The sequence below is a fragment of the Deinococcus sonorensis KR-87 genome (assembly GCF_040256395.1).
Taxonomy (GTDB): Bacteria; Deinococcota; Deinococci; order Deinococcales; family Deinococcaceae; genus Deinococcus; species Deinococcus sonorensis.
In genome coordinates this window covers 897501-1118429 of sequence record NZ_CP158299.1, presented here as the reverse complement: position 1 = coordinate 1118429, position 220929 = coordinate 897501, and the positions used below count along the sequence as shown (strand labels likewise).

At 69.9% G+C, this 220929-nt stretch carries 217 protein-coding genes, 4 tRNA genes and 3 pseudogenes (2 of these 224 running past the window's edge); 118 read left to right on the top strand and 106 right to left on the bottom strand.

What is annotated here, in order from left to right; genetic code table 11:
* The 5 genes in view from ABOD76_RS10795 to ABOD76_RS10775 are tightly spaced (each overlapping or abutting the next) and all read left to right on the top strand, a layout consistent with a single transcriptional unit that may run on beyond the window.
* On the top strand, nucleotides 1-345 hold the 3' portion of the coding sequence (locus tag ABOD76_RS10795; RefSeq protein ID WP_350244840.1) for an SIS domain-containing protein. Its footprint begins 678 nt before the window's first position; only the last 345 of its 1023 coding nucleotides appear in the window; the start codon falls outside the window, past its left edge; its stop codon occupies nucleotides 343-345.
* Entirely contained in the window at nucleotides 342-944 is a 603-nt protein-coding gene (locus ABOD76_RS10790) for a GNAT family N-acetyltransferase (protein WP_350244839.1), read from the top strand. Before ABOD76_RS10795 ends, ABOD76_RS10790 begins: the two co-directional genes overlap by 4 nt.
* Entirely contained in the window at nucleotides 944-2416 is a 1473-nt protein-coding gene (gene nagZ / locus ABOD76_RS10785; RefSeq protein ID WP_350244838.1) for a beta-N-acetylhexosaminidase, read from the top strand. The genes ABOD76_RS10790 and nagZ overlap by 1 nt, the downstream gene beginning before the upstream one ends.
* The gene (locus ABOD76_RS10780; RefSeq protein WP_350244837.1) at nucleotides 2413-3261 is read left to right on the top strand and encodes an ROK family protein; all 849 of its coding nucleotides are present in this window, start codon (nucleotides 2413-2415) and stop codon (nucleotides 3259-3261) included. Before nagZ ends, ABOD76_RS10780 begins: the two co-directional genes overlap by 4 nt.
* Nucleotides 3258-4376: an N-acetylglucosamine-6-phosphate deacetylase gene (locus ABOD76_RS10775; protein WP_350244836.1), complete on the top strand. Its 1119-nt coding sequence runs from the start codon at nucleotides 3258-3260 to the stop codon at nucleotides 4374-4376. The genes ABOD76_RS10780 and ABOD76_RS10775 overlap by 4 nt, the downstream gene beginning before the upstream one ends.
* 4 nt (nucleotides 4377-4380) lie before the next feature.
* On the opposite strand, the gene ABOD76_RS10770 is transcribed toward ABOD76_RS10775, so the two are convergent.
* Together ABOD76_RS10770 and ABOD76_RS10765 are read right to left on the bottom strand one after the other, a co-directional pair.
* Nucleotides 4381-4563, bottom strand: a complete 183-nt coding sequence (locus ABOD76_RS10770) for a hypothetical protein (RefSeq protein WP_350244835.1) — start codon at nucleotides 4561-4563, stop codon at nucleotides 4381-4383.
* A 113-nt stretch (nucleotides 4564-4676) separates the two neighbouring features.
* Nucleotides 4677-7025 carry a penicillin acylase family protein gene (locus tag ABOD76_RS10765; protein WP_350244834.1) on the bottom strand — a complete coding sequence of 783 codons (2349 nt, stop codon included), beginning with the start codon at nucleotides 7023-7025 and terminating at the stop codon, nucleotides 4677-4679.
* 180 nt (nucleotides 7026-7205) lie between these two features.
* Between ABOD76_RS10765 and priA the strand changes: the two genes are divergently transcribed.
* On the top strand, nucleotides 7206-9707 hold the full coding sequence (priA, locus tag ABOD76_RS10760; protein ID WP_350244833.1) for a replication restart helicase PriA: 2502 nt from the start codon (nucleotides 7206-7208) through the stop codon (nucleotides 9705-9707).
* A gap of 10 nt (nucleotides 9708-9717) precedes the next feature.
* On the opposite strand, the gene ABOD76_RS10755 is transcribed toward priA, so the two are convergent.
* Nucleotides 9718-10047, bottom strand: a complete 330-nt coding sequence (locus tag ABOD76_RS10755) for a hypothetical protein (protein WP_350244832.1) — start codon at nucleotides 10045-10047, stop codon at nucleotides 9718-9720.
* A gap of 159 nt (nucleotides 10048-10206) precedes the next feature.
* Nucleotides 10207-10416 (bottom strand): hypothetical protein, encoded by a 210-nt coding sequence (locus ABOD76_RS10750; protein WP_350244831.1) that lies wholly within the window; start codon nucleotides 10414-10416, stop codon nucleotides 10207-10209.
* A gap of 126 nt (nucleotides 10417-10542) precedes the next feature.
* Here ABOD76_RS10750 and ABOD76_RS10745 point away from each other — a divergent pair, with 126 nt between their 5' ends.
* Nucleotides 10543-12282, top strand: coding sequence for an ABC transporter ATP-binding protein (locus tag ABOD76_RS10745; protein WP_350244830.1), 1740 nt, complete (start codon nucleotides 10543-10545; stop codon nucleotides 12280-12282).
* A gap of 15 nt (nucleotides 12283-12297) precedes the next feature.
* Here ABOD76_RS10745 and ABOD76_RS10740 read toward each other — a convergent pair whose 3' ends face one another.
* Both ABOD76_RS10740 and ABOD76_RS10735 read right to left on the bottom strand, forming a co-directional pair.
* On the bottom strand, nucleotides 12298-12681 hold the full coding sequence (locus ABOD76_RS10740) for a septum formation initiator family protein (RefSeq protein WP_350244829.1): 384 nt from the start codon (nucleotides 12679-12681) through the stop codon (nucleotides 12298-12300).
* 113 nt (nucleotides 12682-12794) lie between these two features.
* Entirely contained in the window at nucleotides 12795-14252 is a 1458-nt protein-coding gene (locus tag ABOD76_RS10735; RefSeq protein ID WP_350244828.1) for a sigma 54-interacting transcriptional regulator, read from the bottom strand.
* 84 nt (nucleotides 14253-14336) lie between these two features.
* Here ABOD76_RS10735 and ABOD76_RS10730 point away from each other — a divergent pair, with 84 nt between their 5' ends.
* Nucleotides 14337-15206, top strand: a complete 870-nt coding sequence (locus ABOD76_RS10730) for an AAA family ATPase (protein WP_350244827.1) — start codon at nucleotides 14337-14339, stop codon at nucleotides 15204-15206.
* On the opposite strand, the gene surE is transcribed toward ABOD76_RS10730, so the two are convergent.
* Nucleotides 15193-16014 carry a 5'/3'-nucleotidase SurE gene (gene surE / locus ABOD76_RS10725; protein ID WP_350244826.1) on the bottom strand — a complete coding sequence of 274 codons (822 nt, stop codon included), beginning with the start codon at nucleotides 16012-16014 and terminating at the stop codon, nucleotides 15193-15195. The genes ABOD76_RS10730 and surE overlap by 14 nt on opposite strands.
* On the opposite strand from surE, the pseudogene ABOD76_RS10720 reads away from it, so the two are divergent.
* Nucleotides 15923-16426: pseudogene (locus tag ABOD76_RS10720) on the top strand (NTP transferase domain-containing protein); the annotation flags it as partial. The gene surE and the pseudogene ABOD76_RS10720 overlap by 92 nt on opposite strands.
* A 423-nt stretch (nucleotides 16427-16849) precedes the next feature.
* Here ABOD76_RS10720 and ABOD76_RS10715 read toward each other — a convergent pair.
* From ABOD76_RS10715 to ABOD76_RS10695, 5 genes are read right to left on the bottom strand one after another with little or no spacing between them, the layout of a single operon-like run.
* Complete coding sequence (locus ABOD76_RS10715; protein ID WP_350244825.1) at nucleotides 16850-19177, bottom strand: helicase-associated domain-containing protein; 2328 nt, start codon at nucleotides 19175-19177, stop codon at nucleotides 16850-16852.
* Nucleotides 19174-19443, bottom strand: coding sequence for a hypothetical protein (locus ABOD76_RS10710; protein WP_350244824.1), 270 nt, complete (start codon nucleotides 19441-19443; stop codon nucleotides 19174-19176). Before ABOD76_RS10710 ends, ABOD76_RS10715 begins: the two co-directional genes overlap by 4 nt.
* Complete coding sequence (locus ABOD76_RS10705) at nucleotides 19440-21137, bottom strand: DNA repair helicase XPB (protein ID WP_350244823.1); 1698 nt, start codon at nucleotides 21135-21137, stop codon at nucleotides 19440-19442. Before ABOD76_RS10705 ends, ABOD76_RS10710 begins: the two co-directional genes overlap by 4 nt.
* A gap of 60 nt (nucleotides 21138-21197) precedes the next feature.
* On the bottom strand, nucleotides 21198-22499 hold the full coding sequence (locus tag ABOD76_RS10700; protein ID WP_350244822.1) for an ATP-binding protein: 1302 nt from the start codon (nucleotides 22497-22499) through the stop codon (nucleotides 21198-21200).
* Between the two features lie 6 nt (nucleotides 22500-22505).
* Nucleotides 22506-23183 carry a response regulator transcription factor gene (locus ABOD76_RS10695; RefSeq protein WP_350244821.1) on the bottom strand — a complete coding sequence of 226 codons (678 nt, stop codon included), beginning with the start codon at nucleotides 23181-23183 and terminating at the stop codon, nucleotides 22506-22508.
* A 210-nt stretch (nucleotides 23184-23393) separates the two neighbouring features.
* Here ABOD76_RS10695 and ABOD76_RS10690 point away from each other — a divergent pair, with 210 nt between their 5' ends.
* From ABOD76_RS10690 to ABOD76_RS10665, 6 genes are all read left to right on the top strand, one after another.
* Nucleotides 23394-24812: a TolC family protein gene (locus tag ABOD76_RS10690; RefSeq protein ID WP_350244820.1), complete on the top strand. Its 1419-nt coding sequence runs from the start codon at nucleotides 23394-23396 to the stop codon at nucleotides 24810-24812.
* Between the two features lie 50 nt (nucleotides 24813-24862).
* Entirely contained in the window at nucleotides 24863-25906 is a 1044-nt protein-coding gene (locus ABOD76_RS10685) for a TolC family protein (RefSeq protein WP_350244819.1), read from the top strand.
* Nucleotides 25903-27399 carry an efflux RND transporter periplasmic adaptor subunit gene (locus ABOD76_RS10680; protein ID WP_350244818.1) on the top strand — a complete coding sequence of 499 codons (1497 nt, stop codon included), beginning with the start codon at nucleotides 25903-25905 and terminating at the stop codon, nucleotides 27397-27399. Before ABOD76_RS10685 ends, ABOD76_RS10680 begins: the two co-directional genes overlap by 4 nt.
* Complete coding sequence (locus ABOD76_RS10675) at nucleotides 27399-28124, top strand: ABC transporter ATP-binding protein (RefSeq protein ID WP_350244817.1); 726 nt, start codon at nucleotides 27399-27401, stop codon at nucleotides 28122-28124. The genes ABOD76_RS10680 and ABOD76_RS10675 overlap by 1 nt, the downstream gene beginning before the upstream one ends.
* On the top strand, nucleotides 28109-29365 hold the full coding sequence (locus ABOD76_RS10670; RefSeq protein ID WP_350244816.1) for an ABC transporter permease: 1257 nt from the start codon (nucleotides 28109-28111) through the stop codon (nucleotides 29363-29365). Before ABOD76_RS10675 ends, ABOD76_RS10670 begins: the two co-directional genes overlap by 16 nt.
* Before the next feature lie 174 nt (nucleotides 29366-29539).
* Complete coding sequence (locus ABOD76_RS10665) at nucleotides 29540-30154, top strand: hypothetical protein (RefSeq protein WP_350244815.1); 615 nt, start codon at nucleotides 29540-29542, stop codon at nucleotides 30152-30154.
* Nucleotides 30155-30245: 91 nt separating this feature from the next.
* Here the strand turns inward: ABOD76_RS10665 and ABOD76_RS10660 are convergent, their stop codons facing one another.
* The gene (locus tag ABOD76_RS10660; protein WP_350244814.1) at nucleotides 30246-30644 is read right to left on the bottom strand and encodes a hypothetical protein; all 399 of its coding nucleotides are present in this window, start codon (nucleotides 30642-30644) and stop codon (nucleotides 30246-30248) included.
* A gap of 289 nt (nucleotides 30645-30933) precedes the next feature.
* Here ABOD76_RS10660 and accD point away from each other — a divergent pair, with 289 nt between their 5' ends.
* The 3 genes from accD to ABOD76_RS10645 all read left to right on the top strand — a co-directional run bounded on the left by accD (nucleotide 30934) and on the right by ABOD76_RS10645 (nucleotide 32880).
* Nucleotides 30934-31821, top strand: coding sequence for an acetyl-CoA carboxylase, carboxyltransferase subunit beta (gene accD / locus ABOD76_RS10655; RefSeq protein ID WP_350244813.1), 888 nt, complete (start codon nucleotides 30934-30936; stop codon nucleotides 31819-31821).
* Complete coding sequence (locus ABOD76_RS10650) at nucleotides 31818-32762, top strand: acetyl-CoA carboxylase carboxyltransferase subunit alpha (protein WP_350244812.1); 945 nt, start codon at nucleotides 31818-31820, stop codon at nucleotides 32760-32762. Before accD ends, ABOD76_RS10650 begins: the two co-directional genes overlap by 4 nt.
* 41 nt (nucleotides 32763-32803) lie before the next feature.
* A tRNA-Pro gene (locus ABOD76_RS10645) sits at nucleotides 32804-32880 on the top strand.
* Between the two features lie 229 nt (nucleotides 32881-33109).
* Here the strand turns inward: ABOD76_RS10645 and ABOD76_RS10640 are convergent.
* The 7 genes from ABOD76_RS10640 to ABOD76_RS10610 all read right to left on the bottom strand — a co-directional run bounded on the left by ABOD76_RS10640 (nucleotide 33110) and on the right by ABOD76_RS10610 (nucleotide 37070).
* A complete protein-coding gene (locus ABOD76_RS10640; protein ID WP_350244811.1) occupies nucleotides 33110-33814 on the bottom strand; it encodes a hypothetical protein in 705 nt (234 codons plus the stop codon).
* Nucleotides 33811-34056 carry a hypothetical protein gene (locus ABOD76_RS10635; protein ID WP_350244809.1) on the bottom strand — a complete coding sequence of 82 codons (246 nt, stop codon included), beginning with the start codon at nucleotides 34054-34056 and terminating at the stop codon, nucleotides 33811-33813. The genes ABOD76_RS10640 and ABOD76_RS10635 overlap by 4 nt, the downstream gene beginning before the upstream one ends.
* A gap of 28 nt (nucleotides 34057-34084) precedes the next feature.
* Nucleotides 34085-34807 (bottom strand): hypothetical protein, encoded by a 723-nt coding sequence (locus ABOD76_RS10630; protein ID WP_350244808.1) that lies wholly within the window; start codon nucleotides 34805-34807, stop codon nucleotides 34085-34087.
* 15 nt (nucleotides 34808-34822) lie between these two features.
* A complete protein-coding gene (locus tag ABOD76_RS10625; RefSeq protein ID WP_350244807.1) occupies nucleotides 34823-35275 on the bottom strand; it encodes a PQQ-binding-like beta-propeller repeat protein in 453 nt (150 codons plus the stop codon).
* Between the two features lie 133 nt (nucleotides 35276-35408).
* Nucleotides 35409-35786 carry a c-type cytochrome gene (locus tag ABOD76_RS10620; RefSeq protein ID WP_350244806.1) on the bottom strand — a complete coding sequence of 126 codons (378 nt, stop codon included), beginning with the start codon at nucleotides 35784-35786 and terminating at the stop codon, nucleotides 35409-35411.
* Nucleotides 35787-35824: 38 nt separating this feature from the next.
* Complete coding sequence (locus tag ABOD76_RS10615) at nucleotides 35825-36286, bottom strand: hypothetical protein (RefSeq protein WP_350244805.1); 462 nt, start codon at nucleotides 36284-36286, stop codon at nucleotides 35825-35827.
* A 277-nt stretch (nucleotides 36287-36563) separates the two neighbouring features.
* The gene (locus ABOD76_RS10610; RefSeq protein ID WP_350244804.1) at nucleotides 36564-37070 is read right to left on the bottom strand and encodes a hypothetical protein; all 507 of its coding nucleotides are present in this window, start codon (nucleotides 37068-37070) and stop codon (nucleotides 36564-36566) included.
* A gap of 333 nt (nucleotides 37071-37403) precedes the next feature.
* On the opposite strand from ABOD76_RS10610, the gene cphA reads away from it, so the two are divergent.
* Genes cphA through treZ form a run of 4 tightly spaced genes read left to right on the top strand, consistent with a single transcriptional unit; the run spans nucleotide 37404 to nucleotide 43726 of the window.
* Entirely contained in the window at nucleotides 37404-40181 is a 2778-nt protein-coding gene (gene cphA / locus ABOD76_RS10605) for a cyanophycin synthetase (protein WP_350244803.1), read from the top strand.
* Nucleotides 40178-41059 carry an isoaspartyl peptidase/L-asparaginase family protein gene (locus ABOD76_RS10600; RefSeq protein ID WP_350244802.1) on the top strand — a complete coding sequence of 294 codons (882 nt, stop codon included), beginning with the start codon at nucleotides 40178-40180 and terminating at the stop codon, nucleotides 41057-41059. The genes cphA and ABOD76_RS10600 overlap by 4 nt, the downstream gene beginning before the upstream one ends.
* Complete coding sequence (locus ABOD76_RS10595; RefSeq protein WP_350244801.1) at nucleotides 41049-41861, top strand: cyanophycinase; 813 nt, start codon at nucleotides 41049-41051, stop codon at nucleotides 41859-41861. Before ABOD76_RS10600 ends, ABOD76_RS10595 begins: the two co-directional genes overlap by 11 nt.
* Complete coding sequence (gene treZ, locus ABOD76_RS10590; protein WP_350244800.1) at nucleotides 41858-43726, top strand: malto-oligosyltrehalose trehalohydrolase; 1869 nt, start codon at nucleotides 41858-41860, stop codon at nucleotides 43724-43726. Before ABOD76_RS10595 ends, treZ begins: the two co-directional genes overlap by 4 nt.
* Before the next feature lie 51 nt (nucleotides 43727-43777).
* Here the strand turns inward: treZ and ABOD76_RS10585 are convergent, their stop codons facing one another.
* A complete protein-coding gene (locus tag ABOD76_RS10585; protein ID WP_350244799.1) occupies nucleotides 43778-46768 on the bottom strand; it encodes a chemotaxis protein CheB in 2991 nt (996 codons plus the stop codon).
* 265 nt (nucleotides 46769-47033) lie between these two features.
* Here ABOD76_RS10585 and ABOD76_RS10580 point away from each other — a divergent pair, with 265 nt between their 5' ends.
* Complete coding sequence (locus ABOD76_RS10580) at nucleotides 47034-48326, top strand: sensor histidine kinase (protein ID WP_350244798.1); 1293 nt, start codon at nucleotides 47034-47036, stop codon at nucleotides 48324-48326.
* Between the two features lie 21 nt (nucleotides 48327-48347).
* Here the strand turns inward: ABOD76_RS10580 and ABOD76_RS10575 are convergent, their stop codons facing one another.
* Nucleotides 48348-49319, bottom strand: coding sequence for a chemotaxis protein CheB (locus ABOD76_RS10575; protein WP_350244797.1), 972 nt, complete (start codon nucleotides 49317-49319; stop codon nucleotides 48348-48350).
* A 497-nt stretch (nucleotides 49320-49816) separates the two neighbouring features.
* Between ABOD76_RS10575 and ABOD76_RS10570 the strand changes: the two genes are divergently transcribed.
* Together ABOD76_RS10570 and ABOD76_RS10565 are read left to right on the top strand one after the other, a co-directional pair.
* Nucleotides 49817-50083 (top strand): cold-shock protein, encoded by a 267-nt coding sequence (locus ABOD76_RS10570; protein ID WP_350244796.1) that lies wholly within the window; start codon nucleotides 49817-49819, stop codon nucleotides 50081-50083.
* Between the two features lie 149 nt (nucleotides 50084-50232).
* Entirely contained in the window at nucleotides 50233-51537 is a 1305-nt protein-coding gene (locus ABOD76_RS10565) for a D-alanyl-D-alanine carboxypeptidase/D-alanyl-D-alanine-endopeptidase (protein ID WP_350244795.1), read from the top strand.
* Here the strand turns inward: ABOD76_RS10565 and ABOD76_RS10560 are convergent.
* The 3 genes from ABOD76_RS10560 to ABOD76_RS10550 are packed head-to-tail and all read right to left on the bottom strand — an operon-like array spanning nucleotide 51522 to nucleotide 54664.
* Nucleotides 51522-52712: an MFS transporter gene (locus ABOD76_RS10560; protein WP_350244794.1), complete on the bottom strand. Its 1191-nt coding sequence runs from the start codon at nucleotides 52710-52712 to the stop codon at nucleotides 51522-51524. The two genes, ABOD76_RS10565 and ABOD76_RS10560, sit on opposite strands and share 16 nt — an antisense overlap.
* On the bottom strand, nucleotides 52713-53390 hold the full coding sequence (locus tag ABOD76_RS10555; protein WP_350244793.1) for an SDR family oxidoreductase: 678 nt from the start codon (nucleotides 53388-53390) through the stop codon (nucleotides 52713-52715).
* Nucleotides 53391-53443: 53 nt separating this feature from the next.
* Complete coding sequence (locus ABOD76_RS10550) at nucleotides 53444-54664, bottom strand: M24 family metallopeptidase (RefSeq protein WP_350244792.1); 1221 nt, start codon at nucleotides 54662-54664, stop codon at nucleotides 53444-53446.
* 173 nt (nucleotides 54665-54837) lie between these two features.
* Between ABOD76_RS10550 and ABOD76_RS10545 the strand changes: the two genes are divergently transcribed.
* The 3 genes from ABOD76_RS10545 to ABOD76_RS10535 all read left to right on the top strand — a co-directional run bounded on the left by ABOD76_RS10545 (nucleotide 54838) and on the right by ABOD76_RS10535 (nucleotide 56500).
* Nucleotides 54838-55263 carry a HesB/IscA family protein gene (locus ABOD76_RS10545; protein ID WP_350244791.1) on the top strand — a complete coding sequence of 142 codons (426 nt, stop codon included), beginning with the start codon at nucleotides 54838-54840 and terminating at the stop codon, nucleotides 55261-55263.
* Nucleotides 55264-55338: 75 nt separating this feature from the next.
* Nucleotides 55339-55839, top strand: coding sequence for a crossover junction endodeoxyribonuclease RuvC (gene ruvC / locus ABOD76_RS10540; RefSeq protein WP_350244790.1), 501 nt, complete (start codon nucleotides 55339-55341; stop codon nucleotides 55837-55839).
* A gap of 10 nt (nucleotides 55840-55849) precedes the next feature.
* The gene (locus tag ABOD76_RS10535) at nucleotides 55850-56500 is read left to right on the top strand and encodes a PrsW family intramembrane metalloprotease (RefSeq protein ID WP_350244789.1); all 651 of its coding nucleotides are present in this window, start codon (nucleotides 55850-55852) and stop codon (nucleotides 56498-56500) included.
* Between the two features lie 6 nt (nucleotides 56501-56506).
* Here ABOD76_RS10535 and moaD read toward each other — a convergent pair whose 3' ends face one another.
* Complete coding sequence (gene moaD / locus ABOD76_RS10530; protein ID WP_350244788.1) at nucleotides 56507-57181, bottom strand: molybdopterin converting factor subunit 1; 675 nt, start codon at nucleotides 57179-57181, stop codon at nucleotides 56507-56509.
* Between the two features lie 561 nt (nucleotides 57182-57742).
* On the opposite strand from moaD, the gene ABOD76_RS10525 reads away from it, so the two are divergent.
* The 13 genes from ABOD76_RS10525 to ABOD76_RS10465 all read left to right on the top strand — a co-directional run bounded on the left by ABOD76_RS10525 (nucleotide 57743) and on the right by ABOD76_RS10465 (nucleotide 72314).
* Nucleotides 57743-59077, top strand: coding sequence for an NAD(P)-dependent oxidoreductase (locus ABOD76_RS10525; protein ID WP_350244787.1), 1335 nt, complete (start codon nucleotides 57743-57745; stop codon nucleotides 59075-59077).
* A 39-nt stretch (nucleotides 59078-59116) separates the two neighbouring features.
* A complete protein-coding gene (gene preA, locus ABOD76_RS10520; RefSeq protein ID WP_350244786.1) occupies nucleotides 59117-60496 on the top strand; it encodes an NAD-dependent dihydropyrimidine dehydrogenase subunit PreA in 1380 nt (459 codons plus the stop codon).
* A gap of 54 nt (nucleotides 60497-60550) precedes the next feature.
* Nucleotides 60551-61915 carry a dihydropyrimidinase gene (hydA, locus tag ABOD76_RS10515; RefSeq protein ID WP_350244785.1) on the top strand — a complete coding sequence of 455 codons (1365 nt, stop codon included), beginning with the start codon at nucleotides 60551-60553 and terminating at the stop codon, nucleotides 61913-61915.
* Between the two features lie 40 nt (nucleotides 61916-61955).
* Complete coding sequence (locus ABOD76_RS10510) at nucleotides 61956-62741, top strand: ABC transporter ATP-binding protein (protein WP_350244784.1); 786 nt, start codon at nucleotides 61956-61958, stop codon at nucleotides 62739-62741.
* Nucleotides 62738-63601, top strand: a complete 864-nt coding sequence (locus ABOD76_RS10505; RefSeq protein ID WP_350244783.1) for an ABC transporter permease — start codon at nucleotides 62738-62740, stop codon at nucleotides 63599-63601. Before ABOD76_RS10510 ends, ABOD76_RS10505 begins: the two co-directional genes overlap by 4 nt.
* Nucleotides 63583-64542, top strand: a complete 960-nt coding sequence (locus ABOD76_RS10500; protein WP_350244782.1) for an ABC transporter permease — start codon at nucleotides 63583-63585, stop codon at nucleotides 64540-64542. The genes ABOD76_RS10505 and ABOD76_RS10500 overlap by 19 nt, the downstream gene beginning before the upstream one ends.
* 74 nt (nucleotides 64543-64616) lie before the next feature.
* Nucleotides 64617-65687: an ABC transporter substrate-binding protein gene (locus ABOD76_RS10495; RefSeq protein ID WP_350244781.1), complete on the top strand. Its 1071-nt coding sequence runs from the start codon at nucleotides 64617-64619 to the stop codon at nucleotides 65685-65687.
* 152 nt (nucleotides 65688-65839) lie between these two features.
* The gene (locus ABOD76_RS10490) at nucleotides 65840-67078 is read left to right on the top strand and encodes a hydantoinase/carbamoylase family amidase (RefSeq protein WP_350244780.1); all 1239 of its coding nucleotides are present in this window, start codon (nucleotides 65840-65842) and stop codon (nucleotides 67076-67078) included.
* A 284-nt stretch (nucleotides 67079-67362) separates the two neighbouring features.
* Complete coding sequence (locus ABOD76_RS10485) at nucleotides 67363-67968, top strand: hypothetical protein (protein WP_350244779.1); 606 nt, start codon at nucleotides 67363-67365, stop codon at nucleotides 67966-67968.
* A gap of 25 nt (nucleotides 67969-67993) precedes the next feature.
* The gene (locus ABOD76_RS10480) at nucleotides 67994-68746 is read left to right on the top strand and encodes a PucR family transcriptional regulator (RefSeq protein WP_350244778.1); all 753 of its coding nucleotides are present in this window, start codon (nucleotides 67994-67996) and stop codon (nucleotides 68744-68746) included.
* 358 nt (nucleotides 68747-69104) lie between these two features.
* The gene (locus tag ABOD76_RS10475; protein WP_350244777.1) at nucleotides 69105-69290 is read left to right on the top strand and encodes a hypothetical protein; all 186 of its coding nucleotides are present in this window, start codon (nucleotides 69105-69107) and stop codon (nucleotides 69288-69290) included.
* Between the two features lie 93 nt (nucleotides 69291-69383).
* On the top strand, nucleotides 69384-70730 hold the full coding sequence (locus ABOD76_RS10470; RefSeq protein ID WP_350244776.1) for an aminotransferase class III-fold pyridoxal phosphate-dependent enzyme: 1347 nt from the start codon (nucleotides 69384-69386) through the stop codon (nucleotides 70728-70730).
* Nucleotides 70731-70805: 75 nt separating this feature from the next.
* Nucleotides 70806-72314, top strand: coding sequence for a CoA-acylating methylmalonate-semialdehyde dehydrogenase (locus ABOD76_RS10465; RefSeq protein WP_350244775.1), 1509 nt, complete (start codon nucleotides 70806-70808; stop codon nucleotides 72312-72314).
* 291 nt (nucleotides 72315-72605) lie between these two features.
* Here the strand turns inward: ABOD76_RS10465 and rraA are convergent, their stop codons facing one another.
* Nucleotides 72606-73091: a ribonuclease E activity regulator RraA gene (gene rraA, locus ABOD76_RS10460; RefSeq protein ID WP_350244774.1), complete on the bottom strand. Its 486-nt coding sequence runs from the start codon at nucleotides 73089-73091 to the stop codon at nucleotides 72606-72608.
* 43 nt (nucleotides 73092-73134) lie between these two features.
* Here rraA and ABOD76_RS10455 point away from each other — a divergent pair, with 43 nt between their 5' ends.
* Nucleotides 73135-74016: a class I SAM-dependent methyltransferase gene (locus tag ABOD76_RS10455; protein ID WP_350244773.1), complete on the top strand. Its 882-nt coding sequence runs from the start codon at nucleotides 73135-73137 to the stop codon at nucleotides 74014-74016.
* A 6-nt stretch (nucleotides 74017-74022) separates the two neighbouring features.
* On the opposite strand, the gene ABOD76_RS10450 is transcribed toward ABOD76_RS10455, so the two are convergent.
* The 3 genes from ABOD76_RS10450 to ABOD76_RS10440 form a co-directional block, all read right to left on the bottom strand.
* Nucleotides 74023-75357, bottom strand: a complete 1335-nt coding sequence (locus ABOD76_RS10450) for an erythromycin esterase family protein (RefSeq protein ID WP_350244772.1) — start codon at nucleotides 75355-75357, stop codon at nucleotides 74023-74025.
* A 333-nt stretch (nucleotides 75358-75690) separates the two neighbouring features.
* Nucleotides 75691-75766, bottom strand: a tRNA-Lys gene (locus ABOD76_RS10445).
* 17 nt (nucleotides 75767-75783) lie between these two features.
* A complete protein-coding gene (locus ABOD76_RS10440) occupies nucleotides 75784-76896 on the bottom strand; it encodes a glutamate ligase domain-containing protein (RefSeq protein ID WP_433961776.1) in 1113 nt (370 codons plus the stop codon).
* A 291-nt stretch (nucleotides 76897-77187) separates the two neighbouring features.
* Here ABOD76_RS10440 and ABOD76_RS10435 point away from each other — a divergent pair, with 291 nt between their 5' ends.
* The 5 genes from ABOD76_RS10435 (at nucleotide 77188) to ABOD76_RS10415 (ending at nucleotide 83108) form a co-directional block, all read left to right on the top strand.
* Complete coding sequence (locus tag ABOD76_RS10435) at nucleotides 77188-78357, top strand: glycosyltransferase family 1 protein (protein WP_350244770.1); 1170 nt, start codon at nucleotides 77188-77190, stop codon at nucleotides 78355-78357.
* Nucleotides 78350-79498, top strand: a complete 1149-nt coding sequence (glf, locus tag ABOD76_RS10430) for a UDP-galactopyranose mutase (RefSeq protein WP_350244769.1) — start codon at nucleotides 78350-78352, stop codon at nucleotides 79496-79498. Before ABOD76_RS10435 ends, glf begins: the two co-directional genes overlap by 8 nt.
* On the top strand, nucleotides 79495-81174 hold the full coding sequence (locus tag ABOD76_RS10425) for a family 1 glycosylhydrolase (RefSeq protein WP_350244768.1): 1680 nt from the start codon (nucleotides 79495-79497) through the stop codon (nucleotides 81172-81174). The genes glf and ABOD76_RS10425 overlap by 4 nt, the downstream gene beginning before the upstream one ends.
* Nucleotides 81175-81270: 96 nt before the next feature.
* Nucleotides 81271-82377 carry a Gfo/Idh/MocA family oxidoreductase gene (locus ABOD76_RS10420; RefSeq protein WP_350244767.1) on the top strand — a complete coding sequence of 369 codons (1107 nt, stop codon included), beginning with the start codon at nucleotides 81271-81273 and terminating at the stop codon, nucleotides 82375-82377.
* Nucleotides 82377-83108 (top strand): alpha/beta fold hydrolase, encoded by a 732-nt coding sequence (locus ABOD76_RS10415; protein ID WP_350244766.1) that lies wholly within the window; start codon nucleotides 82377-82379, stop codon nucleotides 83106-83108. The genes ABOD76_RS10420 and ABOD76_RS10415 overlap by 1 nt, the downstream gene beginning before the upstream one ends.
* Before the next feature lie 45 nt (nucleotides 83109-83153).
* Here ABOD76_RS10415 and lipA read toward each other — a convergent pair whose 3' ends face one another.
* The 14 genes from lipA to ABOD76_RS10345 form a co-directional block, all read right to left on the bottom strand.
* Entirely contained in the window at nucleotides 83154-84134 is a 981-nt protein-coding gene (gene lipA, locus ABOD76_RS10410; RefSeq protein WP_350244765.1) for a lipoyl synthase, read from the bottom strand.
* Entirely contained in the window at nucleotides 84131-84844 is a 714-nt protein-coding gene (lipB, locus tag ABOD76_RS10405) for a lipoyl(octanoyl) transferase LipB (RefSeq protein ID WP_350244764.1), read from the bottom strand. Before lipB ends, lipA begins: the two co-directional genes overlap by 4 nt.
* A 96-nt stretch (nucleotides 84845-84940) precedes the next feature.
* Nucleotides 84941-85765 carry a hypothetical protein gene (locus ABOD76_RS10400; RefSeq protein WP_350244763.1) on the bottom strand — a complete coding sequence of 275 codons (825 nt, stop codon included), beginning with the start codon at nucleotides 85763-85765 and terminating at the stop codon, nucleotides 84941-84943.
* 66 nt (nucleotides 85766-85831) lie between these two features.
* Nucleotides 85832-86071, bottom strand: coding sequence for a hypothetical protein (locus tag ABOD76_RS10395; RefSeq protein WP_350244762.1), 240 nt, complete (start codon nucleotides 86069-86071; stop codon nucleotides 85832-85834).
* Between the two features lie 4 nt (nucleotides 86072-86075).
* Nucleotides 86076-87428, bottom strand: coding sequence for an allantoinase AllB (gene allB / locus ABOD76_RS10390; RefSeq protein ID WP_350244761.1), 1353 nt, complete (start codon nucleotides 87426-87428; stop codon nucleotides 86076-86078).
* The gene (guaD, locus tag ABOD76_RS10385; protein WP_350244760.1) at nucleotides 87421-88740 is read right to left on the bottom strand and encodes a guanine deaminase; all 1320 of its coding nucleotides are present in this window, start codon (nucleotides 88738-88740) and stop codon (nucleotides 87421-87423) included. The genes allB and guaD overlap by 8 nt, the downstream gene beginning before the upstream one ends.
* Complete coding sequence (gene xdhC, locus ABOD76_RS10380; RefSeq protein WP_350244759.1) at nucleotides 88733-89563, bottom strand: xanthine dehydrogenase accessory protein XdhC; 831 nt, start codon at nucleotides 89561-89563, stop codon at nucleotides 88733-88735. The genes guaD and xdhC overlap by 8 nt, the downstream gene beginning before the upstream one ends.
* Before the next feature lie 17 nt (nucleotides 89564-89580).
* Nucleotides 89581-91893, bottom strand: a complete 2313-nt coding sequence (xdhB, locus tag ABOD76_RS10375) for a xanthine dehydrogenase molybdopterin binding subunit (protein WP_350244758.1) — start codon at nucleotides 91891-91893, stop codon at nucleotides 89581-89583.
* Nucleotides 91890-93290 carry a xanthine dehydrogenase small subunit gene (locus ABOD76_RS10370; RefSeq protein WP_350244757.1) on the bottom strand — a complete coding sequence of 467 codons (1401 nt, stop codon included), beginning with the start codon at nucleotides 93288-93290 and terminating at the stop codon, nucleotides 91890-91892. The genes xdhB and ABOD76_RS10370 overlap by 4 nt, the downstream gene beginning before the upstream one ends.
* A 45-nt stretch (nucleotides 93291-93335) precedes the next feature.
* Nucleotides 93336-93686, bottom strand: coding sequence for a hydroxyisourate hydrolase (gene uraH / locus ABOD76_RS10365; protein ID WP_350244756.1), 351 nt, complete (start codon nucleotides 93684-93686; stop codon nucleotides 93336-93338).
* Nucleotides 93683-94594, bottom strand: coding sequence for a factor-independent urate hydroxylase (gene pucL, locus ABOD76_RS10360; protein ID WP_350244755.1), 912 nt, complete (start codon nucleotides 94592-94594; stop codon nucleotides 93683-93685). Before pucL ends, uraH begins: the two co-directional genes overlap by 4 nt.
* On the bottom strand, nucleotides 94591-95121 hold the full coding sequence (gene uraD, locus ABOD76_RS10355; protein ID WP_350244754.1) for a 2-oxo-4-hydroxy-4-carboxy-5-ureidoimidazoline decarboxylase: 531 nt from the start codon (nucleotides 95119-95121) through the stop codon (nucleotides 94591-94593). Before uraD ends, pucL begins: the two co-directional genes overlap by 4 nt.
* Nucleotides 95122-95284: 163 nt before the next feature.
* A complete protein-coding gene (locus ABOD76_RS10350) occupies nucleotides 95285-95809 on the bottom strand; it encodes a MarR family winged helix-turn-helix transcriptional regulator (protein ID WP_350244753.1) in 525 nt (174 codons plus the stop codon).
* Entirely contained in the window at nucleotides 95806-96618 is an 813-nt protein-coding gene (locus ABOD76_RS10345; RefSeq protein WP_350244752.1) for an IclR family transcriptional regulator, read from the bottom strand. The genes ABOD76_RS10350 and ABOD76_RS10345 overlap by 4 nt, the downstream gene beginning before the upstream one ends.
* A gap of 96 nt (nucleotides 96619-96714) precedes the next feature.
* Between ABOD76_RS10345 and ABOD76_RS10340 the strand changes: the two genes are divergently transcribed.
* Together ABOD76_RS10340 and ABOD76_RS10335 are read left to right on the top strand one after the other, a co-directional pair.
* The gene (locus tag ABOD76_RS10340) at nucleotides 96715-97617 is read left to right on the top strand and encodes a biotin--[acetyl-CoA-carboxylase] ligase (RefSeq protein ID WP_350244751.1); all 903 of its coding nucleotides are present in this window, start codon (nucleotides 96715-96717) and stop codon (nucleotides 97615-97617) included.
* Nucleotides 97614-98201, top strand: a complete 588-nt coding sequence (locus ABOD76_RS10335) for a biotin transporter BioY (protein ID WP_350244750.1) — start codon at nucleotides 97614-97616, stop codon at nucleotides 98199-98201. The genes ABOD76_RS10340 and ABOD76_RS10335 overlap by 4 nt, the downstream gene beginning before the upstream one ends.
* 235 nt (nucleotides 98202-98436) lie before the next feature.
* On the opposite strand, the gene ABOD76_RS10330 is transcribed toward ABOD76_RS10335, so the two are convergent.
* Genes ABOD76_RS10330 through ABOD76_RS10320 form a run of 3 tightly spaced genes read right to left on the bottom strand, consistent with a single transcriptional unit; the run spans nucleotide 98437 to nucleotide 100768 of the window.
* Nucleotides 98437-99066 carry a phosphoribosylanthranilate isomerase gene (locus tag ABOD76_RS10330; protein ID WP_350244749.1) on the bottom strand — a complete coding sequence of 210 codons (630 nt, stop codon included), beginning with the start codon at nucleotides 99064-99066 and terminating at the stop codon, nucleotides 98437-98439.
* Nucleotides 99063-100010 (bottom strand): DNA polymerase III, encoded by a 948-nt coding sequence (locus ABOD76_RS10325; protein ID WP_350244748.1) that lies wholly within the window; start codon nucleotides 100008-100010, stop codon nucleotides 99063-99065. The genes ABOD76_RS10330 and ABOD76_RS10325 overlap by 4 nt, the downstream gene beginning before the upstream one ends.
* Nucleotides 100007-100768, bottom strand: a complete 762-nt coding sequence (locus tag ABOD76_RS10320) for a metallophosphoesterase family protein (RefSeq protein WP_350244747.1) — start codon at nucleotides 100766-100768, stop codon at nucleotides 100007-100009. The genes ABOD76_RS10325 and ABOD76_RS10320 overlap by 4 nt, the downstream gene beginning before the upstream one ends.
* 58 nt (nucleotides 100769-100826) lie before the next feature.
* On the opposite strand from ABOD76_RS10320, the gene ABOD76_RS10315 reads away from it, so the two are divergent.
* Both ABOD76_RS10315 and hemW read left to right on the top strand, forming a co-directional pair.
* Complete coding sequence (locus tag ABOD76_RS10315) at nucleotides 100827-101381, top strand: hypothetical protein (protein ID WP_350244746.1); 555 nt, start codon at nucleotides 100827-100829, stop codon at nucleotides 101379-101381.
* 10 nt (nucleotides 101382-101391) lie between these two features.
* Nucleotides 101392-102498 (top strand): radical SAM family heme chaperone HemW, encoded by a 1107-nt coding sequence (hemW, locus tag ABOD76_RS10310; RefSeq protein WP_350244744.1) that lies wholly within the window; start codon nucleotides 101392-101394, stop codon nucleotides 102496-102498.
* Here the strand turns inward: hemW and ABOD76_RS10305 are convergent, their stop codons facing one another.
* The 4 genes from ABOD76_RS10305 to ABOD76_RS10290 form a co-directional block, all read right to left on the bottom strand.
* Nucleotides 102499-103215 (bottom strand): endonuclease III domain-containing protein, encoded by a 717-nt coding sequence (locus tag ABOD76_RS10305; protein ID WP_380129786.1) that lies wholly within the window; start codon nucleotides 103213-103215, stop codon nucleotides 102499-102501.
* A 55-nt stretch (nucleotides 103216-103270) separates the two neighbouring features.
* Complete coding sequence (locus tag ABOD76_RS10300; protein WP_350244741.1) at nucleotides 103271-103441, bottom strand: hypothetical protein; 171 nt, start codon at nucleotides 103439-103441, stop codon at nucleotides 103271-103273.
* A gap of 62 nt (nucleotides 103442-103503) precedes the next feature.
* Nucleotides 103504-104016 carry a macro domain-containing protein gene (locus ABOD76_RS10295; RefSeq protein WP_350244739.1) on the bottom strand — a complete coding sequence of 171 codons (513 nt, stop codon included), beginning with the start codon at nucleotides 104014-104016 and terminating at the stop codon, nucleotides 103504-103506.
* On the bottom strand, nucleotides 104016-104405 hold the full coding sequence (locus tag ABOD76_RS10290) for a hypothetical protein (protein ID WP_350244738.1): 390 nt from the start codon (nucleotides 104403-104405) through the stop codon (nucleotides 104016-104018). Before ABOD76_RS10290 ends, ABOD76_RS10295 begins: the two co-directional genes overlap by 1 nt.
* Nucleotides 104406-104464: 59 nt before the next feature.
* Here ABOD76_RS10290 and ABOD76_RS10285 point away from each other — a divergent pair, with 59 nt between their 5' ends.
* The 3 genes from ABOD76_RS10285 (at nucleotide 104465) to ABOD76_RS10275 (ending at nucleotide 106734) form a co-directional block, all read left to right on the top strand.
* Complete coding sequence (locus ABOD76_RS10285; RefSeq protein ID WP_350244737.1) at nucleotides 104465-105169, top strand: carbonic anhydrase; 705 nt, start codon at nucleotides 104465-104467, stop codon at nucleotides 105167-105169.
* Nucleotides 105170-105277: 108 nt separating this feature from the next.
* Nucleotides 105278-106042 (top strand): transporter substrate-binding domain-containing protein, encoded by a 765-nt coding sequence (locus tag ABOD76_RS10280; RefSeq protein WP_350244736.1) that lies wholly within the window; start codon nucleotides 105278-105280, stop codon nucleotides 106040-106042.
* A 5-nt stretch (nucleotides 106043-106047) separates the two neighbouring features.
* Complete coding sequence (locus tag ABOD76_RS10275) at nucleotides 106048-106734, top strand: amino acid ABC transporter permease (RefSeq protein WP_350244735.1); 687 nt, start codon at nucleotides 106048-106050, stop codon at nucleotides 106732-106734.
* Nucleotides 106735-106798: 64 nt separating this feature from the next.
* On the opposite strand, the gene ABOD76_RS10270 is transcribed toward ABOD76_RS10275, so the two are convergent.
* Nucleotides 106799-108013: an MFS transporter gene (locus ABOD76_RS10270; protein WP_350244734.1), complete on the bottom strand. Its 1215-nt coding sequence runs from the start codon at nucleotides 108011-108013 to the stop codon at nucleotides 106799-106801.
* Between the two features lie 61 nt (nucleotides 108014-108074).
* Between ABOD76_RS10270 and ABOD76_RS10265 the strand changes: the two genes are divergently transcribed.
* The 3 genes from ABOD76_RS10265 to ABOD76_RS10255 all read left to right on the top strand — a co-directional run bounded on the left by ABOD76_RS10265 (nucleotide 108075) and on the right by ABOD76_RS10255 (nucleotide 110828).
* A complete protein-coding gene (locus tag ABOD76_RS10265) occupies nucleotides 108075-108758 on the top strand; it encodes a hypothetical protein (protein ID WP_350244733.1) in 684 nt (227 codons plus the stop codon).
* Between the two features lie 166 nt (nucleotides 108759-108924).
* The gene (locus ABOD76_RS10260) at nucleotides 108925-110379 is read left to right on the top strand and encodes a potassium/proton antiporter (RefSeq protein WP_350245245.1); all 1455 of its coding nucleotides are present in this window, start codon (nucleotides 108925-108927) and stop codon (nucleotides 110377-110379) included.
* A gap of 53 nt (nucleotides 110380-110432) precedes the next feature.
* Nucleotides 110433-110828 (top strand): Fur family transcriptional regulator, encoded by a 396-nt coding sequence (locus tag ABOD76_RS10255; protein ID WP_350244732.1) that lies wholly within the window; start codon nucleotides 110433-110435, stop codon nucleotides 110826-110828.
* A gap of 69 nt (nucleotides 110829-110897) precedes the next feature.
* Here ABOD76_RS10255 and ABOD76_RS10250 read toward each other — a convergent pair whose 3' ends face one another.
* Together ABOD76_RS10250 and ABOD76_RS10245 are read right to left on the bottom strand one after the other, a co-directional pair.
* Nucleotides 110898-111566 carry a response regulator transcription factor gene (locus tag ABOD76_RS10250; protein ID WP_350244731.1) on the bottom strand — a complete coding sequence of 223 codons (669 nt, stop codon included), beginning with the start codon at nucleotides 111564-111566 and terminating at the stop codon, nucleotides 110898-110900.
* A gap of 155 nt (nucleotides 111567-111721) precedes the next feature.
* A complete protein-coding gene (locus ABOD76_RS10245; protein ID WP_350244730.1) occupies nucleotides 111722-112756 on the bottom strand; it encodes a response regulator in 1035 nt (344 codons plus the stop codon).
* Between the two features lie 207 nt (nucleotides 112757-112963).
* Here ABOD76_RS10245 and rpsF point away from each other — a divergent pair, with 207 nt between their 5' ends.
* From rpsF to rplI, 4 genes are all read left to right on the top strand, one after another.
* Nucleotides 112964-113272 carry a 30S ribosomal protein S6 gene (rpsF, locus tag ABOD76_RS10240; RefSeq protein WP_350244729.1) on the top strand — a complete coding sequence of 103 codons (309 nt, stop codon included), beginning with the start codon at nucleotides 112964-112966 and terminating at the stop codon, nucleotides 113270-113272.
* Nucleotides 113273-113406: 134 nt separating this feature from the next.
* Nucleotides 113407-114300 (top strand): single-stranded DNA-binding protein, encoded by an 894-nt coding sequence (ssb, locus tag ABOD76_RS10235; RefSeq protein WP_350244728.1) that lies wholly within the window; start codon nucleotides 113407-113409, stop codon nucleotides 114298-114300.
* A 41-nt stretch (nucleotides 114301-114341) separates the two neighbouring features.
* On the top strand, nucleotides 114342-114608 hold the full coding sequence (gene rpsR / locus ABOD76_RS10230; protein WP_350244727.1) for a 30S ribosomal protein S18: 267 nt from the start codon (nucleotides 114342-114344) through the stop codon (nucleotides 114606-114608).
* Nucleotides 114605-115045 carry a 50S ribosomal protein L9 gene (rplI, locus tag ABOD76_RS10225; RefSeq protein ID WP_350244726.1) on the top strand — a complete coding sequence of 147 codons (441 nt, stop codon included), beginning with the start codon at nucleotides 114605-114607 and terminating at the stop codon, nucleotides 115043-115045. Before rpsR ends, rplI begins: the two co-directional genes overlap by 4 nt.
* A gap of 63 nt (nucleotides 115046-115108) precedes the next feature.
* Here rplI and ABOD76_RS10220 read toward each other — a convergent pair whose 3' ends face one another.
* Both ABOD76_RS10220 and ABOD76_RS10215 read right to left on the bottom strand, forming a co-directional pair.
* The gene (locus ABOD76_RS10220) at nucleotides 115109-116134 is read right to left on the bottom strand and encodes a hypothetical protein (RefSeq protein WP_350244725.1); all 1026 of its coding nucleotides are present in this window, start codon (nucleotides 116132-116134) and stop codon (nucleotides 115109-115111) included.
* Between the two features lie 28 nt (nucleotides 116135-116162).
* Nucleotides 116163-117401 carry an aminopeptidase gene (locus tag ABOD76_RS10215; RefSeq protein WP_380129780.1) on the bottom strand — a complete coding sequence of 413 codons (1239 nt, stop codon included), beginning with the start codon at nucleotides 117399-117401 and terminating at the stop codon, nucleotides 116163-116165.
* A 95-nt stretch (nucleotides 117402-117496) separates the two neighbouring features.
* Here ABOD76_RS10215 and ABOD76_RS10210 point away from each other — a divergent pair.
* From ABOD76_RS10210 to ABOD76_RS10170, 9 genes and pseudogenes are all read left to right on the top strand, one after another.
* A tRNA-Asn gene (locus tag ABOD76_RS10210) sits at nucleotides 117497-117571 on the top strand.
* Between the two features lie 323 nt (nucleotides 117572-117894).
* Nucleotides 117895-118080 (top strand): annotated as a pseudogene (locus ABOD76_RS10205) (SWIM zinc finger family protein); the annotation flags it as partial.
* 119 nt (nucleotides 118081-118199) lie between these two features.
* Nucleotides 118200-119204 (top strand): SWIM zinc finger family protein, encoded by a 1005-nt coding sequence (locus ABOD76_RS10200; protein ID WP_350245326.1) that lies wholly within the window; start codon nucleotides 118200-118202, stop codon nucleotides 119202-119204.
* Nucleotides 119201-120658: a DUF5691 domain-containing protein gene (locus tag ABOD76_RS10195; RefSeq protein WP_350244723.1), complete on the top strand. Its 1458-nt coding sequence runs from the start codon at nucleotides 119201-119203 to the stop codon at nucleotides 120656-120658. The genes ABOD76_RS10200 and ABOD76_RS10195 overlap by 4 nt, the downstream gene beginning before the upstream one ends.
* Before the next feature lie 33 nt (nucleotides 120659-120691).
* Complete coding sequence (locus ABOD76_RS10190; protein ID WP_350245244.1) at nucleotides 120692-121777, top strand: ATP-binding protein; 1086 nt, start codon at nucleotides 120692-120694, stop codon at nucleotides 121775-121777.
* A 3-nt stretch (nucleotides 121778-121780) separates the two neighbouring features.
* Nucleotides 121781-124018: a DUF5682 family protein gene (locus ABOD76_RS10185; RefSeq protein WP_350244722.1), complete on the top strand. Its 2238-nt coding sequence runs from the start codon at nucleotides 121781-121783 to the stop codon at nucleotides 124016-124018.
* The gene (locus tag ABOD76_RS10180) at nucleotides 124018-125274 is read left to right on the top strand and encodes a VWA domain-containing protein (protein WP_350244721.1); all 1257 of its coding nucleotides are present in this window, start codon (nucleotides 124018-124020) and stop codon (nucleotides 125272-125274) included. Before ABOD76_RS10185 ends, ABOD76_RS10180 begins: the two co-directional genes overlap by 1 nt.
* A gap of 280 nt (nucleotides 125275-125554) precedes the next feature.
* The gene (locus tag ABOD76_RS10175; protein WP_350244720.1) at nucleotides 125555-125896 is read left to right on the top strand and encodes a WGxxGxxG family protein; all 342 of its coding nucleotides are present in this window, start codon (nucleotides 125555-125557) and stop codon (nucleotides 125894-125896) included.
* 305 nt (nucleotides 125897-126201) lie between these two features.
* On the top strand, nucleotides 126202-127137 hold the full coding sequence (locus ABOD76_RS10170; protein ID WP_350244719.1) for a hypothetical protein: 936 nt from the start codon (nucleotides 126202-126204) through the stop codon (nucleotides 127135-127137).
* A 126-nt stretch (nucleotides 127138-127263) separates the two neighbouring features.
* On the opposite strand, the gene ABOD76_RS10165 is transcribed toward ABOD76_RS10170, so the two are convergent.
* From ABOD76_RS10165 to ypfJ, 8 genes and pseudogenes are all read right to left on the bottom strand, one after another.
* Nucleotides 127264-127758 carry a DUF427 domain-containing protein gene (locus ABOD76_RS10165; protein ID WP_350244718.1) on the bottom strand — a complete coding sequence of 165 codons (495 nt, stop codon included), beginning with the start codon at nucleotides 127756-127758 and terminating at the stop codon, nucleotides 127264-127266.
* Nucleotides 127759-127841: 83 nt separating this feature from the next.
* Nucleotides 127842-128098 (bottom strand): annotated as a pseudogene (locus tag ABOD76_RS10160) (ArsR/SmtB family transcription factor); the annotation flags it as partial.
* The gene (locus ABOD76_RS10155) at nucleotides 128099-128278 is read right to left on the bottom strand and encodes a hypothetical protein (RefSeq protein WP_350244717.1); all 180 of its coding nucleotides are present in this window, start codon (nucleotides 128276-128278) and stop codon (nucleotides 128099-128101) included.
* Between the two features lie 39 nt (nucleotides 128279-128317).
* Nucleotides 128318-128959 (bottom strand): hypothetical protein, encoded by a 642-nt coding sequence (locus ABOD76_RS10150; protein WP_350244716.1) that lies wholly within the window; start codon nucleotides 128957-128959, stop codon nucleotides 128318-128320.
* An 18-nt stretch (nucleotides 128960-128977) separates the two neighbouring features.
* Nucleotides 128978-130165: an aminotransferase class I/II-fold pyridoxal phosphate-dependent enzyme gene (locus ABOD76_RS10145; protein ID WP_350244715.1), complete on the bottom strand. Its 1188-nt coding sequence runs from the start codon at nucleotides 130163-130165 to the stop codon at nucleotides 128978-128980.
* Nucleotides 130166-130222: 57 nt separating this feature from the next.
* Nucleotides 130223-130762, bottom strand: a complete 540-nt coding sequence (locus tag ABOD76_RS10140) for a GNAT family N-acetyltransferase (RefSeq protein WP_350244714.1) — start codon at nucleotides 130760-130762, stop codon at nucleotides 130223-130225.
* Nucleotides 130759-131403: a flavin reductase family protein gene (locus ABOD76_RS10135; RefSeq protein WP_350244713.1), complete on the bottom strand. Its 645-nt coding sequence runs from the start codon at nucleotides 131401-131403 to the stop codon at nucleotides 130759-130761. Before ABOD76_RS10135 ends, ABOD76_RS10140 begins: the two co-directional genes overlap by 4 nt.
* The gene (ypfJ, locus tag ABOD76_RS10130) at nucleotides 131390-132274 is read right to left on the bottom strand and encodes a KPN_02809 family neutral zinc metallopeptidase (RefSeq protein WP_350244712.1); all 885 of its coding nucleotides are present in this window, start codon (nucleotides 132272-132274) and stop codon (nucleotides 131390-131392) included. Before ypfJ ends, ABOD76_RS10135 begins: the two co-directional genes overlap by 14 nt.
* Nucleotides 132275-132358: 84 nt before the next feature.
* On the opposite strand from ypfJ, the gene ABOD76_RS10125 reads away from it, so the two are divergent.
* The gene (locus tag ABOD76_RS10125) at nucleotides 132359-133045 is read left to right on the top strand and encodes a M48 family metallopeptidase (protein WP_350244711.1); all 687 of its coding nucleotides are present in this window, start codon (nucleotides 132359-132361) and stop codon (nucleotides 133043-133045) included.
* Here ABOD76_RS10125 and ABOD76_RS10120 read toward each other — a convergent pair.
* Nucleotides 133018-133737 (bottom strand): phosphatase PAP2 family protein, encoded by a 720-nt coding sequence (locus ABOD76_RS10120; protein WP_350244710.1) that lies wholly within the window; start codon nucleotides 133735-133737, stop codon nucleotides 133018-133020. The two genes, ABOD76_RS10125 and ABOD76_RS10120, sit on opposite strands and share 28 nt — an antisense overlap.
* A gap of 107 nt (nucleotides 133738-133844) precedes the next feature.
* Between ABOD76_RS10120 and ABOD76_RS10115 the strand changes: the two genes are divergently transcribed.
* The 5 genes from ABOD76_RS10115 to pyk all read left to right on the top strand — a co-directional run bounded on the left by ABOD76_RS10115 (nucleotide 133845) and on the right by pyk (nucleotide 139957).
* A complete protein-coding gene (locus tag ABOD76_RS10115; RefSeq protein ID WP_350244709.1) occupies nucleotides 133845-134069 on the top strand; it encodes a hypothetical protein in 225 nt (74 codons plus the stop codon).
* A 173-nt stretch (nucleotides 134070-134242) separates the two neighbouring features.
* Nucleotides 134243-135622, top strand: a complete 1380-nt coding sequence (dnaA, locus tag ABOD76_RS10110) for a chromosomal replication initiator protein DnaA (RefSeq protein WP_350244708.1) — start codon at nucleotides 134243-134245, stop codon at nucleotides 135620-135622.
* Between the two features lie 287 nt (nucleotides 135623-135909).
* The gene (dnaN, locus tag ABOD76_RS10105; RefSeq protein WP_350244707.1) at nucleotides 135910-136992 is read left to right on the top strand and encodes a DNA polymerase III subunit beta; all 1083 of its coding nucleotides are present in this window, start codon (nucleotides 135910-135912) and stop codon (nucleotides 136990-136992) included.
* Between the two features lie 181 nt (nucleotides 136993-137173).
* Complete coding sequence (gene eno / locus ABOD76_RS10100; RefSeq protein ID WP_350244706.1) at nucleotides 137174-138445, top strand: phosphopyruvate hydratase; 1272 nt, start codon at nucleotides 137174-137176, stop codon at nucleotides 138443-138445.
* Between the two features lie 81 nt (nucleotides 138446-138526).
* Nucleotides 138527-139957 (top strand): pyruvate kinase, encoded by a 1431-nt coding sequence (pyk, locus tag ABOD76_RS10095; RefSeq protein ID WP_350244705.1) that lies wholly within the window; start codon nucleotides 138527-138529, stop codon nucleotides 139955-139957.
* Nucleotides 139958-140124: 167 nt separating this feature from the next.
* Here the strand turns inward: pyk and ABOD76_RS10090 are convergent, their stop codons facing one another.
* The 4 genes from ABOD76_RS10090 to ABOD76_RS10075 form a co-directional block, all read right to left on the bottom strand.
* A complete protein-coding gene (locus ABOD76_RS10090) occupies nucleotides 140125-140598 on the bottom strand; it encodes a LapA family protein (protein WP_350244704.1) in 474 nt (157 codons plus the stop codon).
* A 73-nt stretch (nucleotides 140599-140671) separates the two neighbouring features.
* The gene (locus ABOD76_RS10085) at nucleotides 140672-141976 is read right to left on the bottom strand and encodes a thymidine phosphorylase (protein WP_350244703.1); all 1305 of its coding nucleotides are present in this window, start codon (nucleotides 141974-141976) and stop codon (nucleotides 140672-140674) included.
* A 28-nt stretch (nucleotides 141977-142004) separates the two neighbouring features.
* On the bottom strand, nucleotides 142005-142454 hold the full coding sequence (locus ABOD76_RS10080; RefSeq protein ID WP_350244702.1) for a (4Fe-4S)-binding protein: 450 nt from the start codon (nucleotides 142452-142454) through the stop codon (nucleotides 142005-142007).
* A gap of 14 nt (nucleotides 142455-142468) precedes the next feature.
* Entirely contained in the window at nucleotides 142469-143500 is a 1032-nt protein-coding gene (locus tag ABOD76_RS10075; RefSeq protein ID WP_350244701.1) for a LacI family DNA-binding transcriptional regulator, read from the bottom strand.
* Between the two features lie 168 nt (nucleotides 143501-143668).
* On the opposite strand from ABOD76_RS10075, the gene ABOD76_RS10070 reads away from it, so the two are divergent.
* The 7 genes from ABOD76_RS10070 to ABOD76_RS10040 all read left to right on the top strand — a co-directional run bounded on the left by ABOD76_RS10070 (nucleotide 143669) and on the right by ABOD76_RS10040 (nucleotide 150863).
* The gene (locus tag ABOD76_RS10070) at nucleotides 143669-145009 is read left to right on the top strand and encodes an ABC transporter substrate-binding protein (protein ID WP_350244700.1); all 1341 of its coding nucleotides are present in this window, start codon (nucleotides 143669-143671) and stop codon (nucleotides 145007-145009) included.
* Nucleotides 145010-145127: 118 nt separating this feature from the next.
* On the top strand, nucleotides 145128-146051 hold the full coding sequence (locus ABOD76_RS10065; RefSeq protein ID WP_350244699.1) for a carbohydrate ABC transporter permease: 924 nt from the start codon (nucleotides 145128-145130) through the stop codon (nucleotides 146049-146051).
* Nucleotides 146048-146914, top strand: coding sequence for a carbohydrate ABC transporter permease (locus ABOD76_RS10060; RefSeq protein WP_350244698.1), 867 nt, complete (start codon nucleotides 146048-146050; stop codon nucleotides 146912-146914). Before ABOD76_RS10065 ends, ABOD76_RS10060 begins: the two co-directional genes overlap by 4 nt.
* Nucleotides 146915-146966: 52 nt before the next feature.
* A complete protein-coding gene (locus ABOD76_RS10055; RefSeq protein WP_350244697.1) occupies nucleotides 146967-148463 on the top strand; it encodes a mannitol dehydrogenase family protein in 1497 nt (498 codons plus the stop codon).
* A gap of 38 nt (nucleotides 148464-148501) precedes the next feature.
* Entirely contained in the window at nucleotides 148502-149248 is a 747-nt protein-coding gene (locus ABOD76_RS10050) for an SDR family NAD(P)-dependent oxidoreductase (RefSeq protein WP_350244696.1), read from the top strand.
* A gap of 19 nt (nucleotides 149249-149267) precedes the next feature.
* The gene (locus tag ABOD76_RS10045) at nucleotides 149268-150347 is read left to right on the top strand and encodes an NAD(P)-dependent alcohol dehydrogenase (protein ID WP_350244695.1); all 1080 of its coding nucleotides are present in this window, start codon (nucleotides 149268-149270) and stop codon (nucleotides 150345-150347) included.
* On the top strand, nucleotides 150348-150863 hold the full coding sequence (locus tag ABOD76_RS10040) for a hypothetical protein (RefSeq protein ID WP_350244694.1): 516 nt from the start codon (nucleotides 150348-150350) through the stop codon (nucleotides 150861-150863).
* A 16-nt stretch (nucleotides 150864-150879) separates the two neighbouring features.
* Here ABOD76_RS10040 and ABOD76_RS10035 read toward each other — a convergent pair whose 3' ends face one another.
* Nucleotides 150880-151953 (bottom strand): SGNH/GDSL hydrolase family protein, encoded by a 1074-nt coding sequence (locus ABOD76_RS10035; RefSeq protein ID WP_350244693.1) that lies wholly within the window; start codon nucleotides 151951-151953, stop codon nucleotides 150880-150882.
* 79 nt (nucleotides 151954-152032) lie between these two features.
* Here ABOD76_RS10035 and ABOD76_RS10030 point away from each other — a divergent pair, with 79 nt between their 5' ends.
* From ABOD76_RS10030 to ABOD76_RS10020, 3 genes are read left to right on the top strand one after another with little or no spacing between them, the layout of a single operon-like run.
* On the top strand, nucleotides 152033-152707 hold the full coding sequence (locus ABOD76_RS10030; protein WP_350244692.1) for a cytochrome c biogenesis CcdA family protein: 675 nt from the start codon (nucleotides 152033-152035) through the stop codon (nucleotides 152705-152707).
* Nucleotides 152692-153348: a heme ABC exporter ATP-binding protein CcmA gene (gene ccmA / locus ABOD76_RS10025; protein ID WP_350244691.1), complete on the top strand. Its 657-nt coding sequence runs from the start codon at nucleotides 152692-152694 to the stop codon at nucleotides 153346-153348. The genes ABOD76_RS10030 and ccmA overlap by 16 nt, the downstream gene beginning before the upstream one ends.
* Nucleotides 153345-154022, top strand: coding sequence for a heme exporter protein CcmB (locus ABOD76_RS10020; protein WP_350244690.1), 678 nt, complete (start codon nucleotides 153345-153347; stop codon nucleotides 154020-154022). Before ccmA ends, ABOD76_RS10020 begins: the two co-directional genes overlap by 4 nt.
* A gap of 9 nt (nucleotides 154023-154031) precedes the next feature.
* Here the strand turns inward: ABOD76_RS10020 and ABOD76_RS10015 are convergent, their stop codons facing one another.
* On the bottom strand, nucleotides 154032-155381 hold the full coding sequence (locus tag ABOD76_RS10015; RefSeq protein WP_350244689.1) for an O-antigen ligase family protein: 1350 nt from the start codon (nucleotides 155379-155381) through the stop codon (nucleotides 154032-154034).
* 28 nt (nucleotides 155382-155409) lie between these two features.
* Nucleotides 155410-156633: a tyrosine--tRNA ligase gene (gene tyrS / locus ABOD76_RS10010; protein ID WP_350244688.1), complete on the bottom strand. Its 1224-nt coding sequence runs from the start codon at nucleotides 156631-156633 to the stop codon at nucleotides 155410-155412.
* Nucleotides 156634-156839: 206 nt separating this feature from the next.
* Here tyrS and ABOD76_RS10005 point away from each other — a divergent pair, with 206 nt between their 5' ends.
* The 3 genes from ABOD76_RS10005 to ABOD76_RS09995 are packed head-to-tail and all read left to right on the top strand — an operon-like array spanning nucleotide 156840 to nucleotide 158644.
* Nucleotides 156840-157397 carry an MOSC domain-containing protein gene (locus ABOD76_RS10005; protein WP_350244687.1) on the top strand — a complete coding sequence of 186 codons (558 nt, stop codon included), beginning with the start codon at nucleotides 156840-156842 and terminating at the stop codon, nucleotides 157395-157397.
* A 21-nt stretch (nucleotides 157398-157418) separates the two neighbouring features.
* Nucleotides 157419-157973 carry a YqhA family protein gene (locus tag ABOD76_RS10000; RefSeq protein ID WP_350244686.1) on the top strand — a complete coding sequence of 185 codons (555 nt, stop codon included), beginning with the start codon at nucleotides 157419-157421 and terminating at the stop codon, nucleotides 157971-157973.
* Entirely contained in the window at nucleotides 157970-158644 is a 675-nt protein-coding gene (locus ABOD76_RS09995; RefSeq protein WP_350244685.1) for a tRNA (adenine(22)-N(1))-methyltransferase TrmK, read from the top strand. The genes ABOD76_RS10000 and ABOD76_RS09995 overlap by 4 nt, the downstream gene beginning before the upstream one ends.
* Nucleotides 158645-158729: 85 nt before the next feature.
* Here ABOD76_RS09995 and ABOD76_RS09990 read toward each other — a convergent pair whose 3' ends face one another.
* From ABOD76_RS09990 to ABOD76_RS09965, 6 genes are all read right to left on the bottom strand, one after another.
* The gene (locus ABOD76_RS09990; RefSeq protein WP_350244684.1) at nucleotides 158730-159464 is read right to left on the bottom strand and encodes a metallophosphoesterase family protein; all 735 of its coding nucleotides are present in this window, start codon (nucleotides 159462-159464) and stop codon (nucleotides 158730-158732) included.
* A 131-nt stretch (nucleotides 159465-159595) separates the two neighbouring features.
* Nucleotides 159596-160987 carry a dihydrolipoyl dehydrogenase gene (lpdA, locus tag ABOD76_RS09985; protein ID WP_350244683.1) on the bottom strand — a complete coding sequence of 464 codons (1392 nt, stop codon included), beginning with the start codon at nucleotides 160985-160987 and terminating at the stop codon, nucleotides 159596-159598.
* A 93-nt stretch (nucleotides 160988-161080) separates the two neighbouring features.
* Nucleotides 161081-162514 (bottom strand): dihydrolipoamide acetyltransferase family protein, encoded by a 1434-nt coding sequence (locus ABOD76_RS09980; protein ID WP_350244682.1) that lies wholly within the window; start codon nucleotides 162512-162514, stop codon nucleotides 161081-161083.
* A gap of 43 nt (nucleotides 162515-162557) precedes the next feature.
* Complete coding sequence (locus ABOD76_RS09975) at nucleotides 162558-162815, bottom strand: hypothetical protein (protein ID WP_350244681.1); 258 nt, start codon at nucleotides 162813-162815, stop codon at nucleotides 162558-162560.
* Entirely contained in the window at nucleotides 162808-163833 is a 1026-nt protein-coding gene (locus tag ABOD76_RS09970) for an alpha-ketoacid dehydrogenase subunit beta (RefSeq protein ID WP_350244680.1), read from the bottom strand. The genes ABOD76_RS09975 and ABOD76_RS09970 overlap by 8 nt, the downstream gene beginning before the upstream one ends.
* Entirely contained in the window at nucleotides 163830-164936 is a 1107-nt protein-coding gene (locus ABOD76_RS09965) for a thiamine pyrophosphate-dependent dehydrogenase E1 component subunit alpha (RefSeq protein ID WP_350244679.1), read from the bottom strand. The genes ABOD76_RS09970 and ABOD76_RS09965 overlap by 4 nt, the downstream gene beginning before the upstream one ends.
* Before the next feature lie 111 nt (nucleotides 164937-165047).
* On the opposite strand from ABOD76_RS09965, the gene mnmG reads away from it, so the two are divergent.
* The 5 genes from mnmG to ABOD76_RS09940 all read left to right on the top strand — a co-directional run bounded on the left by mnmG (nucleotide 165048) and on the right by ABOD76_RS09940 (nucleotide 169569).
* Nucleotides 165048-166868, top strand: coding sequence for a tRNA uridine-5-carboxymethylaminomethyl(34) synthesis enzyme MnmG (gene mnmG / locus ABOD76_RS09960; RefSeq protein ID WP_350244678.1), 1821 nt, complete (start codon nucleotides 165048-165050; stop codon nucleotides 166866-166868).
* A 65-nt stretch (nucleotides 166869-166933) separates the two neighbouring features.
* Nucleotides 166934-167254: a hypothetical protein gene (locus ABOD76_RS09955; protein ID WP_350244677.1), complete on the top strand. Its 321-nt coding sequence runs from the start codon at nucleotides 166934-166936 to the stop codon at nucleotides 167252-167254.
* Nucleotides 167251-167973 (top strand): 16S rRNA (guanine(527)-N(7))-methyltransferase RsmG, encoded by a 723-nt coding sequence (rsmG, locus tag ABOD76_RS09950; protein ID WP_350244676.1) that lies wholly within the window; start codon nucleotides 167251-167253, stop codon nucleotides 167971-167973. Before ABOD76_RS09955 ends, rsmG begins: the two co-directional genes overlap by 4 nt.
* Before the next feature lie 8 nt (nucleotides 167974-167981).
* Nucleotides 167982-168731, top strand: coding sequence for a ParA family protein (locus tag ABOD76_RS09945; protein WP_350244675.1), 750 nt, complete (start codon nucleotides 167982-167984; stop codon nucleotides 168729-168731).
* Entirely contained in the window at nucleotides 168715-169569 is an 855-nt protein-coding gene (locus ABOD76_RS09940) for a ParB/RepB/Spo0J family partition protein (protein ID WP_350244673.1), read from the top strand. Before ABOD76_RS09945 ends, ABOD76_RS09940 begins: the two co-directional genes overlap by 17 nt.
* 63 nt (nucleotides 169570-169632) lie before the next feature.
* Here the strand turns inward: ABOD76_RS09940 and ABOD76_RS09935 are convergent, their stop codons facing one another.
* Both ABOD76_RS09935 and ABOD76_RS09930 read right to left on the bottom strand, forming a co-directional pair.
* Nucleotides 169633-171009, bottom strand: coding sequence for a VanW family protein (locus ABOD76_RS09935; protein ID WP_350244672.1), 1377 nt, complete (start codon nucleotides 171007-171009; stop codon nucleotides 169633-169635).
* 111 nt (nucleotides 171010-171120) lie between these two features.
* The gene (locus tag ABOD76_RS09930) at nucleotides 171121-172788 is read right to left on the bottom strand and encodes a ribonuclease J (RefSeq protein ID WP_350244671.1); all 1668 of its coding nucleotides are present in this window, start codon (nucleotides 172786-172788) and stop codon (nucleotides 171121-171123) included.
* A gap of 188 nt (nucleotides 172789-172976) precedes the next feature.
* Between ABOD76_RS09930 and ABOD76_RS09925 the strand changes: the two genes are divergently transcribed.
* From ABOD76_RS09925 to tkt, 5 genes are all read left to right on the top strand, one after another.
* On the top strand, nucleotides 172977-173642 hold the full coding sequence (locus tag ABOD76_RS09925) for a response regulator transcription factor (protein ID WP_350244670.1): 666 nt from the start codon (nucleotides 172977-172979) through the stop codon (nucleotides 173640-173642).
* 11 nt (nucleotides 173643-173653) lie between these two features.
* The gene (locus tag ABOD76_RS09920; RefSeq protein WP_350244669.1) at nucleotides 173654-175657 is read left to right on the top strand and encodes a PAS domain S-box protein; all 2004 of its coding nucleotides are present in this window, start codon (nucleotides 173654-173656) and stop codon (nucleotides 175655-175657) included.
* A 14-nt stretch (nucleotides 175658-175671) separates the two neighbouring features.
* On the top strand, nucleotides 175672-176103 hold the full coding sequence (locus ABOD76_RS09915; RefSeq protein ID WP_350244668.1) for a response regulator: 432 nt from the start codon (nucleotides 175672-175674) through the stop codon (nucleotides 176101-176103).
* Nucleotides 176104-176175: 72 nt separating this feature from the next.
* Entirely contained in the window at nucleotides 176176-176514 is a 339-nt protein-coding gene (locus ABOD76_RS09910) for a four-helix bundle copper-binding protein (protein WP_350244667.1), read from the top strand.
* A gap of 65 nt (nucleotides 176515-176579) precedes the next feature.
* A complete protein-coding gene (gene tkt, locus ABOD76_RS09905) occupies nucleotides 176580-178556 on the top strand; it encodes a transketolase (RefSeq protein ID WP_350244666.1) in 1977 nt (658 codons plus the stop codon).
* Between the two features lie 69 nt (nucleotides 178557-178625).
* Here tkt and ABOD76_RS09900 read toward each other — a convergent pair whose 3' ends face one another.
* Entirely contained in the window at nucleotides 178626-179528 is a 903-nt protein-coding gene (locus ABOD76_RS09900) for a glycoside hydrolase family 43 protein (RefSeq protein WP_350244665.1), read from the bottom strand.
* A gap of 144 nt (nucleotides 179529-179672) precedes the next feature.
* Here ABOD76_RS09900 and ABOD76_RS09895 point away from each other — a divergent pair, with 144 nt between their 5' ends.
* Together ABOD76_RS09895 and pxpB are read left to right on the top strand one after the other, a co-directional pair.
* The gene (locus ABOD76_RS09895) at nucleotides 179673-180428 is read left to right on the top strand and encodes a 5-oxoprolinase subunit PxpA (RefSeq protein ID WP_350244664.1); all 756 of its coding nucleotides are present in this window, start codon (nucleotides 179673-179675) and stop codon (nucleotides 180426-180428) included.
* On the top strand, nucleotides 180428-181909 hold the full coding sequence (gene pxpB, locus ABOD76_RS09890) for a 5-oxoprolinase subunit PxpB (protein ID WP_350244662.1): 1482 nt from the start codon (nucleotides 180428-180430) through the stop codon (nucleotides 181907-181909). Before ABOD76_RS09895 ends, pxpB begins: the two co-directional genes overlap by 1 nt.
* A 1-nt stretch (nucleotide 181910) precedes the next feature.
* On the opposite strand, the gene ABOD76_RS09885 is transcribed toward pxpB, so the two are convergent.
* On the bottom strand, nucleotides 181911-183326 hold the full coding sequence (locus ABOD76_RS09885; RefSeq protein WP_350244661.1) for an NAD-dependent succinate-semialdehyde dehydrogenase: 1416 nt from the start codon (nucleotides 183324-183326) through the stop codon (nucleotides 181911-181913).
* Nucleotides 183327-183516: 190 nt separating this feature from the next.
* Here ABOD76_RS09885 and dnaE point away from each other — a divergent pair, with 190 nt between their 5' ends.
* From dnaE to ABOD76_RS09865, 4 genes are all read left to right on the top strand, one after another.
* Nucleotides 183517-187542 carry a DNA polymerase III subunit alpha gene (dnaE, locus tag ABOD76_RS09880; RefSeq protein ID WP_350244660.1) on the top strand — a complete coding sequence of 1342 codons (4026 nt, stop codon included), beginning with the start codon at nucleotides 183517-183519 and terminating at the stop codon, nucleotides 187540-187542.
* Complete coding sequence (locus ABOD76_RS09875) at nucleotides 187539-188330, top strand: SMI1/KNR4 family protein (RefSeq protein ID WP_350244659.1); 792 nt, start codon at nucleotides 187539-187541, stop codon at nucleotides 188328-188330. The genes dnaE and ABOD76_RS09875 overlap by 4 nt, the downstream gene beginning before the upstream one ends.
* 135 nt (nucleotides 188331-188465) lie before the next feature.
* The gene (locus ABOD76_RS09870) at nucleotides 188466-189122 is read left to right on the top strand and encodes a nucleoside/nucleotide kinase family protein (protein WP_350244658.1); all 657 of its coding nucleotides are present in this window, start codon (nucleotides 188466-188468) and stop codon (nucleotides 189120-189122) included.
* A gap of 27 nt (nucleotides 189123-189149) precedes the next feature.
* Nucleotides 189150-189725: a hypothetical protein gene (locus ABOD76_RS09865; RefSeq protein ID WP_350244656.1), complete on the top strand. Its 576-nt coding sequence runs from the start codon at nucleotides 189150-189152 to the stop codon at nucleotides 189723-189725.
* A 116-nt stretch (nucleotides 189726-189841) separates the two neighbouring features.
* On the opposite strand, the gene ABOD76_RS09860 is transcribed toward ABOD76_RS09865, so the two are convergent.
* The 7 genes from ABOD76_RS09860 to ABOD76_RS09830 form a co-directional block, all read right to left on the bottom strand.
* The gene (locus ABOD76_RS09860) at nucleotides 189842-190228 is read right to left on the bottom strand and encodes a hypothetical protein (RefSeq protein WP_350244655.1); all 387 of its coding nucleotides are present in this window, start codon (nucleotides 190226-190228) and stop codon (nucleotides 189842-189844) included.
* A gap of 85 nt (nucleotides 190229-190313) precedes the next feature.
* Nucleotides 190314-191066 carry a PIG-L deacetylase family protein gene (locus ABOD76_RS09855; RefSeq protein ID WP_350244654.1) on the bottom strand — a complete coding sequence of 251 codons (753 nt, stop codon included), beginning with the start codon at nucleotides 191064-191066 and terminating at the stop codon, nucleotides 190314-190316.
* A gap of 29 nt (nucleotides 191067-191095) precedes the next feature.
* Nucleotides 191096-191980 carry an SDR family oxidoreductase gene (locus ABOD76_RS09850; RefSeq protein ID WP_350244653.1) on the bottom strand — a complete coding sequence of 295 codons (885 nt, stop codon included), beginning with the start codon at nucleotides 191978-191980 and terminating at the stop codon, nucleotides 191096-191098.
* A 25-nt stretch (nucleotides 191981-192005) separates the two neighbouring features.
* The gene (locus ABOD76_RS09845) at nucleotides 192006-193043 is read right to left on the bottom strand and encodes an SDR family oxidoreductase (RefSeq protein WP_350244652.1); all 1038 of its coding nucleotides are present in this window, start codon (nucleotides 193041-193043) and stop codon (nucleotides 192006-192008) included.
* Between the two features lie 229 nt (nucleotides 193044-193272).
* Nucleotides 193273-193719, bottom strand: coding sequence for a DUF488 domain-containing protein (locus ABOD76_RS09840; protein ID WP_350244651.1), 447 nt, complete (start codon nucleotides 193717-193719; stop codon nucleotides 193273-193275).
* Nucleotides 193720-193767: 48 nt separating this feature from the next.
* Nucleotides 193768-194211 (bottom strand): hypothetical protein, encoded by a 444-nt coding sequence (locus ABOD76_RS09835; protein WP_350244650.1) that lies wholly within the window; start codon nucleotides 194209-194211, stop codon nucleotides 193768-193770.
* Nucleotides 194192-195052 carry a YgfZ/GcvT domain-containing protein gene (locus tag ABOD76_RS09830; protein WP_350244649.1) on the bottom strand — a complete coding sequence of 287 codons (861 nt, stop codon included), beginning with the start codon at nucleotides 195050-195052 and terminating at the stop codon, nucleotides 194192-194194. The genes ABOD76_RS09835 and ABOD76_RS09830 overlap by 20 nt, the downstream gene beginning before the upstream one ends.
* Before the next feature lie 54 nt (nucleotides 195053-195106).
* Here ABOD76_RS09830 and ABOD76_RS09825 point away from each other — a divergent pair, with 54 nt between their 5' ends.
* Nucleotides 195107-195463, top strand: coding sequence for a hypothetical protein (locus ABOD76_RS09825; protein WP_350244648.1), 357 nt, complete (start codon nucleotides 195107-195109; stop codon nucleotides 195461-195463).
* Here the strand turns inward: ABOD76_RS09825 and ABOD76_RS09820 are convergent.
* The gene (locus ABOD76_RS09820) at nucleotides 195450-195905 is read right to left on the bottom strand and encodes a peroxiredoxin (protein ID WP_350244647.1); all 456 of its coding nucleotides are present in this window, start codon (nucleotides 195903-195905) and stop codon (nucleotides 195450-195452) included. The genes ABOD76_RS09825 and ABOD76_RS09820 overlap by 14 nt on opposite strands.
* A 163-nt stretch (nucleotides 195906-196068) precedes the next feature.
* Between ABOD76_RS09820 and ABOD76_RS09815 the strand changes: the two genes are divergently transcribed.
* On the top strand, nucleotides 196069-197175 hold the full coding sequence (locus ABOD76_RS09815; RefSeq protein ID WP_350244646.1) for an acyl-ACP desaturase: 1107 nt from the start codon (nucleotides 196069-196071) through the stop codon (nucleotides 197173-197175).
* 51 nt (nucleotides 197176-197226) lie between these two features.
* Here the strand turns inward: ABOD76_RS09815 and ABOD76_RS09810 are convergent, their stop codons facing one another.
* Both ABOD76_RS09810 and ABOD76_RS09805 read right to left on the bottom strand, forming a co-directional pair.
* Nucleotides 197227-197883: a trimeric intracellular cation channel family protein gene (locus ABOD76_RS09810; RefSeq protein ID WP_350244645.1), complete on the bottom strand. Its 657-nt coding sequence runs from the start codon at nucleotides 197881-197883 to the stop codon at nucleotides 197227-197229.
* Nucleotides 197884-197917: 34 nt separating this feature from the next.
* Nucleotides 197918-198511, bottom strand: coding sequence for a metallophosphoesterase family protein (locus tag ABOD76_RS09805; protein ID WP_380129787.1), 594 nt, complete (start codon nucleotides 198509-198511; stop codon nucleotides 197918-197920).
* 234 nt (nucleotides 198512-198745) lie between these two features.
* Between ABOD76_RS09805 and ABOD76_RS09800 the strand changes: the two genes are divergently transcribed.
* The 4 genes from ABOD76_RS09800 to ABOD76_RS09785 all read left to right on the top strand — a co-directional run bounded on the left by ABOD76_RS09800 (nucleotide 198746) and on the right by ABOD76_RS09785 (nucleotide 202600).
* A complete protein-coding gene (locus tag ABOD76_RS09800) occupies nucleotides 198746-199288 on the top strand; it encodes a GNAT family N-acetyltransferase (protein WP_350244644.1) in 543 nt (180 codons plus the stop codon).
* Nucleotides 199289-199394: 106 nt separating this feature from the next.
* Nucleotides 199395-200456: a BON domain-containing protein gene (locus ABOD76_RS09795; RefSeq protein WP_350244643.1), complete on the top strand. Its 1062-nt coding sequence runs from the start codon at nucleotides 199395-199397 to the stop codon at nucleotides 200454-200456.
* Between the two features lie 147 nt (nucleotides 200457-200603).
* Nucleotides 200604-201296, top strand: a complete 693-nt coding sequence (locus tag ABOD76_RS09790) for a response regulator transcription factor (protein WP_350244642.1) — start codon at nucleotides 200604-200606, stop codon at nucleotides 201294-201296.
* The gene (locus ABOD76_RS09785) at nucleotides 201293-202600 is read left to right on the top strand and encodes a sensor histidine kinase (protein ID WP_350244641.1); all 1308 of its coding nucleotides are present in this window, start codon (nucleotides 201293-201295) and stop codon (nucleotides 202598-202600) included. Before ABOD76_RS09790 ends, ABOD76_RS09785 begins: the two co-directional genes overlap by 4 nt.
* A 3-nt stretch (nucleotides 202601-202603) precedes the next feature.
* Here the strand turns inward: ABOD76_RS09785 and ABOD76_RS09780 are convergent, their stop codons facing one another.
* A complete protein-coding gene (locus ABOD76_RS09780) occupies nucleotides 202604-204004 on the bottom strand; it encodes an RNB domain-containing ribonuclease (RefSeq protein WP_350244640.1) in 1401 nt (466 codons plus the stop codon).
* A 95-nt stretch (nucleotides 204005-204099) separates the two neighbouring features.
* On the opposite strand from ABOD76_RS09780, the gene ABOD76_RS09775 reads away from it, so the two are divergent.
* From ABOD76_RS09775 to ABOD76_RS09755, 5 genes are all read left to right on the top strand, one after another.
* A complete protein-coding gene (locus tag ABOD76_RS09775) occupies nucleotides 204100-204978 on the top strand; it encodes a hypothetical protein (RefSeq protein WP_350244639.1) in 879 nt (292 codons plus the stop codon).
* Nucleotides 204975-205550: a hypothetical protein gene (locus tag ABOD76_RS09770; RefSeq protein WP_350244638.1), complete on the top strand. Its 576-nt coding sequence runs from the start codon at nucleotides 204975-204977 to the stop codon at nucleotides 205548-205550. The genes ABOD76_RS09775 and ABOD76_RS09770 overlap by 4 nt, the downstream gene beginning before the upstream one ends.
* Before the next feature lie 11 nt (nucleotides 205551-205561).
* Nucleotides 205562-205759: a hypothetical protein gene (locus ABOD76_RS09765; protein ID WP_350244637.1), complete on the top strand. Its 198-nt coding sequence runs from the start codon at nucleotides 205562-205564 to the stop codon at nucleotides 205757-205759.
* A gap of 96 nt (nucleotides 205760-205855) precedes the next feature.
* Nucleotides 205856-205930, top strand: a tRNA-Glu gene (locus ABOD76_RS09760).
* A 54-nt stretch (nucleotides 205931-205984) separates the two neighbouring features.
* Nucleotides 205985-206998, top strand: a complete 1014-nt coding sequence (locus ABOD76_RS09755) for a nucleotidyltransferase domain-containing protein (protein ID WP_350244636.1) — start codon at nucleotides 205985-205987, stop codon at nucleotides 206996-206998.
* Here ABOD76_RS09755 and ABOD76_RS09750 read toward each other — a convergent pair.
* From ABOD76_RS09750 to prfA, 3 genes are read right to left on the bottom strand one after another with little or no spacing between them, the layout of a single operon-like run.
* Entirely contained in the window at nucleotides 206958-207980 is a 1023-nt protein-coding gene (locus ABOD76_RS09750; protein ID WP_350244635.1) for a serine hydrolase domain-containing protein, read from the bottom strand. The genes ABOD76_RS09755 and ABOD76_RS09750 overlap by 41 nt on opposite strands.
* Nucleotides 207981-207983: 3 nt before the next feature.
* Nucleotides 207984-208475: an NUDIX hydrolase gene (locus ABOD76_RS09745; protein WP_350244634.1), complete on the bottom strand. Its 492-nt coding sequence runs from the start codon at nucleotides 208473-208475 to the stop codon at nucleotides 207984-207986.
* A complete protein-coding gene (prfA, locus tag ABOD76_RS09740) occupies nucleotides 208462-209553 on the bottom strand; it encodes a peptide chain release factor 1 (protein ID WP_350244633.1) in 1092 nt (363 codons plus the stop codon). Before prfA ends, ABOD76_RS09745 begins: the two co-directional genes overlap by 14 nt.
* Nucleotides 209554-209833: 280 nt before the next feature.
* Between prfA and ABOD76_RS09735 the strand changes: the two genes are divergently transcribed.
* Nucleotides 209834-211015, top strand: coding sequence for an erythromycin esterase family protein (locus ABOD76_RS09735; protein WP_350244632.1), 1182 nt, complete (start codon nucleotides 209834-209836; stop codon nucleotides 211013-211015).
* A 24-nt stretch (nucleotides 211016-211039) separates the two neighbouring features.
* On the opposite strand, the gene ABOD76_RS09730 is transcribed toward ABOD76_RS09735, so the two are convergent.
* From ABOD76_RS09730 to ABOD76_RS09715, 4 genes are all read right to left on the bottom strand, one after another.
* Entirely contained in the window at nucleotides 211040-211876 is an 837-nt protein-coding gene (locus ABOD76_RS09730; RefSeq protein WP_380129782.1) for an ATP-binding cassette domain-containing protein, read from the bottom strand.
* 2 nt (nucleotides 211877-211878) lie between these two features.
* The gene (locus tag ABOD76_RS09725) at nucleotides 211879-212859 is read right to left on the bottom strand and encodes an ABC transporter permease (protein ID WP_350244631.1); all 981 of its coding nucleotides are present in this window, start codon (nucleotides 212857-212859) and stop codon (nucleotides 211879-211881) included.
* A 99-nt stretch (nucleotides 212860-212958) separates the two neighbouring features.
* Nucleotides 212959-213975 carry a sugar ABC transporter substrate-binding protein gene (locus ABOD76_RS09720; protein ID WP_350244630.1) on the bottom strand — a complete coding sequence of 339 codons (1017 nt, stop codon included), beginning with the start codon at nucleotides 213973-213975 and terminating at the stop codon, nucleotides 212959-212961.
* A 42-nt stretch (nucleotides 213976-214017) separates the two neighbouring features.
* Nucleotides 214018-215025, bottom strand: coding sequence for a LacI family DNA-binding transcriptional regulator (locus tag ABOD76_RS09715; RefSeq protein WP_350244629.1), 1008 nt, complete (start codon nucleotides 215023-215025; stop codon nucleotides 214018-214020).
* Between the two features lie 165 nt (nucleotides 215026-215190).
* On the opposite strand from ABOD76_RS09715, the gene ABOD76_RS09710 reads away from it, so the two are divergent.
* Entirely contained in the window at nucleotides 215191-215805 is a 615-nt protein-coding gene (locus ABOD76_RS09710) for a 1-acyl-sn-glycerol-3-phosphate acyltransferase (protein WP_350244628.1), read from the top strand.
* Here the strand turns inward: ABOD76_RS09710 and nrdR are convergent.
* The 6 genes from nrdR to ABOD76_RS09680 all read right to left on the bottom strand — a co-directional run.
* On the bottom strand, nucleotides 215768-216214 hold the full coding sequence (gene nrdR, locus ABOD76_RS09705) for a transcriptional regulator NrdR (RefSeq protein ID WP_350244627.1): 447 nt from the start codon (nucleotides 216212-216214) through the stop codon (nucleotides 215768-215770). The genes ABOD76_RS09710 and nrdR overlap by 38 nt on opposite strands.
* Nucleotides 216211-216933 (bottom strand): SDR family NAD(P)-dependent oxidoreductase, encoded by a 723-nt coding sequence (locus ABOD76_RS09700; protein WP_350244626.1) that lies wholly within the window; start codon nucleotides 216931-216933, stop codon nucleotides 216211-216213. Before ABOD76_RS09700 ends, nrdR begins: the two co-directional genes overlap by 4 nt.
* Nucleotides 216934-216953: 20 nt before the next feature.
* Nucleotides 216954-217151: a hypothetical protein gene (locus tag ABOD76_RS09695; protein WP_350244625.1), complete on the bottom strand. Its 198-nt coding sequence runs from the start codon at nucleotides 217149-217151 to the stop codon at nucleotides 216954-216956.
* A gap of 50 nt (nucleotides 217152-217201) precedes the next feature.
* Nucleotides 217202-217861, bottom strand: a complete 660-nt coding sequence (locus ABOD76_RS09690) for an NUDIX hydrolase (RefSeq protein ID WP_350244624.1) — start codon at nucleotides 217859-217861, stop codon at nucleotides 217202-217204.
* 3 nt (nucleotides 217862-217864) lie between these two features.
* A complete protein-coding gene (dnaB, locus tag ABOD76_RS09685) occupies nucleotides 217865-219211 on the bottom strand; it encodes a replicative DNA helicase (RefSeq protein ID WP_350244623.1) in 1347 nt (448 codons plus the stop codon).
* 215 nt (nucleotides 219212-219426) lie between these two features.
* Nucleotides 219427-220929, bottom strand: the 3' portion of a protein-coding gene (locus ABOD76_RS09680; RefSeq protein WP_350244622.1) for a DEAD/DEAH box helicase. 1089 nt of this gene lie beyond the right edge of the window; 1503 of the gene's 2592 nt are visible here — the last part of the coding sequence; the start codon falls outside the window, past its right edge — the gene reads right to left on this strand; it ends in the stop codon at nucleotides 219427-219429.

Genomic DNA, 220929 nt, shown 5'->3' with positions numbered 1-220929 from the left:
GCGGGGCTGGCGGCGCTGGCCTTCTCCACCGCCGAGTTTGCCCACGGCCCGGCCCGCCTGGCCGAGCCGGGCGTGCAGATCCTGGCGCTGCAGGCGCGCGACGCCACCGCCCACCTGACCCGCGACACCTACCGCACCCTGCGCGGCTACGGGGCGCAGCTGACGGTGGTGGGCGACGACGCGGACAGTCCGGCCCAGCTGCCCACCCCGGCCAGCGGCCACGCCCTGACTGACCCGGCCCTGAGCGCCCTGGCCATCCAGCTCTTGATTGGGCATCTGGCGGTGCTGCGCGGCGAGAACCCCGACGCTCCCCCCCGGCTCAGCAAGGTCACGCGCACCGTATGAATGCGGCCCTGCGCCCCGCCCGCCCCGACGACGAAGCGGACCTGTACACCATCTGCGCCGCCACCGGGGAGGCCGGTCAGGACGCCCGGCCGCTGCTGCAGCACCCGGAGCTGCTGGGCCACCTGTATGCCGCGGCGTACCTGCACCTGGAACCGGCTGGAGCCTGGGTCGTGGAGGACGGGCAGGGCGTGTGCGGCTATGTGGTCACCGCCCACGACACGGCCCGCTTCGAACAGCTGCTGGAAGAAGAGTGGTGGCCGGCCCTGCGGCGGCAGTACCCTCCCGACCGTACCTATGCGCCCGCCGACGCCGCCCTGGTCCAGCGGCTGCACGTCCGCCCGCCCCCCGACCCCGAGCTGAGCCGCGACTTCCCCGGCCATCTGCACCTGAATCTGCTGCCCCGCGCCCAGGGCCTGGGCCTGGGGCGCCGCCTGATGGAGCAGGCGCTGCGCACGTTGCACGCCAGCGGCGCGGACGCGCTGCACCTGGGTGTGGATGCCCGCAACACCCGCGCCCTGGGCTTCTACCGGCGGATGGGGTTCGTGCCGTGGAGCCGCCAGCCCGCCGGCACCCTGCTGACCCGGAGGACCACCGCCTGATGTCACCCGAACGCACCCTGATCATCGACCTGCCCGGCCCGGACCTCACGCCCGAGCAGGGCCAGCTGCTGCGCACGCACCGCTTCGGCGGGGTGTGCCTGTTCGCCCGCAACTTCAGCACACCCGAGCGCACCGCCCGCCTGATCCGCGACATCCGCGACGCGCTGGAACACGACGCCCTGATCGCCACCGACCAGGAGGGTGGCGCGGTGCTGCGGCGGCTGGACATCCCGATGCCGCCCTCGCTGCAGGCGCTGGGGCAACTCAACGACGAGGCGGCGGCCCGCGAGGCCGGGCGCATCGCGGCGCGCGGCCTGATCGAACTGGGGCTCAACTGGAACTACGCGCCCAGCCTGGACGTGAACGTGAACCCGCTCAACCCGGTGATCGGCGACCGGGCCTTCGGGGCCGATGCGCAGACGGTCGCGCGCCTGGGCGTGGCCTGGGCGCTGGGGAGCGAGGAGGCCGGGGTGCTGAGCTCGGTCAAGCACTTCCCGGGCCACGGCGACACCAGCCAGGACAGCCACCTGACGCTGCCGGTGGTGGACAAGCCGCTGGAACAGCTGGAGCAAGTGGAGTTCGCCCCCTTCAGGGCCGCGGTGCAGGCGGAGGTGGGCAGCATCATGACCGCCCACATCGTGTATCCGGCGCTGGACAAGGAGCGCCCGGCCACCCTCTCCCCCGCCGTGCTGGACGGCCTGCTGCGCCGGCAGTGGGGCTACGACGGCGTGGTGGTCACCGACGCCACCGACATGCACGCCATCGCGGACCGTTATCCGGGCGGTGAGGCGGCCCCGTTGGCCCTGCTGGCCGGCGCGGATGCGGTGCTGAGCTGCGGCCACGGGGACCTGCAGACGCATGTGGACCACGCCCGCGCGCTGCAGCGCGCGCTACGCGACGGCCGCCTGAGCGAGGCGAGGGTGCAGCAGGCCCGCGCCCGGCTGGACCGCGCCGCCGCCCGCTTTCCCGGCACGCCCCGCCCCTACCCTCCCGAGCAGCGGCAAGCCGACGACGCCGAGGTGGACCGGGCGGCCCTCCGGTCGCTGACCCGCAGCGGCCAGACGCCCACGCTGGACCCGGGCGCCCCGGTGCTGCTGATCGCGCCGGCCAGCGCCGCGGTGGGCGGCCCCTACGGCGACAGCCTGAGCGGAGAAACGCTGGCGGACGTGCTGCGGTCCCACTTCCCTCAGCTGCAGGTGGCGCTGCACGACGGCCACGACACGGCCGGTGCCATGGCGCTGCTGGACCACTTTCCGCAGGCGCCGGCCCTGCTGGCCACCACCGGACGCTGGGCACTCAGCCGGGCCGAGCAGGAGCTGGCCGGGGTGCTGGCCCAGCAGGACCGGCCCGCCCTGCATCTGGCGCTCTGGAACGCCGATGCCGCGGCCCAGCTGCCGCTGCCGGCGCTCGTCACCCACGGTTTCCGGCCCGCCAACCTGAGGGCGCTGGGCGCCGCGCTGGTGGCCCGGTGAAGGTCGGCGTGGACCTGGGCGGCACCAAGCTGGCCGTGGGCACCCTGGACGGCCCGCTGTCGCTGCGGCCCACGCCGGACACCGCGGAAGGCATCGTGGCGGAGGTGCGGGCGCTGGCGGGAGAGGCCAGCGGCATCGGGGTGTGCGTGGCCGGGCGGGTGGACGTCTCGACCGGTCAGACCGCCGCCGCCAACCTGCCGCAACTGGACGGCTTTCCGCTGGCGGGGGCACTGGAGCAGGGCGGGGTGCAGGTGGCGCTGCTCAACGACGCCGACGCCGCCGCGCTGGCCGAACACCATCTGGGAGCGGCCAGCGGCGCCCACACCAGCCTGTACGTCACGGTCAGCACCGGCATCGGGGCCGGGCTGGTGGCGGCCGGGCGGCTGCATACCGGCGCCCACGGGCAGGCGCTGGAACTGGGGCACGTGAGCGGCGGCCCGGCCGGACAGCCGTGCCCCTGCGGCCGCACCGGCTGTCTGGAACTGGTCGCCTCCGGCACCGCCCTGACCCGCCAGGCCCGCACCAACCTGAATGACCCGGCCGCCTCCCCCGAGGCACTGGCGGCGCTGGCGGCCGAGGGCGACCGGCGGGTACTGGACCCGCTGGAAGCGGCGGCCCAGGCGCTGGGCGAGCGGCTGGCCGACGCCTGCATCCTGCTGGACCCGGACGTGGTGGTGCTGGGGGGCGGCGTGGTGGGCGGTTACGGCGAGCGCTACCTGACGCCGCTGCGCGCCGCCCTGACCCGCGCGCTGGGCCCGTGGCACGTGCCGGACCTGCGGGTGGCCCGGCTGGGCTCGCGGGCCGGCGTGCTGGGCGCGATCCTGGCGCTGGAGCAGCAGGCATGACCGAGCTGTCCGGTCAATTGCCCACCCCGGATGGCTTGCAGGGGGTACGGCTGCGCTTCGGCGCCCGGCTGGAGGCCGTGGAACCGGACCCCGGCGCGCCCACCGACCGGCTGCTGCTGCCCGGCTTCATCGACACGCACGTGCACGGCGGAGGCGGCGGCGACACCATGGACGGCCCGGAGGGGGTGCGGACGCTGGCACGCCTGCACGCCCGGCACGGCACCACCACCCTGCTGCCCACCACCATGACCGCGCCGTGGCCGGAGGTTCTGGCGGCCCTGCGCGGCGTGGAGCAGGTGATGCAGGCGGGCGGGGTGCCGGGCGGAGCGGACGTTCCGGGCGCCCACCTGGAGGGCCCGTTCATCAGCCCGCAGCGGCTGGGGGCGCAGCCGCCCCATACCCTGGACCCCACCCCGGAGCGGCTGGCCGAAGTGCTGGCGCTGGACGTGGTGCGGGCCGTGACGCTGGCTCCGGAGCTGCCCAGCGCGCTGGAGGCGGCCCGCGCCTTTGTGGAGGCGGGCGTGCGGGTGGGCCTGGGCCATACCGCCGGGCGCTACGAGGACGCGTGGGAGGTGCTGGACGCGGTGCAGCAGTGGGACGGGCGCTCCTCGGCCACCCACACCTACAACGCGATGGGCGGCCTGCAGGGCCGAGAGCCGGGGCCGCTCGGTGCCGTGCTGAGCCACCCGGCCCCCTTCCTGGAACTGATTCTGGACACCTTCCACCTGCACCCCGGCGCGGTGCGGCTGGCGCTGCAGGCCGCCCCGGAGCGCGTCATCCTGATCAGCGACGCGATGCGAGCCGCCGGGCTGGGCGACGGCGACAGCGAACTGGGTGGCCAGCCGGTGACGGTGAGGGACCAGCGCGCCACGCTGCCGAACGGCACGCTGGCCGGCAGTGTGCTGACGCTGGACTTGGCCCTGCGCCACGCCGCCTCCATGGGCCTGCCGCTGCATCAGGTGTCGCGGCTGCTCTCCGCGCAGCCGGCCCGCTCGCTGGGCCTGACCGACCGGGGCCGGCTGGAACCGGGGCTGCGGGCCGACGTGGTGGTGCTGAACAGCGCGCTGGAGGTCCAGCAGGTCTACGTGGGCGGACAGCTGGTACCGCCCGCCTGAACCGTCAGGACAGCGACGCCGACTGGCCGTGCGACCGGGCGCTCAGCGGCAGGTACCGTTCGGGAATCTCCACCGGGATGGCGCGCTGAACAAGGCGGGTCCGGCGGGCACCGATCACCATCTGGCGGTGCAGCGTCAGTTGGTACAGGACGGTGACGGCGAGCAACATCAGCAGCAGCGTGGTCATGCCTTCACGCTACCGGGCGTCCCCCCTGCCTCAGACCAGCCGCATTTCAAGACGCGCTGCGGAAACCTGAAGCAGACCTCCAGAGATCAAGACGGCTTGAGCGTTCGGGGGAGTCAGGGGGTGGGACGCAGCCGCAACAGCTCCTGGCGTCCCCAGTCGCGGGGATCGGTGCTCATCGGGAGGTAGTCGCCGTCGCGCCAGGGACGCTGCATGTCGCTGTAGTGGCTGCCGATCGGGTTGCCGCCCTGTCCCAGGGTGCCGATGTAGCGGCTCCGGTTGAGGTTCGAGAGGTCAATCAGCTGGCGGTAGCTGGGCGCGTGCGTCTGGCGGTAGGTGTCCGGCTCCGGGCGGCCCACGTTGACAGTGTTGGTGCCGCCGGGGGTGGAGATGCCCCGGTTCCAGATCCAGCCGATGGCTTTCACGCCGCCCAGCGCGCTGTGCTTGCTGTAACTGGTGTGCAGCCGGCCCCAGGTCCAGCGCTCCGGATTGCTGCCCAGCCGCGCCGACAGGTCGGTGGTGGCGGCCTGAAGGGTGCGCCTCAGCAGCGCCGCGCAGTCGGTCACACCCGGCGCCCGGCACAGCGCGCCGTTGCTGCCGAGCTGGTTGCGGACCGCCAGGGCCGTGAGCGTCACGTCGCCGGCCTCCATCTCGTCCTGGGCCATGCGTTCCAGCTGCATCAGCCACGCCTCGAAGATGCTGGCCTGCACGCTGCCGGTGGTCTCGTTGCCGTCCCAGCCGCGCAGCCGGGCCAGCGCCTGGGTGCTCAGCGCGTCGGCCGGCTGCGTGCGGAGCAGCGGGGCCTTCAGGTCCGCCCACACCAGCGACACCGTGTCGTGCTGGGTGCGGGCCAGGGCGTCCAGGGTGAGCGGCGCGCCCGCCTGCAGCAGCTGCAGGATGCGCTCGGCGCGGTACGGCTCGGCCCAGTTGTGGTCGTTGCCCAGGAAGTGCGGGTAGCCGGGCGGCACCACCCGGTTGTTGGCCGTCACCACCAGCCCGGAGGCGGGGTTGTAGGTGTGCGGCAGCTCCGCAAAGGGGATGTAGCCGGTCCACTCGCCCTGGCCGCCGCTGGCGGGCCGGCTGCCGTCACCGCTGCTGCGCACCGGGACCCGGCCCGGCGCGTAGTAGCCGATGTTGCCGTCCACGTCGGCGTACACGAAGTTCTGGGCCGGCGCGACGTAGTGCGACAGCGCCGATGTGAACTCGGACCAGTTGCGGGCGTAGTTGATGCCCAGGAAGGCGTCGAAGGTGGTGTCGCCCGGCTGCAGCGCGGTCCAGCGCAGCGTCACGTCGCGGGCCTGCCGGTCGCCCCAGTCGCTGCTGCTGGCCACCACCGGGCCGTGGCCGCTCTCGCGCACCGTCAGGCGCACGTCCGGCTTGCCCTTGACCCGGATCACCTCGGTGCGGCTTGTCAGCGGCGCCCCGGGGGGTTCCACGTACAGGTCCTGCACGTCGGGGTTGGTGTTGGTGACGCCCCAGGCCAGCCGGTCGTTGCGCCCGATCACGATGCCCGGCAGCCCCGGAATGGTGGCCCCGATGGCGTGCAGCGTCGGGCCCTGCAGGTCGGCGAGGTACCACAGCATCGGGGCGGAGAGGCCCAGGTGGGGGTCGTCGGCCAGCATCGGGCGACCGGTGGCGGTGCGGCTGCCGGCCACCACCCAGTCGTTGCTGCCCTTACCCGGCACGCTCACGAAGCCCAGCGAACGGGCGGCCCTCAGCTGTGCGCGCAGCTGCTGCTGGGCGTCCTGGGGCAGCACGGCCGTGCCGGTCCGGGGCGCCGGCCCACTGCCCGCCGGCAGGTTCAGCTCCTGGGTGCTGAGGATGGTGGGCGCGCCCGCCGGGTAGTCCGGCTGCACCGCCTTCACGCCCGCGCTGCCCAGCCGCAGGGCCACCCGCTGGGTCAGCAGCTCATCCTCCCAGTTGCCGCCCAGGTCGTAGGCCATCAGCTTGGACCACGCGATGCTGTCCACATCGGTCCAGCGCTCCGGAGTGTAGCCGAGCAGCCGGAATTCCAGCGGCAGCCGGCCCTGGGCGATGCCGGCATTCACGCCTGCCGTGTAGGCGGAAATCAGGCGGCGGGAGCGGGCGCTCAGCGCCGGCAAGGCGGCCTGCGCCGCCCGGTAGAAGCCCCAGGTCCGCAGAAATTTGTCCTGCGGCACCGCGGCCTCGCCCAGCACCTCCGACAGCCGGCCCTGCGCCACCCGGCGCTGGAAGTCCATCTGCCACAGCCGGTCCTGGGCATGCACGAAGCCCAGCGCGTACAGGGCGTCCTGATCGCTGGCCGTGGCGCGGATGTGCGGCACCCCCCAGCGGTCGCGCGTCACGCTGACCGGCCCCTGCAGGCCCGGCAGCGTCAGGGTCCCGCTGGTCAACGGGTTGCTGACCTTTCTCAGCACCACCACTGCCGCCAGCATCGCCAGCAGCACCACGAACAGCACCCAGCCCACTCCCCGCCATAGTCGCATGTGCCTGTCAGCATAGCGGCCCGGGCGTGGCGCGCAGGCCACGCCCCGGCTCAGACGCGGCCCAGCAGGGCAGCGACCCCTCCGGCCGCCCGGGTCCAGCCCAGGTTCCCCTTCTGTCCCCTCTTGTCCAGGCTCCGGCTCACAGCACCCAGACCTCCCGGCTTGCCATACTGGCCTGTTGTGCCGACCCGCCCGTCTTCCCCCTCCGCTGTCCGGCCCTGGCTGGTGGCGCTGCCGCTCCCGATCGGTCCCTGCGACTTTGCCGCGCCCCACGGCACCGCCGGAGGGCCGCCGCTCGGCTGCCGGGTGCTGGTGCCGTGGCGCGGCGAGCTGACGGTGGGGCTGGTGGTGGGCGAGGGGGAGGGCAAGGGTCAGCCGCGGCTGCGCGAGGTGGTGCAGGTGCTGGACCCGTCCGCCACACCCCATGTGGGGCCCGGGTTCCTGGCGGCCATCCGGGAACTGGCCGCTGCCGCGCGGCTGCCGCTGGGTCTGCTCTGCTCGGACCTGATCGGGGTGGGCTGGACCGCCCGGGTGGAGCACCGGGTCCGGGCGGTGGCTGGCGCGGACCTGAGTGCCTTCGGTGTGAACGTGCCGGGGCCGGACTTCCAGGACGCCGAGCACTTCGACCCGCTGCGACTGGACAGCATCCGCGAGCAGGGCCTGCTGGACGAACACTTCGGACCGCTCGCGCGCACCGTGAGCGGCTATCAGGCGGTGCCGTGGGAGCACCTGCAGGCTCAGGAGCGGGTGGTGGTGCGCTGGGAGGCGCGCGAGGGCCAAATCACCCTGACCGGCCGCCAGCAGGACGCGTGGCGCTGGCTGAGCGAGCACGGACCGCAGCCCAGCCCGGCCGCCTGGGCGCGCGGGGCCGGCGTGAGCGGCAGCGTGGTGTCGGGTGTGATCGAGCGCGGCTGGGCGGCCCAGGTGGGGCAGCCGGCCACCGCCCCCGCCGCCTGGACTGTGCTGCGCGACCGGGGGCCCTTCCCGAGTCAGGCCGCCTGGGCCGAGGCCGCCGGGGTGCCGATCAGCACGGTGGCGCGGCTGCTGGCGCGCGGCTGGGCCACCCAGGTGCAGCTGCCGGCGCCAGCACCGGCCCTGCCGGACGCGGCCCCGCGCGGCGTGCGCCCGGCGCCCGATACCCTGCCGGAAGCGCCACTGTGGCGACTGCACGGCGGGCGAGCCAGCGAGCGCCACGCCCGGCTGGCGGCCCGGATCCGCCGGCTGCTGGACGTGGGCCGCGGCGTGCTGGTGCTGGCCCCGGACGCCGCCACGCTGCGGCAGGCCTGGCAGGATCTCTCCGGGCTGGCGCAGGGGTGCGGCACAGCGGCGGTGTGCTACAACGGCACGCTCTCGGAGCCGCAGCGCGAACACGCCTGGACCCTGATCCAGTCGGAGCGGGCCCGGCTGGTAATCGGTTCAGCGCTGGCGCTGGCGGCCCCACTGCCGGACCTGGGGCTGATCGTGGTGCTGGAGGAGGCCAGCGACGCGCACAAGCTGCTGAGCGGCTCGCGAGTGTTCCTGCCGGACCTGGCACTGCGGGCCGCCCGGTACCTGGAGACGCCGCTCGCCTACGTGGGCTGCGTGCCGGCGGCCGAGACGCTGCACCACCCGGGCGAGGTGCTGCCGCCCCCACGCGTGCGGCTGCACATCGTGGACTATGGCAACCCGCAGCAGCAGGCTGAACTGGGCCCGCTGAGCAGCCCACACCTCCGGCCGGGCGACCTGGGCTACCCGCTGTCTCACGATCTGGCCCGGGTGCTGCGTCAGGTGCAGGAGCGCGGGCGGCAGGCGGCCCTGCTGGCACCCCGGCGCGGGTACTCCGCGCTGCTGCGCTGCCCTGGCTGCCAGCACACACCCGGCTGCCCGCACTGCGACGTGCCGCTGCGCTTCCACCAGGAACAGCGGGCGCTGCACTGCCACCAGTGCGGTTTTCATACCGCCATTCCGGACCGCTGCGACGAATGCGGCGAGCCGATGTGGCAGGCGCGCGGCCCCGGCACCGAGTGGATCGCGCAGGAGGTGCGGCGGTTGCTGCCGGGCTTCCCGGTCTACCGCTACGACCGCGACCAGCAGGACGACCTTGCTCTGCTGCAGCAGGGCGAGCCGGGCGTGGTGGTGGGCACCCAGGCGCTGCTGTCGCTGGACGCACCGCCCAATCTGGCGCTGCTGGGCATCACGCTGGCCGACACGTGGCTGGCCGCCTCGGACTTCCGGGCCGGCGAGCGCTACCACCGGCTGCTGCGTCAGCTGAGCGAATGGCACCCCTCGCGCGCGCCGCTGCTGGTGGTCCAGACCTTCCAGGCGCAGCACCCGGCCCTGCAGGCGCTGCGCAGCGGCCACAACGCCGAACTCTACGTGCAGGCCGAACGGCGCGCCCGCAAGGCGCTCGGGTACCCGCCGTACCGGCTGCTGGCCCACGTGGAGGTGGCCGCCCGAGACCGGGACCGCGCCCGGGTGGCCGCGCAGGAGGTGGCGGATGCGCTGTACGGGGCCGGAGCCGACGCCCAGGAGCTGCTGGGGCCGGCGCCCAGCCCGCTGAGCCGGGTCAAGGGGGTGTATCCGTACCAGCTGCTGCTGCGCCCGCGGGACGAGGCGCGGCTGGGCGTGCTGCTCGGTGCTCTGGACCGGCGGTTTGCCGCGCGCGTGCGGGTGGACGTCAGCCCGCGCGGCATGATGCTCTAAGGTTCAGTCCTCAGCGCTTCTCTTCGCTGCGGCCGGCAGAGGGCCGCAGCGGCTGCAGCACGTCCTCTCCAGCCACCCGGTACTGATCCGAAAGCGGCTGGCCGACGCTGTGCGCAAACCAGATCCGCATGGCCGCCTTGGCATCGGCCGCGTCGCGCTCTCCACGCTCCACCTCTTCCAGCAGCGGCATCAGCGGGGCCACGGTCTGCATGAACCGCGCCAGCTGAATCTCCACGAAGGCGCTCATGTTCATGTCCATGGCTGTGAAGACGCGCCGGGCCTCGCGGTAGATGTCCGGGTCAATGGTCAGGTTGAGTCTGGCCTTGGTGGTTTTTCCCATACATACAGCATACAGATGCTTGGGCGGCGAAACGGGAGTCCCCTTTCTATTGGGCGAGGTTTCCCCATCAGAAGCCACCCGGCTCAGCCGGTCGTCAGAAGGCCAGCACTGCGTAGTTTCCCAATTGACGCTGGGGACGGGGCCACAGGCGCCGTTCCGTTACCCGATGATCCCCAGCCGCTTCTCCTCCTCGTACAGTCGCTCGGCCACGAACTGCTTGAGCAGCGTCTGGTACGGCACCTGCTTCCGCTGGGCCACCTGCCGCAGCCGGGTTTCCACGTCGGCGTCCAGCCGGATGCTGGTGCTCTTGGACGCCCCGGCGGGGCGGGGAATGCGGCGGGCGGAACGGGGCTGGGGATCGTCGGACATGGCGAACCTCCCACGTGCCCGGGACGAAGGAACTTCAGGCACGGCTGCCCGCAGCGTACACCGCCGGAACAGATTGCGGCCAGGACGCTACTTATACAGGTCTGCAGGCGCTAGCCTCCACCCAGCATGCCTGCACCCGCTGGTCCGTCCGTCACCCGCCGCCTGTACGGCCTGCTGACGCCCTACCGCCGCACCGTCGCGCTGGGCCTGCTGTTCCTGATCGGTAGCGTGGCCGCCGAGCTCTACCCGCCGCTGGTGTGGGGCCGGGTGGTGGACGTGGGCCTGATGCACCGCGACTGGACCTACATCGGCTGGCAGCTGGCGCTGCTGGTGCTGGTGTTCGCGGTGCAGCAGCTGCTCTCGGCGTGGCGCGGGGTGCTGCTGGAGCGGGCCGGGCAGCAGCTCACCCTGGACCTGCGGCTGCGGCTCTACGACACGCTGTCCGGGCAGTCGGCGGCGTACTTCGAGGCGCAGCGCACCGGCGACCTGCTCTCGCGCGTGACGGCCGACGTGGACGGCATTCAGGACGTGCTGCTGCGCGGCACCGACGCGGTGCTGGGCAACCTGCTGCGGGTGGTGGGCGTGATTGCCATCTTCATTGCGCTGCAACCGCTGCTGGGCGTGGTGGTCACGATCCCGATGCTGATCGTGGCCCTGATGCTCCGCCGCTACAACCGCACGGTGCGCCCGGCCTACCGCGCGGCCCGCAACCGGCTGGGCGACCTGTCGGCCCTGATCACCGACCGGCTGGCCGGCATCCGGGTGGTGCAGGGCTTCGCGCGGGAAAACGCAGAGGCCGCCCGGGTGGCCGACATTGGGCAGCAGCTGTACCAGGAGGGCGTGCGGGCCGTGATGATCCGCAACCGCGCCTTTCCGGTGGTGCGCTTCGTCTCGAACTTCGGCAACATCCTGATGCTGGGCGGCGGGGTGCTGCTGATCGCGCGCGGGCAGTTCACGCTGGGGGGCCTGCTGGCCTACCGCGGCTACGGGCGCTACTTCTACGGTCCCATTGACGATCTGGTGAACATCAATGACCTGCTGCAGCGGGCCGAGGCGAGTGGCCGGCGCATCTTCGAGGTGCTGGACGCGCCCCGGCAGATTCAGCAGCGCCCCGACGCCCACGCGCTGGCGCAGCCGGCCCGGGGCGAGGTGCAGTTCGAACACGTCACGTTCGGCTACGACCCCTCACAGCCGGTGCTGCGCGACCTGAACCTGCACGTGCGGCCCGGCGAGCGGGTGGCGCTGCTGGGCCGCTCCGGGGCAGGCAAGAGCACCCTGATCTCGCTGCTGACCCGCACCCATGACCCGCAGCAGGGCCGGGTGCTGCTGGACGGGCAGGACGTGGGGGCGCTGACGCTCGCCTCGCTGCGGCGCAGCGCCGCCCTGATGCAGCAGGACACCTTCCTGTTTCACGACACGGTGCTGGAGAACGTGCGCTACGCCCGCCCGGACGCCACCCCCCAGGAGGTGGAGGACGCGCTGCGGATCGCCAGCGCCTGGGACTTTGTGCAGGCGCTGCCGCAGGGTCTGCAGACGATGGTGGGCGAGCGCGGCGTGCGGCTGTCGGGCGGACAGCGTCAGCGCCTCGCCATCGCGCGGGTGCTGCTGGCCCGCCCGGCCGTGCTGCTGCTGGACGAGCCGACCAGCGCCGTGGACGCCGAGTCGGAGGCGAGCATCGTGGAGGCGCTGGAACGCCTGATGCGCGGCCGCACTGCCCTGATCGTGACGCACCGGCTGTCGCTGGCCCGCACCGCCGACCGGGTGGTGGTGCTGGAGGATGGCCACGTGGTGGAGGAAGGCGCGCCGAACCTGCTGCGCGACCGGGGCGGCCGGTACGCCGAGCTGGAAGCGGCCGCCCAGCTGTAGCTCAGCGCGGGGCGCTCACGGCAGCCGCACCGGGTCGCAGTTGCCGCCGGGGCCGTCGGTGGCGCCCTGGGCCACCACCACCGTCTCGCCGGTGCCCACGAAGCCCAGGCAGCGGGCCATCGCGGACAGGTAGTCCGGGTCGCTGCCGTGGGCGCGGGTGTCCTGCAGCACCCGCAGGTCCTGCCGCAGCTGCGCCACCTCGCGCTGCACCGTGCGCGTCTCGGCCTGCCAGGCGTAGTGGCGGTACAGACTGTTGCCGATCAGGAAGGTCATCTGGACGCTGCCGAGCGCGGCCAGGGCGCTGGCGAGCATCAGGGTCAGCGGCAGCTGCTGCCAGGGCAGGCCGCGCAGGTTCGGCACCTTCCAGGGCAGCTTCCAGGTGGGCGGGCGCAGACGCATCAGCGCCAGTGTAGGGGAAGCGGCCCGGAGCATGGTAAGGAGCGCGTGGGGCGACAACAGGAGCGCGGACCCGGAGAACATCCCCAGGTCCGCGCTCCTGTGCTGCCTTCAGCTCAGTTCCAGCGGCCACCACGGCGGGCGCCGGCCGTCTCCTGCTCGGGGGCGGCGTAGGTCTCCTCGGCGCGGCTGAGCTTCTTGCGGCCGTACAGGCCCTCCAGGATGAACTCGGCGGCACTCACCCGCACGGCGTCGTCGCTGCTGGCCGCCACCTCACCGGCCAGTTCGAACAGGCCCGGCACCTCGCGGGTGCTCTGCAGCGCCGCCTTGGCCGCGCCCACCTGCGGCAGCCGGAACACGTGGCCTTCCTCGAACCACTTCTCCAGGTTGCGGGTGTCCAGGCTGCCGTAGCGTCGGGCGTACACCTGTCCGGCGGCCTTGCGGATCACCTCACGGGCCACCGTGTCGGCGCCCTTCAGCTCGCCCTCGTACTCCAGCTCCAGCTTGCCGGTGATGGCCGGCAGGCCCGCGTACACGTCGCTGACGCGCACCACCGCCGTGTCCTGGCCCTCGCGCAGGGCGCGGGCCTCGGCGTTGGCGCCGCTCACCTCCATGAGTGAGATCGGGAGGCGCTGCGACACCCCGCTGAGCTTGTCCACCCGGCCGTCCTCGCGCGCCTGGAAGGCGATCTCCTCGATCAGCTCGGCGATGAAGGGCGGCACCGTGACGTTCTCGGTCTGGTACGCCTCCTGGCGGGTGATGTCCATGCCCAGCTCCACGCTGGTGGGGTAGTGGGTGCGGATCTCCGAGCCGATGCGGTCCTTGAGCGGCGTCACGATCTTGCCGCGCGCGGTGTAGTCCTCGGGGTTGGCGCTGAACACCAGCATCACGTCCAGCTCCAGCCGGATCGGGTAGCCCTTGATCTGCACGTCGCCTTCCTGAAGGATGTTGAACAGCGCCACCTGCACCTTGGGGCTCAAATCGGCCAGCTCGTTCACGGCGAACACGCCGCGGTTGGCGCGCGGCAGCAGCCCGAAGTGCATGCTGCGCACGTCACCCAGCGCGGTGCCGAGGCGGGCGGCCTTGATCGGGTCCACGTCGCCGATCAGGTCGGCCACCGTCACGTCGGGGGTGGCCAGCTTCTCCACGTAGCGCTCGCTGCGCGGAATCCAGCGGATCGGGAGCTCCAGGCCGTGCGTCTCCAGCATGGCCCGGCCCTCCGCCCCGATCGGGTTGAGCGGGTCGTCGTTGATCTCGCTGCCCTCGATGGCCGGGACGTGCTCGTCGAGCAGGTCGGTGATGGCGCGCAGGATGCGGCTCTTGGCCTGACCGCGCAGGCCCAGCAGGATGAAGTTCTGGCGGGCCAGCAGCGCGTTGATCAGCTGCGGCACCACCGTGTCGTCGTAGCCGACCACGCCGGGGAACAGCGGTTCCCCGCTGCGCAGCTTGCGGGTCAGGTTGGCGCGGACCTCGTCCTGCACCCGGCGGCTTTTGCCGTCGAAGGGGGCGCGGCCCACGTAGTCGGGAAGGGCGAGGAGCTCTGCGAGCGTACGGGCCTGGGTATGGTCTGCCATGTTGCCCGGACGGTATCACGCACAGGTTTGAGGAAATGTCGCGCACACCGCTCACCACATGAGAAACGCTATGCTGCCGCCATCATGACGCTCCCCGAACTGCACGGGGCACTGCGCGAGCACGGCTATGTCGCGTCTGCCCCCCTGGCCACGGCCCTGACGCTGGTGACCCGGCTAGGCCGTCCGCTGCTGCTGGAAGGCCCGGCCGGGGTCGGCAAGACCGAGGCGGCCAAGACGCTGGCCCGCTCGCTGGACACCCGGCTGATCCGGCTGCAGTGCTACGAGGGCCTGGACGCCAGCACCGCGCTCTACGAGTGGAACTATCCGCGTCAGCTGCTGCGGCTGCGGCTGTGGGAACAGCAGGGCACGGCGCCCAGCGAGCAGGACCTGTACGGCCCGGACTTTCTGCTGCGCCGCCCGCTGCTGGAGGCCATCTCGCAGCCGGTGGCCCCGGTGCTGCTGATTGACGAGGTGGACCGTGCCGACGAGGCCTTCGAGGCCTTTCTGCTGGAGCTGCTCTCCGAGTGGCAGATCAGCATTCCGGAACTCGGCACCTTCAGCGCCGTGACGCGCCCGCACGTGATCCTGACCAGCAACCGCGCCCGCGAACTGAGCGACGCGCTGCGCCGCCGCTGCCTGTACCTGTGGGTGGACTACCCCTCCCCCGAACAGGAGCTGGAGATCGTGCGCGCCCGGCTGCCGGACCTGGACGCCCGGCTGGCCCGGCAGCTGACCGGGGCGGTGGCGTACCTGCGCGGCCTGCCGCTCAGCAAGCCGCCGGGCGTGGCCGAGACGCTCGACTGGGCCGAGGCGCTCGTCACGCTGCACCGGGGCGAGCTGGACGCCGCCACGGTGCAGGACACGCTCGGCTGCATCCTGAAGCTGCGCGAGGACCAGCAGCTGGTGGGCCGCGACCTGAGGAAGGTGCTGGACGCCGCCCTCAGGGGCGCGTAACGGCCGCCTCCACCTGTGGCAGCTGGCCGCCCAGCGTCTCCAGCAGGTCGCGGGCGGTCAGGTCCAGCCGGATCGGGGTGACGCTGGCGTAGCCGTTCATCACGGCGCCGTAGTCGGTGTCGTCGCCCACCTCGTCGGCGCGGATGGTGCCGGCCACCCAGTAGTAGTCGCGGCCTTCCGGGTCCTGGCGCTCTACCAGGCTGTCCTCGTAGCGGTGGTCCGAGAGGCGCGTGGCCCGCGCGCCCTTCAGGTCGCCGGCCGGGAAGTTGACGTTCAGCAGCGTGCGCGGCGGCAGGCCCGTTTCCAGCACCTGCCGCACCAGGTCGGCCGCGTAGCGCGCGCCGGCGTCAAAGCTGTACTCGCCCGACGCGCTGCTCACCTGACTGAAGGCGATGCTCGGCAGCCCGAAGGCCAGCCCCTCGATGGCCGCCGCCACCGTGCCGGAGTGCGTCAGGTCGTGACCCATGTTGGGGCCCAGGTTGATGCCGCTGATCACCAGGTCCGGCTGGCCCAGCAGGTGCACGCCCAGCACCACGCAGTCGGCGGGGGTGCCGTCCACCCGGTAGGCGGGCACCTCACCGAAGCCCGCCGAGGCGGTGTGGCGGAAGCGCAGCGGCCGGCGGATGGTGATGCCGTGGCCCACCGCCGACTGTTCCACGTCCGGGGCCACCACCCGCACGTCGGCGAAGGCCGAGACGGCCAGCGCCAGCGCCTTGATGCCGGGAGAGAAGATGCCGTCGTCGTTGGCGACCAGCACGCGGGGCCGCCCGGAGGCGCCGAAGGGAAGCACAGAGGTCACGGAAGTCATGCTGGTCACTATAGGGTGCGGCCCGGCCGGGCCCCGGTGCTACGCTGGGCGGCGTATGGCTCCTGCTGAAACGTGGAATGCACTGGTGCTGGGCGGTGGTGACCCGGGCGATCCCTTCGCGGCGGCGCACGGGGTCAAGGTCAAGCCGCAGATTCAGCTGGAGGGCCGCCCGATGGCCGGCTACGTGCTGCAGGCGCTGCGTGACAGCGGCCGGGTGGCGCAGGTGGCCTACGTCGGGCCGGTGCCGGACGGCCAGGACGCAGGGGTGGACCTGCGGCTCACCGACCACGGCTCGCTGCTGGCCAACCTGGAGGGCGGCGCCCGCGCATTGGCCGAGCACAGCGGCACCCCGCACATGCTGGTGGTGACGGCCGACATTCCGCTCATCACCGCGCAGATGGTGCAGGACGTGCTGGACAGCGCCCCCGACGCGGGACTGGTGTACCCGATCGTGCGGCGCGAGGTGTGCGAGGCGGCGTATCCGGGCGTGAAGCGCACCTACGCCCGGCTGCAGGACGGCACCTTCACCGGCGGCAACCTGTTCCTGCTGGACGCCCGGCTGATCTCACGCGTGCTGCCGCGCCTGCGCGAGGTGCTAGCGACCCGCAAGCAGCCGCTGAAGCTGGCCTCGCTGATCGGCTACGGGGTGCTGCTGCGGCTGCTGCTGGGCCAGCTGAGCATCCAGCAGCTGGAAACGCGCGTGAGCGCCCTGCTGGAGGTGCCGGCCCGCGCCCTGATCACCGAGCATGCGGCCATCGGCACCGATGTGGACAAGGACGGCGATCTGGAGCTGGTGACGTCGGGTATTGAGCGCCCGGGGCGGCCCGGCCAGCCGCTAGCGCAGCGCGAGCCCCAGCACGTACCCGATGCGGATGCGCTCGTCCTCGCCGTCCGGCAGCCGGCGGGCCAGCAGGTAGGGCGTGCTCCCCTCGCGCACCACCTGCAGCGGACGCACCAGCTCCTGCCGGGTACGCCCGGGGCGGCTCTCGCCGTACCAGCCGTGGTAGGTCTCGGTCTGGTACATCAGCTGCAGGTTGCTGCCCAGCTCAATGGCCCGCTCGATCAGGGCGCGCTTCTGGCGGGTGTCGTCCGGGAACTCGTAGTCGGCGGCGCCTCCGCTGGCCGCCGGGGTGGCGCTCAGGGTGGCGGCCGGACCCAGGCCCAGCTGCGCGAGCGCCGCCCGCAGCGCCTCCTCCTGCCCCGCCTGCACCAGCAGCAGCCCCGGCCCCAGCGGCCCCACCAGATGGTCGGCCAGCTGCGGATACTGCGCCAGCTCGGCCGCTTGCGGGTGCTGCAGCAGCGTGGCGCTGGCCAGCACCGGAGGCGGCTGCACCCCGGACCACACTCCCAGCTGCAGCCGCAGCACCGCCGGCAGTTCCCCCTCCACCCTCGCCTCCAGCTCGCGCACCACCGCGCCGGGCAGCTGTCCCGGCGCGGCGGGCCGCAGGGTGTAGGTGTCGCCGTCGCGCTCGGCCAGCGCGGCGAGCCAGCGGCGGGCCAGAAAGTCCAGCTCGCCGCGCCGCTGCAGGCGACCGTCCGGCAGCACCTGCAGGCTGCGGGCCGGCGGCCGGTCATAGCGCACCACGGCCGCGCCGGCGGGTGTGACCGGGCTGGGCGGTAGCAGCAGCGCCGCTCCGATGGCCGTGCCCCCGCGCCGCTCCCGGTACGCGTCGCGCTCGGCCGTGTCGGGGAACTCCAGCAGCGTGACGCCGGTGTGCAGCACCATCCGCTCCCGGCGGGCCGCCCAGCCTTCCAGCGTGCTGCGGACCCCGGCCGGCAGCGCGGTGGCTGAGGCGCGGCTCAGGCCCTCCAGCAGTGTTTCCAGCGTCAGGCCCGCCTCCAGCGCGGCGTATACGCTCTCGCGGGTGAGCCGGTAGCTGGCCGAGTGCCGGTCGAAGCGCAACGCCTGCGCCGCCGAGAGCAGCCGCAGCCGTTCTCCGTTCAGCTGGGCCGGATACACCAGCAGCTCGAAGTTCGGCTGCACGATCCAGGCGGGGCCCGGCAGGACCGCCGCGTCTGCCCCGCTCAGCGCGGGTGCAGCCGCCACCACCAGATCGGTGGCCTCGCCGCTCCCCAGCGCCACCAGCCCCAGCGTGTGCAGCGGGCCGCTCAGGGCGTGGCGCAGCCAGCCGTGCCAGGCGTCGGCCTTGCCCTTCCACGACGGCGCGCGCAGCACCGGCGGCGTCACCGTTTCGAGCGCCATCGCCAGCGCGCTCAGGGTGGTGGGGCCCGGCAGTGCGGTCAGCACGGCCATCAGCGCCGAGCGCAGCCCCGACAGGTGGGCCAGCGCGTACCCGGCCTCGTCCAGCGGGGCGGTCAGCGCCGGATACAGCCGGGCCAGCTTGCGCAGCAGCGCCGCCGCGTCCTGGCGGAACACCCGGCCGGACAGGGCGTCCGGGGCCGGCTGCACCCCGCTCTCGCTCGCCACCAGCACGCCGCAGCGCACCGCCACCTCCAGCCACAGCTCCAGCTCCGGCACCGCCGGCACCGTGCGGGCCAGCCGCTTCAGCGCGCTGCGGTTGTACTCGCCCTGGCGGGTGTACGGCAGCCCCCCGGCCGCCTGCACCCCGCGCAGCACCTCCAGCAGGTGCAGCTGCGCCAGCTGCGGGTCGCTGCCGGGCGGGGCGGCGGCCGGCGGGAACCCCAGCCGCACCGGCAGCGGCGGCGTCTCGGGCAGGGCGGCCAGCAGGCGGTCGTCGGCGCTCAGGTCCGGGCTGCCCACGTCCAGGCCGGCGCCGTAACTCTCCATGAACGGATTGGGCAGGCTGGTGGGCAGCAGCAGCCCGTCGGCCAGCAGCGTCCAGATCACTTCCGCGCCGTCGAAGCGGGCCGGGGGGTAATGGCGGTACAGTTCCACCCGTACCGGCCGGCTGACACTCAGGCCACGTGCCCGGGCGCCGGCCAGCAGCTGCCAGCCGTTGATCCGGCCCCCGCCACGCCGCACCTCCCCCAACGCGTAGCGTTCCAGCGGGGTCAGGTCGTCCACCAGCGCCCGCAGCGCCTGCGGGTCGTCGAGCGCCTCGCTGATGACCGTGCGCGCCCGCTGCATGGCCCGCGCCTCGCGCCCCGGCGCGTACCGTCCGGCAATGCGGATCAGCTGCGGCGCGGCCATGCGTTCCAGCAGGTCGTCGAGCCGCAGGCCGGGCCCGGCCGGCTGGCTCACGTGCCCTCCGACACGCGTGGGGTATGGCCGGCCTTGCGCAGCGCCGTGAGCAGCCGCTCCTGCGCGTCCGGCTGCACCAGCGCGAAGTGGTCGTCCAGCCGCGCCAGGATGTGCACCGACAGCTTCGGGCTGGCCATCAGGGCGTCCAGGTCGCTCTTCTCCTGCACCTCCAGCAGCGTCAGCGGACGGTGGGCCGTTAGCTGCGCCACCCCGTCCGCGCCCGCCGGCTCCACTTTCGGCCCCCTTCCGCGCCGCTTCTGGGTCACGCCTGCACCCGGCCCGGCTGCAGCTCTGCCGCGTCCAGGATGCGGTAGGCGTAGCCCTGCTCGGCCAGGAACAGCTGGCGGTGGTGGGCGTGGTCCTCCTCGCTGGTCTCGCGGCTCACCACCGTGTAGAAGGTGGCACCCCGGCCGTCCTGCTTGGGCCGCAGCAGCCGCCCCAGCCGCTGCGCCTCCTCCTGCCGCGACCCGAAGGCGCCCGACACCTGAATCAGCAGCTCGGCGTCCGGCAGGTCCAGGGCAAAGTTGCCCACCTTGCTAATCACGATGGTGGACAGCCGCCCCTCTCGGAACGCCTGGAACAGCCGCTCCCGCTCGGCCTGGGGCGTCTTGCCGGTGATGAGCGGCGCCTCCAGATCGGCAGCGATGAGTTCCAGCTGGTCCAGATACTGCCCGATCACCAGGGCCGGCGCCCCGGGATGCTGCTCCAGCAGCCGGCGCACCAGCGGGCGCTTGGCCGGGTTCTCGGCGGCGATGCGGTGTTTCTCGCGGTCCGGGGCGGCGGCGTAGCTGACCCGCTCGTCGGCGGGCAGCGGCAGGCGCACCTCCACGCACTCGGCCGGGGCGATGTAGCCGTCCTGCTCCAGCGTCTTCCAGGGCCGGTCGTAGCGCTTCGGCCCGATCAGCGCGAACACGTCACCCTCGCGGCCGTCCTCGCGCACCAGGGTGGCGGTGAGGCCCAGGCGGCGGCGGGCCTGCACCTCGGCGGTCAGCCGGAACACCGGGGCCGGCAGCAGGTGCACCTCGTCGTAGATGATCAGCCCCCACTCGGCCGCCCCGATCAGGTCCATGTGCGGGTAGGCGTCGGGGCTGTCCGGGTCGCTGCCCCGGCGGCGGTGCGTCAGCATCTGGTAGGTGCACAGCGTGACCGGGGTGAACGGGCGGCCCTTCTGGTACTCCGACACCTCGTCCGGCGTGAGGGAGGTGCGGGCCAGCAGTTCCCGGTGCCACTGCGCCACGCTGGTGCGGTTGGTGGTGAGCACCAGCGTGCGCTGGCCCACCAGCGTCATCGCCACCATGCCCACCACCGTCTTGCCGCTGCCGGGCGCCAGCACCACCACGCCGCTGCCGCCCTCCACGCTGCCGCCCCGGTAGAAGGCCTCGGCGGCCTGCTGCTGGTAGTCGCGCACCTGCAGGTCCGGGGCCAGCGTGAAGGGATAGTCCAGCCCGTCGGCGTAGCCGGCCCGGTCGTCCAGCGGCCAGCCGGCGTCCAGCAGCGCCGTCTTGATGACGCCCCGGTGCGCCAGCGGCACCGCCCAGACCGCCTCACCCATCCGGTCACCCAGCAGCGGGCCCACCGCCCGGTTGCGGCCCAGTTCGGTGAGCAGCGCGGCGTCCTCCGGCCCGGCCACCAGCAACAGCCCGCCATCCACCGGTTCCAGCCGCAGCCGGCCCCAGCGCCCCACCAGCTCGCGGATGTCGGTCTCGACGTTCTGGGGCACCGGGAACTTGGCGTGCCGCGAGAGCGCGTCCACCATCTGCCCGGCGCTCATGCCGGCCGACGCCGCATTCCACAGCGACAGCGGCGTGATGCGGTAGGTGTGCAGGTGCTCCGGGCTGCTGACCAGTTCCGCGAAAGGCGCCAGATCGGCGCGGGCGGCCTCGGCGCGCGGGCTGTACGCTTCCAGGAACACCGAGCGGTCCGCCTGCACGATCAGCGGGTTGGCCGGATCAAACGTCACCACCCCACTATACGGGCGCGGTCCGGAGCCGAAGCAGGCCAGGGCACAGGTTCAGCAGCGTCACGCGGGGACCAGCGGCAGCGTCACGGTGGCGCGGGTGCCGCCCAGTGGCGAACCGGACAGCTGCACCGTGCCGCCGTGCGCCTGCGTCAGCGCCCGCACCACCGAGAGGCCCAGGCCGGTGCCGCCGGTGTCACGGGAGCGCGAGGTCTCCAGCCGGGTGAAGGTGCCGAACACGTTCTCGCGCTCGTCCTCGGGGATGCCGGGGCCATCGTCGTCCACATGCACCAGCAGCGCCCGGGGCCCCGCCTGCACGCTCAGCGACACCTGCTGGCGGGCGTGCTTCAGGGCATTCTCGGTCAGGTTGACCAGCACCTGCCGGATGCGGTCCGGGTCGGCCAGCAGCCGGGCCGGCTCGCCGCTCACCTGCACGTCCAGGCCGCGCAGGCTGGCGGCCTTCAGGTCGCGCGCCACCGACTCGGCCAGCGACAGCAGCTCCAGTTCGCGCTTGTGCAGCGCCAGCTGCCGCACCTCGGCCAGTGAGACGGTCCGCAGGTCCGCCACCAGCCGGGTCAGCAGCTGCGTCTGGGCGGACAGCTGGCTCACCTCCTCCAGCGTCAGCGGGAAGATACCGTCCTCGATGGCGTCCAGCCGCGCCTGCATCACGGTCAGCGGGGTGCGCAGCTCGTGGGCGATGCTCGCCACCGAGTTGCGCCGCTCCTGCTCCAGCACCTCCAGGCTGCGGGCCATGGCGTTGAAGTTCTGGGCCAGTTCGGTCACCTCGCGGTCGCCGGGATAGACCTGGGCGCGGGTGCTCAGGTCGCCGGCCGCCACCTTGACGGCCGCCTCCGACACCGCGCTGATCGGGCGGGCGATGCGCCGGGCCAGGAACAGCGCCAGCACCAGCCCGGCCGCCACCGACACCAGGGTCGCGCCCTGCAGGCTCTGGCCCACGTCGTGCAGGAAGTTGCGGGCGCGGTCAAAGTAGCGGCGCGGCACGAAGCGCCGCACCGGGGCCGGCGGGCCGATGGGCCGCAGGTCCGGCTGCGCGCTGGCCACCAGCCGGCCGGTCAGCGTGCCGGGGCCGGTCAGGTTTCCGGTCAGCACGCCGTCCTGGGACGTGAAGGCCGGGTTGATGCCGCTGCTGTCCACGTCCGGCGGCCGGAACTGCACCCGGATTTCCGGTGGGAGCTGGTTCACCTGCCGCTGCACCACCTGGTTGGCGAAAAACAGCAGGCTGCCGGCGGTGACGGCCACCACCAGCAGCATCACCGCCAGCAGGCTGCCGGCCAGACTCGGCGAGCGCATCCGCCGCCGCAGCGCCTGCCAGCCCCCCCGCACCGTGTCCGTCACCGCCGCCATCCGCGTTCAGTCCTCACTGAGCCGGTAGCCGACACCCCGGACCGTCTGCAGCAGCCCGGCCCCCCCGGCCGCCTCCAGCTTGCGCCGGGCGCTCGCCAGGTGCGCGTCCACCACCCGTTCCAGCGCGTCGCTGTCCGGCAGGGCTGCCGAGAGCAACTCGGCGCGGGTGAACGCCCGGCCCGGCGTGCTGGCCATGTGCGCCAGCAGCCGGAACTCGGCCGGGGTCAGGGCGAGCGCCGCGCCATGCAGCCGGGCCAGCACCGCGCCGGTGTCGATTTCCAGCGGCCCGATGCGGTACACCTGCGGCGTCTCGCTGCCCGCCTGACTGCGGCGCAGTACCGCCTTGACCCGCGCCATCACCTCGCGCGGGCGGAACGGCTTGACCACGTAGTCGTCGGCCCCGAACTCCAGGCCCAGCACCTGATCGGTCTCCTCGGCGCGGGCCGTCACCAGGATCACCGGCGTCTGGCCGTCGGCCCGCACCGCCCGCAGCACGTCCATGCCGCTCAGCCCGGGCAGCATCAGGTCCAGCAACAGCAGGTCCGGACGGGCCGCCCGGTACAGCGCCAGCGCCGACTTGCCGTCGGCCGCCTTCTCCACACGGTGGCCCTCCTGCTTCAGGTAGGCCTCCAGCACACCCGCAATCTGCGGCTCATCTTCCACGACCAGGACCAGGGCACTCATGGGGCCATGCTAGGCCCTCCCCTCGAAGGTTTGAAGCAGATGAACGCTGCGGCCAGGGCAGCATTAGAGGCGCGTTCATGCCCCTCAGGGCAACCGGCTTGGCGGCCTGCACCGCGTCTCACACGGCATCGGCCTCCCTTCGCAACCATCTTCGATAAATCTTCACACAGCATGCGAAGTCGCTTCGCCAAGGCCCCGCAGCATGCAGCTATGCAGCCACCTCCACCGCGTTCCTTCCACCGTTCTGCCCGGCGGGTTCTGCTGACCCTGCTGCTGGCACCGGCCACCGCGCTGGCCCAGTCAGCTGAGCCGGCGCCGGCCGCGCCGCCGGCGGCCCAGGCGCCCACGGCGCCGGTCAGCGGCGCGGCCATCACCCTGGATCAGGCGCTGGCGGCGCTGCCCGGCTCGGTGGCGTACCAGCGGGTGCAGCTGGCGCTGGCCAGCGCCCAGGCGCAGTACGACGCGGCCCGCGCCGCCGGGGGCCTGACCGCCGGGGTGTCGGGCAACGGCAGCTACAGCTCGGCCGGCACCACCGCCCAGGACGGCAGCGCCTCCTCCGCCACCACCCTGAGCGCCACCGCCACCCTGAGCGCGCCGCTGCTGCCCTGGAGCAACGCGGCGCTGGGGCTGCAGCAGGCCACCCGTAGCCTCGCCACCGCCCGCGCCAATTTCGCGCAGGGGGTGGCGGGGCTGCGGGTCAGCGTGTATCAGGCCTACGCCAAAGGGGTGGCCGCGCAGCAGAACCTGGAGATCGCCACCCGCAGCCTGCAGCTGGCCGAGCGCACCCTGGCCCAGCAGCAGGCCGCGCAGGCGCTCAACAACGCCACCGCTGCCACGGTGCAGGGCGCCCAGGCCAGCGTGCTGAGCGCCCAGACCACCCAGCGGCAGGCGCAGGCGGACCTGGACTCGGCCCGGCGCGCCCTGGGCAACCTGACCGCCCGCGACCTGAGCGGGGCCACCTTCGAGGCGACCGGCAGCGACGTCCCGGCCCTGCCAACGCTGGAACAGGCACTGGCCGCCGCTCGGACATTCAGCCCGGACCTGCAGGCGGCCCAGGCGGCCTTGCAGGCGGCCCAGAGCACCCTGGCCCAGGCGCAGCGCGACCGGGCCATTCCCGCCGCCACCCTCACCGCCGGGTACGGCGCGGCCAGCAAACTCACGGCCAGCCTGAACGTGCAGAGCGGGGTCGGCAGCCTGAGTTACAGCCAGCCGCTGCTGGGCGGCGCGTCCGGCTCGGGCAGCAGCGCGGCGTCGTTCACGCTGGGCCTGAACGCCAGCTTCAACGTGCTGGACCCGGGCGCCGACGCCCAGATCCGCAGCGATCAGGTGGCAGTGCAGTCCGCCCAGGCGGCCGTGCTGGCGCAGCAGCAGACGGTCGAGCAGACGCTGCGCGACACCTACAGCAGCGCCCAGATCGCCCAGCAGGCCATCCGCGACCGTGAGGCCGCGCTGACCCAGACCACCACCGCGCTGAACACCGCCCAGGCGCGGCTGCAGGCCGGCACCGGCACCGAGACCGAGCTGCAGCAGGCGCAGCTGGCCCAGCTGCAGGCGCAGCGTGACCTGATCGCGGCCCGCTTCACGGCGCTGGCCGCCGCCGCCCAGCTCTCGGCGCTGACCGGCCCGTGACGCGCCCGCACCCGGCCCTCCCCCTTTCCCGACCCGCCACGGAGACCCCCATGAAACGACTTGTCCTGCTCGCCCCGCTGCTGCTGGGTGCCGCCCTGGCCCAGACCACCACCCCGCCGAACCTGACCCTCCAGAGCGCCGTGCAGTCGGCGCTGACGGTCGGGTCCACCGTGCGCGACGCCCAGGCGGGCGTCACCAGCGCCGCCGCCACCCTCAAGGCTGTGCAGGCGGACCCGTCCAGCCTGGCCGGCGACCTGCTCTCGGCCCAGCAGGCCGACGCGCTGGCCCGCGCCCAGCTGGCCCAGGCGCGCCTGGTCGCGGTGCAGAGCGCCATCAACGCCTACACCACCGTGTACCAGAACCAGGAGCAGCTGAAGGTGGACGCGCTGCAGGTGCAGGTGAACCAGAAGGCGCTGCAGGTGGCGCAGGTGAAGCTCAGCACCAGAGCCGGCACCGCCCTGGACGTCAAGACCGCCCAGAACACCCTGGCCAGCAGCCAGCAGACGCTCAGCGACGACCGCAAGGCGCTGGGCGTGAACACCACCAAGCTGGCCAATGCCATCGGCAGGACCGGCAGCTTCGTGGTGGCCGTGCCGCCCACCCCGCCCGCCGTGAAGAGCGGCGCGGCGCTCGCCAGCGGCTACCCCACCCTGCTCAGCGCGCAGCAGGCGGTGGAGACGGCCGCCCTGAACGTCAAGCTGGCCGACAACGAGTTCACCGCGCGCGTGACGCTCAACGACGCCCGCACCCGGCTCTCCAACGCCCAGTCGCAGCTGTCCAGCACCCAGAAGGACATCCAGACCACCCTGGCCACCGCCCTGCGCAGCGCCCAGAATGCCCAGGCGGGGCTGCAGACCGCCATCCAGGCCGAGGCCAATGCCCAGGCCAGCACCAGCCAGGACGCGGTGCGGCTGAAGAGCGGCACCATCAGCGCGGTGCAGTACCAGCAGAGTCAGCTGGCGCTGCAGAAGGCCCACTTCGCCCGCGCCCAGGCGCTGGTGAGCCTGTGGCAGGCGCTGGCGACCCTCAGCGTGAACAGCGGTGAGGACAACACCGGCTTCGTGGCCAGCACGGCCCCGGCGGCCAGCAGATGACCGCCGCCCCCCCTGCCCCACCACAGGCACCGGGGGCCGCCAGGGCCCGGCCCCGCCGCAGGCGGCGCTGGCCCTGGCTGCTGTTGGTGCTGGCCCTGCTGATCGGCGGGGCGGTGTGGTTTGTGCTGGCCCGCCGGACCGGCAGCACCACCGCCGCCACCGTGCAGACGGCGGTGGCCCAGCCGGGCACCGTGACCGTCTCGGTGACCGGCCCCGGCACCCTGACCGCCAGCAGCAGCACCGTCGTGACCGCCGTGAACAGCGGCACCATCTCCGGGCTGCCGGAGGTGGGCGACACGGTGAAGCAGGGCCAGCTGCTCGGTACCATCCGCAACACCGACTACGGCAACGCGGTGAACGACGCGCAGCTGAACCTGGAACGCGCCCAGGCGCAGCTGGCGGTGCAGCGCAGCTCGCAGGCCACCAGTCAGGCCAGCCGCAGCAGCAGCGTGACCAGCGCCCGGCTCGCGGTCCAGGACGCCCAGACCAGCCTGGACAGCGCCCGCACCACCCTGCAGGGCCAGCAGCAGCTGTACGCGGTGGGCGCGGTCAGCCAGACCGATCTGGCGGCGGCGCAGCAGGCCGTGACGGCGGCGCAGAACAAACTCACCAGCGCCCGGGCCAGCCTGACGGCGGCGCAGCAGCAGGCGCAGGCCGGCACCCAGTCGGACGCCGACAATCTGAAAAATCAGCAGCTGGCGGTGCAGCAGGCCCAGGAGACGCTGCGGCAGGCGCGTGAGACCGCCGGGCGCCAGCGTGTGACCTCGCCGCTCAGCGGGGTGGTGACGGCCGTGAACGTGGTGAACGGCGCCAACGTCAGCGAGAATGCCGAGCTGATGACGGTGCAGGGCACCCGCACAATGCTGCTGCCGGTGCAGGTGGACGAGACCGAGATCTCGCAGGTGCAGGTGGGACAGCTGGCGCGCGCCACGCTGGACGCGCTGGGTGGGCAGACGGTGGAGGGGCGCGTCACCAAGATCTCCCCCACCGCCACGGTCAGCAACAACATCAGCATCTTCACGGTCACGGTGCAGCTGCCGAACCCGGACGGCCGGCTGAAGGTGGGCATGACCGCCGAGGCCGAGATCGTGATCGGGGAGCAGAGCGGCATGGTGGTGCCGGCCAAGGCCATCGAGGCGGTGCGGACCCGCAACTACGTGCAGGTGGTGAAGGTGGCGCCGGACCCGCAGGCCAGCGATGACGCGGGCAGCGGGGTGCAGAGCAGCAGCGCCACCAGCACGGTGGCCGCCAGCCGGCTTCAGGGCGACCCGGAGCGCCGCCGGGTGCAGGTGGGCCTGACGGACGGGAACAGCACGGTGGTGACCGGCGGCCTGCAGCCGGGCGAGACGGTGCTGCTTCCGCAGAGCACCCGCAGCACCTCCGGCAGCAGCACCTCCAGCAGCGGCACCACTGGCAGGGGCAGCACGCGCGGCGGCTTCCAGCGCTCGCCGGGCGGGTTCGGGGCGCCGGGCGGCTTCCCCGGAGGCTTCTGATGACCGGGGAACCGCAGGCGGTGGTGGAACTGCACGACATCTGGCGCACCTACAGCATGGGCGAGACCGAGTTCCAGGCGCTGCAGGGCGTCAGCCTGAGCATCCGGCAGGGCGAATTTGTGGCGCTGATGGGCCCCTCAGGCAGCGGCAAGACCACCCTGATGCAGATCATCGGGCTGCTGGACCGGCCCACCGCCGGGCGCTACCTGCTGGGGGGCCGCGACGTGACGCTGCTCAACGAGAACGAACGCGCCGAGGCCCGCAACGCCGACATCGGCTTCGTGTTCCAGGCGTTTCATCTGCTGCCGCGTCTGAGCCTGCTGGAGAACGTGGAGGTGCCGCTCACCTACGCCGGCATGCCGGCCCGCGAGCGGCGCGAACGCGCCCTGCATCTGCTGTCGCGGGTGGGCATCGAGAGCAAGGCGCACAGCCTGCCCAGCCAGATCAGCGGCGGGCAGAAGCAGCGGGTGGCCGTGGCGCGGGCGCTGGCGGCCGAGCCGAAGCTGCTGCTGGCCGACGAGCCGACCGGCAACCTCGACAGCCGCACCAGCGAGGAGGTGATGGCCCTCTTCCATGAGCTGCACGACGAGGGCCGCAGCATCGTGATCGTGACGCACGAGCCGGACATCGGGCAGCACGCCCAGCGGATCGTGCGGGTGCGCGACGGCCTGATCGAGGGCCAGGACGTGCGAAGGGCGGGGAGCGGCACGTGGGCGGCGGTCTAGGCTTCGGCGGCATCCTGCAGATCGCGTGGCGGGCCATTCTGGGGAACCCGCTGCGCAGCGCCCTGACGGCGCTGGGCGTGATCATCGGGGTGGCGGCCGTGATCGCCCTGACGGCGCTGGGCACCGGCAGCACCAAGGGCGTCACCGACAACCTGGAGAACCTCGGCACCAACCTGCTGACGGTCAGCAGCCAGCGCGCGCGGTTCGGCGGTGCCGGCGGCGGGCTGGTGCGCGGCGCGCCCAGCAGCAGCGTCACGCTGGCCGACGCCCAGGCGATCCAGACGCAGCTGGGCAGCGAGATTGCCGGGCTGGCCCCCACCGACGGGAGAGGCGTGCAGGCCAAGGCCGGCAGCACCAACACCCAGGCGCAGGTGCAGGGCACCTGGCCCAGCTACGAGACGGTCCGCAACGCTACGCCCGAACTGGGCGAGTTCTTCACCCAGGCGGACGTGGACGGACGCAAGCGGGTGGCGGTGATCGGGTATCAGGTGGCGCAGGACCTGTACGGCGACTCGCAGAGCGCGCTGGGCCAGCCGATCCGGCTCGACACCACCACCTTCACCGTGGTGGGCGTGATGCCGGACAAGGGGGCCACCGGGTTCCAGAGCCCCAACGCGCAGGTGTACGTGCCGCTCAGCACCTACCAGCAGCGGCTGGGGCGCGGCACGGCGGTGCGCGGCAGCCGCACGGTGGGCAACATCTACATCCAGGGGGCCAGCCAGCAGGGCCTGACCCAGCTGCAGCAGGACGTGACCGACCTGCTGGCCCGCCTGCACGACACCCCCGACCCCAGCAGCTACGACTTCACGATCCAGAACCAGGCGGACGCGCTGGCCAGCCTGAACGCCACCACCACCACGCTCACGCTGCTGGTGGGCGCGATCGCCGGCATCAGCCTGCTGGTGGGCGGCATCGGCATCATGAACATCATGTTGGTTAGCGTGACCGAGCGCACCCGCGAGATCGGTGTCCGCAAGGCGCTGGGCGCGCGGCCCGGTGACATCCTGACGCAGTTTCTGGTGGAGGCCTTCGTGCTGTCGGTGGGCGGCGGGGTGCTGGGCATTCTGCTGGGCTTCGGGCTGGCCTTCCTGGGCCGCCTCGCCAACATCACGCCGGTGTTCACCGTGACCCCGGTGCTGGCCGCCTTCGTCTTCAGCGCGCTGGTGGGCATCTTCTTCGGGTATTACCCGGCGGCCCGCGCCGCCCGGCTCGATCCGGTGGAAAGCCTGCGTTATGAGTAATTTGATGCCATTCCATGAGAATATGCGCGCGCTCCTATCTGCCTCAGGCTGATTGATATCTGACGGGCATGCTTCTTTCTTTCTCGGCGTCTTGTCAGCTTCTTCGACGCTTCTTCATCTGATTCCAGCAGCATTCAGGAGAGCATCGTTGCTCACCCCACAAGGAGATCTCCCATGAACAATCGCAATCTCGTCCTGACCGCCAGCGCCGTGTTTGCCCTGCTGCCGATGGCCGGCGCACAGACCCGCACCACGCCCACCGCACCGGGGCAGCCCGGCCAGCCGCCCCGCAACGCAGCGATGGCCTCCACCTTCGACCTGGTCCGCACGGTCAGCAGCCTGAGCGAGCTGAACAAGAACGCCAAGACCGCCATCACCAAGACCCAGGCGGCCCAGCTGCTGCCGATCCTCAAGGCGCTCCAGACGGCCAAGACCCTGCCGGCCAACACCGCCCAGGGCTACCTGACCCGGATTGAGGACAAGATCCTGAGCGACGCCCAGCTCACCGCGCTCGATGACCTGGAACTGAAGCGGCAGCAGGACCGGCAAGCGGGCCGGGGGGGCTTTCAGGGTCGGGGCTTCCAGGGCCGGCCGGGCCAGGTAGGTCAGGCGCCGCAGGGCCAGACGGGGCGCCTGCAACTGCCGCAGAGTGGCGCAGCCGGTGGCCAGGGCCAGCAGCGCCCCCGCGGCGGCTTCGGCGGGTTCCAGCAGGGCGGCAATCCCTTCCTGCAGGGCCGCCTCGCCGACTCGCTCAAGGCCCTGATCACCAGCCTGTCGCGCCTGTCCTGAGTCGCCTAGCCGGTCCACCCCATCTGAATCCATCGCACAGCAGTGAAGCGGCCTCCGGGAATTCCCGGAGGCCGCTTCACTGCTGTGCGGCTTACTGGTTGTAGGCCACGCCCACCACCGGCACCTGGAAGTCGGTCAGGGCAGTGCCGCCGGACATCAGGCTCACGTTGGCCAGGGCATTCACGGCGGTGCTGGTGTCGCTGCGCTCGGTGTCCACGTACAGCACCAGCGAGTTGCCCACCACTTCCGAGCCGGTCAGGGTCAGCGTCACGCCTTCCGGCAGGTTGGTGGCCGCGATGCTCAGGTCGCTCGGCTGAACGCCGCCCACGTCGGTCAGCGGGATCGAGATCGCCTGCCAGCCGGCCTCGGTGAACAGGGCGTCATAGCCGGACTGCAGGTCGCTGCCGTTGGTGATGGTCGCCACCGAGGCGGCGGAGGCGGTCGCGGTCAGGGTCAGGGCGGTCAGGGCAGTCAGTACGAGCTTCTTCATGGTGGTTCCTCCTGTGGGGCGCCGGTTCCGGGCGTCCTCTCTTCCTGAGCACAGGTTGATCCCGGTCGGCCAAGAAGCGTTGCAGGCTTTGTGCGGATTCTGCGAAGATCGTCCCAGCGCTCTTTAGTCCGCCTGAAGCTGCGCTGAGCTGGGTGTGCGGGCTTACCAAAACAGGGGGTGATCCCGCACAGTCGGGATGCGCCGCCGCACTCCCGGGCTTACCCTTGAACCGGGTCAAGCCATCTCACCGGCACACGCCCTACAATGCCTGCAGAAAAGGAGAAGTCTCTTGGCGCTCGACAAGTTCTTCCGCAGACGCCGCGCCCAGTCCGGCGAGACCAACGACATCCCGGACCTGTGGACCAAGTGCCCGGCCTGCAAGGAAAATACCTACAACAAAGACCTGGAGGCCGAGCGGTACGTCTGCCCGCGCTGCGGGCACCACCACCGCCTGAACGCCAGCCGCCGGCTGGAAGTGCTGCTGGATCCCGGCACCTTCGTGCAGCTCTCGGGGCGGGTGCATCCGGTGGACCGGCTGTCGTTCGTGGACACCGAGACGTACCCGCAGCGGCTGGAACGTGCCCAGCGCAAGACCGGACGCCCCGACGCCATCCTGACCGGACGCGGCCAGATCATGGGCCTGGACGTGATGGTGGCGATCATGGACTTCGAGTTCTCCGGGGGCAGCATGGGCAGCGTGGTGGGCGAGGAGATCGCGCGCGCTGCGGAGGCCGCCGCCGAGCAGGGACTGCCGTTCGTGCTGGCGGCGGCCTCGGGTGGCGCCCGCATGCAGGAGAGCGCGCTGTCGCTGATGCAGATGGCCAAGACCACCGTGGCCCTGGAGCAGCTGAGCCGGCGCGGCCTGCCGTACCTGAGCGTGCTGACCGACCCCACCACCGGCGGCGTCACGGCCAGCTTCGCGACCATCGCCGACGTGATCATTGCGGAACCGGGCGCACTGATCGGCTTTGCCGGACCGCGCGTGATTCAGCAGACCATCCGCCAGAGTCTGCCGGAGGGGTTCCAGCGCGCCGAATTCCTGCTGGAACACGGCATGGTGGACCTGGTGACGGACCGGCGGGCCCAGCGGGAGACGATCCGTCAGCTGCTGTCGGTGCTGACCCACCAGCCGCTGACGCTGCCTGAGCCGGCCGCGAGCCTGACGGTGAGCCCATGAGTGCCGACGCCTCGGTGTTGAGCGAGCTGGAGACGCGGCTGCACGAGCTGGAGGCCACCGCTCAGCGCACCGGCCAGGACCTGAGCGCGGCCACCGCGCCGCTGCGTCAGCAGGTGGAGACGCTGCGCCGCCAGCAGGCCGGACCGAGCCGCTGGGAGCGGGTGGGGCTGGCCCGGCTGCAGGGCCGCCCCACCGCGCTGGACTACGTGGAGCGGCTGTGCAGCGAGTTCACTGAGCTGCACGGCGACCGGGCCTACGGCGACGACGCGGCGCTGATCGGCGGTCCGGCACGCTGGCAGGGCCGTCCGGTGATGCTGCTGCTCCAGCAGAAGGGCCGCGACACCAAGGACAAGATCCGGCGGCGCTTCGGGAGCAGCAATCCGGAAGGCTACCGCAAGGCGGTGCGCCTGATGGACCTGGCCGACAAGTGCGGCCTGCCGGTGGTGGCCCTGATTGACACCCAGGGCGCCTACCCCGGCATCTCCGCCGAGGAGCGCGGTCAGGGCTGGGCCATCGCGGAGAGCATTCAGCGAATGGTGCGGCTGTCGGTGCCGGCCGTCTGCGCGGTGATCGGGGAGGGCGGCAGCGGCGGGGCGCTGGCCATCGGAGTGGGCAACCGGGTGCTGATCCAGGAGAACGCGTGGTACAGCGTGATCTCGCCGGAAGGTGCGGCCAGCATCATCTGGAAGGACGCCGGGAAGGCGCCGGAAGCGGCCGAGGCGCTGCGTCTGACCGGCGAGGACCTGCGAGGGCTCGGGATTGTGGAGGAAGTGGTGCCGGAACCCCCGGGCGGCGCTCACCTGGACCCGGAGGCGGCAGCGGCGGCCCTGGGCGAGGCAGTGTCGCGGCACCTGGACAGCCTCAGCCACCTCTCGGCCGAGGAACTGCAGCGCCAGCGTGCTGAGCGCTTCCGCACGCTGGGTGCGTACGCTGAAACTTGACCCGACGCGCTGTGTCGTCTATATTCCCCTTTGCTGGTTGACGAGGCGTAGCGCAGCCTGGTAGCGCACTACCTTGGGGTGGTAGGGGTCGCAAGTTCAAATCTTGTCGCCTCGACCAGCAAGAAAGCTCCGTGAAAACGGAGCTTTTTCGTTGCCTGACCAGGGCACCCCGTCTGACATACTTTCTATCGTTCAAGACGCTCCCCTTTTGGCCCCGAGCGACTGGGTGCCCTCCATCCGGGCTCCAAGTTCCTCACTGTGCTCTGAACTCCTCCGAAATGGCTAGCGCCTGATAGACAGCGGGAGGTGAGGAGCAAACTGCTCCTCACCTCCCACCCGGCCCCTGTTTATTTCAGCTGATCCAGCCGGGCCGTCTGGCTGAAGCGGTTGCCTTCACTGTCGGAGAAGCGCAGGGTCGCGGTGCCCTTTGCCGGAAGGCCGGTCAGGTCGAAGGTGTACTGCACCACGCCCAGGAACCGGAAATCGGCGCCCCCGGTCGGCAGCGTGAACTGGTCCCGGTAGGGGCCGTCAATCTGCGGCTGGGCCTGCAGGGTCCGGCCACCCACCGTCAGTGTGGCCGCCTTATAGGCGTCCAGGTAGCTGTGCTCCCGGTTGGCGGAGGGCTTGACGTCGCCGCTGTGGTAGGCCTGCTGCCACTGCTCCTCCTCCTCCCCCACGCCTCTGGGGCTATGGGTGTACACCAGGAAGGTCAGCTTGTTCTTCAGCGTCCCCGCCAGCTGGACCGACTGTGCCGGGGTCAGGGCCATGTCCTGAAAGCTCGCCAGAAACGAGGCGTAGCGCAGCCGCTCGTAGGGCGTGCCCAACGCAATACCGTCCACCTCGGGCGAATCTACCCGCAGGCGGATGTCCTCGGTGTAGGTCTTGAGCAGGTAGGACCCCCACACGTAGGCGCCGTTCTTGTGGAACATCGCGTCGCCTTCCTGCGCCGCCTGGGCCACCTGCTGGACCGTCAGGGACGGGGTGAGGGCCAGCGCCGACCCGGCGCACAGCGCGCTCAGCAGCGCCGTTCTGAACAGACGGAGGGTGCTCATGGGAGCGTATAGATGGCGACGCGGCTCGTCACGTTCTTGGCTCCGTTCAGCCCCTTGGAGGTGTTGCCGGCCGCCACCGCGATGTACTGCTTGTTGCCCACCGTGTAGGTGGCCACCCCACCACCGATCGGGGCCTTGTCAATGTTGGACTTGAACAGCACCTTGCCGGTGGTCGCGTCCAGCGCATAGAAGGTGCCGTTGGCCGCGCTGGAGAGCACCAGATTGCCGTCGGTGGTGGTCACGCCGCTCACGATGCGGATGCCCGGGGTGCTAGCGCCACATCTCCTTGCCGGTCGCGGCGTCGAAGGCGATGGTGTTGCCGACGGCCTTGGAGGCCGGGTCCAGAGACATGGCCCCGCCGAAGAACAGCTGCCCCCTGATCAGCCGGACCTCGCCCAGTTTGACGGTGCCGCACCAGTCCACCGCGTTCACGACCAACATCTTGCCGCCGGGCATGTACGACGGCTCGGACCACTGCGACCCGGCCGAGTAGTTCGGGCAGATCGGCAGGCCAGCGGCGGTGGGGTTCTTCTCGTGGTTCTTGACGGTGATCATGGCCTGCTTGAACACCTGGCTCTTGCTGGTCTCGTCGTAGGAGAACAGGTGGCCGGCCTTGGTGGCCACGGCCACGCGCGGCTTCCCGTCCAGGTCATACAGCACCGGCGCGGCGGCGGTGTCGTAGTCCTTGTTGTCGTTCGGGATCTGCTGGTAGTAGTGGTCCAGCGCGCCGGTCTCGGCGTTCAGCGCCACCACCGAGTTGGTGTAGAGGTTGGCGCCGGGGCGGTACTGGCTGGCAAAGTCCGGGGCCGGGTTGCCCACCGACATGTACAGCTGCCCGGTGGTGGGGTTGAGCGAGAAGCTGCTCCACACGCTGCCGCCGCCGGTGGCGGTGGAGTCGGCCTTGCGCCAGGAGTCGGCGCCCGGCTGATCGCCGGTGGGAATCAGGTCGAAGGTCCAGACCTTGTTGCCGGTCTTGGTGTCGAAGGCGTACATCTTGGCCTTGACGCCTCAGTCGGCCCCGGCGTCCCCGATGTAGACCTTGTTGTTCCAGACGATCGGGGCGGCACTCAGGAAGTAGCCCACCGACGAGTCGTCCACCTTCTTGTCCCACAGCGTCTTGCCGGTGCCGGCGTCAATGGCGATCAGGTGCGCGTCGCCGGTGCCGCGGTACAGCACGCCGTCCGCGATGGCAAAGCCGCGGTTGACCGGGTTGACTTCCGCGCTGGTGGGTTTGTAGACGTTCACCCACAGCGTCTTGCAGGTCACGGCGTCCACCGCGTAGCTGCGGCGGGCGGTGGCGATGAAGGCCACGCCCTTGTAGATCTGCGGGGTGATCTGGAACGAGCCGTCGTCCCCGGTGTCGAAGGTGCAGACGCGCTTGAGGTTGGCGACGTTGCTGGAGTTGATCTGGTCCAGGGGGAGTGCCGCTGGCCGCTGTAGCCCTTGTTGTACATCAGCCACGAATCGGTGGCGGCGTCGGCGTTGTTGAGCTCCTCCTGGGTCGGCCCTTGAACGGCCCCGGCCATGCCGACCAGCAGCGCGGTGAAGGTGGCGAGTCCAGCGGCAGTGGTCGCAAAGTTCTTCATGGGGCGCCTCACTTCCTGAAGGTGTATTGCTTCAGGTTGGCGGCCTTGAGGGCCGTGGTTCCGGGCTTGAAGCCGTTCTGCTGCAGCACGTAGGCCACCAGATTGATGTACTGCTCTGGCTTGAGCGCGCCCGGATGGGTCTGGGGCATGGTGGTGGACATGATGGAGTGGAAGTCGTCGAGGCTGTTGCTGCCCCACTTCAGCAGGAAGGCCGAGCCGGCCAGCTTGGGCGCGCCGCCGTTCTGAAGAGTGCTGCCGTGGCACAGGGCGCACTGCGCCTTGTCGACGGCCGCGCCCTGGGTGGCCTGGGCTTTGGTGTAGGCAGGGGTCGCCGCCTGGGCCGACACGGTGGTCAGGCCCAGCAGCACGAGCAGTATTCGGTTCATGGCATGCTCCCGAGAGCAGGCCGGCCCACCTGCTGACGTCAGCTCAAGCCGTCCTCGGCGAGCAGCAGCGGCAGCAGCACGGACATCAGTTCATGGGCGGCCTGTTGGGAAGTGGCGTCGCCGGTCAGGAGGCGCGCATAGAGGAAACGTTCCGTCAGGGCGGTATAGACCTGGGCCAGCAGTTCGGGCGCGTGGTGCAGGCCGATGACACGCGACGCCTGCAGCTCCCGGAAGCGCTGAGTGTAGATCGGCACGTACAGGCTGTGCTGATCGGTCTGGCTGTTGTGCCGCAGCACCAGCCGGGTCAGGTCCATATCGGTGGTCAGGACGTCGAACAGGTGACCCACGCCGCGTTCCAGGGCCGTGACGAGCGGGAGGTCCGTGCTGAGCTTCAGCGAGGTGTCGGCCGCCGCCTGCCAGAGCGCGTTGGTGCTGTCAATGATTGAACTGTATGCCGCCTCCTTGCTGGGCCAGGCGCGGTAAAAGGAAGGTTGAGACAACTCCGCCGCCGCCACGATGGTGCTGACCTTGGCTCCCTGTAATCCGTGGTGTGCGAACTCCCGGATCGCCGCCTGCCTGAGCCGCTGCTCGTTGCGCAGATGACGGCGGGTCTGGGGATGGAGTAACGCCTCAATCTCATTCAGAACAAAGCCTCTCTACCTGCTCCTCATTTTTCCTACACCGCAAATCTAGGTCACAGTAGAAGTACTCTCAAGATACAATCGAGTACGTCTACGGCCCGGCGTCGGTTACGCGATGTGGACGGCTCTTGCGGGCCTAGCGCTCGGCAAAACGCTCGGCGTACCGGCCCAACAGATAGATGCTCTGGTAGGTCCCGTTAAGCGTGTCGAGCACCTGTCCGCTGTACTCGAAGTCCCACTCGCCCGCCCGGTCCTGCCACCACACGCCCAGCAGCGCCGCGTGGTCGGCCAGCGTCAGGGGCCGCACGGCTGCGGCCACTCCCGGCCTCCGAATCTCCAGGGTCATGTTCTTGAAGACCAGCGGCCGTGGCTGGCTGTGGACGATGATGCCGTAGAGGTGCCCGGCCTGATCACCGAACCGCTGCCGCAGCACCGTGAGGTCAATGCTGACGCGGCGGGAGGTCGACAGCACATCGGTCGAGCCGGGCAGGTGCGTGACCTCGAACTCGCTGCGGTTCGGGAAGCTGATGATGCCGGACGGCGGCACATGCACCATCTGCAGTTCGGCATACGTGGTGCTCAGGTCATCGGCGCGGAGCGTCAGGTCCAGCGTTTCCGCGGAGGGCTTGGAAGAACGGACCATAGCACCGGAATAGCGCGGCTTCATCTGATCCCACATGAGGGGGGCTTGCTGCTCCCTTATGGTCCGGGCGGCTCCGCAGGACAGCGCTGACAGGAGATCCAAAAGAGCAGGCCGTCACCGTTCATGATCGGCCTCGTCCAGGACGCCATTTTCGCCTGCTGTACCGCTGGCCCCTCCTGCCCTGGCCGTCCGGCGTCTTCATTTTCTGAAGGAGGCTCCTATCTGTCGCCATATCTGAGTAAATCGAGCCTCATTCAGGACAGCAGGAGCGCCGCGCGATACGGTTTACCCTCCAGTTCAGCCGCTGTATCGCTGCATGTGAAGGAGCAGACCATGACCGCTGAGCATCCGAACACCCACAGAGCGTTACCCAGCAACGCAGCACCCCTCCAGGTGCTGGAAAAACAGATCTACCGGGGTCCGAACCTGTATGGCTACCGGCCGATGATCCGCATCCAGCTGCAGCTCGGCGCGCTGGAAGAGTACCCGTCCAACCGGCTGCCCGGCTTCACCGAGGGGCTGCTGGAGCAGCTGCCCACGCTGAGTCAGCACGGCTGCTCGTACGGCGAGCCGGGCGGCTTCGTGCGGCGCCTGCAGGACGGCACCTGGCTGGGGCACATCACCGAGCACGTGGCGCTGGAGCTCCAGGCGCTGGCGGGGCTGCCGGTCACCTATGGCAAGACCCGCTCGGTCCGGGGCAGCCCCGGCAGCTACAACGTGGTCTACGAGCAGCGCGAGGAACGCGTCGGGCTGCTGGCCGGCATGCTGGCGCTGCGGCTGGTGAACAGCCTGCTGCCGGCAGAGCTGCAGGGCCTGGAAGGGCTGGACCTGCTGATGCCGGTCGGCATGAACACCACCCTGGAAACCGACAGCCCCTTCGATCTGCAGCGCGACATGGCGGAACTGCGCCTGCTGGTCCGGCGCCACGCCCTGGGGCCCACCACCGCCTCGCTGGTGGATGAAGCGCGGCGCCGGGGGATTCCGCACCTGCGGTTGGACGACAACAGTCTGGTGCAGCTGGGCTACGGCCGCTCCCAGCAGCGCATCCGCGCCAGCATCACCCAGCAGACCGCCCACATCGCCACCGAGACGGCTGGCGACAAGTCGCTCACCAAGCTGCTGCTGGACCGGGCTGGGCTGCCGGTGCCGGCCGGCGCGGTGGTCCTGACGGCCGAGCAGGCGGTGCGCGAGGCCCGGCGGATCGGCTACCCGGTGGTCACCAAACCGCTGAACGGCAACCACGGGCGCGGCGTCTCGATTGACCTGACCACGCCGGAGCGGGTGGCCTGGGGCTTCGAGCAGGCGGCGCGGCACAGCCGCCACGTGGTGGTGGAGCAGCAGTTTCCCGGCAACGACCACCGCATTCTGGTGGTGAACGGTGAAGTGGTGGCGGTGGCCGAGCGGGTGCCGGCCCATGTGATCGGGGACGGCCGGCGGAGCATCCGGCAGCTGGTCGAGGAGACCAACCTCGATCCGCGCCGCGGCGACGGCCACGAGCAGGTGATGACCAAGATCGTGATTGACGATCACGTGCTGGCCCTGCTGGCGCGCCAGGGGCTGACCCCGGACAGCGTGCCGCAGCAGGACGAGGTGATGGTGCTGCGCGACACCGCCAACCTCTCAACCGGCGGCACCGCCATTGACCGCACCGACGTGATCCACCCGGACAACGTCACGGTGGCGCGGCGCGCGGCGCTGATGATCGGGCTGGACGTGGCCGGCATTGACTTCATCACCCCCGACATCACCCAGTCGGTGCACCGGACCGGCGGCGGCATCGTGGAGGTCAACGCGGCCCCCGGCTTCCGCATGCACCTGCAGCCCTCGGTGGGCACGCCGCGCAACGTGGCGGCTCCGGTGCTGGACATGCTGTTTCCGCCCGGCACGCCCTGCCGCATTCCGGTGGTGGCGATCACCGGCACCAACGGCAAAACCACCACCTCCCGGATGGTGGCGCACATCCTGCAGCACGCCGGAAAGCAGGTGGGCCTGACCACCTCGAACGGCATCTACCTGCAGGGCGAACGCATCATGAGCGGCGACACCACCGGTCCCAAGAGCGCCCAGGTGATCCTGAGCGACCCGACCGTGGAGGTGGCGGTGCTGGAAACCGCGCGCGGCGGCATCCTGCGCGAGGGCCTGGGCTTTGACCAGTGCCAGGTGGGCGCGGTGCTGAACATTCGCCCGGACCATCTGGGCCTGAAGGGCATCGAGACGGTCGAGGACCTCGCCTTCGTGAAGGGCCTGGTGGTGGAGGTGGTGTCGCCCAGCGGCGTGAGCGTCCTGAACGCCGACGACCCGCTGACCGCCCGGATGGTGAAGAAAGCGGGCGGGCAGATTGCCTTCTTCTCGATGGAGGGCGCCGTCACGCACCCGGAGCATCTGGCGCAGCACATCGCGGCCGGCGGCATCGCGCTGGTGCGCGAACCGACCCTGGTGGGCGACGAGGTGGTGCTGTACCGGGGCGGCCAGCGGTACCCGATCATGCTCGCCAACGACATCCCGGCCACCCTGTCCGGCGCGGCGCGGATGAACGTGGAGAACGCCCTGGCCGCCTGCGCCATTGCGGTGGGGCTGGACGTGCCGGTCAGCGTGATCGGCGAGGCGCTGCGCACCTTCACCACTTCCTTTGAGCAGAGTCCGGGGCGGCTCAACGTCTATGAGGGCCACCCCTTCCGGGTGCTGCTGGACTACGCCCACAACCCGGACGGCCTGATGCAGCTCTCGGGGCTGGTGCGGGCCATGCGGCCACAGGCGGGCCGGGTGATCGGGGTGTTCGGCGTGGCGGGCGACCGCCGCGATCAGGACATCCATGAGATGGGCACGCTGCTGGCCGGCATGTTCGATCTGCTGATCCTGCGCGAGGACGACGAGCGGCGCGGGCGACCGGCCGGCGAGGGGGCCTCCCTGACGCGCGACGGCGCGCTCGCGGCGGGGCTGCCGGATGAACAGATCCAGATCATCCTGGACGAGACCGAGGCGATTGACGCCGCGCTGAGCAGCGCCCAGCCGGGCGACCTGGTGGTGATTCTGCCGAACCGGGTGGAGGAAGCGTGGCAGCAGATCCAGGCGTTCCAGAGCCCCTCACTGCAGGTGGAGCGGCCCGCATGAGCGGCGCTCGCTGGGCCCTGATGGTGCACGGAGGCGCGAAGACCATCTCGGACGACGAACGTGAGGCGCACCGGCAGGGCTGCCTGAACGCGCTGCAGGCCGGCCGTGAGGTGCTGGTCCAGGGCGGAACGGCGGTGGACGCGGTGGTGGCCGCCATCCGCGTGCTGGAGGAGGACCCGACCTTCAATGCCGGGCACGGCGCGGTGAAACGCACCGACGGCAGCGTACAGCTGGACGCCGCCGTGATGGACGGTTCGACCCTGGACATCGGGGCGGTGGCGGCCGTGCAGGGCGTGCCGCATCCGGTGGAGGTGGCGCGCCGCGTCCTGGACGAGCGGCAGGTGCTGCTGGTGGGCGAGGATGCCAGCCGCTTTGCCGCCGAGCAGGGGCTGGACACGCCGGGCGGCCCGGCTGAGCAGGTGGCGCACAGCCCGGCCGAGGACACGGTGGGCTGCGTGGCGCTGGACCTGCACGGCCACGTGGCGGCCGGCACCTCCACCGGCGGCACCGAGGGGCAGCCGCCCGGCCGGGTGGGCGACTCACCGGCAGCCGGCTCCGGCTTCTATGCTGACGACCTGCTGGGCGCGGTGGCGGCCTCGGGGGACGGCGAGAAGATCGTGCGGGTGGGGCTGGCGCGTCAGGCCCTGGAGCTGCTGGGCAAACAGACCGCCGATCAGGCGGTGGGTGAGGTGCTGGCCACCATGAGCCGGCGCGTGGGCGGCGAGGCGGGGCTGATCCTGCTGACGCCGGCCGGAGAGATCGGCTGGGACCACAGCAGCCAGAACTTTGCGGTGGCGTGGCAGGCCTCCGGGCAGGACCCTCAGGCGGCCCTGGAGCGGAACCCGGCCCCACACACAGGAGACAACAGTGACGCATAACAACCAGAACGGCTCGCTGATCGTGATCGGCGGGCATGAGGAAAAAGAGGGCAAGCGCGAGATTCTCAAGGAGGTGGCCCGCCGCACCGGTTCCGGCCGGCTGGTGGTGATGACGGTCGCCTCGCACGAGCCGGAAGGCTACTACGACACCTATGCCCCGGTCTTCGCTGAGCTGGGCGTCCGGGAAACCCGCGAGGTGTACGTCAACGAGCGCAGCGAGACGGCCAGCGAGGAGCTGCTCAGCTGCTTTGACGGCGCGACCGGGGTGTTCTTCACCGGCGGCGACCAGCTGCGCATCACCAGCCAGATCGGGGACAGCCCGGTGGAACAGCGCATCAACGAGATCTATGCCAGCGGCGGAGTGATCGCCGGCACCTCGGCCGGCGCGTCGGCGATGTGCGAGACGATGCTGGTCACCGGCAGCGGCCGGGAATCCAGCCGCATCGGAGACCTGCGGATGGCTCCGGGCCTGGGGCTGATCCGGGGCGTGATCATCGACCAGCATTTTGCCGAGCGTGGCCGGATGGGCCGCCTGCTGGGAGCCGTGGCCCAGAACCCGCGCGTGCTGGGCATCGGCATTGACGAGGACACCGCCATCGTGGTGGAGGGTGAACAGTTCTCGGTGCTGGGCAGCGGCGCCGTGACGGTGCTGGACGGCAGCACCGTGAGCAGCTCGAACGTCGCGGACGGCGGGCGCGACACGGTGCTCTCGCTGTTCGACGCGCGGCTGCATGTGCTGGCCGCCGGCAACACCTTCGACCTGGCCCAGCGGCGGCCCTCCGTGCCTGGAGCGCGGGAATGACCGGCCCGGCCGGCACGCCCTCCACCTGGCCGCTGGGGGCGTTCCCCACCGAGACCGGCACCATGTTCCGGCTGTGGACCACCCAGGCCAGCCGGGCCGCCGTGGTGCTGAGCGGTGACGGCCCGGACCAGACCGTGCCGCTGGAGCCGGTGGGCGACGGCGTGTTCGAGCGGCTCATTGAGGGCGTGGGGGCGGGCCGCCGCTACACCTTCGAGCTGGACGGCCAGCCGGTGCCGGACCCCTACGCCCGCTGCCTGCCGGACGGCGTGCACGCGCCGGCGGAGGTGTGGGCGCCCGCCGGCGGCGAGCGGCCGGTGGCCCCGGACCTGAAGCGCTCCGACCTGGTGATCTACGAGCTGCACGTGGGCACCTTCACGCCGGAAGGCACCTTCCGGGCTGCGCAGGAGCGGCTGCCGTACCTCCGTGAGCTGGGCGTGACGGCGGTGGAACTGATGCCGCTGGCCAGCTTTCCCGGGCAGCACGGCTGGGGCTACGACGGGGTGGCGCTGTACGCGCCGTTCGCCGCCTACGGCCGCCCGGACGACCTGATGCGCTTCATTGACGAGGCGCACCGGCAGGGGCTGGTGGTGCTGCTGGACCTGGTGCTCAACCACTTCGGGCCGGACGGCAACTACCTGAGCGCCTACAGCCCCGAGTACTTCACCGACCGGCACAAGACCCCCTGGGGCGACGCGCTGAACTACAGCAACCCCTGGATGCGCCGGCTGGCGCTGGACGCGGCGCGGCACTGGCTGGAAACCTACCGCTTCGACGGCCTGCGGCTGGACGCCACCCACGAGATCTTCGACGACAGCGAGCTGCATGTGCTGCACGAGCTGGCCCAGCAGGTCCACCAGCTGCGCGCGGAGCTGGGCACCCGCCACTTCCTGTTCTGCGAGGACGACCGCAACCGCCCGGAACTGGTCACCGAGACCGGCATGGACGGCATGTGGGCCGACGACTTCCACCATCAGCTGCGGGTGCTGCTGACCGGGGAGCGCGACGGCTACTACCGCGCCTACGTGCCGAAGGTGACCGAGCTGGCCCGCTGCATCAACCGGGGCTGGCTGTACGAGGGTCAGGACTGGCCGCTGGGCACGCCGCATCCCCGCGGCTCCGCCGCCGACCGGCTGGACGCCTCCAGCTTCGTGTACTGCATCCAGAACCACGACCAGATCGGCAACCGGGCGCTGGGTGACCGCCTGCAGCAGGTGGCCGGCACCGAGGCCTTCCTGGCGGCCAGCACCCTGCTGCTGTTCCTGCCGATGACGCCGCTGCTGTTTCAGGGTCAGGAGTGGATGACCGACAGCCGCTTCCAATACTTCTCCGACCACAATGCCGAGCTGGGGGCGCTGATCACCGAGGGGCGGCTGCGCGAGTTCCAGCATTTCGAGACCTTCAGCGCCGCGCTGCAGGGCGAGGCGGTGCCGGACCCGCAGGATCCGGCCACCTTCCAGCACAGCCACCTGGACTGGCCACAGCAGCAGGAGGGCGAGCACGCCCGGGCGCTGGAGCTGTACCGCCGCCTGCTGGCGCTGCGCCGTCAGGACCCGGTGCTGCGGCATTCCGGCCGCCCGGAGCTGCAGGCCGGCGCACAGGGACCGCTGCTGTGGGTCACGCGCCGGCTGGGCGATCAGGTGCGGGCGCTGGTGCTGAACTTCTCGTCGGGGCCGGTGGCGCTGCCGGACCTGCAGGGCAGCGGCGCGCGGCTGCTGCTCGCCAGCAGCCCGGACGCCGACCTGGGCCACCTGCCCGGGCAGACGGCCGCCGTGCTGGCCCTGAGTTCGCTCCCGGACGCCTGGACCGGCGCGCCGGGGCCGGACGAGGCCAGCCGGCCACGGGCACAGGTGCAGCAGACCCGGTAAAACGCCACGAAACGCGCAGCGGGCACCCCGGCAATTGCCGGGGTGCCCGCTTCAGCTGTCCGGGTCCAGGTCGGTGGCCGGCCCGGTAAAGGCCTCGCCCTCCTGGCTCACGGCGTGCACGATGGCCGTCACGTTCTCCAGCGTCATCAGGTGTTCGGCCGCCGAGCCGTCCGGGCTCAACACCGGCCAGGCCTCCACCTTCATCTTCTGCACGCCGTGGCCCGGCACGTCCAGATCCAGGACGTACTGGGTCAGCGGCACGTCGGTCACGATCATGTCCTGCAGCCGCTCGCGCAGCTCCCACAGGTCAAACTGCCGGCTGCCCAGGTCGAACAGCCGCTGACCGCGCGCCTGCTCCGGCGACACCCGCAGCAGCTCGTACAGCGCCCGGTTGGCGGTGATGAGCTTCAGGTCGTCGTCGAGCACCAGCATCGGCAGCCGGATGGCGTTCAGCAGCGCCTCAGAGTTCAACGACGAGCGGTCCAGCTGCGACTCCAGCGTCTTGAGCGTGTCGATGTTGGTGCACACCACCACCACGCCGTCAATGAAGTTATCGGAGGTGCGGTACGGGTTGATCCGCACCAGATACCAGCGCCCGTCGGCGGCCTGGGCCTCCACCTCCAGCGGCATCAGGGTGGACAGCACCCGCTTCACCTCGTCCTCGAAGGTGATGCCTTCCAGCTTCACGCGGATGTCGCCGATGTGCCGCCCCACGTCCGAGGGAATCAGGCTGATGACGCGGGTGATCTGCGAGGTGTAGCGCTTGATCCGCAGGTCGTTGCCCAGGAAGAGCGTGGCGATGCCGGCGCTCTCCAGCAGGTTCTTCATGTCGTCGTTGGCCTGGGTCAGCTCATGAATCACGCTCTGGTGCTCGACGTTGGTGGTGATCAGTTCCTCGTTGACCGACTGCAGCTCCTCCTTGGAGGTCATCAGCTCCTCGTTGGTGCTTTTCAGCTCCTCGATGGTAGTCTGGTGCTCCTCGTTGGTGCTCTTCAGTTCCTCGATGCTGGTCTGGTACTCCTCAATGGTCGCCTGCAGCGTCTCGCGCAGGTGGTGCAGCTCACGGCCCAGTGCCTGCACCTGATCCAGCTGCTCCGGCGGCGGCGCCTCCACGAAGTCGTGGGCCGAGCGCTCCTGAAACACGATCATCAGCACGTCCTGCGCGTCCGGGTGGCTGATGGGCCGCACCGTCACGTCCAGGGTAACCAGGTCGTCGCCCACCGGGTAGCGCATCTCGCGCAGCACCACGGCCCGCTGCTCGTGGGCGGCCCGGCGCAGCGCCGACGACAGCTCGAAGCGCAGGCCGTCGCGGGTCATGTCGATGACGTTGTTGGTGGCGCTGCTGCCGCTCGGCAGCTCCAGGTAGCGCCCGGTGCGGCCGTTCACGTACAGCATGTCGCCGTGCTCGTTCACCACCACCGCGGGCGCCGTGTAGTTGGCGAGCAGCAGGCTGTGGATGTGCTGCACCAGGGTGATGGAGCGCACCGGCCGGCGCTCCCGGTCGGTGGTGCCCTGATTCAGCACGCGGCTGCCGTAGTTATGGCCCACCGGCAGGGAGCCGGGCGCGCCGGGGCCGCGCCGGTAGATCTTCCAGCGCGGGTCCACCGGCAGAAAGTTCTCGTCGCGCAGGCCGGTGGACTCGCTGGCGCCCAGAAACAGCAGGCCGTCCGGCCGCAGCGCGTACTGGAACACCGCCAGCACCTGCTGCTGCAGGTCCGGGTTCAGGTAGATCAGCATGTTGCGGCAGCACAGCAGGTCCAGCCGGGTGAACGGCGGGTCGTTGAAGGTGTTGTGCAGCGCGAACACCACCGTTTCCCGGATCAGGCTGCTGACCTGATAGCCGTCCGGGTTGCGGGTGAAGTAGCGCTGCAGCCGCGCGGGCGACACGCTCTGCTCGATGGCGTGCGAGTACTGCCCCAGGCGGGCCACGTTGATGGAGCGCTGGTCGATGTCGGTGGCGAACACCTGCAGCGTGAGGGGCCCCTGGAACTGCGGTTCCTGCACCAGTTCATGCAGCAGGATCGCCACGCTGTAGGCCTCCTCTCCGCTGGCGCAGCCCACCACCCAGACCCGGAACACGTCGCCGTTGTGCGGCCGGCCCATCATCTGGGTGCGCAGCAGCTCCTTGAGCCGCTCGAACGCTTCCGGGTCGCGGAAGAAGCTGGTCACGTTGATGGTCAGGTCCTCGAACAGCGCCTCGATCTCGGCCGGGTGCTGCTGCAGGTACCCCATGTACTCGGCCAGCGCGCCGATGCCGCAGGTCTTCATGCGCCGGTCAATGCGCCGCAGCAGGGTGGTGGACTTGTAGCGGGTGAAGTCCTGCCCGGTGTGCGAACGCACCAGCAGCAGCACCCGCTGCAGGTCGGGGTTGATCTCGCCCGACGCCACTCCGTCGCTCAGCGGGCGCTCGTTGGTCATCAGCTGGTACAGGCGGGCGGCCAGTTCGTCCGGCGGCAGCACCGCGTCGGCCAGCCCGGTGGCCACCGCGCTGGCGGGCATGGACGGATAGTCGGCCGAGGCCGGGTCCTGGGTCAGCAGCAGGCCGCCGCGCTCCTTGACCCTGCGCGCGCCGTCGGTGCCGTCCTTGCCCATGCCGGAGAGGATCACCGCCACGGCCCGCTCCTGCTGGTCGTCGGCCAGGCTGCTCAGGAAGGCGTCGATGGTGTGGCCGCGCGCCAGCCCCAGGTCCTGCAGGATCAGCGTGCCGTTCACGATCGCCAGGCTGGTTGCGCCGTGCGCCACGTACACGTGGTCCGGCTCCAGCACCATCCCGTCCTCAATGACCCGCACCGGCAGGGAGGTGCAGCGGGTCAGCAGTTCCGGCATGAAGCTCTCGCCGGTGGGGCTGAGGTGCGACACCACCACGAAGGCCATGCCGCTGCCGGGCGGCAGCCCCAGGAAGAAGCGTTCGAAGCCGTCCAGGGCGCCGGCCGACCCGCCGATCCCCACCACGGCAGCGGGCCGCGCCGCCTTCGGCGGGCTCCCTTCCAGCGCCTCCGCCGGGGCCGGCAGGCTGGGTGTGGAACCTTGATTGTCAGACATCTGGCTCCTTTGAGGGCGGGGCCTGACCGGAGTCGGGGGCCGCTCCGCGCAACCATGCGCGCTCCTGTACTGTAGCGCTGCCGGGTGAGCAGCGCCCGGCTCCAGGCAGCGCACCCAGGGAACAGTGTTCAGACAACCGCCCCGGGCCGGCATGTCTAAGCAAAGGAACGGCATTTTCCTTTCCTGTGATCTGGTACACTCCGGCCACTTGCCAGCAAGCTCACGCTGAACCGCCAGCCCAGCCCCAAGTGTGCCGAGGGAACTTATGAGTGATCAGGACAATCAGCAGCACCTGAACAACCTGCGCGACGCCGCCGAACGGACGTTGCAGCAGGGCGGAGAAGGCACGCTGCCCGACACTCCGGAGGTCCTGCGGCACGAACTTTCCGTGCACCAGATCGAGCTGCAGCTGCAGAACGACACGTTGCGCGAGACGGTGCTGGAACTGGAGCAGGCGCGCGACCGCGCCATGATGCTCTACGAATTCGCCCCGGTCGGGTACATCAGCCTGGACGTGCAGAGCAACGTGACGCAGGCGAACGCCCGGGCCATCAATCTGCTGGGCGTGCGCCGCACCCAGCTGGTGGGCCGGCGCCTCACGCAGTTCACCGCGCCCGAGTCGCGCACGCATCTGGCGCTGGTGCTGCCGCGCCTGCTGACCAGCGAGGATGGCGTGGTGGCCGAGCTGAGCATGCAGCGCCAGGACGGCAGCGTGTTTCCGGTGCGCCTGGAAGGCCGGCTGCACCCGGGCGGCGGCTCGCTGCTGTCCATCACCGACATCAGCCAGCAGAAGGCCGCCCAGGACGAACTGCTGCGCCTGAACGAGACGCTGGAGAACCGCATCGAGGAGCGCACCGCCAAGATCCGCGAACTCGGCGACGAACTGCGGACCGTGGCGCTGGCGGTGGCCGAGAACCTGGTGTGGCCGCTGCGCCGGGTCGCCACCTTCGCCCAGATGCTGCGGCAGGACACCACGACCGTCTCGGGCCTGGAACGCGAACACTTCGACCATGTGGTGCAGTCGGTGGACCGCATGGAGGCGCTCACCGCCGCCCTGCTGGAGTACATCCAGTCCAGCCAGGGCCGCGCCCGGGTCGCGCCGCTGGACCTGAACCGGGTGTTCGGCGAGGTGCGCCGTGAGCTGGAACCGCGCATGGCCGGGCGCACGGTGCAGCTCACCAGCGGACAGCTGCCCACCATTTCCGGCGACCTCAGCGCGCTGCGGCTGGTGTTCCTGAAGGTGCTGGAGAACGCACTCAAGTTCACGACGCCGCGCGAGCGGGCCCAGATTCATGTCAGCGCGGAGGAAACCGCCTCCGAGTGGATCCTGCGCTTCGAGGACAACGGGGTGGGCTTCAACAACCGCCACAAGGACAAGCTGTTTCAGGTGTTCAAGCGCCTGCACCCCGAGTCGGAATTCCCCGGCACCGGCATGGGCCTGGCCATCGTCCGCCGGGTCAGCCTGCGTTTCGGGGCGCGGGTGTGGGGCGAGGGCAAGGCCGGCAGCGGCGCCACCGTGTACGTGGCGTGGCCCAAGGAACCGTCGGTGCTGGACTGACCTGAGGCCCGCCGCACCCGCTCAGGGACCCGGCGGTGTCTCCACCGGCAGCGCCTTGTCCTCCCCGGCCTGCAGCGCCTCCTGGCGCATGCGCCGTCCACGCGCCCGGGCCACCTGCGCCTCCTGGCGGTAGGCGGCGGCCAGTTCCGTCTGATCGGCCTCATCGGCGTGCTTGCTCAGGTGCTCCAGCAGCATCACGTCCTCGTCCAGCGTCCGGGCCGCCTGCCACAGGTACCCCTCCACCGAGCCGCGCAGTTCGCTCAGCAGCGTATCGGCGGTGTAGGCATGTCCGGTGTGGCAGCGGAAGCGCATGATCCGGCCCTCCCGGATCTGCACCAGTACCCCGTGACACTCGGGGCAGGTGAAGGTGGACAGCGAACCGTGGTTCAGCATGCCCGAATTGAAGGCGTTGTCCTCGCTGGCAATCCCGACTTCCACTTCCAGCCGCCGCCATTCCTCGTCACTCATGTTCGGCTCCTCCGCCACGGGCCCGAGTTCGTCCAGCAGGCGCGTCAGCGCCGGCGCGATGGCGTGCGCCGGCAGAATCTGGTCCACCGCCACGTGCTGCACAGCGCTGAGCGGCATGCTGCCGTACAGCGCGTCCTCCGGGTTCTGCACCACGGTGCGCCCCCCCAGCTGCCGGATGGTCCACATGCCGGAGGTGCCGTCGTCCATCATGCCGCTCAGCAGCACGCCGATGGTACCGGCCCCGTGCGTGTAGGCGGCCGAACGGAACAGCACGTCGATGCTGGGCCGCGAGCGGTTTTCCTTCGGGCCGCGCGACAGGTGCAGGCGGTCGTGGGCCACCAGCACGTGATGGTCCGGCGGCGCCACATAGATGTGCCCGGGGCTCAGCAGCGCCTGATGCTGGGCGTGCTGCACCGGCAGCGAACCGCTGCGGCTGAGGATGGCCGGCAGCTGGCTCGGATAGTCCGGAGAAAGGTGGATGACCACCAGAACGGCCGCCGGCAGATCACCCGGAAGCTGGGACACGATTTGGCGCAGTGGATCAAGGGCGCCGGCGGACCCGCCGATCACGATGACTGGGACAGATGGCATGCCCCATTGTCCGTGTGCGGCGGATGAACACAGTGAATCCCGGCCCGACGGTGTTCAGAATGCAGCCCGGCTTTGGGAAGAAGCCGAACGGCCCGGTTTCGGCCCGGCGGCAGGGTGAACTGACTCCTGAACCCGGCCTGAAAACCGGACTCCGCACCCCCAGATCTGCCGCTCTGCCACCCCAATGGCCAAGGTCCGGCGCGTGCGAGGCCGCTGGTCCTGCCGGGCGTCCTGGGCGGCCTGAACCGCTTGCAGTGCGGTGTGGCCGAACGGAACCGTCGTCACCCCCATCACACGCTGCTCTAATGTTCCCACATCACAATTCGCGCGTGAGGTTCCCGCCAAACTGAGCTTCGGTTCCAAGTCAGCAAGAGGGTCGCATTCCTGGTCAATACAGGTGCGAAACAAGGGTTGGGACAGAGGAGTAAAGTATGCCAGCAGGACGAGTAAAGTGGTTCAACGCGGAAAAGGGCTTCGGGTTCATCGAGTGCGAGGGTCAGCCTGACGTCTTCGCCCACTACAGCGCCATCAAGGCGACGGGCTTCCGTAAGCTGAACGAGGGTGACGAGGTCGAGTTCGACATGGAACCCGGCAAGAATGGCCGTGGCCCCCAGGCCGCGAACATCGTGGTGACCAAGGCTGCTCCGGAAGGCGACCGCTTCCAGCGGAGCGGCGGCGGCAGCAACAGCCGCTGGTAATCGGCCCAACACATTCCAGGAGGCTTCGGCCTCCTTTTTTTTGTGGCGTGATCCCGCAGCCGGCTGCATAGCTTGACAGCCGCTGCATACCCCGCTAGACTGTTTTTATCACCGTCCGAAGAGGACGGGTTTTTTGTTTCCCCTTCCCTATGCCGCGCGCCCCCCTGCTGAGTCTGTTGTTGCTGGCCGCGTTCACCGTCCCGGTGGCGCAGACCGCCCCGCCTGCTGCCCCGGCCCGGCCCACCGCCCTGCAGGCCCAGTTGGATCAGCTGCTGGCAGCGGGCGCCCCGGGCCCGTCCGGGCGCGCCCTGCCAGTCCACAGCGGGATGGTGGTGCTGGACGCCGCCAGCGGCGCGGCGCTGTACCGCCGACAGGCCGAAACGCCCATCACCCCCGCCTCCAACATGAAGCTGCTGAGCATGACCGCTGCGCTGTACCGCCTGGGCCCGGACTACTGGTTCAGCACCGGCGTCACGCGCAGCAACCCGGGCGCGGCCGTGAACCACCTGACGCTCAGCGGCATCGGGGACCCCTCGCTGCGCGTCTCGGACGGGGAACACTCGCTGGCCGGGCTGGCGCGGCAGGTGCGGGCACGCGGCATCCTGCAGGTGGGCAACGTGCAGGTGGACGGCCACATGATCGCGCCGGACGGCTGGCCGCTGCCGGACGCCGAAACGGCGGTCAGCGCCCTGCCGCTGGACGAGGGCGAGGACGCCCGCCCGGACCCCACCCCCACGGCGGCGCTGCTGCGGGCCGGGGCTTTGTTCCGGCGCGAACTGCAGCGGGCCGGCGTGCAGGTGACGGGCGGGGTGCGGCTAGGGCGGGCCGGGGCCGAGCAGGGGGTGGCCACCACCCGCTCGCTGCCGCTGACCGCGCTGGTGCGCCTGACCCTCAAGCGCAGCGACAACCGCTGGGCCGAGCAGCTGTACGCCCGCAGCGGCGTGGACGAACACACGCCCAGCTGGCGGCCCTCCACCCTGGCGCAGGCCCGGACGCTGCAGGCCGCCATCCTGGCGCGGCTGGGCGTCAACACCGCCGCCCTACAGATTCACGACGCTTCCGGGCTGTCGGAGCAGGACCGCCTGACCGCCGCCGCGGTCTCACAGCTGCTGCTGGGCATCTACCGCCATCCGCTCGGCACCGAGCTGGCGCCGGAAGCGGCATTCCGGCAGCGCGCCAACCTGCTGATCGAGAGCCTGCCGCAGGCCGGCACCGGCACCGCCACCGAGCAGGCCACCCTGGAGGGCGGCACACTGGCCGCCCGGCTGCCGGGGCTGGACGTGCGGGCCAAGACCGGCACGCTGGTGGGGGCCTCCAGCCTGTCGGGGTACGTCACCACCCGCAGCGGCCGGGTGCTGATCTTCAGCATCCTGATGGACCAGTACGCCGGGTATGGCCAGAGCCTGCGCCAGCTGCAGGACCGCATCGTGACGCTGCTCTACACCCGCGGCTGAGCGCGCCTTTCCAGCAGCCACACCAGCACGATCAGGCCGCCCAGCGTCATCCCCGCCCGCATCACAGCCGTCCAGCCGCCGGCCGTGTACAGCACGGCCGCCAGCCCGGAACCCACCACGCCGCCCAGGAAGTAGCTGGTGAGGTACACGGTGGTGATGCGGCTGCGCGCCTCGCCCGGCAGCCGGTAGACCTCGCTCTGGTTGGTGACGTGCAGCCCCTGCACCCCGAAATCCAGCGCCAGGATGCCCAGCACCAGCAGCGGCAGGCTGGTGCCGCGCAGCATCAGCCCGAAGGCCAGCAGGATCAGCAGCCCGAAGGCCAGCGTGCTGCGCCGCGCGCCCCCCCGGTCCGCCATCCGGCCTGCCAGGCTGGCGGCCAGTGCCCCGGCAGCCCCCAGCAGCCCGAACAGCCCGATGGTGCCCTCGCTGTAGTGGTAGGGCGCGCCGGCCAGCAAGAACGCCAGGCTGGCCCAGAACACGCTGAAGGCCGCGAACACCAGCGCCCCGTACAGCGAGCGCCACCTCAGCAGCGGCTCGCGGGTCATCTGCAGCACCGAGGCCATCAGCTGCGGGTAGCGGGGGCCGCGGGGCCGGCGGTCCGGCGGCAGGGCGCGGGCCAGCACCAGCCCCAGCGCCGCCACCGCCAGCGCGGCCAGCAGGTACACGCTGCGCCAGCCGGCCACCTCGGCAATCAGGCCCGAGGCGGTGCGGGCCAGCAGGATGCCCAGCAGCAGGCCGCTCATCACCGTGCCCACCACCCGGCCCCGGCGCTCCGGGGTGGCCAGCGTGGCCGCGAACGGCACCAGCACCTGCGCTGACACTGCGCTCAGGCCCACCAGCACGCTCAACAGCATGAACACGCCCAAGCTGCGGGCCAGCGCCACCCCCAGCAGTGCCAGCACCGAGGCGGCCAGCAGCCCCAGCACCAGCCGCCGCCGGTCCAGCACGTCGCCCAGCGGCACAATCAGCAGCAGCCCCAGCGCGTAGCCCAGCTGCGTCAGTGTCACCACCAGCCCCAGCTGACGCCCGCTGGCATGAAAGGCCGGAGCCAGCACCGCCAGCAGCGGCTGGGCGTAGTACAGGCTCGCCACGATCACGCCCACGGCGGTGGCCATCACGCCCACCAGCCGGGGCGTCAGCGTGGGCGCAGCCGCCCCGGACGCTTCAGCCGTCACTCAATGGTCCGGATAGACCTTGAGCTCGGTGATGTGGGCGCGGGCCGGGCGGGTCAGGGCGTGGGCGATGGTCTGGGCCAGCCCGCGCGGGTCGATGGTGTCGTCCCAGTCCATGCCCGCCTCGCGGTTGGCCGGCGTGTCAATGGCGCCCATCGGGTACACCACGCAGGCACGCACGCCTTTGCCCTTCAGCTCGTCGTGGACGCTCAGCAGGTAGGCCGCCACCGCCGCCTTGCTGGCGGTGTACAGCGCCGCGCCCTTGCCGCTCATGCGCGCTGCCTGCCCGGCGCTGATGCCCACGATCAGCCCCTCCTTCTGCCGGATCATGTGCGGCAGCACCCCCTGCACCGCGTGGAACAGGGTGGTCAGGTTGGCCCCGATCATCTGCTGCAGGTCCTGCTCGGTGGCCTTGTGCGCGTCCTGCATGCTGAAGGCCCCGGCCGTGTGCACCAGCGCGTCCACCTTGTGGCGGCGCAGCTGCTCGGCGCTGGCCGGGTCCGTGAGGTCCAGGTCCAGCACCTCGGTGGCGGGGAAACGGTCCTCGGCCCGCTTGAGGGCCTCGCCGCGCCCCACCAGAATCAGTTCTGCGCCCGCGTCCACGAGCTCCTGCGCCACGGCTGTGGCCAGCGCCCCGCCGGCCCCGGTCAGCATGATGGTGGTTCCGCTCAAGTTCGCCATGGCCTCAGCCTACCCGCAAGCCGGCCTGCCCAGGCTATGAGAGCCTTGAGACCTCAGGGTGCCTCGCCCAGTCCGGCGGCCCGCACCGCCGTCCACTCGCCCTCGCCCAGCACGAACGGCGCGGCCTGCACCGGGGTGGTCAGCAGCGGTCCCTGCGGAGTCATCAGCACATTGATCTCGCTGCGGATGCCGTACCCGCGCTCCATCGGATACACGCCCGGCTCGATGGTGACGGCCTGCCCCGGCAGCACCGTGCGGGTGTCGTGCGTCTCCAGGTCGTCGAGGTTGGCCCCGCTGCCGTGAATCTGCACGCCCAGGTTGTGGCCCAGCCGGTGGGTGAAATGCTCGCCCAGCCCGGCCGCATCAATCACGGCCCGCGCCGCCCGGTCCACCTCCCAGCCCTGCAGGCCCTCCGGGCGCTCCCGGAGCAGCGCCAGTCCCACGTCACGGGCGCCGGCCACGGCGGTCCAGGCGGTCCGGTATTCCTCGCCCGGTGCGCCCGCGTGGCCCACCCAGGTCACGTCGGCGTAGGGGCGGCCCGGCTCCTGGCACCACAGGTCGATCAGCACGCACTGGCCCAGCTCCAGCACCGCGTTCTTGCCCTCGCCCGGCTCGTAGTGCGGGTCGGCGGCGTTGCGCCCGAAGCTCACGTTGGCCGGGTGGCCACTCTGCATGCCCGCCGCCTCGATCTGCCGCTCGATCAGTGTCTGCACCTCCAGCTCGCTCACCGGCGCGCCGGCCCGCAGCCGCTCGTGCATCAGCTGAAAGGCGTCGTCCTTGGCCTGCATCAGCACCGCCACGGCCCGGCGGTGTGCCTCCAGATCCGCGTCGTCCCACACCTGGAAGCCCTGCAGCAGGTCGGCGCTGGATTCGGGCGTCAGGCCCGCCGCCCGCAGCCGCTCCAGGGTGCCGGCGTCCACCCGGCTGACATACGGCACCGCCCCGCCGGGGCTGTACTCCAGCGCGGCCCGCCGGCCGTCCAGCAGGGCCTTCAGGTGCGCGTCCAGCTCGGTGTGGGCGCTGTACGGCAGGAAGGTCAGCTCCGCCCCGGCCGCCAGCGTGCGCCAGGTGCCGCCCTCAATGCGGTGGTGAATCAGGCTGGGCGTGCCCTCGCGCGGCACCCACACAAAGAAACGCCGGGTCAGGTGCACGCCCGCCGGCAGGCCCAGCAGGGTGCGGGCGTGCGGATTGAGGCCCTGAAAGTCGTAGATCAACCAGCCGTCCAGATCAGTGGCGGCCAGCGCCGCCCGGATGCGCTCAAGGTGCGTCTGCATACCGCAGAGCATAGCCCCGGCCAGCCCCCAGCAGGCGAGTCCATCGGGCACCGGGCGTCCTCCTGTTCCGGGTCAGGAGAGCCCGGCCACCCAAAGAGCACACCCCCTTCACCCTGGCCGCTTTAGGGTCAGCTGCACCTTTTAAACTCCGGTACTTTGCTAGGGTAGACAGCATGACGCAGGTGAGTGCAGACCAGACCAGCAGCCCGGCGGGCACCGCCGCGCCCATCTCGATCAGTGAAAACGGAGCCAAACACGCCCTGAACGCCATCGCGGGCAGTGGCAAGGAAAATGCCGGCGTGCGCCTGTTCGTCAAGAGCGGCGGCTGCAGCGGCTACCAGTACGGCATGGCCATCGACGACCGCGAGCTGGACGGCGACACCATCCTGATGGACCGCGGCGTGAAGCTGGTGGTGGACCAGATGAGCCTGCCGCTGGTGATGGGCGCCGAGATCGACTTCGTGGAAACCATGATGGGCGGCGGCTTCACCGTCAACAACCCGAACGCCACCAGCGCCTGCGGCTGCGGCCATAGCTTCCGCACCGACAGCAGCCAGGCCCCCGACGGTGAGGGCTCCGGCGGCTGCGCCAGCCACTGAGCGGCGCCGCGCCTCCAGGCCCCCTTCCGGGGGCCTTTTTTTGTGGTGGCCCGTCCCACACGCTATGCTGCCCGTATGATCGTGCTCGGTATTGACCCAGGGCTGGCCAACCTGGGCCTCGGCATCGTGGAGGGAGACGCCCGCAAGGCGCGTCACCTGCATCACGTCTGCCTGATCACCGAGGCCGCCTGGATCATGCCCCGGCGGCTGGCGTACCTGCACCACGAGGTGTCGCGGCTGATTGAGGAGTTCCAGCCGGAGGCGGTGGCCATCGAGGACCAGATTCTGCGGCGGCAGGCCGATGTGGCCTTCAAGATCGGGCAGGCCTTCGGGGTGGTGCAGCTGGCGTGCGCCCAGGCGCAGCTGCCGGTGCACACCTACGGCCCGATGCAGGTGAAGCAGGCACTGGTGGGCACCGGCCGCGCCGACAAGCAGCAGGTGGAGTACATGGTCAAGGCCTCGCTGGGCATCCGCGAGGTGTTCAACAACCACGCCGCCGACGCGCTGGCGCTGGCGCTGACCCACCTGGCCCACAGCGCCATGCAGGCGCGCACCGCCGCTGCCGCCGCCCGCTGAGGCTCCCGGCATGAACCTGCTGCTCTCGCTGCTCAGCTCGCTGCTGCCCACCGGGGTGTGGCTGTGGGTGTTCCTGCGCCGCGACCACGAGCCGGAGCCGGCCTGGCTGCTGCTGAGGACCTTCGCCTGGGGCATGTTCGCGTGGCTGGTGTCGGCTACCTTCGGGGTCAGCCTGGGCGCGCTGGGACCGGTGCTGGTGCTGCTGCTGGGCGCCCTGACCGAGGAGGGCAGCAAACTGCTGGCCGCCGCCACCACCCTGCACGAGCCGGACTTCGACGAGCCGATGGACGGCCTGATCTACGCGGTGACGGCGGCGCTGGGCTTCGCCCTGCCCGAGAACGTCAGTTATGGCCTGGGCTACGGAGCGTCGGCGGCGCTGTGGCACGGCCTGATCACCACCCTGGCGCACGCGCTGTTCAGCGCCCCGATTGGGTACGCGCTGACCCAGGCCCGCCTGCGCCCGGCCCAGGCCCGCCACTGGCTGCTGCGCGGGCTGGGCATCAGCGTGGCGCTGCACCTGAGTTTCAACAGCCTGCTGAGCAGCGGAGTTCAGAGCGGCGTGCAGCTGCTGGGGCTGGGGGCAGTACTGGTACTGATGTGGCTGCTGGCCGGGCGCTATTACGGCCAGTTCGACAACCGCCACAAACGCCAGCCGCGCTGAGGCCGCCTACAGCGTGCCGGAGCTGGTCTGGCCCTTGACCCAGTGCTCGCCCTCCTCATCGCCCTCCAGCTTCCACACCGGCAGCACCGCCTTGAGGTGCTCGATCAGGAAGTCGCAGGCTTCCAGCGCCGGGCGGCGGTGCGGGCTGGCCACCCCGATCAGGATGCTGGCCTGCCCGGGTGTCAGGCGGCCGGTGCGGTGCTCGATCCAGACGCGCAGCTCTCCGTAGCGCTCGCGGGCCTGGACCGCGGCCTCATGCATCACCCGCTCGGCCATCGGCGCGTAGCCCTCGTACTCGATGAACTCCACCGCCTTGCCCTGATTGGGGGAACGCACCGTGCCCACGAAATAGGCCTGCGCGCCGTGCTCAGGCCGCACCAGGAAGCGGTCGGCGTCGGCCAGCGTCAACTCGTCCTGTGTGACCCGGCAGTGATCTAGCGGGTCTGTCACGCCGCCCGCCACCGGCGGCAGGAACGCCACCTCGTCGCCATCCCGGACCGGCTCGTCCGGCTCGGCATACCGCTCGTTGACCGCCGCCATGCAGCCGCGCAAGGACAGCGGCACCTGCCGCTCCACCGCGTCGGCCACCCCGCGCACCGTGGCGGGCTCCGGCACCGCCAGCTGCAGCGTGTCCAGCCCTGCCTCCCGCCTCAGCCGCGCGAACAGCACCACCGTGATCATGAGGGTGACGGTATCACGCGGCCCCTGGGAAGCGCTGCTCCGCCGCAGTAGAGTAAGGCACAACACTTCATGACTCTGCCGGGCACGCGACCTCGTCCGTGGCCTGAATTTGTGCTGTCTGTATGGATTTTAGAGAACAGAATGCACATTTCTGGCTGAGCCAGGCCCATAGACGGTGGAAAGTATGCATCGTGTTCGCATAATGCTGATGCTCTGTTCCTCGGCGACCCTTGAGAAAATGGCGGTGAGGGCGTCCTACGGCGATGCCGAACGAATTTTCTGAGAATCATAGTTCAGTGTTTTATGCATATTTATGCAGACGTAATCCGTATGCCTCAACCGTTCGCTCTGAATGTTGACTGACTGCTGTGTCAAAAGTGTCGGCTTCTGCGCCATTCGCTTATCATGGGTGCTGAAAACCCACGCGGCCTCTGCAGCATAAACATCCAGCCTTTTCTTGACTGTATGCAGGTTGCCGCCTAGAATCGTGGAGATTCGGTTAAATCGGCTCCGGCGAGGGCACGAACCGACCCCGTAGTGCTCAGGACAGCGAGGTCAGTCATGGAACCAGCCAGCCCCCCCTCCTTCGCCTTTCAGGAACTGCTGCCCCCCTTCACCGCACACGAGGCGGCGGTGGAAGCCAACCGGTGTCTGTACTGCTACGACGCCCCGTGCCTTCAGGCCTGCCCCACCCACATCGACATCCCCACCTTCATCCGCAAGATCAGCACCGGGAACCTTCGCGGGTCGGCCCGCACCATCCTGGAAAGCAACTTCCTGGGCGGCACCTGCGCCCGGGTCTGTCCGGTGCAGGAACTGTGCGAGGGGGCCTGCGTGCTGGGCAAGGACCACACCCCCATCGCCATCGGGCGGCTGCAGCGCTACGCCGTGGACCACGTGCAGGAGCGTGGCGTCCAGCTGTTCCAGCCGGGCACCCCGACAGGCCTGCGGGTGGCGGTGGTGGGCAGCGGCCCGGCCGGCATCAGCGCCAGCGCGGAGCTGGCCAAGCTGGGCCACTCGGTCACGCTGTTCGAGCGCCGTGAGCTGGCCGGCGGCCTGAGCACCTACGGCATCATCGTGCTGCGCGAGCCGGTGGAGGTGGCGCAGCGTGAGGTGGAGGCGCTCAAAGCGCTGGGCGTGACCGTCACCACCCAGACCGAGCTGACCGACCGGGCCGGTCTGGACCTGCTGCTCAGCGAGTACGACGCGGTGTTCCTGGGCCTGGGGCTGGGCGCGGTGCCGGCCATGGGCATTCCCGGTGAGGCGCACATTCTGGACGGCCTGGGGGTCATTGAAGCGAGCAAGGTCGCGCCGGAGACGCTGCGGCTGGGCGAGCGGGTGGTGGTGATCGGGGCTGGGAACACCGCCATCGACGCGGCCACCGTGGCGCGGCGCGCCGGCGCCGACACCCTCATGGTCTACCGCCGCACCGAACACGAGATGACCGCCTACCGCCACGAGTACGAGTTCGCGCTGCACGAGGGCATCCGCTTCACCTTCCTGACCCAGCCGATCGAGGTGGTTGCCGAGGGCGGGCAGGTCACGGGGCTGAAGTGCGTGCAGATGCGGCTGGGCGCGCCGGACAGCAGCGGCCGGCCCCGGCCCGAGGCGGTGCCGGGCAGCGAGTTCGTCATTCCCTGCGACACGGTCATCAAGGCCATCGGGCAGGAGAAGCCCGCGCTGGCCGTGGCGCTGGGTCTGGAGCTGGAGGGCGGCTACATCCGGGTGGACGACACGCTCGCCACCAGCCTGCCGCGCGTGTATGCGGGCGGCGACTGCGTGCGCGTGCGTGGCAGCGCCAGCACCGTGATGGCCGTGCAGGACGGCAAGATCGCGGCGGCCGCCATCCACGCGGCCCTGAGCATGGCCGTGCCGGAACACGGAGCGGCCGACTGATGGCCCTCCGCTCCTCTCCCCTGACTCTGGAGGCCCGTCATGGCTGACCTGTCCATCAACTTCGCCGGCATCCGCGCCCCCAATCCCTTCTGGCTGGCATCTGCGCCGCCCACCAACAGCGGCCCGCAGATTCACCGCGCCTTCGAGCACGGCTGGGGCGGGGCCGTCTGGAAGACGATCGGGGCGCCGGTGCTGAACATCAGCAACCGCTACGGCGGGCTCAGCCTGGGCGGGCAGCGGCTGCTGGCCATCAACAACGTGGAACTCATCTCGGACCGACCGCTGGACGTCAACCTGCGCGAGATCGCGGAGGTGAAGCGGATGTGGCCGGACCGGGCCGTCATCGTGAGCGCGATGGTGGACGCCGACCCCAAGGCGTGGCGCGACATCGTGATGATGATCGAGGACACCGGCGCCGACGGCATCGAGCTGAACTACGGCTGCCCGCAGGGCATGAGCGAGCGCGGCATGGGCGCGGCGGTGGGGCAGGTGCCAGAGATGTGCCAGCTGAACACCCACTGGGTGACCAGCGTCACGAAACTCCCGGTGATCGTGAAGCTGACGCCCAACGTGACGCACATCACCGACCCCGCGCACGCGGCGCTGGCCGGCGGCGCGAACGCCCTGAGCCTGATCAACACCATCAACAGCATCATGCGGGTGGACCTGGATACCCTGCAGATCACGCCGAACATCGGGGGGCGCGGCACCCACGGCGGGTACGCGGGGCCGGCCGTGAAGCCGATCGCGCTGAACATGCTGACCGAACTGATGACTGACGCCGAGGTGCTGCGCAGCGGCGTGCCGATCTGCGGCATGGGCGGCATCCAGACGTGGCGCGACGCGGCCGAGTTCCTGCTGCTAGGCGCCACGTCGCTGCAGGTGTGCACGGCGGCCATGCACTACGGCTACCGCATCGTGGAGGACATGATCGACGGCCTGTCGAACTGGATGGACGACAAGGGCTTCGCCACCATCTACGACGTGGCGGGCCGCAGCCTGCCGCAGGTCAGCACCTTCGGGCAGCTGGACCTCTCGTATCAGGCGGTGGCGCGCATCAACCCGGACAAGTGCATTCAGTGCAACCTGTGTTACGTGGCGTGCAACGACACCGCGCACCAGTGCATCGACCTGTATGCCGAGGGCGGCATCCGGGTGGACCCCGGCTTCGACCCGCGCATGAACGGCAAAGGGGTCGCGGACACCCGCCCCACCCCGGTGGTGCGCGAGCCCGACTGTGTGGGCTGCGCCCTGTGCGTCAACGTCTGCCCGGTGGACGGCTGCATCGAGATGGTGAGCGTGCCGAGTGGCCGCGAGAGCGTCACCTGGGACCAGCTCACCGCCCAGCGCCCGGCCGTCACGCAGCAGTGGGCCGCCATGGAGGCGTACCGCGACGAGGCGGGCATCGAGATCCACTGAGGCCCGCGCACGCTCCGTCCTTTTCCTTCCCACCCGTTCCAGTGAGGCCCCTGCATGACCCTACTGATTCAACACGGCGAGATCATCTCGGACGGCCAGCGGTACCGGGCCGACATTCTGGTGGAGGGCGAGACCATCCGCCGCATCGGGCCGGACCTGGAGGTGCCGGAGGGCGCCCAGGTCATCGACGCCAGCGGCAAGTACATCTTCCCCGGCTTCATTGACCCGCACGTGCACATCCACCTGCCGTTCATGGGCACCTTCGCCAAGGACACCCACACCACCGGCTCGCAGGCCGCGCTGATCGGCGGCACCACCACCTTCATCGAGATGCTGGCCCCCGCCGGCACCGAGGAACTGGCGAGCGGCTGGAAGACCTGGACACAGATGGCCGAGGGGCACAGCGCCAGCGACTACAGCTTCCACCTGGGCGTGACGCGCTGGGACGACGAGACGGAGGCCACCCTGCGCGGGCTGGTGGCGCAGGGCATGAAGAGCTTCAAGGTGTTCCTGGCATACAAGGGCGCCTTCGGCATCGACGATCACGCGCTGTACCAGACGCTGAAGCTGGCCAGGGAACTGGGCGTGATTGTGACGGCCCACTGCGAGAACGCCGAACTGGTGGCGGAGCTGCAGCAGAAGCTGCTCGCGGAGGGCAAGACCGGCCCCGAGTGGCACGAGCCGAGCCGCCCGGAGGCGGTGGAGGCCGAGGGCACCGCCCACTTCGCCACCTTCCTGGAGATGACCGGCGCGAAGGGCTACGTGGTGCACCTCTCGAACGCCCGCGCGCTGGAGGCGGCCCTGAAGGCCAAGGACCGGGGCGTGGACCTGAGTGTGGAGGTGGTGATTCCGCACCTGCTGCTGGACAAAACCTACGCCGAGCGCCCGGGGGTGGAGGGCGCCAAATACGTGATGAGCCCGCCGCTGCGCGACAAGCGCAACCAGGACCCGCTGTGGGAGGCGCTGGAGCGCGGTCAGATCGACACGGTGGCCACCGACCACTGCCCCTTCGACGTGGCCCAGAAGCACCTGGGCGACGACGACTTCACCCGCATTCCCAACGGCATCCCGGCCATTGAGGACCGGGTGAACCTGCTGTACACCTACGGGGTCAGCCGGGGTCGGCTGAGCCTGGAGCGCTTCGTGGACGCCGCCAGCACCCGCGCCGCCCAGCTGTTCGGGCTGTACCCGCGCAAGGGCACGGTGCAGGTGGGCAGCGACGCCGATCTGGTGATCTACGACCCCGCCTACCGCGGCACCATCAGCACGCGCACCTCGCACGTCAACAACGATTACAGCGGCTTCGAGGGTTTCGAGATCGACGGGCGGCCCAGCGTGGTGACGGTGCGCGGGCAGGTGGCGGTGCAGGACGGCGCCTTCGTGGGCGACCCGGCGCGGGGGCAGCTGCTCCGACGCTAGGCTCCCGGCCCGCCTTCCCACTCTCCCTGGAGGTTTCCCCGTGACGCAGGCTGTTTCCCCCGACCCCATCGTGCTGGTCCGCGACCTCGGCATGGTCTTCCCGGTGCCGGGCGGCCAGACCGTGGCGCTCCAGAACGCCTCGCTGAGCATTCAGCCGGGCGAATTCATCAGCCTGATCGGCCCCAGCGGCTGCGGCAAGACCACCCTGCTGCGGCTGCTGGCCGATCTGGTGCAGCCGACCAGCGGCGACATCCGCGTGAATGGCCAGCCGCCGAGCGCCGCCCGGCGGGGCCGGCAGTACGGCTACGTGTTTCAGGCGCCGGCGCTGATGGAGTGGCGCAGCGTGCTGAAGAACGTGCTGCTGCCGCTGGAAGTGATGCGCGTGCCGGGCGACCGGGTGGCGCGCGCCCGCGAGATGCTGCGGCTGGTGGGGCTGGAGAAGTTCGAGCGCAGCTACCCGTGGCAGCTGTCGGGCGGCATGCAGCAGCGCGTCAGCATCGCCCGGGCCCTGGCCTTCGACCCGCCGCTGCTGTTCATGGACGAACCGTTCGGCGCCCTGGACGAGATCACGCGCGAGCGACTGAACCTGGAACTGCTGCGGCTGTGGCGCGAGACCGGCAAGACCATCATCTTCGTGACGCACAGCATTCCGGAGGCGGTGTTCCTGAGCACCCGCGTGGTGGTGATGACCGCCCGGCCCGGCAAGATCGAGGGCATCGTGGACGTGGACCTGCCGCACCCACGCAGCGACGAGACCCGCGAGTCGCCGCGCTTCTTCGAGATTGCCACCGAGATCCGCGAGCTGCTGAAAAAGGGCCACGCGTGACCACCCTGCGCAGCAACCTGCTCCCGATGCTGGTGGTGGCGGTGCTGGCCGTGGCGCTGTACTGGCCGCTGATGCTGTGGGCCAACGTGGGGCCGGCGGCCCGGACGCTGGCGAGCGGCGCGGAACTCGACTGCAAGACGGCGCTGGCCTGCGCCACCCAGCTGAGAAACCCGGTGCTGCCGGCCCCGGCTCAGCTGGGCGCCGGCTTCCGCACCCTCAGCCTGCCGCTGACCTCGCCGCTGTCGGTGCCGTACAACGCGGCGGTGACGGGCGGCGAGACGCTGCTGGGACTGGTGCTGGCCACCGGGGTGGGCCTGCTGCTGGCGGTGCTGCTGGTGGCCAGCCGCAGCTTCGAGCGCGCCACGCTGCCGTGGCTGGTGGCGTCCCAGACGGTGCCGATCGTGGCCATCGCCCCGATGCTGGCGGTGCTGCTGGGCCAGTACGGGGTGCAGGGCTTTCTGCCCAAGGCCATCATCGCGGCATACATCGCCTTCTTTCCGGTGGCGGTGGGCATGAGCCGGGGCCTGCGCAGCCCGGACGCCCTGCAGCTGGACCTGATGCAGACCTACAGCGCCACCTCGGCCCAGACCTTCCGCACCCTGCGCCTGCCGGCCAGCCTGCCGTACCTGTTCACGGCGCTGAAGGTGGCGGTCACGGCGGCGCTGGTGGGCAGCATCGTGGCCGAGATCAGCACCATCAGCTTCGTGGGCCTGGGCAAGATGCTGGCCGAGAACTCGCGGGCCAGCGACACCATCGCGCTGTGGACCATCATGATCTACGGCGCGGTGCTGGGCGTGGTGCTGGTGGGCCTGGTGGGCCTGGCCGAGAGGCTGGTGACCCCGTGGCGAGCCGGACGATAACGGTGCCGCAGGCGACCCGCACCCGCGCCGGGGGGCCACTGCTGCTGGCGCTCAGCGTGCTGGGGGTGCTGGGCCTGTGTGTGCTGCTGGCGCGCAGCGCGGCGGCCCCGGCCTCTCCCCTGCCGTGGCTGCTGGGGGTGCTGGCGCTGGCCGCCATCGGCGCGGTGGGCGTGCGGGCGGTGGCGCAGGGCGAGCATCTGGCCGCCCGGGTGCTGCCGGCCGCCTTCACCTTCCTGATCGCGGTGCTGGGGGTGGAGGCGCTGCTGCGCGCCTACGGGGTACCGGCCGGCCTGATCCCCACGCCCAGCCGGGTGGTGACGGCGCTGTGGAATGCCCGGGTGGTGCTGCTGCAGGACACCTTCTACACCTTCGTGCTGGAGGCGCTGCTGGGCTTTGTCGTGGGCACGCTGAGCGGCCTGCTGCTGTCGCTGCTGGTGGTGCGCTTCCGCTTTCTGGAGCGCGGGGTGCTGCCCTACGCCGCGCTGTTCTCCAGCGTGCCGATCGTGGCGCTGGCTCCGGTGGTGGTCAAGGCGGTGGGGCTGGAGTGGCCCAGCAAGATGCTGGTGGTGGCCATCACGGTGCTGTTTCCGGTGGTGGTGGGCACCGTGCGCGGCCTGCAGAGCGCCGATCGGCTGCAGCTGGACCTGATGCACACCTACGCCGCCACCCCCCTGCAGACCTTCCGCGAGGTGCGGGTGCCCACCGCGCTGCCGTTCGTGTTCAACGCCCTCAAGGTCGGCAGCACCCTGGCGCTGATCTCGGCCATCGTGGCCGAGTTTTTCGGCACCAACGGACACGGACTGGGCTTCCGCATTCAGATCGAGGTGGGCCGCTTCAACCTGGACATCGTCTGGGCCGCCATCGTGCTGGCCAGTGTGGTGGGCATCCTGTTCTTCGGGGCCGTGAACCTGCTGGAACGCTGGGCCGGACGTGCGCGGTGAGGAGCTCCACGATGCCCTAGCCACGCCCCCTGCCCGACGCCCGCTGTTTCACCCCGTTCCACCCGGAGGTTTCTATGAAGCACATCAGCACCCTGACCGCCCTGCTCGCCGCCCTGACCCTCTCGGGCGCCCACGCCCAGAACCCCGTGCAGGTCAAGGTCCAGCTGAAATGGTTTCCGCAGGCGCAGTTCGCGGGCTTCTTCGTGGCGCAGGCCAAGGGCTACTACAAGGCAGAAGGCCTGGACGTGCAGTTCCTGCCGACCGGGGACCAGAGCCCGATTCAGACGGTGGCGACCGGCACCGCCGACTTCGGCACCACCTGGATCACCGACCTGCTGACCGCCCGGCAGCAGGGCATTCCGGTGGTCCACATCGCGCAGCTGTTCCAGAAGAGCGGGTACACGCTGGTGGCGCTCAAGAGCCAGGGACTCAAGGGGCCGGCCGACTTCAAGGGCAAGCGGGTGGGCGTGTGGCCCAGCGGCAACGAGTACCCGGCGGTGGCGCTGCTGAAGAAGTACGGCCTGACCACCAGCCTGGACAGCACCGTGAGCAACCCCAGCGTGCAGGCGGTCACCTACCCGTTTGACCCGAGCATCGTGTTCCCCGACAAGGTGGACCTGGTGTCGGCCATGACCTACAACGAGGTGGACCAGATCGTGGGGCTGGGGTACCCGCTCGACAAGCTGCAGATCTTCCACGCCTCCGACTACGGCATCAACCTGCTGGAAGACCTGATGTTCAGCACCGAGCGGACGCTCTCCAGCAGCAACTTCAAGGGCAGCGGCCTGAGCGGCAAGGAGGTGGCGGCCCGGCTGGTGCGCGCCACCATCAAGGGCTGGAACTACGCGGTCAAGAACCAGAAGGAGGCGGTGAGCATCGTGCTGGTCAACTGCGGCAACACCTGCAAGGGCTCCGGCAGCCGCAGCAGCGCCAGCAGCCACCAGACCTGGCAGATGGCCGAAGTGGCCAAGCTCTACAACGCCGGCCCCACCCTCAAGGGCATGGCCGGCTACCTGGACCCCGCCACCTACAAGGCCAACGTGACGCTCTTGAAGAGCCTGGGCATCCTGAAGAGCGACCCCACCGCCAGCGCCGTGGACTACAGCGTGTGGGAGATGGCCACCGGCAAAAAGGCGATGAAGTAAAACGGGAGGCGGGACGGTTCTGCGTCCCGCCTGCCTGGAATGTTTCGGGCCTGAGCGCCCTCGCCCACAGACGTCTCCACCGCCACCCCCAGGCCCTGAACGGCGGCACCGCCTGCCCACGTTCAGGGCCCGCCTGCTGCACGGAGGAATGCATGACCCTCGATCCACAACGCACCATCCAGGAACTCAAAGCGCTGCGCGACCTGACCGGTGACGACCAGGGCGCCCAGCGGGTGGCCTTCACCGACCGCTGGGTGGCCGCCCGACAGTTTCTGAAGGAGCGGCTGGACCAGCTGCCGGTGGAGCAGCACATGGACCCGGCCGGCAATTACTGGGCCACCCTGAAGGGCGACTCGGAGCGGGAACTGCTGATCGGCGGGCACCTGGACAGCGTGCCGAACGGCGGCTGGCTGGACGGCTGCCTGAATGTGCTGGCAGGCCTGGAGGTGCTGCGGCGCTTCAACGAGCAGTACGGCGGCCGCCCGCCCGTGACGCTGCGGCTGGTGGACTGGGCCGATGAGGAAGGCGCACGCTTCGGACGCAGCCTGTACGGTTCCAGTGCGGCCAGCGGACACCTGGACGTGCAGGAGGTGGCGAAGCTGCGCGACCGGGACGGGATCCCGCTGAGCGACGCGCTGACGCAGATCGGAGTGACGCTGGCCGACGCGCCACACGCGCGCGCCGAGTTGCGGAACGCCGCCGCCTACCTGGAACTGCACATCGAGCAGGGGCCGGTGCTGGAGCGGCTGGACCTCCCGCTGGGCGCGGTGCTGGGCACGGTGGGCGTGGAGCGGCACACCATCACCTTCCACGGTCAGGCGGCCCACAGCGGCAGCACCCCGATGGACGTGCGCCGGGACGCCTTCCTGGCCGCGGGGCGGCTGGCTCAGGAGACCTACACCATCGCCCAGCGGCACGGCGGCGTGTGCACCATCGGGAGCGTCAAGACCCTGCCGGGCATCGTGACCAGCGTGGTCGAGACCTGCGAGCTGACCCTGGACCAGCGGCACCTGGACGCGGACAGGCTGGCGGCCATGTGGCAGGACGCCCAGGACGCCGCCCGGCGCTTCGCCGACGATGGCGGCTGCACCGTGGATTTCGGGTACCTGTGGAACATCGAGCCGATTCCGTTTCATCCGGAGCTGATCGAGGCCACCGACGCGAGCATTCTGGAGGTCACGGAGCGGAGCCACCGCCTGCCGAGCGGCCCACTGCACGACGCCGCCGAGGTCGCGCGCGCGGGGGTGCCAACCGTCATGCTGTTCGTGCAGAGCCTGCGCGGCATCAGCCACAACAAAATTGAGGACACGCGGGAGGAGCACATCGCCCTGAGCGTGCAGGCGCTGGACCGGCTGGCCGATAAAGCGGTGGCGTGGATTCAGGGGCAATAAGTCTTCACTTCGGGGCCACCTCATATGCCGAAGCAGCTCCAAGCTGCCTGCGATCCTCCGCCTGAGACGGTGGTCCTCGCACCGTCGCCGGTCGGTTCTTTTGACCTGGGCGACGCCACCACAGAGAGCTGTCGAGCTTTGTAAAGACCATATTCAATCTAATGAGCGATAACTTACAAATAGCTCCACACAAATAGTTAGCAATAGAAGCAATCTACCGACGTAGCGACTGTTAGACCTCTCCATACAAGCATCTGTTACACTGGAGAGACCTTGCTCATTAGTTGAATCACTTTATTTGCTACCTAAAAAATAATGGAGGTGTGATAAATTTTATGATGTGTGATCAATCAGGTAACCTAGGTATTTCAAAACCAATTTCTGTTGGTTTTACAAGGAAAGTTGCGTACGGGATGTTTTTTATAGGCATACCTTTTTATATATTCACAGTATATATTAATATTTATAGAGTATATGTGGAATCAGCAAGACATCCGGATAAAGTCTATAAATATTTTTATGTATTTGTGATTATTTTTACTATTTTGTATACTGTGTGTGTATTTCTTCCCTCTCTTAAAAAACTGCGTCGACTGACCATTCAAAATAATACATTATCTAGTGCAAGTTGGATCTCTGGAAAAATTTCAAGACACCATCTAGCGAATATTGAACGGATTGATCAAGAGCGCAAATTTGCTCTACATCTTCTTATGTCAATGAAAACCAGAGAGAGCATGTATGTCTTAACTCTCAAGGACGGCACAAGGTACGAAATAGCTATCGATGGTGTGGATCGCACCCTCCTCTACAATTTCACTGCCGCTGCTCTGACCGGTAACCCACAGATCAGGATTGGTCGGAACGACTGGGGGTCGCCTCAATCATGATCCTGCACCCCGCACCGGAGCCCTGATGCTGCCCACTCTCTCCGAACTGCTGACTCTGCCGGCCTTTGCCGGCTCGGAGGTGCTGAGCGGTCAGGCCCAGCTGGATCAGCCGGTCACCTGGACGCACGTCAGCGAGGTGATGGACGCGGCCCGCTTCCTGTCGGGCGGTGAGCTGCTGATCAGCACCGGCACCGAACTGTCGCGCGCCAGCGCCCAGGAGCAGGACAGCTATCTGCGGTCGCTGGCCGAGGGCGGTGCGCATGGACTGGTACTGGAACTGGTGCGGGTGCCGGAGGTGCCGCCCGCCCTGCTCAGTGCGGCCCGCCTCTACGACTTTCCGCTGATCGTGTTCCGGCAGGAAGTCAGCTTCGCGCAGCTGACCCGCGCCGCCCACGCCCGCATCCTGCACCAGGGCAGCACACCGCTGGAGGGTACCCTGGCCCCGCTGCTGGACGCCCTGGCGGAGACCGGGCGCAGCCTCGCCTTCCTGCAGACGCAGCTGGGACCGCTGCTCGCCCTGCCCGCCCGCCCGCGCGCCACCCTGATCGGGACGCTGGAAGCGCTGCTGCACAGCAACTTCAACGTGGCCGAGTCGGCACGGCGGCTGGGGGTGCGCCGGCAGACGGTGTACTACCGCATGGAGCAGCTCAGGGGCATGCTGGGTGACCTCAGCGACCATCGCCGTCAGCTCGCGCTGCATCTGGCGCTGGAACTCAACCGCAGCGAGGCCAGCGAGGTCAAGCGTCAACCAGCGGCCCGCCCGCCGGAACAGCCCTGAATGGGCAGGCTGGTTGATGGAGGCGGCCGCCTTCGTCGGGACGACTGGTGGCGTCGCCGGCGCCCTCCAGCGGCACCGACCACACGCTGTTCCGGCTGGGCGATGCCCTCGCCTGCGGCTGCCGAAACTCCCCAGCGCGGGCTGCCGCAACTGGCTCCGACTGGTGGCCAGGACCTGAGCCGGGGTGGCGTGATGTATCGGCTGCTGGCAAAGGTTCCAAGGGCATTGCAGGGGCTGGAAGCGCCAGCCGAACCGCCGCCTGCCTTCGGGCCGCGTTCCTGGCCGAGCGCGACGAGGTCACCTGCGCCTTCACCACGGTCTTGACCGCTCCGGTGTGGGGACACGACGACCTGCAACCGTGCTCGACTTTGGCGGGCTGAACGTCGGAGATCCGGCCTGTGGCCCGAGCGTGGCCTTGCCCTGCGGATGCGGCTGGGCGCTGTCGGTGGCCCTGATCGCGCTGCCGTACGCGCAGCACACCGGCCCGACCATCGCGGCAGCATCCAGACGCATCATCGAGGCCATGCTGGACGACGCGCCCTGACGCCGGCCGGTGCTCAACTGGACACACTGTCTCTTGCCGCTCCAGCACGGCAAAAACTACACTTGAGTTCATCTTCACTCAGGAGGGTCAGTCATGCCGGAAGCGCATCCAGACAGCAAAGCGGTCATTCAGGACAATCGCGACTACACCCTGTTCTCGTGGAGCGTGCAGCAGCAGGCCAACCCGATTCACATGGTGGGCGGCAAGGGCAGCCACTTCTACGACGGTGATGGAAACACCTGGCTGGACTTCTCCAGTCAGCTGATCAACATCAACGTGGGGCACCAGCACCCCAAGGTGCTGCAGGCGATCAAGGATCAGGTGGACCAGATGTGCTTCGCCGGCCCCAGCTTTGCCACCGACGTGCGCGCCGAGCTGGGCAAGAAGCTCGCGGAGGTGACGGGGCTGGCCAAGAGCTTCTTCACGCTGGGCGGCAGCGAGGCCAACGAGAACGCCATCAAGATGGCCAAGCTCTACACCGGCCGCGACAAGATCATCACCCGCTACCGCAGCTACCACGGGGCCACCATGGGCAGCATGAGCGCTTCGGGTGACCCGCGCCGCTGGCCGGTGGAGCCGGGCATCCCCGGCATCGTGCGGGTCTTTGATCCGTACATGTACCGCCCGCCCATGGGCGGCACGGCCGAGGCCTGGGAGGACGGCTGCATCACCCACATTGAGGAAGTGATTCAGATGGAGGGGCCGCACACCATCGCGGCGATGCTGGTGGAGGGCATCACTGGCAGCAACGGCCTGCTGATTCCACCGGACAGCTACTACCCACGCCTGCGGGCGCTGCTGGACAAGTACGGCATCCTGATGATTGACGATGAGGTGATGAGCGGCTTCGGGCGCACCGGCAAGTGGCTGGCCACCCAGCACTACGGCATCGTGCCGGACATCGTGACCTGCGCCAAGGGCCTCACCAGCGGGTACATGCCGCTGGGCGCCGTGATCGTGAACGAGAAGATCGCGGACTACTTCGAGAACCACTTCCTCGCGGGCGGCCTGACCTACAGCGGGCATCCGGTCAGCCTGGCGGCGGCGATCGCCAACCTGAAGGTGTACGAGGAGGAGCGCCTCTTCGAGCACACCCTGGAGATGGGCCGGCACCTGGGCGAGCGGCTGGAGGCCATGAAACAGAAGTACGCCTGCGTGGGCGACGTGCGCTACATCGGGCTGTTCAGCGTGCTGGAACTGGTGAAGGACAAGGCCACCAAGGAGCCGCTGGCGCCCTTCAACGGCACCTCGCCGGAGATGGGCCGGCTGGCCGCCTACCTGCGCAGCAAGCACGTGTACGCCTACAGCCGCTTCAACTTCCTGTGGGTCTGCCCGCCGCTGGTGGTGATGAAAGAAGAGCTGGACCACGGCCTGGACGTCTACGAGGAGGCGCTGGCCCTGGTGGACGAGATGCTGAAGGCCCCGGTCGCCGCCGACTGAGCCGGGCTCCACGCCCGACCGACCTCTCTGGCTGCCCTGCTGCAGGCCACCCCCTCTCTTCCTGAAGGAGTCCCCATGACCGACACTGCCACCCGCCCCACCGCGCTCAGCCACTGGCTGAACGGCCAGCCGACCGCCGGCACCTCCGGGCGCACCGCTGCGGTCTACAACCCCGCCACCGGACAGGTTCAGGCCGAAGTCCCGCTGGCCAGCCGCGCCGAGGTGGACGCCGCCGTGCAGGCGGCCCGCGCCGCAGCAAAAGCCTGGCGGCCGGTGCCACTGGGCCGCCGCGCCGAGATCATGTTCCGCTTCCGGGCCCTGATCGACCAGCGCCGTGACGAGCTGGCCCGCATCATCACGCGCGAGCACGGCAAGGTCCACAGCGACGCGCTGGGCGAGATCGCGCGCGGTTTGGAGAACGTGGACTACGCCTGCGGCATCCCGAACCTGCTCAAGGGCGGCTACAGCGAGAGCGCCAGCACCGGGGTGGACGTGTACAGCATCCAGCAGCCGCTGGGGGTGGTGGCGGGCATCACGCCGTTCAACTTCCCGGCCATGGTGCCGCTGTGGATGATGTGCAACGCGCTGGCCTGCGGCAACGCCTTCATCCTGAAGCCCAGCGAGAAAGACCCCTCGGCCAGCCTGTTCCTGGCCAGCCTGCTTCGAGAGGCGGGCCTGCCGGACGGCGTGCTGACGGTACTGCACGGCGACAAGGAGGCGGTGGACGCGCTGCTGGAGCATCCGGACGTGGCGGCCATCAGCTTCGTGGGCAGCACCCCGGTCGCCCGCTACATCTACGAGACCGGCACCCGGCACGGCAAGCGGGTGCAGGCGCTGGGCGGCGCCAAGAACCACATGGTGGTGCTGCCGGACGCTGACATCAGCATGGCGGCCGACGCCGCGGTGAGTGCCGCCTACGGCTCGGCCGGCGAGCGCTGCATGGCCATCAGCGTGGTGGTGGCGGTGGGCGGGGTCGGCGACCGGCTGGTGCAGGCGATCCAGGAACGCATTCCGAACGTGCAGGTCGGCCCCGGCGACGAGGCCGGCAACGAGATGGGGCCGCTGATCTCCCGCGAGCACCGCGACAAGGTGGCCGGCTACGTGGCGGGCGCCGAGGCCGAGGGCGCGCAGCTGCTGGTGGACGGCCGGGAGGATGCCGTTCCCGGCGAAGGCTTCTTCCTGAAGCCCAGCCTGATCGACCACACCCAGCCGGGCATGCGCTGCTACGACGACGAGATCTTCGGGCCGGTCCTGAGCGTGACGCGGGTGGACACCTACGAGCAGGCGCTGCAGCTGGTCAACGACAACCCCTACGGCAACGGCACCGCCATCTTCACCCGCGACGGCGGCGTGGCCCGCCAGTTCCAGTTCGACTGCGAGGTGGGCATGGTGGGCATCAACGTGCCGATTCCGGTGCCGGTGGCCTATTACAGCTTCGGCGGCTGGAAGGCCAGCCTGTTCGGTGACACTCACATGTATGGCCCGGACGGCATCCGGTTCTACACCCGCAGCAAGGTCATCACCAGCCGCTGGCCGGACCCCGCCACCAGCAAGGTGAACCTGGGCTTCCCCACCAACGGGTAAGGGCCAGGGGCCAGCAGGCCACGCATAGGCTTGACTGGCCCTGCATACCCCGCTATACTTTCTTTATCAGCGTCCGAAAGGGCGCTTTTTTTGTGGCTAACTGCCTCGGGCGGAGCGGTCGGTGCCGGCGCCAGACACTCAGGACAGGGGGCTTCATTCTGGTCAACCGCTGCAGGCCCTCCCCTGCAGGCGTGCAGACCACAGAGGCATCCCGGCTCCGCCTGCATGACCTTGACGCCCTCTGCATACCGCGCTATATTCTTGTCATCACCGCCTGAGAGGGCGGGTTTTTTATGGCGTGTGCAGCGGGGTCTGGCTGACCAGCAGGCCGTCGGCGTCGGCGTAAATCCAATCGCCGGAGTTGATCGTGACGCTGGCGAACGTCAGACCCACCTCGCGCTCGCCGTCGCTGCCCTTGTTGCTGCGCCGCGGATGGGTGCCCAGCGCCTTGACCCCCAGCGGCAGCCGGGCCAGCGCGGCACTGTCGCGCACGCAGCCGTTGATGACCACGCCCGCCCAGCCGTTCTGCACCGCCAGCGTGCCGAGCTGATCGCCCACCAGCGCGCAGTGCAGGCTGGCGCCCCCGTCCACCACCAGCACCCGGCCCTGCCCCGGCGTCTCCAGCGTGGCGCGCACCAGGGTATTGTCCTCGAAGACCCGCACGGTGAGGGCCGGACCCGCAAAGGCCAGCTGGCCGCCGTAATCACGGAAGATGGGCTCGGCCACCTGCACCTCCGGGTGGGCGTCACACAGATCGGCCGTCGGGTAGCTGTTCATGGTCCGAGTGTAGAGCACCGCCCATCGGTGCTAGCCTCGGCCGGTGTTCACCTTCCGGCATGAGCCGCTGCACGAGATCCTGCCCCGCCTGCGCGCCGCGCTGCAGCTGCACCCGGAAGTGCAGCTGCGGGTGCCGGACCCGGACCTGGGATGGGGGCTGTATCCGGGCGAACGCACGGCCGCCGGCATCCACCGCCCCTACCAGAGCTGGACCGACGTGGCCGACCTGCTGGACGCGCAGCTGCTCACCCCGCAGCCGGACGGCGAGCTGGTGCAGCTGCGCTTCCGGCGGCTGCCGGCGGCCGAACGCCGGCTGGACGGGGGCTACGGGGCGGGCAGCGAGTTCGCCCGCATCGACAAGCTGGAGGACCCCTGGCTGCTGCAGGACCTCGGCGAGGCGCTGGAGCGCGCGCACTTGCAAATCGGTGACCGGGTGCTGGCGCTGGGGGTCGGCCAGGGCCGCGAGCTGGACACCCTGCCGCTGGTGTACCCGGACACCCGCTTTGAGGTGCTGGGCCTGGACCTGGACGACTCGGCCCTGGCCACCGCCCGCCAGCGCCATCCACAGGCCACCTTCCTGACCCGCGACGTGCGGAGCCTGCCGGACCCGGACCTGGGCCACTTCCGCCTGATTCTGGCGCTGAACGTGCTGCAGAGCCCAAGCATCGACACCGACACGCTGCTGAGGGCGCTGTGCCGCGAGCAGCTGCAGGCAGACGGCACCGTCATCGTGGGCTTTCCCAACTGCCGCTACAGCGCCGGGGCGCAGCGGTACGGCGCCCGGATGCTCAACTTCCGCCGTCCGGACCTGAGCCTGCTGATCAAGGACGTGGCCCAGACGCGCCGGTACCTGCAGAAACACGGCTTTACGGTCTATGTGACCGGCAAATACGAGGTGCTGGTGACCGGTGTGCGGCGCGGCTGAGGACCGCTACTCGCCGGACGGGTAGGTGTCGGGCAGCTCGCCCGCTTCCCAGCCGCCGGTGCGGTCCAGCGGCACCAGGGCGCTGGTGCGGTCGAAGTACAGCAGGGCGTCGTACTGCTCGCCCAGGCGCGCCTGGGCGTAGTGGCTGCGTCGCTCGGTCTCGGGCCGGTAGATCACGCCGATGTACCGCTGCAGCCGCTCCTCGCGCAGGCCTTCGGTCGCGGCGTTCTGCTGGCGCAGGTCCAGCCAGAAGGCCGGCAGGTCCAGCCCGTGCAGCAGCGCCTCGGTGCTGCCCGGCAGCCCGGGACGCACCCGCTTGCGTTGCACGGCCTCGCCCCAGTCGTCCGCGGCGCTCACCTCGCCCTGGTAGGTGCTGAACCCGATCAGGTACGTCTCGCCGGGATGCCGCTCCCGCAGGTACTGGCCGACATTCTGCTGGCCCTGCCGCCAGCCCGCCTCGGTGGCGCGGGCATCGCCCAGGTGCGAGTTGTGCGCCCACACCACGACCTTCGCGTCCCGGCCCTGGGCCGCCTGATGCTCTACCAGCGCGTCAATGGTGTCGGCCATGTGCGTGTCGCGCAGGTTCCAGGTGTCGTGATGGCCCCGGAACATCTCCCGGTAGTAACGCTCGGCATTGAGGGCCAGACGCGCGTTCTGCTCGGCATAGAAGTGCTCGTCCTCGGCCAGCGGGCTGCCGTGGGTCAGGGCCTGCTCCTGCCGCTGCAGTTCCACCAGCTGCGCCACGGCCTCATCCTCACACGGCTCCTCCAGGCCGTAGCCGGTGGCCAGGCCGTACTGCTGCGGGTCCTGGCCGAACGGCTCGAAGCAGCTGTAGCGCTGCCGGGCCCGTCGGGCCGCCTCCGGGTCCACCCCTTCCAGGTACTCGACCACCGCACCCATCGAGCGGTGCAGGCTATACAGGTCCATGCCGTAGAAGCCGGTCGTCCGGTCCGGGTGCCGCTCGTTGTGGTCCCGCAGCCACTCCACAAAGGCCAGGACGTCCTCGTTGCGCCACATCCAGGCGGGGAAGCGCTGGAAGCTGCCCAATGCCTGCAGGGCATCCGGGTCGTCGCTCTGGCCCTGCACATATCGGTGGACGCGGCCCGCGTCCGGCCAGTCGGCCTCCACCGCCACGGCCGTGAACCCGTGCTCCTCGATCAGCCGCCGGGTGATTCTGGCGCGTTCCCGGTAGAACTCATGGGTGCCGTGCGACGCCTCTCCGATCAGCACAAAGCGGGCCGAACCGGCGCGCTCAAGCAGCGCCGTATAGTCGTCGGACGCGCCCAGGAGCGGCTGGGCCGCTGCCCTGAGGGCGTCCTGAAGGGTCTGCAGGCGGGTCATCAGGGTTCCTTTCCGGCCGGCACCCGGGCACGCCGACCAGAGTCGCGGGCTCCGGACCGTCCGGACGTGGCGCGCTCCTGCTCCTTGATAGCCGATGATGGGCCCACCCGGGATGCCGGTTGGGTCAAGGTTGAAGCCGGACAGCATTCATGAACACCGCCGCAAGCGGCATGTTCGAGGCGCGGACGTGGAAAGTCGCGGGATGCCCAGTTCCAGCGTGATGTGCGTGCCGAGGGTGCCCCGGTACGCCCTGGCCAACATCCTGGTGGAGAGGGCGCTGGCCGCCGCCTTTGAACGGCAAAAGAAACCCCCGCTCTGGGCGGGGGTTCTGTGTGGTGGGTCGTGTAGGACTTGAACCTACAACCCGCTGATTAAGAGTCAGCTGCTCTACCGATTGAGCTAACGACCCACACCTGACCTGCACGGTCAGCGGAAGGAAGTATACGAAGGGTGGGCAGCGCTGTCAAGCAGGGGCCGCAGCTGCCCCGCCAGATACAGGCTGCCGGCAATCAGCAGCGTTCCGCCGGGCGGCGTGAGCTCCAGGGCGCGGGTCAGGGCCAAGGCCGCCTGCGGCTCCACCTCACCGCCGTACGTTTCGGCCAGCGCCTGCAGGTCGGCGGCCGGCTGCTGCGGGTCCGGGTGGGTGTAGACACGCCGCTGCGCCACCTCCAGCAGCGCCTCCAGCGTGCGGAGGGTGTCCTTGCGCGCCAGACCTCCGAACAGCAGCACGTCTGCATGCGGCACAGCCAGCGCCAGCGCCTGTGCCGCCGCCGGGTTGTGGGCGCCGTCCAGCAGTACCGTGCGCTCCTGCAGCTCGAAGCGTTCCAGGCGGGCGGGCCAGTCGGCCTGGAGCGCTGCCCCGAGCCCCGCGTCCCAGCCGAAGAGCCGCAGGGTGGCCACCGCCAGGCGGGCATTCTGCCGCTGGTGGGCTCCGGTCAGCTGGGGCGGGTGCGGCAGCCGGAACAGCGTAGGGTGGCTCGCGGGTGTGTACAGCGGCGCGCCACGTTCCTGCGCCGTCCGTTCGATCACCTGCAGGCCCTCCCCTTCAGCGGTGGTCAGCAGCGGCACGCCCGGCTGCGCGGCTCCGGCCTTGTCGCGCGCGATGTCGCTCAGGGTGGGTCCCAGGGTGGCCGTGTGGTCCAGCGCGACGTTGGTGATCAGCACCGCCCGGACCCGCCGCAGCGCCTGGGTGGCGTCCGAGGCGCCGCCCACCCCCGCCTCCATCACGGCCCACGGCACCCCGTCCTCGGCAAACACCTGGCACGCCAGCGCCAGCGTCAGGTCAAAAAAGGCGGCCTCCGGAGCGTGAAGTCTGGCCCATTGCACGAACGCCGCGGTCCGCGCCGGGTCCAGTTCGTGGCCCGCAACCCGGATCCGCTCCTCGAACCGTTCCAGATGCGGGCTGGTGAAGCGCCCGACCCGCTGTCCGGCGGCCAGCACCCCGGCCTCCAGCATGGCGCAGACGCTGCCCTTTCCGTTGGTGCCCACCACCCGCAGACTGTCGAAATGCTGATCCGGGTGATGAAGTCGCTCCAGCACGCGCAAAGTCGCCGCCGAACCCCGCGACTGACCTGCGCGTTTTCGAGAAAACAACCACTCGTGCGGGGCAAAAACTGCTGCCATAACAGCAGCGTACTGCGCTCAGCGGACCTCCACCGGAACTTGATGAAGGCTTCAAGAATTCTTTAATACACAGAATCGAAAGAAAGATTTTGCAAATTTCACGCAGATGAGCCGGGAATGGGTTCTTATGCATAAGCACCCGAAGCAGCACGCCTGGGTCCAGAGCCTGCCGGACAGACGTGAAAGGAATGAAACCCGATGAATACCATGACTGATGCCCCGGATCTGATCTGCATTGCCCATCTGCGCTGGAACTTTGTGTTTCAGCGTCCGCAGCACCTGATGACCCGCGCGGCGCAGGATCGCCGCGTGTACTACTTCGAGGAACCGATCTTTGGTGACCGCGACTGGCTGGAAACCCGCCGGGACGCGAGCGGCGTCATGGTCTGCACCCCGCACGTGGTGCAGGACCTCGGCCCGGCCGAGTCCCAGATGCGCACGCGCCGCCTGCTGGAGCAGCTGGTGGCCGAGGAGCAGCTGAGCGACTACGTCCTGTGGATCTACACCCCCATGGAACTGCCGATCACGGCCGGCCTCAAGCCCGCGCGGACCGTCTACGACTGCATGGACGAGCTGGCCAACTTCCGTTTCGCTCCGCCGGAGCTGCATGCCCGTGAGCAGCAGCTGTTCCGGCAGGCGGACCTGGTGTTCACCGGCGGCTACCGCCTGTGGGAGGCCAAGCAGCGCCAGCATTCGCACGCGTATCCATTCCCATCGAGCGTGGACGTGGCCCACTTCACCCAGGCCCGCAAGCTGCGCCAGGACCCGGCCGATCAGGCACACCTGCCGCACCCGCGGCTCGGCTTCTGTGGCGTGCTGGACGAGCGCTTCGACGCCGCGCTGGTGCAGGCGGTGGCCGACGCCCGGCCCGAGTGGCAGTTCGTGCTGGTGGGACCGGTGGTGAAGGTCTCGCCGGAAGAGCTGCCGCAGGGGCCCAACATCCACTACCTGGGCCAGAAGGACTACAAGGAGCTGCCCGCCTATATGGCCGGCTGGGACGTGGCCCTGCTGCCGTTCGCCCGCAACGAGGCCACCGAATTCATCTCGCCCACCAAGACGCCCGAGTATCTGGCCGCGGGTCGCCCGGTGGTGTCCACCAGCATCCGTGACGTGGTGCGGCCCTACGGCGAGATGAACGTGGTGCGGATCGCCGATGACGCCGCAAGCTTCGAGGCCGCGATCCAGGCAGCCCTGGACGAGCAGGGCACGCCGGCCGGGCTCAACCGTCAGCAGCGGGCCGACGAGTTCCTGTCCACCGTGTCGTGGGACCGCACCTGGGCCGAAATGGACGAACTACTGCGCGGCCACGGGGCCGGGCCGGTAGTCCCCGCTGCGCCCAAGGGCATCAGTGTGGTGGGGGGCGCCGCCGATGACTGAAGCGTCCAGCCCTCAGGGCTTTGATTATCTGATCGTGGGGGCCGGGTTCGCCGGTGCGGTGCTGGCCGAGCGGCTCGCCAGCGTGGGGCAGCGGGTGCTGATTGTGGACAAACGCCCGCACATCGGCGGCAACGCCTATGACCGCTACGACGACGCGGGCGTGCTGATTCACCCGTACGGCCCGCACATCTTCCACACCAACTCCAAGGCCGTCTTCGATTACCTGTCGCAGTTCACGCAGTGGCGGCCCTATCAGCATCGGGTGCTGGCCAGCGTGGACGGCCAGCTGGTGCCGATGCCGATCAACCTCGACACGGTCAACCAGCTGTACGGCCTGTCGCTGAACGCCTCGCAGCTGGAAGACTACTTCGCCTCGGTGGCCGAGCCGGTGGAGCAGGTGCGCACCAGCGAGGACGTGGTGGTGAGCAAGGTGGGCCGCGACCTGTACAACAAGTTCTTCCGCGGCTACACCCGCAAGCAGTGGGGCCTGGACCCGTCGGAGCTGGACGCCAGCGTGACGGCCCGCGTGCCGACCCGCACCAGCCGCGACAACCGCTACTTCCAGGACACCTATCAGGCGATGCCGCTGCATGGCTACACCCGAATGTTCGAGGCGATGCTGAATCACCCGAACATCAGCGTGATGCTTAACACCGATTACCGGGCCATCGAGACGTTCATTCCGTGGCGGCACATGATCTACACCGGCCCGATTGACGCGTACTTCGGCCACCGCTACGGGCGGCTGCCCTACCGCAGCCTGGAGTTCGAGCACCGCACCCTGCCGCAAGCGCAGTTCCAGGCGGTGGGCACCGTCAATTTCCCCAACGACTACGCCTACACCCGGGTCAGCGAGTTCAAGCACATCACCGGGCAGCAGCACGACCAGACCAGCGTGGTGTACGAGTACCCCACCGCCGAGGGCGATCCGTACTACCCGGTGCCGCGCCCGGAGAACGCTGAACTGTACAAGCGCTACGCCGCGGACGCCGAGCAGCTCACCAACGTGACGTTCGTGGGCCGGCTGGCCACCTACCGCTACTACAACATGGACCAGGTGGTGGCGCAGGCACTCGCCACCTTCCAGCGGCTGCAGGAGGCTCAGGCACCGGCCGGAGTGGAGCTGGAGGCCAGCTTGTGAGGCTGGAGCTGTGGGTCGGGCCGGAAGCGTCCTACACCCGCACGGCCTCACACACCCTGGACCAGCAGGAACTGACCGGCTTTGCCGGCCGGCCCGAGGATCTGGACCGGATGGCCAGCCTCGGCGCCTCACGCGTCCGCCTGCCGCTGCTGTGGGAGCGGATCATGCCGGAGCAGACGCCCGACTGGACCTGGTCGGACGCGGCGCTGCAGCAGCTGCAGCGGCTGAAACTGGACCCGATCGCCGGGCTGGTGCATCACGGCAGCGGGCCGGCGCACACCAGTCTGCTGGACCCGGCCTTTCCGGAGAAGCTGGCCGACTACGCCCGCCGGGTGGCCGAACGCTACCCGCACCTGGACCACTGGACACCGGTCAACGAGCCGCTGACCACCGCGCGCTTCTCGGGGCTGTATGGCCACTGGTATCCGCATGCGCAGGACGACCACAGCTTCGTGCAGGCGCTGCTGAACGAGCTGCGCGGCACGGTGCTGGCGATGCAGGCGGTCCGGGAGATCAATCCGGCGTCTCAGCTGGTCCAGACCGAGGACCTGGGACGCACCGCCAGCACTCCGGCGCTGCGGGAACAGGCAGCCTTTGAGAACGAGCGGCGCTGGATCACCTGGGACCTGCTGTGCGGGCGGGTGGGGCCGGGCCACCCGATGTGGAGCTACCTGAAGTGGGCCGGGGCCACCGAGGAGCAGGTGATGTGGTTTGCCGAGCATCCCTGTCCCCCGGGCATCCTGGGCCTGAACCTCTACCTCACCAGCGACCGCTTTCTGGACGAGCGGCTGGACCGCTACCCCGAGTCCACGCATGGCGGCAACGGCCGCCAGCAGTACGCCGATGTGGAGGCGATCCGGGTGCGCGGCCCGCTGCAGGGCCTGCATCACACCCGGCTGATGGAGACCCACGAGCGCTACGGCCTGCCGATGGCGCTCACCGAGGTGCACCTGGGCTGCACCCGCGAGGAACAGCTGCGCTGGCTGAATGCCGCGTGGCAGGGCAGCACCGAGGCCCTGCTGGAGGGCGCGGACGTGCGCGCTCTGACCATCTGGTCCGCTTTCGGCAGCGCCGAGTGGAACAGCCTGCAGACCCGCCAGGAGGGCCACTACGAGCCGGGCGTGTGGGACGTGTCGGCCGGCTGGCCGCGCGAGACGGCGCTGGCCCAGCTGGCGCGCGAGCTGGTGAACGGTGAACTGCTGAGCCACCCGGTGCTGCCGGGGCCCGGCTGGTGGCAGCGCGCCGAACGCGTGACGTATCCGGCCGAGGGCGACGTGCAGGCGCTGGAACTGACCGGCCGGCCCCTGCTGCTGGTGCAGGGTCAGGACGAACTGGCCAGCGGGCTGATGGAGGAACTGGACCACCTGTGCTGGCTGCGTGGCCTGCCGGTGGTCTCGGTGCCGGATGACGGTCAGGTGATCACCTCGCAGATCCGTCGGCTGCGGCCGTGGGCGGTGGTGGAGGTCTCGCACCCGCAGGAGCTGAGGCTGCACTGGCTGGGCCGCAGTCCCCTGTGCATCCGCGCCGACGACTGGGACCGTCACGCCCTGCACGCCGCCCTGGACCTGCTGATCGACGGAGAGGACGGGGAATGGCACTGGGACGGTCAGATGATGCGTCCCAACTGGCAGCGGCAGGACGGCGAGTCGTTGCCCCCGGCCACCACCACCTACTGATCTCCAATCTGAGCACAGCATCACCCGTGCGGCACGGCAGGGAACCCGGTTTTCCTCTGCGGTGCCGCACTCCATTCCACCCGCAGGAGGCGTCCCATGACTAAGGAAATCCGCACCATCCTGCCCCCGGAAGAGCGCGTCGGTTACGCCGTGATCGGCCTGGGGGAACTGACCACCGAGGAGCTGCTGCCGGCCTTCCGGCTGTCGGGTCGCTCGCGGCTGGCGGCCATCGTGAGCGGCGACCGCGACGAAGCGCTGCAGAAAGCCCGGCAGCACGGCCTGAGCGACGCCGACGTGTACAGCTACGAGCAGTTCGAGGAGCTGCGCGGGCGCGAGGACGTGCAGGCGGTGTTTATCGTGCTGCCCAACAGCCTGCACCGCGAATACGCCGAGCGGGCGGCCCGCATCGGCAAGCACGTGCTGTGCGAGAAACCGCTCTCCGACACCCCCGAGAATGCCGAGGCGATGGTGCGGGCCTGCCGTGAGGCCGGGGTGCGGCTGATGACCGCCTACCGCATCCAGTACACCCCGCACCATCAGCTGGCCCGCGAGCTGATCGAGCGGGGCGAGCTGGGCCGGGTCAAGCTGATCAACTCGGTCAACACCCAGGTGGAGGCCAACGACGGGCAGTGGCGGCTCAAGCGTGAACTGGCCGGCGGCGGCAGCCTGCCGGACGTGGGGCTGTACTGCCTGAACACCGCCCGCTTCCTGACCGGCGAGGAGCCGTACGAGGTGTTCGCGTACACCCACAGCACGCCCGGCGACCCGCGTTTCAAGGAGGTCGAGGAGAGCGTGAGCTTCATCCTGCGCTTCCCCAGCGGCATCATCGCCAACTGCCTGACCAGCTACGGCGCGGCGCAGCACCGGGCGCTGACCGTGTACGGCGAGGACGCCAACCTGTCGCTGGACCCGGCCTTCACCTACACCAACCTGCGGGTGGTGCAGGCCAGTCCCGAGGCCGCCACGGAGCATCTGGTGCGCGAGGTGGACCAGTTCGCGCTGGAACTCGATCACTTCTCGATGTGTGTCCAGGAGGACCTGACGCCCTACACCCCGGGCGAGGAGGGCCTGCAGGACCAGCGCATTCTGGCGGCGCTGTACCAGAGTGCCGAGCAGGGCCGGCCCGTTCAGCTGGAGCGGCTGGAGGGCCGCGACCTGTTCCGGGGCACGCCCCCGGTGCAGCCGGACCGGCAGCGCTCCTGATGGTCTCCTCCACCGTGGTGCTGCTGCACGGCTTCGGCACCTCGGCGCCGCTGTGGGCAGACGTGCAGGCCCGGCTGGGACGGCTGTCCGTGGCGCTGGATCTGCCCGGCTTCGGGGGCAACACGGCGGGCCACAGCGCCCACGACTACACGGTGGACGGCATGGCCGACCATGTGGCACAGCAGGTGCAGGCGGCCGGCCTGACCCGCTACACCCTGGCCGGACACTCGATGGGCGGCAAGGTGGCGGCGGTGCTGGCCGCCCGGCAGCCGGTGGGCCTGACGGGGTTGCTGCTGCTGGCCTCCTCCCCTCCCTCGCCCGAGCCGATGACCGAGCGGGGCCGGGCCGAGCTGAAGGCCGCCTGGGGTGATCCGGAGCGGCTGAGGGCCCTGTATGCCGGGATCGTGCGCGCGCCGCTGCCGGCCTCCTCCGTGCTTTCGCTGATCGAGGATGGCCTGCGGGCGGAACAGGCCGCCTGGACTGCCTGGCCGGACCACGGCAGCCGCGAACACCACGAGCGGCAGATGGCGCGCGTCGCGGTGCCGGTGCGGGTGCTGGCCAGCCGCAGCGACCCGGTGATGACGCCGCAGGTGATGCGCGAGCGGGTGATGCCGGCCTTTCCTGGTGCGGCGCTCCGGGAGCTGGACGGCCCCGGCCACCTGCTCCCGCTGGAGGCGCCGAAGGAGGTGGCCGGGTGGCTGGACGACGCGGCCAGGGACCTGACCGGATAGAGAACGGCCGGAGCCACATCCGCTCCGGCCGTTCTCCAGTTGCGCTTACAGCATGCCGAGGGTGTCGGTCTCGCCCAGGTGGGCGAGGTGGCCCGGCAGCCGGCCCTTCTCCAGCACCTGCTCGGCCTTGTACGACGAGCGCACCAGCGGTCCGCTGACCACCTCCAGAAAGCCCAGCGCCATGCCCAGGTCGCGCAGCTCATCAAATTCTTCCGGGGTCACGTAGCGCTCCACCGGCAGGTGATGCTGGGTGGGGCGCAGGTACTGGCCGAAGGTCAGCACGTCCACCCCGGCGTCGCGGCAGTCCTGCATGGTCTCCAGCAGTTCCTCGCGGGTTTCGCCCAGGCCCAGCATGATGCTGGTCTTGGTGATGACGTCCGGGCGGGCCTGCTTGGCGTGCCGCAGCACCGAGAGGGTGCGGTCGTAGCTGGCACGGATGTCGCGCACCGGGTGGGTCAGGCGGCGCACCGTCTCCAGGTTCTGGGCGTACACGTCCACGCCGCTCTCCAGCACCAAGTCCACGCAGGCGGTGTTGCCGCCGAAGTCGGGCGTCAGCGCCTCCACCCGCGTCTCGGGGTTCTCGCGCTTGATGGCCGTCACGGTCTTGGCGAAGTGGTACGCGCCGCCGTCCGGCAGGTCATCGCGGTCCACACTGGTCAGCACCACGTAGCGCAGGCCCATCAGCCGCACGCTGTCGGCCACGCTGGCCGGCTCGTCCAGGTCCAGCCGGCCCATCGGGTTGCCGGTGTCCACCGCGCAGAAGCGGCAGGCGCGGGTGCAGATGTGGCCCATCAGCATGAAGGTGGCGGTGCCGCGCGACCAGCACTCCCCGATGTTGGGGCACATCGCTTCCTCGCAGACGGTGTGCAGGCGGTGCTCCTTGACGATCTTCTTGACCTCGCCAAAGACCCCGCCCACCGGAATGGTGACGCGCAGCCAGTCGGGTTTCGGCTCGCGCGCCCGGACCGAGTCCTTGCGATAGATGCCGTTCTTGATGAAACGCGGTTCCTGATCTGCCTGCGTCATGGTGCTCCCATCGCTGCCGCTTCCGGCAGCGTAAAGTCGTAGTGCTCGAAGGTGTGGGCGAAGGCGCCGGCGATGACCTGCTTCACCTGGGCCATGTCGGGCGGGGTGCCCAGCCCGCGCAGCCCGTATTCCCGCGCCACGCTGGTCATCTGGGTGTCCTGCAGGCCGCAGGGCAGGATCAGCTCGAAGTGCTGCAGGTTGGTGGCCACGTTCAGCCCAAAGCCGTGAAACGCCACATTGCGCTGCACCGCCACCCCGATGCTGGCAATCTTCTGGTCGTACTGGCGGCCATTGATCTCGCGCGGGTCCACGTACACGCCCGCGTAGCCGGGGTTGGGCCGGGCCGGCAGCTGCAGCTGGGCCAGCGCCTCCACCAGCGCGCCCTCCAGCAGCCGCAGAAAGTCGCGGACCCGTCGCCCCACCGGAAAGATGGCGTAGCCGACCAGCTGCCCGGGGCCGTGATAGGTCACGTCGCCGCCGCGCTCCACCGCATGCACCTCGATGCCCTGGGACGCCAGGTAGTCGCGGGTGACGATGATGTTCTCGCCTTCCTTCGCCTTGCGCCCCAGCGTGATGACCGCCGGGTGTTCCAGCAGCAGCAGGGTGGGCGTGCCGCCCTCCGCCACCCGGGCGTGGTGCTGCCGCTGCAGCTGCCAGGCGTCCGGGTACGGCACCGTGCCCAGGTCCAGCACCTCGAATGACCGTTTCACGCCCCCGATTGTACGCCGCCCTGCGACTTGCCCAAGGTGCCGAACCGCACCGAACGGCGGACAGGCCGGAGTGGGCAAGTTCACCAGCGGCAGTGGTCAATCCGGCGCGTCGCCCGCTCCGGTGTCCTCGCGCAGGCGCCGCAGCGCCTGATCCGTTTCCTCCTGCAGGTGGGTCAGCGTCTGCACCTGCTCGGTGGGGCTGGCATCCGTGTGGCCCACATGCTGCACCGCCGCGCTGCCGATGCGCTCCAGCGCTTCCAGCTGACGCGCGGGACCGGCGTCCTCCAGCTCCGAAATGCGCTCCACCACCTGTTTTCCCGTTTCCTGCAGGTGGCTCAGCTCCTCCTCGGCGCTGAGGGTGTCCAGCGCCGCCACCTGCTCGCTGTAGGCCGCGCTCACCTCATCGAGCGCCTGCAGCTGTTCCAGCGTGCTGCTCTGGGCGCGCGCCGCCTCAATGACCACCTGCAGCGCCCGGATCTGCTGCTGCACCCGCCCATGAATCCGCCGCAGCTGGGCCGCGCTGATGTCGTGCAGCGGCGTGTCGGTCACAGCCTGCAGCGCCTCCTGAATCACCCGCGAGAGGGCGTGGGCCGCATTCAGCTGCTGATCGCCGGACGCCACCACCTCCCGCAGCGTGTGTTCCTGTTCCTGCCGCACCGCCTGACCGGCGGCCAGCGGCGTGGAGCGCAGCTCCTGATCGGTGAACGTCATCACCTGCCGCAGCGCGTCGGTGGCGGCCAGCTGTTGCCGCCCGGCCCGGATGATGTCTTCCAGCAGGCTGGTCTGTGCCCAGCCGGCCGCGCCCACATGCTCGCGGGCGCGCGCTTCCTGCAGGCGATGCTGCTGTTGCTGCACCTCCCGGTTCAGCTGTTGCAATCGCTCGCCCGGCGTCGGGGGGTTCGTTGAGTTTGAGGCGTCCATGAATGCTCCATGCTAGGAGCTTTAAGGGCGATTAAAGTAATGCGGTCAACATTGACGCCCGGACGCCTAGGCCTGCCGGCGGCGGAGGCGCGACAGCCCCAGACCCAGCAGCAGCCCGGCCACCAGCGCGAGGCCGGTGGCGATCATCACCTCGAACACCGGGTTGAAGTACGACGAGCTGCGGTTGGCGATGGCCACAGCATGCAGGATATTGATGTCGTAGACGTTCTTCCCGAGCAGCACCGCCGCCACCACCAGCACGATCAGGCCGAAGATGGTCAGGCCACGAGCAAGCACACTGTTCATGGGCTCATGATACCGGGCCGGGCGTCAGCAACTGGCCGCCCGCGTGGCCCACTGTCTGCTGGCCGTCCCAGATCAGCTGCCCGCGCCGCCAGGTGGCGCGCGGCTGACCGCTGAACCGCTGGCCCAGGTACGGGCTGGTCTGCGGCCAGCGCTGCTGCAGCTGGGCGGCCTCCAGCGTCCAGACGGCGCCCAGGTCCACCGCCACCAGATCGGCGTCCTGCCCTACCGCCAGCGTCCCCTTGCGCGCCAGCCGGAAGCGCCGGGCTGGGGTGGTGGACAGCAATGCGGACAGCTGCGGCAACGGCAGTCCGCGCCGGGCATACCCTTCGGTCAGCAGCACCGGCAGCGTGCTCTGGACCCCGGCGATGCCGCCCCAGATGGCAAACGGGTTGTCACGGTCCTTGAGGTCCGGGCTGCTGGGCGAGTGATCCGAACCGATGGTGTCCACCGCGCCACTCAGCAGCGCCTGCCACAGCGTCTCGCGGGTGGCGGCGTCGCGCAGCGGAGGCGCGCACTTCAGCACCGCTCCCAGCCGCTCCAGGTCAGTGTCCGTGAAGGCGAGGTAGTGCGGGCAGGTCTCGGCCGTCACGTCCACCCCCTGCGCCCGCGCCTCCGCGATCAGGGCCACCCCCGCGCCGCTGCTGACATGCACCACGTGCAGGGCGCAGCCGGTCTCCTGGGCCAGCCGCAGCGCCTGCTCGATGGCCTCCAGCTCCGCCTGAACCGGGCGGCTGTTCAGGTAGTCACGCCAGCCCGCCCCCGGCCGGTTGAGACCAGCACTCAGGCGGGCCGTCAGCTCATCGCTCTCGGCGTGCACGGCCACCGGCAGCCCCAGCCGCGCCGCCACCTGCATGCCGTCGTGCAGCGTCTGTTCGTCGGCGGCGCGGAACTCCTCGATGCCGCTGCCGCTCATGAACGCCTTGAAGCCGATCACGCCGCACCCGGCCAGCTCCGGCAGTTCGGCCAGGTTGTCGGGCGTCAGGCCGCCCCACAACGCAAAGTCCGCCAGCGACTCGCGCCGGGCGGCCTCCAGCTTGGCCTGAAAGCGGGGGCGGTCCAGCAGCGGCGGGTCGCTGTTGAGCGGCATGTCCGCGAAGACGGTGCCGCCGCCGGCCACCAGCGCCGCGCTGCCGGAGCGCAGCCCCTCCCAGTGGGCGCGCCCCGGCTCGTTGAAATGCACGTGCATGTCCACCAGCCCCGGCAGCAGGTGCAGCCCGGAGACGTCCTGCTCCTGACGGGCGGGGGCGCTCAGCTCCGCTTCCAGCGCCACGATCTGCCCGCCCTCCACGCCCAGGTCCAGCCGCTGGGCGCCCTCCGGCGTCACCACCGTGCCGCCGCGAACGATCAGGTCAAGCATCGGCGTGCTCCCGGGGCTGGTGCACCGTCTCGCCCTCCACCCAGACCTGCCGCACGTCGGCGGCGCCGCTGAGGGTGAAGAGACCCGCCAGCACCCGCCCCGGGTTGTCGGCGTGGCGCATCAGGATGTCCAGCGGGGTGCCCGCCTGGGGCCGGATCAGCACCGCGTCGAAGGCCTTGCCGGGCCGGAAGTCGCCCACCTCGTCCTGCAGGCCCAGCGCCTGGGCGCCCGCCAGGGTGGCGAGGTAGAGCAAGTGGGCCGGGGTGAGCGCCGCCCGCTGCTCCGGCGGGGTCAGCTGCTGCATGAACAGCGCCTGCAGCCCCTCCTTGAACAGTGAGAAGCCGGTGCCGCCCCCCACGTCGGTGCCCAGCGCGACCGGCACGCCCGCCTCCAGGTGCCGCCGCAGCGGAAACAGGCCGCTGCCCAGCGCGCTGTTGCTGCAGGGGCAGTGGCTGACGGTGCAGCCGGCCGCGGCCATGCGGCTCAGCTCGCGCCCGCTGGGGTGAATGTTGTGCGCGAACACCGACGCGCGGCTGACCAGCCCGTAGCGGTCGTAGGTGTCGAGGTAGTCCTGCGCCCACGGAAACAGGTCGCGAACCGCCTCGATCTCGGCCACGTTTTCGTTGAGGTGCGACGTGAAGTGCACCCCCTCCGCCTCGTGCATCAGCGCGCCGCAGGCCTCCAGGATGCCCTCGGACGCCGAGAGCGAGAAGCGCGGCGTGACCGCGTAGCGCAGCCGCCCGCGCCCATGGAACTGCCGGATCAGGGCGCGGCTCTCCTCGAAGGCGGCCTCGGGGGTGGTGTGCAGTTCCGGCCGGAGCAGCCGGTCTGACAGCACCAGCCCGGACGCGATCCGCAGGCCGCTGTGCCCGGCCACGTCAAAGAACTCCTCCATGGCCGAGCGGTAGTGGCTGCCGAACACCAGCGCGGTGGTGGTGCCGTGGGCCGCCAGCGCGCCCAGGAAGTCGCGGGCCAGCTCGCGCGCGTACGGCCTGTCCGAGAGCCGTGCCTCTTCCGGCAGGGTGTTGCGGTCCAGCCACTCCAGCAGCGGCATCCCCAGCCCGCCCAGCACCCGCAGCTGCGGGTAATGCACGTGGGTGTCCACCAGGCCCGGCAGCAGCACGCCGCCGCGCAGGTCATGGACTGGGGCCGCCGGGTAGGCCGCCCGCACCTCCGCGAAGTCGCCGGTGGCCAGGATGCGGCCCGCCTGCACCGCCACCCCGCCATCGGTCAGGGTCTGCAGAACGTCGCCGGTAAAGGGGTTGCCGGGGGTATGGAACAGGGCCGAGCGGTACAGGACGAGGTCAGTCATTCAGGGGTCCATTCTGAGGCCGCTGGGCCACCTCGATGTGCTGCAGCAGTTGAGCGGCCACGCTGACCGCGATGGCGGCCGGCTGCTTGCTGCCGATGCCCGGCAGCCCGATGGGACAGGTGATGCGCCGGATGGTGGCCGGGCTGTGCCCCTCGGCAGCCAGCTGCTGCTGGAAATGCCGCCACTTGCCCGCCGAGCCGATCAGGCCGATGAAGCCGAGCTCCGGGCGGCGCAGGGCCGCGTCACACAGCGCGGCGTCCTCGGCGTGGTCGTGGGTCAGGATCAGGACGTGCGCGCCGGCGGGCAGCTCGCCCAGCACCGAATCGGGAATGGGGGCGTGGTGGACCCGGACCGTGGCCGCGCCGTGCAGCACGTCGGCCAGCCGTTCGGGACTCAGCTGCTCCGCCCGCCCATCACACAGGTGCAGCTCCAGCTCCAGGGTGGACAGAATGCGGGCCAGCGCGAGGCCCACGTGCCCCACTCCGAAGAGGGCCACCACCGGACGCCGCGCCAGCAGCGGCTCCAGCAGCAGCGTCACCTCACCGCCGCAGCACTGCCGCCCGTGTTCGGCGGGGGCGGTGGGCGTCAGGCGCAGCGTCAGGGTGTCGGGCGTGCCGGCCTGCACCGCCAGTAGCGCCCGCGCCCGCTGCACCGCCGTCATCTCCAGGTTGCCGCCGCCCACCGTGCCGAAGGTCTCTTTGGCCGTCACGATCATCTTCGCGCCGGCTTCGCGCGGGGCGTGGCCGCGCACGCCGGTCAGCGTGACCAGCACGCAGGGTGTCCCGGCCGCCTGCAGCCGCTGCAGCTCAGTCAGCCACTGCATGACGGCTCCGGCCCGGCTCAGTCATCGGCGGCCACCTGCCCGCCGGAGCGCACCCGCGAGAGCGCCCAGTACACCGCCTCCGGGGTGGCGGGTGAGGCCAGTTCCACCGTCTCGCCGCCCGGCCCGAAGGCGGCCACCGCCGAGCGCAGCGCCTCGCGCACGCTGAAGGCCAGCATCAGCGGCGGCTCGCCCACCGCCTTGCTGCCGTACACCACGCCGTCCTCGGTGGCCTGCTCCATCAGGTTCACGATGAAGACGGGCGGCATCTCGCTGAAGCTGGGCAGCTTGTAGGTGCTGGCCGAACTGGTGGTCAGGCGGCCCAGGTCGTCCCAGCGCAGGTCCTCCAGGGTCAGCCAGCCGGCCCCCTGGATGAAGCCGCCCTCCACCTGCCCCAGGTCAATCAGCGGCGAGAGGCTGTCGCCAACGTCCTGCAGGATGTCCACCCGGCGCAGCTGATACGCCCCGGTGAAGCCGTCCACCTCCACCTCCGACACGCTGGCCCCGTAGGCGAAGTACTTAAACGGCTCGCCCTGCATCGCGTCCTTGTCCCAGTGCAGGCCCGGCGTACGGTAGTACCCGGCGGCCCACAGCTGGGTGCGGTGCATGTAGGCGTGGTGCACCAGCGCTGCGAAGTCCAGCGCCTGATCCGGGTGGCCCAGCGGGAACACCCGGCCCGCCTCGAAGCGCACGTCGTCCGGGTGGACCCCGAAGCGGCCCGCCGCCACCGCCGCCAGCCGGGTGCGGATCTGATGACAGGCGTCACGGACGGCCCCACCGTTCAGGTCGGCGCCGCTGCTGGCGGCCGTGGCGCTGGTGTTCGGCACCTTGTCGGTGCGGGTGGGGGCCAGCCGCACCGTGCTGAGCGGCACGCCCAGGCTGCTGGCCGCCACCTGCAGCATCTTGGTGTGGAGGCCCTGGCCCATCTCGGTGCCGCCGTGGTTGACGAGCACCGAGCCGTCCCGGTAGACGTGCACCAGCGCGCCCGCCTGGTTGTAGGCCGTGAAGTTGAAGCTGATGCCGAATTTCAGCGGCGTGATGGCCAGCCCGCGCTTGCGGTGCGGCGAGCGGGCATTGAACTGCTCCACCTGCTGCTGCCGCGCCGCGAAATCGCTGCTCTGCTGCAGCTCGGCCCAGATGCGGGTCAGCCGCTCGGCATGGCGCACCGGCTGGCCATAGGGAGTGGTCTGGCCGGGCCGATAGAAGTTGCGCTCGCGCAGCTCGTGTGCCGTAAGGCCCAGCGCCGGGGCGCAGCGGCTCAGCAGGTCCTCGATCACCAGCATGCCCTGCGGCCCCCCGAAGCCCCGGAAGGCAGTCTGGGAGGTCTTGTGGGTGCGGCAGACCCGCCCCAGCACCGACACGTGCGGAATGAAGTACGCGTTGTCGATGTGGCACAGCGCCCGCGCCATCACCGGCTCCGAGAGGTCCAGGCTCCAGCCACCGTCCGAGTACAGCTCGGCGTCCAGCGCCAGCAGCCGCCCCGCCTCATCGAAGCCCACCGTCCAGCGGGCGTAGAAGGGGTGCCGCTTGCCGGTCATGGTCAGGTCCTGGGTGCGGTTGAGGCGCACCCGCACCGGACGGCCGGTCAGCGTGGCCCCCAGCGCCGCCACTGCCGCCAGCCCGTGCGGCTGCATCTCCTTGCCGCCAAAACCCCCGCCCATCCGCAGACACTGCACCGTGACGTGGTTGCTCGGCAGGCCCAGCACGTGCGCCACGATCTCCTGCGTTTCGGTGGGGTGCTGGGTGCTGCTCTGAATGAACACCTGCCCGGCCTCGTCGATGGTGGCCAGGCTGGCGTGGGTTTCCAGGTAGAAGTGTTCCTGCCCGCCGAACTCGAACTCGCCGGAGAAGGTGTGGACGGCCCCGGCCAGCCCCTGGGCCACGTCGCCCCGGCGCAGGTGCAGCGGCATGCCCTGGAACGACGCCTGCTCCACCGCGTCGCGCAGCCGCACCACCGCCGGCAGGGCCTGGGTCTCCACCACCACCGCCGCCGCGCCCAGCCGGGCCGCCTCCACCGTCTCGCCCAGCACCCAGCACACCGCGTGGCCCAGGTACATCACTTCCTGCGGAAACAGCGGCTCGTCGTGCTTGACGCCCGCGTCGTTGACGCCCGGCACGTCGGCGGCGGTCAGCACCCGCACCACCCCGGCCACCTGCAGCGCCGCGCTCGCATCCAGCCGGGTGAGGACGCCGTGCGGCACCGTGGCCTGCACCGGCCAGGCGTGCAGCACGCCGTGGGTGCGGGCGGTCAGATCGTCGGTGTACAGCGCCGCGCCGGTCACGTGCAGTTCGGCCGACTCGTGCGGCAGCGCCTCGCCCACCGGCCCGCTCATGCCGGCACCTCCTGGCCGCTCGTCTCAAAGTGGAACTTCAGCAGCAGCTGCTCCAGCATGGCCTTCCGGTACTCGGCGCTGGCGCGCATGTCGCTCATGGGGGTGCCCTCCCGGCCCATCAGACGGGCCGCCTGCCGCGCCGTGTCCGGGGTCCACGGCTGACCCACCAGGGCGTCCTCGGTGCGGTAGGCGCGCAGCGGAGTGGCGGCCACCCCGCCCAGCCCGATGCGGATCTGCTGCACCCGCTCGCCGTCCAGCGTCAGCGCGAAGGCCGCCGACACGCCGCTGATGTCGTCGTAGCGGCGCTTGGCCACCTTGTAGAAGCGGGTGATGGGCGCCAGCGGCAGCGGCAGCCGCACCGCCCGGATCAGTTCACCCACCGCCCGCTCGGTCTGACGGTAGCCGGTGAAGTAGCGCTCCAGCGGCACCTCGCGCTCGCCCTGCGGCCCCACCAGCACCACCCGGGCGTCCAGCGCCAGCAGGGCGCTGAGACTGTCCCCGATCGGGGAGGCGGTGCCCAGGTTGCCGCCGAGCGTGGCGCGGTTGCGGATCAGCGGCGAGGCGAACTGCGGGAACAGCTCGGCCAGCAGCGGCACCCGCCCGGCCAGCCGGCGCTCCAGTTCCGAGAGCGGCAGGGCCGCGCCGAGTTCCAGGGTGTGCGCGTCCTCCTGCAGCACCCGCAGCTCCGGCAGATGGTCAATGGCGATGGTGACGGCGGCGCGGCGGTGCCGCAGGTTCAGGTCCACGCCCCAGTCGGTGCCGCCCGCCAGCACCTGGGCGTCCGGGTGCTGCTGCACCAGGGCCAGCGCGTCTTCCAGCGTGGCGGGGCGGTGAAACTCGCCCTGGGCTGTCTGCAGGTGGGTCTCGGCGGGCAAAGCGGCCGGCTGAAGGCGCTGCCGGGCCAGCGGGTCCTGCGGGTCCGGCTGCCCCAGGGTCATGGCGGCGTCCCGGATCGGCCGGTAGCCGGTGCAGCGGCACAGGTTGCCGCTCAGCGCGTGGATGTCGAAGTCGTCACGCCCCTCGCGGTAGTACTCGGCGGCCATACTCACCACGAAGCCGGGCGTGCAGTACCCGCACTGCGAGCCGCCGCCCACGCTCATCGCCTGCTGCACCGGATGCAGCGCTCCCGGCTGGCCCAGCCCCTCCACCGTCCGCACCTCCTGACCGTCCAGGGCCGCCAGCGGCAGCAGGCAGCCGTTGACCGCGTCCCAGCGGGTGCCCAGGCCGTCATCGGTGGGGCGGGCCAGCAGCACGGCGCAGGCGCCGCACTCGCCTTCCGCGCAGCCCTCCTTGCTGCCGGTGAGTCCGCCGGAGCGCAGCCAGTCGAGCAGGGTGGTGTGGGCCGCATAGCCGGACGGCGTGACCGTGCGGCCATTCAGGGTGAAGCTGAACGCCATGAAAACCTCCGGAACCGGCGGGAAAGGGAAGGGAAATGCGGCAGCTCAGCTGCCACGGTAGGTGCTGTAACTCCAGGGCGAGACCAGCAGCGGCACGTGATAGTGGGCGGCCGCGTCCGCAATGCCGAAACGCAGCGGCACCGTGTCCAGAAACGGCACCTGCGGCAGCGCCACCCCCTGGGCCTGGAAATACTCGGCCACGTGGAACACCAGCTCGTACACGCCCGGCTGCGCCTCGTCCGCCGCCAGCAGCGGCCGGTCGGTGCGGCCGTCCCGGTTGGTCACGGCGCTCGCCAAGTTCTCGCGCAGCTCACCGTCCAGCCGGTACAGCTCCAGCCGCAGTCCGGCGGCCGGGCGGCCCTGGGCGGTGTCCAGCACGTGGGTGCTGAGGCTCACGCGCGCTCGACCCAGCCCTCAATCAGGCCGTACGGTTCGGCGTCGGCGTGCAGCACCTGCACGTCCGACGTCTTGCTGTTCTCCATGCCGAAGCGCTCCAGGTTGTAGAGGATGTGGTGGCGGTTCGGGAACGACAGGTGGATGCGGCTGATCTGCGAGAAGCGCTCCAGCACCGCCGAGCCGATGCGGTACAGGCTGTACTGCATGGACGGCGAGTAGTGATCGGCAAACGAGGTCTGCAACTGGTCCAGCACCCCCGCGAAGATGGCGTCGTAGTCGGTGGCCTCGTCCTGCACCGCCGTCGGGGTGTACTCCCAGTTCACGTCCACCACGGTCGCCAGAATCCGGTCGTCGGTCTCGGGCAGGGTGGTGTACTGCTCGCGCAGGAAACCCTCCCAGCCGCTGCGGGTGGTCTTGAGGATGGTCAGCTCGTTGATGCCGCTCGTCACGCTGAAGGTCTCGCCGTCGCCCGAGACGGTGGCGGTGTGCTGGCCGCTGGCGCGCGTGAAGGCATGGTCGTGCTGGACGCCGTGAACCAGCATCCGGTCCCAGAGGTGTTCGGTGAGCTGCACCGTGCCGCCGCGGATACTGGGGCCCGCCTGACGGAAGTGCCGGATCAGGGTCATGCCGAACTGCTCCACGCTGTCGGTCAGCTGAGACTGCGCCAGCGCGTACACCGTGTTGCGCATTGTGTCGGTGGCCAGCAGGCCGGCGTTGTCGCCGTCCACGTGGGCGGCGGTGAAGTCGCCTTCCAGCGCCACGTCCACCCGCACGTCCTTGAGCACATGGCGCGGCTGGGTCCGGTCCACCCGCACCAGCCGGATGTCGCTCTTGCCGTAGTTGTTCTGGGCCAGCCGGAAGCGGCCCTTGAACTCGTCGTTGGGGTTGCTGCTCACCGTCTGGGTCATGGGGTCTCCTCCATCAGATCGAGCACGCGCAGCCGGGCGATCTTGGCCACCTCGTCCAGCGCCGCCTGCCGCTCCTGCTCGGGGGTGTGGGTCAGCCGGCGCTCGGCCTGCTCCAGGATGCTGTCCTTGGTGTGCTCACGCACGCACACCACGAAGGGAATGCCGAACTTCTCGTGGTAGGCGGCATTGGTGCGGTGAAAGCGTTCGTACTCATCCGGGCTCAGCCGGTCCAGCCCCGCCGAGCGCTGCTCTCCAGCCGACTCGGCAGTGAGTTCACCGGCCAGCGCCGCCTTGCCGGCCAGGTCCGGGTGCGCCCGGATCAGCGCCATCTGGGCAGCCGGGTCGTCCTGCTGCACCGCCTGGCGGAAGGCGGCGGCCAGCACTTCTGCACTCTCGAACGGCCGCTGCGCCCACGCACGGCGCGCGTACGCGGGCGAGTGTTCCAGCACCGCGCCGAACATCGCCACAAATTCTGGCTCCGTGAGGCCGTTCACCTGCTCCAGCGTCCGTTTCGTGGCCAGCGCCATGCTGAGACCTCCCCGCGTCGGTACTTCGACTTCTAAGTAAATGGTACGGGATGGCCGCCGGGCGGGTCAAACAAAGCCGGAAGGGGCGGAGCAGTGGGGTCCGGGGCGGGATGACCGGGGCCTTGCAGAACCCGGTGCGAATCCTGCGCGGCCGAGGGGTGATTCAGCCGGGCGGAACCTCCAGGTCGCGCAGCAGCCGGCGGATCAGGCGCTCGAACTGCGCCCGCTCCGCCGCGCTCAGCCCCGACAGCAGCCGCGCTTCGTTATGAACGTGGGCCGGGAGCAGCCGGTCCAGCAGCGCCTCGGCATGCGCGGTGAGGCGGATCCGCCAGCTGCGGCCGTCCTGTGGGTCGGCCAGCCGCTCCACCAGCCCCTTCTGCTGCAGCCGGTCCACCCGGTTGGTCATGGTGGGGCCCGCCACCGCCGTCAGGCCCGCCAGCTCCGAGAGCGTCAGGCCCTCCGGCGGGGCGCTGCGCCGCAGCGTGACCAGCAGGTCCCAGTTGGCCGCGTTCAGGCCCGATGCCCGGTAGGTGTCCTCCACCCGCCGGGACAGCGCCTGATGCAGCCGCGCCACCAGGATCGGCAGCAGCATCGGCTGGCTGTCCAGCTCCGGAAGCACCCGTCCCCAGTCGGCCTGCAGCCGCTCCAGAAAGGTGTCGGTGCTGCCCTGCTCTCCAGGGCGGCTCACGGCGGCCCTCCGTAGCCCAGCCGCCGCGACACCTCGGCCGCCGCCTCCCGGACCCGGCGGGCCGTTTCCGGCACCCGCGCCTCGCTCAGCCGGGTGGTGGGGGCGCTCACGCTCAGCGCCGCCACCACCCGGCCGGCGGCGTCGTGGACCGGGGCCGCCACGCAACGCACGCCCAGCTCTCGCTCCTGATCGTCCAGGGCGTAACCCTGCTGCCGCACCGCCTCCAGGCTCTCCAGATACTGCGCCAGCGTGGTCAGGGTGTGCGGGGTCAGGGCCGGGTAGGGGCCGCCGCCCAGCCGCGCCCGCACCTCCTCGGGCGGCTGCCACGCCATCAGCGCTTTGCCCACCCCAGTGGCGTGCAGGCTGGCTCCAGCGCCCAGGGTGGTGAACATCCGCACCAGCTGCCGGCCCTCCACCTGATGGATGTAGACCGCCTCGCCGCCCTGCACCACCGCCAGGTTGCAGGTCTCGCCCAGCTCGGCCACCAGCCGCTGCATCGCCGGGTCGGCCGCGCCGGTCAGGCCGCTGCCGCCCACGTAAGCGGCTCCCACCCGGTACGCCCCCAGCCCCACCCGCCACTGACCGGACGCGGCGTCCCACTCGGCATAACCGGCCTTTTCCAGCGTCTGCAGCAGCCGGGAAGCGGTGCTGGCCGACAGCCCGGCCCGCCGGCTCAGGTCGCTGAGGGTGGCCGCGCCCCCGGCCCCCAGCACGCTCAGCACGTGCAGGCCACGCTCCAGCGTCCGCACCGGGCTGGCGCCGGTGGTGCGCCGGCGCCCCGGTCGCCGGGGAGAATCGGTGGTGGTCACGGCCTTCAGCATAGCCGAGCGACCCGGGTGGCCTGAGCGGTGTGTCTGCACCCGGTTCATTGCTTTCGTTCAGCGGTTGGAGGCAAACTGCTGAACGTGCCGGTCCGTCTGCTGCCCCTGCTCACCGACCAGCCGCAATCCGGACTGCGGCTGGCGGCGCAGCTGGGCGTCAACCGCGTCAGCGTCCACACGCTGGCGCACGCGCTGCAGGCCGAGGGCTACCCGCTGAGCGTGTCGCGGCGCGGCTACGCCCTGCCGGCCGGCACCCCCGCCCCGCAGCTGCTGCAGCTGCAGGGCCGGCCCTACCGCTACCTGGGCCGCTGCGGCAGCACCCAGGACGAGTTGCGGGCCTGGGCCACCGCCAGCCCGCCGGCCCCCGCCGGAGCGGTGGTGCTGGCCGAACAGCAGACCGCCGGACGCGGGCGGCGGGGCCGCGTCTGGGACAGCAGCGGGGCGGGCCTGACCTTCAGCGTGCTGCTGCCCGGCAGCCTGACGCTGCCGCAGCTGGGCCTGCTGCCGCTGGCAGCCGGCGTGGCGCTGCACGAGGCCGCCGGGGTGGGCGGGCTGAAGTGGCCCAACGACCTGCTGGCTCCGGACGGGGGCAAGCTGGCCGGCATCCTGCTGGAGGCCGACCTGCGCGGCGAGGAGCTGCAACGCGCGGTGCTGGGCATCGGCCTGAACGTCCACGACGCGCCGCCGGGCGCCGCCCACCTGTCGGCCTTCCGGCCCGGCGTCACCCGCGCCGGGGTGCTGGAAGTGCTGCTGGGCCGCCTGGACCGCTGGCTGAACGCTCCCGCCGGCGAGGTATTGGACGCCTGGCGCCGGGCCAGCGTCACGCTGGGCCAGCAGGTGCAGGTGCAGACGCTGGCCGGACCGGTCTCTGGCCTCGCCCTCGACCTAGCCCCGGACGGCAGCCTGCTGGTCCAGCCGGACCACGGCCCGCCCCTCACCATCAGCGCCGGCGACGTGCAGCTGATCTCCCGAAAGGAACACCCATGACCCAGTCTCCCGTGTCCACCCGCTTTCCGACCCTCGCCCGCGCCGCCTTTCCACAGTCGCGCCTGCTGACCAACGTGCTGCTGGTGCTGGGCGGCGCCCTGCTGGTGGCGCTGCTGGCGCAGGTGGAGGTGCCGCTGTACCCGGTGCCCATCACCCTGCAGACGCTGGGCGTGCTGCTGGTGGGCGCGGCCCTGGGTGCCCGGCGCGGCGCGCTGAGCTTGGCCAGCTACCTCGCGCTGGGCGCGGTGGGCCTGCCGGTGTTCGCGGGCAGCTCCGCCGGGCTGGCCAAGCTGGCCGGCCCCACCGGCGGCTACCTGCTCAGCTACGTGCTGGCGGCCGGGCTGGTCGGCTGGCTGGTGCAGCGCTACGGTCTGGACCGCCGGGTGGGCGGCACGGCCCTGGCGATGCTGGCCGCCAGCGTGGTGATCTACAGCCTGGGCCTGCCGTGGCTGAGCGTGGTCACTGGCCTGAAGGGGACCAGCCTGTTACATGCCGGCCTGATCCCTTTCCTGATCGGCGACGCCCTGAAGCTGGGGCTGGCGGCGCTGCTGCTGCCGGGCGTCTGGCGCCTGCTGCGCCGCTGAATCAGACATCTCATCGGGCGGACCGGGCGCGTGATGTCGCCCGGTCCGCCCGACTTATGTGCATCGCATTCGCTGAAAGTTATCCACAGGCTTATCCACAGGGACTGTGGATAACCTCCGGGTGACTCACCGCATGCGGCCGATCAGAAACCGGGATTCGGGCGTCCTGGCGCACTCGAATGCCCCTCGAACGCCCCTGTTTCAAACGTTTCAGAGTTATCCACAGGCTTCCGTTTCACTGTGGATAACTTTCGTTTGTGGCACTCCAGCTGGCCATTTTGACCGCCTGGATGAAGGCCCGGACCCTGGCGGGGTCCTTGTGGCCCGGCGCCATTTCCAGCCGGCTGACCGCGTCCACTCCGGCCGGTTGCAGCACCTGAATGGCCTGCTTCACGTTCTCCGGTCCCAGCCCACCGGCCAGCCAGCTGCCCGGCAGAAAGCCCGGCCGCAGCGCTTCCCAGTCGAGCGGCACCCCCTGGCCTGGCGTGGGCGCGTCCAACATCAGGGTGTGGCCTATGGGCGGCGCACCGGCCCCCGCCAGCTCAGCGGGGGTCAGCACACGCAGAACGGGATGGTAGCAAGCCAGCGTCTCCAGGTAAAGACTTGACACCCGGCCGTGAATCTGCACGGCCGAGACCCGGGCCGCTGCTGCGAGCCGCAAGACCTCGTCCAGTGGCTGGTCCAGAAAGACGCCCACCCGGCCCACCGCTGGCCCCACCGCCAGGCTGATCTGGCGGGCCGTCTGCACGTCCACCTGCCGCCGGCTGACGGGCGCGAAGATCAGCCCGATGGCGTCGGCGCCGGCCTCGGCCGCCAGCATCCCGTCGGCCACCGTGGTGGTGCCGCAGATCTTGACCCGGGTCATCCGCCCTCCCCGAAGGCCGCGCGCAGGTCCAGCGCGAACACCTGGAACGCGAGGCTGGGGCTGGCGTAGCCTTCCAGCGCCGACAGCAGCCGTTCCAGCGCGTCGTCCGCGTGGGCGCGCACCTGCGGCGACTCGTGCTGCCACAGGTGGTGAAGCGCCTGCACGTGCCACTCGCTGTCGAAACGCTTCTCCATCGTCTCGGCCGCCTCCAGCGTCTCCAGCAGGCTGCCGCGCACCGCCTCCGTGAGCCGCCGCCCGTCCTCCAGCGCCGCCGTCACCGCCTCCGCCGCGCCCAGCACCCCGGGACGCCCGGCCGCCAGCGCCAGCAGTTCCGGGTCCGGCTGCAGGCCGGCCAGCGTGGCGGCCCGCTGCATGCCGCTTTCGCCCAGCGGCGTCACGCTCAGGCGCGCGGAGCGGCTCACGATGGTGGGCATCACCGCGCGCAGATCCTCGGCCAGCAGCAGAAACAGTGCGTCGTAGGGCGGCTCCTCGATCAGCTTCAGCAGGGCGTTGGCGGCGTTCTCGTTGAGGTGCTCGGCCCCCTCGATCAGCACCACCCGGCGGCGGTAGGTGGGCCGCAGCTCCACGAACTGGTACACGTGCTGCTCGAACTCGTGGGCGTCGTCGCGCTCCTCCAGAATTGCCCCGATCGGGATGATGCGCCGCCGTGCCACCCGGCCGGTGCTGGTGGTGGTGCGCGGGCTGACCGTCAGCAGGTCCGGGTGCGCCCCCAGCGCCAGGCTGCGGCAGGACGCGCAGTGGCCGCAGGGCGCCTCCGGGCTGCGCGGGTCGGCGCCGCTGCAGTTCTGCAGGGCCGCGATCCGCAGCGCCAGCCCGCCCTTGCCGGCCCGCGCCGGCCCGGTCAGCAGCAGGGCGTGGCCCCGGTAGCCGCGCACCTCGTCCAGCAGGACCGGGTGCAGTTCGGGCGGCAGTGCGGCCGTCATTTGCCGATGCTCAGCCGGGCCGCCAGCACCTCGGGCAGCCCGGCCTCCAGAATCTGCCGTTGCACCAGCGGCACGTCATAGCTCACGCGGTACACCTCAAAGTTGCTGCGTCCCGTGTCGTAGACGGCGTAGCTGGCCTGCGGGTTGCCGTCACGCGGCTGACCCACCGAGCCGGGGTTGAGGATCACCCGGGCGCTGGGCGGCACCATGTAGCTCCCGCCCTCCGGAAAGCCCTGGAACTTGACCCACTCGCCCACCGGCGCGTTCAGGGTGGCGTAGACGCCCGGCACGTGGGTGTGGCCCACGAAAGCCAGCCGACCGGCCCAGCTGGCGAACACCTCGCGCGCGGCCGTGACCGAGTCGGTGTACTGGTCCAGGGCCAGCGGGCTGCCGTGGCGGTAGCGGGCGCCCACCTCCGGGTCCTCGATGCCGTCGCGCCAGCGGTTCAGGTCGTGGAGGTCGGCGCTGTCCAGCCGGGTCAACTGCCACTCCAGCGCCTGCAGCACCACCGAGTTGTGCGGTGCGGCCGGGTGCTGGATCAGCTCCAGCAGGTGTTCCTCGTGGTTGCCCAGAATGCAGGTGGCGTCCAGGCGGCGCAGGGTGGCCAGCACCTCTTCCGGGCGCGGACCGTAGCCCACCGCGTCGCCCAGGAACACCACCCGGTCGTAGCGCCGGGCCTGGGCATCGGCCAGCACCGCCTCCAGCGCCACAGCGTTGGCGTGGATGTCCGAGAGCAGCAGCAGGCGCACGGCTGACATGATAGTGGACGCGCCCGGTCAGGAGGCCACGCGGCCAAAGGCCGGTAGAATGCCAGCCATGCAGCTGACTGGAAGCTGGAGCGACGTGTACGGCAGCACGCTGGCGCTGTATCAGGGCGGGGCCGGCGGGCATCACTGGGCGGTGGCGGCGAGGCCGGAGCAGGCCCGCGAGGCGGCCCGGGTGCTGGAGGCGTTGCCGGGCAAGGGCCAGACCCTGCTGCTGGTGTACGACCACCTGACACCGCTGACCGCCGCGCTGCGGCTGTACACCGATCCGCTGCAGGGCCGTCCACTGACCGGCGTGGTGGTGCTGGACCGGGCGCTAGCGCGTGGACCCGCCGTAAGCGTGCCGCTCCGGACCGTGGAGCAGGGCGACCTGAGTTTTCAGGAGGGTGGCGTGCTGCCGGCCTGGACCGACGCGCTGGGCCACAGCGGCGAGCAGGGCGAGTGTGCGGCGGCCAGCGTCGCGGCCCAGCTGGACCTGGCGGTGCGGGTGTGCGCGCCACAGGACCTGAGCGCCACCCTGCTCACGTGGTGGCAGGCCACCCCACACGCCCTGGCACCCGGCCGCGCTCAGACACGCACCACACTCCCGGACCCGGCGGCACTCTAGACTCCCCGGCGTGAGCCTGCCTGCCCCGGTGCGTCATGCGTACGTGCATGTGCCGTTCTGCCCCACCATCTGCCCCTACTGCGACTTTCACGTGCTGCTGCGGCAGGGCGATCTGGTGGCGCGCTATCTGGAGCGGTTGGAGCAGGAGGCGCGGCAGCTGGCCGCCCAGCACCCGACGGCCCTCGACACGGTGTACCTGGGCGGCGGCACCCCCTCGTTCCTGCGCGACCACGAGCTGGAGGCGCTGGTGGGCACGGTGCGGCGGCATCTCGGCTGGGGCCGTCTGGAGAACACGCTGGAGGTGAATCCCGGCACTGTCTCGGCCGAGCGCGCCCGCTTCTGGCGCAGCCTGGGCTTTGACCGCGCCTCGGTGGGAGTGCAGAGCCTGGACGATCCGACGCTGCAGTTCCTGGGCCGCCAGCACTCGGCCCGGCAGGCGCAGGAGGCCGTGACCACGCTGCTGGAGGCCGGGTTCCGGGTCAGCGGCGACCTGATCACGGCGGTGGCCGGTCAGCCGCTGGCCCAGGACATCGCCGGGCTGGTGCGGCTGGGGGTGGAGCATGTCAGCGCCTACACCCTGACCGTGGAGCCGGGCACGCCGTTTGCCCGGCAGGGCGTCACGGTGGACGAGGACGATGAGCGGGCCGGTTTCGAGCAGACCGAGGCGCTGCTGACGGCCGCCGGCTTCGAGCGCTACGAGGTGAGCAACTATGCCCGCCCCGGCGCCCAGAGCCGCCACAACCGCGCCTACTGGACCGGCCAGTACTTTCTGGGCCTGGGACCCGGCGCGGCCGGGTTCTATCCGGGAACGCCGCCCGCACGCCGCACCAACGCCCATCTGCACGAGTGGCTGGCCGGCGCGCCGGGCGAGACCGAGCCGCTGGACCCGGAGGACCTGATCACCGACGCGCTGTTCATGGGCCTGCGGCTGCGCGAGGGCCTGGACCTGACCGCCCTCTCGGAGCGCAGCGGTCTGGACGTGCGGGCGCGGTACGGCGCGGTGATTGAGCAGCAGCGGCGGCGCGGCCTGCTGACCCTGCAGGACGACCAGCTGAGCGCCACCCCGGACGGCTGGTGGGTGCTCAACCGGGTGGTGACGGCCTTTCTGGAAGGGTAGCTAGGCGGCGGCCGCCTTGCCTTTGGCCTTCCCCTTGCCCACCCCGGTCTCGGCGAAGCTGGGTACCCGGTCCCCGTAGCGGGCATACGCGTCGCAGCGTTCGCGCAGCACGCACTTGCCGCAGCGGGGGCGGCTGAAGGTACACACCTGCTGGCCGTGGCTGAGCAGGTTCACGTGCAGCTCGTACAGCAGCGGCGGGTCCGGGGGCAGCAGCCGCAGCAGCGCCTTGTGGGCCGCCGCCTCGCCCATCGCCGGAATGGCGCCCACCCGGCTGGTGATGCGGTGCACGTGGGTGTCCACCGGAAAGAGCGGCAGAGAGAAGTTGAACAGCAGCACCAGACTGGCGGTCTTGACCCCCACCCCCGGCAGGTTGGTCAGCCACTTCAGGCCCTCCTGCGGCGGCAGCGTCGCCAGGAAACTCAGGTCATAGCTGCCGCGCTCGGCACAGATGGCCTTCAGGGTGGCCTGGATGCGCGGGGCCTTGCTCTCCGGGTAGTTGCTGCGGCGGATGGCATGCGCCACCTGCTCCACCGGCAGCTCCGCGATGCGGTCCCAGCTGAGCGGCTCGCCGCCCAGCGCCACCAGTTCCTGGTAGGCGGCGTCCTCGTCGCGCCAGTTGGTGCGCTGCGACAGGATGGTGCTGATCAGCTCGTGCATCGGGTCGCGCCGCGCCACCAGCGGCTTTGGGCCGTAGGTGTCGGTGAGCGTCCGGTGCATCCACAGCAGCAGGGCGGAGCGCTCCTCGGGGGAACGCTCCGCGTTGGGGGTCTGCTCAGCTCTCGTCACGCCCGCCCTCGGCGGGTTCACGGTTGTAGGCGGTGTCGGTGCCCTGGTCCTGACCCTGGTCTTCCTCCGGGATCGGGTGGCTCTGGCCCTCGGCAGGCACCTTGGCGGTGGGATCGGGACGCTGCTGGGCCTCGCTCGACTTGTCGGAATCGGTCATGCTTCAGCGTGGTCCACCCGGCACCCGTCCAGACGAGAAGCGGGTGAACGGGCCTTTAGGCCCTAGCGCCCTGCCCCGGCCCGCTCGAAGGCCCGCAGCGCCTCCTGGCCGTACAGCACAACCCGCACGTGGAGGGCCGGATGCGTCTCCAGGAAGGCCCGGATGGTCTGCACCGTCACCTCCGCCGCCTGTGCCAGCGGGTAACCGTACACCCCGGTGCTGATGGCCGGGAACGACACGCTGTCACAGCCGGCCTCCACGGCCAGCTCCAGACTGCGGCGGTACGCGCCGGCCAGCAACCCGGCCTCGCCGGCCTGCCCGCCGCGCCAGATGGGGCCCACCGCGTGGATGACGTGCCGCACGCCCTGCCGCTCCAGCTCAAACGCCGGGGTGATCACGGCCGTGCCGGTGGGCGTGCCGCCGATGGCCCGGATGGCCCGCAGGAGCGCCGGCCCTGCCGCCCGGTGAATCACCGCGTCCACCCCGCCGCCGCCCGCCAGCTGGGCATTGGCGGCCGTCACCACCGCGCAGCTGCGCTCGGCGGCAATATCGCCCTGCACGATCTCCAGCGGCATCAGTCGTCTCCCCGGGCCACCAGCACCAGACTGACCACCTCGCGCACCTCGGCCAGCTGCTGCAGCTGCTCCAGGTCCAGGTCGCCGGCCTTGGCCAGCGCCTCGGCCCGCTTGCGGTCAATCACGGCGGCCTCCAGCGCGGCCGCGTCCCCGAAGGCTTCCCGGAAGCGGTCCAGTGGGTACTCGATGCGCCGCGAGCGTTTGAGCGTGGCGCGGTACAGCTCCGACTCGGCGCTGAGGCCTGCGTCCAGCGCGGCCTTGATCTGCTCGCTGAGCTGCTCGCGCTCGGCCTGCAGCCCCTGGATGGTGTCGCGCAGCGCGGTGTAACGGTCAAACATGTCCTGCAGGGCCGCCGGATCCGGCAGCGTCTCGGCGTGCTGTTCTGTCATGAACAGAATGATAGCGGACCCGGCCGGCCCGGGGGTTTGCTGCACTTACAATGCCTCTCATGAGTGACCCAGACTTCGAGAGCCGCATTCTGGACGCCATCCGGCGCGGAGCCAGCATGGAGGAGATCGCCGGGCTGCGGCCCAACGTGATCACCACGCCGGACGACGCCATCCGCGCCCTCAAGAGCGGCAACGCCCGCTTCTTTTCCGGGCAGGCGACACGCCCGGAACTGGGCGCCAACGAGCGCCGCGCCCAGATCATGGGCCAGACGCCCTTCGCAGCAGTGCTGGCCTGCAGCGACAGCCGGGTCCCGGTGGAACTGGTGTTCGACCAGGGCTTCGGCGACCTGTTCGTGGTGCGGGTGGCCGGCAACGTGGTGGGCGAGTCGGAACTCGGCACCCTGGAGTACGCGATCCGTTACCTGCAGATCCGGCTGGTGATGGTGATGGGCCACGAGGGTTGCGGCGCCGTGCGGGCCGCCATGCTGCCGGAAGACGACATCCAGCGCGAACCGCCCGCCCTGCAGCAGCTGATCCGCCGCATTCAGCCGTCGCTGCGGACCATGCCGACGATCCGGGACAAGAAAAGCCGCATGCGTGAGGCGGTGCTGAGCAACGTGCGCACCCAGGTGGCCGAGCTGCGCCGGAAGCCGGTGGTGCAGGCGGCCGAGGCCAGCGGCCAGATCCGGGTGATCGGCGGCTTCTACGAGATCGGCTCCGGCGCGGTGGACTTCCTGATCGAGGACGAGGACCTGCTGCCGTAAGGATTGATGAGACCCCTTGTGCAGAGGTCGTCACAGTGGAGTTGTTGACCGAAGGTGTAAGGTGATCCGGTTGCCTGCTCGCCGCTGGAGCAGGAGAAGGAGTTCCTGATGAAGCGTATCCTCGTTCCGCTGGCCCTGCTGGCCCTCGCCTCCGCCCAGGCGGCCAGCCTCGACACCCTCAAGCCGGGCGTGCTGACCATCGGCATGGAAGGCACCTACCCGCCCTTCACCTACAAGGACGAGGCGGGGCAGCTGACCGGCTTCGACGTGGACATCGCCTCGGCGGTGGCGGCCAAGCTGGGCCTGAAGCCGCAGTTCGTGCTGACGGAGTGGAGCGGCATTCTGGCCGGCCTGCAGGCGGGCAAGTTCGACGCGGTGGTGAATCAGGTGGGCGTGACCGCCGAGCGGCAGAAGAGCATCCTGTTCTCGGCCCCCTACGCCTACAGCAGCGCCCAGATCATCGTGCGCAAGAGCAACGCCGCCAACCTGAACAGCCTGGACGCGCTGAAGGGCAAGCGGGTGGGCGTGGGCCTGGGCAGCAACTACGAGCAGATGCTGCGCAAGGCGGGCGGCATCAACGTGGTCACGTACCCCGGCGCGCCCGAGTACCTCGCGGACCTGGCCGCTGGCCGGCTGGACGCGGCGGTCAATGACCGGCTGCTGGTCGGCTACCTGATCCAGAAGCAGCATCTGCCGGTCCGGGGCGCGGGGATCCTCGACGATCCGCAGCCGGTGGCCATCGCGATGCGCAAGAGCGGCACGGCCCTCAAGACGGCGGTGGACCGCGCGCTGCTGCAGCTGAAGGCCGACGGCACCTACGCCAAGCTGAGCCGCAAGTGGTTCGGGCAGGACGTGAGCAAGCCGGGCAAGTGAGCTGAATGGACAGCGCCCTCCAGCAGTGGCAGGTGGTGTGGCAGAGCGCCCTGCAGGCGCTGCCCACCCTGCTCAGCTACACCCCGGTCACGCTCGGGTACGCGCTGGCTGCCATGCTGCTGGGCCTGCCGCTGGGCTTTCTGGTGGCGCTGCTGCGGCTGACCCCCGTGGGCCTGCTGCGCACGCTCAGCGGGCTGTACGTGTCGTTTATCCGCGGCACGCCGCTGCTGGTGCAGATCTTCGTGATCTACTACGGCCTGCCCAGCCTGGGCCTGACGCTCAATCCGCTGACCGGCGGGGTGCTGGCCCTGACGCTGAATGCCGGCGCGTACCTCTCGGAGACGCTGCGGGCGGCCATCCAGTCGGTGCCGCGCGGCCAGCGCGAGGCGGCGCTGAGCCTGGGCCTGAACCGCAGCCAGACGCTGTGGCTGATCGTGATGCCGCAGGCCGCGCGGGTGGCGCTGCCCTCCCTGGGCAACACCCTGATCTCGCTGGTCAAGGACACCAGCCTGATCTCGGTGATCACGGTGGTGGAGCTGATGCGCTCGGCGCAGCTGGTGGTGGCCCGCACTTTCGAGCCGTTCGGCCCGTACCTGATGGCCGCCCTGATCTACTGGGCGGTGTGCAGCGTGCTGGAGGTGGTGCAGCGGCTGATGGAGCGCCGGCTGGCGCGCGGCACCGTCGCCGTGTAGCAAAAGCTTCCATGAACAGCGCGCCTGGAGGTGACTCTCCGGGCGCGCTGTTCATTCCGGGTGTTCAGCCCTCTTCCCTGTCCCGCTGCGCCCGCACCGCCAGCGGCCAGCTCAAGGCCAGCCCCACCAGCGCGGCCAGCAGCCCCAGCAGCAGCGTCGCCGTCGGCAGGGGCAGCGCCGCCAGCCCGGCACCCAGCAACAGACCCACCGCATTGACGCCCATCAGCGCGCCGATCACCCGCCCGCGCACCTCGTCCGGCACCAGTCCCTGGATGCGGGTGGTGGCCGCCACCTCCAGCACTCCCAGCCCCAGGCCGAACACGGCGGCCCCGGCCCACCAGCTCCACACCGCGTCCGGCAGCAGGCCCATCAGCCCGGCCAGCACCCCCCAGCGCGCGCCCCCGATCAGCCGGTCCAGGCCCAGGCGACCGGGCAGCGCTGCCATCAGCGCGACGCCCAGCAGCATGCCGCCGGAGATCAGCACCTCGAACACCGCGTAGTCCGGCGCGCCCCGGCCCGCCACGGCCATGTGGACCGGCGCGCGCACGTTCATCACGTTTAGCAGCAGGTTCAGCAGGAAGCTGAAGGCCAGCAGCGCCAGCAGCAGCGGACTGCGGACGTACAGCCGAAACGCGGCGGTGAACAGGGCGCCCAGGCCTTCCGGCGTGGCCTGGCGCTGGGGACGCTGCCCCGGCAGTCCCAGCGCCCCGAGTGTCAGGCCCAGGGTCAGCCCCGCCGCCAGCAGCAGCGCCGAGCCGCCTCCCACCAGGGCCAGCAGCGCTCCGCCCAGCCCGTAGCCGAGCAGCGGTCCGCCCTGCAGCGCCCCGGTGACCAGCGCGTTGGCACGCGGCAGCAGCGCCGGCGGCACCAGCCGGGGCAACATGGCGCTCCCGGCCGTGTACGACACGGTGGCCAGCAGGCCGTTCAGACCGGCCAGCAGCATCAGGGACCACAGCGGCAGCGTGCCGGAGCGCAGCGCCGCCAGACCCGCCAGCAGCGCCGGCAGGGCGCGCAGTCCACCGGCCAGCATCAGCAGGGTCCGGGGCGGCAGCCGGTCGGCCAGCAGGCCCAGCAGCGGGGCCAGAAACCGCGGCAGGCTGCCGGCCAGCACCACCAGCCCCACCTGCGCGGTGGCCGTTCCGGCCGGATGCGCCGGAATGAGCACCAGAAACGGCAGCGCGATGTATACCACCGCGTCGCCGAGCGCGGTGCAGAGCAGGCCGGCCCAGTAGCGCCAGAAGTGGACAGACAGCCGGGGCAACGCCGTGAAGGTGGTCATGACTCCAGGGTGGGCGCCGGGCAACTCAAAATGCAGCGACCGCTTTTGACTAGAGTGAGGCATGACGCTGCCGACCATCCTGGCGCCCTATCACGGCGAGTGGTTCGAGGTCCGCACAGCCGAGCAGGCCCGGCTGCTCAGTGACCCGGCCGCCCTGCGGATGCTGGAGCCGTTCATCGGGCAGGAGCGCAGTGCGGGTCATGCGGCGCGGGAGGCCGGCGTCAGCGTGGCGCGGCTGCTGTACCGGGTGCAGCAGTTCCTGGCGGCCGGCGTGCTGCGTGAGGTGCGGCAGGAGCGCCGTGCCGGGCGCCCGATCCGCATCTATGCCGCACCGGGCGGCTTTCATGTGCCGTTCCACCTGACCAGCTTCACCGACCTGGAGGAGCGCGTCCGGATCCAGACGCTGCCGTTCGACCAGCTGAGAAACCGGGCGGCGGCCCGTCAGCTGGCTCACGAGGGGCTGAGCGGCCGGCTGATCTACCGCAGCGGCGGCGACCTTCACACCGAAACCGCCCTGCCCGCCGGACAGACCTGGGCGCAGCGACGGGAACAGCTGACCGGGGGCGATTACGTGGGCGTGTTCTGGCTGGCCCACAGCGACGCCCGCTGGCTGCAGGCCCAGCTGGACACGCTCCGGCTGGAGGTGCAGCGGCGGGCCCAGCCGGCCGGCGGGGGCCAGCCCTACCTGCTCCAGACGGCCTTTCTGGAAGTGCAGCCGGACGAGGCCGGCTACGGCGCGTCCTGACCAGCAGCGCCCGGCAGGTTCGACAGGTGCACCGGGTGTCCACGAACAGACGCGCCCTGACCCGCGCATTCAGACGCCGGACGCCCATGCAGCGCGGCCTGCGCTCTGCCGCAGCGCATGTCAGGATGAGCGTGTGACGCACAGGGAGGAACAGGGCGCCATCATCATGCTGATTGCCGGCCTGCTGCTGCTGGTCAGCATCGTGGGCAGCAAGGCCTCCGGCCGACTGGGGGTGCCGAGCCTGCTGCTGTTTCTGGCGGTGGGCATGCTGGCCGGCACCGACGGCCCCGGCGGGATTCAGTTCACCAATTACGCGGTGGCGCAGGGCATCGGCACCCTGGCGCTGGCCTTCATCCTGTTTCAGGGCGGGCTGAGCACCAGCTGGGGCGAGGTGCGGCCGGTGCTGAAACGCGGACTGTCGCTGGCCACCCTGGGGGTGCTGCTCACCACCGGCCTGATGGGGCTGTTCGCCCACGCCGTCTTTCAGCTGCCGTGGCTTCAGGCGCTGCTGCTGGGCGCGGTGGTGAGCAGCACCGATGCCAGCGCCGTGTTCACGGTGCTCAAGGAACGCCGGCTGGGTCTCAAGGGCGACATCGCGCCGCTGCTGGAGCTGGAGTCGGGCGGCAACGATCCGATGGCGGTGTTCCTGACACTCGGCCTGACCGGCCTGATCAGCGACCCCGGGCTGTCGCCGCTGAGCATCGTGCCGCTGTTCTTTCAGCAGATGGTGCTGGGCGGCGTGATCGGGTATGTGCTGGGGCGGCTGTCGCTGTGGGCGATCAACCGGCTGCAGCTGCAGTTCGAGGGGCTGTACTCGGTCATGACCATCGCGCTGGCCCTGATCGTGTTCGGGGCGGCGGCGGTGGTGGGCGGCAGCGGCTTCCTGGCGGTGTACATCGCCGGGCTGATCCTGGGCAACGCGGCCTTCATCCACAAGCGCAGCCTGCAGCAGTTCCACGACGGGCTGTCCTGGCTGATGCAGATCGGGATGTTCCTGACCCTGGGGCTGCTGGTCAACCCGCATGAGCTGCTGCCCACCGCTGGACTCGCCCTGGCGTGCGCGCTGTTCCTGGTGTTCGTGGCGCGGCCGGTCAGCGTGTTTCTGAGCCTGGGTCGCTCCAGCATGCAGCCGCAGGACAAGGGAATGGTGGCCTGGGTGGGCCTGCGCGGTGCGGTCCCGATCGTGCTGGCGACCTTTCCGCTGCTGGCCGGGGTGCCGAACGCCACCACCCTCTTCAATGTGGTGTTCTTTATCGTGCTGACCAGCGTGCTGCTGCAGGGCACCACCCTGAGTCTGGTGGCGCGGCTGCTGGGCGTGCGCGAGGACCTGCCGGTGCCGACCGCCTACCCGATCACCTACCTGCCGACCGGCCACGACAAGGGCCGCATGACCGAGGTGGAGGTGGCGCGCGGCAGCCAGGCCGACGGTTCGCGGATCGTGGACCTGGAGCTGCCGTCCAAGGCGCTGGTGATTCTGATTCACCGGGCCGGGGAGTTTCTGGTGCCCAAGGGCGCCACGCTGCTGCACTCGGGCGACAGCCTGCTGGTGCTGGCCGGTCAGGAAGAGCTGCAGGAGGTGCGGCTCAAGCTGGGCCAGCCGCAGCTGCCGCATCACCGCTGAGCCGTGTGACTTACAGATCACACGCTCTGCAGGGCCTTTGCTACACTGCGGCCATGACGATGGTCCGCCAGACCCGCCAGCGTCAGGCTGTGCTGGAAGTGTTACAACAGACCCGCACCCACCCGGACGCCGCCTGGATTCATGCCCAGGTCCGCTCCGGGCTGCCCAGCATCAGTCTGGGCACGGTGTACCGCACCCTGGACGCGCTGGTGCGCGACGGCGTGCTGATGACGATCGAGCGGGCCGGTCAGGCCACCCGCTACGACTACAAACGCGGTGGCCACGCCCACCACCACGTGGTGTGCCGGCACTGCGGCGCCATCCACGATCTGGAAACGGCCCCCGGCCCGCTGCCGGAGGGCCTGCCGGACGGGTTTCAGGTGCAGGAGGTGCGCCTGGAGTTCCACGGCGTGTGCGCCGACTGCCAGCAGACCGCGCAGCCCCGGTAGCAGGACACCAAGCCGCACAACAGCGGAGGCGGCAGGCTGTGAAGTCTGCCGCCTCTGCCCTGAACCGCCTCAGTTGGTCTTGAGCGCGTACCCGATGCCGCGCACGGTGCGGATGATGCCGTAGCCGTCCAGGTCGCGCAGCTTGGCGCGCATGTTGGCCATGTGCACGTCCACCACGTTGCTGTTGCTGGGCAGTTCGCCGTTCCAGACCTCGCGCTCGATCTCGGCGCGCGAGTACACCCGCCCCGGCTGACGCGCCAGGAAGGTCAGCAGGTCGAACTCCTTCGGAGACAGCCGGACTTCATGGCCGTTGTAGTGGCACAGCCGCTTCTGCGGGTGAATCTCCAGCGCCCCGATGCTGATGACCTCGCCGTGCTGCTGGTGACGCAGCTGCACCTTCACGCGGGCCACCAGCTCTTCCGGATGGAAGGGCTTGGTCATGTAGTCGTCGGCGCCCGCTTCCAGCAGGTTGACCTTGCGGTCCAGCGCGTCCATGGCCGTCAGGATGATGATCGGCACGGCGCTGGTCTTGCGCAGCCGGCGGGCAATCTCCGCACCGTCAAAGTCCGGCAGGCCCAGGTCCAGGATCACCAGATCCGGGGCACTCTCGCGGGCACTGGTCAGCCCGGAAATTCCATCCGGGGCGGTCAGTACCTTGTAGCCAGCCTGCTCCAGTTCGTACTGGACCACGCGCGTAATGTCCGGGTTGTCTTCAATCAGCAAAATGCGTTGTTCCATAAGCGGGCGGCCTCCACATACTTGAGAGTATCTACGCCGTTCATCCTATGGACAAAAACGCGCACTGTGTCGCTATTCACACGGTGCGCGCTTTAGGCTCTCTTAAATTATTCAGAAAACATACAGAAGATGATGGTCACCCTCTACCTGAGGCTTCAGTCCAGGTCGCTCATCCACCATGCCTCGCGCCGCACGGCCAGCCGCGCGCGCGGGTCACCCAGCTGCTCCAGGGCACGCGCCAGTCCGTCCCAGTCGCCCTCGCTGAGCGGGTCAATGCCCAGCGCGCGCTGATAGAACTGCGCGGCGTCACGCGGGCGGCCCGCTTCGTTGGCGAGCCGGGCGGCCAGCCCCAGAATGCTCAGCTGCCGGCCCTCCAGGCGGCTGCGCACGTCCTCCACCCACGGCGAGTCCACCCCTGGCAGATACGTGCCGTAGATGCCCACCAGTTCACGCAGCTCCTCCAGCCCCAGCCGGTTCTGGTCCGCCTGATCAGCCAGCAGCTCGAAGCGCTGCACGTCGTACTCCGGCTTCAGATCGCTCGACAGCGCGTAGCGGCGGTTGCTGCTGCCCACCGCCGCGCCGTCCAACGACTTGCGCAGCCGGTGCAGGGTGGTGTGGAACAGGCTGCTGGCCCGCGCCTCGTCCTTTTCGGGCCACAGCGCCTCGGCCGCCTCCCAGCTGGTCACCTCGCGGTGTTCCAGCAGGAAGAAGAACAGTTCCAGCGCCTTCCTGGAGACCCACTGCACCGACTCGCCCTTCCACTGCACCTGGGCGGTCCCCAGGGCGCGCGCCTCCATGTTGCTGGCGGCCTGCTGGCTGCGGCCCGCCTTTCGCAGCCGGACCTCCACCGCAGTGGTCAGGTCCTGCGGCGTGAACGGTTTGGGCAGGTAGTCGTCGGCCCCCAGGTTCATGCCCCGGCGCACGTCGTTGCGCTCGGCGTGGCTGGACAGCAGCATGAACGGCACCGCCGACAGCTTGTCGTGCTTGCGCATCTCCTCCAGGAATTCCAGCCCGGTCATGTACGGCATCACCACGTCGCTGATCACCAGGTCGGGAACAAACACCTTCAACAGGTCCAGCGCCTCGACCGGATGGCTGCTGGTACGGACTTCATGACCGGCCCGTGCCAGGATCACACTGACCAGCTTCAGAATGGCGGCGTCATCGTCCACCACCAGAATTCGCGGCATGCGGGAATTGTATCAGTCCCGGCCGCCCACCGGACGGTGCCCGCGTCGCCGTCTCCCCCCAGTTGGGGGAAGGGCCGCAGCAATTCCTGACCACGCCTCTACCGTCCCGCCGGCCCCTCTGATATAATCTCCAGTTGCGCCAGAATGAGGCGAGGCTCTGTCCCGCGTTCTGCTGCACTGCACGCCGTATCACCTGGGAGGTGAAACATGAACCAGTACGACCTGAACCTGATCCTGAACCCCAACCTCAGCGCCGAGCAGCTCCAGACCGAGAAGGATTACATCGAGGGCGCTGTCAAGGGTGCCGGAGCTGAAATCAGCAACCTGGAAGACGTCGGCAACCGCCGCATGGCCTACGCCGTGGGCAAGGACCGCGAGGGCTACTACCTGCTGTACACCATCCGTGCCAGCGGGAACCCCGAGAAGGCCATCGCCAGCAGCCTGCGCCTGCGCGACCACGTCCGCCGCGTCCTGGTGGTCAAGGACCGCCCGGAATGGAAGACCAAGAAGGCCTGAATCCTGCCCGGGGCAATACGCTCTTGACAGAATAATGGCTGCTTGTTAATCTATGGTCAACCCGCAGAGGGCCACAATCGCCGGCAACGTACCTTAAGCACACTGTTCGCATATTTCAGCAAGGAGACCCTGTTATGGCCCGAGGCATGAACCACATTTTCCTGATCGGCGTGCTCGCCCGTGACCCGGAACTGCGCTACACCCCCAGCGGCGTGGCCGTCTTTGACGCCACCATCGCCGGTGAGGACCGCGTAACCGGCAACGACGGACGTGAACGCAATCTTCCCTGGTACCACCGTGTCAGCATGCTCGGCAAACCAGCCGAATGGCAGTCCGAGAAGAACCTCAAAGCCGGTGACCCGGTGATGATCGAAGGTTCGCTGGAATACAGCAGTTGGGACGCGCCGGAAGGCGGCAAGCGCAGCATGGTGCGCGTGAAGGGCCTGCGGGTGGAGTCGCTCGGCTACACCCCGGAAACCACCCAGGACGCCGGAGGCGGCGTGCGGATGCAGGGCGGCATGAACCAGGTGCTGGTGATCGGGAACCTGACCCGTGACCCGGAACTGCGCTACACCCCGGCAGGGGACGCGGTGCTAGGCCTGAGCATGGCCGTGAACGAGACCTGGAAGGACCGGCAGGGCCAGCAGCAGGAAAAGGTGCACTGGCTGGACGCGACTCTCTGGAGGGAACTGGCCGAGCAGGCCAAGGACCTGAAGAAGGGCGATCCGGTGCTGGTGCAGGGACGGCTGACCAACGAGAGCTGGACCGACAAGGACGGCAACAAGCGCAACACCACCAAGATAGAGGCGACGCGAGTCGAAGTTCTTTCCCGAGGTGCAGGCACCGGCAGCCCTGCAACCACCTCCGCAGCGCCCCGTCAGGCCACGGCGAGCGCGGCGCGTCCGCAGCAGCGGGCGGCGGCCCCCACTGGCGCAAGCCAGCGTGGAGCGCAAGGATCCCGTTCGGGAGGACTGGATATTGACAGCGGCCTTGACGATTTCCCGCCGGAAGAGGACCTGCCGTTCTAGACCCCCGTTGGGGGCCTGGCAGCGTCTAGGAGCACCAACACATGACCCAGACTGAGCGCAAGCCCCGGGGCAAGGGACCGAAGCGTCCCCGCAAGCCCAAGGTGGACCCGTTCGCCATCGGCGAGCTGGAAATTACCGACTACAAGGACGTCAAGATGCTGCGCCGCTTTGTGAGCGACACTGGCAAGATCCTGCCGCGCCGCCGCACCGGCCTGTCGGCCAAGCACCAGCGCCGCATCTCGCAGACCGTCAAGCTGGCCCGTCAGCTGGCGCTGCTGCCCTACACCGAGAAGCTGGTGCGCAAGTGAACATCATCCTGCTGGAACCCAGCCGCCTGGGCAAGACCGGCGACGTGGTGACGGTCAAGGACGGCTACGCCCGCAACTTCCTGATTCCTCAGGAGCTGGCGCTGCCGGCCACCCCCGCCAACATGAAGTCGCTGGAAGCGCGCATCAAGTCGCGCCTCAAGGCCCAGGCCAAGGAGAAGTCCGACGCCGAGGCCCTGGCCGAGCGTATGAAGGACCTGACGGTCGAGCTGAGCGTTCGCGCCGGCGAGGGCAAGATCTACGGCGCCGTGACGCACGCCGACGTGGCTGCCGCGCTGTCCGCCCAGGGCTTCGACGTGGACCGCCGCAAGCTCGACATGCCCAAGACCCTCAAGGAAATTGGCGAGTACGAGATCAGCTACCGCGCCCACGCCGAAGTGAGTGTGCCGCTGAAGCTGGTCGTTCACGCCCAGAAGTAAGACCAACGCAGCAGAAGGCCCCGCCGAGTTACTGGCGGGGCCTTCTGCTGTTCTAAGCGAAGATTACAGCTGCACCGACACCAGGTGCAGCTGCGTGGTCACGTCGTACCGCATCCGCATGATCATGCGGTACGCTTCGCCCGGCTCGTTCATCTGCATCTCGACCTCGTAGCGCTGCCGGGCATTCTGCGACAGCGGCAGGCCGTCCGGACGGTAGGCGAGCTGGCTGTGGCCGGTCATGTCCACCACCCGCAGGGTCATCTGGATGTGGTCGAGGTGGACCTCCAGCGCCCACGGCTCGCCGCTGCTGTCCTGGCTCAGCAGGTGGTTGCCCTGGGCATCGTCGCCCTGGAGGGTGGTGACGCTGGTGTAGAGGAGCGGATCCGCCTGCACCCGGTTCTGCAGGTCCAGGCCGCTCTGGGCGCCGATAATGGCGAACATGCCGCCCAGCAAGTTCTGCACCGGAAAGGTGACGCGGCTGCGCGCTGGAACCCCGGGCGTCAGCGCCAGCCCATACATCCCGCTGCCCTGCTGGGCCGACAGCAGCGATTTCATGTCCAGGCCCTGATAGACCTGCTGCACCTGCGGATCACTGGAGCTGACCTGCAGGTCCACAACGCGCCCGCTGGCGTCCATCTGCTGCCGCACACTGATGCTGACGGTAGAGGCGGGCCGCCCGGCCACCGCCGGCATCTGCACGACGCTGGTGGTGAGCAGGCCCGAGCCGCCCGCCACCGGCAGCACCCGCATGAAGGTCTTGGACGGTGCCGGGGTCTGCTGCGCGGCGCTCAGCGTCTTTTCCAGGCTGGCCTTCTGCGCCAGCAGCTCCAGGTTGAGTTTCTGCAGGGTGGCCGCCGACACCGTCTGGCCCGGCTGCGCCTCGGCATGGAAGTCCACCACCGAGATGGCGGTGCTGCTCTGCAAGCGGTACTCGGCCAGGGTGCCGGGCGCCGCCGTCAGCAGCAGAGAAGAAACTGCCGGGCTGGTGGCCGTCTGGGCTGGCGGCAGTGCCGGGACCGCCGGCCCGGTGGTCTGAGCAGCGGCGGTTCCGGCGAGCAGCAGGGACAGGGCCAGCAGGGGACGTCTCATGAGGCGAGTGTAGCCCGGCCAGCGTGCCTCAGATCACGAATTCGCCGGCCCGCATCACCGGCTCGTGGCTGCCGTCCTTCAGGACGCCGTCCACGTCCATGTCGGCGCTGCCAATCATCCAGTCCACGTGAGTCAGGCTGCTGTTGCCGCCCTTCGCAGCGAACTCCTCCTCACTCATGTCGATGCCGCCCTGCACGTTGAAGCGGTAGGCGGCCCCGATGGCGATGTGGCTGGCGGCGTTCTCGTCGTAGAGGGTGTTGTAGAAGAACAGACCCGAGCGGCTGATGGGGCTGGAGTGCGGCACCAGCGCCACCTCGCCCAGGCGGTGCGAGCCCTCGTCGGTGTCGATCAGCTGCCGCAGGGTCGCCTCGCCCTGGCGGGCGCTGGCCTCCACGATGCGCCCGCCCTCGAAGCGGATGCGAATCCCGTCGATCAGGGTGCCGTTGTAGGAGAGCGGCTTGGTGCTGACCACCGTGCCGTCCACCCGCTCGCGGTGCGGGGCAGTCCAGACCTCCTCGGTGGGAATGTTGGCCGTGAAGGTGATGCCGGAGGTGGTGTCGGCGCTCCCACCGCCCCAGATGTGGTCGTCGGCGAGGCCCACCGTCAGGTCAGTCTCACCGCCCCGGAAGTGCAGCGCGTGGTACTGCTTGCTGGTCAGCAGCTCACGGCGAGCCTTCAGGGTCGCGAGGTGCGCCTTCCAGGCCGCCACCGGGTCCGGCTGGTCGACGCGGGTGGCGGCGAAGATGGCGGCCCACTGCTGCTGCACCGCCTCCTCCGGTGTGGCGTCCGGGAACATCAGGGTGGCCCAGTCCTGCACCGGGGCGCTGATCAGGTTCCAGTTCAGCCGGTTGCTCATCTGGATGCGCGAGTAGGGCCGCCGGTAGGTGGCGAGCGCCCGCTGGTGGGTGCTCACGCGCCCGGCGTCCACGCTGCCCAGCAGGTTGGGGTTGGTGGCCCGGATGGCGATGACGCTGCCGCCCGCCTCGGCCACCTCCATCTCGGCGTCCACCCGCCAGCGGCTGATGGTCTCAAAGGTGTCGTCCGGCGCCGCCTCGAAGCGGGCCAGCACCACCTGATCGTCGTCCCAGCGCACGTCCGCGAAGCTGGCACCTGCCCGGTACGCGGCCCGGACCAGTTCACGGGCCAGCGGTGCGGCGTCCACCGGCGACTCGATGAGCACGCGCTGGCCCGGCTGCACGCCGGCCCCCACCTGCACCGTCAGATCGGCATAGTTGCGGAGACTCTGCTCAAAGCTCTGGTTGTCCATACCGGGCAGCATAACGTCCGGTGAGAAGGGGTGGCAGCACTTGCGTTGCCCTGGCCCGGCTGCTATCATCTCCCTCGCTGCATTTGCAGCGGTATTCGGCAGTAGCTCAGCGGTAGAGCGTTCGACTGTTAATCGAATGGTCGTAGGTTCGATCCCTACCTGCCGAGCCAGACAAAGAAAGGCCCCGTCCAGGACGGGGCTTTTTCTATTGGAAAAACAGGGGCATCGTGAAGCCTGTCCCCCGGTATGACCACAACTGTTCAGGCAGGCACGCTCTATGGCTGCAAGCGGACGCCTAGCATCAGCTGCAGGGAAAAGGACAGCGGGCACCCGCGATCTGGCGCAACCTCCAACCGCGGATGCCGCAGATCCAAAAGACCCCATACCTGCGATTGCACCACAGTGATATCCATGTTACTATTACGTCAATAGCATAACGAAAGGGGCGTTCTCCTTCTTGGCTTCACCCATTGACCAGCTCAGTTCCGACACCGTGCTTACCCTCGCACCTGACAGCAGCAGTGCCAAGGCCGCCCAGAAGCTGGCCCGGCCCGCCCAGTGGCCCACCCTCGCCCGCGACGGCGAGGTGCTCTGGGGCGAGTGCCAGGGCAGCGGCGCCCATCCCTATCTGGTAGGGGTGGACGCCCGCTCCGCCGAGATTGCCAGCAAATGCAGCTGTCCCAGCCGTAAATTTCCGTGCAAGCATGCCCTGGGCCTGCTGCTGCTGCATGCGGCAGGGGCCGGCACCTGGAGCGGCTCCCCCCACCCGCCGACCTTGCCAAGTGGCTCGACGGCCGCGTGGCCCGCGCCGAGAAAGCGGCGTCGCCGCCCAGCGACGTGCCGGCCGACCCCGCGGCACAGGCCAGGGCTCAGCAGAAGACCCAGGCGGCCCGGGACCGCAAGCGGACGTCCGGTCTGGAGGACCTCGAACTGTGGCTGAGCGACCTCGTGCGCGAGGGCCTTCAGGCAGCCCGTGCCCGGCCCTACGGCGACTGGGACCGGCAGGCAGCCCGGCTGGTTGACGCGCAGCTGGGGGGAGTAGCGCGGCTGGTCCGGCAGATTCCGGCGCTGCTGCACGACGAGAGCGGCGAGGCCCTGACCGCCCATCTGGGCCAGCTGTGGCTGCTGACTCAGGGCTGGCGCGTGCGCGACACGCTGAGCAGCGTGGAACACGCCGACCTGTTGACGGCCCTGGGCACACCGCTCGACCGGGCCAGCCTGCCCCCGGCGACACCGCAGGTGTGGCAGACCCTGGGGTCCGTGCAGGAGGAGGACGGCCGGCTGACCGTGCGCCGTACCTGGCTGCTGGGCGAGCAGCAGCAGCTGGCCCTGCTGATGGACTTCGCGCCGCTGGGTCAGGCACTCCCCGCCCCTCTGGCCCCGGACCGACCCTTCACGGCGGCGGTGGCCTATGCCCCCTCGGCGGTTCCGCAACGGGCCATTCTTCAGGGAGAAGTGATGGCGGCCGCCGCTCCTCTGCCGCAGCCCGGCGGCACCCTGACTGAACTTCAGGCCAGCTATGCGGCGGCCCTGGCGCTCAATCCCTGGCTGGAGCGAATCGGTGCGTTCGTGGGCCCGGCGTACCTGACCCTCGACCCGCCGCAGCTGTGCGACGTGGCGGGCCATGCCGTGCCACTCCACGCGCGGGTGGAGCAGGGGGACCTCTGGAACCTGCTGGCACGCGCCGAGACCCAGGTGCAGACCTACTTTGGCGAGTGGGACGGTCAGAGCTTCCTGCCGGTGGGGGCCATCCCGGTGGACGCCGCCACTGCTGAATCCACCGAGGCCGGAGTGCCCGCGTGAGCCGCGACCTGCGCGAGCTGGCCGCCGTGGCGCTCCGGGGTACCAGCCGGGCCGAGCTGCCCGCCCCAAGCGGCGCGCTGGCGTCCGCCCTGGGCCGCGTGCCGGGCGACACGCCCGAGGCCCGGATGCTGGGCCACGCCGCCCTGCTGGGCCTGCATGCCCGCGCCGGCGCCCCGCTCCTGACCGCTGCCGCGCCGCCGCCTGCCCCGCTCCTCGCGGCCCCGCGTCCGCTCCCGCCGGAGCTGGCGGCCCTGCTGTCCCGGCTGGTCCACACCGACCCGCTGCTGGCCACGCAGGCGCTGGATACCGTGGCGGCCCGGCGCTGGACCCTGACGGCCTCGCAGGCGCTGACCCTGCACACCCAGAACACCGATCTCGCGCTGCCGTTGTGGCGCCTGGCCGACGCCCGGGCGCAGGCCACGCTGGACCTTCACCCGCTGCACCGGCAGGCGCAGAAGGCCGAGGAGCAGGCCGCCTGGAGCGCCACCATAGCGGCCCTGGCCGAGCAGCGGGAGCGGGACCCGGCACAGGCCGCGCAGGACCTGACCCGGCTGTGGACCACCCAGCCCGCCGACCGGCGCAAGGAGCTGCTGGCCCTGGTGCGCCAGGACCTGCGGCCCACGGACCGCCCGCTGCTGGAACTGGCCACCAGCGACCGCTCGCCCGAGCTGCAGAAGCAGGCCCGGCAGCTGCTGGGCCACCTGAGCGGTCCCCTGCAGGACGAACTGCTGACGCTGCTGCCCCAGGCGGTGAAGGTCAGCGGTCTGCTGAAGAAGAAGGTCAGCTTCGGGGCCTTTGACCTGCCGGCCGCGCTCGGCAAACCCCGGGCCGGGCAGCATGACGACAGCGACCTGCACCGCCTGCTGGGCGCGCTGCCCACCCCGCTGATCCTGAAGACGCTGCGGATCGGCTGGGACGAGCTGTCCAAGGCGGCCAGGGCGCACCACTGGTCGCTGCCGCACGAGCTGGAAGCGCCGGCCGAGCCCCCAGCGCAGCCGCCGGATCTGCCTTCGGCCCGTGCCCGGCTGCGCGACCTCTCCGGGCAGCCAAAGGTGGGAGCAGACCTGCTGCTGGAGGCGGCGCAGACGCTGGCCCGGCTGACCGACCTGGCGGCCGAGCCCGTCCCCCTGCAGGCCGCTCTGGCCGCGCGCACGCTCCAGGTGATCCAGCGCGGCCAGGGCGGCGGCTGGCAGGCGCGCGAACTGGCGCTGCTGCTCCGGCGCAGCCTCTCGCCGGGTCTCACCATTCCCTCCCCCACTCCGCTGCCGTTCGAGCTGCCTCCGCGCCCCAAGCAACTGCCCACTGGCCACACGCCGGAACTCTGGGAGGAGCGCCAGCGACAGGCGCACGCCCACGGAGAAGAGCTGGCCTTCCAGACCTGGCGCGACCTGACCAGCACCCTTCAGCTGCGCCGCGCGTGGCTCGAGACGCTGGCCGCCCAGCCGACCCCCTGACTCCACCCTCAGACCAGGAGCTGCATTATGACCATGCCCCATACCCCTGAAGTCCTGCGCCAGCACGCCGAACACGCCTACGCCCACGAACTCGCGGCGCTTGCCCGGCACGACCGGCATCCGCGCCCGCCGAAGTGGAACCTCAGCCCGCGCGCCGTGCTGACCTATCTGATGGGCGGCCGTGCCGGCGACACCGAGATCACGCCCAAGTACGTGGGGGAAGCGCGGCTGATGGAGATCGCCGTGGCGACGCTCGCCACCGACCGGGCGCTGCTGCTGATCGGGGTGCCGGGCACCGCCAAGAGCTGGGTGAGCGAGCACCTCGCCGCCGCCGTCTCGGGCGACAGCACGCTGCTGGTTCAGGGCACCGCCGGCACCGACGAGAACGCCATCCGCTACGGCTGGAACTACGCCCGCCTGCTGGCCGAGGGGCCGAGCGAGGCGGCCCTGGTGGAGAGCCCGGTGATGCACGCCATGCGCCAGGGCAAGATCGCCCGCTTGGAGGAGCTGACGCGGGTGCAGAGCGACGTGCAGGACACCCTGATCACCATCCTGTCGGAGAAGACGCTGCCGGTGCCGGAGCTGAACACCGAGGTGCAGGCGGTGCGCGGCTTCAACCTGATCGCCACGGCGAACAACCGCGACAAGGGCGTGAACGACCTGTCGAGCGCCCTCAAGCGCCGCTTCAACACGGTGATCCTGCCGGTGCCGGACAGCCTGGACGACGAACTGCTGATCGTGACGCGGCGGGTCGAGTCGCTGGGCCGCAGCCTGGGCCTGCCGGAGCTGCCCCCGGCCCTGGACGAGATCCGGCGGGTGGTGACAGTGTTCCGGGAACTGCGCGCGGGCGTCACCGAGGACGGCAAGACCCGGCTCAAGACGCCCAGCGGCAGCCTCAGCGTGGCCGAGGCCATCAGCGTGGTCACCAACGGGCTGACGCTGGCCGCCCACTTCGGTGACGGCGAACTGAGCAGCCGCGACGTGGCCGCCAGCGTCATCGGGGCGGTGGTGAAGGACCCGGTGCAGGATCAGGCGGTGTGGAACGAGTATCTGGAGACGGCCATCAAGAAGCGGGCCGGCTGGAAGGACTTCTACAACGCCTGCCGCGAGGTGAGCTGACCCGTGACCGCAGCCCTGACCCTCTACCCGATCCGCCACCACGGTCCCGGCTCGGCGCGCAGCGTGGAGCGGGCGCTGGAGGCCAGCCCGCCCGACACGCTGCTGATCGAGGGGCCGGTGGACGCCGACAGCCTGCTGCCGTTCCTGAACGATCCGGCCCTGACGCCCCCCGTCGCGGTGATGGCGCATGTGCAGGGCCAGCCGGAGCGCTCCGTGTTCTACCCGCTCGCGGAGTTCAGCCCCGAGTTCGTGGCGATCCGCTGGGCGCTGTCGCGCGGCGTGCCGGTGGCGTTCATGGACCTGCCCGCCAGCGTGACCCTCGCGCCGAAAGCGGAAGCGGAGCCGGCAGCAGATGACCCGGACACGGACACCGAGACCCTCCCCACCCCCGCGGCCGACGCCGTCCGTGCCGATCCGCTCGCGCTGCTGGCACAGGCGGCCGGCTACAGCGATTTCGAGCGCTGGTGGGACGCCCTGGTCGAGTCGCGCGGGGAGGGCGAGGCGGTCTTCGTGGCGATTGCCGAGGTCATGACGGCGGTGCGCGAGGCCGACGACAGCCACACCTCCGAGCGCGACCTGATCCGCGAGGCGCAGATGCGTCAGACCATCCGCGCGGCGCTGGGGCGCGGCAGCGTGGCCGTGGTGTGCGGCGCGTGGCATGTCCCAGCCCTCACGCCCGAGACGCTGGCCCGCGAGGCCAAGGCCGACCCGGCGCGCGTGAAGGGCCTGCCGCGGGCGAAGGTGGCGCTGACCATCACCCCCTGGACGCACGGGCGGCTGACCCAGGCGAGCGGCTACGGCGCGGGCGTCACCTCGCCCGGCTGGTACGCGCACCTGTACGGCACCACCTCGCAGGTGACCGAGCGCTGGCTGACCCGCTCCGCGCGGCTGCTGCGCGCCCGTGGGCTGGACGCGTCGAGCGCGCAGGTCATTGACGCGGTGCGGCTGGCCGAGGCGCTGGCCACCCTGCGCGGGCGGCAGCTCGCGGGCCTGGACGAGCTGACCGACGCCACCCAGGCCGTCTTCGCCTGGGATTCCGACACGCCGCTGCGGCTGCTCTCGGAGGAGTTGTTCGTGGGCGAAGCGCTGGGCAGCGTGCCCTCCGGCGTGCCGGCCGTGCCGCTGGAACAGGACCTCGCGGCCACGCTGGCCCGGCTGCGCCTGAAACGGGAGGCCGTGACCCGCGAGGTCGTGCTGGACCTGCGCGAGGACGCGGGCCTGGGCCGCTCGCAGCTGTTCCACCGTCTGAACCTGCTGGGGGTGCCGTGGGCCCAGGCCGCCACCAGCCGGGGCAGCGGCACCTTCAAGGAAGCCTGGACCGTGCGCTGGGAGCCGGAATTCAGCGTGCGGCTGGTGGAGGCGAGCCGCCACGGCAACACGCTGGCGCGCGCCGCCCAGACGACGGCCATCTCGCAGGCGCGGCGGGCACCGGACCTGGGCACCCTCTCGGCGCTGCTGGAGGTGGTGCGGCTGTGCGGGCTGCCGGGCGCGGCCGACTTCACGCTGGCCCGGCTGGATGCCCGCGCCGCCGACGCCGATACCGCCGCACTGCTGCTGGCCCTGCCGCCGCTGGCCCGGCTGGCCCGCTACGGCGACGTGAGGGCGCGCGAGGGCGACGACCTGCGCCCGGTGTTCCGGACCCTGGTGGCCCGCGCCGCCAGCGGGCTGCCCAATGCGGCCCACGGCCTGGGCGACGAGGCAGCGCAGACGCTCCACGGTCAGCTGGCGCAGGCAGACGCGGCGGTGCGCCTGCTGGACGACCCGGAGGCCAGCGGGGAGTGGGTGCTGGCCCTGCACGCCCTGGACGCCGGGGGCACCGCGCCGCTGCTGCGCGGCGACGCCGTGAACCGCCTGCGCGACCGGGGCGTGCTGGACGCCGCTGAGGTGCAGGCGCGGCTCGCCTCGGCCCTCACGCCGGGCGCGCCGCCACTGGACGTGGCCGCCTGGCTGAGCGGGTTCATCGGGGAGGACGGCCAGACGCTGCGCCACGACCCGGCGGCGCTGGCGCTGATGGATGCCTGGGTGGCGGACCTCGAACCGGAGGCCTTCGACGAGGTGCTGCCCGCCCTGCGCCGCACCCTCTCCCGCCTGGAGCCGCACGCCCGCCGACGGCTGGGCGAGGACCTGCGCGGCCTGGAACGCACCGACGCCGCCACACAGACCGACCACACCCTGGGCGCCGCCGTGGTGCCGGTGGTGCTGCGCCTGCTGGGGGTCTCGTGGCCCGCTGGAGAGTCCTGATGACGTACACCGACGAAGTCTCCCCGTCCTCCCTGACCCCCGAGCTGGAACGCCTGCGCCGCTGGCGACTGCTGCTGGGCGGTGAAACGGCAAAGGGCGAGAGCGCCGACGGCACCGGCTGCGAACTGGGCGAACACGACCGCCGCCTCGACGCGGCGCTGGCCTCGCTGTATGACGGCGCCCCCTTTGCCGTGAAGACGGCGAAGCCCGAGAAGGGCCGCAAGTCGCACCGCAACGTGGGCTTCGGCCAGAGCGCCCCGGCGGTGGCGGCGTGGCTGGGCGAGGTCCGCGACCTGTTTCCGCAGTCGGCGGTGCAGGTGATGCAGCAGGACGCGGTCAACCGGCTGAACCTCAAGACCCTGCTGCTCGAACCGGAACTGATGGATCACCTACAGCCGGACGTGCACATGGCCGCCACCCTGATCAGCCTCAAGGACGCGATGCCGGCCGCCGCCAAGACCCTGGCGCGGCAGGTGGTCGCACGGGTGGTGGAGGAACTTCAGGCCCGCCTCGCCGAGCCGCTGCGCAGCGCCGTGACCGGCAGCCTGAACCGCTCGCAGCGCAACCTGCGCCCGCGTCAGAACGAGGTGGACTGGGGCCGCACGCTGCTCCGGAACCTGAAGACCTACGACCCGGAGCGCCGCACGGTGATTCCCGAGCGACTGGTCGGCTATGGGCGGGCCCGGCGGCAGCTCAAGGCGGTGACGCTGTGCGTGGACCAGTCGGGGAGCATGGCGTCCAGCGTCGTGTATGCCGGCATCTTCGGTGCGGTGCTCGCCAGCCTTCCGGCCCTGAAGACCAACGTGGTGGTCTACGACACCACGGTCGTGGACCTCACCGATCAGCTCGCCGACCCGGTGGACGTGCTGTTCGGGGTGCAACTGGGCGGCGGCAACGACACGCCGCTGGCCCTGCGCTACTGCCAGGGCCTGCTCACAAACCCCGAAGAACACACCTTCGTGCTGATCTCCGACCTGTACGAGGGGTCCGGCAGCGCCGAGATGATTCGCCGCCTGAACGGGTTCCGCGAACAGGGCGCCCGGGTGATCGTGCTGCTGGCGCTCGACGACGACGGGACGCCGAGCTACGACCACGACAATGCCGCCCGCCTCGCCGCCCTGGGCATTCCGGTCTTCGCGTGCACACCGGAATTCTTCCCGGACCTGATGGCGACCTCGCTGCAGGGCGGCGATATCGGGGCCTGGGCCGCGGCGCGGGGCATCGTGACGGCCCGCCCGGGAGGCGACCCGGCCTGAGAGCCCAGACGTCGATGCCACGGAATCTGAACGTCCTGAAGACAACGCGGCTTTGCCCTCGTGATCCTCAGGACGCTGGCTGGCCTCCTGTACGCTGCGCCTCCGCTCACCCTGTCTCCGTTGCCAAAGGCGCCGTGCATGTTGAGTGAAGGCGAACTTTTGGCCACGTAAGCTGTAATTTATCTCACTCCCCGGAACCTTTACTGGCTGGGCCACATCCTGGGGTCAGCACCCGAAGACGTGGTGGGCAAGTGAATCTCAAGGTTTTGAAGGAGACGTTATGTTGAACGGTACCAAGAAGGCCCTGCTGACCCTCACCCTCGTTCTGGCCCCGCTGCCCGCGCTGGCGCAGACCGATACCACCGACACCACCACCCCAGCCACCACCGACACGAGCGGCACCACCGATACCAGCGGCACCACGGACACCAGCGGCACGACCGACACGACTGGTACCACCGCCACCTCCGATACCGCGACCACGACCGACACCACCCAGGACAACAACAACAACAGCAACTGGGGCTGGCTGGGCCTGCTCGGCCTGGCGGGTCTGGCGGGCCTGCGCCGTCAGCCGCCCACCGTGGTGGTCCCGGACCGCAACACCACCTCGCGGGTCTGAACCTGCAGCTGGGCCACTGGCCCGGACCGTGACGAGCGACGAGGCTCCCCTGAGGGGCCTCGTTTTTTGGGTTGTGGGCGAATCATCTGCGTTCCGGCCCATGCAGGCCAGATGAGGGTCAGCCGGATCTCTGCCTGGGGTTCCACCGCCCTGTGCGGCAGTACGATGCAGGTCATGAAGCATCGAATGCCGCTCCGGCTGGCAGGGCATGATCCGGCCTGTGCAGGTCCCGGACCGCTGGTGGGGGCTGGGAGCGTCAATCCACCGCTGTTCCCTTCTCCATCCGTCAAGGAGCGTCCCGGCCCATGATGCCTGACCCCGCCGCAGACCACGCCCACCAGCAGGCGCTGGCGCTGGGGTTCCGGACCGAGGTGGCTCAGCTGTGCAGCGAGGTGCAGCGGCGCTATCCGGTGGACACGGCGCAGGTGACTCAGCCGGAGACCAATTTTCTGGAGCTGTACGCGGCGGCCAAACGGTACGCCGGTCAGTTTCAGCAGCAGGTGGAGGCTTTCGGGCAGCAGGTGGGCTTCCCGGCCATGTCGCGGCCCGGCAACGTCAAGAGCCTCGACCGGATCGTGGAGAAGTACCAGGGCGCCGACCGGGTGCTGCCGCTCGACATGCTGGCCGGCAAGGTGGTGGTGCCGGACCTGCAGTCGATGTACGAGGTGGCCCTGCAGGTGGGCGACCACTTCGAGGTGCTGGCGTTCCGTGACCGCATCCGCCGGCCCCAGAAGAGCGGCTACCGCGACCTGCACTTCATCGTGAACGTCCTGGGCCACTTCGCCGAGCTGAAAATCATGCACGTGTTCTTCGATGAGGTGGACGCCTACGAGCACCGGCTCTACGAACTGCGACGCGGGCTGGAGATCCGGGCCCAGCCGGTCAGCCTGGGCGGTCCGGAACCGTATCCGGTGCTCGGCTCGGTGGAACCGCTGGTGCTGGACACCCTGGAGGACACCAGCCGGGAGCTGTTCGGCAAGGCGTGGCAGATGGTGCTGGAGCGTGAGGTCGGCGCCGGCACCCTGGTGCGCCACTACCTGCTGGGCGAGGTACCGGTGAAGCTGGAGCAGGCGCCGGGGCAGGGCGTGGCACTGGTGGCCTTCGATCCGCTGCGCGGGGGCTTCATGGCCGATGCCCGGTACTACACGGCCATCAAGCGGGGCGACCGCGACACGGTGCGGGAGATCAGTGCGGAGGAGTTCGCCCGGCAGGTGGCGCGGCTGCAACAGCCGGAGTCCTGAGCGGGACGGGCAGCCCCAACCGCTCCGGATGTTCCGGCTGCATAGCATTGACAGCCGACGTATACCCCGCTATATTGGAGAAATCAAGGCGACCTCACCGGTCGCCTTTCTGCGTTTGCCCACCGGCTACCAGCCCATGCTGCCGGGACCGCCCTTGAACGGCCCGGCCACATCCTGGGTGATCCAGCCCCCGTAGAAGCGGCCCGGCTGCGGCGTCACCCGCTCGCCGTCCACCCGCACCTCGTCCACCCGTCCGGCGTACAGGCTGAGGTACCCGGCGATCGGCTGGAACGTGGGGGTGGGCCGTTCATAGCTCCAGGCGGCCGCCTCGGCGCGGACGCCGCCCGCCTGCAGGGTCCAGTAGGTGGCGCGGCCCTTCCACTCGCACACGCTGCTGCCGCTGGCCGGCTGCACGGTGCCGGGCAGGAAGGCGTCCGGCGGCAGGTACCAGCCGGGCGGATGGCTGGTTTCCAGCACCCGGTAGGCCCGGTCGGTGTCGGCGATCTTCACGCCGCCCAGCCACACCTCCACCCGCCGGTCGCTGGCCTCCAGCCGTGGCGGGCGCGGATAGCTCCACACCGATTCCTGTCCGGGCTTCAGCGGGTCGGGGATGGGGGTCATGGCCGGAGTGTGCCGGAAGAGGCGGCGCGGCGCGGTACGCCTGCACCCAGTTTTCGTAGCTAGGCCTCCCGCACGTGGTCGAGCAACAGCCGCAGCTGATGGCTGACCGCGCTCTCGCTCAGGCCCAGCACAGTCGCCAGATCGCAGACGCACAGCTCCCGGACCTGCAGGGCGCTCAGCAACCGCAGGCGAGTGGGTCCGCCACCGCTTTGAGCAGCGCGCTGGCGTCCAGGGTGCAGGCCGCGTCCGGCAGCGCGGCGCGGGCCTCGGCCACCAGATGAACGCAGATGACGCCACAGGCATCGTCGGTGAGCGGCAGCGTCGTCTCCTGAAGCGCCATTCACACTACCTCGGCCAGTGCCTGCGGGCACAGCGCGGCGACGCGCTCCACCTGCAGCGTCACGTGCTCCACCCCGAAGCGGTCGTGCAGGTCATGGCGGAGCTGCAGGTAGAAGCGGTCGTCCTCTACGCCCTGCGGCATCACCAGATGTGCGGTCAGGGCCGTCTCGGTGGTGCTCATGCCCCAAACGTGCAGGTCGTAAACGGTGCTGACCCCCGACTACTGCACAGCCGCTGATTCCACCCCTTCCGGCACCCCATCCAGGTGGTTGCTGTCGGCGTAGACGTGCTGCCCTACGGCCTTGTACACCGGTACGCTCTCGCTGGTGACGGGCGAGTTGTCCAGGCTGGACTGGCCCTCCACGATCAGGCCGTCGGCCGGCAGCTCGAACACCTTGCCCTTCTTGAGCACCAGGGCGGTGGGCGGCGTCAGCTGGGCCAGCGCCTGAATACCGCCGCGCGCCCGCGACGACGCCACCCCCTCCAGCAGCTCGCCCACCGCGAACAGGAACACCACCACGGCCGCCTCAGCCACCTGCCCGATCACCAGCGCCGCCAGCAGGTGCCCGAAGCCCCAGGCCAGCAGCAGGCCGGTGCCCAGCACCAGCTGGCCCTGACGGGTCCGGTACCACGCACGGGCCGCTGGCCGAGCCTGGTCCGGGGTGAGCAGGCGCGGCTCGTGACCCAGCGCCCGAAGTTGCCGCTCCAGTTCCTGCCAGAGAGTGCGCGCCTGGGCCGCCCTGAGCAGACGCTCCAGCGCCCCTCGATCTTGCGGACGCAGGTGGGACAGTCCATCCCCTCCACGAAGTAATCCAGGGTGGCCGGAGCGCCCAGCCGGGTGACAGCGCTGGTCTTGCTCCAAGTATATCTGAGTCTCTGCTCAGAGATTGGGAAGTGGAGACCCAGCCGGCAGGCGGGCCAGCTGATCCGCCGCCCGCAGCAGCAGCTCTGGCGGCTGCACCAGCGCAAAACGCAGGTACCCCTCACCGCCCATCCCAAAGGCCCGGCCCGGCGCCACCGCCACCCCGGTCTGGGCCGCCGCGCGCACGGCGTAGTCCAGGCTGTCCGTCAGGCCCGGCGGCCGGCCCCAGACGTACATGCTCGCCTGCGGCAGCTGCACCGTCCAGCCGTGATCGCGCAGCGCCGGCACCAGCGCGTCGCGCCGCTCCTCGAAGCGGCGGGCGGCCTCCCGACCCAGCCGTTCCGGCAGATCAAGCGCAGTGGCCGCCGCCGCCTGAATGCCCAGGTAGGCGTGGAAGTCGATGGCACCCTTCACCCGCGCCAGCGCCGAGAGCGCCGAGCGGTCCCCGGCGGCGAAGCCCACGCGAAAGCCGCCCATGTGGTGCGTCTTGGACAGCGAGTGCAGCTCCACCACGCCCTCGGTACCGGCCTGAAGGGCGCTGGGCGCGCGGTAGTCGCCGTAGGTCAGCTCGGCATAGGGATGGTCGTGGATCAGCAGGGTGCCGCGCTGGCGGCACCACGTGGCCACCTGCTCAAAGAAGGACAGGTCCGCGACCGCGCTGGTGGGATTGTTCGGGTAGTTGAGCAGCAGCGCGCGGGCATTCAGGCCCGCCGGCACGTCCTCCAGCTGCGGCAGATACCCGTGCTGCTCCCGCAGCGGCAGCGGCTCCACCGTCAGGCCCGCCACCGCCGCCGCGCCGTAGTACGGCGGGTAACACGGGTCCGGCAGCAGCAGCGTGTCGCCGGGGTCGGTCACGGCCAGCAGCAGGTGGGCCAGCCCCTCCTGCGCCCCGATCAGCGGCAGGATCTCGTGCTCTGGGTCCAGCTGCACCCCGAAGCGCCGCGACAGGTAGCGGGCGGCGGCCTCGCGCAGCGGGGCGGTGTCGCGGTGCAGCGGGTAGCGGTAGGTGGCGGGGTCGTGGGTGGCGGCCCGCAGCGCATCCAGCGCCTGTGGGGGCGGCGGCTGATCCGAGGACCCGATCGAGAGGTCAATGATGTCCAGCCCCGCCGCCCGGGCTTGGGCCAGCGCCTGATTCATGCGCGTGAAGATGCTGTCCGGCACCGCACTGGCCCGGCCGGAAGCCCACGACGTGGTCTGCTGCGTCATGCCGGCAGGCTAACAGACCGGGGATGAGCTGGATTGTCTGAGCGGTCTGGCGCACCCTCAGCGGTGCTGCGCGGCCCACTCCCTGAGGTCCGGCCAGCCGAGCGCCACCTCCTCCAGCTCACCGAAGGAGGTCGGCTCCAGCTTGCCGCCCAGTTCCACGCCGCCCAGGTGCCGGTAGAACTGCCGGGCCGGGTTGCCCGCCAGCACCCAGACCACCAGCCCCTGGTGGCCCTGGGCCTGCAGCGACTGCGCCGCCGCACTGAACAGCACCCGGCCCAGCCCCTGCCCGTGCGCCGCCTTCAGCAGATACAGCGTGTACAGCTCACCGCCGTACTCCGGCCCGATCACCGGGTGCGGTCGGGCCGGGCCACCCGAGGCAAAGCCCACCAGCTCCCCCGAAACTTCGGCCACCCACGCCACCTCGTCCGGCTGCGCCAGATGATGCCGCCAGTTCTCCTCGCGCCGCAGCTGCACCGCTGCGCTGGTCATGCGCTCCAGAAACCGGTCCGGCACCAGTCCCGGATACGTCTCGCGCCAGCTGAGGGTGTGAACCTCGGCGAGCCGGGGCGCGTCCTCCAGCCGTGCCCGCCGGATCACTCCGGGGATTCCGGCCCACGCTGCCACTCCGCGTAGGTGATGCGCGGCAGCTCAAACAGGTCCTGGGCGCGGGCATAGCCGCCGCGTCCACCCATGCGCGCCACCAGCTGCAGGCTGGCGGTGTTCACGTAATGGCGGCTGGCGTCCTGCAGATGCTCGTCGGCGATGTACAGCCCTACCACCTCGCCCAGCACGATGCGGTTGCGCCCGATGCGGAGCGTCTGGCGTTCCAGGCACTCCAGGCTCACCGGACTGGCCGCCACCCTCGGCACCGGCACCTGCTGCGAGGGCGTCAGTTCCAGCCCGGCCAGCCCCGCTTCCGGCAGGTGCGGCGGGAAGTCGGTGGCGGTCACGTTCATCGCCTGCACCAGCGGTTCCGACACCAGATTCACCACGAAGGGACTGCCGGGACTGATGTTGCGGGCGGTGTCCTTGGGGGTGCCGTCCGGCCGGTCGCCGGGAGAGAAGGCCACCACCGGCGGGTCGCTGCCCAGCATGTTGAAAAAACTGAACGGCGCCAGATTGACGGTGCCGTCCGGGTTGAGGGTGCTGACCCAGGCGATCGGGCGCGGCACCACCACCCCGGTCAGCAGCTTGTAGGCGGCGGCGGCGTCCAGCCGCGTCAGGTCAAAGTGACCCATTGAAGGTGTCGCACTGGTTGGGGTCGCCGCTCTTGTAGCCCTTCATGAACCAGCTGACCCGCTGCTGGCTGGTGCCGTGCGTGAAGCTGTCCGGCACCACGTACCCCTGGCCCTGCTCCTGCAGCGCGTCGTCCCCGATGGCGGTGGCGGTGCTGATCGCCTCCTGCACGTCCTGCTGGGTGATGTTCGCAGCGGCGGTGGCCCCGTTGCCCCACACGCCCGCGAAGCAGTCGGCCTGCAGTTCCAGCATCACCGAGTAGCGGTTGGAGGCCGCCTCGCTGGTGGCGCTGCGCTGGGCCCGTTCCACCTGATCCGAGATGCCCAGCAGGTTCTGCACGTGGTGGCCCACCTCGTGCGCGATCACGTAGCTGTAGGCGAAGTCGCCGCCGCCGCCCAGCTGACGGTCCATCTGCGCGAAGAAGTCGGTGTCCAGATAGACCCGCTGGTCGCTGGGGCAGTAGAACGGCCCCACCGCGCTGCTGGCCTGCCCGCAGGCGCTGTTGACCGCGCCCGAGAACAGCCGCAGCTTGGGCGGGGTGTAGGTTTTGCCGCTCTTCTGGAAGATGCCGCCCCAGACCTGCTCGGTGCTGCCCAGAATGCGGCTCACGAAGTCCAGCGTCTGGTCCTGCTGGCCGCCCTGGGTCTGCGACGGCTGCGTCTGGCCGGGCTGGGTCTGGCTGGGCCGCGTCTGCGTCTGGGTCGTCTGGCCGCCCCCGGTGATGCTGCTGGTGTCGATGCCAAAGAGCCAGCCGAGCAGCGCGATGATCAGCGCCGCCCCGCCGCCCACCGCCACGCCGCCGCCCGGCAGGCCGCCACGTCCGCCGCGTCCATCTTCAACGTTGCTGCTTCTGGGAAGATTCTGCCAATCCATGCATGTGCCTCCGGGGATGTGTGCCCGCTCATTGTAGGGGCTGCCCGGACCGCCCCGATTTTCGACTGACATAATCAAACCCTGATGTCGCGCCCTCCCATCCTGACGCTCGGCGACCTGGCGGTGGAACTGCGCCGCAGCGCCCGTCGGCGCACTGTGGCGCTGAAGGTCGGCCCGGCCGGGGCGGTGCTGTACGCGCCCACCACGGTGCCGCAGGCGCAGCTGGAACGGTTCCTGGCCCAGAAGGAGGACTGGATGCGCCGGCATCTGGCCTCGCTGGCGCCCCCGGTCGTGGCCCCGCTGCACTCGGGCCGCCGGCTGCCTCTGCTGGACGAGCAGCTGGAACTCCGGCTGGGCGCGCCGGGCCGCTCGGCGGTGCGGGAGGATCAGCTGCTGTGGCTGCCCGCCACCCGGCCGGGCGCGGCACTGGAAGGGTGGTACCGGCAGCAGGCGCGGGCCTACTTCACCCCGCTGGTGCACCGCCTGAGCGAGCAGCTGGGCCGACCGGTGCGCGCGGTCCGGCTGACCAGCGCCCAGACCCGCTGGGGCAGCTGCACCGCGACTGGCGACATCCGGCTGCACTGGCGCCTGATGCTGGCCCCACAGCGGGTGGCCGAATACGTAGCGGCCCACGAGGTGGCGCACCTGCAGGAACTGAACCATTCGGCCCGCTACTGGCGGGTGGTGGCGCGACTGATGCCCGATTACCCGCAGCAGCGCGCCTGGCTGCGGCAGCACGGCGCTCAGCTGCCGGTCTGGCCTCCGGACTGAGGCCCGGCCTCAATTGGTGGGTCGTGGGGGAAGGTGCCGGGGGTCGCGGCGTGCTGCTGGGCGCGCCGCAGTCGGGGCCACAGCACCAGCGCCACCCCGCCGGCCCAGGCCAGCCCCAGCGCCCAGCCGCCCAGCACATCGGTCGGATAGTGCACGCCCAGGTAGATGCGCGACAGGCCCATCAGTACTACGTAGATCAGCCCGAGCAGCCCGCTGGCCCAGCGGTAGGGGGTGCGCCACAGCAGCGCGGTCAGCGTGACCACCAGGGCGGCGGCCATGCTGCTGTGGCCGCTGGGAAAGGAGCTGTCGCCCTCCTCCCACAGCCACGGCACCACGTGCGGTCGGGCGCGCACGAAAAAGGTCTTCAGCAGCACGTTGAGCAGCACCGCGCCGCCCACCGAGATCAGAAAGTAGGTGGCGATGGTGCGCGACTTGCGCCACAGCACCAGCAGCAGCACCACACAGAACGGCAGCATCACGTGGGCGCTGCCCACCGTGCTCAGCACGCGCGCCACCGCCAGGAACCAGCCGGGCGCGCTGCCCCGGAAACTCACCATCAGCGGCGCCTCCCACACGAACGGTTCGCGCTCGTGCACGTCCTCGGCAATGCTGCCCAGCAGCAGCAGCGGCAGCACGATCAGCAGCGCGAGCGCCAGCAGCGGTCGCCAGTGGGTGCGGAGCCAGACGGTCATGTTCCGGATTGTAGGCGGGCCGCGTACAGCCCAGCCGCAGCCCACCGCGCAAGAAACCTTTACATCCGGCTCAACCGGCCCATCGCCGGGCGTGCTGAACTGCCTGCATGACCGGACCCACTGCAGACGACGGCTACCCCCAGGCGGAGCGGAGCACCGATTCCGAAAGCGCCACCCGCACCCCCAACCAGGACCGCGGGGTGGTGCAGGACTCACCCGGCAGCCCGGATATCGGCACCGCCCATGACTCGGGGGGAGCAGGCAACCTGACCGAAGCGGAACTTGAGGTGACGGACCGCGAGAACGAAGCTCCGGACGCCAACGACATCTGAGTCTCGGCTGCCCTGAACGCCCGATCTGACACCATCGTTCAGCCGTGACTGGCGCCCCTTCGGGCGCCGGTTTCTCTTCTCTCCAGCCAGAGTTCCCTCTGGTCCAGGCTGTATGATGGCCGCAGCGACGAAACCTCAGGGGGTGTGTTATCTCGCAGGAAATCTGGGCGGACGTGCTGGGTTACGTCCGCAAAAACATCTCGGAGGTGGAATACCACACCTGGTTCGCGCCGGTACGTCCGCTGGGCGTGCAGCAGGGGTCACTGGTGCTGGGCGTCCGCAATTCCTTCGCGCAGGAGTGGTTTCGCAAGCATTACCTGGAGCTGCTGGAGGACGCGCTCCGCTCAATGGGCGCGCAGAGTCCGCAGGTGAGCTTTCAGGTGCTGCCGGCCGTCCAGGACGCGATGATCCTGCCGCAGGACCCGCCGCCGCGCTCGCCGTCCAGCAGCAACGGCCGCAGCAGTCCGGAACGCGGCGAGCGCGGATCTATCCCGCAGGGCGTGACCGACAGCCGCAAGGCCCTGAACCCCAAGTACATCTTCGAGAACTTTGTGGTGGGGCCGAACAACAATCTGGCGCATGCGGCGGCGCTGGCGGTGGCGGAGAGTCCCGGCAAGGCTTACAACCCGCTGTTCATCTACGGGGACGTGGGCCTGGGCAAAACGCACCTGATGCACGCGGTGGGCCACTACATGGCCGAGCGCTACCCGGACAAGCGCATTGAGTACGTCTCCACCGAGAGTTTCACCAACGACCTGATCAATGCGATCCGCGATGACAAGATGACGCAGTTCCGCAACCGCTACCGTTCGGTGGATCTGCTGCTGGTGGACGACATTCAGTTTCTGGCCGGCAAGGAGCGCACCCAGGAGGAGTTTTTCCACACCTTCAACGCGCTCTACGAGAACCACAAACAGATCATCCTCAGCTCGGACCGGCCGCCCAAGGACATCCAGACGCTGGAGGGGCGGTTGCGCAGCCGGTTCGAGTGGGGGCTGATCACTGATATCCAGAGTCCTGAGTTCGAGACCCGGGTGGCGATCCTGAAGATGAACGCCGAGCATCACCGCATGAACATCCCGCAGGAGGTGCTGGAACTGATCGCGCGGCAGGTGACCAGCAACATCCGTGAGCTGGAGGGCGCGCTGATGCGGGTGGTGGCGTTTGCCAGCCTGAACAACGTGCCGTTCTCTCGGGCGGTGGCGGCCAAGGCACTCTCGAACGTCTTCGCTCCTCAAGAAGTCAAAGTCGAGATGGCCGACGTGCTGCGGGCGGTGGCGGGCCATTACAACATTCCACCCGACGCCATCCGCGGCTCCGGGCGGGTGCGCGAGGTGGTGGTGCCGCGCCAGATGGCCATGTACCTGATCCGCGAACTGACCGGACACTCCCTGCCGGAGATCGGCGGCTTCTTCGGGCGCGATCATTCGACGGTGATGCATGCGGTTCAGAAGGTCACCGAACAGCTCGGGCGAGACAGCGAATTGACGGAAGCGGCCGCCTTCCTGAAGCGGCGGCTGCAGGGGTTGGAAGGCGATGACAGCAGTGTCTGAAGCCGGTCTTCATCTGCTTGTGCCAGATGTCACGTTCTGTGGATAAGTCTGTGGATAACCCTGTGGATAAGGTGTGGATAACCCTGTGGATAACCCACCTCCCATTTTGCCTGTGGATAAGTGGGGGAGTTATCCACAGGTTATCCACAGGCAAAGCCGAGTTATCCACAATTTTGTCCACAGGTAGAGTCTGCGCCCAGCGCATCCCTAAGCCACTTATCCACAGTTTCCACAGGCCCTATTACTACTACTACTAAGATATATATCTTTATAGAGAAGGAGAAAGAATGCGCGCGCAAGTCAGCAAGAAGACCCTGAGTGAAGGGCTGGGCATGCTGGAGAGAGTGATCCCCAGTCGGTCCAGCAATCCACTGCTCACCTCCATCAAGGTGGATGCCGGTGAGCGGGGTCTGACCCTCAGCGGCACCAACCTGGAAATCGACCTGAGCTGCTTTGTCCCTGCCGAAGTGAATGATGCCGCGTCCTTCGTGGTCCCCGCTCACCTGTTTGCCCAGATCGTGCGGAACCTGGGCGGAGAGCTGGTGGAACTGGAGCTGAGCGGCGCCGAACTGGCCGTGCGGGCCAGCGGCTCGGACTTCAAGCTGCAGACCGGCGAACTGGACGCTTATCCGGAGCTGAGCTTCCCCTCGCACGCCGACGCCACCCTGGATGCCCATGAACTGGCCCGCTCGCTGTCCAGCGTGCGCTACGCGGCCAGCAACGAGGCGTTTCAGGCGGTGTTCCGCGGGCTGAAGGTGGAGCAGCACGCCGAAAAGGCGCGGGTGGTGGCTTCCGACGGTTTCCGGCTGGCACTTCGTGAATTCGGCACGCCCGGTGAGCCGCGCAGCCTGATCGTGCCGGCCCGGAGCGCCGACGAACTGGTGCGGGTGCTGCGCGACGGCGAGGTGCGGCTGGCCTTCGGTGAGGGCATGCTGGGCGTCACGACCGATCGGGTCCGCATGAACGTCAAGCTGCTGGACGGCGACTTTCCGGACTACGAGCGGGTGATTCCGCGCGACATCAAGCTGCGTGTCAAGCTGCCGGCGGCGGCCCTGAAGGAGGCGGTGTCGCGGGTGGCGGTGCTGGCCGACAAGAACGCCAACAACCGCGTCGAGTTCCTGGTCAGCGAAGGCACGCTGCGGCTGGCGGCCGAGGGCGACTACGGCCGGGCACAGGACACGCTCAGCGTGAGCCAGGAGGGCTCTGAACCGGCCCTCAGCCTGGGCTTCAACGCCAAGTACGTGCTGGATGCGCTGGGCCCGATCGACGGTGAGGCCGAGCTGCTGTTCAGCGGCTCCACCAGCCCCGCCATGTTCCGCGGCAGCGCCGACACGGGGTATCTGGCGGTCGTGGTGCCGCTGCGGGTCTGATGGGGCTGTGGAGGCCGGCGCGGGCCATCCGCCCAGTCTCCCCTCCCCCGCCGTGGTCTATCCCGGCCTGACTGCCGGGTGACCCCGCTGGCATAAGCTGGCCGGCAGACTATAGTGTGAGATGTACACCATGCCTCTCCGGCCCGCCGGCTGGATGCGGCGGGAGAGGTCGGAGGAACCCATGAAGATCGAAACCATCGTCGCCCGTGAAGTGCTGGACTCCCGTGGAAATCCCACCGTGGAGGCCGAAGTGTTGCTGGAGAGCGGCTACACCGGCCGCGCCATCGTGCCGAGCGGGGCCAGCACCGGCTCGCATGAGGCGCTGGAGCTGCGCGACGGCGGCAGCCGTTACCTGGGCAAGGGCGTGATGAAGGCGGTGGAGAATGTCAACACCGTGATCGCCCCGGCGCTGGAGGGCATGGACGCCAGCCAGCAGGGCCTGATTGACGCGTCGATGCTGGAACTCGACGGCACCCCCAACAAGAGCCGGCTGGGCGGCAACGCCATCCTGGCGGTCAGCCTGGCCAGCGCCCGCGCCGCCGCCGAGGAACTGGGCCTGCCGCTCTACCGCTACCTGGGCGGCGCCAACGCCCGTACCCTGCCGGTCCCGATGATGAACGTGATCAACGGCGGCGCCCACGCCGACAACAGCGTGGACTTCCAGGAATTCATGGTGATGCCGGTGGGTGCCCCCAGCTTCCGCGAGGCGCTGCGCTACGGCGCCGAGACCTTCCACGCGCTCAAGAAGGTGCTGTCGGGGCGCGGCTACAACACCAACGTCGGGGACGAGGGCGGGTTCGCCCCGGACCTGGGCAGCAACGAGGAAGCGCTGGAGGTGCTGCTGGAGGCGATCCAGAAGGCCGGCTACGAGCCGGGCAAGGACATCATGATCGCGCTGGACCCAGCCGTGACCGAGCTGTACAAAGACGGCAAGTACCACCTGGAGAGCGAGGGGCGCAGCCTCTCCAGCGAAGAAATGGTGGATTTCTGGGCCGATTGGGCCAGCCGCTACCCGATCATCAGCATCGAGGACGCGCTGGCCGAGGACGACTGGGACGGCTGGAAGCTCGTCACCGACGCCATCGGCGGCACGGTGCAGCTGGTGGGCGACGATCTGTTCGTGACCAACCCCGAGCGGCTGCAGCGCGGCATCAGCAGCGGGGTGGGCAACGCCATCCTGGTGAAGGTCAACCAGATCGGCACGCTGACCGAGTCGCTGCAGGCGATCGAACTCGCCAAGCGCAGCCGCTACGGCACCATCATCTCTCACCGCAGCGGCGAGTCGGAGGACAGCTTCATCGCTGACCTCGCGGTGGCCACCAACGCCGGCCAGATCAAGACCGGCAGCGCCAGCCGCAGCGACCGGATCGCCAAGTACAACCAGCTGCTGCGCATCGAGGACCAGCTAGGCGCCGCCGCGCAGTTCCTGGGCCGCGCCGCGCTGAACAAGTAACTGCTGCCCTCCGCCCTGCCCTCAGCTTCCGGCTGAGGGCGCCGCGTTGCCCCTCCCCTCTCTCACCCCTGGAGAACCCCCATGAGACACTTTGACCGCGCCACCAAGATCGTGGCCACCATCGGCCCGGCCAGCCGCGACCCGGAGATTCTGGGCCGCATGATCGACGCCGGACTGAACGTGGTCCGCATGAATTTCTCGCACGGTTCGCATGACGACCACCGTGAGACCTACCAGATGGTGCGCGACCTGGCGGCCAAGAAGGGCGTCACCATCGGCATCCTGCAGGACCTGCAGGGGCCCAAGATCCGGGTGGGCCGCTTCAAGGACGGCCCGGTCACGCTGGCCAAGGACGACAAGTTCATCATCACCATGGACGACGTGGAGGGCGACCAGACCCGGGTGGGCAGCACCTACAAGGGGCTGGCCGGCGACGTCTACGTGGGCATGGACCTGCTGCTGGACGACGGCAACATGGCGCTGCGGGTGGAGGGCGTGCGCGGCAACGACATCCATACCGTGGTGACGGTGGGCGGCGTGCTGAAGAACAACAAGGGCATCAACGTGCCGCAGGCGGACCTCTCGGTGCCGGCGCTGTCCGACAAGGACGTGGAGGACATGGCCTTCGGCGCGGAACTGGGCGTGGACTGGGTGGCGCTCAGCTTCGTGCGGTCGCGCGATGACCTGCTGCTGGCCCGCCACTACCTGGCCCGCTACAACTCACGCGCCAAGCTGATGGCCAAGATCGAGAAGCCGCAGGCGGTGGAGCGCTTCGAGGACATCCTGAAGGAAGTGGACGGCATCATGGTGGCGCGCGGCGACCTGGGCGTGGAGATGCGTGCCGAGCAGGTGCCGGTGATCCAGAAGCGCCTGATCCGGGCCTGCCGCGAGGTGGGCAAGCCGGTCATCACTGCCACCCAGATGCTCGAGAGCATGGTGGGCCTGCCGCGCCCCACCCGCGCCGAGGCGTCGGACGTGGCCAACGCCATCTTCGACGGCACCGACGCGGTGATGCTCAGCGCCGAGAGTGCGGCCGGGCTGTACCCGGTCGAGTCGGTGGCGATGATGGACCACATCGCCCGGGAGGCCGAGGCCAGCCCCGAGTATCAGCTGCTGCAGGCCCAGGAGATCGACACCACCCTGGCCCAGGACGCCATCGCGCAGGCCGCCTGCAACATCGGCAGCGGGCTGGCGGTGTCGGCCATCGTCAGCTTCACCAAGACCGGCGGCGCGGCCACCCGGGTGGCCAAGAACCGGCCCAAGCTGCCGATCCTGGCGCTGACCCCCAACCAGCAGACGCGCAACCAGCTGAGCCTCAGCTGGGGCGTGGTACCGATGCTCAGCGAGGATCCGCACGACACCGACGACATGGTGCGTATCGCCAATCAGGAGCTGCAGCAGAGCGGCCTGGCCGACGCGGGCGACCGCTACGTGATCACGGCGGGCGTGCCGTTCGGCGTGCAGGGCACCACCAACATGATTCGTGTGGAACGACTGAAGAATCCGCGCTGAATCTTCATGTGGTGAGCATTTGCGCCGATCGTCACGTGCAGGTCAGCTTTTTATCCACAGGCAGCCTGTTTTATCCACAGGCTGGTGTGGATAACTTTTGAGCGATTCATCAGCAGCGCGGCCCCGCTCTTTAAAAAGCGGGGCCGCGCTGTTTGATGACCGAGCGATTATTCGCCGAGTTTGCGCTTGAGGTAATGTTCAAGCTCTCCGATATCGGCGGCCAGTTCGTCGCGCACCCGGTCCACCCGGCTGGTGTAGCTGCCCACGTCGCCGGTCTGAGCCGTCACCTGACTCTGCAACTCGTTGAGGCGGCGGTCCAGGTAGGTGTGCAGCTCGGCGAAGCGGCTGCCCTCGGCCTTGTCCAGGTTGGCGCGCAGGCCTTCCATGTCGCGCAGGATGCGGGCGTTGTCGGCCTGCGAGCGCAGCCGCGAGAAGCTGTTGATCAGGGTGTACAGCAGGGCGGTCAGCAGCCAGCCGATCAGGGCGTAGGTGCCGAACGGCACGTTCTGGTAGGTGCCCAGGCCCGGCACGGTGAAGGTGTGACCGGCCGTCAGGGTGTTGCGGTTCTCCCCCGGAATCAGCAGCACGATCAGCAGCACCACCAGCAGCACCAGCACCACGGTGTTGACATTGAAACGCATCAGAAACCTCCGTGTTTCAGGGTAACAACTGTGCCCGGGCCGGCTGCTTAGGTTTCGTTTACGGCCCCTGACGTCACTGCACCCGGTCCAGGATCAGCGGCGGCACGGCGGGCGCGGCCTCACCGATCTGCAGGCCCGCCTCTAGCAGTGCGCGCGCCCGTTCCAGGCCGCGTCCACCTCGGTGATACAGCCGCACCAGCGGCTGACCGGCCGTGACCGCCTCGCCCGGCTTGACCAGCAGTTCCACGCCCACCCCGTGGTCAATCGCTTCGCCCTTGCGTTCGCGGCCACCGCCCAGCACCAGCACCGCGCGGCCCACGCTCAGCGCGTCGATGGCCTGCAGAAAGCCGGCCGCCGGGGCTGGCAGGTCCGAGCGGTCCGGGGCCACATCCAGGCGCTGCGGCTCGTCAACGGAGCGCGGGTCGCCACCCTGCGCCGCCACGAAGTCACGGAGTTTTGCCAGCGCCGAGCCGTCCTGCAGGGTGGCTTCAGCGCGCTCCCGCGCCCGCTCCGGGAAGCCGGCGGCTGTGAGCGCCTCGACGGCCAGATCCACACACAGCTGGTGCAGGTCCGCCGGGCCGCGGCCCTGCAGCGTGGCGATGGCCTCCTGCACCTCCAGGCTGTTGCCGGCGAAGTGGCCCAGCGGCGTGTCCATGTCGGTCAGGATGGCGCGCACGTTGCGCCCGGCGTGCTGCCCGATCTGGACCATGGCGCGGGCCAGTTCGCGCCCGGCCTCCACCGTCCGCATGAAGGCGCCGGCCCCCACCTTCACGTCCAGCACGATGGTCTGCGCCCCGCTGGCCAGTTTCTTGGACATGATGCTGCTGGCGATCAGCGGCAGGCAGTCTACCGTGGCGGTCACGTCGCGCAGCGCGTACAGCAGGCCGTCGGCGGGAGCGAGATTGCGGCTCTGCCCCACCAGGGCCAGCCCCACCTCCCGCGCCTGCCGCAGAAACGCCTCGTCCGACAGTTCCGGATTCCAGCCGGGAATGCTCTCCAGCTTGTCGATGGTGCCGCCGGTGTGCGCCAGTCCGCGCCCGCTCATCTTGGCCACCGTCAGGCCCAGGGCCGCCAGCATCGGGGTCAGCACCAGGCTGGTCTTGTCGCCCACCCCGCCAGTGGAGTGTTTGTCCACCGTGTGGGGCAGCGAGCTGAGGTCCAGCCGGTCGCCGCTGTCGGCCATCGCCTGGGTCAGGGCGGCCGTCTCCTGCGGCTGCATGCCGCGCCAGTACACCGCCATCAGCCAGGCGGCCACCTGGTAGTCGGGAATCTGGCCGGCGGTGTAGCCCTGGATCAGCGCCTGCAGTTCGGCCGCGTCGTGGGTACCGCCGTCGCGTTTCTTCTGGATCAGGTCGGGAACGTGCAGCGACTGGGTCATGAGGCCTCCGAGTCTAGCGCCGGGCGGCTCAGCTGGAGGCGGACGGCTCCTCGCCGCTGTGCCAGCCGATGCGGGCATGCGAGCCGTCGCAGTACGGCTTGTTGCCGCTGGCTCCACAGCGGCACAGCGCCGCGCGCACCTCTGGCCGCTCGCCCTCCGGGGTCTGGATTCTCAGGTCGCCCCGGATCAGCAGCGGGCCGTCCGGCTGCGGCGCGATGGTGGTGGGCGTGGCCGGCGCTTCCGGCTCCCCGCTGGCCAGGGTGTAGTGCAGCGCGCCGGTGGGGCAGCGGCGCACCACCTCCGCCAGCTGCTCCGGCCCGGCCAGCTGCGCCATGATCCAGGGCCGCCGCTGCGGATCAAAGACCTGGGGCAGCCCGCGCACGCACTCGGCCACGTGCCGGCAGCGCTGGGCGTCATAGCTCACCGTGATGTGGTCTGTGGCATACAGCTTGCCACTGAGGAGGGGGTCAGGGTTCATGGTTCAGCATACCGTCAGCGGCTCAGCGCGGGCGTCGGGCGCGGGGCGGCGCAGCTGCCGCGCCGGATCAGGCGGCCCGGCAGCAGCACCTGCGGCGGCGTGGCGGGCGGGCCGTGCTCCAGCGCGTCGAGCACCAGCCGGGCCGCCACCTGCGCCATCTGGTCCACCGGCTGCTCGATCACGTCGATGGGCGGGTCCACCAGCTCGGTCCAGCTGTAGTTGTCGAAGCTCAGCAGCGACACGTCCTGCGGCACGCGCAGGCCCAGTTCGCGCAGCGCCCGGTACATGCCCGCCGCGCTGCTGCCAGTGAGGGCGAACAACGCGGTGGGCGGTTCCGGCAGCTGCATCACGTCCAGGGTGTAGCGGTAGGCGTTGTCCTCGGTCAGGAACATCACCCGCTGGTACTCGGGGCGCACCGTCAGGCCCAGCTCCTGCATGGCCGCCGGAAAGGTGTAGCTGCGCAGTTCCGGGTGCAGCACCGGGTCGTAGGTGCCGATAATCGCAATGCGTTCGTGGCCCAGATCGTGCAGGTAGCGCACGCCCTCGCGCATGCAGCCGGGATTGTCCAGCTGCACCGAGCCGTAGGGGCTGCCGGGGATGGCGTAGTCCACCTGCAGGATGTACACCCCACGCGCCTGCAGACGTTCCAGGTATTCCCGGCTGTGTCCGCCGTAGCCGGGCCGCAGCACCAGCGCGTCGATGCGCTGGCCGTACAGCAGCCGCAATTCCCCGAGTTCGGTCTCGGACTGGTACTCGTTCTCGCTGATCAGCAGGTTGTAGCCGCCCTGCCGGAACTCGCGGGCCAGGGTGCGGGCCAGCTGGGCAAAGAACGGCTCCACGATGCTGCCAATCACCAGCCCCACCGTGCGGCTCTGGCCCCCGCGCAGCGCGCCGGCCCGCAGGTCCGGCTCGTAGTGCAGCTGCTGGATCGCCTGCTGAACCCGACGGAGCGTCTCCGGGTGCAGCTTGTCTGGCTCCTTGAGCGCCCGCTTGGCGGTGGTGGCGGAGACCCCGGCCAGCTGGGCCACATCCGTGATACTGGTCACGAGACCAGTGTAGCGCAGCCACTCACTAGACATCACAACGGAAGTGTGATTAAGTGATGGACACGAGACCATTCAGTGATTCAGGGCATTCACAGTGCCTGGGAATCCGCTTCCATCATGTTTGCGGTTTTTACATACCACCGCTGGGCTTCTGTTCAAGGAGGACGTATGAAACGATCCATGTTGTTCCTGACCGCCGCGCTGGGCCTGGTGGCACTGAGTGGCGCCCAGGCCGCCACCATCACCATTGCCACCGTGAACAACCCGGACATGGTGACGATGCAGAAGCTCACCCCGGAGTTCAACAAGGTCTACCCGGACATCACGGTGAAGTGGGTGGTGCTGCCGGAGAACGAGCTGCGCCAGAAGGTGACGCTGGACGTGGCGAGCGGCGCAGGCAGCTTCGACGTGGCGACGGTGGGCGCCTATGAGGTGCCGATCTGGGCCAAGAACGGCTGGCTCGATCCGCTGACGCCGATGTTCGCCAAGAACCCGACCATCGCCAAGAGCTACAACGTCAATGACATCATCCCCGGCGTCCGCACGGCCCTCTCGCAGAACGGCAACCTGTACGCCGTGCCGTTCTACGCCGAGAGCAGCATGACTTTCTACAACAAGGACCTGTTCAAGAAGGCCGGGCTCACCATGCCCGCCAACCCCACCTGGCAACAGATTCAGGGCTTCGCGGCCAAGATCCACAATCCGTCGGGCGGCGTGTACGGCATCTGCCTGCGCGGCCTGCCCGGCTGGGGCGAGAATGCCGCACTGTTCACCACTATGGTCAACACCTTCGGTGGGCGCTGGTTCGATCAGAACTGGCAGGCGCAGCTGAACACCCCGGCCTGGAAGAACACCCTGACCTTCTACGTGGACACGCTCAAGAAGTACGGCCCTCCCGGCGCCACCAGCAACGGCTTCACCGAGAACCTGACCCTGATGAGCCAGGGCAAGTGCGGCATGTGGGTGGACGCCACCGTGGCCGCCGGCTTCCTGAGCGACCCCACCAGCAGCAAGATCGTGAACACGGTGGGCTTTGCCAACGCGCCGACCGGCCCCGGCACTCCGCGCGGCAGCCACTGGTACTGGAGCTGGAACCTGGCGATTCCCAAGAGCAGCAAGCAGGAGGACGCCGCCTTCAAGTTCATCACCTGGGCCACCAGCCAGGACTACATCGCGCTGGTCGCCAAGACCAAGGGCAGCTGGGCCTCGGTGCCGCCCGGCACCCGCACCAGCACCTACAACAACCCCGCCTACAAGAAGGCCGCCGGCGCCTTCAGCAGCCTGGTGCTGAACGCCATCAACACCGCCGACGTGACCAAGGCCACCAAGGACCCGGTGCCGTACACCGGCATCCAGTACGTCGCCATTCCCGAATTCCAGGCGCTCGGCACCCAGGTGGGCCAGTACATCGCCGGCGCCCTGAGCGGGCAGACCAGCATCGACCAGGCGCTGCAGCAGGCGCAGGCCGCCGCCACCAAGGTGGCCAAGGACGGCAAGTACCAGAAGTAAAGCGGCGGGACGGTCGCCAGCCCTGAGCCATCTGCCAGCGTGAGCCACCTGTGGTGGCGCGTCGCCCCCGGCCGGTGGCTCACGGCCTTCTTGAGAAGGCCCCCCAGGAGGTATCCGCATGACTGCCCAAGCCCAGGCCATCGCGGCCAGCAGCCCGCCCACGCGCAGCGGCTTCCGGCTGACCCCTGGCGCCCTCGTGGTGCCGGCGGTGCTGTACCTGATCCTGACCACCCAGGTTCCGTTCTTCATGACCATCTACTACAGCTTCTTCAACTACAACCTGACCATTCCCGGCAACCGGCCCTTCGTGGGCTTCGAGAATTACGTCGGGTTGCTGACCGACCCGCAGAACTTCCGGGTGATCCTCAACACCCTGGTGCTGACTGGCGGGACCTTGATCATCACGCTGGTGCTGGGCGCTCTGCTGGCGATGCTGCTCAACCGACCCTTTCTGGGCCGCGCCCTGGTGCGCACCGTCCTGATCAGCAGCTTCCTGGTGATGCCGGTGGTCACGGCGGTGGTCTGGAAGAACATGCTGCTCAACCCGGTGTTCGGGTTTTTCAGCTGGATGGTCGCCAAGCTCGGCGGCGTGCCGGTGGACTGGCTGGCCGCGCATCCGATGGGCAGCATCATCGCGATGGTCAGCTGGGAATGGACGCCCTTCGCCATGCTGATCCTGCTGACCGGCCTGCAGAGCCTGCCGGACGACCAGATCGAGGCGGCGCGGCTGGACGGCGCCAACCCCTGGCAGGAGTTCCGGCACATCGTGCTGCCGCACTGGACCCAGGCGCTGGAGGTGGTGATCCTGCTGGAGACCATCAGCGTGCTGCAGGTGTACGGTGAAATCTACGCCAGCACCTCCGGCGGCCCGGGGGTGGCCACCACCAACCTGCCGTACTTCATCTACCAGAAGGCCTTTGCCGAGTACAACATCGGGGTGGCGAGCGCGGCGGGCGTGATCGCCGTGATCCTGACCAACATCCTGGCCATCTTCATGCTGCGCCTGATCAGCCGCAACGTCAGCACTGGAGGACACGCATGACCACCCTGCCGGCCAAACCCACCGCTGTGCGTCAGACCGCCCCGAACCGGACCGGGCAGCAGCTGCAGAAGATCGCGCTGACGGTGCTGACGTACCTGCTGGCCTTCGTGTTCTTCTTCCCGATCCTGTGGATGCTGCTGGCCGCCTTCAAGACCGAGGCGCAGGCCTTTGCCATCCCGCCGGTGTTCACCTTCTCCCCGATTCTCGACAACTTCCGCACCGCGCTCGGCACCTACTTCCCGGCGCTGACGCACTCGCTGGTGGCGGCGCTGGGCAGCACCGTGCTGGCCTTCGTGCTGGGCCTGCCCGCCGCCTTCGCGCTGGCGGTCTACCCCAGCCGGCGGGCGCGGGGCATCCTGACCTGGATGCTCAGCACCAAGTTCATGCCAGCGGTGGGCGTGATCGTGCCGCTGTTCCTGATCTTCAAGAACCTGCACCTGCTCGACACGCTGCCGGGCCTGATCCTGATGTACACCACCATGAACCTGCCGCTGGTGGTGTGGATGATGCACAGCTACATGACGGAAATTCCCTTCGCCATCTACGAGGCGGCCAAGGTGGACGGCGCGACCGTGTGGCAGGAGTTCTTCGGTATCGCGCTGCCGCTCAGCCTGCCGGGCATCAGTGCCACCGCCCTGCTGGCCATCATCTTCGCGTGGAATGAGGTGTTCTTCGCGCTGAACCTGACCAGCTCCGACGCGGCCCCGCTGAGCGTGTTCATCGGCTCCTTCAAGACCTCTGAGGGGTTGTTCTGGGCGCAGATGAGCGCCGCCGCCGTACTGACGGTGCTGCCGGTGATGATCTTCGGCTGGGTGGCCCAGCGGCAGCTGGTGCGTGGCCTGAGCTTCGGCGCCGTCAAGTAGCGCGGGGGCAGAGGTCGCCCCCTTCTCGCAAAGGGACCCGGGAGGGCTCATCATGGTCAAACTCAATCTGGCGGCGCTGGCCAGCCTCGGCCCGGCCGTTGAGGTCCCGCGCTACGACCCGCGGCAGCTCACCACCGGCATCGTCCACTTCGGGGTCGGCGGCTTCCACCGCTCGCACCAGGCGATGTACCTTGATCGCCTGCTGAATGCCGGCGGCGCGGACACCTGGGCCATCTGCGGGGTGGGGGTGCTGCCGGGCGACGTGCAGATGCGCGACGTGTTTCAGGCGCAGGACCAGCTCTATACCCTGGTGACCCGCTCGCCGGAAGGGGTGCAGGAGGCGCGGGTCATCGGGGCGATTCACCGCTTCCTGTTCGCGCCGGATGACCCGGAGGCGGTGCTGGAAGTGCTGGCCGACCCGGCCACCCGCATCGTGTCGCTGACCGTCACCGAGGGCGGCTACAGCCTCAACAACGCCACCGGCGAGTTCGACCCGTCCGGCGCGGACGTGCAGCATGACCTGCAGCCGGGCGCGGTCCCCCGGAGCACCTTCGGCTTCCTGACCGAAGGGTTGCGCCGGCGCCGCGAGCGCGGCGTCGCCCCGTTCACAGTGGTGTCGTGCGACAACATCCAGGGCAACGGCCACGTCACCCAGCGGGTGCTGACCGCCTTCGCCCGGCTGAAGGACCCGCAGCTGGGCGAGTGGATCGCGCAGCAGGTGGCATTCCCGAACTCGATGGTGGACCGCATCACGCCGGTCACCACCGACCAGACCCGGCAGGAGGTGCAGCGCGACTACGGCCTGGAGGACCGCTGGCCGGTGGTGGCCGAGAGCTTCACCCAGTGGGTGCTGGAGGACCATTTCACCCTGGGCCGCCCAGCGCTGGACAGGGTGGGCGTGCAGCTGGTACAGGACGTGGAGCCGTACGAGCTGATGAAACTGCGGCTGCTCAACGCGTCCCATCAGGCGATGAGCTACCTGGGCCTGCTGGCCGGGTACAGCTATGTGCATGACGTGTGCCGCGACCCGCTGTTCACGGCCTTTCTGCTCGGCTACATGCAGCGGGAGGCCATCCCGACGCTGCGGCCGGTGCCGGGCATTGACCTGGAGCGTTACTGCCACGACCTCGTCTCGCGCTTCTCCAGCCCGGCCATCCAGGACACCCTGGCGCGCCTGATTGTGGACGCCTCGGAGCGGATTCCCAAATTTCTGCTGCCGGTGGTGCGCGAGCAGCTGACGCGCGGCGGGGAGCTGGCGCACGCGGCGCTGGTGGTCGCGTCCTGGGCCGCCTACGTGGCGGCGGTGGGCCGCGGCGAGCAGCCGGCGCTGGTGGACCCCCGCGCCGAAGCGCTGCTGGCGGCGGCCGCCCAGGACCAGCAGACGCCCGGCGCCTTCCTAAACCTGCCGGACGTGTTCGGTGAGCTGGGCCAGGACGGGCGGTTCCGGGCCGCCTACCTGCAGGCCCGGGCCAGCCTGGCCGCCCTGGGGCCGCTGGGTGCCCTGCGCGCCGTGGGCGAGGCGCCGCAGACGGCCGGACCGTCGGCCTGAGCCGCCCCCCTCTTCTCCCCTCTTCCGAAAGGACCTGCATGCCCATCCTCGATCTTTTTCGTCTCGACGGCCAGACGGCCGTGGTGACCGGCGCCGCCCAGGGCATCGGCCTCGACATCGCGCGGGGGCTGGCCGAGGCGGGCGCCCACGTGATCGTCGCCGACCTGAACCCGGACCTGGGCGAGGCAGCAGCGGCCCAGCTGGGCGGCCGCTTCGAGCCGCTGAACGTCACCGACCCCGCCGCGGTGCGCGCGCTGGCCGAACGGCTGGGACCGGTGCAGGTGCTGGTGAACAACGCCGGCATTGTCCGCAACACCCCCGCCGAGGACACGCCCGACGACGACTGGCGGGCCGTGATGAACGTCAATCTGGACGGGGTGTTCTGGTGCTGCCGCGAGTTCGGCCGCGCCATGCTGCAGGCGGGGCGCGGCAGCATCGTCAGCACCGCCAGCATGAGCGGCATCATCTCCAACCACCCGCAGCCGCAGGCCGCCTACAACGCGAGCAAGGCAGCCGTGATGCACCTGACCCGCTCGCTGGCCGGCGAGTGGGCCGGGCGGGGCGTGCGGGTGAACGCGGTGGCGCCCGGCTACACCGCCACCCCGCTCACGAAGCGGGGCCTGGACACGCCGGAGTGGCGCGAGACCTGGCTCAAGGAAACCCCGATGGGTCGCCTGGCCGAGCCGGCCGAGATCGCTCCGGCGGTGCTGTACCTGGCGTCGGCCGCCAGCAGTTTCGTGACCGGCCACACCCTGGTGGTGGACGGGGGCTACACCGCATGGTGAGTGGACGAAAGGACCGGAGATGACGCAGCTGGAATCAAGAACGAGTGTGCTGCACGGCATCCGCGACCTGCGCTGGGAGACGCGTGAGGTGCCGCAGCCCGGGCCGCTGGAGGTGCGGGTGCGGGTGGGCCGCATCGGGGTGTGCGGCAGCGACGTGCATTACTACACCCACGGCCGCATCGGGGGCTTCGTGGTGGAGTCGCCGCTGGTGCTGGGCCACGAGGTGAGCGGCGTGGTGGAGGCGCTGGGCGAGGGGGTGACGCGCCTGCAGGTGGGCGACCGGGTGGCGCTGGAGCCGGGGGTGCCGTGCCGCCGCTGCCAGTACTGCAAGGGCGGCCACTACAACCTGTGTCCCCACATGACGTTCATGGCCACCCCGCCGGTCAACGGCGCGCTCTCCGAGTACGTGGTGTGGCCCGAGGACTTCACCTTCCGGGTGCCGGATCACCTCAGCGACGACGCGGCGGCGCTGCTGGAGCCGCTGGCGGTGGGCGTGTGGTCGGTGCGGCGTGGCGGGGTGCGGCCGGGCGACGCGGTGGCCGTGATCGGGGCCGGGCCGATCGGTTGCACCACCCTGCAGGCGGCCAGGGCCGCCGGGGCCACCACCCTGATTGCGGTGGACCTGGAAGACTTCCGGCTGGACCTGGCTCGCTCGCTGGGCGCCACCCACACCATCAACGCCCGCGAACAGGACGCCGTGGCCGTGATCCGCGAACTGACCGCGCAGCGCTCCGGCCTGCCGCTGTCGCACGGCGGGGTGGACGTGGCCTTCGAGACGGCCGGCAGCGTGCCCACCTGCCGCATGAGCCTGGAGGCGCCGCGGCCCGGCGGGGTCACGGTGCTGGTGGGGCTGCCGCCCGCGCCGGAGGTGAGCCTGGACATCGTGTCGGCCGCCAGCCGCGAGACCGACATCCGGGGCATCTTCCGTTACGCCAACTGCTACCCGGCGGCCATTGAGCTGGTGGCCAGCGGCGCCGTCAACCTGGACGCCCTGGTGACCCACCGGTACCGCTTCGACCAGACCCCGGAGGCGTTCGAGTTCGCCGACCGCGAGAAGAGAAGCAGCATGAAGGTGATGATCGACGTGGCCGGCGGCTGAGTGGCCCGCAGTGAGCTGCTGCTGATCGGCGGCCGTTCGGGGGTGGGCAAGACGCGGCTGGCCCTGACGCTGCATGAGCGGCTGAGCGCGGCGTCGGTGCAGCACGCGCTGATCGAGGGGGACACCCTGGACCTGGCCTATCCGCCGCCCTGGGCGCACGGCCTGGCGGCCCGCAACCTGGAGGCGATCTGGCACAACTACCGGCAGCTGGGGTACCGGCGGCTGATCTACACCAACACGCTCAGCGTGCTGCACAGCGCGGAACTGAGCCGCGCGATGGGTGACCGGCCGGTGGTGCGGGCCCTGCTACTGACCGCGACCGATCAGACCGCCGAGGAGCGGCTGCGGGGGCGCGAGACCGGCGCGTCACTCGCCCTCCATCTGGGGCGCAGCGCACGCCGGGCCGCCGAGCTGACGGCCGCACCCGCGTGGGTCCAGCGGCTCTCCACCGATGGGCTGACCCCGGACCGGCTGGCGTCGCAGGTGCTGGAGTGGACCGGCTGGCTGCCGGGGTGAGGCCAGCCGTGGGCCCTTACCAGCTGTCGAGGCCAAAGCCGTAGGTGCGGTTCAGGAAGCGGGCCAGTTCGGCGGCCAGCCGGCGGTGCGTCAGGACCGAGGGGTGAATGCCGTCCAGGCTGAAGCTCACCCCGAACGGGCTCTGCGCCGTGGGGATCAGCGGGCGGCCCGGCAGCTGGTCCAGCAGCGGATTCACGTCGAACACGCTGGCGCCCGCCTGGGCGGCCAGCTCACGGATGGCCGCGTTGTACGCCTGCACCGTCTGCTGGGCCTGCCGGTACTTCTCGGCGCTCAGCTCGGCCTCGGCGGGGCAGTGCAGCGGCCGCTCGCGGCTCACCCCGGCCAGCGCCACGCTGCTGAGGTAGGTGCCGCGCCCCTCGCAGCTCTGGTCCACCAGTCCCCCGGCCCGCAGCAGCGTGACCGGCATCAGGCCCGGCACGCGCGTCACGTCCGGCACCGTCAGCACCACCACCTCCGCGCCGCTGCGGGTCAACTGGGTGAGCAGCTGGGCGTACTCGGCGCGGAACTCAGCGGGTGGGGTGGCCTGCTCCGGGTGGCCGCGCAGGGTGGGCATCAGCACGTCATTGCTCCCGATCCAGAGCGTGATGAAGTGCGGGTGCCGCGAGAGTGCCGCCTGCAGCTGGGTGGTGCCGGCGCCCAGGATCAGCCGGTACTGCCGCTGGTCGTAGAGCAGCGGGTCCGGCACCCGCACGAAACGGTCGGTGGTTTCCAGCACGTCCAGCACCCGCGCTCCCGGCACCGCCACCACCTGGGTCGGCTGGGCCGGGTCCACCCGCACGCAGCTCTGGGCCAGCCGCCGGTCACGGTCGCCCACCTGCATGGGGGGCGGGCAACCGGGCGCCTGGAACAGCGGCATCTGCACGTCCAGGCCCGCCCGCTGCCCCAGCAGCACCGGATAGGCCTGCTGCTGGTCGCGCGCCACCAGCCCGCCCGATTGCATCCCGGCGGTCAGGCTGTCGCCCATCGCCACGTAGCCGCTCAGCTGCGGTCCGGCCTGCTGGCGGGGGGCACAGCCGAGCGTCAGCAGGCCCAGGGCGCCCAGCAGCATCTGTTTCAGTCGTTGACCCACGGCTCAGCCTCTCGTACCGCCGTGCAGATTGGGTGAAGCCGGGGCATCCCTCCCATTATGGCGGGCTAGCATAAGCCTTATGATTTCTGCCCCCAGCCTGACCCTGGCGTTCCTGGCCGGGCTGATCTCGTTTCTCTCGCCGTGCGTGCTGCCGCTGGTGCCCAGCTACCTGGGCGTGATCGGCGGGCCGCGCGCGCCGCTGGGCCGGGCGCTGGGCTTCATCCTGGGCTTCGGCCTGGTGTTCATCATTCTCGGGGCCACCGCCAGCAGCCTGGGCTCGCTGCTGGCCCCGCACAAGATCGTGCTGGGCCGGGTGGCCGGCGCCCTGATCATGTTCTTCGGGCTGACCATGCTGGGCGTGATCCGGCTGCCGTTCCTGATGCGCGACACCCGTGGCCTGGGCGCGGCGGACCGCTACGGCCCGGTGGCGCTGGGCGCCGCCTTCGCGTTCGGCTGGAGCCCCTGTCTGGGGCCGGTGCTGGGCAGCATCCTGGGCCTGGCCGCCAGCAGCGCCAGCCTGCCCAGCGGGGTGGGCCTGCTGGCGGTGTACACCCTGGGGCTGGCGGTGCCGTTCCTGCTGGCCGCGCTGCTGTGGGAGCGGCTGGGCCTGCGGCGGCTGAACCGTTACGCCGGCATCGTGGAGCGCATTGGCGGGGCGGTGCTGGTGATCGTGGGCCTGCTGATGCTCAGCGGGGAGTTCACCCGGCTGGCGGGCCTGTTCTACGCCATCATGCCGCAATGGATGAAGGTCTGAGCGCGCCGGTCGGGGCGCCGTACGCGGTGCAGCTGCGCGGCATCTGGGTCCGGCTGGGCCGCGACGCGGTGCTGCGGGGCCTGGACCTGGACGTGGCGGTGGGCGAGGCGGTCACGCTGCTGGGCCGCAACGGGGCCGGCAAGACCACCCTGCTGCGGCTGCTCGCCTCGGCCCTGTCGCCGGTGCGCGGGGAGGGGCGGCTGTTCGGCTACGACCTGCGCGACCGCCGCAGCGTGCGCGAGCACGTGCACCTGCTGGGCCACGAGCTGGGCCTCTACCCGGACCTGACCCCGGCCGAGAACCTGACCTTCGCACTGCGGATGCATGGCCAGCCGGGGGACGTGGCGGCGGCCCTGGCGCGGGTCGGGCTGGAGCAGGCCGCCGGGCGGCGGGTGCGCTTCCTGTCGGCCGGCATGAAAAAGCGGCTGATGCTGGCCCGCCTGCTGCTGCTGGCGCGCCCGCTGACGCTGGTGGACGAGCCGTTCGCCAACCTGGACGCCGACGGGCGGCAGCTGGCGCTGGAGGTGCTGCAGGAGGCGCGGCAGGCCGGCTGCACCCTGATCATCGCGGCCCACGAGCCGGAGCTGAGCCTGCAGGTGGCCGAGCGGGCTGTGCTGCTGGACGGCGGGGTGGTGCAGTGAGGACGGCATTGCTGATCGCGGTCAAGGACTGGCAGCTGGCCGGCCGCACCCGCGACACCCTGCTCTCCACCGCCTTCTTTGCCGGGCTGGTACTGATGGTGCTGGGGCTGGCGCTGGGCCCGGACGCCGAGCGGCTGCGCCCGGCGGCCGCGGGCGCGGTCTGGAGCGCGCTGGCGCTGGCCTCGGCGGTGGCGGCCGGCCGGGCCTTCGCCGCCGAGCAGGAAGCCGGCGCGCTGGAACAGCTGACGCTCTATCCGGGGCCGCACGGCGGGCTGTACCTGGGCAAGCTGCTCGGCACCGCGTCCCAGCTGCTGCTGCTCTCGGTGCTGGTGCTGCCGCTGGGCCTGCTGTTCTTCGGGGCCATCGGGGCGGGGGTGGGCGTGCCGTGGGGGCCGCTGATCCTGACCACCCTGCTGGGCGTGCTGGGCCTGGGCGCCTCCAGCACCTTCTATGCCGCCATCACGGTCAACCTGCGCGCCCGCGAGGCGCTGCTGCCGGCGCTGGCCTTTCCGGTGCTGATTCCGGTGGTGCTCAGCACGGTGCAGGCCACCAGCCTGCTGCTGTCGGGTGGCTGGTCGGCGCAGGTGGGCAGCTGGCTCAGCTTCCTGGCCCTCTTCGACGCCTCGATGGTGATCGTGTCCACCCTGCTGTTCCCGTTCGTGCTGGAGAACTGAGGAGAAGGATCAGGCTGCGGGGGCGGGGCGGGCTGGCTCGGTGCGGCGGCCGGCGTCGGCCAGCATGGCGCCCACCACGATCAGGAACATCGGCGTGACGGTCGGCACGAAGAACCACGCCAGCAGGTAGATCGGGTACGGCAGCGCCGAGACCAGGAAGCTGAGCAGCGAGGCGCGGCCCTCGCGGGCCACCCGCCGCAGCGCGGTCCAGATCAGGCCCAACAGCAGCAGGAAGCCCACCAGCCCGTGCGAGTACAGCATGTCGAAGACCACGTCATGGGCGCGCGGGTACAGCAGCGCGCCGCTGCGCGTCTGGCCGGTGGCGGCGTCGGTGACGGTGTAGCTGTTGCCGGTGTAGGTGATCTGGTTCTGCGCTGGAATGCCGAGTTCGGCCCGGAACAGGCTGCGGGCGTCGTCGGGCGAGAGGTGGGTGAAGACCTGCCCGGCCAGCGTCTCGTCGCCCCAGCCGGTGATGGGCCGCTCCAGAAAAGCGCTCCAGGCCCCCTTCCACAGGTACAGCCGGGGCCGGAAGCTGCCGGTGGAGTCGTAGCTCTTGTAGGCGGGGGCCGTCCGGCCCAGGCTGGTGGCGGTGCTGGTGGTCAGGGCCGGCAGGGCCAGGATGCTCACGGCATACACCAGCAGGGCAGCCAGCGGCGTGCGCCACTGGCGCTGCGCGGCCCCTGCGCCCAGCCACAGCAGCAGGCACACGCCCACCCCCAGCGTGGCGGCGGTGGTGGTGCACAGGCCCAGACCCACCAGCCCGGCCACCAGCCACACCCAGAACCACGCGTCGCGCCGCTCGCGCCGGTAGAAGTACACCGGGGCCAGCGCCATGATCGCGTACCAGCCGCCCAGGTACTGCCGGAACCCCACCGTGCCGGCCGGATAGATCGGGGTGGACGAGCGGATCCAGGCTTCCAGTGGGCGCAATCCCAGCGTCTCCAGCACCGTGAACAGCAGCATCACGGCGGTGGTGACGCTCAGCGCCCGTGCGGTCCAGCGCGGCTGGGCATACGCGGCGTACACCACGCCCACCAGCAGGCTGAGCAGCTGCATCACGCTGCCGAAGCGGATCGAGGAAGCGCCCAGGAAGGCGGTGGCCGGATCCACCGACCACACCGACGCCAGCACCAGCCACACCACATACAGCGCGGCCAGCATCCCCGCCAGCGGCCAGCGCCGGGCCGGGGCCACGCCGCGCTGAATCAGCAGCCACAGGCCCACGACCGCCAGCAGCGCGATCAGCAGGTACATCCGGATTGGATAGAGGTTGCCCTGCACCGACCCGGCAGGGTTGAAGGCCAGGGCGAAAGCGAAGAGCGGCACGAACACGGTGAGCAGCTGCTGGATGGCGCGCATGGCCTCCAGCCTACCTGTTCTGCGCCGCTCAGCCGTCCAGCTGCACCCGCACGAACTTGTCCTTGCCCTTCTGCAGCACCAGCCCGCCGGCCGGAATGCTCAGGCTGCCCTGCGGGTCGGCGTACACCTCGCCGTCAATCTTCAGGCCGCGGTTCTGGATCAACTTGCGGGCCGCCCCGTTGCTGGGTTCCAGCCCGGCCAGCGCCACCAGCCGCGCGGCGCTGACGCGGCCCGCCTCGTTCAGCTCGCCGGCGGCCACCGTCACCTGCGGGATGTTCTGGGGAATGCCCCCCTTCGCCACCGAGCGGAAGCGGTCCAGCGCCGCGTCCAGGTCCGCGTCCGGGTGCAGCCAGCCGGTCACCTCGCGCGCCAGCCGGATGTGCGCCTCCACCGGGTGGCCGGCCAGCAGCCGCTCGATCTCCTCGCGCGGCAGATCAGTGAGCAGCGTGAAGTAGTTGTCCAGCAGCGGGTCCGGCACCTTCATCAGCCCGGCGAACATCACGTCCGGCGCGTCGGTCAGGCCGATGTAGTTGTCCAGGCTCTTGGACATCTTCTCCACGCCGTCCAGCCCCACCAGCAGCGGCAGCGTCAGCACGATCTGCGGCGCCTGATCGTAGTCGCGCTGCAGGGCGCGGCCCACCAGGTTGTTGAACAGCTGGTCGGTGCCGCCGAGCTCCACGTCCGCCTCCAGCGCCACGCTGTCGTAGCCCTGGGTCAGCGGGTACAGCAGTTCGTGCAGGCTGATGGGCGTGCCGCTCTCGAAGCGTTTCTTGAAGTCGTCGCGCTCCATGATGCGCGCCACGGTGTAGCGGCTGGCCAGCCGGATCACGTCGGCGTAGCCCATCGGCTCCAGCCACTCGCTGTTGAAGCGCAGCTCCAGCACCTCCGGCTCGCCGCGCAGAATCAGCCGGCACTGCTCCAGGTAGCTCTGGGCGTTGGCGCGGGTCTGCTCCAGCGTGACCGGCGGGCGGGTCTTGCTCTTGCCACTGGGGTCGCCGATCATCGCGGTAAAGTCTCCGATCAGCATGATGACCTTGTGGCCCAGGTCCTGAAACTGCCGCATCTTGCGCAGGATCACCGCGTGGCCCAGATGCAGGTCCGGCCGGGTCGGGTCGGCGCCCAGCTTCACCCGCAGCGGGGTGCCGCGCTCCAGCCGGGCTTTCAGGTCCTCCTCCGACACCAGGTCCACCACGCCGCGCTTCAGGAGGTCGAGTTGCTGCTGTACCGGCAGGCCAGGCTGAATATCGTTCATGTGTGCTCCAAAAGAGCGGCGCACCGCTGAAGGGTGCGCCGCCTGCTGAGATGTCGGGCTGAGTCTGACCTGTGTGGTCAACGTGCCGTTACCCCACCGTGCGGCAGGGTCGATAGGAACGTCGGGTCAGACGCCTCATGTCCGGCAGTGTAGCAGGAAGCGCCGGGGCGGGCGCGCGGCGCTCCGGAGTTCGCTACGCTGGAGGGATGTTGACCATGCAGGAACTGCGCGCCCATCTGCCGAGGGCGGGCCGGGTGGACTGGCTGGGCCTCCGGACCGTGCGGCGCGGCCCCATGCTGGCGCTGGATGAGGCGGAACTCCGGGCGGGGCTGGGCGTGGTGGGCGACCACGGCAAGCAGGAGCCGCCGCGCCTGAAGGCCCTGACCGGCCAGCCGGGCGAGCCGCCGGGCCGCTGGCCCGCCTCCCCTCCCCTGCCGGGCGGCCAGGGCAAGCGGCAGGTCACGCTGATCCAGGCGGAGCACCTGCCGGTAATCGCGGCGCTGTGTGGCCTGGACGCCGTGACGCCGGAGCTGCTGCGGCGCAACATCGTGGTGGCGGGCATTCCGCTGCTGGCGCTCAAGGACCGGCGCTTCCGGATCGGGGAGGTGGTGCTGGAGGGCACCGGCGAGTGCCACCCCTGCTCGCGCATGGAGGAGAACCTGGGGCCGGGCGGCTACAACGCGGTGCGCGGCCACGGCGGCCTGACCGCGCGGGTGCTGCAGGGCGGCCGGATCCGGCTCCACGACCCGGTGGAGCCACTGTGACGCTCGCCTATGCTGGAGGGCATGGCCATTCCTCCGCGTGACCCGCCCGACCGCCGATCGTGGCTGAAACGGCGCGGCTTCAGCCTGACCCTGCTGATCGCGGAGTTCGGCGTCCTGTCGAGCCTGGTCTTCTCGCTGGCCCTGTTCGTGTTCGGCGCGGCGCGGACCTTCCGGGTGCTGTGGGAGGCGCTCCCGGACATCGGGGGCGAAGCCACCAGCAAGACGCTGCTGCTCTCGGCGGTGGAACAGACCGATGTGCTGCTGGTCGCCACGGCCCTGCTGATCATCAGCGTAGGCCTGCAGGCGCTGTTCGTGCAGCAGCTCGACAACCTGCCGCCCTGGCTGCACATCCGCACCTTCGACGACCTGAAGCAGAAGCTGCTGGGCATCGTGGTGGTGGCGCTGAGCGTGGAGTTCTTCAAGGTGGCGCTGAAGTGGGACGGCACCGCGTCGGTGCTGCCGCTGGGCCTGAGCCTGGCGGCGGTGATCCTGGCCATCGCGGTGTACTCGGTGGTGCTTCAGCGCTCCGGTGGTGAGGGCCACGAGGCCGGGGGGCCGGGGGGCCCTCACCCATGACCGATGCCCGGCTGCACGCCGCCGCTGAGCTGATCCGCAGCGAGCTGCACGTGGACATCGGCAGCGATCACGCCGGGTTGCCGGTGCTGCTGCTGCGCTCCGGGCGGGTGCAGCGCTGTATCGTGGTCGAGAAGACGCCGGGGCCGCTGGAGACGGCGCGCCAGGGCCTCGGCTCGGCCGGGCTGTTGGAGCGCTGTGAGCTGCGGCTGGGCGACGGCTTCGGGCCGCTGCAGCCGCATGAGCTGGGTTCGGTCAGCCTGACCGGCCTGGGCGCCCGCACCATGGTCCGCATCCTGGAGCGCGCGCCCCAGCCGCCCGGCGCGCTGGTGCTGCAGCCGAACGACGACCCGGGCCTGCTGCGGCGCTGGGCCGCTGCCCACGGCTACTGGCTGGTGGCCGAGCGGCTGGTGGCCGGGTTCTGGCGCTATCCGGTGCTGCGGCTGGAGCCGCATGCCGGTCCGGACCCCGCCTATCTGGGGCTGCCGCCGAACGCGGCGCTGCGGTTCGGACCACACCTGCTGCGCGAGCAGCATCCGCTGCTGCTGGAGGAGTTGCAGGCCCAGCAGCAGCGTCTGGCCCGGCTGGCTGCGCATGGCCGCGCCCAGGTGCTGCAGGACCTCGCGGACGTCGAGGCAGCGCTGGCCTGGCTGGCCCACCCTTCGCAGGCATAAAAAATCCGCCCTCTCAGGCGGTGATGGAACAACTATAGCGCGGTATGCGTCAGCAGTCAATTGTATGCAGCCGGGCCAGGCCCGCTCAGCCGGTCTCGGTGCCGGTGCGCAGGCGCCGGCGCTGGTAGGCCCCGGTCAGCAGCTCGGTGATGTACTCGCGGGTGAAGGGCATCCCGCTGGCCTCGGCCGCCGCGATCTCGGCCTGACGGTTGTATGGGAGCCGGACGAACTGCAGGCTGTACCCGATCTCCCCGAACTCCAGGATCAGGTAGCAGGCCAGGGTGGAGTCCAGCGGGTTGCCCACCGAGCCGCAGTTGATCAGCGGCAGGCCCTCCACGTCCAGAATCAGCGCCTCGTGGATGTCGGCATAGACCAGCGCGTCGGCGTGCTGGTGCAGACCCAGCGCCGGGTTCGGTTCGAAGGCCGCCACCTGCTCCTGCAGGCTGCTGTGTGGGTACAGCCGGTGAAACACCCCCTTGCTGCCGGCATGCACAAAGCGCCACTGCTGCCCGGCAAACTGCTCCTCGATGCCGTACGGCAGCTCGGCCAGATAACGCAGGTCGCCGGCGCTCAGCAGCGCGCGCGGCCACAGGTCCTGCGGGCGGTGGGTGGCGCCGGCCACCCGGGCATCCCAGTTGCCCTGGATGACGCGGGTGGCGTATGCCTGTACCCAGGCCAGCACCTCGCGCGGGCGGGGCCCCTTGCCCACCAGGTCGCCCAGCACCCACACTTCGGTGATGCCGCGCCGCTGAATGTCGGCGTGGACCGCCAGCGTCGCCTCCAGGTTGGCGTGCAGGTCGGCAAGGACGGCGAGCCTCATGCTCGGCAGTCTAGCCCGCTCCGCCGCCGCCGTGCCCGAGACTTGACGCGCCTTGAGAAGCTGCTCATGGGGACAACAACACCGGGACGGTCCCTGCGTGGTGTGGCAGGGACCGTTCTGGTGGGCTCGCCTCAGCGGTTGATGATGTGGATCGCCTGCTTGTGCACGGCCTCGGCCGCCTCCAGCACGCTCTCGCCCAGGGTCGGGTGCGCGTGGATGGTCAGCGCGATGTCGCTGGCGGTGGCGGCCATCTCCAGCGCCAGCCCCGCCTCGCCCAGCAGGTCGCTGGCGTGCGGCCCCACGATGTGGACGCCCAGCAGCAGGTCGGTGCCTTCCTCCACCACCATCTTCACGAAGCCGTCGGTGCTCTGCAGCGTCATGGCGCGGCCGGAGGCGCTCATCGGGAACACGCCGGTGCGGACCGTGTAGCCCTTCTCCTTGGCCTCGGCCTCGGTGAGGCCCACCCAGGCGAGCTCCGGCGAGGTGTACACCACGCCAGGGATCGCCACGGCGTCCTGCTCGCTGGGCTTGCCGGCGATCACCTCGGCGGCCACCAGCCCCTCCTTCATCGCCTTGTGCGCCAGCATCGGGTTGCCGGCCACGTCGCCGATGGCGTAGATGTGCGGCACATTGGTCTGCATGCGGGTGTTCACCGGAATGAAGCCGCGCTCGCTGACCGCCACGCCCACCGCCTCCAGGTTCAGGCCGGCGCTGCGCGGGCGGCGGCCCACCGCCACCAGCACCCGGTCAAAGACCTCCACGGTCTTCTCGCCGCTCTCCACGCTCTCCAGCTCCACATGCAGGCCGTCCGGCTGCTGCTCCAGCCAGTTGGCCTTGGTGCGGGTCTGGACCACGATGCCCTGTTTCTCCATGCTCTTGCGGAATTCCTTCACGGCGTCGGTGTCGGCGCCGGGAATGATGTTCGGCAGGAACTCGATGACCTTCACCTTGCTGCCCAGGTTGTTGTAGATGTGCGCGAACTCGAAGCCGATTACGCCGCCGCCCACGCACAGCATCCGGGCCGGCACCGGGTCCGGCACCACCAGCGCGCCGGTGCTGTCCACCACCCGCTGCTGGTCCACCTCCAGGCCCGGCAGCCGGGCCGGCTCCGAGCCGGTGGCGATGATGATGTTCTGGGCGGTGTAGGTCTTGTCACCCACCTGCACGGTATGGTCGTCCACGAAGGTGGCCTGCCCGATCAGGTGCGTGACCTTATTGGCCCGGAACAGCCCCGCCACGCCGCCGGTCAGCTTCTTGACGATGCTGTCCTTCCAGCCGTTCATCTTGACGATGTCGAGCTTCGGGTCGCTGAAGCTCAGCCCGAATTCGGAGGCATGCCGGCTCTGGGCGATGGTCTCGCCCGCGTGCAGCAGCGCCTTGGTGGGAATACACCCGACGTTCAGGCACACCCCGCCCACCGCTTCCATCTCGGCACACGCCACCTTCAGGCCCAGCTGCGCCGCCCGGATGGCAGCATGGTAGCCGCCGGGGCCAGCCCCGATCACCAGTACGTCAAAGTCCATGGCCACAGTCTAGAGTGCGCCCGCCCTGAAAAGAATGCAGGTCCGGCCAAGGGGATCTACGCCTGAAAGTGGTGAATCCGACTGCTTCCCAGCTCACACCGATACCAGCAGACGCTCCGGGTCCTCCAGCAGCCGGATCACCTCGCGGCAGAAGCGGGCCGCCTCAGCGCCGTCCACCAGTCGGTGGTCAAAGCTCAGCGACAGGTACATCATGTGAGCCGGAACGACCCGGTCGTGCTCGTCGAACACCGGGCGCTTCACGATGCTGTGGACGCCCAGGATCGCCGCGTCCGGCACGTTGATGATCGGGAAGCTGAACAGTGCCCCCACCGAGCCGATGTTGGTGATGCTGAAGGTGCTGCCGGCCAGTTCGTCGGCGGCCAGCTTGCCGGTCCGCGCCCGGCTGGCGAGGTCGGTCACCGTGCGGCTCAGGTCCAGCACGCTGCGCCGGTCGGCGTCCCGGATCACCGGCACCACCAGCCCCGCGTCGGTGGCCACCGCCATGCCCAGGTTGTAGTAGCTCTTGTGCACCACCTCCTGGGTCGCCTCGTCCAGCGAGGTGTTCAGGCTGGGGTACAGCCGAAGCGCCGCCACCACCGCCTTGAAGATGAACGGCAGGTAGCTGAGCCGCGGGTCCTCCGGGGCGGCCCCGGCGTTCAGGCGGGCGCGCAGGTCCACCAGCCGGGTCAGGTTCACCTCGTCCACCGTCAGGGTGCGGACCGTGTAGAGGTGGCTGGCGGTCATCTGGGTGCTGATGGCCCGGCGCAGCCCCCGCAGCGGCTCGCGGCGCTCGCGCTCCTCGTAGCCCTTGGGGGTGCGGTACTGCACCGGGGCCACGCCCAGCCCCGGCGCACTGCGGGCCGCCGGAGCGTCGGTGGCCGGGGCGGAACGCGCCTGGGCGTGGCGGTGCACGTCCATCACGCTCACCCGGCCGTTCGGCCCCTGGCCCGCCACCTGGGCGATGTCCAGGCCCAGTTCCCGCGCCAGCTGCCGGGCGGCCGGCACCGCCAGCACCCGCTGGGTCCCTCTCCCCTGCCCTTCCGGCGGTAGGGGCTGCGCCGGCTGGCCCGCCTGCTGTCCGGCCAGCTCCGCCGGGGCACGCAGACCCGCCACCTGCACCTTCTCGTCCGAGGCGAAGGCCCGGAACAGGCTCCCCTCGTCGCCGTTCGCAGCGGGCGGCGCTTCCAGCACCTGCACCGGCGTGCCGCTGGCGGTGGGGAGGCCGGAGGGGGCGGCCGGCGCGGGGGCGGGCGCAGCGGTCTGCGCCGGTGCACTGGGGGCCGCCGCTGCGGCGTCCTCGATCAGCGCGATCGGCGCGTGGACCGCCACCACCTGCCCCTCCTGCACCAGCTGGCGCTTCAGCACCCCGGCCACCGGGCTGGGCAGTTCCACCGTAACCTTGTCGGTCATCACCTCGCACAGCGGCTGCTCCAGCGCCACCGGCTCCCCCTCCTGCACCAGCCACTTGAGGATCTCGCCCTCCACAATGCTCTCGGCCAGTTCCGGCAGTACCACTTCCCTTGTCATGCAGTCTCCAGTTTCATGTCAGTTGATATTGCTCGCAGCGCGTTCAGTGCAGCCATACGGCCCGCGCTACCCCGTACAGCAGCAGCAGCAGACCCAGGACCTGAATCCAGCGCTCGCCCCGGGCGTACCACAGCGCCGTCAGACCCAGCAGGGCGAACAGGACGCCCACTCCCACGCTGTCCCACGGGGCCACCAGCCGGCCGGTCAGGGCGTACAGCACGCCGCCGATCACCAGCCCCAGCAGGCCCAGCACCTGCCGCGACAGGTTCAGCGCCAGCCTGCGCCGGGGCGGTTCAGCCATAGTTGAGCGTCTGAACCGCCGCGTTCACGATGCGGCCCGCACCCGGCAGGTACACCCGGTCCTGGGCGTACGGGTAGGGCGTGTCGAAGCCGGCGACCAGCCCCACCGGAGCCAGCAGGCTGTCGAACACGTCTTCCTGGATGCTGGATGCAACCTCGGTCATGAAGCTGCCGATGCGCGGCGCCTCGCTCACCAGCACGGCCCGTCCGGTGCGCGCCACCGAGGCCATCACTGCCTCACGGTCCCAGGGCACCAGGCTCCGTAGGTCCAACACTTCCACCGACACGCCCTGCTCGCCCAGCGCCTGGGCGGCCTTCAGCACGTCGGGCATCACGCCGCCGTATCCGATCAGACTCAGGTCGGTGCCGGACTGGCGAACCGCGGCCCGGCCGAGTTCAACAATGTAGTCCTCGGTGGGCACCTCACCCTTGACGGCCCGGTACAGCCGCTTCGGCTCGAAGTAGATCACCGGGTCAGCGCCGCGCACTGCGGCCCGCAGCAGGCCCAGCGCGTCGTAGGGGGTGCTGGGCATCACCACTTTCAGGCCGGGCGTGTGGCAGTAGTACGCTTCCGGGCTCTGGCTGTGGTGGTGGCCGCCTTTCACGCCGCCGCCGCTGGGGGTCCGCACCACCATGGGGCAGCTGAACTGGCCGCCGGAGCGGTAGCGCAGTTTGGCCGCCTGACTCACCAGCTGGTCGAAGCCCGGCCCCATGTAATCCGCGAACTGAATCTCGGCGATCGGGCGCAGGCCGCGCACCGCCATGCCCACTGCGGCGCCCACGATGGCCGCCTCGCTCAGCGGGGTGTCGAACACCCGCTCCTCGCCGAACTCTTGTTGCAGTCCGGCGGTGGCCAGGAAGACCCCGCCGCGCGCACCGACGTCCTCTCCGAACACCACAACCCTGGGGTCGCGGCGCATCTCGCCCTGCATGCCCAGCGTGATCGCCTGGATCAGCGTGAGGGTGGTGCTCTCCCCTGCCCCGCTGGTCCCGGCAGGCCTGGATTCCGTGGTGGTCATGACTGCCCCGCTTCCTGTTCCAGCCGCAGCTGCTGGTACTGTCGGCGCAGGTGCACCGGCATGTCGGCGTACACGTCCTCGAACATGCTGCGCCAGTCCGGCTGGCCGCTGTTCTCCGCTTCCTGAATCGCCTCGTCGATCTGACGGTGCAGGCTGGCCACTGCCTCCGAGCGCTGGGCGGCGCTGATGCTGTGCCCCTGCCGCTCCAGAAACCGCTCGAAGCGCACCAGCGGATCGCGGGCCTGCCAGTGCTGCACCTCCTCACGGCTGCGGTAGGTCTTCTCGGCGTCGGCGTCGGCATTGCTGTGAGCGCCCATCCGGTAGGTCAGGGCCTCCACCAGCGTGGGGCCGCCGCCCCGCCGGGCCCGGTCCACCGCTTCCTGCACCACGGCCCAGACCGCCAGCACATCGTTGCCGTCCACCTGCACGCCCGGCATGCCGTAGCCGGCCGCCTTGGCCACAATGCCGTCGCTGGCGGTCTGGCGGCTCAGCGGTGTGCTGATGGCCCACTGGTTGTTCTCGCAGACGAACACGCACGGCACCTGCTGCACGCCGGCCATGTTCAGCCCGGCGTGCCAGTCGCCCTCACTGGTGGCGCCGTCCCCGAAGGTACAGACCGTCACCTCGTCGGTGCCGAGCATTTTCTGGGCCAGGGCGGTGCCGGTCGCCGGCGGCACCTGATTGGCGATGCTGCTGGACGCGCTGACAAAATTGATCTGGGCGCTGCCGTAGTGATGCGGCATCTGCCGGCCACGGTTCGGGTCGCTGTTGCTGCCGAGCATCTGAGCGGCGAGGTCTTGAAGGCGCGCCCCCATGGTGAGGGCAATGCCCTGGTCGCGGTAGTAGCCCCAGACCCAGTCGTGGCCGGGCCGCAGCGCCCGACCGATGCCCACCTGGGTGGCCTCCATACCGGCGGCCTGGGCGTAGAAGGTGGTGCGGCCCTGCCGCAGCAGGGTCACCAGTTTGCGGTCGTATTCGCGCACCAGCAGCATGGTGTGCCAGAGGGCATACCAGTCGTCTGGCGTGCCCGGCAGGGTGACGCCGGGCCGGACGCTTCCGTCCTCGCCCAGATACTGCACGGGCGTGGGGAGTGGATGAATCATGTGGCCTCCTTGGAGAGAGCTGTCGTGTTGACGCTGGCATTCTAACGCGGCGTCTGTGACGGGTGTACCAGCTTCCCTTTGCTCCCATGAGGGGGGCGTTACCATGAAGACATGCGCAAGAGTGAGGCCCAGATCTGGAATGTGGTGGTCATCGGCGGAGGGCACGCCGGCATTGAGGCCGCCTGGGCGGCGGCCCGCTTCGCGCCAGTGGCCCTGGTGGTGGGCAATCCCGCGACCATCGGCCGCATGCCGTGTAACCCGGCGGTGGGCGGCCCTGGCAAGAGTCAGCTGGTGGCCGAGTTGACGGCGCTGGGCGGCCTGATGGGCCGGGTCGCCGATGAAACCGCCATTCACACCCGGATGCTGAACGCCAGCAAGGGGCCGGCAGTCCAGTCGCTGCGGGTGCAGAACGAACGCGACGGATACGCCTCGCGCGCTCAGGAGCACGTGCTCGGCCACCCGGACATCCACATCATTCGTGCCGAGGCGGCCGACCTGGAGCCGGACGGTGAAGGGTGGCAGGTGGTGATGGTGGACGGCCGACGGGTGCGGGGCCGCACGGTGGTGATCGCGGCCGGCACGTTTCTGCAGGCACAGACCTGGTATGGCCGCCAGACGCGGCCGGAAGGTCGTCAGGGCGAGCCGCCCGCACGGTTTCTGTCGCAGGCGCTCCGGCGGGGCGGACACCCGCTCAAGCGGTACAAGACCGGCACGCCACCCCGGGTCCGAGCCGACTCGGTTGATTTTGAAGCGCTGCTGGAAATTCCAGCGGATCCACAGCCGCAGACCTTCACCGGGCGGCCTGGACCGCGGGCCAGCGAGTCCCCCACTTGGCAGACCCATACCACGGCCCGGACGCACACGCTGATTCACGACAATCTGCACCACTCGCCGATGTATGCGGGCGACATTGAGGGCCTGGGCCCGCGCTATTGCCCCAGCATCGAGGACAAGGTGGTGCGGTTCGCTCACCATGACCGGCACCTGCTGTTCGTGGAACCGGACGGGATTCAGACCAGCGAGGTGTACCTGCAGGGCTTTTCCAGCAGCCTGCCACCGGCGCTGCAGGATCAGTTGGTCCGAACCCTTCCGGGGTTTGAGCGGGCGGTCATCCAGCGGTATGCCTACGCGGTTGAGTACGACGTCATAGATAGCCTGGACCTGACCCTCAATCTGGAGTCGCGCCACATGCCAGGCATCTACACCGCCGGCCAGCTGAATGGCACATCCGGCTACGAGGAGGCGGCGGCTCAGGGACTGGTGGCCGGAACAGCCGCGGCTCGGCGGGGACTCGGACTCGATACTCCGGCGCTCCCGCGCGAGAGCGGCTACATCGGTGTGATGCTGGACGATCTGGTCCATAAGGGCAGCGACGAGCCGTACCGCATGATGACCAGCCGGGTCGAACACCGCCTGCTGTGCCGACAGGACAACGCGGATCAGCGGCTCAGCGCCTGGGGTCATCAGCTCGGACTGCTGAGTGACGCGGCGCTGCAGCAGGTGCAGCAGAAATACCGGCGCATTGAGGACGCGCGGCAGGCGCTGGCCGCCCAACGCAAGGACGGCATCACGGCCGATGGCTGGTTGCGGCGTCCGGAGGTGCAGCTGGCAGATCTGGATGCGCTGGGGTTCGCGCTGCCATCGCTGAGTGCGCAGGAGCGCGAGAGCCTGCAGGTGCAGGTGAAGTACGCCGGCTACATCGAGCGGGCGCAGCGGCAGCTGGACGGGGAGCAGCGGGCGCAGCAGCTGAGTGTGCAGCACCTGGACTTCGCCACTGTCCCGGCGCTGTCGAATGAGGCCCGGGAGCGGTTGCAGCGGGCCCGGCCCACGACCCTGGCCCAGGCTGGCCGGCTGCCGGGCGTGCGTCACTCGGACATCAGTGCCCTGCTGGTTCACCTCCGCAGCGCTCCGCCTGTTTCACGGGAAACTTGACGGTGAAACAATGGGAACGTTACTGTGTTTCACGGGAAACCTAACGGTGAAACAAAGGACGTAGCATGACAGACTTTGAAAAGGGCTTGTTGTTGGGGGTCTTGATCGGTGAAGGCCATTTTGGTGGCGACGGCCGTCAGCCACAGATCACGGTGCGGATGCACGTGCGGCACGAACGGCTGTTTGAACGGCTGTTGCTGCTGTGCCCGGGGTCGAAACTGTACGGGCCGTATCACCACGGCGGGCGGCATTATTACCAGTGGATGGCGCGCGGCGAGGTGCTGCGCGAGCAGCTGGTGCCGGCGCTGGACCGGCTGCCGCTGGAACAGGTGGACGGCCATGTCTACGAGCGCTATCAGGACATGAAAACGCGGTACGCGCTGTGACGCCCGACGGTGAGGCACTGTTCCTGCAGGCGGCAGGCCAGCTGGGGCTGGACGTGGCCGGGCAGCTGCCGGCCTTCGCGACCTTCCAGCGTCTGTTGGTGGAGGTGGGCCGGCACACCAACCTGACGGCCCTGCTGGACGAGCCGGACATCATCCTCAAACACTTCGTGGACTCGCTGAGCTGCACGGTGGGGGGCCACTTGACGGGTGAGCTTACGGTCCTGGACCTGGGCACCGGAGCCGGTTTTCCTGGCCTGCCACTCGCGATCCAGCATCCAGGCCTGCAGCTGACCCTGCTGGATGCCACGCGTCGCAAGATCGAGTTCGTGCAACAGGTGACGGCGGCCCTGAGCCTCCCAAATGCCACGGCGCTGGTGGGCCGTGCCGAGACCCTGGGCCGTGACGCCAGCCACCGGGGGCGCTACGACCGCGTGGTGACCCGCGCGGTCAGTGCCCTGCCCGTGCTGGCCGAACTGTCGCTGCCGCTGCTGCGGGAGGGCGGCGCGCTGCTGGCCCAGAAAGGGCCGATACAGCCAGAAGAGCTGGAGGCTGGCCAGCGTGTTGCCGAGTTGCTGGGCGGTGAACTGCAGACGGTGGAGCGCTTCACCCTGCCTGTACTGAACGATCCGCGCAGCCTGGTGGTGATCCGGAAAGTGGCCGCCACGCCGGAGCGCTATCCGCGCCGTGAGGGTGTGCCCGCCAAACATCCGCTATCCTGATGCCCAGCATGAAGATTCTCGGCATCGTCAACCAGAAGGGCGGGGTGGGCAAGACCACCACCGCCATCAACCTGGCGGCATATCTGGCGGCAGGCGGGCGGCGGGTGCTGCTGGTCGACATGGACCCACAGGGCAACGCCACCAGCGGACTCGGCCTCCGTGGAGCAGAGGAGGGGCTCTATCAGGCCCTGACCGAGCCCGCCCAGGCGGCCCGCTACGTACAGCCGAGCGGCCAGCCGAACCTGGACCTGCTGCCGGCAACGCCGGATCTCGCCGGTGCTGGTGTGGAACTGGCCGAGGACAGCGGCGCCCTGAAGGAAGTGCTGGCCGCCCTGAACGACTACGACCTGGTGGTCATTGACGCGCCCCCCAGCCTGGGGCCGCTGACCATCAACGTGCTGGCTGCCGCCGACGCCCTAATTATCCCGCTGCAGGCCGAGTATTACGCGCTGGAGGGGCTGGCGGGCCTGACCGAGACGGTGGAACGGGTGCGCGAGGCGCTCAACCCCTCGCTGCGGGTGCTGGGGGTAGCGATCACCATGTTTGACGGCCGCACCAATCTGGCGCAGGAGGTGGAGCAGAGCGTGCGCGGCCACTTCGGGGAGCTGGTGTTCTGGAGTGTGGTGCCGCGCAACGTGCGGCTGTCGGAGGCGCCCAGCTTCGCCAAGCCGATCAACGCGTTTGCGCCGCTCTCCAGCGGGGCGGCGGCCTACAAGCGGCTCAGCGAGGAGGTGATGCAGCGTGTCGAGAAAATCTAGCCCGGCCAAGGCCAGCCTGGGCCGTGGCCTGGACGCCCTGCTGGCCCGTCCGGCCAGCCGCGCCAGCATCCAGACGCTGGCGCTGGACCGCATCGTGCGGGCCGAGTATCAGCCGCGTACCGTCTTCGAGCCGGAGGCGCTGGCCGAACTGGCGCAGAGCATTCGCGACAAGGGTGTGCTGCAGCCGCTGTTGGTCCGGCCGCGCGGTGAGGGCTTCGAGATTGTGGCGGGCGAGCGGCGCTGGCGGGCGGCCCAACTGGCCGGCCTGAGCGAGGTGCCGGTGGTGATCCGTGACCTCGCGGACCGTGAGGCGCTGGAAATCGCCATCGTGGAGAACCTGCAGCGCGAGGACCTGGGGCCGCTGGAGGAGGCGCGCGCCTATCAGGCGCTGCTGGATCAGGGGCTCAACCAGGAGGGGGTGGCGCAGGCTGTCGGCAAGGGCCGCAGCACCGTGGCCAATGCCCTGCGGCTGCTGCAGCTGCCGGAGCGGGCGCTGCGGGCCCTGGAGGCGGGCGAGATCAGCGCTGGGCACGCCCGGGCCGTTCTGGCACTGCCGGAAGGCGACCGGGCCTGGGCGCTGGAGCAGATCCTGGGCCGCAAGCTGAGCGTGCGGGAGGCGGAAGCGCTCAAACGTGACGCTCGGGCGCCCGTTACTCCGGTCAAGGTGAATCCGCCCAGTCCCTGGCGTCAGATGGAGCTGACGCTCAGCCGCCGCACCGGCACCAAGGTCAAGATTCAGGGCGACGACCGGGGCCGCATTGAGCTGAACTTCGCGTCCCGCGAGGAGCTGGACCGGCTGCTGGCACTGCTGGGCCTCAACGACGACGCCGAAGCCTGAACGTCAACAAGGGAGCGGGCCGACATACCAGGTCGGCCCGCTCCCTTGTTTCCCTAGTGCGCCTTATTTCTTGGTGCCCACCAAGTAGATGTTCGGCCAGGGACGGTAGCTGCTGCGCAGGGTATCGCTCCGCACCACCTGGCCGTTCCGGACGAACCGACGCTGCACCTCGATCACGGCGCCCGGCGCCGCCCAGTCCACCTGTTGACGGGTTCCGGCTGGCAGGGAGGAATCAGCAATCAGACGGTCGGCCGGTGCGGGCGTGCTGCTGAGCGTGCGCGGGGTGCCGAGCTGGACCGTGAAGTCACGCGGCCGACCGAAGACGTGTACCCGCAGCTGGGCCCGCTTGTCGTCCCAGTCGGCCTGCAGCCACAACGCGCCGCCGGTGTCGTTGGCGAAGCGCAGGTCCTGGCTCGGCTGGTAGATGGTGGCGTCCAGGCCCTGCGGATCGTAGTAGTGCACCTGATAACTGTGGTTGCGCCGCTCCACCACCGGCAGCCCAGCCAGATACAGCGCACGGAACACGGTGCTGCTCACCTGACAGATGCCGCCGCCCAGCCCGCTGGCGGTGCGCTCACCCGCAATGACCAGCCCCGGTACAAAGCCGTTGGCGGCGTTGATGTCGCCCAGCATCCGGTTGAAGGAGAAGGTCTTGCCCTCGAACAGGCGGTCCTGGAATTTGCTAGTGCCCACGTGGATGTTGGTGATGCGGGCCGCGCTGGAGCCGTAGTAGTTGGTCTCGCCGGTGGCAAGGTGGGCGGTGAGACCACGCTTCACGAAGTAATCGAGGGTGCGGGCCGGGGCCGTGGCACGGCCGCTGAACGTCACGCTGCGGGTGGCAGGCTGCTGCAGGGCAGCCAGCACCCGGGCGCGGGCCTGCTCCAGGTCCACCGTGTAGCCGTCACGCTGCACCAGGGCCCAACCGGTGGTCAGTTCCTCGAAGCGGGCGTCCTGAGGCTTGCTGGGAATCGAACGCAGGAAGGTCTGCAGATCGGCTTCCAGGCTCGGGGTGATCACACCGCGCTGGCGCAGCACGGCCATGCGCTCGGCCGGCAGCGTGAGCGTGCGCCGCACTGAGGCCGTCACCGGCTGTCCATCCTGCAGCACCTTGAGCGGCGCCTCAAACACCACCTGCAATGCCTGAGCCGAGGCGGGGGAGGGGAGAGGGGCCGGCGCGCTGGGGGTGCTGGGCGCCGGCGTGCTCGGGGCTGGGGTGCTGGGTGCAGGCACGCTGGGCACCGACGGCGTCTCTTCGGCGGGTGGCGTAGACGGCGTCAGCGGTTCCGGGTCCGGAGCAACCGGCTCGGAGGGCACCGACGGAGTGGTGGCCGATGGGGGCAGGGCCGGCACCACCACCGAGGAACCGGACGGGTCCTGCTGGGCGGCCGCCGGGCCGAGCATCAGGGTCAGGGCAAGAAGCAGGGGAAAGGCACGCGGCATGGCCCGAGTATTTCATGCCGTTCCTGGTGGTCGGTGGGAGCCGGCTGAACGGACGCGGCAAAGAAATGGGAGGGCGGCCCATCGGCCGCCCTCCCCCAGAGGTTTCGCTGCTCAGTCCACCAGCAGCGGAATCAGCACCGGGTTACGCCCGGTGGCCTTGCGCACGAAGCGCCGCACCGAGCCGTACAGGTCGTCGCGCAGGTCCTCAGGACGCTTCTTGTCGCGCAGGCCCGCTTCCAGGGCGTCCAGGGCCACCTTGCGGATCTGCCCGTCCAGTTCGCGGTTGCTCTTGACGAAGCCGCGCGACACCAGATCCACGTGCGGGGTGGGGTGCAGCAGCGCCGTCACCACCAGCACCCCCTCCTGGCTCATGCCCAGCCGCTCCAGCATGATGTCGTCACCGATGTCGCCCACGCCCAGTCCGTCCACGTACACGGCCCCGGCCGGCACGGTGCCGGTCACCCGGAACTCGTTCTCCATCAGCCGCACCACGTCGCCGTTCTTGGCCACCAGCGTGCGCTGCGGCGGCTGCGGAATGGTCTGGGCGATACGGGCGTGGTTGATCTGGTGACGCGGCTCGCCGTGCCACGGCAGGAAGTACTTGGGCCGCGTCAGCTGCAGCACCTGCAGCAGTTCGTCCTGGCTGCCGTGCCCGGACGCGTGGATGCGGTAGGTGGGCGGGTAGTACACGTCCACCCCGATCTCGTACAGCTTATTGACCACCAGATTGACCGCTTCCTCGTTGCCGGGAATCGGGTTGCTGCTCAGCACCACGCTGTCGCCGCGCCGCAGCGCGATCTTGGCGTGGGTGCCCAGGGCCAGCCGCGACAGCACGCTCATCGGCTGGCCCTGGCTGCCGGTGCACAGGAATAGCACCTGCGAGTCCTGCAGGTCGCCGATGTCCTCGCTGGCCAGCAGCGGCTCCTTGAACTGCATGTACCCGAGCTGCTCGGCGATCTGGGCGTACTTGACCATGCTGCGCCCCTCGATCACCACCCGGCGGCCCAGCCGCTCCGCGATCTGCACGATGTTCTGCAGGCGGTGCACCTGCGAGGCGAAGGTGGACACAAACACCCGGCCGCGGCACTGCGCGATCAGCGCCTCCATGTTGCGGGCCACCTCGGCCTCGCTGGTGGTGGTGCCGGGACGCTCAGCGTTGGTGCTGTCACTGATCAGCAGCAGCACGCCGCTGTCGCCGGCCCGCTCCAGCCTCGCCAGATCGCTCGGCTGTCCGTCGGTGGGGTGCTCGTCCAGCTTGAAGTCGCCGGTGTGCACCACCTGCCCCACCGGGGTGTGCAGGATGTACCCGAAGTTGTCGGGAATGCTGTGCGTCATCCGCACGAACTCCACCACGAAGTGCTTGCCGATCCGCACCGTGGTGCCGGCCGTCACTTCACGCAGGTCGGTGTCGGCCTCGCCCACGCCGTATTCGTTGAGCTTCTCACGCACCAGTCCCAGCGTCAGCTTGGCGCCGTAGGTCGGCACGCGCGGCAGCCGCGGCAGGATGTACGGCAGCCCGCCGATGTGGTCCTCGTGGCCGTGCGTCAGCACCCAGCCCTGGATCAGTGCGGCGTTCTGCTGCAGGTAGTCGATGCGCGGAATGATCAGGTCCACGCCCGGCTGTAGCGAATCGGGGAAGGCCAGCCCGCCGTCCACCACCATGATCTCGTCGTCGTACCGGTAGGCGAACATGTTCTTGCCGATCTCGCCCATGCCCCCCAGCGGAATCACTTCCAGATGTCCGGCCGGGCCCGCCTGGGCGTTGTCCTGTTTGTTCATCAGTCTCCCTGTCTGTCCTGAGCCGCCAATCGTGCGGCCTTCACCCGAAGGTGTGTCAAATGCAGTGTTGTGGTGTCGCCCGTGGGCGCAGTCTCCACAGAGTAGCATGCGCCGCCCGCCGCCGATGGCGTCCGGGGCCGCACTGCCGCACAGATGAGAAGCGGGTCACAACGCGGTAGTATGCAGGGGTGACCAGTCAATGCATTCTTGTGGTCGAGGACGACCTCGACATTGCCAATGTGCTCCGTATGGACCTGGAGGACGCCGGCTTCACGGTGGTCCACGCCGACGCCGCCATGACCGGCCTGATCCGGGCCCGCGAGGTCAACCCGGACCTGATCCTGCTGGACCTGGGCCTCCCGGACTTCGATGGCGGCGACGTGGTGCAGCGGCTGCGCAAGAACAGCAGCGTGCCGATCATCGTGCTGACGGCCCGCGACACGGTGGACGAGAAGGTCCGGCTGCTGGGGCTGGGCGCCGACGACTACGTGATCAAGCCGTTCCACCCGGACGAGCTGATGGCGCGCGTCAAGGTGCAGCTGCGCCAGCGCGGCAGCGAGTCGCTGTCACTGGGGGAGCTGGAGCTGGACCCGCAGAAGCGGCTGGCCCGCTACAAGGAAGACGAGCTGCGGCTGTCGCCCAAGGAGTTTGAGATCCTGGCGCTGCTGATGCGGCAGCCGGGCCGGGTGTACTCGCGCCAGGAGATCGGCCAGGAGATCTGGCAGGGACGCCTGCCCGAGGGCAGCAACGTGGTGGACGTGCACATGGCCAACCTCAGGGCCAAGCTGCGCGACATGGAGGGCTACGGCCTGCTGCGGACCGTGCGCGGCGTGGGTTATGCACTGCGCGGATGAGTCGGCCGTCCATGCCTGGCCCGGATGACACGGCCTCCGGCCTGAGTGATCTGCCGCTGCAGCTGACAGCAGACGGGGCCGGCTGGCTGCTGGAGCAGCTGCCGCAGGGGGTACTGGTGCAGGACGGCCAGGGGCGGCCCACCGGCCTGAACCGGGCGGGCCAGCGGCTGCTGGGCTTCGGGCTGGAGCAGCTGCAGGCGTGGCCTCCGGCGGGCCTGCGGCTGTCCGGCCCGGACGGCAGGCCGCTGTCCGGCCCGGAGTTTCCCTCGATGGTGGCGCTGCGCGAGCGTCGGCCGGTGCAGAACATGGTGGTGGCGCTGGAACAGCAGGGGGAGCGCCGCTGGCTGCGCATGAACGCGGTGCCGCAGCAGGTGGCCGGCAGCGTGGAGATGGGCGTGGTGTTCACGCTGTTCGAGGACATCACCGAGTGGTACCAGACCCAGCAGCGGCTGGTGGAGAGCGAGGAGCGCTACCGCAGTCTGGTGGAGGCCACCGAGCAGTACGTCTGGACCAACACCCCGGACGGGCATCTGGTGGGCGAGCAGCCCGGCTGGAGCGCCCTGACCGGCATGACCGAGGTGGAGTACCAGGGCCACGGCTGGCTGGCCGCCATCCACCCGGACGACCGCGAGCGCACCGAGCAGGCCTGGGCACAGGCGGTGGCGGGGCTGCGGATCTACAACGTGGAGCACCGGGTCCGGACCCGCAGCGGCGAGTACCGTACCTTTCACGCACGCGCCGTGCCGCGGCTGGACCAGCACGGTCAACTGCGCGAGTGGATCGGCCTGCACACCGACATCAGCGGCCTGAAGGCGGCTCAGGATCAGCTGCGTCAGCTGAACAGTGAGCTGGAAGGCCGGGTCGAGGAGCGGACCCGGGCGCTCTCGGAGCTGAGCCGCTTCAACACGCTGCTGCTGGCCGCTGCCGGCGAGGGGGTCTTCGGGCTGAATCCGGACGGCAGCACCCGCTTTGCTAACCCCGCGGCGGCCGCCATGCTCGGCTACACGGTGCAGGAGCTGGAGGGCGTGAACATGCACCAGCAGGTTCATCAGCGCTATCCGGACGGCCAGCCGTATCCGCCGGAGCAGTGTCCGGTGCATCAGGTGCTGCGCGACGGCCAGACCCGGCGCATGACCGGCGAGGTGTTCTGGCGCAAGGACGGGTCGGCCGTGCCCGTCGAATACGTGACGACCGCGCTGCGCGATGAGGCGGGCGAGGTGGTCGGGGCGGTGGTGCTGTTTCAGGACGTGACCGAGGCCCTGGAGGCCCAGGCCGCGCTGCAGACGGCCATTCAGGAACTGCGCCGCAGCAACCAGGAACTGGAGCAGTTCGCGTACGTGGCGAGCCACGACCTGCAGGAGCCGCTGCGTACGCTGGGCAGCTACGCCGAGCTGCTGGGACGGCGCTACCAGGGGCAGCTGGACCCGCGCGCCGATCAGTACCTGGTGTACATGCAGGACGCGGTGGGGCGTATGCGGCAGCTGATCACCGACCTGCTGACCTTCTCGCGGGTGGGGCGCACCGACACGCCCCACCGGGCGGTGGCGCTGGACGAGGTGATGGAGACGGTGGCGGCCTCGCTGGCACTCACCCTGCAGGAGCGTTCGGCCCAGCTGGTCTGGGAGGACCTGCCAATGGTGGATGGGATCGGCAGCCAGATGGTGCAGCTGATGACCAACCTGGTGTCGAACGCGCTCAAGTTCGGCCGCGAGGGGGTGCCGCCGGTGGTGCGGGTCACGGCCCGGCGCGAGGGTGACCGGGCGCACCTGCAGGTGCAGGACAATGGCATCGGCATGGAAGCGGAGTACCACGACCGCGTATTTGGACTGTTCCAGCGGCTGCACCGCCGTGACCAGTACGAGGGCACCGGCCTGGGGCTGGCCATCTGCCGCAAGATCGTGGAAATGCATGGGGGCAGAATCTGGTTAGAATCTGAAGTTGGAGTCGGGACCACTGTACACTTCACCTTGCCACTGGCGGGTGAACCCCATGATGAGGCAGCAGTGGCAACCTGAGGACTGGAGCACGTATGCACACCCCGATTGAAATTCTGCTGGTCGAGGACAATGAACCGGATATCCTGCTGACCCAGGAAGCCTTCGAAGACGCCCGCATCGCCAACCACCTGCATGTGGCCCGTGACGGCGTGGAGGCGATGGCCTTCCTGCGCCGCGAGCCGCCGTTTCAGGACGCGCCCCGGCCCGACGTGGTGCTGCTGGACATCAACATGCCGCGCAAGAGCGGGCTGGAGGTGCTGGAGGAGGTCAAGCAGGACCACGACCTGCGGCATATCCCGGTGGTGATCCTGACCACCTCGCAGGCCGACGAGGACATCCTGCGCTCGTACCAGGGGCACGCCAGCAGCTACATCGTCAAGCCGGTGGGCTTCGAGAACTTCTATCAGGCGATCCGGGCCTTCGAGAACTACTGGCTGAGCTTCGTGCGCTTTCCCCCCAGGTAAGCTCAAGACCCGTTCAAAGCAGATTGGGCAGGCGTTCAGGACCCGGGCCGTGGCGCGGCGCATGGTGGGGTCATGACCCCTGCTCTTGCGCCTGACCTGCAACGCTCCCTGGACGCCTGCCTCACCTGCCTCGCCGCCTGTGAACACTGCGCGACCGCCTGTCTGCAGGAGGACGACGTGCAGATGATGGCGAACTGCATCCGGCTGGACCGCGACTGTGCCGACCTGTGCGCCACCACCGCCCGCCTGCTGATGCGCGAGAGCCCGCTGCACGCCGAGATGTGCCGCGCCTGTGCCGCTGCGTGCGAGGCGTGCGCCCAGGAGTGTGGGCAGCACCAGCACGACCACTGCCAGCAGTGCGCCGAAGCCTGCCGCCGCTGCGCCGAGGCGTGCCGCGCCCTGGCCGCCTGAGCGCATTAGGTGTACGTTAGACACCAACTGCCAGCAGCGGGGGCCAGCAGGGTACACTGGGCCGCATGAGCGTCGAACAACTGTCGGTCAACACCATCCGGACCCTGTCCATCGATGCAGTGCAGCAGGCCAACAGCGGCCACCCGGGTGCTCCGCTGGGTGCCGCGCCGATGGCCTACGTGCTGTGGCACGACTTTCTGCGCTTCAACCCGCAGAATCCGGAGTGGCCGGGCCGGGACCGTTTCGTGCTGTCGGCGGGCCACGCCAGCATGCTGGTCTACAGCCTGCTGCACCTGACCGGCTACGACATGAGCCTGGACGAGCTGAAGAATTTCCGGCAGTGGGGCAGCAAGACGCCCGGCCACCCGGAGTTCTTCCACACCAAGGGCCTGGACGCCACCACCGGTCCGCTCGGCCAGGGCGCCGGCATGACGGTGGGCATGGCGATGGCCGAGGCGCATCTGGCGGCCCGCTACAACCGCGACGGCTTCCGGATCTTCGATAACTACACCTACGCCATCGTGGGCGACGGTGACCTGCAGGAAGGCGTGAGCCACGAGGCTGCCTCGCTGGCCGGCCACCTGCGGCTGGGCAAGCTGATCTGGCTCTATGACGACAACGACGTGCAGCTGGACACCGCCACCTCCAAGACCTTCACCGATGAGACCGCCATGCGCTTCGAGAGCTACGGCTGGCAGGTGCTGGCGGTGCACGACGGCAACGACCTGACGGCCATCCGCGAGGCCATCAAGGATGCCCAGCGCGAGGTGGACAAGCCGACCCTAATCCGGGTCAAGACGGTCATCGGCTACGGCAGCCCCAAGGCCGGCACCAGCAAGGCGCACGGCGAGCCGCTGGGCGCGGAGGGGGTGGCCAGCACCAAGGAGGCGCTCGGCTGGACGTACCCGCCGTTCACCGTGCCGAAGGAGGTGGCCCAGCACATGGATGCCCGCGAGCGCGGGGCGCAGCAGCAGGCCGAGTGGCAGGCGCTGCAGGACCGCTACCGCGAGGCGTTCCCGGAGCTGGCGACCGAACTGGACGCCATGCTGGCCCGCGAGCTGCCGGCCGGGCTGTCGGAGGCGCTGCCCAGCTTCGAGGTGGGCGGCAAGGGCATGGCCACCCGCGCGGCCAGCGGCAAGGTCATCAATGCGCTGGCTGCCCAGGTGCCTGCCCTGATGGGCGGCAGCGCCGACCTGTCGGGCAGCACCAAGACCACCATCGACAACGAACCGGCCATGCAGCCGGGCACGATGGCCGGGCGCAACGTGTACTTCGGGGTCCGCGAGTTCGGCATGAGCGCGGCGGCCAACGGCCTGTCGCTGTACGGGGCGCTGCGGCCGATGGTCGGCACCTTCCTGGTGTTCGCCGACTACCTGAAGCCGGCGCTGCGGCTCTCGGCGCTGCAGCACCAGCCGGTGATCTATGTGCTGACCCACGACAGCATCGGGCTGGGCGAGGACGGTCCCACCCACCAGCCGATCGAACAGCTGGCGATGCTGCGGGCGGTGCCGCAGGTGCACGTGCTGCGCCCGGCCGATGCCAACGAGACGGCCGCCGCGTGGCAGATGGCGCTGGAGCGCAAGGACGGCCCCAGCGCCCTGATCCTGAGCCGCCAGGACCTGCCGATCCTGCCGCGCAACCACAGCGGTGTGAAGCGTGGAGCCTACGTGGTGCGCGACTTCGAGGGCCAGGACGCCGGAACCCGGGTGATTCTGATCGCCACCGGCTCCGAGGTGCATGTGGCGCTGGAGGCCGCCGAGGCGCTGAAGGCCGAGGGCACGCTGGCGCGGGTGGTGAGCATGCCCAGCATGGAGGTGTTCCGCGCCCAGGATCAGGCGTACCGCGACAGCATCCTGACGCCGGGCGTGCGCCGGGTGGCCATCGAGGCGGCCTCGCCGCAGCCGTGGTACGAGTGGGTGGGGCTGGACGGCGCCGTGATCGGAATGGATCACTTCGGCGCGTCGGCCCCGGCCACCACCCTGTTCGAGAAGTTCGGCTTCAGCGTGGCCAACGTGGTGAAGGTGGTCAAGGCGCTCGGCTGAGCGAAAGGTCCGGCCGCACAAGAAGCGGGGCGCCAGGAACTTCTTGGCGCCCCGCTTCTTGTGGCGGTGTCAGTCGGAGGCCTGGGCCAGGTCCAGCGGCAGCGCCACATGGGCCTGATCGGCGCTCAGGTGCAGCGGCGAGACGTACAGCGCCCGGCGGCCGTGCGGGTAGCCGCAGCGGCCGGCTTCCCAGGCGTGGTACGCCAGCTGCCACTGCCCGGTGGCGGTGCGGAAGGCGTGGCTGTGGCCCGGCCCGGCGATCCGGCCCTGAGAGGCCAGCAGCGGCGCGGCGCGGTACTTGGAGAAGGGGCCCAGGGGCGTGAGGCCGGTGGCGTGGCCCACCGCATAGGTCTCGTCCTGGAAGTCGGCGCAGCTGTACAGCAGGTGGAAGCGGCCCTCGTCCTCGATGACCTGCGGCGCCTCGACCAGGTTGTGTTCCCATGCCTCGGTGGCGGTCATCAGGTCGGTGGGCGCGCCAGCCAGCGTCAGGCCGTCGGCGCTCAGCGGCGCGCCCCACAGGTGGGTGGCCTTCTTGACGGCGTTGCCGTCGTTCTTCCAGTACAGGTACTGGGTGCCGTCCGAGGCCTGCAGCACGTTGGCGTCAATGGCGCCACCCTGGTCCAGCATGGTCAGCAGCGGCCGGTCCGTGGCCTCGAAGGGGCCTTCCGGATGGTCACTGGTGGCCACGCCGATCACCTGAAGGCGCGAGCCACGCAGCCGCGCCGTGAAGTACAGGTGGTACCGGTCGCCCACCTGCACCACGTCCGGGGCCCAGGTGAAGCCGGGGCGGGCCCAGGCCGGCAGCACCGGCATGGCGTCGCCCACCAGGGTAAAGTTCGTCAGATCCGGGCTGTAAACAACCGGCACGTTCACGTCCGGGACATTTGTGGCGTACACGTAGTAACCGTCGTCCGTATGCAGGACGTTGGGGTCGGGCAGGTCTTCTGCTTCGAGATGGAGCACACGTGGCATGAAGGGTTTCATAACGGTGACTAAATTTAACCGCAAACCTCTAACGCTTTTCTGACGCCGACCTTCATCAATGGAGGGGATGCACTGAGCGGATGCTCATGAAGAGACAGCGCCCGGACCCCCCATTCGCCTATGCTCCTGGGTATGGACCTGAATGCCGACGCGGGGGAGTCGTTCGGACGCTGGAGCCTGGGCGACGACGAGCAGCTGTTCCCATTCCTGAGCAGCGTCAATCTGGCGCTGGGCTTTCATGCCGGTGACCCGCTGACCCTGCGGCAGGCGGTGCAGCGGGCCGTGCGGCAGCGGCTGAACATCGGGGCTCACCCGGGCTACCCGGACCTGAGCGGCTTCGGCCGTCGGGAGCTGGCGATGAGCGCGGCCGAGATCGGGGCCGCCACCCTGTACCAGCTGGGCGCGCTGTCTGGGTTCTTGCAGGAGGCGGGCGCGACCATGAGCCACGTCAAGGCGCACGGGGCGCTGTACTTCCGGGTGCATCAGGACCTGGAGGCGGGCCGCGCGTTTGCCGCCGCCGTGCGCAGCTATGCTCCTCAGGCCGCCCTGGTGGTGCTGGCCGGTCCGGCCGGCGACGCCCTGGAGGCGGTGGCGCAGGAGGCGGGCCTGACGGTGTGGCGCGAGGCCTTTCCGGAACGCGCCTACCTGGCCGATGGCTTGCTGGCCCCGCGCACGCTGCCCGGCAGCAGCATTCACGATCCGGACGAGGCGGCGGGCCGCGCGCTGGAGATGGTGGGAGGCACGGTGCAGGCGCTGACCGGCCAGAGCATCGCGCTGCGGGCCGATACGCTCTGCATCCACGGCGACAACCCGCAGGCTGTGAGCATCGCCCGGGCGATCCGTGCCCGCCTGGAGGCGGCCGGCGTGACGGTGGACGCGCCGCGCTGATGCATCCGGCCGTCCTGTACCGCCGGCTGGCGCCGCTCACGCCGGCCAGCAACGCCCGGCTGCACCGCTGGGCGGCGGCGCTGCTGACCCAGGCGCTTCCTGGGCTGCTGGACGTGGTGCCGGCCTATAGCTCGCTGTATGTGGAATACGACGAGCAGCAGGTGCCGGAAAGTGAGGTGGCCGCCTGGGTGGACCGGCTGTGTCCGGAGGAGCAGCAGGCACAGGCCGGGCGCACCATGCAGCTGCCGGTGTGCTACGACGGCCCGGACCTGGATGAAGTGGCGGCGCGGCTGGGTCTGAGCGTGCCGGAACTGGTGCGGCAGCATTCGGCCGTGCCGTACCGGGTGTACGCGCTGGGGTTCGTGGCCGGCTTTCCCTTCATGGGGGAGGTGCCCCCGGCGCTGCAACTGCCCCGGCGCAGCGTGCCCCGGGCGCGGGTGCCGGCGCATTCGGTGGCGATGGCCGCGGCCCAGAGTGGGCTCTACCCGGTGGCGTCGCCGGGCGGCTGGCACCTGTTAGGCCGCGCGCTGGAGGCTGCCTTCGATCCGCGCCGGCCCGAGCCGTTTCTGCTGCAGCCGGGCGATACGGTGCAGTTCGTGCCCACCCCGGGCGAGTCCCCGCCAGACCTGGTGCCGCTGTCGCTGCTGCCACAGAGCCCACAACGGCCGTTGTTGCGGGTGGAGCGCCCCGGCGCGCTGGACCTGCTGATGGACCGGGGCCGGTTTCTGCAGGGCCGCTACGGGCTGGTGCGCAGCGGCGCGCTGGACGCCCTGGCCGCCGACGTCGCCAACCGGCTGCTGGGCAACCCACCGGACGCCCCGGTGCTGGAATTGCATCTGAGCGGCCCCCAGCTCACGGTGCTGGCGGACGCGGTGCTGAGCGTGACCGGGGCGGGACTGGTGGCGCTGGTGGACGGAGAACCGCAGCCCACCTGGAGCAGTTTTGCGGTGCATGCTGGCCAGACGCTGCGCTTCCGGCCGGACGGTCGTGGCCGGGTCAGCTATCTGGCGCTGCCGGGCGGCCTTCAGGCCGAGCCGTTCCGGGGCAGCGTCAGCACCGACCTGAAGGCGGGGGTGGGCCGGCCGCTTCAGGCGGGGGACGTGCTGGGCGCCGCCGGAGCGCACCGGCCGCTGGCTGGTCGCCGCTCCCACCCCCGTCTGACCACCGGCCCCATCCGCCTGCTGCCGCTGGACGACGACCCGGCAGCGCTGGAAGCCTTGTGCAGCGCGCCTTTCCGGGTGCTGGACGCCGACCGGATGGGGGTGCGGCTGGACGGCCCAGCCGTGCCGGGCGGCGAGGTCCGCAGTGAGGCCAGCCCGATCGGCACGGTGCAGGTGCCCCCGTCGGGTCAGCCGATTGTGCTGCTGAACGACAAGGGCACCCTGGGCGGTTACCGCAAGCCGGCCCGGGTGTGGCCGCCGGACCTGCCACGGCTGGCCCAGGTGCGGCCGGGCGAGTGGGTCCGTTTCCGGCGCGCCTGAGCTATTCGGTCCGGCTGTGGTGGGCGCTGGCCGGCGCTCCGATGCTGACGGTCTTGATGTTCACGAACTCCAGGATGCCGTGCCGGGAGAGCTCTCGCCCGAAGCCGCTGGCCTTCACGCCGCCGAATGGCAGCCGTGGATCGCTGGCCACCATGCTGTTCACGAACACCGAACCGGCTTCCAGATCCCGCACGAAGATGGCCCGTTCGGCGTCATCCTGGGTCCAGACGCTGGACGCCAGGCCGAAACGGGTGCCGTTGGCGATCTGGATGGCCCCGGCCAGATCGTGCACCTTGAAGATCAGCGCCACCGGACCGAACACCTCCTCGTTCCAGACCTGCATGGTGCTCTTGAGTTCGCTCAGCGCCGTGACCGGATAGAAGTTGCCCTCACCCTCCGGCAGTTCCCCGCCCAGCAGCAGCTTCGCCCCGTGCTCCACGGCGTCCTGCACCTGGGCATGGAGGTCGTCGCGGATCTGGGGCGTGGCCAGCGGTCCCACGTCGGTGGTTTCCAGCAGCGGATCGCCCAGCTTCAGCGCCGCCAGCCCCTCCACAAACCGCTGCACGAAGGCGTCATAGATCGCCTCGTGGATGATGAAGCGCTTCGCCGCGATGCAGCTCTGGCCGTTGTTGATGGTGCGGGCCGTGACGGCCGTGCTGGCCGCCGCGTCCAGGTCGGCGCTGGGCATCACGATGAACGGGTCCGAGCCGCCCAGTTCCATCACGCTGGTCTTGATGCTGGCGCCCGCCGTGCCGGCCACGCTGCGCCCAGCACCTTCGGATCCGGTCAGCGAGACGGCCTTGACACGGTCGTCCTTCAGGATGGCCTCCACGTCCTTGCTGCCGATCAGAAGCGTCTGAAACACGCCCTCCGGGAACCCCGCCTCAATCAGCACGCGCTCGATGGCCAGGGCGCAGCCGGGCACGTTGCTGGCGTGCTTGAGCAGACCCACGTTGCCGGCCATCAGGGTGGGCGCAATAAAGCGGAACGCCTGCCAGTACGGAAAGTTCCAGGGCATCACGGCTAGCACCACGCCCAGCGGCTGGTAGGTCACATACGCCTGATCCGCCTCGGTATGCACCAGCTCATCGGCCAGGAACTTCTCGGCGTTGTTGGCGAAGTAGCGGCAGGTGCGCGCGCACTTCTCGACCTCCTGCAGGGCCGAGGCCAGCGTCTTGCCCATCTCCTGGGTGGCCAGCTCGGCCAGCTCCTGCTTGCGGGCGTCCAGCACGTCGGCGGCGTGGTTCATCCAGGCGGCGCGCTCCGCGAAGGTGGTGCAGCGGTAGCTCTGGAAGGCCGTCACGGCGGCCGTCAGTTTCTGGTCCACCTGGGCGGAGGTGTGCATGTCGTAGCTGTGGAACGTCTCCCCGTTGGCCGGGTTGATGCTGTGCATCTGTGGGGCTCTGGTGAGGGTCATACGGCCAGTGTGCCAAGCCCCGGCACCTTCATTTAGGCGTCAGCCACAGTTGGAGCGGCAGATGAATGGAGGCACAAGCTCCCGGCAGCTTTCTGTGCCGGATATGGGGAGCGCCTGCGGAGCGCGCAGCCGCAGCACGTCAACCGGAGCCGTCACCATGCCGGGCCGGGCGGCCGCCTACACTGTCAGCATGACTGCCTCCGACCCGGCCTCAGCTCCCCATATCCACCTGCCGGACGGCTCCTGCTGTACGCCAAAGCGCTTTGCCCACCTGCATCAGCACACCCAGTACTCGTTGCTGGACGGCGCGGCCAAGCTCAAGGACCTGCTGAAGTGGGTCAAGGAAGTGACGCCCGAGGGCACCGACCCGGCCTGCGCCATGACCGACCACGGCAACATGCACGGCGCGGTGCACTTCTACAACTACGCCACCGGCATGGGCGTGAAGCCGATCCTGGGCTACGAGGCCTATGTGGTGCCGGGCATGGGCACGCGCCGCGACAAGAAGCCGGGCGTGAGCGGTGAGAAAGGCATCTTCCACCTGACGCTGCTGGCCCGCGACTTCGAGGGCTACCAGAACCTGTGCCGCCTGAGCAGCCGCGGGTACACCGAGGGCTACTACTACAAGCCGCGGATTGATCATGAGTTGCTGCTGGAGCACCACAAGGGCGTGATCGCCTTCTCCGGCTGCCTGGGCAGCGAGGTGCAGCAGCTGCTGATGCAGGGGCGCGAGGACGAGGCGAAGCAGCGGCTGCTGTGGTACCGGGACCTCTTCGGGGAGAACTACTACATCGAGATTCAGGACCACGGGCTGCCGGAGCAGGCGAAGAACAACCCGATCCTGAAGCGCTGGGCCCAGGAGCTGGGCATCGGGATGGTGGCCACCAACGACGGACACTACGTCAAGAAGAGTGACGCCACCGCCCACGAGACGCTGCTGGCCATCCAGACCAAGGCGACGCTGGCCGACGAGAACCGCTTCAAGTTCCCCTGCGACGAGTTCTACGTCAAGAACCTGCAGGAGATGCATCAGGCGCTGCCGCCCAGCGAGTGGGGCGAGGAGCTGTTCGACAACACCGCCAACATCGCCGACCTGTGCAACGTGACGCTGCCGGTCGGCAAGAAGCGGGTGTACCAGATGCCGGCCCTCCCGATTCCTGAGGGCCGCAGCATGGCCGAGGAACTGCGGGTGCAGACCTACGCCGGCAGCCTGAAGCGCTACCCCAACCACATCACCTCTGGGCTGCTGCGCGAGTACGCGGTGCGGAGTCTGGCGGCGCTGGAGGCGGGCGAGCGCGAGCGGGTGCTGGCCCGGGTGAATGGCTGCGACGCCCGCACCTGCGACCAGGAGACCCTGCTGACCCTGATTGCGTTCATGGGCAGCGAGTGGGAGCGCCGGGGAAAGGCAGCCGGAGAGAAGTACACCCGCTATCCGGCGCTGGAGGAGATGGAGGCGGGCGCGCAGAGCGGGGCCATTCCCGATTACGCCTGCCTGGATTGGCAGCGCAGCAAAGGCGAGGCCAGCGACACAGCCATCCGGCTCGAGAACGGGAGTCTGGAGGAGGCCAGCTGCCGGGCCCACCACACCCACGCGCTGACCCTGCTGCGCCGCGCCGAGTACGAGCTGAGCGTCATCAACAACATGGGCTTTCCCGACTACCTACTGATCGTTGCCGACTACATCAACTGGGCCAAGGATCAGGGCATCAGCGTGGGGCCGGGGCGTGGGTCCGGCGCCGGGTCCATCGTGTGCTATGCCATCCGCATCACCAACCTCGACCCGCTGGAGTTCGATCTGCTGTTCGAGCGCTTCCTGAACCCGGACCGCATCAGCATGCCCGACCTCGATATCGACTTCAACGACGCCCGGCGCATGGAAGTGATCGAGTACGTGCGGCAGAAGTACGGCGATGACAAGGTGGCCATGATCGCCACCTTCGGGACCATGGCCAGCAAGGCCTGCCTGAAGGACGTGGCGCGCGTGATGGGCCTGGAATACGCCAAGGTGGACAAGGTCAGCAAGCTGATTCCCATCAAGTTCGGCAAGAGCTACAGCCTGGAGCAGGCGCGCGAGAGTGTACCGGACATCGCCCAGATGCTTTCGGAGGACGCGCAGCTGCTGGAGGCCTACGAGTTCGCGCAGAAACTCGAGGGCCTGACCCGCCACGCCTCGGTGCACGCGGCGGGTGTGGTGATCGGGCGCGATCAGCTGACCGACCTGGTGCCGCTGATGCGCGACACTTCCGGCGAGGGCATCGTCTGCCAGTACGACATGAAGGCCGTGGAGGACATCGGCCTGATCAAGATGGACTTCCTGGGGCTGCGGACCCTGAGCTTCCTGGATGAGGCCCGCAAGATCATGCGCGACTCGCAGGGCATCGACATCAACTTCGATACCATCCCCTTTGCCGAGGACGGCGAGACGCCCGAGCGGGCCGCCAGCGTCACGAAGACCTTTGAGCTGATGAGCCGCGGCGACACCAAGGGTGTGTTCCAGCTGGAAGGGGCCGGCATCGCGGACGCCTCCCGGCGCCTGAAGCCCCGGCGGCTGGCTGACATCATCGCGCTCAGCGCGCTGTACCGCCCCGGCCCGATGGAGAACATTCCCACCTACGTGCGCCGCCACCATGGGCAGGAGCAGGTGGACTACGTGCGCGACGGCTTCCCGAACAGCGCCCGGCACCTGGAGAAGATCCTGAAGGAGACCTACGGTATTCCGGTCTACCAGGAGCAGATCATGCAGATCGCCTCCGAGGTGGCGGGCTTCTCGCTGGGTGGCGCCGACCTGCTGCGCCGGGCCATGGGCAAGAAGGACGCCGAGGAGATGAAGCGGCAGCGCCAGATCTTCGTGAAGGGCGCGGGCGAGAACGAGGTGCCGGGCGACGAGGCCAACCGGCTCTTCGACCTGCTGGACGCGTTCGCCAACTACGGCTTCAACAAGAGCCACAGCGCGGCGTACGGGGTCATCACCTACCAGACCGCGTGGCTGAAGGCCAACTACCCGGTGGAGTTCATGGCGGCCCTGCTGACCGTGGAGCGCCGCGACAGCGACAAGGTGGCCGAGTACGCCTCCGACGCCCGCAAGATGGGCGTGAACGTGCTGCCGCCCGACATCAACAAGTCGGCGCCGGACTTCAAGGTGGTGGGCCAGGACATCTACTTCGGGCTGTACGCCATCAAGGGGCTGGGCGAGGGCGCGGTGCTCAAAATCCTGGAGGAGCGCGAGCAGGCCGGGCCGTTCAAGAGTCTCGCGGACTTCTGCTCGCGGCTGGGCAACAAGGTCTGCAACCGCAAGGCGATGGAAAGCCTGATCAAGAGCGGTGCCTTCGACTTTTGCGGCGAGCGCAAGCAGCTGCTCGACAGCCTGGAAGACGCGATGGCCTGGGCGCAGGGCGCGGCCAGCATGCTGAGCAGCGGCATGGATTCGCTGTTCGGCATGGAGCAGACGGCCCCCGAGCCGAAACTGAAAACGGGTGTGGAACCGTTCTCCGAGCTGGAGAAACTGAAACTGGAGAAGGAAGCGCTGGGCCTGTACATCAGCGGCCACCCGCTGGAGCAGCACGAGGGACTGCGCGAGGCGGCCAGCACCCGCATCAGCACGCTGGACGCGTGGTACCTGTCGCAGAACGTGGCCCCCGGCAAGCGCATCAAGGCGGTGCTGGCCGGCATGGTGGAGCAGGTGGTCAAGAAGCCCACCAAGTCGGGCGGCATGATGGCCCGCTTCAACCTCGCCGACGAGAGCGGCACCATCGAACTGGTGGCCTTCTCACGCGCCTATGAGCGGCTGCAGGAGCGCCTGACCAACGACACGCCCGCCCTGGTGATCGTGGAGCTGGAGTCGGAGGACGGCGGCCTGCGCGCCATCGCTGAGGAACTGGTGACGGTGGATCAGCTGGCCGACGTGCCGAAGGTGATGTACGTGAACATCGACCTGGACAGCGCCTCCGAGGAGGCCCTGGCCGAATTCCAGAGCCGCCTGGACGAGCACGCGGGCAGCATGCCCACCTACTTCCGCTTCCAGAGCGGCGAGCACTACCTCGTGTACCAGCTGGAGCGCGCCACCGGCAGCCAGGAGGCCATCCGCATGATCGGAGAGACCTTCCCCTGGGCCGAGGCCTACCTCGCCTACGATCAGGCCACCATCCTGAGCCGCTTCGCGCCCAAGCCCCCCGCCTGGCAGCAGCGCCAGCAGCAGGGCAGAGGCATGCAGGCGTGAACGAGCAGGTCTTTGCCCTCCCCTTGGCCTGGAATCCTCCCGCGTCTCCGGAAGATCTGGAGCGTACAGCTGAACAGCTCCGCATGGACTGGCCTGAAGAGGTGGCCGCGCTCTACCGCCAGCATGACGGCGCTGCGGGGCTGGCCGACGACTGGGAGGACGCGTGGGCGGAACGGCTGGACACCGACGAGGACGCTTGCCCGCAGGTGCCGCGCCTGATGCCGCTGGATGAGGTGCGCGATTTTTATAGCGGGACCAGTTCATTTGTCATGCCGGACATCCGGCTGTTCTGGAGCGACGACAACTCGAATTACGTCGGGGTCTACGTCGGTGAGGTGTTCACGGGTGCGGTGTGCCTGCTGCATCACGAGGAGCAGACCGAAGTGGCCCCCCGGTTTCACCGGGTCTCGGATTTCCTGGCCTGGATGGTGGCTCATCCGGATGAGGATGTTTTCTCCTCCACTCTGGTGCCCAGTCTCTACCCCAGGGTGGTCCCAGACCCCGAAACAAGTGAGCTGGAGTGGGCCGCAGCCTACTCTCTGTATGCGAGGGCGGACAGGACCACAGACAACCCGCTTCTGGCGGTGGCCATGAACGCCACGCCAGTGGAGCACAGCAGCGAACTCCTGAGCTACCTGGACCACGAGGATTTCTATATCGCTGAACGCGCTGTGGAGATTCTGGGGACACGGAGATATTTGCCCGCCAGAAAGGCCATCGAGCATCTGGCTGTTCATGGCGTGGCCAATGCCAGAAGCGCTGCTCTGCGTGTATTGAGTCGCTGGTGACCTCCTTACACCGAGGGAAGCCAGGCAGAACTCCGATCTCTGTCTGTGCCTCCTCTCATGAGCATCAGACTGGCCAACCCGTCTGAAGTCGAGCCGGGCGCGAGCTTTTTCGCTCCTGGGCTCTACAATCCGGACATGTCGATGCCCCCGGTTCTCCAGGCCAGCGCTCCCGAACTCGTCACCTTGGCCCGCACGCTGATGGGGCCGGGGCAGCGGCGCGTCCTGGGCATTGTGGGCACGCCGGGAGCCGGCAAATCCACCCTCTGTGCGGCGCTGATGGCCGGGCTGGGCCAGGACGCGGCCCTGGTGCCGATGGACGGCTTTCATCTGGCCAACCAGGAATTAGAACGGCTGGGGCGCCGGAACCGCAAGGGGGCGCCCGATACCTTCGACGCCGACGGGTACGCGGCGCTGCTGGAGCGTCTGCGTCAGCCGCAGGGCCGGCTGATCTACGCCCCGCTCTTCGACCGGCAGCTGGAAGAGTCCATCGGCAGCGCCCTGCCGGTCCCGCCGGGGGCCCCGCTGATCATCACCGAGGGCAACTATCTGCTGCTTCAGGAGGGCGAGTGGGGGCGGGTGCGGGCGGCCCTCGACACCGTGTGGTTTCTGGAGGTGCCGGAAGCGTTGCGCCTGGAGCGGCTGGTGCGCCGTCACCAGCAGTTCGGCAAATCGGCCCGCGAGGCCGAGCAGTGGGTACAGCAGGTGGACCAGCGCAACGCGGAGGTGATCCGTGCCACCCGCTCCCGCGCCGACCTGATCGTGCAGCTCACCGAGACGTCCGCTCAGCCCTGAGGCCCAGGGTTCCCGTATCATCCGGGCGTGAAGCGTCCGCCTCCCGTCACCCCGGAAGGGTTCCTGGCCACCCAGGACCTCAAAGACCGGGGATGGACCGCCCGCCTGATCCGGGAGTTCCTGGGCGACCATGACGCCGAGCGGCCCAACGGGCTGAAGATGGGCCGGCGACGGCTGCCGCCGGTCAAGCTCTACCGCGCCGAGCGGGCCGAGGAGGCGGAGCGAGAGGAGCGGTTTCTGGTGGCACAGGGCCGGGCGATGGAGGCGCGAGAACGGGCCGAACGCGCCGGGCGCACCCGCCGGGCCAACCGTGACCGGCTGCTCGACGCCCTGGCCGACGACTGGCAACCGGTGATCCAGGTTCAGCCGCTCAGAAAGGGGGCCGTCCGGCTGGCCCGGACGGCCCAGCAGCCGGCCCTGGCAGCCGAACTGCGGCGCCTGGAGCGGCTGGCCGGGCCGTTTTCGGCGGTGGACCTGCGTCACCTGAAGCGCGCGCTGGCCTTCCGGCTGGACGCGGCGCTGGCTTCCGCGTACCCCTGGTTTCCGGCCCCGCAACCGCCCGTTCCGGCCGGTGCGCGGCCTGCCGAGGACGACTGGGACTAGCCAGTGGCGGACCTCAGCCCTGTGGAACGAGCGTCAGGGTACAGGTCCCCAAGTCGCTCCGGTCGCCGGTGTTGAAGTGGGCCGGGAAGCTGTCGTCGTCGGTGGCCAGCAGCCCTTCAAAGTGGATGTGCGACCGACTGACGCTCGGCGACTCGACCAGGCAGTGCAACTCGCTGGAAACGCCGCCGGTGTTGTTGACCCGGGAAATGACGATTGAACTCCGAGTCGCTGTCGAGCGGGTCATAGACGATCGCCAGGACCGTGGAGCCTCCCCTGGGGTCGGAGAGCGCCGACATATCGGTACACCCGACAAAACCGTTGCTCTGCCGGGTGGTGGGGCTTCTCACCCGGATGCGGTACTCGGCGGGCTGACCGCCGGCGGTGCCCACCACCTGCCACGTCTGCCCCGGGTGCAGCAGGAGATCCGCCGGGTTTTGGCTGGTCAGGGCGGGAGCACAGGCGGTGAGCAGGCCGAGGGCGGAGAGGACCAGGAGGCGGTTCATCGTTCGGGAGGAGAGCACCCGGGGAGGCGGGAGGAATCCGCAGCTGCCGGAGGCAGGGCCGGCGAGGGCCGCGCGTCCTGGCTGCCTACTTGTACAGCCGGAAGTATTCCGCGTAGCGCACGCCCGCGGCCTGTCCGCCGAACAGCCGGCGCATGCCGGAGCCGCTACCTCCGTTCTGGGTGACGTGCTGCGCCAGCGCCCGTTCCTTGATGGCCATCACGGCGGTGATGTCCACGGCCACATCCGGCCGGCGCGTCTGAAACAGGTAGAGGAGTGGCCTGGACGGTCCCAGTCGCTGCCAGAACCGCAGCACAGCTCTGGCGGTGCCCTGGTGGTCCACGTGCAGGTAGGGCAGGGCCGGGAGGTCCGGATCGAACACCATCAGGGCGTCCGGCTGCACCTCACGGTAGATCTGTTCCACCGCCGGCACGAAGCGAGGGTCTCGGGCCGCGCCCCGGTCCGGCAGGTGAAGGAAGCGCAGCCTGGTGTAGCCGTTGATGCGGGCCGCCGCCTGCTGTTCCCGTCTGCGGGTGGCGGGTAGGTCCGGCACCTGCGTCCGGTTCGGGCCACGCTCGCCGTCGGTGGCCACCACCACCTGCACGTCCGCGCCCGCGTCGCTCAGCCGCCGCAGGGTGCCGCCCACGTACCACTCCAGGTCGTCCGGATGCCCCACGATGGCCAGCACGGTCCGGCGCCCCAGCAATTGCTCACCGGCCTGGAGCGCCTGAACCGGCGGAACTGCCAGACTGACCCGGAACACCAGGACCAGCGGCACCAGAGCCACACCCAATCCCAGCAGCCAGCCGAAGGCCCGGCGACCGGAGCTTCTGAAGCGCATGCCTCGATCCTACGCCTGGACCAGCCAGTTCACCCGAGCAGCAGGCCGCCGGTGCTTCCGAACAGCCCACCTGTGCTGTAGCTGGACTCGCTGGAGGCCAGGAACACGTACAGCGGCGCGATCTCGGCCGGCTGGCCGGGGCGGCCCATCGGGGTCTCGCTGCCGAAGGTCTCAATCTTGTCCTGCGGTTGGCCGCCGCTCGGCTGAAGCGGCGTCCAGAACGGTCCCGGCGCCACCGCATTCACCCGGATGCCCTGGGCCGCCACCTGCTGCGCCAGCGCCTCGGTAAAGGCCAGAATGGCCGCCTTGGTGGGCGCGTAATCCAGCAGTTTGGGCGACGGCTGTTTCGCCTGGATGGACGAGGTGTTGATGATGCTGGCCCCCGCCTTCAGGTGCCTCAACGCCGCCTTGGTGATCCAGAACAGGGCATAGACGTTGGTCTTGAAGGTGGCGTCGAACTGCTCGGTGCTGATGTCTTGGATGGACGCCTGCGCCGTCTGCTTCCCCGCATTGTTCACCAGGATGTCCAGGCCGCCCAGCTGCTCCACCGCCTGCGTCACCAGCTGGGTGCAGAACTCCTCGTCCTGGATGTCGCCCGGCAACGTCACGGCCCGGCGTCCGGCGGCCTCGATCAGCTGCACCACCTCGCGGGCGTCCTCTTCCTCACGGGGGAGGTAGTTGATGGCCACGTCTGCACCTTCACGGGCAAACGCGATCGCCACCGCCCGCCCAATCCCGCTGTCACCGCCGGTAATCAAGGCCTTGCGGCCCTGCAGTCGGCCGGTGCCCTGATAGCTGGTCTCGCCATGATCGGGGCGGGGATTCATCTCGTGAACTGATCCGGGCGCGTCCTGCGGCTGACGCGGGAAGGGGGGCTGCGGGTACAGGGTGGTGGGGTCGGGGGGTTGGCTCACGGTTCACGTCCTCCTTGGTGGCGCTTCACGGCTGGGCGTTGCCGCCGTTGACGCCGTACACCTGGCCGGTGGCGTAACTGGATTCCTGAGACGCCAGGGTCACGTAGACGGGGGCCAGCTCGGCCGGCTGGCCGGGGCGCCCGATGGGGGTGTCGGCGCCGAACTGCGGCAGCTTGTTGGGGTCCTGACCGCCGCTCGGCTGCAGTGGGGTCCAGATCGGGCCGGGAGCCACCGCGTTCACCCGGATGCCCCGGTGAATGATCTGCTTGGACAGCGACTTCGTGAAGTTCACGATGGCGGCCTTGGTCTGAGCGTAGTCCAGCAGGTTGGCCGACGGGTCGTAGGCCTGCTCCGAGGCGGTGTTGATGATGCACGCGCCCGGCTGGAAGTGCGGCATCGCCGCCTTGGTGATCCAGAACATCGCGTACAGATTGGTCTTGAGCGTCCAGTCGAACAGCTCGGTGGTCAGGTCCAGGATCGACCCCACCTGATGCTGACGGGCCGCGTTGTTCACCAGAATGTCCAGGCCGCCCAGTTCCTTGACCGCCTGTGCCACCAGCTGCTGGCAGAACGCCTCGCTGCGGATGTCGCCGGGAATGGCCACCGCCTTGCGCCCGGCCGCCCGGATCAGCGCGATGACCTCGCGGGCGTCGCTTTCCTCGGCCGGCAGGTAGTTGATGGCCACGTCCGCGCCTTCACGGGCGAAGGCAATCGCGACGGCCCGCCCGATGCCGCTGTCGCCGCCGGTGATCAGCGCCTTGCGGCCCACCAGTCGGCCGGTGCCCTGATAGCTGGTCTCGCCGTGATCGGGGGGCGGCACCATCTTGCTGGCCAGGCCGGGCCACGGCTGGGTCTGTTTCGGGAAGGGCGGGCGCTTGTACTGGGTGGTGGGGTCGCGCTTGATGGACTGCGCCGGCGGTTTGGCTCCGGTGGTGGGGGCCGGCGTGCCGGCCTGCCTGGCCAGCACTGGTGAAGCCAGGGCGGCGGCCAGACCGGTGCCAATGCGGCCGAGCACCTTGCGGCGGGTGGGTTGTACGGAGCTCTCGGTCTCGTCTGTGGCCACGTTGATCTCCTTGGGCGTGCCCGGTTCACCGGGGCAGCGCCACGCTTCAGGCCTGCAGGTCTGGTGTGAGCCGACCCACTGACCCGCAGCGACTGGCTCCGGCCCTTCCTGGAGCACGCGCCATTGTGGTCGTGGCGGTCAGGCGGGGGCATGAACCGGCCGTGAACTCCGCTTGACGCAATCTGGACCGTCCGGGGAGGTCTGTGGCGCGCGATACACTGTTGTACCGCTACATTTTCAGGTGCTGAACTGCCCCCACCAGCTGCAGGTCCTGCAGCCGCTGCGCAATCAGCGAGCGGTGACAGGCGCCCGGATCGGCCTCGTAACACAGCAGGCAGACCGGCTGCTGCTGAACCCAGTCTCCCAACGTCTCCAGCGCGTCCCGCTGGGTGGCCAGATGCACCGCGTAGCCGCCGGCCAGCACCTGAAAGTCATGGCTGAGCCGGTACTCCTTGCGCAGGCTGGGCGGCGTGCCCAGGGCGCGCAGGTGGCGGTACTCGATGCCGCCCGACGCCAGCGCCTGCCCCAGCGCCGTTTTGGAAAAGCCGGGGCGGCGGCTCTGGGCGCGCTCGCGGGTGTCCACCAGCACCTTCACGCCGGCCGCCTGCAGGGTGGCAATCAGGTCCGGAAGGGCCGCGCCCTCGTAGCCGATGGTGAAGAGGGGAGGTGTGGTCATGGCTCAGGCTAAAGAAGCGTGGCTCGCCGCGCCGTGATTCCGCTCAGGTTAGCCGCTGGCCCGCTGGCTCCACTGCGGCAGGGTCAGCCAGCCGGCCACACCCACCACGGCCGCCAGCAGCAGCAGGGTCAGCAGCGCCAGCGGCTGGGTCAGCGCGGTGCAGGCCATCAACAGCGGCACGCCCGGCGCGCTGGCCGCCTGAATGGCCGCCTGGATGCTGAGGGCGCGCCCCTCCGGGGTGCCGGGCGTGACCTGCCGGGCGGTGCGGGTGGCCAGGCCCAGCGCCAGACCCGCGCACAGCAGCGCCGTGACGCCCAGGGCCGTCAGCACCCCGCCACTCCACGCGGCGGAGCCGAGCAGCGCGTACGGCAGCCCGATCAGCAGGCCCGGAATCAACAGGGCGGCCAGTCCCAGCAGGTACACCCGGCGCAGGGCGGCCAGCAGGTGAGCGGCGCTGGGGCGCTCGCCCAGGCTACGAAGCGGGCTGAGCATCCGGCAGGAAGGTGGCGGGCCGCTGGCCCACCAGCAGCGGCTGGCCCGGGTCCAGGTCCTTGCGCAGCCGGGCCAGCGTATGGGCGCCGGTGCTGGCGCCGGTGCGGCCCACCACCCGGCCGTCCACCGTCACGTCGGTGTAGGGAGGCAGGTCCTCTCCGCTCAGCCGGGTCAGCTGGTAGCGAGTCGCGCCGCGCGCCTCCAGCCGGGCCATGATCTCCTGGCCCACGTAGCAGCCCTTGCGGACCGCCACCGCCCGCTCCAGCCCCACCTCCTGCGGCAGAAAGCCCTGCCAGCGGTCCTGCACCACGTCCGGCAGCCCAGCCTCGATGCGGGCCGCCTCCAGCGCCTCCAGCGGCCGCTCCTCACCGTCCAGCGCCGCCAGCACCGCCGTCTCGTGCGCCTGCAGATAATGCAGGTCCAGCCCCGGTGTGCCGGTGCGGTTGATCCGGCCCACCAGCACCGTGCCGCCGCCCAGCTCGAAACTCTGGGCGTCCGGGCCGCGCGGGTCCCAGCCGCTCAGCGCTTCGTTCCACAGGTGCACGGTGGCCAGCGTGCTGCTCACGTCCTGCAGTTCCACCTGATCGAAGATGATGTAGCGCCGCAGCCGGGCGGCCAGCGGCTCGGCCTGCCCGGCGTCCAGGTGCAGGTACAGGTCGTCGGCGCGGCGGTACACCCGCGCCACCTGCTCGATCTGGCCACGCACGTTCAGGAAACACCCCTCCACCAGCCCGGGGGTGGGCGCGGCCTTGACGTTGCCGGTCATCTGACCCTGCACGAAATCCAGCCGGTCGGCGCCGGTCACGCGCAGGGCGCTGGAGGGAAGGCGGGTGTAAGGCATAGCCGGAGCTTAACGCAGCGGCGCGCGGCTCAACGTGACCCGGTAGGCTGAGTCATGAACCGGATTGACGGGGTGATCTCGCGGTACCGGCGGCCCGGCCCGCCTCGCCTGCAGCTGTACCTGGGCCTGTACGCCCTGCTGCTCACCACGGCGGCGCTGGGCCGGGGCCGCCCCGACGACCTGGGCACGCTGGAAACCCTGCGGCGCAGCCGATTCGCCCGCGTGATGTTCATGGACGTGGGGGCGCTCAGCACCCTGGGGGCGCTGTACCTGCTGCTGCACGGGCGCACGCCGCTGCGGGTGCCGGGCGCGCTGGCCAGCCTGTTCGTAGGCAGCTTCGCGCTGATTCCGGCGCTGGCCTGGGAGGACGCGGCGAGCGCGGCTGAGGCGCCGGACCCTACAGCGCCCTGACCCGCTCCAGGACCTGCTCCGGGCGCACGGTGTAGTCGCCGGTCTTGGCCTCGATGGCCTCGTACCGCACCACGCCTTCCTTATCGATGATGAACACCGCCCGCTGGGTGATGCCGCGCTCATCGATGGCCACCCCGTAGTCGCGGGCCACCGTGAGCGTCATGTCGGCTAGCAGCGGCAGCTCGATGCCGTACTCGGCGGCCCAGGCGCGGTGGGTATACACGCTGTCGCGGTTGATGCCCAGCACCACCGCGCCCGCGTCGCCGAAGTCGTCCTGGCGGCCCGAGTACTCGGGCAGCTGCATGCTGCACACCGGCGAGAAGTCCATCGGATAGAACACCAGCACCACCGTGCGGTGGCCGCGGTAGCTGCTGAGCGTGACCGGCTCGCCGCCGGTGGAGGGCAGGGTGAAGTCGGGGGCAGGCTGACCAAGCAGAGTCATGCCCGACAGTGTACTCGCGGTGACAGGACCCGGCAGATGTTTGGCTGGACCGCATTATCCCATCAGGAAGGAATGGTAGGCTGACCCATCCTCCGACCTGCCTGAGCAGCACTGCAGGCGAGGGTCAGGACGCAGCGGCATCGCCCGCCCTGAAAGGAGTTCTATGAGTGCCATCTTACCCCCCAATGCCCTGGCAGACGTGCCCCGCACGCCGGCCGGACTGCTGAGCAACCGCGAGAAGGACCGCCTGATCGAGCGTGCTTTTCTTGGCCTGTACCGCTGGTACACCGCCCGCAGTCAGGAAACCCGCAACTGGAACCCGGACCAGAGCTTCGACTGGAAGAGCCTGCGCCATGACCTGCCCAAGGAGATCATGACCGCCGTGACCGGCTTCTTCGCGGTGGAGCAGTACGCGCCGGACTACACCAGCGAACTGGTGAACCTGGTGCGGCGCTCGCACGGCCGCAGCCACTTTCAGCTGCGCTGGGGCAGCGAGGAGGAGAAGCACGCCGACGCCTGGGAGAACGTGGTGCTGTTCAGCCGTCAGCGCTCGCCCGCCTGGATCGAGGAGTACAAGGAGCGGCTGCGTGCCCAGCAGTGGCACCTGCCGTTCCCGGACGCGATTCACAATCTGGTGTACACCGTGTTCCAGGAGCGCGCCACCCAGCTGAACTACCTCAACCTGATGCGGCTCGCCAACGGCAAGAGCGACAAGGTTCAGAACGCCGTGGACCCGGTGCTGGCGCGGGTGGCGCAGATCATCGCGGTGGACGAGGCGGCGCACTACAACTTCTTCCTGGAAGGCGCGCGCCTGTACCTGTACTACTACCCGCAGCGCACGCTGGAAGCGATCAAGAACGTGATCGGCCAGTTCTCGATGCCGGCCAGCTACCTGGTGCCGAACTGGGACGAGTTCGCCGAGACGGTCTACCGCGCCGGCATCTACGGCCCGCGCGACTTCTCGCGCGACGTGATGCAGGTGGCGTTCCGCAACCTGGGTATCGAGAGCCGCAAGAAGCTGGAGGAGGGGATCAAGGCCACCCGCGAGGTGCCCACCTTCGACGGCGAGCAGAAGATCCAGACCGCCATCTGGGACACCTTCGACTACGGCAGTGTGGAAGGCGACGTGAAGCGCCTGTACACCCGCATTCAGGACTACGAGCAGGGCATCGGCTTTGATGCCGTGGACCCGACCGAGTTCGTGCCGAACCCGGAGATGCCCGCCGTGACCCAGCCGGTCGAGGCGGCGGTCCAGGCGTCCGACGACTGAACCCCCGCACGCTCAGGAGGCCGGCCCCCTTTGGGGTCGGCCTCCTCGCTGTTAGCCCTCCGGCAGCCGGCGGACCGGGAGCTGCACCCAGCCGCGTCGCGACAACCAGCGCAGCAGCACCACCACCCCGGCCCCCATCAGCTGCGCTTCCAGGTCCGGGACGTGGCCGTGCAGCAGGTACACCGCCAGCGCCCCGCCGGCGGCGGCGGTGGCGTACAGCTGGTCGCGGCGGTACAGCACTTCCGGCACCTCGTGCGCCAGCAGGTCGCGCACGATGCCGCCGCCCACTCCCGACAGCATCCCGGCGAAGGTCACGCCCAGCGGCCCCAGCGTGATGCCCACCTCGCGCAGCCGCAGCGCCCCCAGCGCCCCAGCCGCCGCAAACAGGCCCAGGCCCAGCGTGTCAAACAGGCTGATGGCCCGCTCGAAGCGCGCCAGCCGGATGCCGAAGGCAAAGGCGGCCAGCGACCCCAGAATCGCCACCCACAGATAGGTCTCGTCGCGCAGAAACAGCGGCGGGGTGTTGCCGGTCAGCGTGTCACGGATGGCCCCGCCGCCCACCGCCGTGACGCAGCCCAGCACCAGCACCCCGAACAGGTCAAAGCGTTTGCGGACCCCCAGCAGCGCGCCGCTCATGCTGAAGGCCAGCGTGCCCACAATGTCGATGACGCGCAGGCTGGCGTTCAGATCAAGCGGAAACCAGGGCACCTCTTCAGCATACGGCGGTGGGGAGGACCGGGTCCTACAGCTCGATGATGCGGTAGCCGTAGGCGTTGATGACGCGCGCGCCGCTGCTCGGGTCGAGGTATTCCAGCTTCTTGCCCTCGTACTCGTGGATGTGGCCGTGCACCACCACCTTCGGATGCCGCCGGTCCATGAAGGTCTGTAGCGCGGCGCAGCCCCGGTGGGCGTGGTCCAGGCCAGCGTGCGGTCCGGTGGGCGGCGCGTGGGTGAGCAGTACGTCCACGCCGCGGCGCGCCCGCATCGCCAGCACCCGCAGGCCCCAGCGCGCCTGGGCCTCGCTGTACTGCCCCTCCCCACCGTCCCGGTAGCGCGGTACCCCGCCCCAGCCGGCAACGGTGATCCCGGCCACCTCCACCACCCGGCCGTGCACGTTGGTCACGCCGCGCGGCAGAATCCGGCCGTCGCCCTCGTTGATGTATTCGTTGGCATGGTTGCCCGGCACGTACAGGACCGGTACCGGCAGCTTGGTGGCGATGAACTCCAGGTAGTACCCGGGTAGGTCGCCCGCCGCCAGCACCGCATCCACCTGCGGCACGCCCTGCGGGAAGCCCTGGCGGTACACGAAGGGATGCACGTAGTCGGCCACGATCATCAGGCGGCGTGGCTGCTTCGCGGCGCCTTCCGTGGAGGGCGCCACCGGAAGCATCTGCGCTGGATTGTGGGTACGGAGCGACATCGCTACACCACCTGGGCGCCGGGGCCGACCCACCGGCACAACCCTGGGCGTTCTGAGTTGAAGTTCGGCCATTCTAGAGGCTGCCCTGACCCGGCGCAACGACGCAGGTCACAGGCCGCGCTCATCTGAAGGCCCCCTACACTGAAGTGCGTGACTCTGACTACTCCCCGGCTGTGGCTGCTCCCGCTGCCTACCCGCATCATGCGCGAGCGACTGATCCACGACGACTTCACCGCTGAGCTGGACGGCCCGCAGGGGCCCCTGCAGGTGCATTACCCGCCACAGTGGCCCGGCGCCGTGCTGCCGCTGTTCGCTTCGCGGCTGCACACCCAGCCGGAACACGGCGATCCCTGGAGCTACACGGCCGTACGCCGTGAGGATGGCCGGGCCATCGGACAGCTGAGTGGCAAGGGCGGCCCGGATGCCGAGGGCCGTCTGGAAATCGGATACGGGTTCAACGCCGAAGTGTGGGGCCACGGCTACGCCACCGAGGCGGTGGGCGCGATGGTTCAGGCGTTCCGTCAGCGTCCGGAGGTGCAGCAGATCTGGGCGCAGACGGCCACCCACAACCGGGCCAGCGCCCGGGTACTGGAGAAGCTCGGCTTCATCCAGACGGGGCAGAGCTTCGACCTGGAAGATGGCCCCCTGCTGGTCTGGACCCTGCCGTACACCCGGTTGAGCGCGACTTCATGAGCCCGGCCGGCGTCGCCGCTGAACCAAGCTGTCATTCAATTCGCAGGTTGGAAGCGTCAGATGGAAGCAGGCCAAGAAAGCTCGCTTCTCTCAGGGAGGACGCTTTATGACGAACCGACGTGATGACCGCTACGACGACGCTGCCCGGATGGACGATCAACGCTACGGCAACCGCCGGCAGGACGACCGCAGTTCCGGCCGCAACTGGCAGGCCGAGAGCAACACCAGCCCGGACGTGCTGCGCTATGACGAGGACCTGGGCTACAGCCCGCGTGAAGGCCGTTCCGGTCAGGGGCAGTGGACCCAGGGTCAGGGCAGCCAGGGACCGTGGAGTGGGGACCGTTCCGGCGCGTATGGCCGGGGCATGGGCGGGGGTCAGGGCCAGATGTACGGCCAGGGATATGGCCGCCAGATGGGCGGCGACACCCAGTGGCGTGGCGGTGGCCAGGGCGGCTCCGGTGGCTATGGCCAGGGCAACTATGGACAGGGCGGCGACCGGATGCGGCGCTACATGGACGACAATCAGGGCTACGGGACCGAGAACGAGGACTACACCTACATGCGCCAGGAGCAGTACGGCCAGGGGCATGGCATGGGCCGCGGCTGGCGCGAGAACGGGGGGCAGGACAGCGAGATGCGCTTCCGGCCCATGCCCGACAGCCAGTACAGCCAGCAGGGCATGGGGCAGCGCCAGGGCTGGAGCGGCATGGGCGGCCAGGACCAGCGCTCCGGCGGCATGATGCAGAGTCATCAGGGCAAGGGGCCCAGAGGTTACCAGCGCAGCGACGACCGCATCCGTGAGAGCGTGAACGACGCGCTGGAAGACGATCATGGTGTGGACGCCAGTGACATCGAGGTGCAGGTGCAGGGCGGCGAGGTCACCCTCACCGGCACCGTGACGGACCGGATGCAGAAACGCCGGGCCGAGGACGTGGCGGAGTCGCTGCGCGGCGTGCGCGACGTGCATAACCAGCTGCGGGTCAGTGCCGAGGGTCGCGGCGCCCAGGCCCAGATGCAGGGACAGGACAGTCCGGTGATCTCCAGCAGCCAGACATCCTCCAGTGGCCCGTCGTCGGGGCAGGGTCAGGGCGGCGGTGGCGCCGGCTCCACCAGCAGCGGTGGGCTGTCGGCCAGCAGCGTCCGGATCAGCGATGACGTGAGCCGCTAAAGCGGTCCACTGGGCAGGACCCGCCGACAGGGCGGGTCCTGCCCAGTTCGCTATACCCTGCCGCTACCCGTCAGGCGCAGGCTGGGGGCATGACCTGTTCCCTGCCGCCGGCCCCGTATCTCCCTTCAGGGCGAGGATAATCCAGACATGCGTCTGCTGCTTGTCGAGGATGATCCGCACATTGCCGAGCTGCTGCAGGAGGGGCTGGGCGAGGAAGGCTACGACTGTGACGTGGCCAGCAGCGCGGTGCAGGGTCAGGAGCTGGCCCGGATGTTTCCCTACGCGCTGCTGATTCTGGACGTAATGCTGCCGGAGGGCCAGGATGCCGGCTATCAGCTGGGCCAGCAGCTGAGGGCCAGCGGCGTGCAGATTCCGATTCTGTACCTCACCGCCCGCAGCCGGGTGGAGGACCGGGTGCAGGGCCTGGACGTGGGCGGCGACGACTACCTGGGCAAGCCGTTCGCGCTGAGTGAGCTGCGGGCGCGGGTGCGGGCGCTGATCCGGCGCAGCCGCGGCACCGCCCGCAACGAGCTGAGCCTGCCGGGCGGCTGGCTGCTGGATCTGGCCTCGCGCAGCGTGGTGCGGCGCGGCACCCGCTCGGACCTGTCGCGCCGCGAGTTCGCGCTGCTGGAGCTGTTCGCGCTGCACCCGGGCCGGGTCTTCACCCGTTCAGACATCATTGAGCGGCTGTGGGCGGGCGAGAGCGGCGTGGAGCCCAAGGTGATCGACGTGTACGTCAGCATCGTGCGGCGCAAGACCTCCGAGGACCTGATCGACACGGTGCGGGGGGTGGGCTACCGGCTGGGCGGGCTGCTGGAGCCGGAGGCCCGGACCCCGTGAGGCTGCAGGACCTCAGCCTGCGCCTCAAGCTCACGGTCGGCTACGCGCTGATCTTCAGCCTGAGCGTGCTGCTGGGGGCGGGGCTGGTGTATCTGGTGGCGCGCTACTCGCTCACCCAGACGCTGGACGTCAGCCTCAGCGAGACGGCGGCCCTGGCCCGGGCCGGGTTACAGACTGGCCCGAACGGGCAGCAGCAGTTTGCCAGCGAACTGCAGCTGCCGCGGGAACTGCACATCGAGCTGATCAGCAGCGCCGGCACCGTGCAGCGGCGGCTGGGCGTGCCGGACCCGGTGCTGGATCAGGTGCCGCTGCGCCCCGGCACCCTGACGCTGTATCACCGCCGGGTGCTGAGCGTGCCGCTGCCGCAGGGTCAGTGGCTGCGCGTCTCGCGGCCCAGCGATACCACGGCGGTGCTGCTGGAGACGCTGGGCAAGGTGCTGCTGGCCGGCAGTGTGCTGATGATCGCGGTGGCGTGCGCGGCCGGCTACGCGCTGGCGGACCGGGCGCTGCGCCCGGTGGACGCGGTGGCGCAGACCGCCCGCCGCATTACCCGGCGCGGCAGCTACCACGAGCGGGTGCCGGCGGCGGGCGGCCAGGACGAGATGGCGCGGCTGACCCGCACCGTGAACGAGATGCTGGACCATCTGGAGGCCACCATCGAGCGTGAGAAGGCCTTTGCCCGCACGGCGGCCCACGAGCTGCGCACCCCGCTGACCGCCATCCAGGGCCGCCTGGAACTGGCGCTGGAGCGGCCCCGCGAGGCGGCCGACTATCGCCGGCACCTGGAGATCATGCAGGGGCGGGTGGTGGAGCTGATGTCGCTGGCGCAGGGGCTGCTCACGCTGGCCGAAACCGACCGGGCGGTAGACCTGGAACCCACCGACCTGCAGCAGCAGGCGCGCACGGTGGTGGACGAGCTGCGGCTGCGCGCCGCGGCGCTGGGCCGCGAGGTGCAGCTGGACGTGGACTCCAGCGTGGTTCCAGTCTGGGCCGAGGCGCTGGGGGTGCGTCAGATCATCCGCAACCTGCTGGAGAACGCGCTCAAGTACGGTGGCCCGCAGCTGGGCGTGCAGCTGGGCCCGCAGCGCCTGACCGTCTGGGACAGCGGCCACGGCCCGGACCCGCAGGAGTGGGCCCGCCTGACCCGCCCCTTCGAGCGCGGGTCCGGCCTGCAGAGCGTGAGCGGCAACGGTCTGGGGCTACCGTTGGTGGTGGCGCTGGCCGAGCGCTGGGACGCCACGGTGCTGCCCGAGTACGCGCCCGAGCGCTTCGGCGTCACGGTGAGCTGGGCACCGGACGCCTGAGACTCAGCCCGGCCCCACCTGCCGGAAGCGCACCGTCTGGGCGGGCAGGTCCACGCTGGCTAGCTGTACCGTCAGCTCGCTGCCCAGCGGGGCCGGCGTGGTGAGCGGGGCGTCCAGCGCCAAGTCCGGCAGCAGCAGGGTGGCCTGCGGGCCGCGCCGGTCCACCACCACTGCCGGGTAGGTCTGCTCCGGGTGGCGCTGTAGCTGCACCAGGGTCCAGTGCCGCCGGGCCTCGCGCTCGGCGCTGCGGACCGCGCCCGCGTTCATGGTCGCCTCGGCCACCCGCGCCGCAATCTCGCGGCCGCTCAGCCCCTCTTCCTCCTTCAGCGCCGCCCTCAGCTGCTGATGCACCACCAGGTCCAGGTAGCGCCGGATCGGGCTGGTGCACTGGGCGTAGGCGTCCAGGCCCATGCCGCTGTGCGGCCCCAGCAGCGGCTGGAAGCGGGTGCGGGACAGCGTCTTGCGCCGCGCCCATTGCGCCGGCAGGCTGTCGCCGGGTGGGGAGTCGCGGTGCGGCGGGTCCTGGGTGGCGAACGGCAGCGCGATCTCCAGGTCGTCGGCGTAGATGGCGGCGGCCCAGCCGGCCAGCGTCATGCACTCCTGCACCACGAAGCGGGAGTCGTAGCGCGGCAGGGGCCGGATACTCACCTCGCCCGCCTGCACCTTCACCAGCACCTCCGGCAGGTCGATGCTGAGGGCGCCCTCGGCCTGCCGCAGCGCCCGGCTCGCCTGGGCCAGCTGATGCAGGCCGCCGAGCAGCGGGTCGCCGGCATCCAGCCGCTCCTGGGCTTCCCGGTAGCTGAGCCGCGTGACCTGCAGCCGGGTCAGCTGCACGTCCACGCTCTCGGCCTGCCCGTCGCTGCCGAAGTCGATGCTGATGGACAGCGCCGGACTCTGCGGGTGCAGCCCCAGTCCCACCTGCTCCACCAGGGCGTCCGGCAGCATGCCGGAGGTGTGGTCCGGCAGGTAGAGGGTAGCCCCACGCCGCCGCGCTTCCAGGTCCAGTTCGCTGTCGGGCGGCACCAGCGCCGCCACGTCGGCCACATGGATCCACAGCCGCCGCAGGCCGTCCGGCAGCACTTCCAGGCTCAGGGCGTCGTCCGGGTCGCGGTTGCCGTCGTCGTCAATGGCCAGGGCGGTCAGGTGCGTCAGGTCCAGGCGCGGCTCATCCGGCCATGCGGGAACCGGCAGCTCCGGGCTGGCCAGCGCCACCCCGGCCCGGTCCGGGAACGGCACGTTCTGTTCGGTCCACAGGCCCAGGCGCAGCAGCAGCGCGTGGGCGCTCTGGGGTGTTTCGGGCAGCTTCAGGTCCCGCAGGGTGCGCGATTTGTCCTGCTTGCCGCGCGCGAGCAGTTCCACCTCGCTGCGCTGGGCAGGACTGAGGTCGGGGAGGGAGGAGGTCATGCCTCAGTCTAGCGGCTCGGCTGTCTTTTCCTGAATAGAAAATCAAAGTTGACAATCATTGAGACCCAGGTTTATAACTATGTCAGGAGGACCGTATGGAAGCCAAAGAGGGGAATCAGGAGTCGTTCCATGCCCATGTTCAGCGTCTGGTGGCCGAAGGCAAACTCTCCGCCGAGGACGCCGCCGAGTTGCTGGGCGCCGGAACGGAGCCGCAGACCACACTGGTGGGGCCGTCGCTGGTCAAGCAGGAGGCGCTGCACGACACCCCGCCCGACCTGACGCTGAAGGTGGAGGCCTACGCCCTGACGGTGGTGTACGAGCCGGGGCTGACCATGCCGCAGCTGAGCGCCACCCGCGACGGCGAACTGCAGCTCAGCCAGGACCAGCACGGCTGGCGGCTGGAGCGGGCGCGCCACCCGGAGGGCATCCGCTTCTCCAGCGGCCTGCGGGCGGTGCTGAGCCTGCCCTTCGAGCCGCGCCACGTGCGGGCCGAGGTGAGCGGCGGCAGCCTGAGCCTCAGCGACGTGCAGGGGGAGGCGCTGATGCACATCAACGGCGGCTCGCTGCGCATGGCCGACGCCGGCTCGCTGCAGGCGGAGGTGAACGGCGGCTCGCTGCGGGCCGGCCAGATCACCGGCGCCGCGATGCTGAACGTGAACGGCGGCAGCCTGACCCTGGGCCGCTCCACCGCGCTGCGGGCCAGCGTGAACGGCGGCTCGCTGCAGTGGTCCGGCCGGCTGGACGAGGGAGAGCACCGGCTGGAGATCAACGCCGGCAGCGCCACCCTGCATCCGGACCCCGACAGCAGTCTGCGCCTGGACGTGGCCACCACGCTGGGCAGCGTCAAATCCGATCTGCCGCTGACGCGCACCGGCGGCACCATGAGTGCGCGCTACAGCGGCATGGTGGGCCAGGGCGCCGCGCGCCTGAGCGCCCAGGTCACGGCCGGCAGCCTGAAGGTGGTGGGGGCATGAAAGAGCAGATTCGACGCATCCTGGGTCTGGTGGCCGCCGGCAAGCTGGCGCCCGACGACGCCGCACCGCTGCTGGAGGCGCTGAGCAGCCGCCTGAGCCTGAGTGACGACGCCCGCACGCACCTGTTCGGACTGCTGCACGCCGAGGAGTTCGGTGTGGACCGCGTGACCGAGCTGCTGCTGGCCCGGGTCCAGCCACAGGCACCGCGTCCGCCGGAACCGCCCCGCCCGCCGGTCTGGGGGGGTCTGGATGACCTGGGCCAGTCGGTCGGCGCGGCCGTGGAGGAGGCCATCGGTGGGCTGCGTGGGGGCTTCGGGCGGCAGAACCGCCCCGGCAGCATCCTGCGCATCGAGACCGAGGACGAGAACGGCAACAGCTACTCGGCCAACCTCCCGCTGAGTCTGGCGGAGCACGCGGCCAAGCTGATTCCGCCGCAGGCCATCGCCGCTCTGGAACGCAGCGGCGTGACGCTGGAGGGCCTGACCCTGCTACTGCAGGCGGGTCCGCAGCCGGGGCCGCTGCTGGAAGCCGAGGACGAGCACGGCAATCAGGTCGCGCTCAGCGTGCGGTAGGGAAAGGAGCGATGAAGATGTGGGAGCAGCAGCAGCGCAGCATGCAGGAACGGATGGAGACCCTCTGGATGGAAGCCGAGGACCGCCGGCAGTGCCGCCGGCTGGGCCGGACCCTGTGGGCGCGGCTGCTGCCCCCGCTGCGCCGCCTGGAAGGCTGGCTGGAGCGCCGCGCCCGTCAGGCCGCGCCGCAGGCCTGGTCGCAGCCGTAACGCTCACCCCCGGACCCGGGCGGCCGGATTGACACGGCCGCCCGGGTCCGCTACACTGCCCTCCGCTCCTGACGCGCCCTCACGGGACAACCGCGTGGCCCCATCGTCTAGCGGTCAGGACAGCGCCCTCTCAAGGCGCAGACACGGGTTCAAGTCCCGTTGGGGTCACCAGCAACGCCGCCGTACCTTTGGGTGCGGCGGTTTTTCTTTGAGCGGAGGCGCATCATGGACGCACAGGAACAGCTGTACGAGGCGCTGGGAGATTACCGGGCCGGTGGCCGGGCGCAGGGCATCTTTGAGACGCACTGGGGTGGGCCGGGGACGGTGCCTGCGCTGCAGGACCTGGGACCGCCGGAGCTGCTGCTGGACGTGCTGCCGTTTCCGCCTACACCGGACCAGCGCTCGGCCATCGAAGGGCTCGGCTACTGGGCCGTGCCGTGCGAATTCCCGGAGGGGCTGGCGTATCAGCATCCGGACTGGCCCCATCGGCTGCTGCTGCTGTCGCACCGGCAGGGCCACGTCCACGATCAGATGCTGCTGTGGGACTGGCTCGGCACCGACCCGCAGGCACAGGCCCGGTACCGGGAACAGTGGGCCCGGGCTGGCCGGGTCGCCGCCGACGCGGCGCTGTTGCCGGAAGCCCGGGAGGCGCATGCCCAGGCCACCGGCTTCGCGCCGCTTCAGGAGGTGGCCGGGCTGCTCTCTCCGCTGGACCTGCCATGGATGTTCGCGGCGGGCTGGGCCATTGACCTGCTGCTCGGCACGCCGGGCCGCCCGCACGAGGACATCGACATCATTGTGCCGAGGGCAGCGCAGGCGGAGGTGCAGGCCCTGCTGCAGGCCGCTGGCCTGCACGCTCAGGCGGTGCGCGATGGGGGGTACAGTCCCTGGACCGGGCCGCTGGAACTGCCGGACCATCAGGTTCACGTTCACCGGTCCGGGGCTCCAATGCTGGACCTGATGCTCACCGACCTCTCCGGCGGGCAGTGGCACTACCGCCGCGATCCCACCATCACCCTGCCGCTGGCCCAGGCGCGGCGCGTCACCGCCGGAGGCCTGCCCTACCTGGCCCCGGAGGCGGCGCTGCTGTTCAAGAGTGCGACCAGTGATCAGGCGCCGCGTCCCAAGGATCAGGCCGACTTCGAGCGGGCGCGGCCGATGCTGGATGCGGCCCAGCGTCAGTGGCTCGCCGACCGGCTCAGCGCCGACCATCCGTGGCGGGCGCGGCTAATGCCGTGAACTGACGGATCAGGGCGTGGGCCAGCAGCAGGCCCGCTTCGGAGCCGTCGTGGTTGACCAGCGCCACCGCCGTGATGCCCGCGTCGGCGGCGAGCGGCTGCCACAGCGCGCCGGCCCCGTAGCCGGGGCCACCGCCGCCATGTCCGGCCAGCCCGCTGGCGGTGTCCAGCATGACGCCCAGGCCATACCCGGGCGAGGTGAAGACCGGGTGGCTGACGTGCACCGGGACCGCCGTCTGCAGGGCGGCGCGCAGGTGGGCCGGCACCAGTGGGCCGCTGAACACGCCCTCCACCAGCCGGGCCAGCTCTGGAGCGGTGGAGAGCGCCAGACCGTGGGCCACCCAGCCGGGATGGTAACCGTGCAATCCGGCGGTGGCGTGGGGCGCGGACCAGATGCGGCCGTGACCGGGCGTGAGCCCGGCCAGGTCGGCGGCGGTGCCCGCCACGCGGGTGTGGGTCAGTTGCAGCGGCTCGAACAGCCGGCGCTGCAGGACCCGGTGCAGCGGCTGGTTCTCCAGCTGTTCCAGCAGAAGCCGCAGCAGCAGGTACCCGATGTTCGAATAGGCGAAGCCCACCGGCCGGGGGAGGGGGGCCACCCGCTCCAGCAGCTCCTCAGCGCTCCAGGGCTCACCCGGCTGAAGGCGCACGGCCTCGTGGTAGGCCGGCAGCCCGCCGTAGTCCGGCAGACCAGCGGTGTGGTTCAGCACCTCGCGCAGCGTGAAGGGCCGCCAGGACAGCCAGCCGGGCGTCCCGTTCAGCTGAAGCTGGTCGAGCAGCGGGGCGTCCAGCTGGAGCACTCCTTCCGCCACCCGCTGGAGCACCGCCGCCGCAATCAGCGTCTTGGTGATGCTGTAGATGGGAAAGATGGCCGCCGGTTCGTCGCGCAGGGTGCCCAGTCCACCGGAGGCGGCGTGGCCGCCCTGCCGCCAGGCCCAGGTGGCGCCGCTGGCCCCACCCGTCCGCAGCTGATCTTCCAGCGTCACCGCTCAGTCCTTCTTGAGCGCCGGAATCCTCAGACCCCCCTTGCCGTCCCAGCCCTTGAAGGCGTAGAAGCGGCCCGGCTGGCCGGTCTTCAGGTAGTCGCTCAGCGGTTCACGCATCGGGGGGCTCTCCAGCTTCTGCACCGCCTCCTCCGGGCTGAAGAAGCCGGCCGACACGATGAAGCCGTCCGGGTCCGCCGGATTGAGCAGCCCCTCCCAGGTGGCCTCGAAGACCATGGCGATGGCCCGCTCGCCCCGGCGTTCGTCCTCAATGTGGGTCATGTAGGCGAGGTGCTTGATGCCGGTCAGCTTCAGCCCGGTCTCCTCCAGGATCTCGCGGTAGAGCCCTTCTGGGGCCACCTCGCCCGACTCGACCACGCCGCCCGGCAGGGTGTAGCGCACCCGCCCCAGGCCCTGCCAGTCGTTGCCCACCAGCAGCACGCGGCCCTGACGGTCTCGCAAGATGGCGGCGGTGACCAGCAGGTCACGCCTGGGCATGCTCGGTCATCTCTGCAAGCTGCTGCTCGCGTTCCATGCGGGCCAACGCCTCGATGACCGGACCCAGATGGCCGTCCACCACGCTGTCCAGCGGAAAGTTCTTGTCGTCGCCGCTCAGCCGGTGGTCGGTGACGCGGTTCTGCGGGTAGTTGTAGGTGCGGATCTTCTCGCTGCGGTCGCCGCTGCCCACCTGGGCGCTGCGCGCTTCCCGCTCGCTGGCCGCCTGCAGTTCACGCTGACGCTCCGCCAGCCGCGCCCGCAGAATGTTCAGCGCCTTTTCCTTGTTCTTGATCTGAGAGCGGCCGTCCTGGCACACCACCATGATCTCGTCCGGCGTGCCGGCCCGGTAGGTGGCGCGCACCGCGCTGTCGGTGGTGTTGACGCCCTGCCCGCCCGCGCCCTGCGAGCGGAACACGTCGATCCGCACCTCCGAGAGGTCCAGTTCCACCTCGGTCTGCTCCACCTCCGGCAGCACCGCCACCGTCACGGTGCTGGTGTGGATGCGGCCCTGCGTTTCGGTGGCGGGCACGCGCTGGACCCGGTGCACCCCGCGCTCCCACTTCAGCTGCCGGTAGGGCGCGTCGCCGGTCACCTCGGCCACCAGCCGTGAGTACCCGCCCAGGTCCGATTCGGAGGCGTCCAGCACCGTGATCTTCAGGCCCGAGCGCTCGCCGTACCGGCTGTACATCCGCAGCAGGTCGGCGGCGAACAGGCCGGCCTCGTCGCCGCCGGCCCCGGCCCGGATCTCCAGGATCACGTCCGCGCCGTCGTGCGGGTCCTGTGGAAGCAGCAGCACCTCCAGCTCGGTTTCCAGCTGCCCGAGCTGCTGCTCGGCGCTGTCCAGTTCCAGCTGAGCTAATGGTCCCAGGTCCGGGTCAGCGAGCAAGCTGCGCGCCTCCTCGGCCTGCTGCTGCTGCTGCCGGTACTGCCGCCACAGCGTGATCAGCGGCGTCAGCTCGCGGTGCCGTTTCGTCAGGCGCAGGTACTCGGCGTTGTGGCTCAGCACGGCCGGGTCGCCCAGGCTCCGCTCCACCGCCGCGTACTCGCGTTCCAGCTCTTCAATGCGCCCGCTTACCACGGTGGAAACACCCGGAGAGCGGCGGGCCTAGACACGGTCAACATGCTGCACAGTCTAGCGTGAGGGGGCCAGCCGCTTTGGGAGGCTCCCCGGAGTTGATAACGAGCGCGGTGCGACAGGCCCTGGACGTCAGACCGTGGGCCGGAAATCCGCCCTTATGGCCCAGAAATGGGGTGTTTCATGGACGTCTGATGAAGGGTTTTCCGTAAGCTCCCTCACATGCGGCACAGAGAGGATGGAAGAGCCAGAGCGGGCGCGCCCTGTGGCAAAGGAGCAGCCTATGTCAGACCAGACCCCGCTTCAGCCCGGCTGGAGCATGGCCGAGCCCGGCCCCGCCGTTTCCGCCTTTCTCGCCACCCTGCCAGACCAGCCCCGGCTGCTGGCCCTCGGCGAACCGGTGCATTCCCTCGACGCCTTTCCGTCCTGGCGCAACCGCCTGTTCCGCACCCTGGTCGAGCAGCACGGGTTCCGGTCCATCGCCCTGGAGAGCGACATCATCGCTGGCCAGCAGGTCAATGCCCACGTCACGTCGGGTGAGGGCACGCTGGACGAGGTGCTGCACACCGGCTTCAGCCATGGCTTCGGGGCGCGTCCGGCCAACCGGGAACTGGTCCGCTGGATGAGCGGGTTCAACGCAGGCCGTGACCCGGCGGACCAGCTGCAGTTCTACGGCTTCGACGCGCCGCTGGAGAATCTATGGGCGGCCAGTCCCCGGACCAGCTTGCTGGCCCTGCACCTCTTCCTGACCGAACAGCTGGGCCCTCTCGCCTTGGACCGGGCCACCCTGGAGCGCCTGTGTGGCCCGGCCGCCCCCTGGACCAACCCGGCGGCCGGGATGGACCCGGCCCAGTCCATCGGCCACAGCGACGAAGCACGGCAGCTTCGTCTGCTGGCCGATGACCTCGCCACGCTCCTGCGCACCGAGGCGCCGCAGCTGATGAGCCGGCCCGGGTTCTGGGACGCGCAGCTTCACGCCCGCACGGCCACCGGCCTGCTGCGCTACCACGCGGTGGTGGCCGACCGTGCGCCCACCCGGGTGGCGCGGATGCTGGCGCTGCGTGACCTGATGATGGCCGACAACCTCAGCGCCATCGCCGAGCGTGAGGGGAAACGCGGCCCCACCCTGGTGTTTGCGCACAACACCCACCTGCAGCGCGACCTCAGCACGATGAAGCTGCCGAGCCTGGGTGACCTGCCGCTGGAATGGTGGGGGGCCGGCGCGCACGTCAGCGCCCGTCTGGGCCAGCGCTACGCGTTTGTCGCCGGCGTGCTGGGGACCGGCACCGCGGAGGCGGGCCCGCTGGGCCGCCTGCTTGAAGGCCTGGAGGCTCAGGTGACCCTGCTGGCCGCCCGGGACCTGCCGGCCGCCCTAACCCAGCAGCGGCCGGACGGGCCCGCTCTGACCAGGGCAGAAACCCTGCTCCTGCGGGCGGACGGGCTCCTGCTTCTCAAGGGTGCCTGAGGCGGGCTGCCCAGCGCTCACCTTCTAGTACGCCAGGGCCTGCGGCGGCACGTCCTCGGGGCGCATGGCTCCGGTCATCACCGCCACGGTGTCACTCATGCTGATGTGGTGCGGGTCCACCACGGCCGCCCGCCGGCCCAGCCGCTGGATGTGAATCCGGTCGGCAATCTCGAAGACGTGCGGCATGTTGTGGCTGATCAGGATCACCGGCAGACCGCCGTCGCGCACCTTGCGGATCAGGTCCAGCACCATGTTGCCCTCGCGTACGCCCAGCGCGGCGGTCGGCTCGTCCATGATCACCACATGCCGGGCGAACGCCGCGCTGCGCGCCACCGCCACGCCCTGCCGCTGCCCACCCGAGAGCGTCTCCACCGGCTGCTGCATGCTCTTGATGGCAAACTGCAGGCCCTGCATGTGCCGCACCGCCTCGTCGTGCATCCGTTTCTTGTCGAGCAGCCGCAGCATCCGGCCCAGCACGCCGGGGCGCAGCAGTTCGCGGCCCAGGAACAGGTTCTCGGCGATGGTCATGGCCGGCGCCACCGCCAGGTCCTGGTACACCGTCTCGATGCCGTTGCGCCGGGCGTCAATCGGGCTGCGGAAGTGGACCGGCTGGCCGTCCAGCAGGATCTCGCCACTGTCGGGAATGGTGGCGCCGGACAGCGCCTTGATCAGCGAGCTCTTGCCGGCGCCGTTGTCACCGATCACGGCCAGGATCTCGCCCTCGCGCAGCTCGAAGTCGGTGCCGTCCAGGGCGGTCACCTGCCCGTAGCGCTTGACCAGCTTGCGCGCTTCCATGATCAGGCGTGGCTGGCCGCTGACCGGCACCGGGCCGCTGGGGTTGGCAGAAACGCTGGTGGACATGCTCAGCCCTTCCTTCTGGACGCCTGGTCCAGCGCGACGGCCCCGATGATCAGGATGCCGGTGATGAGCGACTGAAACACCGAGGGAATGCCCATCAATTGCAGGCCGTTGCGGAACACGCCCACGATCACCGCGCCCAGCAGCGTGCCCAGCACGTTGCCGCGCCCGCCGAACAGACTGGTGCCGCCCAGCACCACCGCCGTAATGGAATCCAGGTTGTCAGTCTGGCCGGCGTTCGGGTCGCCCACGCCGGTGCGGGCCACCAGCAGCAGCGCCGCGATGCCGTACAGCAGGCCGGCGGTGGTGTACACCGCGATGATCACCCGGTCGATCGAGATGCCGCTCAGCCGGGCCGCCTCCGGGTTGTTGCCCACCGCATACACGTGTCGGCCCGGCGCGGTCTGGCTCAGCATGAACCACGCCACGGCGTACAGGGCCAGCATCACCAGCGTGCCGTAGGTGATGGCGGTGCCGCCCACCCGGAAGGTGTTGCCCAGCGCGGTCAGCAGGGGCGGCAGGTTGCTGATGGTCTGCGAGCCGGAATACGTCTGGTTGAGTGCCTGCACGATGCCGAGCATGCCGAGCGTGGCGATGAACGGCGGCACCCGCAGCCGGGTGATGATCAGGCTGTTGGCCGCGCCGAACAGCATGGTGGTCAGGAAGCCGCCCAGAATCGCCAGCAGCGGATGCAGCCCGTACTGGGTGGCCAGCCGGGCCATCACCAGACCGCCGAGGGCCATCACGATGCCCACCGACAGGTCAATGCCGGCGATCAGGATGATCAGGGTCTGCCCGATGGCCAGCACGGCGGTGTACGAGATCTGCTGCAGGATCAGCGAGAAGTTGGTGCCGGAGAAGAAGCGCGGCGACTGCGTGCTGAACACGATCACGGCAATGATCAGCGCGATGAGTGGTCCCAGGGTACTCAGGCTCGGCAGCGTGAAGCGGCGCGGCGCCTGGGCGGCGGGTGGAGACTGGGTCATCTGAACCTCCGAAAGGTCAGGAGAGGAGACGGCAGCGGGCGCGGGCCAGGGGCCACGCGCCCGGGAAAGGGGCCGCAGGGGGCCGAGACCCTCAGGCCGTTACTGGCCCCAGCAGTTGGCCAGCCCGAACTTGGTGTCCTTGCTGCTCACGCCGGCCACGGCCTTGTTGGTGATCAGCGTCACGCCGGTGTCGGTATAGCCGCTGACCTTCTTGCCGCTCTTGGCGTACGCGAGCCCGGCCTCTACGCCCATGCTGGCCATCTTGAGGGGGTACTGCTGGCTGGTGGCCGCGATCACGCCGGCCTGCACGTTGCGCACACCCGCACAGCCGCCGTCCACCGACACGATCATCACGTCCTTCTCGCGCCCGATGGACTTCAGCGCCTGGTACGCGCCGGCGGCGGCCGGTTCGTTGATGGTGTACACCAGGTTGATGTCCGGGTTCTTCTGCAGGCAGTTCTCCATGGCGGTCTGGCCCTTGGCCTGATCCCCGAACGAATCCTGCGCGCAGGCCACGCCGGTCTGCACCTGGGCGGTGGTCTTGTCGGTGATGCCGGCCGTGCCGAAGCCCTGCAGGAAGCCGTTGTGCCGCGCGATGCCCACCGGCTGACCGGGGAACAGGTCCAGCGTGGCGATCACGGCCTTCTTGCCGGCCATGGCCTTCCGGGCGTACTGCCCGATCAGCTGCCCGGCCTTGTAGTTGTTGGTGGCGAACAACGCGTCCACCGCGCTCTGCGGTTCGGTGGGGCTGTCCAGCGCGATCACCATCACCCCGGCGGCGCGCGCCTTCTGGATGGCCGGCACGATGGCCTTGCTGTCGCTCGGCGTGATCAGGATCGTCTTGGCGCCGGCCGCCACCATGTTCTCCAGCGCCGTGACCTGTCCGGCGTTGTCGCCGTCGGCCTTGCCCGCCCCGGTCAGCAGCTTGGCCCCGCCCTTGGTGGCGGCCGTCTGCGCGCCCTCCTTCATCTTCACGAAGAAGGGGTTGGTCTCGGTCTTGGTGATCAGCCCGATGATCGGCTGACCGCTGCTCTGGGCCAGCGCCAGGCCGGCCACGGCGGCGGTGGCGGAAAGGGCGGCGGTACACAGCAGGGCGGCGCGCTTGAGCTGGGTCATGGGAGTCTCCTGTGGGAACGAGAGGCGAGGGGCCGGGGGCGGTCAACGGGCGGGCGGAGGGCCGGTGCTTTCCCGCACGATCAGGGTGGTGGGCAGCCGGGTGTGGGCCTCGGGCGGCGCCACGCCGCTCATCAGCTGGATCAGGCGCTGGCAGGCCAGCTGGCCCAGCTGGTACGTCGGCTGCGCGATCACGGTGATGGAGGGAGTGGTGGTGCGGGCCCAGCGCGAGTCGTCGAAGCCCACCACCGACAGGTCGCCGGGAAGACTCAGCTGCAGCTGGCGGGCGGCCAGCACCGCACCCACCGTCATCTCGTTGTTGCCCACGAACAGGGCAGTGGGCCGCACGCCGGCCGGCTGACTCAGCAGCTGGGTGGCGGCCTGACGGCCGTCCTCCTCACGATGGTTGCCCGGCAGCACCAGCGCCTCCTGATACGGCAGCCCGGCCTCGTCCAGCGCCTGACAGTAGCCCTCGTAGCGCTCCTGGGCGGTGCTGATGTTGCGCCGCCCCACGATCATGCCGATGCGGGTGTGGCCCAGGTCCAGCAGATGCCGCACCGCCTGATACGCGCCGCCCCGGTTGTCCACCATCACCGTATACGCGCCGGGACGGCCGCTGGCGCGGTCCAGCTCAATCACCGGCAGGTCCGGCACCAGTTCCAGGTTCTCCCGGGCTCCCGGCGTGGGCACCACGATCAGGCCCTGCGGCAGGTGGCCGCGCAGCGTCTCCAGGGCGCGGCGCTCCTTGTCCGGCTCCTCGTCACTGTTGAACAGGAAGAGGTTGTGCCCGCTCTGGTCGGCGGTGTCCTGAACCGCCTTGGCGATGGTGGCCGAGAAGGGGTTCAGGATGTCGGTCACCACCAGCGCCAGCGTGCGGCTGTCGCGGGTGCGCAGGCTGCGGGCCAGCTGATTGGGCCGGTAGCCCAGCTGTTCGGCCGCCTGCTCCACCCGCTCGCGGGTTTCACGCGCCACCATTTCCGGCCGGTGCAGCGCGCGGGACGCGGTGGCCGGAGAAACCTGGGCAAGTTTGGCGACGGCAGCGAGTCCACTCATGCAATCGATTTCACTCTCTGAACAGCCATAAATGCTGACCGTTCGGGCGAGATGCGGAGAACCACCGACAGGGACTGCAATCGATTTCAATTTCTGATGGCGCCAGTGTGACAGGGCTCACCAGAATCGTCAAGAGGGCGGACGGCGGCTCCCTATACTGCCCACATGACACGACAAACACGTGCCGCGCCGCTAGGCCACCGCGGGTGGCGGGCCCTGGCCCGGCTGCTCGGCTGGACGGTGGTGTACGTGCCGCCCCCGAACCAGGGGCGCAAGGCGGTGCTGGTCGCCTACCCCCACACCAGCAACTGGGATTTTCTGCCGGCCATGCTGATGCGCGCGGTGGTGCCGCTGCCGCTGCACTGGATCGGGAAGCACAGCCTGTTCCGCGGCCCGATGGGCGGCCTGATGCGCTGGCTGGGCGGGGTGTCGCTGGACCGCCGGCAGGTGGGCGGCAACTTCACCGAGGCGGTCGCCACCCTGATCCGGGACAGCGACCAGATGCTGCTGGCGCTCTCGGCGGAAGGCACCCGCGCCCGCGCCGATCACTGGCGCAGCGGCTTCTACTACATCGCGCTCAAAGCGCAGGTGCCGATCGGCCTGTGCTACATCGACTGGCGGCGGCGCGAGGTGGGCATCGGCGGCTACCTGCAGCCGAGCGGCAACATCGAGCAGGACTTCGGCAAGTTCGAGTTGTTCTTCCAGGACGTGACCGGCCGCCATCCGGAGCGGCAGACGCCCGTTATCCTTCGTCCTTCAGACCCTGAATCTCCTCAATGAAGCGCTCCAGGCTGTCGAAGTCACGGTACACGCTGGCAAAGCGGATGTAGGCCACGTCGTCCAGCGGGCGCAGGAAGGTCATGGCCCGCTTGCCGATCTCGGTGCTGGTGATCTCCGGCGCCTGTACCTCGTCCTCGAAGCTGTACGCGAAGCTGCGCAGCCGCTCCTCCGGCACCGGCCGTTTCTCGGTGGCGAGCAGCAGGCCGCGCAGCAGCTTGTCCGGGTTGAAGGCCTGACGCGCGCCCTCGCGCTTGACCACCATCAGCGGCTCCAGCTGGGCGCGTTCGTAGGTGGTGAAGCGCCGGCTGCAGCTCAGGCACTCGCGCCGCCGCCGGATGGCGCTGCCGTCGTCGCCGGGCCGGGAGTTGACCACCCGGCTGTCCGGGGCAGAGCAGTACGGGCACCTCACCGGAAGTGCAGCTCCAGCGGGGTCGGCTGGTCTCGGGGCGCCCGCGGCGGCTCCGACAGCGGCACGCGGATCAGGTTGCCGCCCAGGTGCCGCAGTTCCGGCAGTGCCAGTGCCAGCACCGCGTCGGCCACCGGGAGGTCCTGTGCCTCGTCGCCGCTGGCCTGCCGGCCGGGCAGCACCAGGTTGGCGCGCAGTTCCTCCAGGTGCGCCTGCTCCACCAGCCCGCCCAGCGCGCCGCGCTGCGGGGCCACGTGCAGGCCGGTCTCGTTGAGGTGCGGCCCGATGATGGTCAGCCAGGTGCCGCGCAGGTGTCGGCGCACGATCTGCGCGATGGCAACGCTGCTCTTGACGTTGCAGTTGAACAGGTCCATCCACTCGGCCTCGCTGAGCATGGTGAAGCTGCTGTGGGCGCGCTTGTCTGCCAGATGCACGATGCCGTGCAGCGCCCCGAAGATCTCCAGAATGCGGTCCTGGGCGCTGCGCCAGTCCAGCGGCACGCCGACGTCCGCTTTGATCGGAATGGCAGTCCCGCCGGCCCCCTCGATGGCGCTGGCATGTGCAGCCAGCGTCTCGGCCAGGTCGCCGATCAGCACCACGTTGGCCCCGGCCCGCGCCAGCACCATGCTGACGATGCGGCCATAGCCCTGGTCGGCGCCGGTCACGGCGATCACCTGACCACTCAGGCGGGTATCGGGGAGGGGAGACAGCGGCTCAGGCATAACGGCCCAGTATATCGTCTTCAGCTGGCCTGTTCCGGACGCAGCGCTTCAGGGGGTGGACTGCCGGCCCGGTGGCCGCGCTGGCAGCGGTGGCACCAGTAGGCCTGATCTCCGTCTCGGGTGTCGTACAGCTCCAGGGGATCGCCGCAGCCGGGGCACACATGCACGTAGCCGCGCCCGCTGACCGGGTAGGGATCGTCACGTATTTTTTGTCTCATGTTCTGATGTTAGCAGAACGAGACATGACCTTGCTGAGGAAAACCTCTGCTCAGTCGGCGCCCACCGGCTCGGTGAGCTTGCCGCTCTCCACCCGGCGGCGCTTGCGCAGCATGGCCGGCTCGTGGTCCAGATCAAAGACGAAGTGGCGCGGCTTGCGCTCGCGCAGCCAAGTCTCCAGCGCCACCAGCCGGGGCCGGAAGCGCAGGTATTCGCGCAGCTGGCGCAGCGGGATGAACTTGGCCTCCTGCACCTCGCGGTCCGGGTCGCGCGGGCCCAGCGTGCCGCTGACCTCGCGGGCCAGGTAGAAGAACTGCAGGTGGTGGCCCCAGGTCTGCGCCTGGAACTCCACCACGAAGGCCAGCTCCCGGATCTCCACCGTCAGGCCGGTCTCCTCATAGGTCTCGCGCAGGGCGCCCATCTGCACCAGCTCGCCCGCGTCCAGCCCGCCCTTGGGCAGGCTCCAGCGGCCACGCTCGCGCACCATCAGGATCTCGTCCCCGCGCAGCACAATGCAGCCCACTCCGATGCGCGGCTCGGCCGGCGGCTTCTTGGGTGCGCGCTTGGGGGCGGCCGGTCGCCTGGGGGTGGCCACGGGGGCCGGCGCGGCCGCCACGCTGACGACCGGCTGGGCCGGGGCCGGGCGCGCACTGCTGCCGCGCCGCCGGCGCCGCCGCCGCCCGGCCGCCTGCGTCTTCTGTTCGTCACTCATGCGTCAGACCCCTTCCGGCGCGAGGTCGTTGAACCGCACGTGGGCACTGTGAAACTGCAGCTTGACGGTCCCGACGGGGCCGTTGCGCTGCTTGCCGATGATGATCTCCGCGATGCCCTGCTGGTCGGTTTCCTTATTGTAGTACTCGTCGCGGTAGATGAACATCACGATATCTGCATCCTGCTCGATGGCACCCGACTCGCGCAGGTCGCTGAGCATCGGGCGGTGGTTGGGCCGCTGCTCTACCGCGCGCGAGAGCTGCGAGAGCACCACGATCGGCACCTCCATTTCGCGGGCGATGCCCTTCAGCGATCGGCTGATCAGGCTGATCTCCTGCTGGCGGTTGTCGCTGCCCCCGCTGTTCTTGCCGCCGGACATCAGCTGCAGGTAGTCAATGACCACCAGTCCCAGCTGTCCGTGCTGCGCGGCGATGCGGCGCAGCTTGCTTCTCAGCACGTTCACGGTCAGGTCCGGCTCATCGTCGATGACCATCGGGGCCTCGGCCAGCCGGCCCGCCGCGTGCGCCAGCCGCTCGAAGTCGCGCTCGCCCAGCTGTCCGCTGCGGATGCGGTTCATATCCACCCGGCCCTCGCTGCACAACATCCGCAGGGCCAGCTGCACCGCCGGCATCTCCAGACTGAACACCGCCACCGTCTTCTCGCCTCTCAGCGCCACGTTCTGGGCAATCGAGAGCGCAAAGGCGGTCTTGCCCATGCTGGGCCGGGCCGCCAGCACGTTCAGGCTGCCCTTCTGCAGCCCGGAGATCTGCTCGTCCAGGTCGCGGAAGCCGCTGGCCACCCCGTCGGGAATGCCCCGGTTGCTGTGCAGCAGCGTGATGTACTCGAAGGTGTCATGCACCACGTCGCTCATCGCCTGGGTGGCCTCGGCCGTCTTTTTCTGCTCGGCCACCTCGAAGATCAGCTTCTCGCTGCGGTCCAGCAGGTCTTCCAGCGGCAGCTGCGCCTCGTAGGCCAGCTGCATCACCCGGCCTGAAGCCTGGATCAGCGTGCGCAGGGTGTACTTCTCCTGCACGATGCGCGCGTAGTGCTCGGCGTAGGCGGCGGTCGGCACCTGCTCGGAGAGCCCGATCAGGTAGGTGAGGCCGCCCACCTCGTCCAGCTGGTTCAGCCGGCGCAGCTCATCGCTGAGCGTCACCAGATCCACCGGCTCGCCGCGTTCCTGCAGGCCGCGCATGCAGGTGAAGATCTTGCGGTGACCCTCGCGGTAGAACATCTCGGCGGAGACGCTGTCACCCAGCTGGATTAGGGCGTCGTTGTCGAGCAGCACGCTGCCCAGCACACTGATCTCGGCGTCGTTGTTGTGGGGGGGAATGCGGGGTGTGCCTTCCATGGTGTGGTGGGGGCCTCCTGTGGGTTTCAGCACACGGCAAGCGCCCCGGCAAGGCAGGGCGGCTCAGGAGGGCGCTGCCCTCCCGGTGCATGAAACATGAGTGTTGGGGACCGCTGGTCCCGGTGGCCGGATGACGCCGGCCTGACCTGTGGGCATCATAGCAGGGGTCGGGGCCACGGCAAGAAGGTCAGGTGGGGTGGGCGGGGTGCCCCGGGTCAGCGCTTGACGGCCGGCGACCCGGCCAGCACCTGCAGGTTGGCCTTGCTGACCAGCAGTTTCTTCTGGCCCACCCCCGGAAAGTACACCAGCGCGGTGCGGGCCTCGCCACTGCCACTGCCACCGGCCCAGTGGCCGTCTCCGAAGGTCGGGTGGCGCAGCCGCAGCGGTCCCAGCCGCCCCACCTCGCGCTGGATCTCGCGGCTGGGAATGCCCAGCCGGGCGCTGACCTCGGTGGCCGACAGGCCGTACAGGTCCAGCCACTCGCGGGCCTGCTCCGGCCACTGCGGATCGAGGGCGGGACGCGCCGTGGCGTCCGGCAGCGGCTCCGCCACCTGCCCCAGCACCTCGGCCAGGTACAGCCGGGTGGCCGCCTTGCTGGTGGGTCGCCGCTCGCCGCTGGCATAGAAGGGGCTGCTGCAGCGGCTCACCGAGGTGCACTCGTAGCAGCCGTCCTGGCAGCACGGCCGGCTGCACAGCTCCAGCGCCCGGCGCAGCAGGTCGTCCACCTGCTCGTAGGCCCGCCGGGTCACGCCCAGACCACCCTTCCAGTCGTCGTACAGAAAGAAGTAGGTGTCGTGGCCATCGCGGAACGCGCCTGCCAGGTCACCCTGGTCGCAGGCCACCCGCTCCGGTATCAGCTTGTGCAGCAGGTGCTTGAGGGTGTGCGCCACGGCCCCCGGCTGCTCGCTGGCGCGCGCGTCCAGCCCCACTTCCAGGGCGCTGGTCACGAACGGTTCCAGCTCCATCACCTCCTCGAAGGGATGCTCGCTGATCTTGTGGTCCTGCATGCGGTCCTGAATGCGGCCTCCGCAGCTGCGGCAGCGACGCTCGCTCAGCTCCGGCTCTCGGTCACACTGGCTGCAGGCGCGCTCGAACACGGTCCGCATCATGCTGTAGCCGGTGTAGCGCCGCCGGATCACCACCTCGCCGTGCCGGAAGGCCAGCGGGCCGCGCCGCTGCCACTCGCCCATGCGCCGGGTCTGCACACTGGTCTGGTGCAGGCCGCGCGTAAAGAGCGAGTGCGCCTCGAACGGTTCCACCAGGATGGCAGTGCCCTGCGGCGTGCGTTCCCAGCGCTTGACCTTGTACCCCTGGCCTTCCAGCTCGAACACCGCGTCCACGTGCTTCTCGGTCAGGGCGTAGTGCTGGGCCGGACTCTCCAGCGGGCTCTGGAAACACGCCGCGCCGCGCTTCGCCCACTCGCCCTCCTCGATCACCGCGTACTTGGCGCTGCCCTCGCCGCGCAGGTTCCAGTAGCGGCTGGGCGTCGCCGAGGCGATCAGGCCGGCGGCCCGCTGCTCCTCCTGGGCGCGCTGCTGGTGCCGGGGGGCCAGATACGGATTGTCCGCCTCCACCACAGCCCGCTCAATCTGGCCGGTCAGCAGTTCGCGGAAGTTGGCAGCGTTGCTGTAGAAGGCGTCCACCGGCAGCGGCAGGCCCCGCTCGTCCAGCGCCGGCAGGTACAGCACCAGCCCCGGCGACACCCGGCCCGCCCGGCC

What these genes read in the sequence shown, in the direction of transcription:
- ABOD76_RS09835 (WP_350244650.1), bottom strand. Translation starts at nt 194,211, where the DNA reads ATGCTCAGCCCGCTTCGTAGCCTGGGCGAGCGCCCCAGCGCCGCTCAC.
- ABOD76_RS10450 (WP_350244772.1), bottom strand. Translation starts at nt 75,357, where the DNA reads ATGACCCGCCTGCAGACCCTTCAGGACGCCCTCAGGGCAGCGGCCCAG.
- ABOD76_RS10085 (WP_350244703.1), bottom strand. Translation starts at nt 141,976, where the DNA reads ATGACCCAGTCGCTGCACGTTCCCGACCTGATCCAGAAGAAACGCGAC.
- ABOD76_RS10435 (WP_350244770.1), top strand. Translation starts at nt 77,188, where the DNA reads ATGACTGATGCCCCGGATCTGATCTGCATTGCCCATCTGCGCTGGAAC.
- ABOD76_RS10030 (WP_350244692.1), top strand. Translation starts at nt 152,033, where the DNA reads ATGATTTCTGCCCCCAGCCTGACCCTGGCGTTCCTGGCCGGGCTGATC.
- ABOD76_RS09930 (WP_350244671.1), bottom strand. Translation starts at nt 172,788, where the DNA reads ATGAACAAACAGGACAACGCCCAGGCGGGCCCGGCCGGACATCTGGAA.
- pucL (WP_350244755.1), bottom strand. Translation starts at nt 94,594, where the DNA reads ATGACCCAGACGGTGAGCAGCAACCCCAACGACGAGTTCAAGGGCCGC.
- nagZ (WP_350244838.1), top strand. Translation starts at nt 944, where the DNA reads ATGTCACCCGAACGCACCCTGATCATCGACCTGCCCGGCCCGGACCTC.
- cphA (WP_350244803.1), top strand. Translation starts at nt 37,404, where the DNA reads ATGACCGCTGAGCATCCGAACACCCACAGAGCGTTACCCAGCAACGCA.
- ABOD76_RS10680 (WP_350244818.1), top strand. Translation starts at nt 25,903, where the DNA reads ATGACCGCCGCCCCCCCTGCCCCACCACAGGCACCGGGGGCCGCCAGG.
- ABOD76_RS10700 (WP_350244822.1), bottom strand. Translation starts at nt 22,499, where the DNA reads ATGGCGGCGGTGACGGACACGGTGCGGGGGGGCTGGCAGGCGCTGCGG.
- ABOD76_RS10060 (WP_350244698.1), top strand. Translation starts at nt 146,048, where the DNA reads ATGACCACCCTGCCGGCCAAACCCACCGCTGTGCGTCAGACCGCCCCG.
- pxpB (WP_350244662.1), top strand. Translation starts at nt 180,428, where the DNA reads ATGCATCCGGCCGTCCTGTACCGCCGGCTGGCGCCGCTCACGCCGGCC.
- lpdA (WP_350244683.1), bottom strand. Translation starts at nt 160,987, where the DNA reads ATGGACTTTGACGTACTGGTGATCGGGGCTGGCCCCGGCGGCTACCAT.
- ABOD76_RS09910 (WP_350244667.1), top strand. Translation starts at nt 176,176, where the DNA reads ATGACCCCTGCTCTTGCGCCTGACCTGCAACGCTCCCTGGACGCCTGC.
- ABOD76_RS09820 (WP_350244647.1), bottom strand. Translation starts at nt 195,905, where the DNA reads ATGACTCTGCTTGGTCAGCCTGCCCCCGACTTCACCCTGCCCTCCACC.
- allB (WP_350244761.1), bottom strand. Translation starts at nt 87,428, where the DNA reads ATGCTTGACCTGATCGTTCGCGGCGGCACGGTGGTGACGCCGGAGGGC.
- ABOD76_RS10135 (WP_350244713.1), bottom strand. Translation starts at nt 131,403, where the DNA reads ATGGGTCACTTTGACCTGACGCGGCTGGACGCCGCCGCCGCCTACAAG.
- ABOD76_RS10640 (WP_350244811.1), bottom strand. Translation starts at nt 33,814, where the DNA reads ATGAGCACCCTCCGTCTGTTCAGAACGGCGCTGCTGAGCGCGCTGTGC.
- ABOD76_RS10730 (WP_350244827.1), top strand. Translation starts at nt 14,337, where the DNA reads ATGACGCTCCCCGAACTGCACGGGGCACTGCGCGAGCACGGCTATGTC.
- ABOD76_RS10630 (WP_350244808.1), bottom strand. Translation starts at nt 34,807, where the DNA reads ATGTACGCCTTCGACACCAAGACCGGCAACAAGGTCTGGACCTTCGAC.
- ABOD76_RS09945 (WP_350244675.1), top strand. Translation starts at nt 167,982, where the DNA reads ATGAAGATTCTCGGCATCGTCAACCAGAAGGGCGGGGTGGGCAAGACC.
- ABOD76_RS09935 (WP_350244672.1), bottom strand. Translation starts at nt 171,009, where the DNA reads ATGCCGCGTGCCTTTCCCCTGCTTCTTGCCCTGACCCTGATGCTCGGC.
- ABOD76_RS09860 (WP_350244655.1), bottom strand. Translation starts at nt 190,228, where the DNA reads ATGAACCGCCTCCTGGTCCTCTCCGCCCTCGGCCTGCTCACCGCCTGT.
- ABOD76_RS10045 (WP_350244695.1), top strand. Translation starts at nt 149,268, where the DNA reads ATGACGCAGCTGGAATCAAGAACGAGTGTGCTGCACGGCATCCGCGAC.
- ABOD76_RS10090 (WP_350244704.1), bottom strand. Translation starts at nt 140,598, where the DNA reads ATGCGTTTCAATGTCAACACCGTGGTGCTGGTGCTGCTGGTGGTGCTG.
- ssb (WP_350244728.1), top strand. Translation starts at nt 113,407, where the DNA reads ATGGCCCGAGGCATGAACCACATTTTCCTGATCGGCGTGCTCGCCCGT.
- ABOD76_RS10260 (WP_350245245.1), top strand. Translation starts at nt 108,925, where the DNA reads ATGCTGATTGCCGGCCTGCTGCTGCTGGTCAGCATCGTGGGCAGCAAG.
- ABOD76_RS09895 (WP_350244664.1), top strand. Translation starts at nt 179,673, where the DNA reads ATGGACCTGAATGCCGACGCGGGGGAGTCGTTCGGACGCTGGAGCCTG.
- dnaB (WP_350244623.1), bottom strand. Translation starts at nt 219,211, where the DNA reads ATGGAAGGCACACCCCGCATTCCCCCCCACAACAACGACGCCGAGATC.
- ABOD76_RS09730 (WP_380129782.1), bottom strand. Translation starts at nt 211,876, where the DNA reads ATGTCCACCAGCGTTTCTGCCAACCCCAGCGGCCCGGTGCCGGTCAGC.
- ABOD76_RS09825 (WP_350244648.1), top strand. Translation starts at nt 195,107, where the DNA reads ATGAACCGGATTGACGGGGTGATCTCGCGGTACCGGCGGCCCGGCCCG.
- pyk (WP_350244705.1), top strand. Translation starts at nt 138,527, where the DNA reads ATGAGACACTTTGACCGCGCCACCAAGATCGTGGCCACCATCGGCCCG.
- tyrS (WP_350244688.1), bottom strand. Translation starts at nt 156,633, where the DNA reads ATGAACGATATTCAGCCTGGCCTGCCGGTACAGCAGCAACTCGACCTC.
- ABOD76_RS10580 (WP_350244798.1), top strand. Translation starts at nt 47,034, where the DNA reads ATGAGTGATCAGGACAATCAGCAGCACCTGAACAACCTGCGCGACGCC.
- dnaN (WP_350244707.1), top strand. Translation starts at nt 135,910, where the DNA reads ATGCGCGCGCAAGTCAGCAAGAAGACCCTGAGTGAAGGGCTGGGCATG.
- ABOD76_RS09700 (WP_350244626.1), bottom strand. Translation starts at nt 216,933, where the DNA reads ATGCCTGAGCCGCTGTCTCCCCTCCCCGATACCCGCCTGAGTGGTCAG.
- ABOD76_RS09980 (WP_350244682.1), bottom strand. Translation starts at nt 162,514, where the DNA reads ATGACAAGGGAAGTGGTACTGCCGGAACTGGCCGAGAGCATTGTGGAG.
- ABOD76_RS09720 (WP_350244630.1), bottom strand. Translation starts at nt 213,975, where the DNA reads ATGACCCAGCTCAAGCGCGCCGCCCTGCTGTGTACCGCCGCCCTTTCC.
- ABOD76_RS10215 (WP_380129780.1), bottom strand. Translation starts at nt 117,401, where the DNA reads ATGGACAACCAGAGCTTTGAGCAGAGTCTCCGCAACTATGCCGATCTG.
- ABOD76_RS10770 (WP_350244835.1), bottom strand. Translation starts at nt 4,563, where the DNA reads ATGACCACGCTGCTGCTGATGTTGCTCGCCGTCACCGTCCTGTACCAA.
- ABOD76_RS10165 (WP_350244718.1), bottom strand. Translation starts at nt 127,758, where the DNA reads ATGACCCCCATCCCCGACCCGCTGAAGCCCGGACAGGAATCGGTGTGG.
- tkt (WP_350244666.1), top strand. Translation starts at nt 176,580, where the DNA reads ATGAGCGTCGAACAACTGTCGGTCAACACCATCCGGACCCTGTCCATC.
- ABOD76_RS10745 (WP_350244830.1), top strand. Translation starts at nt 10,543, where the DNA reads ATGCCTGCACCCGCTGGTCCGTCCGTCACCCGCCGCCTGTACGGCCTG.
- ABOD76_RS10480 (WP_350244778.1), top strand. Translation starts at nt 67,994, where the DNA reads ATGCTGCCCACTCTCTCCGAACTGCTGACTCTGCCGGCCTTTGCCGGC.
- ABOD76_RS10650 (WP_350244812.1), top strand. Translation starts at nt 31,818, where the DNA reads ATGAGTGCCGACGCCTCGGTGTTGAGCGAGCTGGAGACGCGGCTGCAC.
- ABOD76_RS09745 (WP_350244634.1), bottom strand. Translation starts at nt 208,475, where the DNA reads ATGCCCAGGCGTGACCTGCTGGTCACCGCCGCCATCTTGCGAGACCGT.
- ABOD76_RS09695 (WP_350244625.1), bottom strand. Translation starts at nt 217,151, where the DNA reads ATGAGACAAAAAATACGTGACGATCCCTACCCGGTCAGCGGGCGCGGC.
- ABOD76_RS10275 (WP_350244735.1), top strand. Translation starts at nt 106,048, where the DNA reads ATGGACAGCGCCCTCCAGCAGTGGCAGGTGGTGTGGCAGAGCGCCCTG.
- guaD (WP_350244760.1), bottom strand. Translation starts at nt 88,740, where the DNA reads ATGACTGACCTCGTCCTGTACCGCTCGGCCCTGTTCCATACCCCCGGC.
- hydA (WP_350244785.1), top strand. Translation starts at nt 60,551, where the DNA reads ATGACCCTACTGATTCAACACGGCGAGATCATCTCGGACGGCCAGCGG.
- ABOD76_RS10325 (WP_350244748.1), bottom strand. Translation starts at nt 100,010, where the DNA reads ATGACGGCCGCACTGCCGCCCGAACTGCACCCGGTCCTGCTGGACGAG.
- ABOD76_RS09855 (WP_350244654.1), bottom strand. Translation starts at nt 191,066, where the DNA reads ATGCGCTTCAGAAGCTCCGGTCGCCGGGCCTTCGGCTGGCTGCTGGGA.
- ruvC (WP_350244790.1), top strand. Translation starts at nt 55,339, where the DNA reads ATGATCGTGCTCGGTATTGACCCAGGGCTGGCCAACCTGGGCCTCGGC.
- ABOD76_RS09770 (WP_350244638.1), top strand. Translation starts at nt 204,975, where the DNA reads ATGAAAGAGCAGATTCGACGCATCCTGGGTCTGGTGGCCGCCGGCAAG.
- mnmG (WP_350244678.1), top strand. Translation starts at nt 165,048, where the DNA reads ATGCGCAAGAGTGAGGCCCAGATCTGGAATGTGGTGGTCATCGGCGGA.
- ABOD76_RS09840 (WP_350244651.1), bottom strand. Translation starts at nt 193,719, where the DNA reads ATGACCACACCTCCCCTCTTCACCATCGGCTACGAGGGCGCGGCCCTT.
- rraA (WP_350244774.1), bottom strand. Translation starts at nt 73,091, where the DNA reads ATGAACAGCTACCCGACGGCCGATCTGTGTGACGCCCACCCGGAGGTG.
- ABOD76_RS10535 (WP_350244789.1), top strand. Translation starts at nt 55,850, where the DNA reads ATGAACCTGCTGCTCTCGCTGCTCAGCTCGCTGCTGCCCACCGGGGTG.
- ABOD76_RS09965 (WP_350244679.1), bottom strand. Translation starts at nt 164,936, where the DNA reads ATGATTCATCCACTCCCCACGCCCGTGCAGTATCTGGGCGAGGACGGA.
- ABOD76_RS09710 (WP_350244628.1), top strand. Translation starts at nt 215,191, where the DNA reads ATGACACGACAAACACGTGCCGCGCCGCTAGGCCACCGCGGGTGGCGG.
- ABOD76_RS10620 (WP_350244806.1), bottom strand. Translation starts at nt 35,786, where the DNA reads ATGAACCGAATACTGCTCGTGCTGCTGGGCCTGACCACCGTGTCGGCC.
- ABOD76_RS10465 (WP_350244775.1), top strand. Translation starts at nt 70,806, where the DNA reads ATGACCGACACTGCCACCCGCCCCACCGCGCTCAGCCACTGGCTGAAC.
- ABOD76_RS10015 (WP_350244689.1), bottom strand. Translation starts at nt 155,381, where the DNA reads ATGCGCGCCATCCAGCAGCTGCTCACCGTGTTCGTGCCGCTCTTCGCT.
- ABOD76_RS10665 (WP_350244815.1), top strand. Translation starts at nt 29,540, where the DNA reads ATGAACAATCGCAATCTCGTCCTGACCGCCAGCGCCGTGTTTGCCCTG.
- ABOD76_RS10750 (WP_350244831.1), bottom strand. Translation starts at nt 10,416, where the DNA reads ATGTCCGACGATCCCCAGCCCCGTTCCGCCCGCCGCATTCCCCGCCCC.
- ABOD76_RS10055 (WP_350244697.1), top strand. Translation starts at nt 146,967, where the DNA reads ATGGTCAAACTCAATCTGGCGGCGCTGGCCAGCCTCGGCCCGGCCGTT.
- ABOD76_RS09870 (WP_350244658.1), top strand. Translation starts at nt 188,466, where the DNA reads ATGTCGATGCCCCCGGTTCTCCAGGCCAGCGCTCCCGAACTCGTCACC.
- ABOD76_RS10565 (WP_350244795.1), top strand. Translation starts at nt 50,233, where the DNA reads ATGCCGCGCGCCCCCCTGCTGAGTCTGTTGTTGCTGGCCGCGTTCACC.
- ABOD76_RS09735 (WP_350244632.1), top strand. Translation starts at nt 209,834, where the DNA reads ATGTCAGACCAGACCCCGCTTCAGCCCGGCTGGAGCATGGCCGAGCCC.
- ABOD76_RS10690 (WP_350244820.1), top strand. Translation starts at nt 23,394, where the DNA reads ATGCAGCCACCTCCACCGCGTTCCTTCCACCGTTCTGCCCGGCGGGTT.
- ABOD76_RS09900 (WP_350244665.1), bottom strand. Translation starts at nt 179,528, where the DNA reads ATGCCACGTGTGCTCCATCTCGAAGCAGAAGACCTGCCCGACCCCAAC.
- uraD (WP_350244754.1), bottom strand. Translation starts at nt 95,121, where the DNA reads ATGGCGCTGGCCACGAAACGGACGCTGGAGCAGGTGAACGGCCTCACG.
- lipA (WP_350244765.1), bottom strand. Translation starts at nt 84,134, where the DNA reads ATGACGCAGGCAGATCAGGAACCGCGTTTCATCAAGAACGGCATCTAT.
- ABOD76_RS09755 (WP_350244636.1), top strand. Translation starts at nt 205,985, where the DNA reads ATGGACGCACAGGAACAGCTGTACGAGGCGCTGGGAGATTACCGGGCC.
- ABOD76_RS10420 (WP_350244767.1), top strand. Translation starts at nt 81,271, where the DNA reads ATGACTAAGGAAATCCGCACCATCCTGCCCCCGGAAGAGCGCGTCGGT.
- ABOD76_RS10145 (WP_350244715.1), bottom strand. Translation starts at nt 130,165, where the DNA reads ATGACGCAGCAGACCACGTCGTGGGCTTCCGGCCGGGCCAGTGCGGTG.
- ABOD76_RS09690 (WP_350244624.1), bottom strand. Translation starts at nt 217,861, where the DNA reads ATGAGTGACGAACAGAAGACGCAGGCGGCCGGGCGGCGGCGGCGCCGG.
- ABOD76_RS10290 (WP_350244738.1), bottom strand. Translation starts at nt 104,405, where the DNA reads ATGACAGAACAGCACGCCGAGACGCTGCCGGATCCGGCGGCCCTGCAG.
- ABOD76_RS09765 (WP_350244637.1), top strand. Translation starts at nt 205,562, where the DNA reads ATGAAGATGTGGGAGCAGCAGCAGCGCAGCATGCAGGAACGGATGGAG.
- ABOD76_RS10400 (WP_350244763.1), bottom strand. Translation starts at nt 85,765, where the DNA reads ATGGACGCCTCAAACTCAACGAACCCCCCGACGCCGGGCGAGCGATTG.
- ABOD76_RS10050 (WP_350244696.1), top strand. Translation starts at nt 148,502, where the DNA reads ATGCCCATCCTCGATCTTTTTCGTCTCGACGGCCAGACGGCCGTGGTG.
- ABOD76_RS09725 (WP_350244631.1), bottom strand. Translation starts at nt 212,859, where the DNA reads ATGACCCAGTCTCCACCCGCCGCCCAGGCGCCGCGCCGCTTCACGCTG.
- ABOD76_RS10175 (WP_350244720.1), top strand. Translation starts at nt 125,555, where the DNA reads ATGTTGAACGGTACCAAGAAGGCCCTGCTGACCCTCACCCTCGTTCTG.
- ABOD76_RS10180 (WP_350244721.1), top strand. Translation starts at nt 124,018, where the DNA reads ATGACGTACACCGACGAAGTCTCCCCGTCCTCCCTGACCCCCGAGCTG.
- ABOD76_RS10555 (WP_350244793.1), bottom strand. Translation starts at nt 53,390, where the DNA reads ATGGCGAACTTGAGCGGAACCACCATCATGCTGACCGGGGCCGGCGGG.
- ABOD76_RS10170 (WP_350244719.1), top strand. Translation starts at nt 126,202, where the DNA reads ATGATGCCTGACCCCGCCGCAGACCACGCCCACCAGCAGGCGCTGGCG.
- preA (WP_350244786.1), top strand. Translation starts at nt 59,117, where the DNA reads ATGGCTGACCTGTCCATCAACTTCGCCGGCATCCGCGCCCCCAATCCC.
- ABOD76_RS10495 (WP_350244781.1), top strand. Translation starts at nt 64,617, where the DNA reads ATGAAGCACATCAGCACCCTGACCGCCCTGCTCGCCGCCCTGACCCTC.
- ABOD76_RS10005 (WP_350244687.1), top strand. Translation starts at nt 156,840, where the DNA reads ATGTTGACCATGCAGGAACTGCGCGCCCATCTGCCGAGGGCGGGCCGG.
- ABOD76_RS09915 (WP_350244668.1), top strand. Translation starts at nt 175,672, where the DNA reads ATGCACACCCCGATTGAAATTCTGCTGGTCGAGGACAATGAACCGGAT.
- ABOD76_RS10600 (WP_350244802.1), top strand. Translation starts at nt 40,178, where the DNA reads ATGAGCGGCGCTCGCTGGGCCCTGATGGTGCACGGAGGCGCGAAGACC.
- ABOD76_RS10660 (WP_350244814.1), bottom strand. Translation starts at nt 30,644, where the DNA reads ATGAAGAAGCTCGTACTGACTGCCCTGACCGCCCTGACCCTGACCGCG.
- ABOD76_RS10115 (WP_350244709.1), top strand. Translation starts at nt 133,845, where the DNA reads ATGACCGGACCCACTGCAGACGACGGCTACCCCCAGGCGGAGCGGAGC.
- ABOD76_RS10490 (WP_350244780.1), top strand. Translation starts at nt 65,840, where the DNA reads ATGACCCTCGATCCACAACGCACCATCCAGGAACTCAAAGCGCTGCGC.
- ABOD76_RS10775 (WP_350244836.1), top strand. Translation starts at nt 3,258, where the DNA reads ATGACCGAGCTGTCCGGTCAATTGCCCACCCCGGATGGCTTGCAGGGG.
- ABOD76_RS09795 (WP_350244643.1), top strand. Translation starts at nt 199,395, where the DNA reads ATGACGAACCGACGTGATGACCGCTACGACGACGCTGCCCGGATGGAC.
- moaD (WP_350244788.1), bottom strand. Translation starts at nt 57,181, where the DNA reads ATGATCACGGTGGTGCTGTTCGCGCGGCTGAGGCGGGAGGCAGGGCTG.
- ABOD76_RS10245 (WP_350244730.1), bottom strand. Translation starts at nt 112,756, where the DNA reads ATGCCGCGAATTCTGGTGGTGGACGATGACGCCGCCATTCTGAAGCTG.
- surE (WP_350244826.1), bottom strand. Translation starts at nt 16,014, where the DNA reads ATGACTTCCGTGACCTCTGTGCTTCCCTTCGGCGCCTCCGGGCGGCCC.
- ABOD76_RS09975 (WP_350244681.1), bottom strand. Translation starts at nt 162,815, where the DNA reads ATGGCTGAACCGCCCCGGCGCAGGCTGGCGCTGAACCTGTCGCGGCAG.
- ABOD76_RS10470 (WP_350244776.1), top strand. Translation starts at nt 69,384, where the DNA reads ATGCCGGAAGCGCATCCAGACAGCAAAGCGGTCATTCAGGACAATCGC.
- ABOD76_RS10320 (WP_350244747.1), bottom strand. Translation starts at nt 100,768, where the DNA reads ATGTCAGCCGTGCGCCTGCTGCTGCTCTCGGACATCCACGCCAACGCT.
- rpsR (WP_350244727.1), top strand. Translation starts at nt 114,342, where the DNA reads ATGACCCAGACTGAGCGCAAGCCCCGGGGCAAGGGACCGAAGCGTCCC.
- ABOD76_RS10335 (WP_350244750.1), top strand. Translation starts at nt 97,614, where the DNA reads ATGACCCAGTCTCCCGTGTCCACCCGCTTTCCGACCCTCGCCCGCGCC.
- ABOD76_RS09775 (WP_350244639.1), top strand. Translation starts at nt 204,100, where the DNA reads ATGGAAGCCAAAGAGGGGAATCAGGAGTCGTTCCATGCCCATGTTCAG.
- ABOD76_RS09955 (WP_350244677.1), top strand. Translation starts at nt 166,934, where the DNA reads ATGACAGACTTTGAAAAGGGCTTGTTGTTGGGGGTCTTGATCGGTGAA.
- glf (WP_350244769.1), top strand. Translation starts at nt 78,350, where the DNA reads ATGACTGAAGCGTCCAGCCCTCAGGGCTTTGATTATCTGATCGTGGGG.
- ABOD76_RS10070 (WP_350244700.1), top strand. Translation starts at nt 143,669, where the DNA reads ATGAAACGATCCATGTTGTTCCTGACCGCCGCGCTGGGCCTGGTGGCA.
- ABOD76_RS09715 (WP_350244629.1), bottom strand. Translation starts at nt 215,025, where the DNA reads ATGAGTGGACTCGCTGCCGTCGCCAAACTTGCCCAGGTTTCTCCGGCC.
- ABOD76_RS10255 (WP_350244732.1), top strand. Translation starts at nt 110,433, where the DNA reads ATGACGATGGTCCGCCAGACCCGCCAGCGTCAGGCTGTGCTGGAAGTG.
- treZ (WP_350244800.1), top strand. Translation starts at nt 41,858, where the DNA reads ATGACCGGCCCGGCCGGCACGCCCTCCACCTGGCCGCTGGGGGCGTTC.
- ABOD76_RS10330 (WP_350244749.1), bottom strand. Translation starts at nt 99,066, where the DNA reads ATGACCCGGGTCAAGATCTGCGGCACCACCACGGTGGCCGACGGGATG.
- rpsF (WP_350244729.1), top strand. Translation starts at nt 112,964, where the DNA reads ATGAACCAGTACGACCTGAACCTGATCCTGAACCCCAACCTCAGCGCC.
- ABOD76_RS10155 (WP_350244717.1), bottom strand. Translation starts at nt 128,278, where the DNA reads ATGAGCACCACCGAGACGGCCCTGACCGCACATCTGGTGATGCCGCAG.
- ABOD76_RS10740 (WP_350244829.1), bottom strand. Translation starts at nt 12,681, where the DNA reads ATGCGTCTGCGCCCGCCCACCTGGAAGCTGCCCTGGAAGGTGCCGAAC.
- ABOD76_RS10285 (WP_350244737.1), top strand. Translation starts at nt 104,465, where the DNA reads ATGAGTGACCCAGACTTCGAGAGCCGCATTCTGGACGCCATCCGGCGC.
- eno (WP_350244706.1), top strand. Translation starts at nt 137,174, where the DNA reads ATGAAGATCGAAACCATCGTCGCCCGTGAAGTGCTGGACTCCCGTGGA.
- ABOD76_RS10300 (WP_350244741.1), bottom strand. Translation starts at nt 103,441, where the DNA reads ATGACCGATTCCGACAAGTCGAGCGAGGCCCAGCAGCGTCCCGATCCC.
- ABOD76_RS09885 (WP_350244661.1), bottom strand. Translation starts at nt 183,326, where the DNA reads ATGACCCTCACCAGAGCCCCACAGATGCACAGCATCAACCCGGCCAAC.
- dnaE (WP_350244660.1), top strand. Translation starts at nt 183,517, where the DNA reads ATGACTGCCTCCGACCCGGCCTCAGCTCCCCATATCCACCTGCCGGAC.
- ABOD76_RS09790 (WP_350244642.1), top strand. Translation starts at nt 200,604, where the DNA reads ATGCGTCTGCTGCTTGTCGAGGATGATCCGCACATTGCCGAGCTGCTG.
- ABOD76_RS09995 (WP_350244685.1), top strand. Translation starts at nt 157,970, where the DNA reads ATGACCGATGCCCGGCTGCACGCCGCCGCTGAGCTGATCCGCAGCGAG.
- ABOD76_RS10735 (WP_350244828.1), bottom strand. Translation starts at nt 14,252, where the DNA reads ATGGCAGACCATACCCAGGCCCGTACGCTCGCAGAGCTCCTCGCCCTT.
- xdhC (WP_350244759.1), bottom strand. Translation starts at nt 89,563, where the DNA reads ATGCAGTGGCTGACTGAGCTGCAGCGGCTGCAGGCGGCCGGGACACCC.
- ABOD76_RS10190 (WP_350245244.1), top strand. Translation starts at nt 120,692, where the DNA reads ATGCCCCATACCCCTGAAGTCCTGCGCCAGCACGCCGAACACGCCTAC.
- ABOD76_RS10125 (WP_350244711.1), top strand. Translation starts at nt 132,359, where the DNA reads ATGTCGCGCCCTCCCATCCTGACGCTCGGCGACCTGGCGGTGGAACTG.
- ABOD76_RS10765 (WP_350244834.1), bottom strand. Translation starts at nt 7,025, where the DNA reads ATGCGACTATGGCGGGGAGTGGGCTGGGTGCTGTTCGTGGTGCTGCTG.
- ABOD76_RS10695 (WP_350244821.1), bottom strand. Translation starts at nt 23,183, where the DNA reads ATGAGTGCCCTGGTCCTGGTCGTGGAAGATGAGCCGCAGATTGCGGGT.
- ABOD76_RS10755 (WP_350244832.1), bottom strand. Translation starts at nt 10,047, where the DNA reads ATGGGAAAAACCACCAAGGCCAGACTCAACCTGACCATTGACCCGGAC.
- ABOD76_RS10395 (WP_350244762.1), bottom strand. Translation starts at nt 86,071, where the DNA reads ATGAACAGTGTGCTTGCTCGTGGCCTGACCATCTTCGGCCTGATCGTG.
- ABOD76_RS10270 (WP_350244734.1), bottom strand. Translation starts at nt 108,013, where the DNA reads ATGACCACCTTCACGGCGTTGCCCCGGCTGTCTGTCCACTTCTGGCGC.
- ccmA (WP_350244691.1), top strand. Translation starts at nt 152,692, where the DNA reads ATGGATGAAGGTCTGAGCGCGCCGGTCGGGGCGCCGTACGCGGTGCAG.
- ABOD76_RS09780 (WP_350244640.1), bottom strand. Translation starts at nt 204,004, where the DNA reads ATGACCTCCTCCCTCCCCGACCTCAGTCCTGCCCAGCGCAGCGAGGTG.
- ypfJ (WP_350244712.1), bottom strand. Translation starts at nt 132,274, where the DNA reads ATGGATTGGCAGAATCTTCCCAGAAGCAGCAACGTTGAAGATGGACGC.
- ABOD76_RS09815 (WP_350244646.1), top strand. Translation starts at nt 196,069, where the DNA reads ATGAGTGCCATCTTACCCCCCAATGCCCTGGCAGACGTGCCCCGCACG.
- ABOD76_RS10790 (WP_350244839.1), top strand. Translation starts at nt 342, where the DNA reads ATGAATGCGGCCCTGCGCCCCGCCCGCCCCGACGACGAAGCGGACCTG.
- ABOD76_RS10545 (WP_350244791.1), top strand. Translation starts at nt 54,838, where the DNA reads ATGACGCAGGTGAGTGCAGACCAGACCAGCAGCCCGGCGGGCACCGCC.
- ABOD76_RS10585 (WP_350244799.1), bottom strand. Translation starts at nt 46,768, where the DNA reads ATGTCTGACAATCAAGGTTCCACACCCAGCCTGCCGGCCCCGGCGGAG.
- ABOD76_RS10065 (WP_350244699.1), top strand. Translation starts at nt 145,128, where the DNA reads ATGACTGCCCAAGCCCAGGCCATCGCGGCCAGCAGCCCGCCCACGCGC.
- ABOD76_RS10685 (WP_350244819.1), top strand. Translation starts at nt 24,863, where the DNA reads ATGAAACGACTTGTCCTGCTCGCCCCGCTGCTGCTGGGTGCCGCCCTG.
- ABOD76_RS10305 (WP_380129786.1), bottom strand. Translation starts at nt 103,215, where the DNA reads ATGCACCGGACGCTCACCGACACCTACGGCCCAAAGCCGCTGGTGGCG.
- ABOD76_RS10570 (WP_350244796.1), top strand. Translation starts at nt 49,817, where the DNA reads ATGCCAGCAGGACGAGTAAAGTGGTTCAACGCGGAAAAGGGCTTCGGG.
- ABOD76_RS10280 (WP_350244736.1), top strand. Translation starts at nt 105,278, where the DNA reads ATGAAGCGTATCCTCGTTCCGCTGGCCCTGCTGGCCCTCGCCTCCGCC.
- ABOD76_RS10220 (WP_350244725.1), bottom strand. Translation starts at nt 116,134, where the DNA reads ATGAGACGTCCCCTGCTGGCCCTGTCCCTGCTGCTCGCCGGAACCGCC.
- ABOD76_RS10315 (WP_350244746.1), top strand. Translation starts at nt 100,827, where the DNA reads ATGCAGCTGACTGGAAGCTGGAGCGACGTGTACGGCAGCACGCTGGCG.
- xdhB (WP_350244758.1), bottom strand. Translation starts at nt 91,893, where the DNA reads ATGAGCGGGCCGGTGGGCGAGGCGCTGCCGCACGAGTCGGCCGAACTG.
- ABOD76_RS10415 (WP_350244766.1), top strand. Translation starts at nt 82,377, where the DNA reads ATGGTCTCCTCCACCGTGGTGCTGCTGCACGGCTTCGGCACCTCGGCG.
- ABOD76_RS09970 (WP_350244680.1), bottom strand. Translation starts at nt 163,833, where the DNA reads ATGACCACCACGGAATCCAGGCCTGCCGGGACCAGCGGGGCAGGGGAG.
- ABOD76_RS10265 (WP_350244733.1), top strand. Translation starts at nt 108,075, where the DNA reads ATGACGCTGCCGACCATCCTGGCGCCCTATCACGGCGAGTGGTTCGAG.
- ABOD76_RS10370 (WP_350244757.1), bottom strand. Translation starts at nt 93,290, where the DNA reads ATGGCGTTCAGCTTCACCCTGAATGGCCGCACGGTCACGCCGTCCGGC.
- ABOD76_RS09830 (WP_350244649.1), bottom strand. Translation starts at nt 195,052, where the DNA reads ATGCCTTACACCCGCCTTCCCTCCAGCGCCCTGCGCGTGACCGGCGCC.
- ABOD76_RS10295 (WP_350244739.1), bottom strand. Translation starts at nt 104,016, where the DNA reads ATGCCGCTGGAGATCGTGCAGGGCGATATTGCCGCCGAGCGCAGCTGC.
- ABOD76_RS10610 (WP_350244804.1), bottom strand. Translation starts at nt 37,070, where the DNA reads ATGGTCCGTTCTTCCAAGCCCTCCGCGGAAACGCTGGACCTGACGCTC.
- ABOD76_RS09920 (WP_350244669.1), top strand. Translation starts at nt 173,654, where the DNA reads ATGCCTGGCCCGGATGACACGGCCTCCGGCCTGAGTGATCTGCCGCTG.
- ABOD76_RS10000 (WP_350244686.1), top strand. Translation starts at nt 157,419, where the DNA reads ATGGCCATTCCTCCGCGTGACCCGCCCGACCGCCGATCGTGGCTGAAA.
- ABOD76_RS10675 (WP_350244817.1), top strand. Translation starts at nt 27,399, where the DNA reads ATGACCGGGGAACCGCAGGCGGTGGTGGAACTGCACGACATCTGGCGC.
- ABOD76_RS10080 (WP_350244702.1), bottom strand. Translation starts at nt 142,454, where the DNA reads ATGAACCCTGACCCCCTCCTCAGTGGCAAGCTGTATGCCACAGACCAC.
- ABOD76_RS09990 (WP_350244684.1), bottom strand. Translation starts at nt 159,464, where the DNA reads ATGAGGCTCGCCGTCCTTGCCGACCTGCACGCCAACCTGGAGGCGACG.
- ABOD76_RS10550 (WP_350244792.1), bottom strand. Translation starts at nt 54,664, where the DNA reads ATGCAGACGCACCTTGAGCGCATCCGGGCGGCGCTGGCCGCCACTGAT.
- ABOD76_RS10250 (WP_350244731.1), bottom strand. Translation starts at nt 111,566, where the DNA reads ATGGAACAACGCATTTTGCTGATTGAAGACAACCCGGACATTACGCGC.
- ABOD76_RS10120 (WP_350244710.1), bottom strand. Translation starts at nt 133,737, where the DNA reads ATGACCGTCTGGCTCCGCACCCACTGGCGACCGCTGCTGGCGCTCGCG.
- ABOD76_RS09805 (WP_380129787.1), bottom strand. Translation starts at nt 198,511, where the DNA reads ATGATCGTGGCCGACTACGTGCATCCCTTCGTGTACCGCCAGGGCTTC.
- ABOD76_RS10525 (WP_350244787.1), top strand. Translation starts at nt 57,743, where the DNA reads ATGGAACCAGCCAGCCCCCCCTCCTTCGCCTTTCAGGAACTGCTGCCC.